Genomic DNA, 230,686 nt, shown 5'->3' on the forward strand with positions numbered 1-230,686 from the left:
AGCTGCCCCTCGGCGCCGCCGTGCTCCGCGGAGAACGCCCGGATCTGCTTCGCGAGCCTGGCCGCCCTGCGCTCTTCCTGCTTCGTTTCTGCCATGACAAGGATGCTACCGAGGGGTAGATCGACTGGCGACGGCCGGGCCACGTGGTCTATCCCACGTGACCCGGCCGTCGACCGTGCACATCATCTGAGCGCGTCGCCCGCGCGACAGGCCCTCAGCGGAGGAAGGGGTCCACCGCGACCGCCACGAAGAGCAGCGAGACGTAGGTGATGGACCAGTGGAAGAGGCGCATCTCCTTGAGCTTCGCGCCGGTCGCGCCCGCCTTCGCGCGGTTCAGCAGCCCGTGCGCCTCCCAGAGCCAGAAACCGCCGGTGAGCAGCGCGACGGCCGTGTAGAACCAGCCGGTGTAGCCGAGCGGGGTCAGCAGCAGCGAGACGGCGACCATCACCCAGCTGTAGGCGACGATCTGCTTGGCCACGACCTTGTTGGAGGCGAGGACCGGGAGCATCGGCACGCCCGCGCGCGCGTAGTCGTCCTTCACCTTCATCGACAGCGGCCAGTAGTGCGGCGGCGTCCAGAAGAAGATGACGAGGAAGAGGATGACCGCGGCCCACGACATCGAGTTGGTGACGGCCGACCAGCCGATGAGCACCGGCAGGCAGCCGGCGATGCCGCCCCAGACGATGTTCTGCGCGGTCCGCCGCTTCAGGATCATCGTGTAGACGACCACGTAGAAGAGCAGCGCACCGAGCGAGAGCGCCGCGGAGAGCCAGTTGACGAGGAGGCCGAACCAGAGCGTGGAGACCACGGCGAGGGTGAGGCCGAAGACGAGGCCCTCACGCGGGGTGAGGACCCCGGTCACCAGCGGGCGCTGGGAGGTGCGGTCCATCAGGGCGTCGATGTCGCGGTCGATGTACATGTTCAGCGCGTTGGCGCCGCCCGCCGACAGATAGCCGCCGAAGCAGGTGGCCAGGACCAGCCACAGGTTCGGAACGCCCTGCTCGGCGAGGAACATCACCGGAACGGTGGTGATGAGCAGCAGCTCGATGATCCGCGGCTTGGTCAGCGCCACGTATGCCTTGACGCGGGCCCCGAACGGCCGATGGCCCCCCGGGCTGGGAGTCAAGACGACCCCTGCGGGTCGGGACTCGACGGCCGTCACGCACACCCCTGACAGAGAAATTCCCAGCAAGCTCACCGAATGAAAACGGGGTGAAGCTTGCGCGTACCACGCCACTGTAGACGTTGCCCAGACGCTGATCTTCGCGGGGGTGGGGTCGTGTTGGAGGGGTGTGTCCCAAGGCGTGGACAGCGTTCGAGAGGCGAAGTCGCACGACCACCGGCACTCTTGGCCTGTCTGCTCATTTGAGGGGTCCACACGGGGAATGAGGGGGCTCTGGTGGGGCCTCCGGCGGGGGTAGGCTCGACACCGCCGGTACACCCTCAGTCACCGGCTTCAGAACATGTGGAGAGGAGCCCTGACTCAGGGTGAGCACTAAGCCGACCACCACAGACCTCGAGTGGACCGAATTGGACCAGCGGGCTGTCGACACCGCCCGCGTCCTGGCCGCGGACGCCGTACAGAAGGTCGGCAACGGCCATCCCGGTACGGCGATGAGCCTTGCGCCCGCCGCGTACACCCTCTTCCAGAAGGTGATGCGACACGACCCGGCCGACCCCGAGTGGGTCGGGCGCGACCGGTTCGTCCTCTCCGCGGGGCACTCGTCCCTGACCCTTTACACCCAGCTCTACCTGGGTGGCTTCGGTCTCGAACTGGACGACCTGAAGGCCTTCCGCACCTGGGGCTCGAAGACCCCGGGCCACCCGGAGTACGGCCACACCGCCGCCGTCGAGACGACCACCGGCCCGCTGGGCCAGGGTGTCGCCAACGCCGTGGGCATGGCGATGGCCGCCCGCTACGAGCGCGGTCTGTTCGACCCGGAGGCGGCCCCCGGCACCTCCCCGTTCGACCACCGGATCTACGCGATCGCCGGTGACGGCTGCCTCCAGGAGGGCATCTCCGCCGAGGCGTCCTCGCTCGCCGGCCACCAGAAGCTCGGCAACCTGATCCTGCTGTGGGACGACAACCACATCTCGATCGAGGGCGACACCGAGACGGCCGTGTCCGAGGACACGATGAAGCGGTACGAGGCGTACGGCTGGCACGTCCAGCGCGTCGAGCCGCAGGCCAACGGCGACCTGGACCCGGCCGCGCTGTACGCGGCGGTCAGGGCCGCCGAGGCCGAGACCGAGCGTCCGTCGTTCATCGCGATGCGCTCGATCATCGCCTGGCCCGCGCCGAACGCGCAGAACACCGAGGCCTCGCACGGCTCGGCGCTCGGCGACGAGGAGATCGCGGCGACCAAGCGCGTCCTGGGCTTCGACCCGGAGCAGACCTTCGAGGTCACCGACGAGGTCATCACGCACACCCGCTCGCTCGGCGACCGGGGCCGCGAGTCCCGCGCCGCGTGGGAGAAGTCCCTCGCGGAGTGGCGTACGGCCAACCCGGAGCGGGCGGCGGAGTTCGACCGCATCCAGGCGAACGAGCTGCCGGCCGGCTGGGAGGAGAAGCTCCCCGTCTTCGAGCCGGGCAAGGGTGTCGCCACCCGCGCGGCCTCGGGCCAGGTTCTCCAGGCGCTCGGCGCGGTCATCCCGGAGCTGTGGGGCGGCTCGGCCGACCTCGCCGGCTCGAACAACACGACGATCGACAAGAACTCGTCGTTCCTGCCCGAGGGCAACCCGCTGCCGGAGGCCGACCCGTACGGCCGCACGATCCACTTCGGCATCCGCGAGCACTCGATGGCCGCCGAGATGAACGGCATCGCGCTGCACGGCAACACCCGCGTCTACGGCGGCACCTTCCTGGTGTTCTCCGACTACATGCGCAACGCCGTGCGTCTGTCGGCCCTGATGCACCTCCCGGTGACGTACGTCTGGACGCACGACTCGATCGGTCTGGGCGAGGACGGCCCGACCCACCAGCCGGTGGAGCACCTCGCCTCGCTGCGCGCCATTCCGGGTCTGAACGTGGTCCGGCCGGCCGACGCCAACGAGACGGCGATCGCCTGGCGCGAGATCATGAAGCGGCACACCAAGGTCTTCGGCAAGGGCGCCCCGCACGGTCTCGCCCTCACCCGCCAGGGCGTGCCGACCTACGCGCCGAACGAGGACGCGGCCAAGGGCGGCTACGTGCTGTTCGACGCCGAGGGTGGCGATGCGCAGCTCGTGCTGATCGCGACCGGCTCCGAGGTGCACCTGGCCGTCGAGGCGCGCGAGCAGCTGCAGGCCGCCGGCGTCCCGACCCGGGTGGTCTCGGTGCCGTCCGTCGAGTGGTTCGAGGAGCAGGACCAGGCGTACAAGGACTCCGTCCTGCCGCCGTCGGTCAAGGCCCGGGTGGCGGTCGAGGCCGGCATCGGTCTCACCTGGCACCGGTACGTCGGGGACGCCGGCCGGATCGTCTCGCTGGAGCACTTCGGTGCCTCGGCGGACGCGAAGGTGCTCTTCCGCGAGTTCGGGTTCACGCCGGAGGCGATCGTCGCCGCCGCGCGGGAATCTCTCGCCGCCGCCGCGCGCTGACGCCCATACGTACGACTTAATGGAGATGCAACTCTCATGACAGACGCTCTCAAGCGCCTCTCCGACGAAGGCGTCGCGATCTGGCTGGACGATCTCTCGCGCAAGCGGATCACGTCCGGCAACCTGGCCGAGCTCATCGACCAGAGCCACGTGGTCGGTGTGACCACGAACCCGTCGATCTTCCAGAAGGCCATCTCCTCGGGTGACGGTTACGAGCAGCAGCTCGCCGACCTCGCCGCCCGGAAGGTGACCGTCGACGAGGCCATCCGCATGATCACGACGGCGGACGTCCGTGACGCCGCCGACATCCTGCGGCCGGTCTTCGAGGCGACCGACGGCCAGGACGGCCGGGTCTCCATCGAGGTCGACCCCCGTCTCGCCCACGAGACGGTCGCCACCGTCGCCGAGGCCAAGCAGCTGGCCTGGCTGGTGGACCGCCCCAACACGCTCATCAAGATCCCGGCCACCAAGGCGGGTCTGCCGGCGATCACCGAGGTCATCGGCCTCGGCATCAGCGTCAACGTGACGCTGATCTTCTCGCTGGAGCGCTACCGCGCGGTCATGGACGCCTACCTGGCGGGCCTGGAGAAGGCCCGCGAGCGCGGCCTCGACCTCGCGAAGATCCACTCGGTCGCGTCCTTCTTCGTGTCCCGCGTGGACTCGGAGATCGACAAGCGCCTGGACGGCATCGGCACCGACGAGGCCAAGGCCCTCAAGGGCAAGGCCGCCCTGGCCAACGCGCGTCTCGCCTACGAGGCGTACGAGGAGGTGTTCAGCGGCGAGCGCTGGGCCGCCCTCGACAAGGCGCAGGCCAACAAGCAGCGTCCGCTGTGGGCCTCGACGGGCGTCAAGGACCCGGCGTACAAGGACACGCTGTACGTCGTGGACCTGGTCGCCCCCGGCACGGTCAACACCATGCCGGAGGGCACCCTGGAGGCCACCGCCGACCACGGCGAGGTCACCGGTGACACCGTGCGCGGCACCTACGACCAGTCCCGCGCGGAGCTGGCGGCCATCGCGAAGCTGGGCATCAGCTACGACGAGGTCGTGCAGCTCCTGGAGGACGAGGGCGTCGAGAAGTTCGAGGCGTCCTGGAACGACCTGCTCAAGTCCACCGAGGCGGAGCTCTCGCGCCGCGTACCTGCGGAGGCGTAAGCACTTTGAGCGCAGTCGACGGAGCCAACCCGCTCCGTGACGCCGCCGACCGACGGCTCCCGCGTATCGCGGGGCCGTCGGGCCTGGTGATCTTCGGCGTCACGGGCGATTTGTCCCGTAAGAAGCTGATGCCCGCCGTCTACGACCTGGCCAACCGCGGCCTGCTGCCGCCGGGCTTCTCGCTCATCGGCTTCGCCCGCCGTGAGTGGCAGGACGAGGACTTCGCGCAGGAGGTCCACGAGGCCGTCAAGCAGCACGCGCGCACCCCGTTCCGCGAGGAGGTGTGGCAGCAGCTGATCCAGGGCATGCGGTTCGTCCAGGGCGACTTCGACGACGACGAGGCCTTCGAGCAGCTGAAGTCCACCGTCGAGGAGCTGGACAAGGCGCAGGGCACCGGCGGCAACTTCGCCTTCTACCTCTCGGTCCCGCCGAAGTTCTTCCCCAAGGTCGTCCAGCAGCTGAAGAAGCACGGGCTGGCCGACCAGAAGAACGGCTCGTGGCGCCGCGCGGTCATCGAGAAGCCCTTCGGGCACGACCTGGTCTCCGCCAAGGAGCTCAACGAGGTCGTCCACGAGGTCTTCCCGCCGCACGAGGTCTTCCGGATCGACCACTACCTCGGCAAGGAGACCGTCCAGAACATCCTGGCGCTCCGCTTCGCCAACACCCTCTTCGAGCCGATCTGGAACCGGTCGTACGTCGACCACGTCCAGATCACGATGGCCGAGGACATCGGCATCGGCGGCCGGGCCGGGTACTACGACGGCATCGGCGCCGCCCGTGACGTCATCCAGAACCACCTGCTCCAGCTGCTCGCGCTGACCGCGATGGAGGAGCCCGCCTCCTTCGACGCCGACGCGCTCGCCGCCGAGAAGACCAAGGTCCTCGGCGCGGTGAAGCTCCCCAAGGACCTGGGCAAGAGCACGGTCCGCGCCCAGTACGCGGCCGGGTGGCAGGGCGGCGAGAAGGCCGTCGGCTACCTCCAGGAAGAGGGCATCGACCCCCAGTCGAAGACGGACACGTACGCGGCCGTCAAGCTGGAGATCGACAACCGCCGCTGGGCGGGCGTCCCCTTCTACCTCCGTACGGGCAAGCGTCTGGGCCGCCGCGTCACCGAGATCGCGGTCGTCTTCCAGCGCGCCCCGCACTCCCCCTTCGACCACACCGCGACCGAGGAGCTCGGCCGCAACGCCATCGTGATCCGGGTCCAGCCGGACGAGGGCGTGACGGTGCGGTTCGGCTCCAAGGTGCCCGGCACCCAGATGGAGATCCGGGACGTGTCGATGGACTTCGCCTACGGCGAGTCCTTCACGGAGTCCAGCCCCGAGGCGTACGAGCGACTCATCCTCGACGTCCTTCTCGGCGACTCGAACCTCTTCCCGCGGGTCGAGGAGGTCGAGCTGTCCTGGAAGATCCTCGACCCGATCGAGCAGTTCTGGGACAAGCACGGCAAGCCCGCGCAGTACCAGTCCGGGACCTGGGGTCCGGTCGAGGCGGACGAGATGCTCGCACGAGACGGACGGAGCTGGCGCCGGCCATGAAGACCGACCTGACGGACACCACGTCATCCAAGATCAACAAGGCGCTGGTGCTCGGGCGGCGGGCGATCGGCACGCCGGCCGTCGGCATGGTGCTCACCCTCGTCATCGTCACCGACGAGGAGAACGCCTACGACGCGCTGAAGGCGGCAAACGAGGCGTCCCGCGAGCACCCCTCGCGGACCCTCGTCGTCATCAAGCGGGTCTCGCGCTCGCCGCGGGACCGCGCCAAGGCACGACTCGACGCCGAGGTCCGCCTCGGCGCCGACGCCAGCACCGGCGAAACGGTCGTCCTCCGCCTGTACGGCGAGGTCGTCGACCACGCCCAGTCGGTGGTGCTTCCGCTGCTCCTCCCGGACGCGCCCGTCGTCGTCTGGTGGCCGGTGAACGCGCCGACCGACCCGGCGAACGACCCGCTGGGCGCGCTCGCCCAGCGCCGGGTGACCGACACGTACGCCGCCGAGCAGCCCATCCAGGAGCTGACGGCGCGGGCGGACACGTACACCCCGGGCGACACGGACCTCTCGTGGACCCGGATCACCCCGTGGCGCTCGATGCTCGCCGCCGCGCTCGACCAGGTCGTGTGCGAGGTCACCTCGGCCGAGGTCGAGGGCGAGGAGTTCAACCCGAGCGTCGAGCTGCTCGCGATGTGGCTGGCCGACCGGCTGAAGGTGCCCGTGCGGCGCTCGAAGTCGACGGGGCCCGGTCTCACGTCCGTACGGATGGAGACCAGCTCCGGCCCGATCGTGCTCGACCGGCCGGACGGCTCGCTCGCCACGCTCTCCATCCAGGGGCAGCCGGACCGCGGTGTGGCGCTCAAGCGCCGTGACACGGCCGAGCTGATCGCGGAGGAGCTGCGCCGGCTCGACCCGGACGACACCTACGCGACGGCGCTCAAGTTCGGTCTCGACCGGCTCGACGAGGAGGCGGCGACCTTCGCTCCCGAGCCCGTCGCCGAGGCGGTCGTGGTCGTGGAGTCGGCCCCGGCCCCCGCGAAGCCCGCCGCGAAGAAGGCCCCGGCCAAGAAGGCGGCGGCCAAGTGAGCACCCCGCAGCTGGTCGTCCACCGCGACAAGGAGCTGATGGCGCAGGCCGCCGCGGCCCGGCTCATCACCCGGATCGTGGACGCCCAGGCCACCCGCGGCTCCGCCTCGATCGTGCTGACCGGCGGACGCAACGGCAACGGCCTGCTGGCGGCGCTCGGTTCGGCGCCCGCCCGGGACGCGGTCGACTGGTCGCGGCTCGACCTGTGGTGGGGCGACGAGCGGTACCTGCCCGAGGGCGACCCCGAGCGGAACGTCACCCAGGCCCGTGAGGCGCTGCTCGACCGGGTGCCTCTCGACCCGGCGCGGGTGCACGCGATGCCGGCCTCGGACGGGCCGTACGGCTCCGATGTCGACGCCGCCGCGGCCGCGTACGCCGAGGAGCTGGCCGCCGCGGCCGGTCCCGGCGACCACGGCGGGGTGCCGACCTTCGACGTGCTCATGCTGGGCGTCGGCCCGGACACGCACGTGGCCTCGCTCTTCCCGGAGCTGCCGGCGGTCCGCGAGACCGAGCGGACGGTGGTCGGGGTGCACGGCGCTCCCAAGCCGCCGCCGCTCCGGGTCTCGCTGACGCTTCCGGCGATCCGGGCAGCGAAGGAGGTCTGGCTGCTCGCGGCCGGTGAGGACAAGGCGAAGGCGGCGGCGATCGCGCTGTCCGGCGCGGGCGAGGTGCAGGCCCCGGCGGCGGGCGCCTACGGCCGCTCGCGCACGCTGTGGCTGCTCGACGCGGCGGCCGCCTCGGAGCTTCCGCGGAGCCTGTATCCGCCGGCTTCCGCCTGATTCCACGACCCGCACGCCCTTGAGGCCCGGTTCACTGCTCGGTGAACCGGGCCTCCGGCGTATGTACGGGCTCCAGGAAGGGAGCGAGGAGGTCCGGCACGGCCTCGGCCGCGAACGTCAGGCCCTGGCTCTCGCCGGCGTCGAGGATGTCGTACGCACCCTCGCCGGCCGCCGTCGTGGCGGTCAGCGTGAGGACACCGGCGCGGCGCTGGAAGTACGACTGCCTGACGGTCCAGCCGATGACACCGGAGCGCTGGAGGGCGACCGTGACGCGTCGGACCGTGCCTGATCGGGTCACCAGATAGGCGCCGCTGACGCCGTGTCCGAGACCGCGGTACGCGTCGAGGGCGAAGAGCACGGCGACCGGGGTGAGGACGACGGCGCACCCCGCCGCCACGTACAGCAGGACCGGGGTGAGGAGGAGACCGAGGGCCGTGAGGACGGCGACCGGGACGGCGACGGACCACAGGGCCCAGCGCAGCCGGCGGGTACGGGCGGCGCGCGGGTGGGCCGTCAGCGGCGCCCCGGTGGGCGGTGCCGGCTCGCGCAGGACCTGGGCGGCGACGCGGTCGGCGGTCTCCCGGGGGGCGGCAGGCAGCAGGGTCTTGAGGTCGGCGTGCTTGTCCCCGTCGTCCTTGGCGAGGCCGGTGGCGACGGCGTCGACGCGGGCGGCGCCGACCAGGCGCACCCCCAGTGGCTCGACGACCTCGATCCCGCGCAGCCGGCGCTCCTCGATGGAGACCGAGCGGGCGGTGAGGAGGCCGCGGCGGACGCGCAGGGTGCCGCCGGGCTCGCGCTCCAGGCGGTGGTTCCACCACATCTCGACCCAGAGGCCGAGGGCGCCGACGGCTCCGACGACGGTGGCGACGAGGACCAGGTCGACGATCATCCAGGTGACGGAGACGTCCCGGAAACGGTCCCCTATCCAGTCGATGACCTCTCCCTGGGCGCCGAACCACTCGCTGACCTGCATGACGGCTCCGGCCGCCGCGCCGCCGAGGGCCGGGGCGAGGAAGGAGACCGGGGCGTAGCGGATCCAGCGCGGGTCGACGGTGGCGAGGGTGCCCTCGTGCGGCAGGTCCTCGGGGCGGGTAGTCGTGCGGGCGAGGAGCTCGTGGCGCAGGCGCTCGCCCTCGGTGCGGGACACCAGGTCGAGTTCGAGTGTGGACTCGCTGCCGCCGGTGCTCTCGCCGGTGCCGATGCGGACCTTGACGAGGCCGAGGACCCGCTGGAGGGGGTTGGCGGTGAGGTCGACGCTGCGGATGCGCTCGCGGGCCAGGGAGCGGCGTTTGATCAGCAGGAGCCCGGTGTGGAGTTCGACCCTCTCGGGGCCGATCCGGTAACGGGTGCGGCGCCGGCGGACGTAGTCGACGGCCGTGCCGCCGAGGACGAGGAGGAACGCTCCGGCGAGGACCCAGGAGAGGGCCTGCCACAGCGGCCTGGATCCGGCGAGGCCGAGCGTCGTGGGCAGGCCGGCGCCGCCGGCCACGCCGCACAGGACGGCAGCGGTGGCCAGGAGCATGCGCCGGTCGAGGCGCCGCCACTCCTCGACGGGGCGTTCCTCCCGGTCCTCGGCCGGCACGTCTCCGGCGGACACGTCCCCGGCGGGCACGTCCCCGCTCATGTGGCGTCCCCGGGGGTGGCCTGGGTGAGGGCCGTGAGCCGCTCACCGAGCTCGGCGGCGACCTCGTGGTCGAGGCCCTCGATCCGGAGCGCACCCTTCGAGGAGGCGGTGGTCACCGTGACGGTGCCGAGCCTGAAGAGCTGCTCCAGCGGGCCGCGTACGGTGTCGACGGTCTGGATCCGGGACATCGGGGCGATCCGCCACTCCTGCCAGAGGGCCCCGGTGCGGACGTAGACGGCCTCGTCGGTGACCTCCCAGCGGTGCACCCGGAACCACCAGACGGGGAAGAACGCGGTGCAGGCGAGGCCCAGGACCGCCACGGCCCCGGCCGCGATCAGCAGCCAGGACCGGGCGGGCCCGATGAGCGCGCCGAGGACGGCGAGGACCACGACCGGCACGGCGGTGGTCACCAGGAGCCGGCTCCGCCACCAGGCGACGGCCCGCTCGTCCACGGCGTTCCTCGGCGGCCGCAGCCGCACCGCGTTCTCCCCCGTCATGCGATCAGCCCCGGTCGCGCAGGGCGCGGTAGGCCGAGACGAGCCCGGCGGTCGAGCTGTCGAGCTGCTCGCCGCCCGCGCCGTCCGTCAGGACCGGCTCGATCTTCTTGGCGAGGACCTTGCCGAGCTCGACGCCCCACTGGTCGAAGGAGTCGATGTTCCAGACCGCGCCCTGGACGAAGACCTTGTGCTCGTAGAGCGCGATCAGCTGGCCGAGGACGGACGGGGTGAGCGCGTCGGCCAGGATCGTGGTGGTCGGGTGGTTGCCCTGGAACGTCTTGTGCGGGACGAGCTCCTCGGCGACTCCCTCGGCCCGCACCTCCTCGGGTGTCTTACCGAAGGCGAGCGCCTGGGTCTGGGCGAAGAAGTTCGCCATGAGCAGGTCGTGCTGGGCGACGAGGCCGGGAAGCAGGTCGTCGACGGGTCGGCCGAAGCCGATGAAGTCGGCCGGGATGACCTTGGTGCCCTGGTGGATCAACTGGTAGTAGGCGTGCTGCCCGTTGGTGCCGGGGGTGCCCCAGACGACGGGGCCGGTCTGCCAGTCGACCGGGTTGCCCTCGCGGTCCACCGACTTGCCGTTGGACTCCATGTCGAGCTGCTGGAGGTAGGCGGTGAACTTGGACAGGTAGTGGGAGTACGGCAGCACGGCGTGCGACTGGGCGTCGAAGAACGCGCCGTACCAGACGCCGAGGAGGCCGAGCAGCAGCGGCGCGTTCTCCTCGGGCGAGGCGGTGCGGAAGTGCTCGTCGACGAGGTGGAAGCCGTCGAGCATCTCGCGGAAGCGCTCCGGACCGATGGCGATCATCAGGGAGAGACCGATGGCGGAGTCGAAGGAGTAGCGGCCGCCGACCCAGTCCCAGAACTCGAACATGTTCGTGGTGTCGATGCCGAACTCCGCGACCTTCTCGGCGTTGGTCGAGAGGGCCACGAAGTGGCGGGCGACGGCCTCCTGGCCGGCGCCGAGGCCGGTGAGGAGCCAGTCGCGGGCGGAGGTGGCGTTGGTGATCGTCTCGATGGTGGTGAACGTCTTCGAGGCGACGATGAAGAGCGTCTCGGCCGGGTCGAGGTCGCGGACGGCCTCGTGGAGGTCGGCACCGTCGACGTTGGAGACGAAACGGAGCGTCAGGTCCCGCTGGGTGAAGGCGCGCAGGACCTCGTAGGCCATGGCGGGGCCGAGGTCGGAGCCGCCGATGCCGATGTTCACGATGTTCTTGACCGGCTTGCCGGTGTGGCCGTTCCACTCGCCGGCGCGGACCGTGTCGGCGAAGGTGCCCATCCGGTCGAGGACGGCGTGGACACCGGGGACGACGTTCTCCCCGTCGACCTCGACCACGGCCTCGCGGGGGGCGCGCAGTGCGGTGTGGAGGACCGCGCGGTCCTCGGTGGTGTTGATCTTCTCGCCGCGGAACATGGCGTCGCGCAGCTCGGCCACGCCGGTGGCGGCGGCGAGTTCGCGCAGCAGGGTCAGCGTCTCGTCGGTGACGAGGTGCTTGGAGTAGTCCAGGTAGAGGTCGCCGACCCGCAGGGTGTGGTCGGTGCCGCGCGCCGGGTCCGCTGCGAAGAGCTCGCGCAGGTGGGTCTCGCCCAGCTGCTCACGGTGCTTGCCGAGAGCCGCCCACTCGGGCAGCCTGTTCAGCCTGGTGCGGCCTGCGTTGTTCATCTCGGACATCGCCCACTTCTTCTCGTATGTCTGCCCCGCTGCCCCTCCAACCTAATTGATCAGAGGAGCCAGCGATGCGACGGCGAGCGCGAACAGCGCCGCCGCGAGGAGGGCGGGTGTGTGCGGTCCCCAGCCGGCGGCCGCGGCGCCGCCGAGGAGGGCCCCGAGTGGTGCGCCCGCGACGGCGAGGGTACGGAAGGCCGCGGCGACGCGACCGAGCATCCCCTCGGGGGCGCGCTCCTGCATGAGGGTCGTCTGGTTGACGTTCCACACCGTCCCCATGAGGCCGAACACCGCCATCGCGGCGATCGACACCGCGAGGACGGGGACGGCTCCCATGAGGAGCAGACAGCCGGTCTGGACCGCCCCGGCGAGGAACACCGCGCGTATCCGCCCGGTCCGCTCGGCGACGCGGCGGGCGAGGAAGCCGCCGGCGACGCCTCCCACCGCGTAGGCGGTGATGGTGGCCGCGTAGGCCGCGTTTCCGGCGCCTCCCGCCCGGAGACCGTCCGTCACGTGGATGACGAGGGTGGCGATGAGGGCGCCCATGCCGATGTTGCAGAGGGTCGTGGCGGTGCAGAGCCATCGCAGGGTCCGGTCCCGCCGGAGGGTGGCGAGCCCTTCGGCCATCTCCCTGCGGAGGGTGGATCCGGCGGGGCGGGGCGGCCGCTCGGGGGCCCCGGTCCGCAGGGAGGCGATGAGGAGCGCGGCCAGGGCGTAGGTGGCGGCGTCCGCCACGTACGGCACGGCGTCCCCGGCGAGGAGCAGGGCGGGCACCAGGGGTGCGGCGAGGAGGCCTCCGGCGAACTGCTGGCCGGTCATCAGACGGGCGTTGGCCGCGGCCAGGGCCTCGGTGGGGACGAGGGCGGGGAGGAGCGCGGTGGCCGCGTTGTCGAAGAGGGTCTGCAGGGTGGTGAGGGCGAAGGCGAGGACGAGCAGCAGGGCGATCGTGGCGTGCCCGAGCACGACGGCGAGGGCGAACGCGGCCATGAGCGCGCCACGGGCGAGGTCGACGGCCCACATGGCCCGCCGCTGGTCGACCCGGTCGGCGACGGCTCCGCCGAGGAGTCCGAAGAGCAGCCAGGGCAGGAAGCCGCAGGCGGTGACGGAGGCGATGAGGAGGGGATCGTCGGTGAGCGAGGCGGCGAGCAGCGGCAGGGCGGCCGTACGCAGCGAGTCACCGAACCGGGAGACGACGGCGGCCGTCCAGAGCCGTCCGAAGCCGCCGCGCCACTCGGGTACGGCACCCGCCCCCACTGTTTCCGTCGCCGTCACGGCGCCCCCCTGCGTCGGTGATCCCTGCTCGACCGACCGTAGAGGACGCCACTGACAACGCCGGTCCGACAGCCGTTCGACGGGTCATCCGTCCCCACGACGACGGCCACATGGCGACGACCGCCCGACGACGGCCATGCGGAGACGGCGAACGGGCTTTGTCCGCGAACCTCGTTCGCAGGCAAAGCCCGTTCGTCATCTCGTCACACCATGCGCTCAGATCTCGCCGCGCAGTTTGGCCAGCGCCTCGGCGAGGATCGCCTCACCGTCCGCGTCGCTGCGCCGCTCCCGCACATAGGCGAGGTGGGTCTTGTACGGCTCCGTGCGCGGCGGGTCCGGCGGGTTGTCCCGATCCTGACCGGCCGGGAAGCCGCAGCGCGGGCAGTCCCAGGTCTCCGGGACCGCCGCCTCGCTGGCGAAGCTCGGCTGCGTCTCGTGCCCGTTCGAGCACCAGAAGGAGATGCGGGCGCGCGGCGCCGATTCGCCCCGCTCGGCCTCGCCCATCGGCCCCGCTCCGACCCGGCTTCCCCGGATCGCGTTGCCACTTGCCACGGTCGTAACTCCCTGCGTGATGGTGCTCGAAGATGCCCCAGTCTACGTAAGGCCCAACGCGCGTCCAGTGTTCGGAGTTACCCGTCCAACTTCATCAGCAGACCAAGTACCACAATGCAGGCGAACCAGAGCAGACCGACCACAACCGTGATCCGGTCCAGGTTGCGCTCGGCGACCGAGGAGCCACCGACGGACGACTGCATGCCGCCACCGAACATGTCGGAGAGACCGCCGCCCTTTCCCTTGTGCATCAGTACGAGCAGCATGAGCAGCCCGCTGAAGACGAGCAGGGCGATCGAGAACCCCATAACCACGGCTGGACCAACTTCCTCGGACTTATACGGACGGGGGCCGGGCACCTGCCCGACCCCCGCTAGGGTACGACGTAACTCCGCTACCGCATACTCACTGGTCGCGGAAGCGCACGATCTTGACGAACTCGTCGGCGTCCAGCGCCGCGCCGCCCACCAGGGCGCCGTCGACGTCCGGCTGCGCCATGATCGCGGCCACGTTTCCGGCCTTCACCGAGCCGCCGTACTGGATGCGGACCTTGTCGGCCAGCTCCTGCGAGTACAGCTCCGCGAGACGGCCGCGGATCGCCCCGCAGACCTCCTGCGCGTCCTCGGGGGTGGCGACCTCGCCGGTGCCGATGGCCCACACCGGCTCGTACGCGATCACGATCGTCTCGGCCTGCTCGGCCGGGACGTCCTTCAGGCCGCCGTCGAGCTGGGCGAGCGTGTACTCGACCTGCTGACCGGCCTTGCGGATGTCCAGGCCCTCGCCCACGCAGAGGATCGGGGTCACGCCGTGCCGGAAGGCGGCCTTCACCTTGGCGTTGCAGACCTCGTCGTTCTCGGCGTGGTACTGACGGCGCTCGGAGTGGCCGACGGCCACGTAGGCGCTCTTGAACTTGGACAGCATCAGGCCCGAGATCTCACCGGTGTAGGCACCGGAGTCGTGCTCCGAGATGTCCTGCGCGCCGTACTTGATCTTGAGCTTGTCGCCGTCGACCAGGGTCTGGACGGACCGCAGGTCGGTGAAGGGGACCAGGACCGCGACCTCACAGGCGTCGTAGTCCTTGTCGGTCAGGGCGAAGGCAAGCTTCTGGACGTGGGCGATGGCCTCAAGGTGGTTGAGGTTCATCTTCCAGTTGCCCGCCATCAGCGGGGTACGAGTACTCATGGAAAGGTCAGTCCTCCAGTGCGGCGAGGCCGGGAAGCGTCTTGCCCTCGAGGTACTCGAGGGAGGCGCCGCCGCCGGTCGAAATGTGGCCGAATGCCTTCTCGTCGAAGCCCAGGATGCGCACGGCGGCGGCGGAGTCGCCACCACCGACCACCGTGAAGGCCGAGGAGTCGACGAGCGCCTGGGCGACGGCCCGGGTGCCCTCGGCGTAGTCGGGGTGCTCGAAGACGCCCATCGGGCCGTTCCAGAAGACGGTGGCCGCGTCGGCGAGCTTCGAGGCGTAGAGCTTACGGGTCTCGGGACCGATGTCCAGACCCATCCGGTCGGCCGGGACGGCGTCCGCGGCGACCGTTCCCGGGTGGGCCGGGGCCTTGGTCTTCATGTCCGGGAACTCGGACGAGACCAGCACGTCGACGGGGAGCACGAACTCCACGCCTCGCTCCTTCGCGCGCGCCAGGTACTCCTGGACCACCGGGATCTGGTCCTCCTGGAGCAACGAGGTGCCGACCTCGTGGCCCTGGGCCTTGAGGAAGGTGAAGACCATGCCGCCGCCGACGAGGATGCGGTCGGCCTTCTCCAGGAGGTGGTCGATCACGCCGAGCTTGTCGGAGACCTTGGAACCGCCGAGCACGACCACGTACGGCCGCCGGACGTCGTCCGTGAGCTTCCTCAGGACGCCGACCTCGGTGGCGATGAGGTAGCCCGCGGAGTGCGGAAGGCGCGCCGGAAGGTCGAAGACCGAGGCGTGCTTGCGGTGCACGGCGCCGAAGCCGTCGCCGACGTAGACGTCGGCGAGCGCGGCGAGCAGGTCCGCGAAGGCGCCGCGCTCGGCGTCGTCCTTCGAGGTCTCGCCGGCGTTGAACCGGAGGTTCTCGATCACGGCGACCTGGCCGTCGGCGAGGCCGGCGACGGTGGCGGTGGCGGACTCGCCGACCGTGTCGGTCGCGAACGCCACCTCGGCACCGAGCAGTTCGCCGAGGCGCGCGGCGGCCGGGGCGAGCGAGAACGCCGGGTCCGGGGCGCCCTTGGGGCGGCCCAGGTGCGAGGCGACCACGACGCGGGCGCCGGCATCGGCGAGCGCCTTCACCGTGGGGACGACGGCGCGGATGCGGCCGTCGTCGGTGATGGTCGTGCCGTCGAGGGGCACGTTGAGGTCGGCGCGGACGAACACGCGCTTGCCTTCGACGCCCTCTTGGAGAAGCTCGTCGATCGTCTTCATCTGTTAACTGACTCCTTGGTACGCGGTGGAGCACACAAACAGGGCTCGTACAGCGCGGCATTGCGCTGCCCGAGCCCTGCTCACATCGAAAGCCTGCCCTGAAGTTTAGAGCTGGCCGCCGACGAAGACGGTGAGGTCGACGAGACGGTTGGAGTAACCCCACTCGTTGTCGTACCAACCCAGGATCTTCACCGTGTTGCCTTCCTGGACCATGGTCAGGGAGGCGTCGAAGGTGCAGGAGGCCGGGTCGCCCACGATGTCCGAGGACACGATCTGGTCCTCGGTGTAGTACAGGATGCCCTTGAGGTCGCCGTCGTCGGCGGCCTTCTTGAACGCGGCGTTGACCTCGTCCTTGGTGACCTCGCGGTCCAGGGTCACGACCAGGTCGGTGGCGGAACCGGTCGGGACCGGGACGCGCATCGCGATGCCGTCGAGCTTGCCCTTGAGCTGCGGGAGGACCAGGGCGGTGGCCTTGGCGGCACCCGTCGTGGTCGGGATGATGTTCTCCGCGGCGGCGCGGGCGCGGCGCAGGTCGGAGTGCGGGAAGTCCAGGATGCGCTGGTCGTTGGTGTACGCGTGGACCGTGGTCATCAGGCCCTTGACGATGCCGAAGTTCTCGTCGAGAACCTTGGCCATCGGCGCCACACAGTTGGTCGTGCAGGACGCGTTCGAGATGACGTGGTGCTGCGCCGCGTCGTACTTGTCCTGGTTGACGCCCATCACGATGGTGATGTCCTCGTCCTTGGCCGGAGCCGAGATGAGGACCTTCTTGGCGCCGCCGGCGATGTGCTTCGCGGCGTCGGCCTTCTTGGTGAAGATGCCGGTCGACTCGATGACGATGTCGACGCCGAGCTCGCCCCAGGGGATGTCGGCCGGGTTGCGCTCGGAGAGCACCTTGATGGTGCGGCCGTCGACGGTGATGGTGTCGGCGGTGTGGGTGACCTCGGCCTTGAGGCGTCCCAGGATGGTGTCGTACTTCAGAAGGTGCGCGGTGGTCGCGGTGTCACCCAGGTCGTTGACAGCCACGATCTCGATGTCAGCACCCTGTTCAAGGAGCGCGCGGAAGTAGTTCCGGCCGATGCGGCCAAAGCCGTTGATGCCTACGCGGATCGTCACGAACCGATCTCCTCGTTAGGTACGCCGGTGCGTTCGACGCCGGCGAGATTTTTGTTTTTAGGGATGTCCCCGACCGCTTACGACCCTACCTCTCCAGGACCCACTGAGTGACATCGACCGCAACCGTACGAGCCCGGAAAGTGAGGGAAAACGGCTGACGGCCCGTACCTACCAACGGGTACGGGCCGTCCTGGGACCTTTGTCCCCACTACTCTCCGTCAGCTCCGGAGCACCGCGAGGGCGCGCCCGAGGAGCCGTCCCCGCTCGGTCGCGCCGGGTACGTGCTCCAGGCCGTAGCCGAGGAGGACGGTGTCCCGTGTGGTGACCGCGGCCTGCGAGTGGAAGAGCGCGGGGGAGCGCTTCCAGTCCGTGGCGTTGCCGGGGCTGCCGGCCGGCGGGCCCGGTACGGACCACGCGCCGAGGTCGGTCTCGAAGCCCTCCGCCTCGGTGGTGGAGCCGATGACGAGCCGGGTGTCGTCGACGAAGGCGCCCGTCTCTCCCGAGCCGGGGTCGGAGACGTACGAGATCGAGAGCTCGACCTGCTTGCCCGCCCACGCGCTCAGGTCGACGGAGGCCTGCCGCCAGCCGTTGGAGGGGCCGGTGAAGGCGTTCCAGGAGCCGGTGGTGCCGGTGGCGGCGCAGCTCTCCTCGCCGACGGTGAGGTAGTGGGAGAGGAAGGGGTGGCCGCGGACGTAGTAGCCCTCGCCGCAGTCGGCCGGGGGTGCGGTGGAGGTGCCGCCGTTGAGGTCGGGGAGCGTCGTCCAGTCGTCCTGGCCGACGGTGTGGGCCTCGACGACGACGTTGTCGTAGCCGGGCTCGGTGTCGTAGCTGATCCGGAAGTCGAGGCGCGGGGCTGCCGCGGCGCCGACGCCGGTGAGGTCGACGGTCCTGCCGATCCGGGCCCAGGTGTCGTCGGCGTGCCTGACGGCCGCGAAGGTCGCGCCCTCGGCGGGCTCGAAGGGGGTGCGGATGCCGGGGTAGTCACCGGCGGAGGAGCTGCTCGCGAACTGCGGGAACTCCCCCGGCTTCAGGGTGTCCGAGGTGACGGTGTACGCGCCGGCGTTGTCGAGCGGGTTGTCGGCGGCGCCGCCGAGGGTCGCCCCGACGCCCGCGAAGGCACCGCTGCCGGCGAAGGCGGGCGGCTGCCCGAGGGCGGCCCGGTGGTAGGCGCCGAGGTAGTACTGGGCGAAGTCGTTGGTCTCGGCGCGGCCGACCTCGGTGAGTCCGCCGGACTTCTCGCCGGCGTTGATCAGCTTGCCGCCCTCGTTGAGGTAGGCGCGGACGGCGAGCTGGGTGTCCCCGGAGGGCCGCTCGGCGCCGGTGTACCAGACGACGGTACGGAAGTGGGAGAGCACGCCGAGCGCGTCCGGGGTGCCCTGGGTGGCGACGTCCCAGACGGCTGCGGAGCGGCCGTTGTCGGCGAGCGCCTTCACGTACGCGGCGGTGTGCCGTGCCGCGGTGGTGCCGCCCTCGTCGGCGAGGACGAGTACGTCGCCGCGGGGGCGCTCGGCGACGGTGTAGGTGAACGGGGCGGAGGCGGTGGCCCTGCCCTCGCGGGTGCGGGCGGTGAACCGGACCTCGACGGTGTCGCCGGGCCGGGCGCCCTCGACCTCCGCGCGGTACTCGTCGAAGTAGAGGTTGTCGTCCCCGCCGAAGGTCTCGCCGCCCTTCCAGGCGTCGAGCTCCTCGCGGTGGGTGCGGCCGCCGTTGATCCGGTACGTGAGGGTCTTGTCGCGCAGGGACTTGCGCGCGATGACGGCGACCTCCTGCTCGCCGCCGCGGGCGTAGGAGGTGGGGAAGGCGGCCGGGGTGAAGTCGGGGGCCTCGGTGCCGACCGGGGAGACGGGCCGGTCGGGGCGGGCGGCGCTCTCGGCGACGGCGAGCGCGAACGGGATGTTCTTGGCGAACTCGGCCTGGATCAGCTTCTCGTCGTCCGGGAAGGTGAAGACGGAGGCGCAGTCGCCCGGGTTCCAGGCGTCGTTCGGGTCGACCCGGGAGGCGGTGGAGCAGGTCGACATCTCCGGGGTGAACATCTGCATCCCGTTGACGTTGGCGGCGTGTCCGTCGGCCTCGCCGTTGGTGATGTACAGCTCCGAGGAGACCTGCGGCCGGTAGCCGGGCACGGCGGACTTCTGCGGGGTTCCGGCGAGCGCCTTGAGGGCGACGTCGTCGGGGGTGTCGGTGGCGACCTGCCAGCCGACGCCGTACAGCAGGAGCTGGGCGGCCGAGTGGTAGTTGATGCCGTACGAGAAGCCGATCCGCTTCTGGAAGGCGTCCAGGGCCTTGGTCTCGGGCTCCGACATGGGGCCGGTGCCGCGGAAGGTCTCGTCGGCCGGGTCGGGGGACGAGCCCTCGTTGTCGTAGCCCCACTTGTAGGCGAAGTTGCGGTTGAGGTCGACGCCGTCGCCCGGCGCGATCCGCCCGTCGCCGTCGTTGTCGCGGAGGTTCTTGCGCCACTGCCGGTTGTCGGGGTCGGCGTGGGTGAAGTCGTAGCCGTCCGGGTTGGCGGAGAGCACGAACCACAGCTCGGTGGAGTCGACGATCCGGGTGATCCGCTCGTCCTTGCCGTAGCCGTCGAGGTAGTGGTGGAGCAGCCGCCGGGTCATCTCGGGGGTGATCCACTCGCGCGCGTGCTGGTTGGACAGGTACAGCGTGGCGGGCTTCGAGCCGTCCTTGACGCGGCCTGCGCCCTTGCTGACCTTGAGGGCGAGGATGTCCTGGCCCTTGAGGGTCTTGCCGATCGAGACGACCTTGGTGATCCCGGGATGGGCCCGGGCGGTGTCGAGGAGCTCCTGCTTGAGGCCGTCCGGGCCGCCGTACGGGCGGAAGACGCCGTCCCCCGCCGCCGCGACCCGCTGCTCGGCCCGCTCGGTCAGGGTGTGCCGGGAGAGTGTGACGCCCTGGCCGCGCAGTCGCCCGGCCTGCCGGTCGGTGAGGAAGAGCTCGACCGTCGCGGAGCCCTCGTCGGGCACCTGCTCGGTCATCTCGTGGGCGTCGGCCCCGGCGTCGAGGAGCAGCGGAACCTGCTCCTCGGTGACCTGGGCGCGCCATACGGAGAGGGCGTCGCCGCCGTCCCGGTCCGCGGGCTGTGCTCCGGCGACGGGTGCCGCCGCCACTCCCGCGATCAGCAGTGAAGCCGCGGCGAGGATCGATCTCGCTCTGCGTCCCATGAGCCCCCCTTGCTGTTGCCTGCCACGAAGGTGAACAGACGCCAGGCTCATGGGCGTCCATGGGCCTGTCAAGGGTGCCTCGCGGGTGGACGAAAAAGCTGCCGGTGCCTCAGAAGGGCACCGGCAGCGTGGAGTTCGAGCTTCCGTACGGGTCAGCCGACGAGGCTGTCGTCGAGCTCCTCCGTCAGGTTGGACTCGGTCCCGGGAATCCCCAGGTCCTGCGCCCGCTTGTCGGCCATCGCGAGGAGCCGGCGGATCCGCCCGGCCACCGCGTCCTTGGTCAGCGGCGGGTCGGCGAGCGCGCCCAGCTCCTCCAGGGAGGCCTGCTTGTGCTCCATGCGGAGCCGGCCGGCTGCGGCGAGGTGCTCGGGCACCTCCTCGGCGAGGATCTCCAGGGCGCGCTGCACCCGGGCCCCCGCGGCGACCGCGGCCCGCGCCGAGCGGCGCAGGTTGGCGTCGTCGAAATTGGCCAGGCGGTTGGCGGTGGCGCGGACCTCGCGCCGCATCCGCCGCTCCTCCCAGGCGAGCACCGACTCATGGGCGCCGAGCCGGGTGAGGAGGGCGCCGATGGCGTCGCCGTCGCGGACGACGACCCGGTCCACACCCCGTACCTCGCGGGCCTTCGCGGCGATGGAGAGCCGACGGGCCGCGCCGACCAGGGCGAGAGCCGCCTCCGGTCCCGGGCAGGTGACCTCAAGGGAAGAGGACCGGCCGGGCTCGGTCAGCGAGCCGTGGGCCAGGAAGGCGCCCCGCCAGGCCGCCTCCGCGTCACAGGTCGCGCCCGAGACCACCTGCGGGGGAAGACCGCGGATGGGCCGCCCCCGGCCGTCCACGAGGCCCGTCTGCCGGGCCAGCTGGTCGCCTCCGGCCACCACGCGCACCACGAAACGCGAGCCGCGCCGCAGCCCGCCGGGGGCCATCACGATCAGTTCGGAACTGTGTCCGAAGATTTCCAGAATATCCCGCTTCAGGCGGCGTGCCGCCATCGCCGTGTCCAACTCCGCTTCGATCACGATGCGGCCGCTCACCAGGTGCAGCCCGCCCGCGAACCGCAGGATCGACGAGACCTCTGCCTTCCTGCAGCAGGTCCGGGTGACGGGAAGCCGGGAGATCTCGTCTTTCACCGCTGCCGTCATCGCCATGGGCCGATCCTTCCATGCATCCGAAAAATACGGTCGTACGCGGCGGCCAACAGCTCCGGGTCATGCTTCGCGGAGCCGTCGGGCCCGGCCACCGGCGCCAGCTCGACCGCGGCACCGAGCCGCTTGGCGGCATCGGCGAGGGACTCGCGATCGGGCACGGCAGCCTCGTCGGCGAGCACCACGTCCAGGGCGAGTTTAGGGGCGTGTCGTCCCAAAACCTCCAAATGACGCTGCGGAGAGAAGCCCTCTGTTTCTCCGGGTTGCGGCGCCAGGTTCAGCGAGAGCACCTTCCGGGCCTTCGTCTCGGCGAGGGCGTCGAGGAGTTCGGGGACGAGAAGGTGCGGAATCACCGAGGAGAACCAGGAGCCGGGACCCAGGACGACCCAGTCCGCGTCGAGCACCGCGGCGACGGCCTCGGGCACGGCCGGCGGGTCGTGCGGCACGAGGTGCACCGACTGCACCTCACCCGGGGTGAGCGCCACCGTCGCCTGACCGCACACGGTGTCCACGTCGTCCGGGCGCTCCGGGTCATGCCCCTTGACCAGGGCCTGGAGCTCCAGCGGTACGGCGGACATGGGCAGCACCCGGCCCTGGGCGCCGAGCAGCCTGCCCACCAGGTCCAGGGCCTGCACGGGGTCGCCGAGCTGCTCCCAGAGGGCGACGATCAGCAGGTTGCCGACGGCGTGGCCGTGCATCTCCCCCTTGGACTGGAAGCGGTGCTGGATCACCCGGGCCCAGGTCTGGCCCCAGTCGTCGTCCCCGCAGAGCGCGGCGAGCGCCTTGCGCAGGTCACCGGGGGGCAGCACGCCGAGCTCCTCCCGGAGCCGGCCGCTGGATCCCCCGTCGTCGGCGACGGTGACGACGGCGGTGAGGTCGCCGGTGATCCGGCGGAGGGCCGCCAGGGAGGCCGACAGGCCCATACCGCCGCCCAGCGCGACGACCTTCGGCTGGGTGCCCCGCCTGCGGAGCGTGCGCCGCACCGACAGGGTGGAGGCGCGACGACGGTACGGCTTCACTCGCGCCCCATGTCCCGGTGCACGACGACGGTCTCGACCCCTTCGGCGGCGATGCGGGCGGCGAGCCGCTCGGCGGTGGCGACCGAACGGTGCTTGCCGCCGGTGCAGCCCACGGCGATGGTCACGTACCGCTTGCCCTCGCGGCGGTAGCCCGCGGCGATCAGCTGGAGCAGCTCCGTGTAGCGGTCCAGGAACTCCTTGGCGCCCGGCTGGTTGTAGACGTAGTTCGACACCTCCTCGTTGAGGCCGGTGAAGGGGCGCAGCTCGGGGACCCAGTGCGGGTTCGGCAGGAAGCGCATGTCGACGACGAGGTCGGCGTCGACGGGCAGGCCGTACTTGAAGCCGAAGGACATGACGGTGGCCCGGAGCTCGGGCTCCTCGTCGCCGGCGAACTGGGCGTCCATCTTGGCGCGCAGCTCGTGCACGTTGAGGCTGGAGGTGTCGATGACGAGGTCGGCGTCGCCGCGCAGCTCGCGCAGGAGGTCGCGCTCGGCGGCGATGCCGTCGGTGATCCGGCCGTCGCCCTGGAGGGGGTGCGGTCTGCGGACCGACTCGAAGCGCCGGACGAGGGCGTCGTCGGACGACTCCAGGAAGACGATCCGGCGGGTGACCTGCTTGGAGTCCAGGTCGGCGAGGGACTCCCTGAGGTTGTCGAAGAACTGCCGGCCGCGGACGTCGACGACGACGGCGATCCGGGCGACGTTCCCCTGGGAGCGGGCGCCGAGCTCCACCATGGTCGGGATCAGCGCGGGCGGCAGGTTGTCCACGACGAACCAGCCGAGGTCCTCCAGACACTTGGCCGCGGTGGACCGGCCGGCTCCTGACATGCCGGAGATGATCACCAGCTCGGGAATGGCCGCCTCGGCGCCGTTGTCGCCGGGGGTCTCCTTCGTGCCCGTACTCACGTGTCCTGCTCCGTCTCGGTCGTGCTCGTCGTGCTGGTCGCTCTGGTCCTGCTGGTCCTGCTGGTCGCTCTCGTCACGCTGGTCGTCGTGCTGCTCGTGCGCGGTCATGCCGTGCCGCCCCCGTCGTCTTCCATGATCTCTCCTGTCGCCGTGTTCACGGCGGGTGCGGCCGGGGCCGCCTGGGCGAGGGCCACGACGACCGCCTCCGCGGTCTTCCGGCCCATGCCGGGGACCTCGCAGATCTGCTCGATTGTCGCCTGTCGAAGCCGTTTCACCGAGCCGAAATGCTTGATCAACGACTGTTTCCGGGTGTCGCCCAGGCCCGGGACCGCGTCCAAGGGGCTGGTCCGGATGCGTTTCGTCCGCTTGGAGCGCTGGTAGCGGATCGCGAAGTCGTGAGCCGTGTCACGTACCCGCTGGAGAAGATAGAGGCCCTCGCTGGAGCGGGGCAGCACCACCGGGTCGTCGTCGCCGGGGAGCCAGACCTCCTCCAGGCGCTTGGCGAGTCCGCAGACCGCGATGTCGTCGATGCCGAGCTCGTCGAGCGCGCGCCGGGCGGCGGCGACCTGCGGCTGCCCGCCGTCGACCACGACGAGCTGGGGCGGGTACGCGAAGCGCCTGGGCCGCCCGTCGTCCTCGGCGAGGACCCCCGCGAGGACCTCGCCCTCGGGCTCCGTCCCGTCCGGCCACTCGCCGGTCTTCTCCTTCTCGGCGAGGTAGCGCTTGAACCGCCGGCTGATCACCTCGTGCATCGAGCGGACGTCGTCCTGGCCCTCGAAGCCCTTGATCTGGAAGCGGCGGTACTCGCTCTTCCTGGGCAGCCCGTCCTCGAAGACGACCATCGAGGCCACGACGTCCTCGCCCTGGAGGTGCGAGATGTCGAAGCACTCGATCCGCAGCGGCGCCGAGTCCAGGTCCAGGGCCTCGGCGATCTCCTCCAGGGCCCGGGAGCGGGTGGTCAGGTCGCTGGCGCGCTTGGTCTTGTGCAGGACGAGTGCCTGCTGCGCGTTGCGCGCGACCGTCTCCATCAGGTCCTTCTTGTCGCCGCGCTGCGGGATCCGCAGCGAGACGTTGGACCCGCGCCGGCCGGCGAGCCACGCGGTGACGGCCTCGGCGTCCTCCGGCAGCGCCGGGACCAGGACCTCCTTGGGGACGGTGTCGCCGCTCTCCTCCCCGTACAGCTGCTGGATCGCGTGCTCGACGAGCCCGGCCGTGTCGACGGCCTCGACCTTGTCGGTGACCCAGCCGCGCTGGCCGCGCACGCGCCCGCCGCGCACGTGGAAGATCTGGACGGCCGCCTCCAGCTCGTCCTCGGCGAGGGCGATCAGGTCGGCGTCGGTGGCGTCGGCCAGGACGACCGCGCTCTTCTCCATCGCCCGGCGCAGGGCCTCTATGTCGTCACGGAGCCGGGCGGCCTTCTCGTACTCCATGTCCTCGGCCGCCAGCATCATCTGCTTCTCCAGGCGGCGGATGTACGTGCCGGTGCGGCCGGCCATGAAGTCGCAGAACTCCTCGGCCAGTTCGCGGTGCTCCTCGGGCGTGACCCGGGCGACGCAGGGCGCCGAGCACTTGCCGATGTAGCCGAGGAGACAGGGGCGGCCCGCCGAGGCCGCGTTCCGGAAGACGCCGGCCGAGCACGTGCGCACGGGGAAGACCCGCAGCATCAGGTCGACGGTCTCGCGGATCGCCCACGCGTGCGCGTACGGCCCGAAGTAGCGCACGCCCTTCTTCTTGTGGCCCCGCAGGACCTGGACGCGCGGGAACTCCTCGTTCAGCGTGACCGCGAGGTACGGATAGCTCTTGTCGTCCCGGTACTTGACGTTGAACCGGGGGTCGTACTCCTTGATCCAGGAGTACTCCAGCTGGAGCGCCTCGACCTCGGTCGAGACGACCGTCCACTCCACGGAGGCGGCGGTGGTCACCATCGTGGCCGTGCGCGGGTGCAGACTCACGAGCGGCTGGAAGTAGTTGGCCAGCCGCTGCCGCAGGGATTTCGCCTTCCCCACGTAGATCACCCGACGGTGCTCGTCGCGGAATTTGTAGACCCCCGGCGAGTCGGGGATCTGCCCCGGCTTGGGGCGGTAGCTGGAGGGGTCTGCCATGGTCCCCACCCTACTGGCGGGGACCGACACTCCGGTCTCGCGCACGCGTCGGCGAAGCGAGGCGTGGACGGCCCCGGCCCCGCCATCCCGTCGCGGGTGGCGGGGCGGGGTGGTCCGGCCGGCGGCGGCCGGGCTCAGCCCTCCCGGGCGACGCGGCGCCGACGTATCGCCGCCGTGGCCGCGAGGGCGAGGGCCAGGACCGCGCCGGCGCCCGCCGCGGTGGACGCCACGGTGACGGCGGGCTCCTCGTGAGGCGCGGGCGCCGGTGCGGAGGCCTGCGGGGCGTAGCCGCCGGCCGCGCCCTTCTTCGCGTACGCGGAGCCGGGGAGCTTGTCCCCGTACGCCTTCGCGACCCGCTCCCGGTACCCGGCCAGGCTCGTCCCGTTCTTCCCGACGGCCCGCACCGCGTCCTCGTCCAGCGGCAGCACCTTCGTGCCCTTCTGGACGTACCAGGCGTCGATCTGCGGCTCCCGGAAGACGAGGCCGCCGGGCAGCACGCGTCCGCCCTGCTCGGCGTACCGGATCTCGTCGTCGCCGGTGGCGATGTTCACCACCTGCCAGCCGCCCGGCTGCTTCACCGTCCACAGCGAGGCCTTCTGACCGTCCGAGGCCACGGCCCGGCTCGCCCGGAACTCGACGCGGGCGACCGGCGCCCCCGCCTTCCCGGCGACGAAGTCCGGGGAGAGGATCCGTACCGGCACGGACCCGCCCTCGACGCGCGGGGCGGCCGCCGAGCGGGCGAGCGCCCCGTCGCGGGCGAAGAACCGGGACAGGGTGTCCAGGGTCTGCGGTGCGGAGGCAGCCTGTTCGGGGGTCGGCGCGGGCGGCAGGCCCTCCGCGGCGGCGGCCGGGAGCGCCCCGAGGGCGACGAGGGCGGCGGTGGTCAGGAGACCGGCGCCGATGGCACGTCCGTTCATCGTCGTCACGCCCCGATCCGGTAGAGCGAGTGGGTCCAGGAGAAGGAGTTGTTGTTGACGTACCAGGCGTGCGAGGCCCAGTTGTAGCGGTCGCTTGAGGGCCAGGGGTCGCCCCAGTAGACCCAGCTGCCGGCGTCGTCGTAGCCGTAGATCACGTGCATGTGGCCGCCGCCGCTCGACCACTGGATCCGGGTCTCGATCGGCCGGTCGGCGTTGACCTCGGTCTGGACGGTCGAGTAGCGCAGCCAGCCGTTGACGTACGAGCCGGGGCTGATGCCGGCCCAGCTCAGTCCGGTCTGGACGTTGCCGAGCGTGGCCTGGTTGTTGGGGCAGTCGTAGCCCTGCTGGCGGTTGAAGGCGGCGTTGCAGAACTGGTTCTGGCTGTAGTTGCGTCCGAACCAGGTCGCGATGGTGTTGCCGCCCGCGGCCCAGCACCAGTTGGTCTTCTGCTGTGCCTGCATGGTGATGTCGAGCTGCTTGTAGCCGAGGGTGGAGACGTCCTCACCGGCCGGCGCGGCGGACGCCGACGTGGTGGGGACGAGGAAGAGGGCGGCTGCGGCGAGTGCCGCGAGGGACAGTCTTCTGCTGAGCATCGCGTTCCTCCCATGAAGGGGGGTGTGGGGATGTGGGGAGTGGAGGAGCGCGTCCGGACGCTGGTCAGGAGCATCTGCCGTTGTCGGGAGCGGGTCAACACGCTTCAATGCGGGGTGACATCGGACTGTGAACGGTGTGACCCGGGTGTGAACGGACGCCCTGGGCCCACCTGCCCGCCCACCGCTCGCGGCGCGACGGTCCGCTCCCCCGTCGTGAACGTTCACTGAGGAGTCCTCGTGAGCCACACCGAGGCCGATCTGGTGCAGCTGCTGCACACCGGCCCCTTCCATCTGGCGCTGCGCACCGCGCTCGCCGTGCGAGGACTGCCTCTCCAGCGGGTCCAGCACCATCTCGCGCACCGGGGCATCAGGGTCGGGGTGACGAGTCTGAGCTACTGGCAGCAGGGTGCCCGCCGCCCGCAGCGGCCGGAGTCCCTGAAGGCCGTGCGCGCCCTGGAGGAGGTGCTCCAGCTGCCCGGGAACTCGCTCCTCCGGCTCCTGTCGGAGGACGCGGCGGGCCGGGCCGACGTGGAGCGGCCGGCGGGCCGTTCGTACCGCTCACTGGTGGAGGCGTCCGGCTCCGTCGAGGAGCTGCTCGCGGAGCTGGAGTCCCCGGCGGACGGCGGGCTGCACACGGTGGGGCACCACGAGCGGGTACGGATCGGGGCGGGGCGGGAGCTGGTGGGGCGCGAGTCGCAGCACGTCGTGCGGGCGCACCGGGACGGCGTCGACCGCTATCTGGCCATCCACCACGGGGATCCGGGTTGCGACCCGTCCCTGGTGGCGGTGCGGGCCGTGGAGAACTGCCGTACCGGACGGATCCGGTGGCACGCCGGGACGGGGGTGATGGTCGCGGAGCTGCTCTTCGACGCGCGGCTGCGGGCCGGGGACACGCATCTGTTCTCGTACGGGTTCGAGGACGGCACGGCGGGTCCGAGCGGGGAGTACGTCCGCGGGTTCAGCTTCGCCGGCGGGCAGTACGTGCTCCAGGTGCACTTCGACGAGGCGGCGCTTCCGGTGCGGTGCCGGCGGTTCGCCCAGACCTCGGCGGGTGCGCCGCGCGGGGGCCGTGCGGAGCTGACCCTGAGCGGCCGGCACCGCACGGTGCACCTCGTGGAGCAGGGGGTGCGCCCGGGGATCCTGGGGATCGACTGGGACTGGTCGTGAGGGTGGACGCCGGCGTCCAGGGCCTGTCGATCAGGCCTCGGGGCCGGCCACCAGCTTGCCGTTCTCGACGCGGACCGGGACCTCGGGGAGCGGGACGGTGGCCGGGCCCTTGAGCGCCTTGCCGGTCGTCACGTCGAAGCGGCTGCCGTGGCAGGGGCAGTTGCCCTCGTTGTCCTCGATCTTGTCGAGGACGCAGCCGGCGTGGGTGCACTGGGCGCTGAACGCCTTGTACTGGCCCTTGGCGGGGCAGCTCACCAGGACCCGCTGCTCGCGGTAGAGCTTGGCGCCGCCGACGGGGACCTCGTCCGGGGCGCCGAGGGTGACCGGGGCGGTCGGGGTCGGGACCTGGGCGTGGCCGAGCTTGGACTCGGTGGAGCAGGCGGCGACTCCCAGCCCGGCGGCGCCGGCGAGGGCGGCACCCTTCAGTACGGTGCGGCGGCTGGACTGGCCGGACATGAGCGCTCCACGGTGGGATCGGGGCAAGGCGTGACCGAACCGACGATACCGGCGGCGCTCCGCGGGCCGTCGCCCGGGCCTGGGCGTGAGGCGGGACCCCTGGTGGGGTCCCGCCTCACGCCAATGCTCAGGCCTTGGAGCTCAGGCCTTGGGCCTCAGGCCTTGCGGGCCCGGCTCGTCGCCTTCTTGGCGGTGGCCTTGGTGACCGCCGCCTTCGTGGCCGTCTTCTTCGCCGGGGTGGCGGCCTTCTTGGCGGGAGCCTTCTTCGCCGCCGCCTTCTTCGCCCCGCGGGCCGCCGGGACGCTCCCGGCGGCGTCGCTGATCCGGTCCGCTCCGAGGACCTCGCGGAGGAACTTGCCGGTGTGGCTGGCCGGGACGGAGGCGACCTCCTCGGGCGTGCCCTCGGCGACGACGAGACCGCCGCCGCTGCCGCCTTCGGGGCCCATGTCGATGAGCCAGTCGGCGGTCTTGATGACATCGAGGTTGTGCTCGATGACGATCACCGAGTTGCCCTTGTCGACCAGACCGGAGAGGACCTTGATCAGCTTCGAGATGTCCTCGAAGTGCAGACCGGTGGTCGGCTCGTCCAGGACGTAGACCGTCCGGCCCGTGGAGCGCTTCTGGAGCTCGGAGGCGAGCTTCACGCGCTGGGCCTCGCCGCCCGAGAGGGTCGGCGCGGACTGCCCGAGGCGGACGTAGCCGAGGCCGACCTCGTTGAGCGTGCGGAGGTGGCGGGCGATGGTCGGGACGGCCTCGAAGAAGTCGAGGGCCTCCTCGATCGGCATGTCCAGGACCTCGGCGATGGACTTGCCCTTGTAGTGGACCTCCAGGGTCTCCCGGTTGTACCGGTCGCCGTGGCAGACCTCGCACGGGACGTAGACGTCCGGGAGGAAGTTCATCTCGATCTTGATCGTGCCGTCGCCGGAGCAGTTCTCGCAGCGACCGCCCTTCACGTTGAAGGAGAACCGGCCGGGCAGGTAGCCCCGGACCTTGGCCTCCATCGTCTCGGCGAAGAGTCTGCGGACGTGGTCGAAGACGCCGGTGTACGTCGCCGGGTTCGACCGCGGGGTGCGGCCGATCGGGGACTGGTCGACGTGCACGACCTTGTCGACGAGGTCGTCGCCGTCCACGCGCGTGTGACGCCCGGGCACCGACTTGGCGCCGTTCAGCTCGCGCGCCAGGTGGGTGTAGAGGATGTCGTTGACCAGGGTCGACTTGCCGGAGCCCGAGACGCCCGTGACGGCCGTGAGGACACCCAGCGGGAAGGAGACGTCGATGTCCCGCAGGTTGTTCTCGCGGGCACCGTGCACCGTGAGCCGGCGCCCGGGGTCCACGGGGCGGCGGATGTCCGGCGTGGGAATCGCCCGGCGGCCGGACAGGTACTGCCCGGTCATCGACTCCTCGTTGGCGAGGAGCTCCTTCAAGGGACCGGAGTGGACGACCTTGCCGCCGTGCTCACCGGCACCGGGGCCGATGTCGACGACCCAGTCCGCGACCTTGATGGTGTCCTCGTCGTGCTCGACGACGATGAGCGTGTTGCCCATGTCCCGGAGCCGGACCAGGGTCTCGATGAGCCGGTGGTTGTCGCGCTGGTGGAGGCCGATGGACGGCTCGTCGAGCACGTACAGCACGCCGACCAGGCCGGAGCCGATCTGGGTGGCGAGCCGGATGCGCTGGGCCTCGCCGCCGGAGAGCGTGCCGGCGGCCCGGTTGAGCGAGAGGTAGTCGAGGCCGACGTCGACGAGGAAGCGCAGTCGCTCGTTGACCTCCTTGAGGACCCGCTCGGCGATCTTCTTGTCGCGGTCGTTCAGCGTGAGCCGGGAGAGGAACTCGGCGCAGTCGCTGATGGACATCGCGGAGACCTCGGCGATGGACCGGTCCATGACCGTGACCGCGAGGACGATCGGCTTGAGGCGGGTGCCCTCACAGGTGGGGCAGTGCACCTCGCGCATGTAGCCCTCGAAGCGCTCGCGGCTGGAGTCGCTCTCGGCCTCGCTGTGCCGCCGCTTGACGAAGGAGACGGCCCCCTCGAAGGCCGGGGTGGTGTACGCCCGCTCCCGCCCGTACCGGTTGCGGTAGCGGACCTCGACCTGGGTCTTGTGGCCGTACATCAGAGCCTTCTTGGCGCGCTGCGGCAGCCCCGCGTACGGGATGTCCGTGCGGAAGCCGAGGGCCTCGGCGAGGCCGCCGATCAGCCGGCCGAAGTACTCCTTGGTGTGGCCGTGCGACCAGGGGTGGATCGCGCCCTCGTCGAGGGACTTGTCCTCGTCCGGGACGATCAGCTCGGCGTCGACCTCCATGCGCGTGCCGATGCCGGTGCAGTCCGGGCAGGCGCCGAAGGGCGAGTTGAAGGAGAAGGAGCGCGGCTCCAGCTCCTCGAAGGACAGGTCGTCGTACGGGCAGTAGAGGTGCTCCGAGTACATCCGCTCGCGCTCGGGGTCGTCCTCCGGGAGGTCGACGAAGTCGAGCACGACCATGCCGCCGGAGAGCCCGAGCGCGGTCTCGACGGAGTCGGTGAGGCGGCGCTTGGCGCCTTCCTTCACGGTGAGGCGGTCGACGACTACCTCGATCGTGTGCTTTTCCTGCTTCTTCAGCGTCGGCGGTTCGCTCAGCTGTACGGTCACGCCGTCGACCCGGGCGCGGCTGTAGCCCTTGGTCTGGAGGTCGGCGAAGAGGTCGACGAACTCGCCCTTCCGCTCGCGCACGAGCGGGGAGAGGACCTGGAAGCGGCTCCCCTCGGGGAGCTCCAGGACCTTGTCGACGATGGCCTGCGGCGACTGGCGGGAGATCGGCCGGCGGCACTCGGGACAGTGGGGCTTGCCGATGCGGGCGAAGAGCAGGCGGAGGTAGTCGTAGACCTCCGTGATGGTGCCGACCGTCGAGCGCGGGTTGCGCGAGGTCGACTTCTGGTCGATGGAGACGGCGGGCGACAGACCTTCGATGAAGTCGACGTCCGGCTTGTCCATCTGACCGAGGAACTGCCGTGCGTAGGAGGAGAGCGACTCGACGTACCGGCGCTGCCCCTCGGCGAAGATCGTGTCGAACGCGAGGGAGGACTTGCCCGATCCCGAGAGCCCGGTGAAGACGATGAGGGAGTCACGCGGGAGGTCGAGCGAGACGTTCTTGAGGTTGTGCTCGCGAGCGCCACGGACGATGAGACGGTCGGCCACGCCGGTCCGCACCTTTCTTGAGATTGCGGATGTGCCTGACACACCCAACAACCAAGGATGCCGGATGCTTCCGTCGAGCCTATAGCACGCACATTCGATTTCCGGTCTCCTGGAGACCGCTTCACCCGAACGGGTGGCGGCGCTAGGGTCGGCGCCATGATCGACCACGAACGTGATCTTGCCTCCGTGAAAGAAGCGACCGACCGGCTGCTGACCGCTGCCGCCTCCTGGGACAACGCGGCGACGGCCGAGCCGTCACGGCTTCCCGGCTGGACGCGCGGACATGTGCTGGCCCACATCGCGCGTAACGCCGACGCTCTGGTGAACGTCCTCCAGGGCCGCCCCATGTACGCCGACGCCGCGACCCGCGACGCCGACATCGAGCGCGACGCCGGCCGCCCGCTCGCCGTCCATCTCGCCGACGTGCGCGAGAGCGGCGACGCCTTCCAGGCCGCCGGCGCCGAGCCCGCCGACTGGAGCCGTACCGTCGAGCTCCGCAACGGCGTCACCGACAGCGCCTCCCGGATCCCCTTCCGCCGCTGGGTCGAGGTGGCCCTGCACCACGTCGACCTCGGCGTCGGCTACGAGCTGGAGGACCTGCCCGAGGAGTTCGTCCTGCGGGAGATCGACTTCCTCGCGGACCGCTTCACGGGCGGCGCCGGCGTGCCGCCGACCCGGATCGTGGCAGCGGAGGGCACGGGAACCTGGACCACCGGCTCCGCCGAGGACACCGGGACGACCGTGACCGTCACCGGCCCCGCTCCCGAGCTCCTCGGCTGGCTCGCCGGCCGCCGCGACGGCTCCGCCCTCAAGACCGAGGGCGGCCCGCTCCCGGCGCTCCCGCCGCTGTAGCCACCGCAGCAGCCCCCGCGGTGTCGGTACCCGGGGCTAGGCTGAGCCCATGACGTACAGCGGAGTGGTGAAGGTCGGCGGACCGGCGGACGTGCACGAGCTGACGGACCTGATGATCTCGAAGGTCGCGGTCGGCCCGATGGACAACAACGCGTATCTGCTGCGCTGCCGGGCGACCGGCGAGCAGCTGCTGATCGACGCGGCCAACGACGCCGACACGCTGCTCACGCTGATCGGTGACGACGGCATCACGGCCGTCGTCACCACCCACCGGCACGGCGACCACTGGCAGGCCCTGGCCGCGGTCGTCGCCGCGACCGGCGCCCGGACCTACGCAGGGGCGTACGACGCGGAGGGCATCCCGGTCGCCACCGACGTGCCGGTCGAGGACGGCGACACGGTGCGGGTCGGCCGGGTCGAGCTGACCGCCCGTCGGCTCGTCGGGCACACCCCGGGCTCGATCGCCCTCGTCTACGACGACCCGCAGGGCCACCCGCACGTCTTCACCGGCGACTGTCTCTTCCCCGGCGGGGTGGGCAACACCTGGAAGGACCCGGAGGCCTTCGCGAGCCTGGTCCACGACGTGGAGACGAAGCTCTTCGCCGTCCTGCCGGACGAGTCGTGGGTCTACCCGGGCCACGGCAAGGACACCACGCTCGGTGACGAGCGCCCGCACCTCGCGGAGTGGCGCGAGCGCGGCTGGTGACCTGCCGTCGCACCGACAGCGCGCGGCTCACGGGCCGCGCGCTTCCGCACGCCCCCGTAACCGGGACGGCCGCCGGGTAGTTGGCGCCACATGCGCTCCAGTCACTCTCCGTCGCCACCCGCTCCCCCGGCTTCCCCCGCTCAGCCCGCTCAACCCTCGATGACCCGGCTCGCCACCGCCTCGCTCGTCGGCACCGCCATCGAGTTCTTCGACTTCTTCGTCTACGGGACCGCCGCCGCCCTCGTCCTCGGGCCGCTCTTCTTCCCGACCTTCTCCCCGCTCGCCGGGACCCTGGCCGCCTTCGGCACCTTCGCCATCGGCTTCGTCGCCCGCCCGCTGGGCTCGGTCCTCTTCGGGCACGTCGGCGACCGGTACGGCCGCAGGCCGGTCCTCTTCGCCTCGCTGCTCCTGACCGGCTGCGCCACCGTCGCGGTCGGCTGTGTCCCCACGTACGCGACGCTCGGCATCGCCGCCCCCCTGCTCCTGCTCGTCCTCCGCTTCCTCCAGGGCCTGGGGCTGGGCGGCGAATGGGGCGGGGCGGTCCTGCTGACGGCCGAGCACGCGCCGGCGCACCGGCGTGCCCTGTGGGCCAGCTTCCCGCAGATCGGCCCGGCGGTCGGCTTCCTCCTCGCGAACGGGGTGATGCTGGCGCTCACGGCGGGCCTGAGCGACGCGGAGTTCCGTTCCTGGGGCTGGCGGGTGCCGTTCTGGGCGGCGGGGCTGCTCGCGGCGGCGGGGCTGCTGCTGCGCTCCTCCCTGGCGGAGACCCCGCAGTTCGAGGAGCTGGCCGCGTCGGGACGGCGGGCGGGCGCCCCGCTGGCCGAGGTCGTCCGCGACCACTGGCGGCTGGTGCTGCTGACGGCCGGGGCGCTCGCCGTCGGGTACGCGGTGTTCTACACGGTCTCCACCTGGGCCCTCACCTACGGCACCGAGCGGCTCGGGGTGAGCAGCACGGTCATGCTGACCTGCGTCATGGCCGCGGTGGCGGTCAAGGGCGCGGCCACCCCGTTCGTCGCGCTCCTCGCCGACCGCTGGGGCCGCCGTCCGCTGTGCCTGGCGGGGTGCGCGGCGTCCGCGCTCTGGATGTTCCCGATGGTGGCCCTGCTGCACACCGCGCAGCCGCTCCTGATGTTCCTCGGGTTCCTGGGGTCGCTGCTCGCCTTCATCACGATGTTCGCGGTGGTCGCCGCGTACCTCCCGGAGCTCTACGAGCCCCGGGTCCGCTGTACGGGCGCGGCCGTCGGCTACAACCTCGCCGGGGTCCTCGGCGGCGCCCTCACGCCGATCGTCGCCACCACCCTCTCGGACGGCGGCTCGGGCCCGCCGTGGGGCGTCGCGGCCTATCTGACGGTGGTGGCCCTCGTCAGCCTGGGCTGCTTCGCGCTGCTCCCGGAGACCCTGCCGAGCCGCTGCGAGGCGGTGGAGGGCGCGCCCGCCTGACGGCGCGGGAGAACGGCGACGGCCGGCCAGGGGCGGGTGCCCCTGGCCGGCCGTCGCCGTCTGTGACGCGTCAGGCGCCGACGCTGTCCTTCTCGACGCCGTCCGCGTCCTCGACACTCTTGGCGTCGGTGACGCTCTCGGCGGCCTCTCGCTCCGACTGCTTCTTGGAGGCGATCAGGCTGGTGATCGTGGTGACGACCAGGACGCCGCCGATGACCGCCAGCGAGAACCCGATGGAGATCTCCGGGACGTGCACCCCGGACTCGTGCAGGGCGTGCAGGACGAGCTTCACGCCGATGAAGCCGAGGATCACCGACAGGCCGTAGCTGAGGTGGACCAGCTTCTTGAGCAGGCCGCCGATCAGGAAGTACAGCTGCCGCAGGCCCATGAGGGCGAAGGCGTTGGCGGTGAAGACGATGTACGGGTCCTGGGTCAGGCCGAAGATCGCCGGGATGGAGTCCAGGGCGAAGAGGATGTCCGTGGTGCCGATGGCGATCATGACGACCATCAGCGGGGTCAGGACGCGCTTGCCGTTGACGCGGATGAAGAGCTTGGTGCCGTGGTACTTGTCGGCGACGCCGAACCTCTTCTCGACGGACTTGAGGAGACGGTTCTCCTCCCAGTCCTCTTCCTCCTCGTCGGCGCGCGCCTCCTGGATGAGCTTCCAGGCGGTGTAGATCAGGAAGGCGCCGAAGATGTAGAAGACCCACGAGAAGTTCGCGATGACCGCGGCGCCCGCGACGATGAAGATCGTGCGGAGGACCAGGGCGATCACCACGCCCACGAGCAGCACGCGCTGCTGGAGGTGGGAGGGGACCGAGAACTTCGCCATGATCAGGATGAAGACGAAGAGGTTGTCGACACTGAGCGACTTCTCGGTGACGTAGCCGGCGAAGAACTCCCCGGCCGCCTGGCTGTTGCCGAACACGAGCAGGCCGACTCCGAAGAGCGCGGCGAGCACGACCCAGACGATCGTCCAGATTCCGGCTTCCTTGACCGAGACGTCATGGGGCTTCCGCCCGATGAAGAAGTCGGCTCCGATGAGGGCGACCAGACCGAGAATGGTCAGCACCCACAGGGTCATTGAAACGTCCACTGCGCCTCCGGCGTCGTACGGCTACTTGATCAGCGTCGTCGCTGCCGGAGGTCTCTTCCACCCGAGCGGCTCGCACCGCGACCGGGCCGACGCCCCGGGATCGGATCGATGAGGATCCGTCCGTATTGACGGGTACGCCGCGCATGGGGAGTACTCCCCTCCGCACGGAGAACACTACCCGAAGAACCAAGAGAAGGTAAAGGACAGGGTAAAGGGCCCCCAAAAGAGCAGGTCAGGGCCTCTTTACCGGACGGGCCTCCGCGACCTGCGCGAGGACCTGCCGCAGCACCCTGCTGCCCGGCGGAAGCAGCGGGGGCTCGTACGACCAGGCATGACCGACCCAGGGATCGGCGAGGTGGTCGTCGGGTACGGGGGTGAGGCGCAGCAGCGAGCGCCACAGGGGGTCGAGCACGGGTCCGTACGCGGCCGCGTCCTCCCGGTCGGCCACCATCATCAGATGGACGCCGACGCCGGGGCCCTCGTCGGCGAGGTACCGGAGCCGGGTGACCGCCCGGTCGTCGAAGCCGTGCGGGAAGTCGTGGACGATCAGCAGCTGCCGGGCCGTGTCCAGACCGGGCGGCAGGGCGTCGGCCGCGCCGTTCCGCAGCGCCATCTGCAGCAGGTCGACCCGCTCCGTGAGCTGCTGGAGCACCGCCGAGACCCCGGCCGCGCCCCGGGCCGGCGGAGCGGCGAGCACGCCGGTGTCCACGAGCGGCGCGAGCGCGGCGGCGCCGGCACCCGCCGCGTCGACGACGTGGAGGGCGAACTCCCCCGGCGGGTGGGCCGCGAGCAGCCGGGCCGCGTGCGCGACCGCGCTGTCCAGGGCGAGCCGCCGCAACTCGGTCTCGTCGAGGAGGTCGGCGGCCTCCGAGTGGCCGGCCTTGCTGTCCACCCAGAGCCCGCGCTCCAGCGGGAGCCGGATGAGCATGGGGATCCGCAGGTCGGTGCGCTCGGGCAGGTGGAGGTCGCCCAGCCGCACGGCCATGGCACCCTCCGCCGGAGGCCGGTAGGCGTGCCAGACCGGGTTGTCCCAGCGGGCGTAGGCGGGCGGCAGGGCCGGTTCGACGACCTCGGACTCGACGGCGAGCTGGGCGAGGTCCCGGTCCAGGACCTCCTGGGCCCGCGCCACGAGTTCGTCGTGGCGGGCGCGGGCGGCCGACCGCGCGGCGTCGCCGGCGCCGCCGATCCGGGCGCGGGGGTCGGAGAGCGCCTCGTCGAGCTCCCGGTCGAGCCGGGACTCGGCGAAGTCGCAGGCGGAGCGGTAGGCGGCGGCGGTACGGGCCAGGTCCTCGAACATCCCCCACACCTGGTTGTACAGGCGCTCGTCCATGGACCAGCCGGCCGCGTCCCCGGCGACGGGGACGGGCGGGCCCTGCGGGGGCTGCGAGCCCTGGGACGCCTGCGGGGCCGATACGGGTGCCGGTACGGGTTCCGGTGCCGGGGAGGCGGTACGGCGTCGGGGGTGGGCGTAGTCGATCGGGCCGCCCGCGCTCGGGGCGGACGGAGCGGGCGCCGCCGTCGGGGCGGGGGTCGCCGTCGGGGCGGGGGTCGGGGTGGGTACCGGGCCCGAGGCGGGTGCCGCGTGGCGGGACTCCGCCTCCAGGATCGTCGCCGCCAGATCGGCGGGGCGCTCCAGGCCCTGGTCGCCGAGGAGCGCGGCGAGGCCCCCCTCGTACCCCTGGCCCATGGCACGGACCTTCCAGGCGCCCTGGCGGCGGTACAGCTCCAGGGCGACGACGGCGGACTCGCTTCCGAGCCCGGTGATCGTGTAGCTGGCGATCTCGGCACCGTCCGGTCCCGTGACCGCGACGAAGGGCGCCGCGGCCGTACCGAAGGAGGCGGGTCCGCCGGAGCCCACGGGCAGCGCCAGGAGGACGGAGACGCGGTGGACGGCGTCGGGGACCGCCGCGAGGTCGACGGCGAGGTGCTGGTCGGCCGCGGCCCGGCGGGGGACGTCCACACCGGGGAGCGAGGGCGAGACCGGATGGGCGACCCACTCCACGCCCGGGACCCGGCCCCGCTCGTCGCCGAGGGTGGCTCCGGCGACGACCGGATGACCGGCCGACACCCTGATCTCCAGTCGGGTGTCGGGCAGGGGGTGGTTCTGCCCCCGGACCAGCTCGGCCGTCATCGGCTCTGTCCCCTCAGCGGTTCCCGGTACGAATGGTGCGGTGGCGCGGATGCGCGGTGGTGCGGACGTGCTGTGGCGCGGTGTGCGTATGCGCGGTGGTGCGTATGCGCGGCGGCGCGGTGGTGCGGGACAGCTCCCGGTGGCCTGTTGCCTCCGGGAGCTGTGGGTGCGTGCGTCCTGCTCGGCCTGCCTACAGGTGCGGCAGGATCGCGGGCATCAGGTCCTGGAACGTACGCCCGTTGGCCGGGTTGCCCAGGGCCGTCATCTGCCAGCCGGAGCCGGCCCGGTGCACCTTCGCCATGATCTGCGCGGTGTAGTTGCCGCCGCCGTCGAGGGTGTAGCGCGCGAGCTCCTGTCCGTTCGTCTCGTCGACGATCCGACAGAAGGCGTTCTGCACCTCCTGGAACGTCTGACCGGTGAAGGAGTTCACGGTGAAGACGATCGTGTCGATGTGGACCGGGATGCGCTCCAGGTCGACGAGGATCGCCTCGTCGTCCCCGCCCTGGCCCGCGCCGCCGACCAGGTTGTCTCCGGTGTGCTTGACGGAGCCGTCGTCGCTGACCAGGTGGCGGAAGAAGACCACGTCGACCGGCTGCTTGTCCGCGAAGAGGACGGCCGAGGCGTCCAGGTCGATCTCGCGGGTGCGCGAGCCGAACAGACCGCGGCGCGGCGCCGCCTGCCAGCCGAGCCCCATCCGCACCTGGGTGAGGCTGCCTCCGCCCTGCTTCTCCAGGCTGATGGCCTGACCCTTGGTCATGTTGACCGTCACGCGCTTGCCCCTCTCGTTGCGTTCCCCGCGCCCGCTGCCGGATGCGTGCGGTTGTCCAGCACCCTACGCAGAGGGACTGACACCGAAGAGCCGCGGTCCGGATTTGTGTCGGTCTTGCAACACACCGGACCGCCTCCGGTCAGGCGAGACCCGCCTCCTTCATCTGGCGCAACTCCTTCTTCAGCTCTCCCACTTCGTCCCGGAGCCGGGCGGCCACCTCGAACTGCAGCTCGGCGGCGGCGGCGCGCATCCGGTCGGTCATCTCCTCGATGATCGCGGCCAGTTCGGTGGCAGGCCGGTCGCCGAGCTCGACGGTGGAGCCGGCCTTTCCGCCCTTGCCCTTGGTGCCGTGCGCGGCGAGCGAGGGGACGGGCGCCTTGACGGCCTTTCCGTCCTTCGTCCGGCGGTAGCCGCTGCCGAGCAGCTCCTCGGTGTCGACCTCCTCGCGCGCGATGGTCGCGACGATGTCGTTGATCTTCTTGCGCAGCGGCTGCGGGTCGATGCCGTGGGCCGTGTTGTACGCGACCTGCTTCTCCCGACGCCGGTTGGTCTCGTCGATGGCCTGCTCCATCGCCGGGGTGATCCGGTCCGCGTACATGTGGACCTGGCCCGAGACGTTTCGGGCGGCGCGGCCGATGGTCTGGATCAGCGAGGTCCCGGAGCGCAGGAAGCCCTGCTTGTCGGCGTCGAGGATGGCGACGAGGGACACCTCGGGAAGGTCGAGGCCCTCCCGGAGGAGGTTGATGCCGACGAGGACGTCGTACTCGCCGGCGCGCAGTTCGCGCAGGAGCTCGATGCGGCGCAGGGTGTCGACGTCGCTGTGCAGGTAGCGCACCTGGATGCCGAGCTCCAGGAAGTAGTCGGTGAGGTCCTCGGCCATCTTCTTGGTGAGGGTGGTGACGAGGACCCGCTCGTCCTTCTCGGTGCGCAGCCGGATCTCGTGGACCAGGTCGTCGATCTGGCCCTCGGTCGGCTTGACGACGACCTCGGGGTCGACGAGCCCGGTGGGGCGGATGATCTGCTCGACGAAGCCGTCGCCCCGGGAGAGTTCGTACGTCCCCGGGGTCGCGGAGAGGTAGACGGTCTGGCCGATCCGCTTCTGGAACTCCTCCCACTTCAGCGGGCGGTTGTCGAGGGCCGACGGGAGCCGGAAGCCGTGGTCGACCAGGGTCCGCTTGCGGGAGGCGTCGCCCTCGTACATGGCGCCGATCTGCGGCACGGTGACGTGCGACTCGTCGATGACGAGCAGGAAGTCCTCGGGGAAGTAGTCGATGAGGGTGTTGGGCGCGGAACCGGGCTCGCGGCCGTCGAAGTGCATCGAGTAGTTCTCGATGCCGGAGCAGGAACCGATCTGGCGCATCATCTCGAGGTCGTACGTGGTCCGCATGCGCAGGCGCTGGGACTCCAGGTGCTTGCCCTGCTTGTCGAGCTCGGCGAGCCTGCCCTCCAGCTCGCCCTCGATGTCGTTGACCGCCCGCTCCATGCGCTCCGGACCGGCGACGTAGTGGCTGGCGGGGAAGACGTACAGCTCGCGGTCCTCGGTGATGACCTCGCCGGTGAGCGGGTGGAGGGTGGAGAGGGCCTCGATCTCGTCGCCGAACATCTCGATGCGGACGGCCAGTTCCTCGTAGACCGGGAAGATCTCGATGGTGTCGCCGCGGACGCGGAACGTGCCGCGGGTGAACGCGAGGTCGTTGCGGGTGTACTGGATGTCGACGAAGCGGCGGAGCAGCTGGTCGCGGTCCATCTCCTCGCCGACCTTGAGCGGGACCATCCGGTCCACGTACTCCTGGGGCGTGCCGAGGCCGTAGATGCAGGAGACCGAGGCGACCACGATGACGTCCCTGCGGGTGAGCAGGGAGTTCGTCGCGGAGTGCCGGAGCCGCTCCACCTCCTCGTTGATCGAGGAGTCCTTCTCGATGTACGTGTCCGACTGCGGGACGTACGCCTCGGGCTGGTAGTAGTCGTAGTACGAGACGAAGTACTCGACCGCGTTGTTCGGCAGGAGTTCGCGGAACTCGTTCGCCAGTTGGGCGGCCAGTGTCTTGTTCGGCGCCATCACCAGGGTGGGGCGCTGGAGCTTCTCGATCATCCACGCGGTGGTGGCCGACTTGCCGGTGCCGGTGGCGCCGAGGAGGACGACGTCCTTCTCGCCGGCGCGGATGCGCCGCTCGAGCTCGGCGATCGCCGCGGGCTGGTCGCCGCTGGGCTGGTAGGAGCTGACGACCTCGAAGGGCGCCACCGAACGTTCGATCTTGGAAACGGGCCGCATGTCACCACCGTACGACCCGGCACCGACAGTCGTGCGGCGATCGGCCCGGCGCCCGGTCCCTAGGGTGCCCCGTCACCAGTCCTGGGAGCGGTGGCCGCCTCTCGGGACGCTCCTGCGGGCGCTGCGGCCGGCGGACCGGCCCGTCCAGTTGGCGGGCTCGCCGTAGGACGGTACGTGGCGCGGGGCGGGCACGCCGGGGCGGTGCACGTTCCGGGCGGCGGGCCGCTGCCAGTCCGGGTCGCCCATCACGAGCAGCGGGTCGAACATGACGACGACGGCGGCGAGGATGAGGAAGACCGCCGGGCCGATCAGCATCGGCAGGAGGAGCGAGGTCGCGGTGTCGCCGGTGCCGGCGGGGACGTAGACGTTCTGGAGGTGGACGCTGACGGCGGCCATGGCGGTGTAGTGCATGCCGCTGACGGCCCCGCCCATCACCAGGCTGGCGCCGAGGCTGGCGAGGAACCCGTGGACGGAGACGGCCGCCCAGAGTGCCGCGGTGGCGGCGACGACGGCGATGACCACGGAGAGCGCGACGGTGAGCGTGTCGTACTCGATGCGGCCGTGGAGGCGCATCCCGGCCATGCCGAGGTAGTGCATCGTGGCGACGCCGAGGCCGGTGATCGTGCCGCCGGTGACGAGGGTGAGGGCGGTCGCCCCGCGGTACCCGACGATGAAGATCCCGATGCCGACCATGAGGACGGCGACGCCCAGGCTCGCGAAGGTGATGGGGCGGTCGTAGTTGATGGGCGCGTGCTGGACCGAGAAGCCCATCATGGCGATGAAGTGCATCGTCCAGATGCCGGTGCCGATGGAGGTGGCGCCGAGGGCGAGCCACCCGGCCTTGAAGGTGTCACGGTGGCGGAGCGACCTGGTGGTGCACCTCAGGCCGAGGGCGCCGCCGAGGCAGGCCATGATGAAAGCGGCCACCGGAGTGACGAGCCCGTAACTGAATCCGTCGACCGTGCCCTGCATGAGCGTGTGTCCTCCACCCCTGGTGCCACGTCGTCCGAAAACAGTCGGTACCGCTGGGTAGTACTACCGGGGCGAGATTATGGCGCGCCGAGGGCTTCGCGACCACGTGACCGGGGAATTTCCGCTCGTGAGACCTGAGCGAGACCGGTCCGTGATCTTGACGGCGGCTCGCTGCCCGCTTCCTGACCGGATGTCGACTGTTCCGACCGGACTGTCAGTGGCGGGTCGTACCGTGGGCGGCATGGACATCGAAGCGGAGCCGACGGGCGGGGAGCCGGTCGTCGCGGTGGAGTGGACGGTCGTGGAGAGCGACATCGGGCCGCTGTTCCTCGCCGCGACCGGGCGGGGGCTCGTGCGGGTCGAGTTCCACGCCGACGCGGCGCGGCGGGAGCGGATGCTCGACCGCTTGGGCGGGCAGTTCGGCACGGTGCCGGTGGAGTGCGCCTCGGGGCTGCTCGCGGAGGCGATACGCCGGCTCGACGACTACTTCGCGGGTGACCCGCGCGCGTTCGACCTGCCGCTGGACTGGAGCCTGACGACCGGCTTCAACCGGCAGGTGCTGCGCGAGCTGGCGACGGGGGTCCCGTACGGGACGGTCGTCGGGTACGGGGAACTGGCGCGGCGCGTGGGGCAGCCGGGCGCGGCCCAGGCCGTCGGCGCGGCGATGGGTGCCAATCCGCTGCCGGTGGTGGTGCCGTGCCACCGTGTGGTCGAGAGCGACGGCGGGCTCGGCGGCTTCGGGGGCGGTCTGGAGACGAAGCGGCAGCTTCTCGCCCTGGAGGGCGTGCTGCCCGCGCCGCTGTTCTGATCGGGGGCGGACGGCCGGGGCCGAGGTGGCCACGACAAGCGGCCGACGGCGGGCGAGGGGGCCGTTCCCATGAGGTGGGACGGCTGGCACACTCACGTAAGTGACCAGCACCTCCGGCGCCCCTGACGCCATCCTGCCCGACGAGATACCCCCTCCTGTGAGCGACGCCGAACTGCCGGCGCTCCGCCGACGGATTCAGGGCGTCCTGATCGCCACCCAGATCCTCGGGGGCCTCGGCATCGCCATCGGGGTCGCGCTCGCGGCCGTCCTGGCCAAGGACGTCAGCGGTACGGAGGCGTTGTCCGGACTGGCCTCCACGGCCACGGTGGCCGGTCCCGCGCTGCTCGCCATGCCGCTGGCCTCCCTGATGGCCACGCGCGGGCGACGGGCGGGGCTCGTCCTCGCGTACCTGCTGGGGGCGCTGGGTGCCGTCGTGGTGGTGGTCGGCGCGGTCGTCGACAGCTTCCCGCTGCTCCTCGTCGGACTCGTCGGCTTCGGCGCCGGGTCCTCCGCCAACCTCGCGGCCCGCTTCGCCGCCGCCGACCTGGCCGAGCCGGACCACAGGGCCCGGGCCATCTCGACCGTCGTGTGGGCGACCACGATCGGCGCGGTCCTCGGACCGAACATCGCCGCACCGGCCGGGAAGAGCGTGTCCGGCCTGGGGATACCCGCGACGGCGGGTCCCTTCGTCTGGGCGGCCGGCGTCTTCGTCGTCTCGGCGGTCGTGGTGGCCCTCCTGCTGCGCCCCGACCCCCTCCTCACCGCCCGCGCGCTGACGGACCCCGGGGCGGGCGAGAAGCCGGAGAGCCGTTCCCTGCGCGCCGGGATGCGGGCGGTACGGGAGTCCTCGCAGGCCCAGCTGGCCCTCGTCACCGTCGCCGCCTCGCACACCGCCATGGTCTCGATCATGTCGATGACCCCGGTGGCGCTGAGCCACCACGGCGCGGGCATCCAGCTGATCGGGCTCGTGATCAGCGGACACATCGCGGGCATGTACGCCTTCTCGCCCGTCATGGGCTGGCTCTCCGACCGGCTCGGCCGGCTGTCGGTGATCGGGCTCGCCGTCGGACTCCTCGCCGTGGCGGCGCTCATCGCGGGCACGGCGGGAGCGAGTCACACCCAGACCGCCGTGGGGCTCTTCGTCCTCGGCCTCGGCTGGTCGGCGGGGCTGGTGTCCGGCTCGGCCCTGCTCACGGACTCGGTGCCGCAGGCCGCGCGGGCAGCGGTCCAGGGCCTCTCCGACTTCGTCATGAACACCGCCGCCGGGCTCGGCGGGCTCGCGGCGGGCCTCATCGTCTCGCAGGCGGGTTACGGACCGCTGAACGCGATCGCCGCGTGCCTGCTGCTGCCGATGGCGGCGCTCGCGGTGCGGGGCGCTCTCCGGAAGGCCTGACGCCGGGCCGGGAGCCGGGCCGGGAGTCAGGTCGGGGCGCCGGACCGCGTGCCGGGTCGGGGCGCCGGGCCGCGAGGCTGGCCCGGGAGATCCGGCTGTGCCCCGGCGCGGGGACCGGTCAGCGCGGCACCGAGGGTGACGTGGCCCCGCGCGCCAGCTCGCGTGGGGCTCCCGTGCCGTCGGCGGGCACGGACCAGACCGCTCCCCCGTATCCGTACGCAAGGGTCCCCCGGTCCGTCCACAGCGCCTGGTCGTCGATGCCGCGCCGCTCGGCCACGGGGTGCTCGCGGCCGGAGCGCAGGTCGTACACGTACAGCCGCCACGGCTCGCGCGGGCCCTCGGACACCCGCTTCTTGAAGGCGATCCGGGTGCCGTCCGGGGAGAGCGACGGGCATTCGACGTTCTCCCGCAGGGCCCTGGCCGACCAGTTCCTCATGTCGCCCTCGACGAGCCGGGTGCGCCCGCCCGTCGAGACGGTGGCGTAGAAGCGGTTGTCGTCGGCGGCGAAGGAGACGCCCCAATAGTTGACGTCGGGGGCGTGGTACCGGCGGCCGTCGAGGGTGAGCGGGATCTGCTCGATGTTCTTCACGAGATAGCCGGTGCGCAGGTCGAGGACGGACGTGCGGGTGGAGAACGACGAGCGCGCGTAGGAGTCGCCGGTGGCGAACATCGTCCACGAGAGCATCTGTCCCGAGGCGGACACCCGGGCCCTGCTGGGGATACCGGGCAGCGCGATGCGGCGCACTTCGCGCATCCGGCTGTCGAGCACGAGGGCGTACGAGCGGGCCGGAACGCCCGGTCGGCGCCGGAGGCAGAGGGCGGTGGGCCCGGCCGCGTGGAACCGGTCGCAGACGGGCCCGCCCGCCACGCGCCCGCCGGGTGCGGACGGGTCGACGCGGGCCACGCGCCCGGTCGCGGTGTCCCGGACGTGGAGCGCGCCGGGCCGGCCCGCGTCGAGGGTGAACCCGGCCGCCGGGGCCCCGGCGGCCGCCGTCTGCCGCCCGGAGGCCGCCCGCAGGGTGTAGGCGGTGGCGCCGCCTCCCAGCAGCAGGAGGGCGAGAACGAGGATCCACGCGCGCGCGTGGCGGGACAGGGGGACACCGGGCAGGGCAGCACGCATGGGTCAGTCCTCTCGGAGGGTCGCCGGCAGGAGTCGAGTCGCGCAGAGCAGGGCCGCCGCGAGAGCCAGGAGCGCCGCCAGGAGGGCCGTGCGCGGCCCGCTCGCCGTCCAGACGGCTCCGAACGCGACGGCGGCGCCGAGCCGGGCGAGCGCCTGCGCGGTCTGGACGAGCGCGAGCCCGCCGGCCTGGCGCCCCTCGACGAGGAAGGGGCCCGTCAGCGCCATCAGGACGCCGTCGGTGGCCGCGTAGAAGCCGCCGAGCAGCACCAGGACGCCCCCGAGCAGCAGCGCCTCGGGCAGGGGGACCAGGAGCAGCCCGTAGGCGAGGAGCAGCGCCCCGTGCCCGTACAGGAGCGGCCCGCGCCGCCCTACGCGGTCGGCGAGGCGGCCGGCCGGGACGGCGAGCAGCAGGTAGACGGCCGCGGCGCCGAGCGGCAGGAACGGGAACCAGGTGGCGTCGAGTGCGAGCCGCTGCTGGAGCAGCAGGTACAGGAAGGCGTCGCCGACGGTGGCGGCGCCGAGGAGGGCGGCGCACAGCAGGATCCGCCGGTACGCGGGCGAGCGCAGCGCGGCGAAGAGCCCGCCACGCGCGCGTGGGACCACCTCGACGGCCGCACGCGCGCGTGGCCCCGCTTCGGCGGTCGGCCGAGCGGTCGGCCGAGCGGTCGGCCGAGCGGTCCCCCGCGCCGTCGACCGAGCGGTCGACCGGGCCATCCCCCGGGCCGTCGGCCGAGCGTCCGGCCGGGCCGTCGGCGCCTCCGGCTGCCCGCGTGCCGCCGCGCCGCGCCGCCCTGGGACGAGCAGCACCCACAGCAGGACGCCGAACACCCCGACGCAGAAGCTGACCGCGAAGACCGCCTCGTACGCCTCGGCCGTCGCCCACAGCAGGGCGAAGGCGGCCAGCGGGCCGAGGAGGGCGCCGGTGGTGTCCATGGCCCTGTGGGTGCCGAACGCGCGGCCCAGCTCGTCGGGCCGGCTGTGCAGGGTGATGAGCGCGTCACGCGGGGCCGTGCGGACGCCCTTGCCGAGCCGGTCGGCGGCGAGCGCGGCGGCGATCCCGCCGGCCGAGCCGCCCGCGAGGAGGAGGCCGAGCCGCGAGCAGGCCGAGAGGGCGTAGCCGAGCCCGGCGACCTGCTTGTGGCGGCCTCCACGGTCGGCGGTGGCTCCGCCGAGGATCCGTACGAGCGCGGCGGCACCGGTGGAGAGCCCGTCGAGGATCCCGAACTGGAGTGGGGAGAGACCGAGTCCGACGACGAGGTAGAGCGGCAGCACGGCCGTCACCATCTCCGAGGAGACGTCGGTGACGAGGCTGACCGCGCCGAGCGCGAGGACGGTGCCGGGGACGCGCCGCCGGACCCCCGAGGGGGCGGGCGGCGCGCCGCGGCGACCGGTGGTCGCGAGGTACATCAGTGGCAGGTGTAGGTCGGGCCGGAGTCCTTGACCTGGTCGTCGGTGCCGACGTACTGCCAGGTGTAGGTGGTGTCGGTGAGGTCCAGCTTCAGGACGCCGTACGGGCCGCTGATCCGCTTCTGGCTGTTGGGCTGGACCGTCTCGATCGCGTAGGGCTCGGCGCCTCCCATGCCTCCGACGATCTCGACGATGCCGTCGGCCGTGGCGCGCCCGTCCGGGTCCTGCGGGGCGAACCGCTCGTAGTGGTGGTCGTGTCCGTTGAGCACGAGGTCGGCCTTGGCCCCGTAAAGGATCTTCCAGACGGGCCGGGAGACCGGGTCGTTGCCGTGGCCGCCGGAGGAGTACAGGGGATGGTGGAAGTAGGCGGCGAGACAGCCCTTGGTGTTGCGGGCGAGGTCGTCCTTGAGCCACTGGATCTGGGCCGGGTCGTCGAAGGAGTTGGAGTCGAGGGCGACGAAGTGCCAGTTGCCCTGGTCGTAGCTGTAGTAGGGCTTGCCCTGCGGGTAGGCGATCGCGCCGAAGTACGCCTTGTAGCCGGCGAGGGAGCCGGCCGGGTCGTAGGTCTCGTGGTTGCCGGGCACGGGCCGGGTCTTCGCCTTGAAGGCGCCCCACGTCTTGTCGTAGTAGGCGCGGAAGTCGGAGAGCAGGGCGTCGTCGTACTGGTTGTCGCCCATCGTCAGGTAGAACGACGGGGCGATCCGCTGCGCCAGGGCGGCCGTCTTGGGGTGGGCGCAGGAGCTGCTGGAGGCGGTGCACTGCGCGGCGATGTCGCCGGCGGCGACGACCGTGAAGGCGCCGGCGGGCGGGGGCGTGGTGTCGGTGGTGCCGTAGACCTCCACCGTGTAGAGGGAGTAGCCGTACGAGGTGCCGCGCGCGGTCCCGTAGACGCGCAGGTAGCGGCCCTGGCCGGTGAGGCCGGTCCAGTCGTCCGTGGCGCCGTTCCCGGCCGTCTCGGTGGCGAGGCGGGTCCAGGTGGTGCCGTCGGCGGAGATCTCGACGCGGTAGGCCTTGGCGTACGCGGCCTCCCAGACGAGCTTGACGCGGGAGACGGTGGCCGAGGGGCCGAGATCGACCCGGATCCACTGCGGGTCGACGCCTTCGGCGCTGGCCCAGCGGGTGGTGGGGACGCCGTCGAAGGCCTTCTCCGGGCCGAACGTGCCGTCCTCGACGGAGGAGGAAGTGGCCGGACGGCCCTGGGAGATCAGCGGATCGGCGGCGGCTCCGGCCCGGCCCGGCTGGGCGAGGAGGAGTCCGCAGACGAGCAGCAGGACGGCGGAGAGGAGGACGGTGAGACGGGTGGTGGTGAGGGGGCTGCGCGGTGGTGCGAGGGCGTACGACGATGGTCCGGGGGCGTGCGGCGGTGGTGTGGAGGTGTACGGGCGCATACCTGGGCTCCCTGCCCTGAGCGGTCGGCGAGAGCTGGACACCGGTGCGGAGCACGAGGACCCGGCCGCTGGTCACGGTCCGGTCACCCGCGCCGCGCGGCGATTCGGGCGCCACGCGGCGGGGTGGTGCTCGGCGGCCGGGTCAGAGCTCTCGCTGAGCGCGTCACGCCCTGGGAACAGGCGCCGCGCCGAGCCGCTGCCCGGGATGCTAGCCGACAGGAAGGTTTCCTACCAGACTTTCAACTCTCCGGGAGCCCAACGGACTTCACCATCACCGAGGGAACTTCAGAGGCTGATGTGGTACGCCTTGCGCAGGGTCTCGTGCACGGTCCAGGTCGTCCGGTCGCCCTCGCGCAGGACGCAGGCGTCACCGGGGCCGACCTCCAGGGTCTCCCCGCCCTCGACGGCGACGGTGGCCCGCCCGCTGACCACCACGAAGAGCTCGTTGGCCTCGGTGTCGGTGACGACGCCGGGCGTGATCTGCCAGATGCCGCGCAGCTGCTTGCCGTCGGCGGACTCCCACAGCACCTTGCCCGTCACCTCGGGCGTACCGGAGACGATCTGGGCGGGGTCGAGCGGGTCCGCCTCGAGCTCGGCGTCGGGGATGTGCACGGCGAAGGAAGGCACGTCATGTGTCGTCATGGGCGGTGACTGTAGCGGGGGTCCACGGCGGCCCAAGGACCGGGATCGGGTGGAATGGGTCACTCCGCTTCGCCTCCTACCAGGCGACTTACCCGAATACGACGGCGACGACGAATTCCGCAGCACGCTCCCGGCGGGGCGTGCCCAGGCCCCGCGAGCCCCTGCGACGACCGGACCGGAGTCGCCGTCACGGATTCCGCAGTCCCGCCCCGGGGTGTGGCAGGAGCTCGCCACCGAGGTTTGCGGGGCCTCCGGTCGCGCCAGGAATGGGACATGTCCACACAGGTGTCCGAAGAGGTACGGGAGGCGCTCCACGAGGGCCGGCCCGTCGTCGCGCTGGAATCGACGATCATCGCCCACGGCCTGCCGCGCCCGCGCAACCTCGCCGTGGCCCTGGAGCTGGAGGAGCTCGTACGGGCCGGGGGCGCCGTCCCCGCGACCGTCGCGGTGATCGACGGCACCGCCCGCGTGGGCCTGGACCGGACGGCCCTGACCCGGATCGCGGAGGACACGGCGGTACGGAAGCTGGGGCACCGCGATCTGGCCCCGGCCCTGGCGACCGGGGCGACGGGCGCGACGACGGTCTCGGCGACGGCCTGGCTGGCGAACGCGGCGGGCATACGGGTGTTCGCGACGGGCGGCCTCGGCGGCGTGCACCGCGAGTGGAGCGAGACACAGGACGAATCCGCCGACCTGCGGCTGCTCGCCCGGGTCGGGATCACGGTGGTGTGCGCCGGGGTGAAGTCGATCCTCGACGTGCCGGCGACACTGCAGCGCCTGGAGACCCTGGGGGTGACGGTCCTCGGGTACGGCACGGAGTACTTCCCCGGGTTCTACCTGTCCTCCTCGGGCGAGCCCGTCGACTGGACGCTGCGGACCCCGGAGGAGGTGGCGGGGGTGATACGGGCCCAGGACACGCTCGGCGGACCGAGGTCGGCGCTCGTCGTGGCCAACCCGGTTCCCGAACGGGAGCAGTTGGACCCGGTGCTCCACGACCGGATCCTGGCGCAGGGGCTCGCCGCGGCGAAGGAGAAGGCGATCACGGGGCAGGCGGTGACGCCGTTCCTCCTCGAGTACCTGACGGTGCACACGGAGGGCGCGTCCCTGGAGGCGAACCTCGCGGCGGTACGGGGGAACGTGCGGCTCGCGGCACGGATCGCGGGCGCGTACGGGGCGGGGGCGCCCGGTCCGGAGGGGTCCGGGTCGGATGCGTCCGGTCCGGAGCGGTCCGGGGCAGAGGGGTCCGGGGCAGAGCGGTCCGGGGCCGGAGCACCCGGGGCCGCCGGTCGGTGACCCCTCGGGAGCGGGCGCTGCTGGTCGTCGGGGACGTGGTGACGGATGTCGTCGCCCGGCACCGGACACCCCTCGCCCACGCGACCGACACGGCGGCGGAGATCCGGACCCTCCCGGGTGGCGCCGGGGCCAACGCGGCCTGCTGGGCGGCGCGTTCCGGCGGCGGGGAGGTGCGGCTGCTGGGCCGGGTCGGGACGGACGCGGCGGAGTGGCACGAGCGGGCACTGCGCCGGGCGGGGGTGCGCCCGCTGCTCGTCCCCGACGCGGAGGCGGCGACGGCCACGGTGATCGCGCTGGTCGACGCCTCGGCCGAGCGGACCTTCCTCACGGACAGCGGCGCCGCGCTGCGCCTCTCCCCCGCCGACTGGTCGGCCGGGCTGCTCGACGGGGTGGCCGCGCTGCACCTGTCCGGCTATCTGTTCTTCGCCCCGACGAGCCGTGAGACGGCCCGACGGGCACTGCGGGACGCGCGGGAGGCGGGGGTTCCGGTGAGCGTGGACCCGGCCTCCGCCGGGTTCCTCGCGAGGCTGGGCGCGGGCCGCTTCCGGGCGGCGACGGCGGGCGTCGAGGTGCTGCTGCCCAACGCCGACGAGGCCCGGCTGCTGACCGGGGGCCGTGAACCGGAGGCGGCGGCCGCCGAGCTGAGCCGGCGTCATCCGCTGGTCGTGGTCACCCTCGGAGCGGCGGGCGCGCTGGTCGCCGAGGACGGCGCGGTCACGGCGCGGGTGGCGGCGCCATCGGTGCCTCCGGAGCGACGGGTGGACTCGACGGGCGCGGGCGACGCGTTCACCGGGGCGTTCCTGGCGGCCCGGCTCGCGGGGGCGGACCCCGCGAAGGCCGCGGAGGCGGGGTGCCGTGCGGGCGCGGAGGCGGTCACCGTCGTGGGAGGCAGGCCTCCGGGCGCCGCGAGCCCGGCCTGATCGGCAAGACACCCCCTAGTAACCCGCCGACCCGCCTCCGAGACCGGTCCAGGCCGGGTGGCGCGGGTCGTCGGCGCGTACGACGACGTCGGCGGTGTCGGCGGGTTCGACCTCCGTCTCGTACCGGGCGAAGGCGGGGAGCGTCCAGGCCTCCTCGGTGCGGCGGGCGAGGGCCGCGGGCGAGAGCCGCAGGTGGACGGTGAGGTCGAAGGGGAACCAGCGGCCGAGGAGGAACGGCCCGTGCAGCACGAGCACCCCGCCGGGCGGCAGCGTGACGTACGGGCTGCGGGTCGCGCGGTCCGTGGCCGGGTCCCACAGGTCGGGCAGCACGCGCCCGGTGCCGCCGGGTTCCAGCGGGCCGAAGACCTCGCGCCACAGAGCCCCGGTGTCGGTCCACCCGTCGTAGTACGCGTCGGGGTCCTGCTTCCCGTACTCGTACCGGAGCGACGCCGGCCGCAGGAACCCGCCGGTCCCGGCCACATGGACCGCTCGCCCGCGCGCCCGGAGCGCGTCGGCGAGGAGCCCGGCGAGCTCGTCGCCGGGCGCGGCGGGCGGCCCGTCGATGCCGACCTTGAGCCAGGGGCCTCCGTCGCCGGGCGCGGCCGTGTCGAGGTGCCCGGCGAGCGTGCCGGCCAGCCGTTCCCAGGTGATCGCCTCGTATCGCATCCCACTCATCCTGCCCGCCGGTTCACGCGTCACGGCTTGACCTTGCCACCGGCGTCACTGTTCGACCATCCGCTGCATGGACACCACCACACCCACCAGGGTCGTCGTCACCGGCGCGGGCACCGGCATCGGCCGGGCCGCCGCGCACGCCTTCGCCGGACAGGGGGCGACGGTCGTCGCCGTGGGCCGCCGGAAGGGGCCCCTGCACGAGACGGCCGAGGGACATCCGGGGATCCACCCGTTCGTCGCGGACGTGACGGCGGAGGGCGCCGCCGAGGAGATCGTCCGGGCCGCCGTGACCCCGTACGGCCGTCTCGACGTTCTCGTCAACAACGCCGGGATCTCCGCCGGCGGTCCGCTCGGGAGCCTCGACCGCTGAACGTGTCGACGACGATCGGGCAGCGCGGTTGGCCGGCCGACTCCCGGAGGACCGGGGCGTCGCCCCCGCGCGCTGGAGATCGCCCGCGAGCGGCCGGCCGTTCTCGACGCGCGGATCGCGGCGCAGACCGAGGCCAGGGACCGGCCGGCGGCGGCCCTGGCGAGCATCGCTCAGGGCCTGCCCGCCGGACGGCGTTAGCCCTGGGCGCAGTCCGGGGCGGGCTCGTCGACCGAGAACGGTGCCCCCTTGGGCAGCAGATAGGTCACGTAGAGGACGACCGGTTCGGTGCCGAGGTTGCGGCCGACGTGGACGTGCTTCCCGCCCGAAGGCTCGACGAACGCCTGGCCCGCCGAGGTCACTTCGACCGAGCAGTCGTCGAGGGTGCGGGTGAGCGTGCCGGCCTGGACGACGGCGACGAGCGGTCCGGGGTGGTGGTGCCAGCCGGTCGAGCCGCCGGGGGCGATGGTGATGGTGCGGACGACGACGTCGGTCTCGCCCTTGGGCGGTTTGATCCTCAGCGTGCCGGCCGAGGTGCCCTTGGCGAGCACGGTGCCGCTGACCCCGCTGCCCGGCGTGGCCAGTGCTGCGGACGGCACCACCGCCACCGCGGCGACCGTGCCCGCGACGAGGAGATTCCTGCGCGAGCGCGCACCGCGCACCACCTCCGGTATTCCCTGCCCCATGACGCCACCCCTCCGAGTCCGTGGAGCGGCCATGGGTTCCACGGCCGCCGAAACGGCCAAACCGTATCCGGAAGCGAGAGGCCCCATACAGGGATTCGATCAAGGAACGGGAGTGAGCCGTTCGAGGGTCGCGCGCCCCGACTCGACGGCCTCGGCGAGCGTCGACTCCCCCTCGGCGAGGGCCCTGCAGGTCGCCGCGTCGGTCAGCAGTCGGACGTCGGCCTCGCCGGTCCCGCCGTCCCCGTACTCCACGGTCCCGTCGGCCCCGATCCGTACGTGGAACTCCCCCTCGTCCAGGGTCACCTGGACGACCCCCGCGCCGAGCTCCGCGAGCGCCCCGAGGAGCGGGATCGCGTACCAGTGCGCGCGAACGGCGTCGGTGGGCCGCGGTTCGCCCAGGTCGGGCGCCCCCCACGCGGCGAGCGAGCGCAGGACGGGCAACAGGTCCCGGCCGCGCGGGGTGAGTTCGTAGACGGACGCCGAGGCGGGCGGCGGCAGCCGACGCCGGGTGACGAGTCCGGCGCCCTCCATGTCCTTGAGGCGGCCGGCAAGCATGTCCGTGCTGACGCCGGGCAGGTCGGCGTGGAGGTCGGTGTAGCGGCGCGGCCCTGCGAGGAGTTCGCGGACGACGAGCAGGGTCCAGCGGTCGCCGACGAGGTCGAGGGCGCGCGCGGCGGCGCAGTGCTGGTCGTAGCTGCGGCGGCGTGGCTGACGTGGCATGCGACGCAGTCTAGACATGTTGTTGGACTTTCCAAGCTCGAACTTGGTAAAACCAAGCAACACTCATTCCGGGGACCTGGGGAGGTCGGACATGGAGTTCCGGCAGTCGAGCAAGCTGAGCGAGGTCTGCTACGAGATCCGCGGCCCGGTGATCGAGCACGCCAACGCGCTGGAGGAGGCGGGCCACAGCGTCCTGCGCCTCAACACCGGCAATCCCGCGCTCTTCGGCTTCGAGGCGCCCGAGGAGATCGTCCAGGACATGATCCGGATGCTCCCCAAGGCCCATGGCTACACGGACTCCCGGGGCATCCTCTCCGCCCGCCGCGCCGTCGCCCAGCGCTACCAGGCCATGGGCCTGCCCGAGGTCGACGTCGACGACGTCTTCCTCGGCAACGGCGTCTCGGAGCTCGTCTCCATGTCCGTCCAGGCCCTCCTGGAGGACGGCGACGAAGTCCTCATCCCCGCCCCCGACTTCCCGCTCTGGACGGCGGTCACCACCCTCGCGGGCGGCAAGGCCGTGCACTACCTCTGCGACGAGTCGGCCGACTGGTATCCGGACCTCGACGACATGGCGTCGAAGATCACCGACCGGACCCGGGCCGTCGTCATCATCAACCCCAACAACCCCACCGGCGCGGTCTACCCGAAGGAGATCGTCGAGGGCATCCTCGATCTCGCCCGCCGCCACGGCCTGATGGTCTTCGCCGACGAGATCTACGACCAGATCGTCTACGACGAGGCCGTCCACTACCCGGCCGCCTCCCTCGCCCCCGACCTGGTCGTCCTGACCTTCGGCGGCCTCTCCAAGACGTACCGGGTAGCCGGCTTCCGCTCCGGCTGGCTGGTCGTCAGCGGGCCGAAGCAGCACGCCAGGAGCTACCTGGAGGGCCTCACCATGCTGGCCTCCATGCGCCTCTGCCCCAACGCCCCCGCCCAGTACGCCATCCAGGCCGCGCTCGGCGGCCGGCAGTCGATCCACGAACTCACCGCCCCCGGCGGCAGGCTGCGCGAACAGCGCGACCGGGCCTGGGAGAAGCTCAACGAGATCCCGGGCGTCTCCTGCGTGAAGCCCAAGGGCGCCCTGTACGCCTTCCCGCGCCTCGACCCCGCCGTGCACAAGATCCACGACGACGAGAAGTTCGTCCTCGACCTGCTGCTGCGGGAGAAGATCCAGGTCGTCCAGGGCACGGGCTTCAACTGGCCGCGCCCGGACCACTTCCGCATCCTGACCCTGCCGTACGCCGACGACCTCGACGCCGCGATCAGCCGCATCGGCCGCTTCCTGAGCAGCTACCGCCAGTGACGCCCCGCCCTCCCGGCTGTCATGATCTGAGGGTCCGAAGGATCTTCGGGCACGGACGAGCACATCGGCCGAGGACATCGGCCGGGGAGACGGGGAGGGCCGGCCGGTCATGGATGTGGCGCTGATAGCCGTGATGGGAACGCTGCTGGGTGTGGTCGCCACGCACTGGTTCCAGGGCAGGGCCACCGAGCGCACGGCCGCGCTCGCCCGGTCCGAGCAGCTCCGCCAGGAGCGGATCGAGACCTACAGCGCTTTCGCGGGCGCGGTCGTCGACTACCGGCACAGCCAGAACGACCGCTGGTTCCGGGCGGCGACCAAGCCCGGTTCGGAGGAGGCGGAGGAGTCGCGCCACGCCTCCTACCGGCAGCGGACCGCCGCCCGACAGGCGCTCTTCCGCGTCCAGTTGGTCTGTGACGACCCGGAGACCCGGCGCCTCGCCGAGGCGGCCTTCGTGGACTCCCACTGCATGCACGACGCGGTGGACGAGGAGGATCGCGCACGCCGCTCGGAGCAGGCGAAGGAGGCGCTCGCCACCTTCATCACCGCCGCCGCACCCGGCGTCCGCTGAGGGGGACCGGTCGTGGACCTCGTCGCACCCGTCGTCGTGGAGCCACTCCGGCGCCGCCGCTGCTCGGAGTGCCACCAGGGGCCGCTGGAGCGGATGATCGTCGAGTTCAACGCGCCGGTCTGTCTGGACTGCGCGGACCTCGGCCACCTGGTCTTCCTGCGCCGCGGTGACACGGCGCTCACCCGGCGGGCCAGGGAGGGCAGCACCCTCTGGGCCGTGGTGGTACGGCACAACCGGCGCCGTACGCGGTACGAGCGTCAGGGCCTGCTCGTCGAAGAGGCGGCGCTGGCCCGGGCGGAGGCGGCCTGCCTGGCGGACGCGGACGCGCGGGCCAGGCGACGGTCCCGGGACGCGGCGCGACGTGCGGCGCTCGACGCCGAGATCACCGCGACGCTGCGGGCCGAGATCCTCCGGCTCTTCCCGTCCTGCCCGGCGGACCGGGCCACGGAGATCTCCGAGCACGCGGCGGCGAAGGGCAGTGGACGCGTGGGGCGGACGGCCGCGGGCCGGTCGCTCGACCGGGGCGCCGTCACCGCCGCCGTACGCGCTTCCGTACGACACGTCGACACCCCGTACGACAGCCTGCTGATGCAGGGGGTTCCCCGGCACCAGGCCCGGACGAGGGTCGCGCCCGCCATCGAGGCGGTGCTCCGGGCCTGGCGTGTCGGCGCCGGGAACACGCGCGGCCGGGGACGCGGCTGACGGCTCGGGCGTCAGCGCGCGTCGGTCGGTGAGCGCGTCGGACGGCGCGCTCGGTCAGGGCGCTCTGTCAGGGCACTCGGCCAGCACTCTGCCAGGGCTCTGTCAGGGCACTCCGTGAGGGTGCCGGGAGGAGACCGTCAGGCCTGGTCTCCGGCGCGACGGGCACGGCGGTACATCAGGGCACCGCCGAGCAGCAGCGCGGCGCTCGCCGAGGCGGCGTAGCCGATGGTGTCCGAGCCCGTGGAGGCCAGCGCGACCGAGCTGGACTCGCCCTGCGGCGCGGGGGCCGGGGCGGGCGCGGGAGCGGGGGTCGGCTTCTCGGTCTCCGTGTGCGGAACCGGCACGTTCTTGACGGGGGTCTGCGGGCGCGGCGTCGGGATCTCGATCGGCTGCGCGGGCTTCGCCGGGCCGTTGACCGCGGTGTTCCCGACGGCCGGGTTGCCGATACCGACGACGTTGACCGAGTTCCCGCTGACGTTCACGGGGAGGTCGATCGGCAGCTGGAGACCGTTGCCGGAGAGGACGCCGGGGGAACCCCCGGTGCTGGTCTCGGCCGTGGACCCGCCGCCGTTGGAGGAACCGCCCCCGTGGGAGCCGCCGCCCTGCTCGCCGCCGCGGGGGGTACCGGGCAGGTCCTTGTGCGACCCGTAGCCGCCGTCCTCCTCGCCGTAGCCCCCGGGCTCGGGTGCGGGCTCGGGCGAGGTGTTGGCACAGCTGTTGCCGGCCGCCGGGTTGAGAAGTCCGATGACGTTGACCGTGTTGCCACAGACGTTGACCGGCACGTGGACGGGCAGCTGCACCGTGTTGCCGGAGATCACTCCCGGCGAACCGACCGCGGCGCCCTGGGCGCCGGCGTCGGCGTGCGCGGCGCCCGCCGAGAGCGCGAGCGCCCCACCCGTGACCATCAATGTGGCCAGACCACTTCGGCGAATCTGCCTCATGGCTTCCTGCCTTCCGGAGGTGTACACGGGCAAGTGCCCGTACCGGAATCAACGCGACAAACGACGTTGCCGGATCCGGCCGTTGGCGGGATTCACTCCTTCGAGTGGGGTGCCGTTCGAGTGTCGGACTCTCTCCTCCTCACCCTCCCGTCACCGCCCCAGCAGGTCGGTGAGGGCGCCGACCGGGTCCGGGTCGGGGTCGCCGCGCGGCCACCAGTCCTCGCGCCCCATATCCGACTCGTAGCCGTACCAGAGGCCGTCCCGGCCGAGCCGGAGCTGGAGGGACTCGGTGGAGAGGCGGTTGCGCCAGGGCCGGAAGGCGGGGAAGTCGGCGGCGAGCAGCGCGGGGCGGGCCCGGTCGAACGGTCCGGCCGGCGGGTCCCAGGGTTGCTCCAGGACGGTGAGACCCGCGGCGCCGCCCTGACGCCAGGCGGCGACGGCACGGGCGAGGTCCGTGGGCGTGCGGTCGAGCGCGTGCGCCAGGTCGCGGTAGAGCGCGCGGGTCGAGGCGGTGAGCCCGGACCCGGGGTGCGCCGCGGCCAGCCGGACCGCGTCCTGCCAGGGGGTCAGCGCGGCGACCGGGTCGCGTCCGGTGGCGAGGAAGGTGTGGGCGCGGACGGCGGCCTCGCTCGCGAGGAGGTCGAGGGCGAGCGGGTCGGGAGCTTCGGGGTCGGGCGGGAAGACGGCCGGGCGGCCGGGCCGGTCGGGGAGCGGCAGCGGAGGGGGCAGCGGCGGAAGCCCCGTCCCGGCAGCCGCCGCGGCCAGCGCTGTACGGGCGGCGACCGTCGGCATCGACGGGGCGGCGGCGGTCGTCTCGGCGGCGGACCGGGCCGCGTTCCGCCGGGTGAGCTCGGCGAGCAGCTCCTGCTCTCCGCGGCCGCGCATCAGGAAGAGGACGAACGGGTCCTCGTCGAGGAGCCGCGCTGCCTGGTAGCAGAGGGCGGCCGCGTGCTTGCAGGGGTAACCGTCGTCCGGGCAGGAGCAGTCGGGGACGAGGTCCCCCGGCGCGGGCAGCAGACCGGTGACGGCCTCCAGGGCGTGCGGCACGTCCTTGTCGAGCAGGGCCGCGATGTGATCGGGACGGGCGGTGGCCTCGTCGAGGAACCGCTCCCAGCCGTCGTCGCCGAGGGTCCGCATCCGGATCTCGGTGCGGTACGGGCGGGGTCGGCTGCCGTGCACGTAGGCCACGACCCGGCCGGGGGTGACCGTGATCGCGTCGACGTGCCCGCGCCCGGCGTACGCCTTCCCGCGCGCGAGACGGGCCGGGTCGAGGGCGGTGTCCTCCAGCGCCTCGACCCACGCGTTGCCCCACCAGGTGGCGGCGAACCGTCCGTCGGGCGCCTCACGGGGCGCGACCTGCGGAAAGCTGCGGCGGCGGTCGTCGTGGCGGGGTACGGCCCCTCGGCCGGAACGCGGGTGGTTCACGAGGACCTCCTCAGGGACACCAGATCGGCCAGCTCGCGGTCGGTCAGCTCGGTGAGGGCGGCCTCTCCGGAGCCGAGGACGGCATCGGCCAGGGCCCGCTTGGCGCGCAGCATCTCGGCGATGCGGTCCTCGACCGTGCCCTCGGCGACGAGGCGGTGGACCTGCACCGGCTGGGTCTGTCCGATCCGGTACGCCCGGTCGGTGGCCTGCTCCTCGACGGCCGGGTTCCACCAGCGGTCGTAGTGCACGACATGGCCGGCCCGGGTGAGGTTGAGGCCGGTGCCCGCGGCCTTGAGGGAGAGCAGGAAGACGGGGACCTCGCCGGCCTGGAAGCGGTCGACCATCCGCTCGCGCTCGGCCACCGGGGTGCCGCCGTGGAGCAGTTGGGCCCGGACCCCGCGTGCGGCCAGGTGGTCGGCGAGGAGCCTGGCCATCGACACGTACTGGGTGAAGACGAGCACGGACCCGTCCTCGGCGAGGATCGTGTCGAGGAGCTCGTCGAGCAGGGCGAGTTTGCCGGAGCGGCCGGCCAGCCGGGCGGTGCCGCTGCCGCGCGGGGCCTGCTCCTTCAGGTACTGGGCGGGGTGGTTGCAGATCTGCTTGAGCGAGGTCAGCAGCTTCATGACGAGCCCGCGGCGGGCCATGCCCTCGGCGTCCTCGATCTGCGCCATGGTCTCGCGGACGACCGCCTCGTAGAGCGAGGCCTGTTCCCGGGTGAGGGAGACGGGGTGGTCCGACTCGGTCTTGGGCGGCAGCTCGGGGACGATGCCGGGGTCGGACTTGCGGCGGCGCAGCAGGAAGGGCCGCACGAGCCGGGAGAGCCGCTCGACGGCCTCCTCGTGCTCGATCTCCTCGTTGTTCTCCACGGCCCTGGCGTGGCGGGAGCGGAAGGCCTTGAGCGGGCCGAGGAGACCTGGGGTGGTCCAGTCGAGGAGCGCCCAGAGCTCGGAGAGGTTGTTCTCCACGGGGGTGCCGGTCAGGGCGACCCGCGCGGGCGCGGGAATCTCGCGCAGCGCCCTCGCGGTCGCGGAGAAGGGGTTCTTGACGTGCTGTGCCTCGTCGGCGACGACCATCCCCCACTCCTGCCCGGCCAGTTGGGCGGCGCTGGTGCGCAGGGTGCCGTAGGTGGTGAGGACGAATCCGCCGCCGGCCCCGTCGAGCCCCCGGTCGGCGCCGTGGAAGCGGCGCACGGGGGTGCCGGGTGCGAACTTCTCGATCTCCCGCTGCCAGTTGCCGAGCAGCGAGGCCGGGCAGACGACGAGGGTGGGGGCGCGGCGGGCGCGGCGCAGATGGAGGGCGATGAGCGTGACGGTCTTGCCGAGGCCCATGTCGTCGGCGAGGCAGCCGCCGAGGCCGAGCGAGGTCATCAGGTCCAGCCAGGCGAGACCGCGGAGCTGGTAGTCGCGGAGGGTGGCGGTCAGCCCGGGCGGGGCCTGCACGGCCTCGGGGCCGGCCATGAGCCGGTCCCGGAGCACGGCGAGTGCCCCGACGGGGACCGCGGGTACGGTCTCGCCGTCGACGTCGGCGGTGCCGGTGAGAGCGACGGCGAGGGCGTCGACCGGCTCCAGCAGGCCGAGTTCGCGCTTGCGGGCCTTGCGGACCAGGTCGGGGTCGACGACGACCCACTGGTCACGGAGGCGTACGACCGGCCTGTGGGCCTCCGCCAGGAGATCCATCTCGCGCTCGGTGAGCGGATCGCCGTCGAGGGCCAGCTGCCAGTTGAACCGCAGGAGTTCCTCGCTGTCGAAGAAGGCCGTGCCGTCGGTCGCGGAGCCGGGCGCGGAGAGGGGGCGGACGACGGCGGAGGCGCTCAGTGAGCGGGCGAGCTCGCGCGGCCAGTGGACGGCGACCCCGGCGTCGGCCAGCCGGGCGGCCGCGGGGCCGAGCAGCTCGTACAGCTCGTCCTCGGTGACGGCGAGGACGTCGGGCACGTCCCGCTCCAGGAGCCGGGCCAGCGGGGCCCAGACGCGGGCCGCCCGGCGCAGGGCGAGGACCGCGTCGATCCGGGCGCGCGGTCCGAAGTGCTCGCCCTCCCCCGCCCAGAGGGCGTGGGCGTCGATGACGAGGGTCGGGTCGGCGAGGCTGTGGATCTGGAGGATCGCGGCGGCGGCCTGCCGCTCGGCGCCGCCTTCCTCTCCGGCGTCGGTGTCCGCGATGTCGAAGAGTTCGTACCCCGACAGGTCGAGGCGCAGGGAGACCCGTACGCCCGCGTCCATTCCGGCGGCGGCCTCCGCGGCCCAGGCACGCGCGCGGGGCAGGTGCTGCGGCGCGCGGGCAGCGAACGGCGCGCCGACCGCGTGGGCCGCGGCCGGGGTACGGGGCAGGGTGTCGGCCACCGCGTCGAGGAAGGCGCGCACGAGGGCCTCGGGCTCGGGCAGTCGCAGGGGCCCGCGCCCGGGGACGGGTGCGGCGTGCGCCTCGTACGGCATGGCCGCGGCGACGGCCCGCAGGTGGGCGATGTCGTCGGCGTCCAGCGGGCCGGCCCGCCAGGCGTCCAGGTCGTCGGCGGTCAGCCCGGGCAGCAGCCGGCCCCGGGCGGCCAGCTGGAGGGCGTGCAGGGCGGCGGCGCCCCAGCAGGCGGTGGCGGGGTGCGCGGCCGGGTGGTGGCGGGCCGCGACGAGATGGGGCAGGGCCGCGGCGACGGGAAGGGTGACGGCGGGCACGACCCGGGTACGCACCCCGCTCCCGTGCGGTCGGACGACGGTCAGCTCGACGCGCTCCGGCCCGTCGGGCGCGGCCGGACCCGCCTCTGTGGACGCGGGGCCGCCGCCGGGCGCGGCGAGGTCCGGCAGGGCGCTCCCGTCGGGGGCCCAGAAGGCGACGCGGCCCTCGCGCGGGAGGGCGGCAGGGAGGAAGACGGCGGCGCAGGTGGTCCAGGCGTGTGTCACGGCTCTGCTCTCCTCCCGTTGCGCGGCGGATTCCGACGGGATCTCGGCCCGGCTCTCCTGCTGGAACTCCGACCTTACGGGTGGGGTCTGACAACCACCCTCGGGGCCCGTTCGCCCGTGTGGCCCATCAGCGGATGCCACGGGGCCCGACAGCCGACATGGTGGCCTGGAACAGGGGTGGACCCGGGGTGCTGCCGACCGCCGCCTTCGTACGACAGAAGAGGATTCGCCATGTCCGTTCGCCGGCGTCTCACGACGGCCTCCGGAGCCGTCCTGCTCACTCTCGCGGTCGCCGGCTGCTCGGGCCTCGGCCGCAGCACCGTGGGCCCGATCGCCTACGTCACGGAACGCGACGTGGCGGTGAGCGTGACCAGCCCCTCGGTGAAGGGCTGCCACCGCTTGGCGCCGTCCGGTGCGACCAGGGTCGCGAACGAGAGCCTGACCGACATCGTGCTGTACCGGACCCGCAACTGTCAGGGGAAGGAATCCACCTACCTCCCCATCAACACCAGCGACGGAATCGTGCCGGGCCACCTGCCCTGGCGCAGCTACAGCGTCGTCCACTAGCCCTGGGCACGCCCCCCGCCGCGCCCGCCGCTTGCTCGCCCTCCCTTCCCCCTCCCCCGCCGCAGGTCCATGCTGGAAGTGGACAGGTGCCCCTGAAGGGAGGGGTGAGCGTCATGCGTTCCGGGAACGAGCCGGCCACCGCGCGCAGCGCTCTGCACCTGCGGTTCTGGCTGAGTGTGTGGGGGCTGGTCTGGGCCGCCTTCGGCACGACCGTGTTCTCGCTGGCGGGCCGCCCGGGCTGGGCCGCGGCCTGCGGCGTGCTGTTCCTGGTGGTCGTGGTCGACCTGGGGGTGGTGGTGCGCCACCTCCACCAGGGCCCGCACTGGCAGCCGGGCCGGGACATCCCGCCGTACGAACCCGACCACGGCGGCACGGGCCGCTGAGGCGCCGGCTCGGCCCTTCAGCTCCGCGAGTCGAAGCCCGCCGCCTGGAGGTACTCCGGCTTCGGGTCGAGCGCCGCGGCGAGCCGGAAGTGCCGGGTGGCCTGGGCGGTCTGCCCGGAGCGCTCGAAGGTGCGGGCCAGCGCGAAGTGCGCGAACGCGTTGTCCGGCTCACGCTCGATGACCAGCTCGAACTCCAGCTGTGCCGGACGCAGCTGGGCGGCGGCGAAGAACGCCCGGGCCCGCAGCAGTCGGGCCGCCGTGTTCTCGGGATGGGCGGCTATCACCGAGTCCAGCAGCTTCACGGCACCACGCGGGTCCCGCGCGGCCAGCAGGTGCTCGGCGGCGCGGAAGTCGATGACGTGCGTTTCCGGGTTCCTGTCGGCCACGGTGGCATCCTTCCCTCGATCCGGTGGAGGAACACCGAATCCGGCGGCCGCATTCCGACGGTCGGGCGCCCGGGCAGGACGGGCCTCAGGCCGGGGGCACAGCCCGCCGCTCCAGTTCCTCCCACACCTTCCGCACCTGCGGTTCCAGCGCCTCCAGCGGACCGTCGTTGTCGATGACGAGGTCCGCGATCGCCAGCCGCTGCGCCCGCGTGGCCTGGGCGGCCATCCGGGCCCGGGCCTCGGACCCGTCCATGCCCCGGAGGCGTACGAGCCGGTCGAGCTGGGTCTCCGGGGACGCGTCCACGACCACGACCAGGTCGTACAGCGGCGCGAGCCCGTTCTCGGTGAGCAGGGGTACGTCGTGGACGACGACGTCTCCGGCGCTCGCCCGGCTCTCCAGGTCCGCCGACCGCGCCCCGACCAGGGGGTGCACGATGGCGTTCAGGGTGGCCAGCCGGTCGGCGTCGGCGAAGACGATGGAGCCGAGCTTCGGCCGGTCGAGCGCCCCGTCCTCGGTCAGGACGCCGTCCCCGAAGGCCTCCACGACGGCCGCGAGCCCCGGCGTCCCGGGCTCGACGACCTCACGGGCGATCCGGTCCGCGTCGATCAGCACGGCCCCGTACGAGACGAGCAGCCGCGACACTTCGCTCTTGCCGGCGCCGATCCCGCCGGTCAGGCCCACCTTCAGCATGAGCGGCAGCTTAGGGCCTGCCCTCGGGCGGCTACGCGTCGCCCTCCCGCTCCGCGAGGAAGCGCTCGAACTCGCGGCCCAGCTCGTCCGCCGACGGCAGGTCGACCGGCTCGGCGACCAGGCTGCCACGGGTCTCGGCGCCGGCCACGGCGTCGTACTGGTGCTCAAGACCCTGCACGAGCGCGACCAGCTCCTCGTCGCCCTCGCCGATCTGGCGGTCGATCTCGGTCTGGGTGCGGCGGGCCTCCGTCCGCAGCGCGTGGGCGACGCCAGGGAGCACGAGACCCGTGGCGGCCGTGACGGCCTCCAGCACGGTCAGGGCCGCGTCCGGGTACGGCGAGCGGGCCACGTAGTGCGGGACGTGCGCGGCCACACCGAGGGTGTCGTGACCGGACTCCGAGAGCCGGTACTCGATGAGCGACTCGGCGCTGCCGGGGACCTGCGCCTCGTCGAAGGGGCTGCTGTGCCCGGGCATGAGGTCGGTGCGGCTGCCGTGCGGGGTGAGGCCGACGGGGCGGGTGTGCGGCACGCCCATCGGGATGCCGTGGAAGTTGACCGCGAGGCGGACGCCGAGGCGCTCGACGATCTGCCGGACGGCGGCGGCGAAACGCTCCCACTCCACGTCGGGCTCCGGGCCCGAGAGGACCAGGAAGGGCGCGCCGGTGGCGTCCTGGACGAGGCGGACCTCGATGGACGGCGTCTCGTACGCGGTCCATCGGTCGCGCCGGAAGGTCAGCAGGGGGCGGCGGGCGCGGTAGTCCACGAGACGGTCGTGGTCGAAGCGGGCCACCAGCTGGTGCGGGAGCGTGTCGAGCAGCCGCTCGACGATCTGCTCACCGGCCTCGCCCGCGTCGATGTAGCCGTCGAAGTGGTACAGCATGACCAGCCCGGCCGACTCCTGCGCCAGGGCCAGGTCCACGACGGCCAGGCCCTTCGCGTCCCATTCGTACAAATCCTGGGGATCAAGCACGATTACCGCTCCTCCTCGTGTTCTCTCTGGCAACGCCGTGAGCCGCACCACCATTCCCGAGCGGGCCGATCTTCCGGAGGAGGAGTCCGGTGGGCCTCGGGAGGGCCGGGAAACGACCGAGGCCCGCTCCCCCGAAGGGGAACGGGCCTCGAATCAGCGACTAGCGCTCAGCGGAGAGCCTGTTCAGCTCTGGCCGCCGGCGAGCTTCTCGCGGAGGGCGGCAAGCGCCTCGTCCGACGCCAGGGCGCCGGAGGTGTCGTCCGACTCCGAGGAGTACGAACCACCCGAGATGCTCGCACCGGCGTTGCCGGCGGCCGGGGCGGCAGCACCCTCGGCAGCAGCGGCCTCGTCGGCCTCGCGGGACTTGATGACCTGAGCCTGGTGCTGCTCGAAGCGCGTCTGCGCCTCGGCGTACTGGGTCTCCCAGACCTCGCGCTGGGTCTCGAAGCCCTCGAGCCAGTCGTTGGTCTCGGGGTCGAAGCCCTCGGGGTAGATGTAGTTGCCCTGGTCGTCGTAGGACGCGGCCATGCCGTACAGGGTCGGGTCGAACTCGACCGAGGCCGGGTCGGCACCGAAGGACTCGTTGGCCTGCTTCAGCGAGAGGCTGATGCGACGACGCTCGAGGTCGATGTCGATGACCTTGACGAAGATCTCGTCGTTGACCTGGACGACCTGCTCCGGGATCTCCACGTGGCGCTCGGCCAGCTCGGAGATGTGGACCAGACCCTCGATGCCCTCGTCCACGCGGACGAACGCACCGAACGGAACCAGCTTCGTGACCTTACCCGGAACGACCTGGCCGATCTGGTGGGTACGGGCGAACTGCTGCCACGGGTCCTCCTGCGTCGCCTTCAGCGACAGGGAGACACGCTCGCGGTCCATGTCCACGTCGAGAACCTCGACGGTGACCTCCTGGCCGACCTCGACAACCTCGGACGGGTGGTCGATGTGCTTCCAGGACAGCTCGGAGACGTGCACGAGGCCGTCGACGCCACCCAGGTCCACGAAGGCACCGAAGTTGACGATCGAGGAAACGACGCCGGAGCGGACCTGACCCTTCTGCAGGGTGGTGAGGAACGTCTGGCGAACCTCGGACTGGGTCTGCTCGAGCCAGGCACGGCGGGACAGGACCACGTTGTTGCGGTTCTTGTCCAGCTCGATGATCTTCGCCTCGAGCTCCTTGCCCACGTAGGGCTGGAGGTCGCGGACGCGACGCATCTCGACGAGAGAGGCCGGCAGGAAGCCACGGAGGCCGATGTCGAGGATGAGACCACCCTTGACGACCTCGATGACGGTACCGGTGACGATGCCGTCTTCTTCCTTGATCTTCTCGATCGTGCCCCAGGCACGCTCGTACTGAGCGCGCTTCTTGGACAGGATCAGACGGCCTTCCTTGTCCTCCTTCTGGAGAACCAGGGCCTCGATCTCGTCGCCAACCTTGACGACCTCGTTCGGGTCGACATCGTGCTTGATCGAGAGCTCACGGCTCGGGATCACGCCTTCGGTCTTGTAACCGATGTCGAGCAGGACCTCGTCCCGGTCGACCTTCACGATGACGCCGTCGACGATGTCGCCGTCGTTGAAGTACTTGATCGTCTCGTCGATCGCGGCGAGGAATGCTTCCTCGTCACCGATGTCGTTGACCGCAACCTGCGGGGTGGTGGCGGTGGTCTCGGTGCTGCTCGTCATGTGGGTAAGGGCTCCGGTTACGGACAGAAAGTCGTAGGTACTGCTACGCCGAGAGCCCGTATCGCACCAAGAAGCCGGACAGCCAATGAAGCCCCTGCCCGCGAACGGGAGGTGCCTCGAAAACCGAGGGGACATACAAAAGGTACGAGCGCGGCCTGCTCCGTCTGAGGCGCGCAGGCCCGCAGCGCAACCTTTAGCATACGGGGGCGGCCGGACAGGGTCAATGCGCGAAGCGCGCACCAGGGGCAGAACCGCGCAAACCCGGCACAAATTCGTGTCCTCCGCGCCGCGTCCACGCCACATCGGCGGGGTCGGCCGCACGGCGGCACTGAGCGCAAACTACATCGGCGGGCGAGATGAACCAAGAGTTCGAACAGCAAGACGGGACCGAAACGGCCGAGGACGAGGCCGAGGCGACCCGGCGTGACGCGGGGGACGCGGAGAGCAGTCGCGCGAGCCGTGGCTGGTGGGACCGGAACGCGGACGAGTACCAGAGCGAGCACGGAGCCTTCCTCGGCGACGACCGCTTCGTCTGGGGCCCCGAGGGGCTCGACGAGACCGAGGCGGAGCTCCTCGGGCCGGCCGGCTCCCTGAAGGGGCTCGACGTCCTGGAGATCGGCGCGGGCGCGGCGCAGTGCTCGCGCTGGCTGGCGGCACAGGGGGCGCGGCCGGTGGCCCTCGACCTCTCGCACCGGCAGCTCCAGCACGCGCTGCGGATCGGCGGGGGCGTGCCGCTCGTCGAGGCGGACGCCGGGGCGCTGCCCTTCCGGGACGGCTCCTTCGACCTGGTCTGCTCGGCATACGGCGCGGTGCCGTTCGTCGCCGATCCGGTACGGGTCTTCCGCGAGGTGCGCCGGGTGCTGCGGCCCGGCGGCCGGTGGGTCTTCTCGGTGACGCACCCGATCCGCTGGGCGTTCCCGGACGAGCCGGGGCCGGAGGGCCTCTCGGTGGCGGCCTCCTACTTCGACCGCACGCCCTACGTCGAGCAGGACGAGCAGGGCCGGGCCGTGTACGTGGAGCACCACAGGACGCTCGGGGACCGGGTACGGGACGTGGTGGCCGGCGGCTTCCGGCTCGTGGACCTGGTCGAGCCGGAGTGGCCGGCCTGGAACAGCCAGGAGTGGGGCGGCTGGTCCCCGCTCCGGGGGAACCTGATCCCGGGCACGGCGATCTTCGTCTGCGAACGCGACGGATAGTCGTACCGGTCGGCCAGTCGTACTGGTCAGTCGTACTAATGGGGCGGGGCTGTGGACAGTCGGACCCGTCTCTTCTCCTCGCGTATGAAACTGAGTGCGTGATCCGAAACGACGCACTCGACCTGCTTCCCGTCCGCCATGCCGTCCCCGAGCTGCTGACCGCGCTCGAGGAGCGCGGCACGGCAGTGCTGCACGCGCCGCCCGGCACCGGCAAGACGACGCTGGTGCCGCTCGCGCTCGCGGGCCTCATAGGGGACGGGCCGAGGCGTCGGGTGCTGGTGGCCGAGCCGCGCCGGATGGCGGTGCGGGCGGCGGCCCGGCGGATGGCGTGGCTGCTCGGCGAGGAGGTCGGCGGGACGGTCGGCTTCTCGGTGCGCGGCGAGCGGCGGGCCGGCCCTTCGACCCGGGTCGAGGTGGTGACCACGGGCATCCTGCTCCAGCGGCTCCAGCGGGATCCGGAGCTGGCGGGCGTGGACGTGGTCCTGCTCGACGAGTGTCACGAGCGGCACCTGGACGCCGACACCGCCCTGGCCTTCCTGGTGGACGTACGGGCCGCGCTGCGGCCGGAGCTGCGGCTGGTCGCGGCCTCGGCGACGAGCGACGCGGAGGCCTGGTCGCGGCTGCTGACGGTCGTGGACGGCGGCGGGCCCGCGCCGGTCGTACGGAGCGAGGGCGAGGGGCATGGGTACCGGGTCCTGTTCGCCCCGCCGCCCGCAGGGCTGAGGCCCGCGCACGGCACCTGGGTGGATCCGGCGCTGCTGCGCCACGTCGCGGCGACGGTCCGGCTGGCGCTGGAGCGGCACGAGGGCGACGTCCTCTGTTTTCTTCCCGGTACGGGGGAGATCGCCCGGACCGCGGGGCTGCTCGCCGGCCTGGACGCGGAGGTGCTCCAGTTGCACGGCCGGGCGCCGGCCGCGGTGCAGGACGCGGTGCTGCGGGGCACCGAGCCCGGCGGGCGGCGGCGGGTGGTGCTGTCGACCTCCGTCGCGGAGTCGAGCCTGACGGTGCCGGGGGTCCGGATCGTCGTGGACTCGGGGCTCGCGCGGGAACCGCGGATGGACCACGCGCGGGGGCTGGGGTCGCTGGCGACCGTGCCGGTGTCGGTCGCGGCGGCCACGCAGCGGTCCGGACGGTCGATGCGCGAGGCCTTCGGGACGGTCTACCGGTGCTGGGCCGAGGCCGAGGACGGGAGCCGGGCGCGCTTCCCGTCACCCGAGATCCGGATCGCCGATCTCACGGACTTCGCCCTGCGGGCCGCCTGCTGGGGGGATCCGACGGCGGAGGGGCTCGCACTGCTCGACCCGCCGCCCGCCGGGGCGATGGCGGCGGCCCGTTCCGTACTCGCGGCGGTCGGCGCCGTGGACGAGGAGGGCCGGGCCACCGAGCGCGGGAGCCGGCTCTCCCGGCTCGGGCTCCACCCCCGGCTGGGCCGTGCCCTGCTGGACGGCGCCGCCGAGGTCGGCGTCCGACGGGCGGCGGAGGTCGTGGCGCTGCTCAGCGAGGAGCCGCCCCGGGAGTACGGGGACGACCTGGCGGCGGCCTGGCGATCGGCCCGCCGGGGCGGAGACGGCTACGCGGCCCGCTGGAAGACGGAGGTCCGCCGCCTGGAGCGTTCGGCCGGCGAGGCGGCGGGGGGCTTGGCCGGGCAGGGAGCCGGGGGTGGGGGTGAGGATGCCGTGGCCGGGCTGGTGACCGCGTTGGCGTTTCCCGAGCGGGTGGCCAGGGCGCGGGAGCAGGGCGGGTTTCTGATGGTGTCGGGAAGCGGGGCGCGGCTCGCCGAGGGGTCGGGGCTGCGGTCCGCTCCGTGGTTGGCCGTCGCGGTGGCGGACCGTACGGCACGGGACGCCACGGCGCGGGTGCGGCTGGCGGCCGTGGTGGACGAGGACATCGCCCGGCGGGCGGCCGGGCATCTGCGGGCCACGGGCGAGGAGGTCCACTGGGAGGACGGTGACGTGGTCGCGCGGTCCGTGGACCGGCTGGGCGCGGTCGAGCTGACCGTGCGGCCCCTCGGGTCCGGGGCCGATCCCGCTCTCGTACGGGAGGCGCTGCTCGACGGCTTGCGGCGCGAGGGGCTCGGGCTGCTGCGGTGGAGCCGGGAGGCCTCGGAGCTGCGCGAGCGGCTCGCCTTCCTGTACGCGGAGGTGGGCGAGCCCTGGCCGGACGTGGCGGACGGGGCGTTGGTCGACCGGGCCGAGGAGTGGCTGGAGCCGGAGCTGTCCCGGGCCGTGCGCCGGGTCGATCTGGGGCGGATCAACGCCGGCGAGGCCCTGCGTCGGTTGCTGCCCTGGGCTACGGGCGAGGCGGGCCGGCTGGACGAGCTGGCCCCGGAGCGGATCGAGGTGCCGAGCGGGTCGCGGATCCGGGTCGAGTACGGCGGTGGGCGGCCGGTGCTCGCGGTGAAGCTCCAGGAGATGTTCGGCCTGGCCGAGACGCCCCGGGTGGCGGGGGTGCCGGTCCTGGTCCATCTCCTCTCCCCCGCGGGGAGGCCGGCGGCCGTGACCGCCGACCTCGCCTCGTTCTGGCGGGAGGGCTACCGCGCGGTGCGGGCGGAGCTGCGCGGGCGGTACCCGAGGCATCCGTGGCCCGAGGACCCCTCCGCGGCGGAGCCGACCCGGCACACCAGCGCGCGGCTCAGACGGGAGCGGTGACGGGCCCGGTCGGCGGCGCGGGGCGGCGCGAGCGGGCCTCCAGCCAGAAGGCGAGGGCGAGGAGGGCCAGGGCCAGGACGGTGAGGCTCCAGGGCAGGTAGGAGACGAGCATCAAGACCATCAGGCGGTTGGAGCCGACCAGCTCGACGGTGCTGTCGACGTAGTCCGCACGCATCTTCACGTGACCCTCGAAGACGGTGAGGGTGTCCTGGCCCATCAGGGCCTTGGCGTCGCGGAGCTCCTCCTTGTGGATCTCCTCGCCGTTGACGGGGGCTCCGGTGACCGGCTCGACCCAGAACATGCGCTTGGTGGTGTACCAGCGGGTGAGGCCCGAGTCGGCGAGGACCTTCGGGGTGATGCCCTTGACCGGCATGGTCTTGGGCATGGGGACCTTGGTCCAGGGGACGGTCTGCTCGAAGTAGTAGACCTCCATGCCGCGGAAGGTCTGGGTGCCCTTGTAGTGGATGGGGGCCGAGGTGCGGGTCTGGGCGTCGAAGTACCGGTAATCCCGCTTCTCGGTGAGGAAGGGCCACTTGAACTCGATGCCCTCGCGCCGGACCGGGTCGCCGTCGACCATCTCACCGGTGGCGTGGACGGGGTCCTGGGTGTGGGCGTCGAAGATGTACCGCTCGGGGACCTTGGAGACCATCTTCCCGTCGGGGCCGGTGACGTAGGCGAGGGCGTCCCAGACGACGACGTCGCGCCCGGCGTCGCGTTCGATCCGCCGCGACTCCTCCACGTTGCCCTTGAGGGTCTGGATGATCGTGATCTTCTCGACCTTCTCGGCCTTGAGCGTGGAGTAGTTGAGGAGGGTCGCGGGCCGGGCTTCCAGGACCGTCTCCTGGTACTGGTTCGGCGGGATCTTCGCCAGGCGGGGGAAGGCGTACCACCGCAGGGTCGGCGCCATCGCGGCGCAGCAGACGGCGAGGGCGAGCAGGACGAGGCTGGCTCGGCGGCGCACGGTCGCCCCCTACTTCTTCGGTTCGGGATTGGCGGTCAGCAGCGGTTTGGGCGAGGTGGGCCCATCGGGCGGCAGATCGACCAGGGAGACGAGGAGGACGAAGAGAAGGACTGGGGCGAGTCCGATGGCGACGGCGACAAGAGCGCGCATGGCCGGCCTCCCGGTGCTCGATCTGATAGGGCGTCAGGGCGGTGGCACCGTAGCAACGCGATCGCGAGATGAGAACACGTTGCACCCGGGTAACGCGGAACGCCGTCTCTCCGTCCGGCATGGACGGAGAGACGGCGCTGGGTTCACGCGACGCGCGAAGCGGTCGGACCGAGGACCGGTCGGACCGAGGACCGGTCAGGCGGAGGGCGAGGCCGAGGCCGTGCTCTCGGGCGAGTCGGACGCGGAGGTCGTCGGCTCCGGGGACGGCGCGGGGCTCGACGGCTCGGGGGTGGGCGTGGGCGCCGTGACCGTGAGCTCGACGAAGGTGGTGCCACCGCCGGGCGCCGTCAGGTAGAGGTAGTACGTGCCCGCCTTGTCGCCCGCGAGGAGGTCGCCGGCGGCGAGGGTGATCAGACCGTTCGCGTCGGTCTCGAAGGTCCGGGTCCGGGCCGTGGTGCCCGCCTCGCCCTTGAAGTACGGGCCCTCGGCGCTCTGCTGGGGATCCGTCTTCGAGGTGACGACGATGCCGGTGACGAGGACGCCGGGGGCCGGTACGCCCTTGTCGGTGGCCTTCACCTGCAGCTGGGTGAAACCGGTGCCGGTGGTGGCGGACAGGGCCTCACCACCGACCGGGGCGAGGGTGTCCGCCTCGCGGGGGGTGACCGTCGCGGTGAACTGGGTCGCGGGCGCGGTGCCGCTCACGACGGTGGCCCGGACCGTGAACGAACCGGTCTTCTCGCCCGCCCGCAGCGCGGGAGAGGACGCGATGCCGGCCGAGCCGGTCGCGACGGTGACCGTGGTCGCGCCGCCGGCGAAGCGGGCGTCGGTGGTGCCGCTGATCTCGAAGCTGATGAGCACTCCGGTGACCGGCGCGCCCGAGGCGTCGAGCGCCGCGACCCCGGGGACATGGGCGAAGGCGTTCCCCGTGGTGGCCGTCAGCGTGCCGGTGGCCACGGGCGCGAGCCGCGTGACCTTCAGCGCCGGCGGAACGGTGGGCGTCGTCGTCGGCGGAGTGGTGGGCGGCGTCGTCGGAGGTGTGGTCGGGGGCACCGTCGGCCGGGTGGTCTTCGGGGGGACTCCCGTCCCGGACGGCTCGGGCTTCGGCGCCGGCGGAGGGCCCGTGGGCGTGGGAGTCGTCGGCGCGGGAGTCGTCGGCAGCGGCGGGAACGGCGTGTCGGTCGACGGGCGGTTGCCCGGACGGCGGTCGTCGCTGCGGTCGACCGGCAGCACTCCGGTGCCGTCCGGGACCTGGTGGGTGCCGCGCTTGTAGTACTCGAACCAGGACAGGACCGTGTTCAGGTACTCCGTCGACCGGTTGTAGCTGAGGACGGCGCGGTCGAGGTCGGCCTTGACCGCGAGGTTCCGGTCGTCGGCGCAGAGGTAGAGACCGGCGGCCTGCGCCGCGTCGTAGATGTTGTTCGGGTCCTTCTTCCCGTCGCTGTTGGCGTCCTGACCCCAGGTCGCCCAGGTCGACGGGATGAACTGCATCGGACCGACGGCGCGGTCGTGGACCTTGTCGCCGTCGTAGGCGCCGTGGTCGGTGTCCGAGATGTTGGCGAAGCCGACGCCGTTGAGGGCGGGGCCGAGGATCGGCGTGGCGGTCGTGCCGTTGGCGTCGACCAGGCCGCCGCGCGCCTGCCCCGACTCGACCTTGCCGATGCCGGCGAGCAGCTGCCACGGCAGGTTGCAGGCGGGGTCGGTCGAGCGGATCGACGCCTCGGCCCGCTTGTAGGCGGAGAGGACGGACGCGGGTATACCGGCTTCCGCGGGGCCGGTGATGACCGGCAGGTTGATGGACGCCCCGGGCTTGTTCGGGGTGTTCAGCGGCGGCAGTTCGGTGTAATAGGGGGAATCGCCCGTCGCGGAGTCGTCTCCTGACGGGGTCGCGGTGTCCCCGGCGCCGATGGCCCGATCGCCGCCGGCGTTGTCCGCGGGCGGCGGGGTCGTATCCGGCGCCTGCGAGGCGGCGAGCGCCGCAACCGCCGCGGCCACCACCGCACCGCTGGTGGCCCCCTTGCGCAGCCGGCGGCCGAGTGTCGCTGCCATACCTGTGGTCCCCTCCCCATCGACTGCGTCCCACGCTCCCCGCGTGCGACCTCTGGCGACCCTATGCCAACTCCGGACCGGCGGGCACTGTCGCCTGACCGTGTTTCACGCTTTCGTCACCTCTCGGCCTCCTGGCCTGGGACGGGAACCGATCGACGGCCCGGACACCTCTTGTACTGCGGCCGTTCCCCGCGTCGGCCGTCACCCACAGGAACCGAGGGGGAGCTCCCGTTGCCGTTCACGCTCAGCCATGCCGCCGCCGTCCTGCCGGGGTTGCGCCGTGACGGGACCGCGCGCGGACCGCTGATCGCCTCCGCGCTCGTCGCCGGCTCCTTCGCGCCCGACATGACCTACTTCGCGGCCACGGCGGTGCCCGGGGCGATGGCCCTCGGCGACGTCACCCACTCCCCCGTCGGGATCGTCACGGCCGACGTGCTGATCACCGCGATGCTCGTGGCGCTGTGGCTGACCGTGCGCGAGCCGCTCGTCGCGCTGCTGCCCGCCCGGTGGCGCGGCCGGGTGTACGGGCTCGTGCGGGGACTCCCGTGGCGGGACCGGCACACGGCGGCGCTCGCCGGCTGGTTCTTCGTCTCCGCGGTCATCGGTTCGACGACCCACGTGGTGTGGGACTCCTTCACCCACATCGACCGCTGGGGCACCCGGGCGATCCCCGTCCTCGGCGAGATCGTGGCCGGGTTCCCCGTCTACCTCTACGCGCAGTACGGAGGGTCCGCGCTGGCCCTGGGGCTCCTCGCCTGGTTCGGCCTGCGGGCGCTGCGCTCCGCCGGCCCGGGCGCCGAACTGCCGGACCGGGTTCCGGTCCCTGGCCGGCGCGGGCGGCTCGTCGCGGCCGGGGTCATCGGCGGCTGCGTCCTCGCCGGTGTCGCCCACCGGGTGCTGCGCTGGGCCGCGTACTGGGGCTGGAACCGGATCGAGACGCCCCTGGACGTCATCCCCACGGCCTGCTTCGGGGCCGGTGCGGGGCTCGCCGTCGGGCTCGTGCTGTACGGGACGGGGGTGCGGCTGCGGGGAACGCCGCCGCTTCCGGCGACGGCGACGGCGACGGCGACGGCGACGGCGACGGCGACGGCTGACTCGGCCACGGTCCTCCCTCCGCCGGACGGAGAGGACCCTTCGCGGCGGGCGGGACGCTCCCGTCAGGGGTCTCGCTGATCCGGTCCTCCGGGGTGAATCCGCGGGCCGCCGGGCCGGCGGCGAGTGCGCGGTGCACGGCGAGGGAGATGCCCTCCAGGGTGCGGACCCCGTACCGCTTGGTGGGGTTGTCGTGGCTCAGGAGGGCCAGCCGGTAGTCGATCGCGGCGCGGCCGTCGGTGGTGCCCGTGCCGCGGACGATCCCGATGCTGTGGACCCGCCAGGCGTGGGTGGAGCGGGGCAGCCAGCCGTTCTTGAGGTGGACCTTGACCGTGCGGGGCGCGCCCGCGGTGACGCCCCAGGCCTGGTCGCTGACGACCTGGGCCATCAGTGTCAGCGCCCCGGTGCGGCGGGAGACCGCGTCGAGCAGGGCCAGTTGGTCGCGGGCGGTCGTCCGTGTGAGGCCCCAGTAGCGGTCGTGGCCGAGGACGGTGTCCTGAGCGCCGGCCTCGCGCAGCACCCTGTTCAGCCGGGGGCGCGAGAGTCCCCGCCACAGGTCGGTGGCGGCGGGGTTGTCGGAGCGGGTGATCATGGCCTTGAGCCGCTGGGCCTCCCTGCGGGTGGGGGCGCGGCCGAGCTCCTCGGCGCGTCCGAGGACGGCCTGCATGATGAGGACCTTGGCGAGGCTGGCGGAGTCGTGGGCCCGGGTGTCGCCGAGGCGGCAGCGCAGTCCGCGCCGGGGGTCGTGGACGGCGACCGAGACCGTGCCGTCGCGGCCCTTGAGCGCCGCGGCGATGTGCTGGGACAGCCGCTCGGCGAGGGCGGGTTCGCGGGACGAGGTGCAGAGTGCGGGCGCCCGGTACGCCTCGGCGGGTGAGGCGGTGCCGGATGCTCCGAGGAACGCCCCGAGGAGCACCCAGGTGCGGAGGTGGGAGCGGCGGCGGCTCGTGATCATGCTCCCCAGTCTCGGGAGCGGGGGTGCGGGGGCGCGCCTCGGAGTGGTCCACCTGGCGCACACCCGCCGGGCCTGGCCGGGCCCGGAGCGGCGTTGCGCCCAGGGTGCCGGTTCAGGCACGGAAGCCTAGGCCCGGCACGGGGCACCGTCCCGTTGTGCCCACCCGTCCCGCCCCAGCGGGACGAATGCCCACAACGGGGGGGCGGGCCGACACGGGCCGGGCGCGGGCCCCCGGGCAAGGCCCGGGCCCAACGGCAGGCGCGGGCCCCCCGGGTAGGGGGCGGCCCCACGGGAAGGGCGCGGGCCCAACGCCAGGCGTGGGCCCCCCGGGTAGGGGGCGGCCCCACGGGAAGGGCGCGGGCGCCCACGGGTAGGGGGCGGGCCCACATCGCGGGCGCGCCCCCCTGCGTCAGTGCGCCGCCGAGTCCCAGTCCCGGCCCACACCGACGGAGACGTCGAGTGGGGCGCGCAGGTCCGCCGCCGCGGACATCTGCTCGCGGACCAGGGCCTCGACCTGCTCGCGCTCGCCGGGGGCGAGTTCGAGCACGATTTCGTCGTGGACCTGGAGGAGCATCCGGGAGGCGAGACCCGCCTCCGTCAGCGCGCGGTCGACGCCCAGCATGGCGACCTTCACGATGTCGGCGGCCGTGCCCTGGATGGGGGCGTTGAGCGCCATCCGCTCGGCGGACTCGCGGCGCTGCCGGTTGTCGCTGTTGAGGTCCGGCAGGTAGCGGCGGCGGCCGAGGATGGTCTCCGTGTAGCCCGTGGCGCGGGCCTCGTCGACGACCCTGCGCAGGTAGTCCCGTACCCCGCCGAAGCGCTCGAAGTAGGTGTCCCGCAGGCCGGCGGCCTCGCCCGGGTCGATGTTCAGCTGCTGCGCGAGACCGAAGGCGGAGAGGCCGTAGGCCAGGCCGTACGACATGGCCTTGATCTTGCGGCGCATCTCGGCGTCGACGGCGGACCGCTCGACGCCGAAGACCTGGGAGGCGACCGTGGTGTGCAGGTCCTCGCCGGAGGCGAAGGCCTCGATGAGGCCCTCGTCCTCGGAGAGGTGGGCCATGACCCGCAGCTCGATCTGGCTGTAGTCGGCGGTCATGAGGGCTTCGAAGCCCTCGCCGACGACGAAGCCGTGCCGGATGGCGCGGCCCTCGTCCGTGCGCACCGGCACGTTCTGCAGGTTCGGGTCGGTCGACGAGAGGCGGCCGGTGGCGGCGACCGTCTGGCTGAAGGTGGTGTGGATCCGGCCGTCGGCGGCGACGGTCTTGATCAGGCCTTCGACGGTGGAGCGCAGCCGGGCCTGCTCGCGGTGGCGGAGCATGATCACGGGCAGGTCGTGCTCGGTCTGGCTCGCGAGCCAGGCGAGCGCGTCGGCGTCCGTCGTGTACCCGGTCTTGGTCTTCTTGGTCTTCGGCAGGTTGAGCTCGCCGAAGAAGACCTCCTGGAGCTGCTTGGGCGAGCCGAGGTTGAACTCGTGACCGACGGAGGCGTGCGCCTCCTTCACGGCCTGCTGCACGGCGCCGGCGAACTGCTGCTCCATCGCCTCCAGGTGGTCGCGGTCGGCGGCGATGCCGTGCCGCTCCAGGCGGGCGAGGAGGACGGAGGTGGGCAGCTCGACGTCGTGGAGGAGCTCGCGGGCCCCGACCTCGCCGAGCCGCTCGTCGAAGGCGTCGCCGAGATCGAGGACCGCCCGGGCCTGGGTCATGAGGGCCTCGGCCTCGGCGGTGTCGTCGGCGCCGAAGGCGAGCTGTCCGTCGGCGGCGGCCGCGGGGGCGAGCTCGCGCCCGAGGTACTCGACGGAGAGCGCGTCGAGCGCGAAGGAGCGCCGGCCGGGCTTGACGAGGTAGGCGGCGAGGGCGGTGTCCATGGTGACGCCCGCGATGCTCCAGCCGTGCTCGGGGAAGACCCGCATGGCGCCCTTGGCGTTGTGCATGACCTTGGGGCGGGCCGGGTCGGCGATCCACGCGGCCCAGGCCTGCTCGTCGGCCTCGTCGAGCGCGCTCGGGTCGAACCAGGCGGCGGCTCCGCCGGCGGCGGCGAGGGCGACCTCGCTCACGTTCCCCGTGCCGAGGGCCCAGCTGTCGACGGTGGCGATGCCGAGAGGCCGGCCGCCGTGCTCGGCGAGCCAGGGGGCGAGCTCGCCGGCGCCGAGGACGCTCGCGTCGAGCTCGACGCCCGCGGCGGGGGCCGGGGCGGTGTCCTCGGCGGCGCCCGGGTCCACGGCGAGGAGCCGCTCGCGCAGCGAGGGGTTGCGGATCTCCAGGGTGTCGAGGACGAGCGCGACGGCCCCGCGGTCGTACGGCTCGCGGGCGAGGTCCAGCACGGTCTTCGGCAGCTCGACGTCCCGGACCATCTCGGTCAGGCGGTGGTTGAGCTTGACCGACTCCAGGTGGTCGCGGAAGTTCTGCCCGGCCTTGCCCTTGACCTCCTCGGCGCGGTCGACCAGTTCGGCGAAGGAGCCGAACTGGTTGATCCACTTGGCGGCGGTCTTCTCGCCGACGCCGGGGATGCCCGGGAGGTTGTCGGACGGGTCGCCGCGCAGGGCGGCGAAGTCGGGGTACTGCGAGGGGGTCAGGCCGTACTTCTCCTGGACCTTCTCCGGGGTGAAGCGGGTCAGCTCGGAGACGCCCTTGGTGGGGTAGAGCACGGTGGTGTGCTCGGTGACGAGCTGGAACGAGTCCCGGTCGCCGGTGACGATGAGGACCTCGAAGCCCTCGGCCTCGGCCTGCGTCGCGAGGGTCGCGATGACGTCGTCGGCCTCGAAGCCGTCGACCGCGAAGCGCGGCGCGTGCATCGCGTCGAGGAGCTCGCCGATCAGCTCGACCTGCCCCTTGAACTCGTCGGGGGTCTTCGAGCGGTTCGCCTTGTACTCGGGGAACTCGTCGGACCGCCAGGTCTTGCGGGACACGTCGAACGCGACCGCGAAGTGCGTGGGCGCCTCGTCGCGGAGGGTGTTCGCCAGCATCGAGGCGAAGCCATAGATGGCGTTCGTCGGCTGCCCCGTCGCGGTGGTGAAGTTCTCCACGGGCAGCGCGTAGAACGCGCGGTACGCCAGGGAGTGCCCGTCCATGAGGAGGAGTCGCGGGCGGTCCGCTTCGGTCTTCTCGGTCTTCTTCGATGCTGTCTCGGCCACGGAACGATCCTCCCACGGCCCACCGACATTCCCGGTCGCACATGCCCCGCCGCCCTGCCCGGCACGCCCCTCCTCCGGTGCCGCGTGACAGGATCGGAGACGTACACCACAGGATTACCGCTCAAGGGAGAGCGCGATGGTCAGCAAGCCCCCGGCCGGTGACCCGGTACAGGACGCACCGCAGGTCACGCCGCCGCAGCACGCCGCAGCAGGCCTGCCCGCCATCGGGCACACCCTGCGGATCGCGCGGGAGCAGATGGGGCTGCGGCGCACCGCGCGGACCCTGCTCAAGGTCAACCAGAAGGACGGCTTCGACTGTCCCGGCTGCGCCTGGCCGGAGGAGGACAAGCGGCACGTCGCCGAGTTCTGCGAGAACGGGGCGAAGGCGGTCGCCGAGGAGGCGACGCTGCGCCGGGTCACCCCGGAGTTCTTCGCCGCGCACCCGGTGGCGGACCTGGCGACCCGCAGCGGGTACTGGCTGGGCCAGCAGGGCCGGATCACCCAGCCGATGCTGCTGCCGGAGGGCGGCGAGCGGTACGAGCCGGTGACCTGGGAGCGGGCCTTCGCGATCCTCGCCGAGGAGCTCCGTGCCCTGGCCTCGCCCGACGAGGCGCTGTTCTACACGTCGGGCAGGACCAGCAACGAGGCCGCGTTCCTGCTCCAGCTCTTCGCCCGCGAGTTCGGCACGAACAACCTGCCGGACTGCTCCAACATGTGCCACGAGTCCTCGGGTTCGGCTCTGACCGAGACCATAGGGATCGGCAAGGGCAGCGTCTCCCTCGAGGACCTGCACCGGGCGGACCTGATCATCGTGGCGGGGCAGAACCCGGGCACGAACCACCCCCGGATGCTCTCCGCCCTGGAGAAGGCGAAGGCCGCGGGCGCGCGGATCATCTCGGTCAATCCGCTGCCCGAGGCCGGTCTGGAGAAGTTCAAGAACCCGCAGACCCCGCAGGGCATGCTCAAGGGCGCGGCGCTCACCGACCTCTTCCTGCAGATCCGCATCGGCGGCGACCAGGCCCTCTTCCGGCTCCTCAACAAGCTGGTCCTGGAGACGCCCGGGGCGGTCGACGAGGAGTTCGTACGGGAACACACCCACGGGCACGAGGAGTTCACCGCGGCGGCGCGGGCGGCCGACTGGGACGAGACGCTCGCCGCGACCGGGCTCGACCGCTCCGAGATCGAGCGGGCCCTGGAGATGGTGCTGGCCTCGGAGCGGACGATCGTCTGCTGGGCGATGGGGCTCACGCAGCACAAGCACTCCGTGCCGACCATCCGCGAGGTGGTCAACTTCCTTCTGCTGCGCGGCAACATAGGGCGGCCCGGCGCGGGCGTGTGCCCGGTGCGCGGCCATTCGAACGTGCAGGGCGACCGGACGATGGGGATCTTCGAGCGCCCCGCGCCCGCCTTCCTCGACGCCCTGGACAAGGAGTTCGGGATCGTCTCGCCGCGCCACCACGGCTTCGACGTGGTCCGCTCGATCCAGGCGCTGCGGGACGGCGAGGCGAAGGTGTTCTTCGCGATGGGCGGCAACTTCGTGGGGGCGACGCCCGACACGGAGGTGACGGAGGCCGCGATGCGGAACGCGCGCCTGACCGTCCACGTGTCGACGAAGCTGAACCGCTCGCACGCGGTCACGGGCACGCGCGCGCTGATCCTCCCCACCCTCGGGCGCACCGACAAGGACGTGCAGAAGAGCGGTCGGCAGATCGTGACGGTCGAGGACTCGATGAGCCTGGTGCACGCCTCGCGCGGCAACCTGCCGCCGGCGAGCCCGCACCTGCTCTCCGAGCCGGCGATCGTGGCGCGGCTGGCCCGGGCCGTCCTCGGCGACGGATCGGCCACGCCCTGGGAGGAGTTCGAGGCCGACTACGCCACGATCCGGGACCGCATCGCGCGCGTGGTGCCCGGTTTCGAGGACTTCAACGCCCGTCTCGCGGCGAACGCGGGCGGCTTCGCGCTGCCGCACGGCCCGCGCGACGAGCGCCGCTTCCCCACGAAGACCGGCAAGGCCAACTTCACGGCCGCGCCCGTCGAGTACCCGAAGGTGCCGGAGGGCAGGCTGCTGCTCCAGACCCTCCGCTCGCACGACCAGTACAACACCACGATCTACGGTCTCGACGACCGCTACCGGGGCATCAAGGGCGGCCGCAGGGTCGTCCTGGTCCACCCCGAGGACGCGGCGGCGCTCGGCCTCGCCGACGGGGCGTACACGGATCTGGTGAGCGAGTGGACGGACGGGACCGAGCGGCGGGCACCCGGCTTCCGGGTGGTGCACTACCCGACCTCCCGGGGCTGCGCGGCGGCCTACTACCCGGAGACGAACGTCCTCGTACCGCTGGAGTCCACGGCGGACGTCAGCAACACCCCCGCGAGCAAGTCCGTCATCGTCCGTCTGGAACAATCACGATCCGCCTAAGCGTTTGCTCAGGCGCGACCAGCGATCACCATCCGAACGGAGCCGGGCCATGGGCGAGCAGCAGCACGTGAAGTTCCCACAGGAGGTCCTCGACGAGTACGCGGCGCTCGGCGTCGACCTGCCCGCCCTCTTCTCGGCCGGGCACCTCGGCAACCGGATGGGCGTGCAGGTCCTGGAGGCCTCGGCCGAGCGGGTCGTCGGCACGATGCCGGTGGAGGGCAACACGCAGCCGTACGGGCTGCTGCACGGCGGCGCCTCGGCGGTGCTCGCCGAGACGCTGGGCTCCATCGGTTCGATGCTGCACGGCGGGGTCTCCAAGATCGCGGTCGGCGTCGACCTCAACTGCACCCACCACCGCGGGGTGCGCAGCGGCCTGGTGACCGGCGTGGCGACCCCGGTGCACCGCGGGCGGTCCACCGCCACGTACGAGATCGTGATCACCGACGAGCAGGGCAAGCGAGTCTGCTCGGCGCGGCTGACCTGCCTGCTGCGCGAGGTCACCGCCAAGGACGCGGGGATCGTCGCGGGCGGCTGACGCGTCCGTACGAACGGTCAAGGGGCGGCACCCGACGGGTGCCGCCCCTTCGTCGTACCCCCTACAGGCCCCGTCGGCATCACTCTGAGTGATCTTCGTCCGAACAGGGACCGAGCGGAACGGAAGGGCCGATTCGTCCGCTGAGGTTTCTGCCACTGTCCGGTATCCGGAGAGCCGACCGAGCGCCTCGACAGGACCAAGAATCCCTCAAGCCCCTTAGCGGAACTGCAGGTTCTCACTATGTGAACACCGCGAAACCCACCCCTATGCCCCGGTATCACCCGCCGCCGCGCACACTCTTTCCCCGTCGGCATAACAAGACAGTCACATCATGCCCTCGGCGCTCCCCGACCCTCCCCACCTGCGCTTAGAGTCACCGCCAGTCACCGCGCCGCCGGGCGCGTCCTACTGCACGGCCCTGCACCACCCAGTACGGCCCGGCGTTCGACAACGGCACCCCTCGCTCCGCAGCTTCACGGCACCGCCTCATCCGAGGGGGCCGCGCCAGGGAAAGGACCCTTCGTGCGAAACCGTTCGTTGCTCATACTCACCACCGCGGTCACCGCGGGTGCACTCACCCTCACCGCCTGCGGTTCGCGTGACGACAAGGGCGGCGCCGAAAAGGGCGGCGACGGTGGCAACGTCACCGTGACCATCGGTCTCGACGCGCCCCTCACGGGTGAGCTGTCCGCCCTCGGCCTCGGCATCAAGAACTCGGCCGACCTCGCGGTCAAGACGGCCAACGAGAAGGCCTACGTCAAGGGCGTGACCTTCAAGCTGGAGTCCCTGGACGACCAGGCCCAGCCCTCCGCCGGCCAGCAGAACGCGACCAAGTTCGTCGCCGACAAGGCCGTCATCGGCGTCGTCGGCCCGCTGAACTCCTCGGTCTCCGAGTCGATGCAGAAGGTCTTCGACGACGCCAAGCTGGTGCAGGTCTCCCCGGCCAACACCAACCCGTCCCTGAGCCAGGGCGCCAACTGGAGCAGCGGCGACAAGAAGCGCGGCTACAAGTCGTACTTCCGCACCGCGACCACGGACGCCATCCAGGGCCCGTTCGCCGCGCAGTACGTCTTCAACGAGGCCAAGAAGACCAAGGCCTTCATCATCGATGACAAGAAGACCTACGGCGCCGGCCTCGCGGGCACCTTCAAGGGCGAGTTCGAGAAGCTCGGCGGCAAGGTCCTCGGCACCGAGCACATCAACCCCGACACCAAGGACTTCTCCGCGGTCGCGACCAAGGTGAAGAGCTCCGGCGCCGACATCGTCTACTACGGTGGCGAGTACCCGGCCGCCGGCCCGCTGGCCAAGCAGATCAAGGAAGCCGGCGCGAAGGTCGTCGTCGTCGGTGGCGACGCGATCTACAGCCCCGAGTACGTGAAGCTCGCCGGCGCCACCGCGGCCAACGGTGACTTCGCCACCTCGGTCGGCGCGCCGATCGAGACCCTCGCCTCCGCCAAGGAGTTCCTGGCCAACTACAAGGCCAAGGGCTACAAGGAGGCCTACGAGGCCTACGGCGGCTACTCCTACGACTCGACCTGGGCCATCATCGAGGCCGTCAAGAAGGTCGTCGACGGCAACAGCGGCAAGCTCCCGGACGGTGCCCGCGCCAAGGTCGTCGAGGCCATGCAGGGCGTCTCCTTCGAGGGTGTGACCGGCAAGGTCTCCTTCGACGAGTTCGGTGACACCACCAACAAGCAGCTGACCGTCTACAAGGTCGAGGGCGGCGCGTTCAAGCCGGTCAAGTCCGACACCTTCGGCGGCTGATCCACCAGCTCCACTCCGCACCACTCAGCACCATTCAGCACCACCTTCATCGCGCGGGGGGCCGCACCAGGCGCCCCGCGCGGTGTCACATCCGTCGAAAGTCTCGGAGGACAATGCGGTGAACGAACTGCCGCAGCAGCTGGTCAACGGCCTGCTACTGGGATCCATGTACGGGCTCGTCGCCGTCGGCTACACGATGGTCTACGGCATCGTCCAGCTCATCAACTTCGCCCATGGCGAGATCTTCATGACCGGCGGCTTCGGGGCGCTCACGGTCTGGCTCATCCTGCCCGGCGGCACCAGCATGTGGGTCGCGCTGCCCGTCATGATCATCGGTGCCGTGCTCGTCGCGACGACCATAGCCGTCGGGGCGGAACGGTTCGCCTACCGCCCGCTGCGCGGTGGCCCCCGCCTCGCCCCGCTCATCACGGCCATCGGTCTCTCGCTCGCCCTGCAGTACGCGGTGTGGGTGTGGTACCCCGAGGCGAAGTCCGCCCGGACCTTCCCGCAGATCCCCGGCGGCCCGATCGAGCTCGGCCCCGTCACCATCCAGACCGGCGACGTCTTCCTCCTGATCGCCGCCCCGATCTGCATGGCCGTCCTCGCCTTCTTCGTCATGCGCACCCGCGTCGGCCGTGGCATGCAGGCCACGGCGCAGGACCCGGACACCGCGAAGCTCATGGGCGTCAACACGGACCGGATCATCGTGATCGCGTTCGCCCTCGGTGCCGCGATGGCCGCGGTCGGTGCCGTCGCCTACGGCCTCAAGTACGGCGTCGTCGACTACAAGATGGGCTTCCTCCTCGGGCTGAAGGCCTTCACGGCCGCCGTCCTCGGCGGTATCGGCAACATCTACGGAGCCATGATCGGCGGAGTCGTCCTCGGTGTCGCCGAGACCATGGCGACGGCGTACGTCAGCCACATCCCCGGTATGGAGCAGCTCGGCGGCCAGTCCTGGGCCGACGTCTGGGCCTTCGTACTCCTCATCGTCGTACTCCTCGCCCGGCCACAAGGCCTTCTCGGCGAGCGCGTCGCGGACAGGGCGTGAGCACCATGACCACCATCTCCGAGAACCCCACGGCGGCCACGACCCTCAAGTCGACCGAGCCGACCGGCCTCATCGGCTTCGTGCCGGTCCGGGCCGCCCGCGCCCTCACCCTGGGCGGTGGCGTCCTCACGGTCGCCAGCTGCTTCCTCTCCTGGACCTGGACGCCCACCTTCCCGGGTGACCTCACGTACTACGGCTCCCCCGCCGGTCTGCAGCTCCAGGTCCTGGTCCTGGGCCTGCTCACCACCCTCTTCGCCCTCTCCTCGTACGGCGTCAAGGGCACCCGCTGGCTGACCCCGGCCGGCGCCGACGCGGCCGTCAAGGTCGCCGCGCTCGCCGCCTTCGGCACCGCCTGGTACACCGTCGCCGCGATCAGCATCACGCTCGGCGGCCCGGTCAACCTGGAGCCCGGCGGCGCGGTCGTCGCGCTCGCCACCCTGATCACCCTCCTCGGCGCCCTCGCCCTCCCCTTCGAGCGGCCGAAGGTGCTGCCCGTGGACCCGGAGGACACCGCCTGGGACCAGCTCAAGCACCGGGTCGGCAACGGCTGGACCGCCTTCAAGGGCGCCTTCGCCGCCACGGGCCCCGCCCGCAAGCTGCCCCCGATGCACTCCTCGGTCGAGATCCTGATCATCACGGGCATCCTCGCCGTGGCGCTCGGCGTCTTCACCTACGGTGTCGGCACCGAGTACGACGAGCTGTTCCTCGGCTTCCTGATCACGGCCGGCCTCGGCTTCGCCGCGGTCAACAAGTCGGGCCTCATGCAGCAGGCCACGCAGCTCACCAAGAAGCACCAGAACCTCACCATCGCGGGCGCGTTCACCGCGGCGGCGCTGTTCCCCTTCACCCAGACCGACGACCAGTACGCGACGCTCGGCGTCTACATCCTGATCTTCGCGACGGTCGCCCTGGGCCTGAACATCGTCGTCGGCCTCGCCGGTCTCCTCGACCTCGGTTACGTCGCCTTCCTCGGCGTCGGCGCCTACGCGGCCGCCCTCGTCTCGGGCGCCCCGACCTCCCCGTTCGGCGTGCACCTCCCCTTCTGGGCCGCCATCCTGGTCGGCGCGGGAGCCTCTCTGGTCTTCGGTGTCCTGATCGGTGCCCCGACCCTCCGGCTGCGCGGCGACTACCTCGCCATCGTCACGCTCGGCTTCGGTGAGATCTTCCGCATCGCGGTGATGAACACCGACGGCACCTCCGGTCCCGACATCACCAACGGCTCCAACGGCATCGCGTCCATCCCGAACCTGAGCATGTTCGGGTTCGACTTCGGCGCCGAGCACACGATCGCCGGCTTCACCATCGGCCGCTTCGCGAACTACTTCTTCCTGATGCTGCTGATCATGGCGATCGTCGTGATGGTCTTCCGCCGCAGTGGCGACTCCCGGATCGGCCGCGCCTGGGTCGCCATCCGCGAGGACGAGACCGCGGCGCTCGCCATGGGCATCAACGGCTTCCGGGTCAAGCTCATCGCCTTCGCGCTCGGCGCCTCGCTCGCCGGCCTCGCCGGCACCGTGCAGGCTCACGTCACCTACACGGTGACCCCGGAGCAGTACCTCTTCGCCGGTCCGATCCCGCCCAACTCCGCCTTCCTGCTCGCGGCCGTCGTCCTCGGCGGCATGGGCACCATGAGCGGTCCCCTGGTCGGCGCGTCCCTGCTGTTCCTCATCCCCAACAAGCTCCAGTTCATGGGCGAGTACCAGCTCTTCGCCTTCGGCGTCGCGCTGATCCTGCTCATGCGCTTCCGCCCGGAGGGCATGATCGCCAACCGGCGCAACCAGCTGGAGTTCCACGAGAACGACGAGACGCCCGCCACGCTCGCCAAGGCAGGTGCCTGAACCATGACGACCACCACCAACACGGCCGAGGCCACCACCGAGCCGGCCGCCCGCGAGACCGTTCTCGACGCACGCGGGGTCACCATGCGCTTCGGCGGCCTCACCGCCGTGCGCGATGTGAACCTGACCGTCAACAGCGGCGAGATCGTCGGCCTCATCGGCCCCAACGGCGCCGGCAAGACCACCTTCTTCAACTGCCTCACCGGTCTCTACGTCCCCACCGAGGGTGAGGTCCGGTACAAGGGCACGGTCCTGCCGCCCACGTCGTACAAGGTCACCGACGCCGGCATCGCCCGCACCTTCCAGAACATCCGCCTCTTCCACAACATGACCGTCCTGGAGAACGTCCTCGTCGGACGCCACACCCGGATGAAGCAGGGCCTCTGGTCCGCGCTGCTGCGCCTCCCCGCTTTCAAGAAGGCCGAAGCGGAGGCATCGCAGCGGGCCATGGAGCTCCTGGAGTTCATCGGACTCCAGGACAAGGCTCAGCACCTCGCCAAGAACCTCCCGTACGGAGAGCAGCGCAAGCTGGAGATCGCCCGCGCCCTCGCGAGCGACCCCGGTCTGATCCTGCTCGACGAGCCCACCGCCGGCATGAACCCGCAGGAGACGCGGGCGGCGGAGGAACTCATCTTCGCCATCCGGGACATGGGCATCGCCGTGCTCGTCATCGAGCACGACATGCGGTTCATCTTCAACCTCTGCGACCGGGTCGCCGTGCTCGTCCAGGGCCAGAAGCTGATCGAGGGCGACAGCCAGACCGTCCAGAGCGACGAGCGGGTCATCGCCGCGTACCTGGGCGAGCCCGTCGCGGACGCACCGGCGGAGGCGGCTCCCGCGGAGGAGGCTCCTGCGAAGGAGGCCCCCGCGAAGGCCGCGCTCTCCGAGGACGCACCCGCCGAGGAGGACGCGCCTTCGGAGGAGGACGCACCCGCCGAGGAGGACGCCCCCGAGGCCCCCGCCGACGAAGCACCGGCCGACGAGACCCCGGCTGCCGAGGAGACCTCCTCGGAGGACACCCCGCAAGACCCCGGTTCGGGCAAGGAGAACGACGCATGACCGCACTGCTCGAAGTCGAGGACCTGCGCGTCGCCTACGGAAAGATCGAGGCCGTCAAGGGCATCTCCTTCTCCGTCGACGCCGGTGAGGTCGTCACCCTCATCGGTACCAACGGCGCCGGGAAGACCACCACCCTGCGGACCCTCTCCGGGCTCCTCAAGCCGGTCGGCGGCCAGATCAAGTTCGAGGGCAAGTCCCTCCGCAAGATCCCCGCGCACAAGATCGTCTCGCTGGGTCTGGCCCACTCCCCCGAGGGCCGGCACATCTTCCCCCGGATGACGATCGAGGAGAACCTCCTCCTCGGCGCCTTCCTCCGGAAGGACACCGCGGGCATCGCCAAGGACGTCCAGCGCGCCTACGACCTCTTCCCGATCCTGGGCGAGCGTCGCAAGCAGGCGGCCGGCACGCTCTCCGGCGGTGAGCAGCAGATGCTCGCCATGGGCCGGGCGCTGATGTCCCAGCCGAAGCTGCTCATGCTCGACGAGCCCTCGATGGGCCTCTCGCCGATCATGATGCAGAAGATCATGGCGACCATCGCCGAGCTGAAGGCCCAGGGCACCACGATCCTGCTCGTCGAGCAGAACGCCCAGGCCGCGCTCGCCCTGGCGGACCACGGTCACGTGATGGAGATCGGCAAGGTCGTGCTCTCGGGCACCGGCCAGAACCTGCTCCACGACGAGTCCGTCCGCAAGGCGTACCTCGGCGAGGACTGATCCACCGGGTCCGTACCCCGTACGGAAGGCCCGCCCCACAAAGTCGTGGGGCGGGCCTTCTTCCGTCTGTACCGGCTTCCGTCTGTACGGGCTTCCGTCTGTACGCGGGCCGTAGGGACGTACGGGTGTGCGTGCGGGCCTACTGCTCGCCCTTGGCCGCCTTCTTCTCCTCGGCGTCCTCGATGACCGCCTCGGCGACCTGCTGCATCGACATGCGCCGGTCCATGGAGGTCTTCTGGATCCAGCGGAAGGCGGCCGGCTCCGTCAGCCCGTACTGGGTCTGCAGGATCGACTTGGCGCGGTCCACCAGCTTGCGGGTCTCCAGGCGGAGGGAGAGGTCGGCGACCTCCTTCTCCAGGGCGCGGAGCTCGGCGAATCGGGAGACGGCCATCTCGATGGCCGGCACCACGTCGCTCTTGCTGAACGGCTTGACCAGGTACGCCATGGCACCGGCGTCCCGGGCCCGCTCGACGAGGTCGCGCTGCGAGAAGGCGGTCAGCATCAGGACCGGGGCGATGGACTCGCCCGCGATCTTCTCGGCGGCCGAGATGCCGTCGAGGACGGGCATCTTCACGTCGAGGATGACGAGGTCGGGGCGGTGCTCGCGGGCGAGCTCGACGGCCGTGGCGCCGTCGCCGGCCTCGCCGACGACCGTGTAGCCCTCTTCCTCCAGCATCTCTTTGAGGTCGAGGCGGATGAGCGCCTCGTCCTCTGCGATGACGACGCGGGTCGTCAGCGGCGGGACGTGCGACGGCTCTGCGTCGTCGGCGGGCTGGGGCGACTCGGGGGCGGTCACGCGGGCTCCTCGTTCGATGGCCTCGTTCCGGAGGCGGATACAGCTCCCCATGAGCCTACCCACCTCCTGTAAGGTAGGGGCACGGCGGGTGATCACCGACCTTCGTTTCGAAGGATGCCCCGGTAGCCCAGCGGAAGAGGCAGTGGTCTCAAACACCATACAGCGTGGGTTCGAATCCCACCCGGGGCACTTTACCTTTGATTCCAAGGTTCGAGACGGACGCTGTCCGCTCCGCCGGACGGCCTACGTCAGCGGCTCACCGATGTGATGGACCCGCACCAGGTTCGTCGAGCCGGCGACACCCGGCGGGGAACCGGCCGTGATCACCACGATGTCGCCCGGCCGACAGCGACCGATCCGCAGCAGCTCCTCGTCCACCTGGGCCACCATCGCGTCCGTCGAGTCGACGTGCGGGCCGAGGAAGGTCTCGACGCCCCAGGTCAGGTTGAGCTGCGAGCGCGTCGCCGGGTCCGGCGTGAAGGCCAGCAGCGGGATCGGCGAGCGGTAGCGGGAGAGACGCTTGACCGTGTCGCCGGACTGCGTGAAGGCGACCAGGAACTTGGCCCCGAGGAAGTCGCCCATCTCGGCGGCGGCACGGGCGACGGCGCCGCCCTGGGTGCGGGGCTTGTTGCGCTCGGTCAGCGGGGGCAGCCCCTTGGCGAGGACGTCCTCCTCCGCGGCCTCGACGATCCGGCTCATGGTGCGGACCGTCTCGACCGGGTAGCGGCCGACGCTGGTCTCGCCGGAGAGCATGACGGCGTCGGTGCCGTCGATGACGGCGTTGGCGACGTCGGAGGCCTCGGCACGGGTGGGCCGGGAGCTGTCGATCATCGAGTCGAGCATCTGGGTGGCGACGATGACCGGCTTGGCGTTCCGCTTGGCCAGCTTGACCGCCCGCTTCTGGACGATCGGCACCTGCTCCAGGGGCATCTCGACGCCCAGGTCACCGCGGGCCACCATGATGCCGTCGAAGGCGGCGACGATCTCCTCGATGTTCTCGACGGCCTGCGGCTTCTCGATCTTGGCGATGACGGGCAGCCGGCGGCCCTCCTCGTCCATGATCCGGTGGACGTCCTCGATGTCCCGGGCACTGCGGACGAAGGAGAGGGCGATGACGTCGGCGCCGATGCGCAGGGCCCAGCGGAGGTCCTCGATGTCCTTCTCGGACAGGGCGGGTACGGAGACGGCGACACCCGGCAGGTTGAGGCCCTTGTGGTCGGAGACCATGCCGCCCTCGACGACCCGGGTGCGGACGCGGGGGCCGTCGACGGAGGTGACCTCCAGGGTGACGCGGCCGTCGTCGACGAGGATGCGCTCGCCGGCGGTCACGTCCTCGGCGAGGCCGGAGTAGGTCGTCCCGCAGCAGTGACGGTCGCCCTCCATCGCCTCGACGGTGATGGTGAACTCGTCACCGCGTTCAAGGAGTACGGGACCTTCACGGAAGCGGCCGAGACGAATCTTCGGGCCTTGAAGGTCGGCGAGGACCCCGATGCTGCGGCCGGTCTCGTCGGAGGCTTTGCGTACGCGCTCGTAGCGCTCCTCGTGCTCGAGATACGTACCGTGGCTGAGATTGAGGCGGGCCACGTCCATTCCGGCCTCGACCAACGCCTTGATCTGGTCGTATGTTTCGGTGGCGGGCCCAAGGGTACAAACGATTTTCGCTCGGCGCATGGGTCGAGCCTAGGGCTTACCCACGAGTAGGAAATTGGTGGGGCATGACTACTCAACAACCTTTCCGTGAAAGGTTGTTGACAAGTCTTGAATCTGTGCACCGGGGTGCTCCGATGAGCGAATTTCGCGCCCTCGCGCCCCCTGTCTCAGAGTGCGGGCGGCACCATCGTGAAGCGCGCCACGACCTCCGCCGTGACCGTCTGCCGCTGCGGTTCGAGATCCAGCGCGGGCGCCTCGCCGGCCCGCTCCGTCGCGAAGGCCGCCGGCGCCGCGGCGAAGACCGGGGGCATCGACGAGCCCGGGCCCGCGAGCCCGGCGTCCGAGAGTTCGAGGAGTGAGGCGAGCGAGGTGCCAAGCGCCTCCGCGTAGGCGCGCGCCCGCTGGACCGCCTCCGCCACCGCGAGCCGCCGTGCCTCCGCATACGCCGGGGAGTCCGGCCGCAGCTCCCACCACGGGCCGTCGACACCCGTCATCTCCAGGTCGGCGAGCCGGGTCACCAGCTCCCCCAGCACCGTGAAGTCGCTCAGCTCGGCCGTCGTCCGCACCCGGCCCACGAAGGCGTGGACGCGCTCACCGCGACCGCGCCTGCCGAGCTCCGGGGAGATCGAGAACCTGCCGGTCTCCAGCTTCTCGACCACCTCCCCCTGCGCCTTGACGAGGTCGAGCACCCGCGCGTTCCGCCGGGTCAGCTCCGTGAGCGTCGCCGAGCGGTCCGTACCGCGCGCGGTGACGGTCACCCAGATCCGGGCGAACTCGGGGTCGACCTCGAGCCGCCCCTCGCCACGCACCGTCACCTGCGGGGCCCCGGGGGTCGCGTGTTCCTGCGTCACGTCCTGACTCCTCCATGTTCGGTAACGATCGTCCACCGAACACTTTCCCACTCCGTAACCCGAAAGGTCTGTTGCCGACGTGGCTCCTGAGCCAGAATCTACGCGCGTTGTGTGCGTATCGAGTGCCTGATCGTGCGCCGGAGACAACGCCACCGAACCAAGGAGAACCACATGCCGTTGAACCGCCGGACGTTCCTGGAGAGCTCCGTGGCCGTCGGGGCCGGAGCCGCCCTCACCGCGGGGATCGCCGCCCCCGCCGAGGCCCACGGACACCATCCCAAGCCGGCGAAGCGGTACGCGTTCACCGTGATGGGGACGACCGACCTGCACGGCAACGTCTTCAACTGGGACTACTTCACGGACAAGGAGTTCGACGACAAGGCGCACAACGACATCGGCCTCGCCAAGATCTCCACCCTCGTCGACCAGGTCCGCGCGGCCAAGGGCCGCCGCAACACCCTCCTCATCGACGCCGGCGACACCATCCAGGGCACCCAGCTGTCCTACTACTACGCCAAGGTCGACCCGATCACCCAGGCCGGCGGCCCGGTCCACCCGATGGCCCAGGCCATGAACGCCATCGGCTACGACGCCGCCGCGCTCGGCAACCACGAGTTCAACTACGGCATCCCGGTGCTCCGGAAGTTCGAGGAGCAGTGCGACTTCCCGCTGCTCGGCGCCAACGCGCTCGACGCGAAGACCCTGCTCCCGGCCTTCCCCCCGTACAGCATGCATCGGCTGCGCACCCCGCACGGCAGGGACGTCAAGGTCGCGATACTCGGCCTGACCAACCCCGGCATCGCCATCTGGGACAAGGCGAACGTCACGGGCAGGATGGTCTTCCCCGGTCTGGAGGAGCAGGCCGCGAAGTGGGTGCCGAAGCTGCGCTCCATGGGCGCCGACGTCGTGATCGTCTCCGCGCACTCCGGCTCCAGCGGCACGTCCTCGTACGGTGACCAGCTCCCCCACATCGAGAACGCGGCCGGGCTCGTCGCCGAGCAGGTCCCGGGCATCGACGCGATCCTCGTCGGCCACGCGCACACCGAGATCCCCGAGTACCGGGTGAAGAACAAGGAGACCGGCAAGGACGTCGTCCTGTCCGAGCCGCTCAAGTGGGGCCAGCGCCTCACCCTCTTCGACTTCGACCTGGTGTGGGAGAAGGGCCGCTGGGTCGTCGAGAAGGTCGGCGCGCAGGTCCTCAACTCCAACGTGGTGGCGGAGGACCCGAAGATCACCGGGCTGCTCGCGGACGAGCACGAGAAGGTCGTCGCGTACGTCAACCAGGTCATCGGCACCTCCACGGCGGCCATGACCACGGCCGACGCGCCGTGGAAGGACGAGCCGATCATCGACCTGATCAACGTGGTCCAGGCGGAGACGGTGAAGGCGGCCCTCGCGGGCGGCGCGCACGCGGCCCTGCCGGTGCTCTCGCAGGCCTCCTGCTTCTCGCGCACGGCCCGGATCCCGGCCGGCCAGGTCACCATCAAGGACGCCGCCGGCCTGTACCCCTTCGAGAACACCCTGGAGGCCCGGCTGATGACGGGCGCCCAGCTGAAGGCGTACCTGGAGTACTCGGCGAAGTACTACGTCCAGACCGCGGCGGGGGCGCCGGTCGACACCGCGCTGCTGACCAACGCGGGCGGGACGCCGGACTACAACTACGACGCCGTGTCGGGTCTGACGTACGAGATCGACATCGCGAAGCCGGCCGGCTCTCGGATCGTGAACCTGTCCTTCGAGGGCAGGCCGCTCGACCCGGCCGCGACGTTCGTCCTCGCGGTCAACAACTACCGGGCGAGCGGCGGCGGCGCGTTCCCGCACATCGCCGACGCCCCGCAGCTGTGGGCCAACTCGGACGAGATCCGCAACACCATCATCCAGTGGGTGAAGGCGAAGGGGACGGTCGACCCGGGTCTGTTCGCTTCGGTGGACTGGAAGCTGACCCGGGACGGCGTGCCGGTCTTCTGATCCGTCAGTGCTGCACGAGAGGCGTCAGCTTCCGGTCCTGGGCCGGGATGCTCGGCGCCTCTCGCGTCTCCAGGCCGAAGCTGGTGAACGCGGTGCGGCGCGGCAGCGGGTACGGCTCCTTCCCGGTGATCGTGTTGAGGATGGTCGCGCTGCGCCAGGCGGCGAGGCCGAGGTCGGGGGCGCCCACGCCGTGGGTGTGCCGCTCGGCGTTCTGCACGTAGACGGAGCCGGTGACCGAGGGGTCGAGGACCAGCCGGTACCGCTCGTCGATCCGGGCGCGGCCGGCCGCGTCGTGGCGCAGGTACGGGTCGAGCCCGGCGAGCATCCCGTCCACGGGGCGCTCGCGGTAGCCGGTCGCGAGGACGACGGCGTCGGTGGTGAGCCGGGAGCGGGTGCCCTGCTGGAGGTGTTCCAGGTGCAGTTCGACCTGGGTGGTGGCGACACGGCCGGCGGTACGGACGCGGACGCCGGGGGTGAGGACGGCGTCGGGCCAGCCGCCGTGCAGGGTGCGGCGGTAGAGCTCGTCGTGGATGGCGGTGATGGTGTCGGCGTCGATGCCCTTGTGCAGCTGCCACTGGCGGGGCACGAGTTCGCCGCGTACCGGCTCGGGCAGGGAGTGGAAGTAGCGGGTGTAGTCGGGGGTGAAGTGCTCCAGGCCGAGCTTGGAGTACTCCATGGGGGCGAAGGCCTCGGTACGGGCCAGCCAGTGGATCCGCTCGGCGCCGGCGGGGCGGGCGCGGAGCAGGTCGAGGAAGACCTCGGCACCGGACTGTCCTGAGCCGATGACGGTGACGTGGCCGGCGGCGAGGAGCGTCTCGCGGTGGGCGAGGTAGTCGGCGGAGTGGATCACGGGGACGCCGGGGGCGTCGGCGAGCGGCCGGAGGGGCTCGGGGACGTACGGCTCGGTGCCGACACCGAGGACGACGTTCCGGGTGTAGGCGCGGCCGAGGGCCTCGGCCTCGCCGTCCGGGTCGATCTGGGTGAAGTCGACCTCGAAGAGGCGGCGCTCGGGGTTCCAGCGGACCGAGTCGACCTGATGGCCGAAGTGGAGGCCGGGGAGACGCTCGCTGACCCAGCGGCAGTACGCGTCGTACTCGGCGCGCTGGATGTGGAACTTCTCCGCGAAGTAGAAGGGGAAGAGGCGCTCGCGGCTCTTCAGGTAGTTGAGGAAGGTCCAGGGGCTCGCGGGGTCCGCGAGGGTCACCAGGTCGGCGAGGAAGGGGACCTGGAGGGTGGCGCCCTCGATGAGGAGGCCGGGGTGCCAGTGGAAGGCGGGCCGCTGCTCGTAGAAGGTGGCGGCGAGGCCGTCGGCGACGCCGTGCGCGAGGGCGGCGAGCGAGAGGTTGAAGGGGCCGATGCCGACGCCCACCAGATCGTGGGGCTGGTCGAGGTCGTCGTCCTTGGGGGTGCTGCCGGTCATCGGTGCGTGCTGCCTTCCACGAGGGTGATGAGCTGTGCCAGGTCGGTGGGGGTGGCGTGGGGGTTGAGCAGGGTGGCCTTGAGCCAGAGGCGGCCGTCCGCCTCGGCGCGGCCGAGGACCGCGCGGCCTTCGGCGAGGAGGGTGCGGCGGATCCCGGCGACGGTGTCGTCGGTGGCCCCGGCCGGCCGGAAGAGGACCGTGGTCAGGGTGGGCCTGGCCCGCAGGTCGAGGCCGGGGGTCTTCTCGACGAGGTCGGCGAGGTCCTGGGCGAGGGCCATGCACGCGTCGACGAGGGCGCCGAGGCCGGAGCGGCCGAGGGCGCGGAGGGTGACGGCGGTCTTGAGGACGTCGGGGCGCCGGGTGGTGCGCAGGGAGCGGCCGAGGAGGTCGGGGAGGCCGGCCTCGGTGTCGTCGTCGGCGTTGAGGTAGTCGGCGGTGTGGCCGAGGACGGCGAGGTCGGCCGCGTCGCGGACCGCGAGGAGTCCGGCGGCGGCCGGCTGCCAGCCGAGTTTGTGCAGGTCGACGGTGACGGAACGGGCCCGGTCGAGGCCGTCGAGGAGCCGGCGGTGGGTGGGGCTGAGGAGGAGCGGGCCTCCGTAGGCGGCGTCGACGTGGAGCTCGGCGCCGTGGGCCGCGCAGATGTCGGCGAGCTCCGGCAGCGGGTCGATCAGGCCCTCGTCGGTGGTCCCGGCAGTCGCGACGACGAGGACGGGGCCCTGCTCCTTCGCCAGGGCCCCGGCCAGGGCGGCCGGTTCGAGGGTGCCGTGCGGGGTGGGGACGGTGACCGGGGCGGGGAGGCCGAGGAGCCAGGCGGCGCGGTGGAAGGAGTGGTGGGCGTTGGCGCCGACGACGGTCCGTACGGCGCCGTGGCGCTCCCTCGCGAGGAGCAGGGCGAGCTGGTTGGACTCGGTGCCGCCGGTGGTGACGAGGGCGTCGGGGTGCCCGGCCGCCGGGAACGCCTCGGCGGCGAGCGCGGCGGTGACCAGGGCTTCGAGGGCGGAGGCCGCCGGGGCCTGGTCCCAGGAGTCCATCGACGGGTTGAGCGCGGAGGCCGCCAGGTCGGCGGCTGCGGCGAGCGCGAGGGGCGGGGTGTGGAGGTGGGCGGCGCACAGCGGGTGCGCGGGGTCGGCGGCGCCGGCGGCAAGGACGTGGACGAGCGTCCTGAGGGCCTCGTGGGGGCCGGTGCCGGTCTCCGGGAGTACGGCTCCGAGGGCCGCCGCCCTTGCCTCGACGGCCTCCGGCCCGCCGGCCGGGAGGGGGCCGCCCCGCTCCTCCGCACCGGAACGGAGCGCGTCGAGGACGGTGTCCAGGAGGGGGCGGAGGGCATCGGCGCCGGAGGTGCCTCCGGCGAGGGGTGGGGGTGCGGCACGCATGGACGACAGCGTGCCGGGGGTTGTCGGGGTATGTCCGGGGAGTCGGGGGTTGTGACCCGAACGGGGGACACGGGCCGGCCTCCGCCGTGTGGGCAATCGTCCCGCAGGGCGGAACGATTGCCCACGACGGGGGTCAGGCCGTGCGGACCGCCAGCGCGCGGCGGAGGTCGTCGAGCTGGTCGACGAGCTTGCGGCGGAGGGCCGGGATCATGGTGCCGGTGGCCAGGTGGGTCTCGCCGAGGGCCAGGGAGTCGGCGTCGATCGCGTACGAGGGGAAGGCGTAGCGGCCCGCGGCCTCGGCCATCGCCGCGCCGCGCCGGTCGCCGAGGGCGGCGGCCTCGGGGTAGAAGCGGGGCACGTACTCCCGTACGAGATCGGCCTGTTCGGGCTGCCAGAAGCCCATGGCCGTGGCGGTGAACAGGTAGTTGGACAGGTCGTCCGTGTCGAAGAGCGCCGACCAGGCCGCGGCCTTCGCGGCCGGGTCCGGGAGCGCGGCGCGGCAGCGGGCGGCGCCCTCCTGGCCGGTGGCGCTCGGGTCGCGCTCCAGCTCGGCGGCGATCATCGTCTCGTCGGTGGCGCCGAGCACGGCGAGGCGGGCGAGGATCCGCCAGCGCAGCTCGGGGTCGAGTTCGGGGCCGCCGTGGACGGTGCCCTCCTCCAGCCAGGTGGTGATCTTCTCGGGGGTGGTGGCGCTGTCGACGTACGTGCGCACGGCCGTGAGCCGCAGGCCCGGCGCCTCGCCGTCCTCGGTGCGGCGCAGCAGCGCGCGGGCGATCTCGCCGATCGTCGCGAGGGCGGCGGGGCGGTCGGCCTCGGAGACGTACCGGTCGGCGATCTGGGTGCGGGCGAAGGCCAGGACGCCCTGGACGAGGGAGAGTTCGGTCTCCTCCGGCAGGTGCGCGAGAGCGAACTCCAGGTAGTCGGCGGGAGCGAGGACGCCGTCGCGGACCATGTCCCGCATCGCGTTCCAGACGACGGCGCGGGTCAGCGCGTCGGGGATGCGGGAGAGGCCGCGCAGGGCGGACTCCTCGGAGACCTCGTCGAAGCGGAGCTTGGCGTAGGTGAGGTCCCCGTCGTTGAGGACGACGAGCGCGGGGCGCGGGCCGGTCAGCTCGGCGGGCGCCTCCTGCGGGACGTCGATCGGGCGCCGCTCGCGCAGGACGAGGTCGCCGGCGCTGTCCCGGTCGTACACGCCGACGTCGATGCGGTGCGGGCGGCTGCCCTCGCGGTCGATGGTGAGCCGCCAGCTGCCGCCCTCGCCGTCGAGGCGCGGGGTGAGCGTGTCGACGCCCGTCGTGCGCAGCCACTGCTCGGCCCAGCCGTGGACGTCGCGGTCGGTGGCGGCGGCGAGGTTGTCGATGAAGTCGGCGAGGGTCGCGTTGCCGAACTTGTGGCGCTTGAAGTGGATGTTGATGCCGGCGAGGAAGTCCTGCTCGCCGAGCCAGGAGACGAGCTGGCGGAGGGCGGAGGCGCCCTTCGCGTAGGAGATGCCGTCGAAGTTGAGGAGCGCGGAGGCGGTGTCGGGGACGGACTCCGGGTCCGGGGCGACGGGGTGGGTGGAGGGCCGCTGGTCGGCCTCGTACCCCCAGGCCTTCCGGGTGACGCCGAAGTCGACCCAGGTGTCGGGGAAGAGGTCGGCGCAGGCCTCGTTGACGGTCTGGAAGCCCATGTACTCGGCGAAGGACTCGTTCAGCCAGATGTCGTCCCACCAGCGCAGGGTGACGAGGTCGCCGAACCACATGTGGGCCATCTCGTGGGCGATGACCATGGCGCGGGTCTGCCGCTCGGTGACGGTGACGGCGGAGCGGAAGACGAACTCGTCGCGGAAGGTGACGAGCCCGGGGTTCTCCATCGCGCCCGCGTTGAACTCGGGAACGAAGGCCTGGTCGTACGAGTCGAAGGGGTACGGCTCGTCGAACTTCTCGTGGTACCGGTCGTAGCAGGCCTTGGTGACGGCGAGGATCTCGTCGGCGTCGGCGTCCAGGTGGGGGGCGAGCGAGCGGCGGCAGTGGATGCCGAAGGGGAGGCCGGCGTGCTCGGTGCGGACGGAGTGCCAGGGGCCGGCGGCGACGCAGACGAAGTAGGTGGAGAGCAGCGGGGTGGGGGCGGCCTTCCACCGGCCGTCGGCCTGCTGCTCGGTGATGCTGTTGGCGAGGACGGTCCAGCCCTCGGGGGCGGTGACGGTCAGCTCGAAGACGGCCTTCAGGTCGGGCTGGTCGAAGGCGGCGAAGACGCGCTGGACGTCCTCCATGAAGAGCTGGGTGTAGACGTACGACTCGTCGTCGGTGGGGTCCGTGAAGCGGTGCATGCCCTCGCCCGTGCGGGAGTACCGCATGGTCGTGCTGACGCGCAGCTCGTGCTCGCCCTCGGTGAGGCTCAGCGGGAGCCGGTTGTCGGTGAGGGAGGCGGTGTCGAGGGCCTCTCCGTCGAGGGTGGCGGAGTGCAGGGTCTCGGGCTTGAGCTCGACGAAGGTGTCCCCCGCGGCGCGGGCGGTGAATCGGACGGTGCTGGTGGACTCGAAGGTCTCGGCGCCGGTGGTGAGGTCGATGTCCACCAGGTAGCGGTGGACGTCGAGGAGCTGGGCACGGGTCTGCGCTTCGTCGCGCGTCAGTACGGACATGGCCCCTATGCTGCCCGATGTCTCCGGGCCGCGGCAGGGGTAGGGGGGAGAAGAGCGCTCAGGCGAGGCCGGAGCCGTTCAGGTGGGCGAAGGCGGCCGTGATGCGGGGGCGGTCGTAGCCGGTGGGGCCGGCCGCGCCGCTGGAGAGCAGGGTGTGGAGCAGGATCCGGGCCTTGGCGGGGTCGAGGGGGCCGGCCGGGATCAGTCCGTGGTGCAGCAGGTCGTATTCGGAGCCGGGGCCGCGGTAGGTGCCCGAGAGGGTCGCTCCGCCGCCCGTACGGGAGGCCAGGACGACCGGGATGCGGCGGGCGAGCTCGGCGAGCGGGTCGACGAACCAGGCGGGGACGTGGCCGGCGCCGAAGGCGGCGACGACGAGGCCCTGGAAGCGGTGGTCGACGGCTTCGAGGAGTTCGCCGCGGTCGCCCTGCGCGAGGGTGAGGAGGGCCACCCGTACCGACGGGTCGAACCTCAGCGGGCAGAGCGCGGCGCGGCCGGCGGGGCGGAGCAGGATCCGGGGCTCGCCCTCGACAACGGTGCCGAGCGGGCCCGCGCCGGGCGAGGCGAAGGTGGTGAGCGAGGTCGTGTGGGTCTTGCGGGCGAGGCGGGCCGCGTGGATCTCGTCGGCCAGAACAACCAGGACGCCGAGGTTCCGGCAGGCGGGGTCGGCGGCGACGGCGAGCGCGGCGGCGAGGTTGGCGGGGCCGTCGGCGCCGGGCAGGTCGGGGCGGCGCATGGCGCCGGTGACGGCGATCGGCTGCTCGGTGGTGCAGAGCAGGTCGAGGAGGAACGCGGTCTCCTCCAGGGTGTCGGTGCCCTGGACGACGACCACGCCGGAGCCGTCGGCGACGGTGGCGCGGACCTCTGCGGCGAGGGCGGCCAGGTCCTCGTGGGTGAGGGAGGAGCTGGGGACGCGCCGGAAGTCGCGGAGGACGACGTCCTCGGGCGCGCCCAGCTCGGCCAGGACCTCCTGGCCGGTCATACGGGCCGCGTCACCGCCTCGCGCGGAGATGGTCCCTCCGAGGGTGAAGACCGTGACGCGGGCCATCAGCGTGCTCCGTCCGCAATCGTCTCGTGGTGGCGGATGACCTCGGCGATGATGAAGTTCAGGAGCTTCTCCGCGAAGGCCGGGTCCAGTTTCGCGCTCTCCGCCAGTTCCCGCAGCCGGGCGATCTGGCGGGACTCGCGGGCGGGGTCGGCGGGAGGCAGCTTGTGCTCGGCCTTGAGGACGCCGACCTGCTGGGTGCACTTGAAGCGCTCGGCGAGCATGTGCACGACCGCGGCGTCGATGTTGTCGATGCTCTCGCGGAGCCGGGTCAGTTCGGCCCGTACGGAGTCGTCGACCGGGTGGGGCGGGGTGGAGGCGCTCATGATCTGCGAGCTTAGACGGATCTCGGGGCGATCGTGGGCGGGTGTTCGGGATCCGGAACGCGGTTGCTCCAGCCGCCGTGCACGGACCGGCCCTGCTGTTCGCGGAAGCGGATGGGCGCGGTGCCGACCCGGCGGGTGAAGAGCCGGGAGAAGTAGGCGGGGTCGTCGTAGCCGACGCGGCGGGCGACGGCCGCTACGGGGAGCTCGGTGGCGGCGAGGAGCTCCTTGGCGCGGCCGAGGCGGACGGTGAGCAGGTAGTCCTTGGGGCTGCAGCCGGCGGCCCGGCGGACGGCGGTGCGCAGCTCGGCGGAGGTCATGCCGTGCCGGGCGGCGTGTTCGGCGACGGAGAGCGGCTGGAAGGCGTCCCGGGCGAGGGCGGCGAGGACGGGGTCGCCGTCCGCGTTGGTGTCGGCGCGGGCGCGGCGCAGGGCGACGAGCAGCTCGTGGACGGCGGCGCCGGTCTCGACCTCCAGGAGGGGGTTGCCGGGGCGGGCGGCGCGGGCGATCCGGCCGATGGCGGCGCGGGCGGGGGCGGCGTCGGAGAGGGGCACGACGGGCCGGTCGGGCTCTATGTAGCCGAGCTCGGTGTAGGTGGCGGTGGCGGGTCCCGAGAAGTCGACGAAGGCCTCGTCCCAGCCGGTGCCGGGGTCGGCGGCGTAGTGGTGGGGGGTGCCGGGGGTGAGCCAGATGAGCGCGGGGGCGGTGACGGTGGTGCGGCGCCCGTCGGCGCCCCGGTACCAGCCGCCGCCGGCGGAGACGACGACGGCGACGTGGTGGTCGAGGGTGCGGGGACCGACGGTGGGCAGGGTGCCGTGCTGGAGTCCGACGCCGAGGCAGACGAGGCCGAGGCGGTGGTGGACGGGGCTGGGCGTGAAGTAGCGCATCCAGGTGTGGTACATCGGCTCGCGTGCCCTCCTCCGGACCCGTCCTTAGGTCCAAACAGCGACGATCTTTGTCCATGGACCGGTCCGCCGCCAGAGGGTGAGGGTGAGGCCATGAGCACGTTCGCTGTGGGTGACGAGGACTTTCTGCTCGACGGGCGGCCGGTGCGCCTCCTCTCGGGGGCGCTGCACTACTTCCGGGTGCACGAGGCGCACTGGGAGCATCGGCTCGGGATGCTGCGCGCGATGGGCCTCGGCTGTGTCGAGACGTACGTCCCCTGGAACCTGTACGCGCCTGAGCCCGGCCGGTACGGGGACGTGGAGGCGCTCGGCCGGTTCCTGGACGCGGTGGAGCGGGCCGGGATGCTCGCGATCGTGCGCCCGGGGCCGTACATCTGCGCCGAGTGGGAGAACGGCGGCCTCCCGCACTGGCTGACGGGCCCGCTCGGGCGGCGCGTGCGGACCCTCGACCCGGAGTTCCTGGCGCCGGTGGAGGCCTGGTTCCGGCGGCTGCTCCCGCAGGTGGTGGAGCGGCAGGTCGACCGGGGCGGTCCGGTGATCCTGGTGCAGGTCGAGAACGAGTACGGGAGTTACGGCAGCGACCGGGGCTATCTGGAGTGGCTGGCGGAGCTGCTGCGCGCGTGCGGGGTGAGCGTGCCGCTGTTCACCTCGGACGGGCCGGAGGACCACATGCTGACGGGTGGTTCGGTGCCGGGGATCCTCGCGACGGCGAACTTCGGTTCGGGGGCGCGGGAGGGCTTCGCGACGCTGCGGCGCCATCAGCCCTCGGGGCCGCTGATGTGCATGGAGTTCTGGTGCGGCTGGTTCGACCACTGGGGAACGGAGCACGCGGTGCGGGACGCGGTGGACGCGGCGGCGGCGCTGCGGGAGATCCTGGAGTGCGGGGCGTCGGTCAACGTGTACATGGCGCACGGCGGGACCAACTTCGGCGGCTGGGCGGGCGCGAACCGGACCGGTGAGCTGCACGACGGGGTGCTGCGGCCGACGGTGACCTCGTACGACTACGACGCGCCGGTGGACGAGGCGGGGCGGCCGACGGAGAAGTTCCACCGCTTCCGCGAGGTGCTCGCGGAGTACGCGGAGGGGCCGCTGCCCGAGGTGCCCGAGCCGCCGGCGTGGCTCGCGGCCCCGGTGCGGGGCGTCCTCGACGGGTGGGCGCCGCTCGGTGAGGTCCTGGAGGTGCTCGGCGACGAGGAGGTGCGCGCGCCGATGCCGCCGACCTTCGAGGAGCTGGGCGTGGACCGGGGTCTGGTCCGCTACCGGGTGGCGGTGCCGGGGCCCCGGCAGCCGTACCCGCTGGGGGTGACGGGGCTGCGGGACCGGGCGACGGTGTACGTCGACGGGGTCCTCGCGGGGGTCCTGGACGCCGAGGACTCGGTGCTCGGCGGGCCGGTGGCGGGGCCGGCGGTGGTGGACCTGTGGGTGGAGTCGCTGGGCCGGGTCAACTACGGGCCGCGGCTCGCGGAGCCGAAGGGGATCACGGGCGGGGTGCGGCACGAGCGGCAGTACCTGCACGGGGTACGGGCGCGGGGCCTGCGCCTGGACGCCTTCGAGGCGGCGGCGGTGACGAAGGTGCCGTTCCGGCCGGTGGCCGGGCCGACGGGGGACGTCGGGGAGGCCGGAGACCGCAGGGAGGCCGGGGACGGGCGGGAGGCCGGGGACGGGCGGGAGGCAGGTCCGGGGCTCTACCGGGCGGTGGTGGAGGTGGCCGGGCCGGGGGACGCGACGCTCTCCCTGCCGGGCGCGACGCGCGGCTTCGTCTGGGTGAACGGCTTCTGCCTGGGCCGGTACTGGAGCGCCGGCCCGCAGGACTCGCTGTTCGTGCCGGGGCCGGTGCTGCGGGAAGGCGGCAACGAGGTGTGGGTGCTGGAGCTGGAGGGCGGGGCGGGGGACGTACGGATGGCCTGAGGTGTACGGGGGCGGTCGCCGCCCCCGTACACCTCGGGTCCTTACCTGTCCGTACCGGTCCGTTCGCTACCGGTCCGTACCGGTCCGTTCGCTACCGGTCCGTTCGCTACCGGTCCGTTCGCTACCGGTCCGCGCTACAGCGTGGCCGCGGCCGACTTGATCGCGGCGGCGAAGGTCGAGACCTCCGTGTAGACGCCGGGGTAGCCGGCCCGTGCGCAGCCCTCGCCCCAGCTCACGATGCCGACCTGGATCCAGGCTCCGGCGTTGTCCTTGCGGAACATCGGGCCGCCGGAGTCACCCTGACAGGTGTCGACCCCACCCTCGTCGTACCCGGCGCAGATCTCCTCACCGGGGACGAGGGAGCTGCCGTACGCGCTCTGGCAGTCGGCGTCCGAGACGAACGGGACGGTCGCCTTGCGCAGGTAGCGCTGCTGCGCGCCGCCCTCGCGGGTGCCACCCCAACCGGCCACCGTGAAGATGCCGCTGTTGTACGCGGTCGTCTCGGCGATCTTGAGGGTGGGCACCGAGGTGATCGGCGAGGCCAGCTTGATCAGGGCCCAGTCCTTGCCCGTGCCGTTGTAGCCGGGGGCCTGGAGGACCTTGGTGGACTTGACCTTGATGGCGCTGCTGGACTGGAGGTCCACGACCCCGACGGTGGCGGTGATGCCCGTGTTGTTGCCGGAGCCGCTCACACAGTGGGCCGCGGTGAGGACGATCTGCGGGGTGAGCATCGAGCCGCCGCAGCCCATGGAGAGCCTGACCATCCAGGGGAACTCGCCCTGGGCGGCGCGCACTCCGCCGACGACGGGGGCCGGGGCGGCGGAGGCGGTGGTGGTGGGCTGGAGGCTGACGGCGGCGAGGACGACGGCGCCGGCCGCGGCGAGTTTCTGGAGAGCGCTGACCAGTCGGTTCTTCTTCACGCGTGCTCCTTCGTTCATGGGGGGTTGAGCCCGACGGGGTATGACATGCGCCCGTCAAGCCATGTCCGGATTATGGACAGCGCCCAACTGCCGCCACAAGAAAGCCTTTTCGGCCAGACCGGTGGGGGGACCGTACAGTGGGAGGGAGGGGGGATCCGGTATGCCGAACCGCCATGGGGCCGACCGTGTCGTCGTCCACGGCTTCCCGCACCACGCGGCGGTCCGCGCCTCGCTCACCGCGCTCTACCGGCGTCTCTCCCCTGATGGCGTGCACCGCTACCCGCTGAGCGTGCCGGCCTCCGACACCGCCATCGGCGACGACGAGGACCTCCATCTGGGCACCCGGCGGGTGGCCCGCGCCCTCGTCCGCCACCTGCGGTTGCCCGAGGCCCGGATCGTGGCGAGTTTCCGCCCGATGGAGCACGCGGCGACCGTCGGGCTCGCGGCCGGACCCGAGTACTTCGTGGAGCTCAACGACCGCTTCCGGACCCGCCGCCGGGACATCGGCGCCGCCTTGGCCCACGAGATCACCCACGTCCTGCTGCACCGGCTCGGGCTCGGCTTCCCCGGCACCGCCGAGAACGAGATCCTCACCGACGTCACGACCGCCTATCTGGGCGCGGGCTGGCTGCTCCTCGACGCGTACCGCCAGGACGGGGTCGAGAGCCAGAGGCTGGGCTATCTGACCCCGGAGGAGTTCGGCTACGTCCTCGCCAAGCGGGCCGAGGTGTTCGGGGAGGACCCCTCGCCGTGGTTCACCAGCGACGTGGCGTACGAGGCGTGGGTACGGGGCCGGGCCGAGGCGCGGCGGGAGCGTCGGCTGCCGCCGCTGGCCGGGGCGGCCTGGGCGGAGCGGCGGCGGTACGGGAGGGAGCGGCGCCAGGGCCGGGCGGCGCCGGGAGCCCCGTACGGCTTCGACGGCGGGGCCCCCGCGACCGGCGTCTCCTTCGCCTGCCCCGTCTGCCTCCAGCGGCTGCGGATCCCGGCCGGGCGGACCCTGCGGGCCCGGTGCGGGGTGTGCGCGTCGGTCGTGGAGTGCGCGGGCTGACTCCGTAAGGGAGTTCGACGGCGAGCGGCCCGACCCGCCGTCCCGGCAATGGATTTGCGCCATGCGCGGACGACGGGTCAGGGTCGGTGCATGAGTACGTTGTTCGACGCCATCCGAGCCGGGGACGAGAACGAGGCCGTGCGGGCCCTGCGGAGCGGGGCCGACCCCGAGGGCCGGGAGGACGGGGAGACCGCGCTCTACCGGGCGGCCGTCGGCGACGAGGCCGGGATCGTACGGTTGCTGCTCGCCGCCGGCGCGGATCCGGGGCGGCGGAGCGGCGAGGACGGCGGGGACCTGCCGCTGTGCGGGGCCGCCTGCGGCGGGCACTCCGAGGTCGTCCTGGCGCTGCTCGCGGGCGGGGCGCGGGCCGACCAGGAGGAGGAGTTCGGCTTCACGGCCCTCGCCTGGGCGCTCCGGCTCGGGCACGCCGACACGGCGCGGGTGCTCCTGGAGCACGGGGCCGACCCGGACCGGCCGGGGCCCGACGGGTTCCTCCCCCTCGTCGCCGCCGGCCGGCGCGGCTCCACCGCGTGCGTACGGGCGCTGCTCGACCACGGGGCGACGGGCCGGGAGGCCGCGCTGCGGGAGGCGCGGCGGTGGATCGGCGCCGACATCGCGGCGGAGCTGCGACGGGGGCTCGTCGCGGGGAACGACGGCGGGGAGACGTACGAGGCGGTCGTCCGCCGGGTCCGGGAGGACGGCGGGGTGACGGTCGTCGTCGAGCTGCTGCGGGAGGACGGGGCGCCCACGCGCGGCGACGAGCGGCAGACCGGTCACGCGGCGATCGCCACGCTCCTGGAGGCGGCGATGGGGCTGCACACCCCGCACGAGGAGCTCGCGGCGCGGGCGCTGCGCTGCGGGGATCCGGAGCTCGACGCCTGGACGACGGCGGTGGCCGAACTCGCGGGCCGGGCCGACGAGGAGACCTTCGTGGCGGCGGCCGGCTGGTGCGCCTACCGCGACCCGATGCGGCGGGCGCTCGGCGCGCGGGTCCTCGGCGCGCTGCCCGGCTTCGCGGCGAGCGCGCTGCCGGTGCTGCGACGACTGGCGTCCGAGGCGGTGCCGCCGGGGCGGGAGCCCCTGCTGTCGACGGTGCTGGCACTCGGGGAGTGCGGGGACGCGGCGGCCGTGCCCGAGCTGCTGGCGGTGGCCGGGCATCCGGACGCGGCGGTGCGCCGGGCGGTCGCCGGGGCGTTGGCCGGGATCGTGCCGGCGGGGCACCCGGAGGCCATCGGAGTGCTGCTCGCGCTCAGCAGGGACGGCGACGCCCGGGTACGGGACTGGGCGACGCTCGCCCTCGCGGAGCTGGCCGACGACACCCCGCGCGTACGGGAGGGGCTCGCGGAACGGCTCGGCGACGACGATCCGGAGACGGCGGCGGAGGCGGCCCGCGGCCTGGCGATCCGCCAGGACCCGCGCGCCGTGGACGCGCTGGCGTCGATCCTCGCGGACGGCGACCCGTCGGGCGCGGCCCGCGAGACGGCGCTCGCCGCACTCGAACACCTCCGCGACGCGCGCGTCAGAACCCGCCTGGAGTGGACGACTCCGCGACGGGGCTGAGGGCCTCCGGCGGCCCCCTGTCACCCCCGGGGACCGCGGCGAGCTGCGAGGACCAAGCTCTGAACCAGCTCAACTCCCGTGACTGCGGGCTTCCCGGCGGGAAGGATCACCGCACATCGACCAGAGGTCCGGGGGACACGTACATGAAGATCACACAGACCTGCCTCGCGACGGGTGTCGCCGTCGTGCTGCTCACGGGCACGGCCGCCTGTACGTCCGGTGGCGACGAGCCGGCCGTCCGGGCCGTCCGCACGACCGAGGCCGCGGCCTGCGAGAACGGCACGTACACATGGTCCCGCGTCGACAAGCGGGACGTCCTGACCGGCGTCGCCGAGAAGCAGGAGCTCGGCGAGGGGGGCGGGGCGCTGACGCACGAGCCGGCGCCGCTCCACACGCCGCGCGTCGCCGTCACGTTCGAGGAGGGGCCGCGGGTCGACCCCGAGGCCACGCTTCGGGCGCTGGGCGCCCGGGTCGGCGAGGAGGTCGGTGACGACTCCGCGTTCGCCGATGTCCGCAGGCCCGCGCCGAAGCTCGACACGGGCAGCACCAGCGTCGACGGCGCCGGGACCTTCGTGGAGTACGCCTGGGTACGGCAGGTCAGCGCCGACTTCCGCTACACCTGCGGGGACGGCAGGCGGGCGGCGGGCCGCGCGACCAGCTGGATCGTCGACGGTTCGGGCGTCCTGGAGTGCACGGAAGCCCTCGGGAACGCGCGGGAGGGAGAACCGGCGCTGGCGGCGGCCCGGCTGTCCTGCGACCCCGACGCCCCGGCCACCGGGACCGGCAGGACCTGACCGGGACCGGCAGGACCTGACCGGGGCGGGGCGGGGCGACCGGGCCGGGTCAGGCGGGCCAGGCCGGACCGCGCCGAGCGGGCCGAGCCGAGCCGGAGCAGGCCGGACCGAGCCGGGCCGGCCGAGCTCGGCCGAACCGAGCCGGGCCGGGTCAGGCGGGCCGGGCCTCGTCAGACCGGGCAGGCCGAGGGCGCGTCGCATCACCCCGGGCCGCCCGCTCAGGCCCCGTAGACCGGGCTCGGGGGTTCCGACCTCTCGAGGAGCTTCCGGGCCGTCTCCCCCGCCTCCGCCGGGGTCCTGCGAGCGCCCTTGTCCTCCGTGGGGCCCTGCCGCCAGCCCTCCATGACGGTGAGGCGGCCTCCCTCCGCCTCGAAGACCCTGCCCGTCACCCCGGCCGAGTCGGCCGAGCCCAGCCACACCACCAGCGGCGAGACGTCCTCCGGCAGGGCGTCGAGGCCGTCGAAGACCTGTTCCGTCATCCGGGTCCTCGCGGCCGGGGCGATCGCGTTGACCTGGACCCCGTACCGGGCCAGTTCCGCCGCCGCGACGAGCGTGAGGCCGACGATCCCGGCCTTGGCCGCCGCGTAGTTGCCCTGGCCCACGCTGCCGAGCAGCCCCGCCCCCGAGGTGGTGTGGACGACCCGCGCCTCCGGGGCGCGCCCCGCCTTCGTCTCCGCCCGCCAGTGCGCGGCCGCGTGCCGCAGCGGCAGGAAATGGCCCTTCACATGGACGCGCATGACCGCGTCCCAGTCCTCCTCGTCGAGGTTGACGAGCATCCGGTCGCGCAGGAAGCCCGCGTTGCTGACGAGCGTGTCGAGCCGCCCGTACGTGTCGAGGGCGGCCGCGACCAGCGATCCGGCGCCCTCCGTCGTGGCGATGTCGCCGCCGTGGGCGACGGCCTCGCCGCCGGCGGCCGTGATCTCCTCCACGACCCGCGCCGCCGGACTGTCGGGCCCGGGGCGGCCGTCGAGCCCGACGCCGAGGTCGTTGACGACGACCCGGGCCCCCTCCGCGGCGAAGGCCAGCGCGTGCGCCCGGCCGAGCCCCCTTCCACCGCCCGTCACGATCACCACGCGTCCGTCGCACAGTCCCATGTCAGTTCTCCTTGTCGGCGGTCGAGTTCCCCGCGGTCGAGATCTCCGCGGTCGGGTTCCCCGCGATCGAGTCCTTCGCGGTCGAGTTCCCCGCGGTCTGGTTCTCCGCGGTCTGGTTCTCCGCGGTCTGGTTCTCCGCGGTCGAGCGGTTGGCGGTCGCGGCGTCCAGGAAGGCGGGGCGCTCCCCGCCCCCGTGCACGAGGAGCGAGGCTCCCGAGACGTAGGCCGCCCGGTCGGAGGCGAGGAAGACGGCCGCCTCCCCGATCTCGTCCGGTGCGGCCAGCCGGCCCAGCGGTACGGTCCTGCCGACGGCGGCGAGCCCCGCCTCGTCCCCGTAGTGCAGGTGGGACAGTTCGGTCCTGACCATGCCGAGGACGAGCGTGTTGACCCGCACCTCGGGCGCCCATTCGACGGCCATCGAGCGGGCGAGGTTCTCCAGGCCGGCCTTGGCCGCGCCGTACGCGGCCGTGCCCGGTGAGGGCCTGGTCCCGCTGACGCTGCCGATCATGACGACCGCGCCGCGCGAGGCCCGCAGGAGCGGGTGTGCGGCAAGGCTGACGGCGAGCGGAGCGGTGAGGTTCAACTCGACGACGCGCGCGTGCCGTTCGGCCTCACCTTCGCCGAGGAGGCGGTACGGCGTGCCGCCCGCGTTGTTGACGAGCGCGTCGAGCCGCCCGTACCGCTCGGCGAAGTCCGCGAAGAACTCCCGTACGGCGGCGGGTTCCCGCAGGTCCAGTGGGTGGAACTCGGCGGTGCGGCCCGCCGCTTCGACCGGGGTGCCCGGGGGCCTGCGGGCGCAGACCGCGACCCGGGCGCCGGCCCGGAGAAAGGCGCGTGCGACGCCCGCCCCGACGCCACGCGTTCCGCCGGTGACGAGCACGACCCTCCCGTCCAGCTCCATCGGCTGCTACCTTCCTCCTCAGATCACCTAACAAACGTTTGGTGGAAAGGTAGCTGATCCGCTCATGGGTGTCTCCACCTCTCGCCCCACCGCGGGCGTGGCCCTGGTCACCGTCGACTTCCCACCCGTCAACGCCCTTCCCGTCAAGGGCTGGTACGCGCTCGCCGACGCCGTCCGCACCGCGGGCCGCGACCCGGACGTCCGCTGCGTCGTCCTCACCGCCGAGGGCCGCGGCTTCAACGCGGGCGTCGACATCAAGGAGCTCCAGCGCGACCCGGGGCACACCTCCCTGATCGGCGCCAACAGCGGCTGCGCCGAGGCGTTCGCCGCCGTGTACGAGTGCGAGGTCCCGGTCGTCGCGGCCGTCGGCGGCCACTGCCTGGGCGGCGGCATCGGGCTCGTCGGCAACGCCGACGCGATCGTCGCCGCCGAGGACGCCGTCTTCGGCCTTCCCGAACTGGACCGGGGCGCGCTCGGCGCCGCGACCCATCTCGCCCGGCTCGTACCGCAGCACCTGATGCGGACCCTCTACTACACCTCGCGGACCGCGACCGCCGCCGAACTGCACGCCCACGGTTCGGTGTGGAAGGTGGTCCCGCGTACGGAACTCCTGTCGGCCGCACTGGAGTTGGCGGCGGAGATCGCCGCGAAGGACGGATCTCTCCTCCGTCTCGCCAAGGCCGCTCTCAACGGCATCGACCCCGTGGACGTCCGGCGCAGCTACCGCTTCGAGCAGGGCTTCACCTTCGAGGCCAATCTCAGCGGTGTCGCCGACCGGGTCCGCGACACCTTCGGAAAGGAGGGCTCCGCGTGACCGACAAGACCATGACCCCCGAGGACGTCGTCGGGCGGCTGCGCAGCGGCATGACCGTCGGCATCGGCGGCTGGGGTTCCCGTCGCAAGCCGATGGCCCTGGTCAGGGCGATTCTCCGGAGCGACCTGACCGATCTCACGGTGGTCTCCTACGGCGGCCCGGACGTCGGGCTGCTCGCCGCCGCGGGCCGGATCCGGCGGCTCGTGGCCCCCTTCGTCACCCTCGACTCCATCGCCCTCGAACCGCACTTCCGGGCCGCTCGCGAGAACGGCACCCTCGCGATGACCGAGCTCGACGAGGCCATGTTCATGTGGGGGCTGCAGGCCGCCGTCCACCGGCTCCCCTTCCTGCCCGTCCGCGCCGGCCTCGGCTCGGACGTCATGCGGGTCAACCCCGAGCTGCGGACGGTGAGATCGCCCTACGCGGACGGGGAGGAGTTCGTCGCCGTGCCGGCCCTGCGCCTCGACGCCGCGCTCGTCCACGTCAACCGGGCCGACCGGCTCGGCAACGGCCAGTACCTGGGCCCCGACCCGTACTTCGACGACCTCTTCTGCGAGGCGGCGGACACCGCGTACGTCTCGTGCGAGCGGCTCGTCGACGACGCCGTCGGGTTCGGGCCCGACGCCGTCCCGCAGTCCCTCCTCATCAGCCGGCACAGCGTCACCGGGGTGGTCGAGACCCCGAACGGGGCGCACTTCACCTCCTGCGTCCCCGACCACGACCGCGACGAGCCCTTCCAGAAGCTCTACGCGACCACCCCCTGGCCCGAGTTCGCCGCCCGCTTCCTCTCCGGGAAGACCGAGGAGGACTACCAGCACGCCGTCCAGGCCTGGCACAAGGAGCAGCAGTCGTGACGACCGGTCCCGCCCCGACCCGCGCCGAGTACTGCGCCCTCGCCTGCGCCGAGGCCTGGCGCGGGGCGGGCGAGGTGCTCGCCAGCCCCATGGGTCTGATCCCCTCCGTCGGCGCCCGCCTCGCCAAGCGCACCTTCTCCCCCGACCTGCTCCTCACCGACGGCGAGGCGCTGCTCGTCGGCCTCGACGGGCGGCCCGAGGGCTGGCTGCCGTACCGCCGCCATCTCGCGATGGTCACCGGCGGGCGGCGCCACGTGATGATGGGCGCGAGCCAGATCGACCGGTACGGCAACCAGAACATCTCCTGCGTCGGCGACTGGGAGCGGCCGACCCGCCAGCTCCTCGGGGTGCGCGGAGCCCCCGTCAACACCCTGAACAACCCGGTGAGTTACTGGATCCCCCGGCACTCGAAGCGGGTCTTCGTCGAGCAGGTCGACATGGTCTGCGGGGTCGGTTACGACCGGGCGGGCGACGCCCCCTTCCACCGGCTCGCGCGGGTCGTCAGCGACCTCGGGGTCTTCGACTTCGCGACCCCGGACCACCGGATGCGGCTCGTGTCCACGCACCCGGGGGTGACGGTCGACGAGGTGCGGGCCGCGACCGGCTTCGAGCTCGCGATCGACGCCGACGTGCCCGCCACCCGCGAGCCGAGCCCCGAGGAGCTGCGCCTCATCCGCGAGGTCCTCGACCCCAAGGGGCTGCGGGACCGCGAGGTCGCGCCCCGATGAGGACCGCCCTCACCGAGCTGACCGGGGTCCGCCACCCGATCGTGCAGACCGGCATGGGCTGGGTCGCCGGACCCCGGCTCGTCTCCGCCACCGCGAACGCGGGCGCGCTCGGCATCCTCGCCTCCGCGACCATGACCGTGGACGAGCTGCGCGCCGCCGTCCGCGAGGTCGGGTCCCGTACGGACCGGCCCTTCGGGGTGAACCTGCGCGCCGACGCGGGCGACGCCCGCGAACGGGTCCGGATCATCGTCGACGAGGGCGTACGGGTCGCCTCCTTCGCCCTCGCCCCCTCCCGGGACCTGATCGCCGAGCTCAAGGACGCCGGGGTCGTCGTCATCCCGTCCGTCGGGGCCCGGCGGCACGCCGAGAAGGTCGCCGGGTGGGGTGCGGACGCGGTGCTCGTCCAGGGCGGCGAGGGCGGCGGGCACACCGGCGAGGTCGCGACGAGCGTGCTGCTGCCGCAGGTCGTGGACGCCGTCGACATCCCGGTGATCGCGGCCGGCGGCTTCCGCGACGGGCGCGGCCTGGTCGCGGCCCTCGCGCAGGGCGCGGCCGGCATCGCCATGGGCACCCGCTTCCTGCTCACCGCCGACTCGACCGTGCCGGACGCGGTGAAGGCCCGCTATCTGGCGGCCACGGTCAAGGACGTCACCGTCACGACCGCCGTCGACGGGCTGCCGCACCGGATGCTCCGCACCGAGCTCGTCGCCTCCCTGGAGGACGCGGGCCGGGTACGGGCGCTGGCGGCGGCCCTGCGCCGGGCGGCGGGCTTCCGCAGGCTCTCCGGGCTCTCCTGGGCGGCGATGGTCCGCGACGGGCTCGCGATGCGCCACGGGAAGGACCTGTCCTGGAGCCAGATCCTGCTCGCCGCGAACACCCCGATGCTCCTGAGGGCGTCCATGGTCGAGGGCCGCACCGACCTCGGCGTGATGGCCTCGGGTCAGGTCGCGGGCGTGATCGACGACCTCCCCAGCTGCGAGGAGCTCGTCTCCCGGATCATGACCGAGGCCGCGCACGTGCTCCGCACGCTTCCCCGTCCCGATTCCGTCAGCCCGTAAGTCCGTGAGGGAGTCCGCCATGCCCCTGTCCCGACGCGCGCTGCTCACCACCACCGGCGCCACCGCCCTGCTCGCGACCCTGCCCACGGACGCGAGCGCGCATCCGCGAAGGACCGCGAACACCATCCGCCAGGTCCCGCTCCAGGGCGCGGTCAACGTCCGCGACCTCGGCGGCTACCGCACGTACGACGGGGGCCTGGTCCGGCACGGGCTCGCCTACCGGGGCGACCACCTCGGCAAGCTCACCGACGCCGACGTCGCCACGCTCGCCGGGCTCGGCCTCGGCACCGTCGTCGACCTGCGGATCCCGCTGGAGGTCGGGTACGACGGCGCCGACCGGCTGCCGGCCGGTACCGTCCCGGTCGCCCGGCCGATCACCGACAACGGCCTGTTCGGGCAGCTCCTCGCGGCGATCGGGTCCCGCGACCCGGTGCGGCAGGAGGAGATGCTCGGCGGCGGGCGGGCCGCCGCCTTCATGAGCGAGGTGTACCGGACCTTCGTCACCGACCCGGCGAACCGGGCCGCCTTCGCCGCCACCCTGCGGGACCTGGCCGACCCCGGCCGGGGGCCGCTGCTCCTGCACTGCACCTCGGGCAAGGACCGCACCGGCTGGAGCGGCTACCTCCTGCTCACCCTGCTGGGCGTGCCGACGGCGGCCGCCCGCGCCGACTACCTGGCCTCGAACACCTTCCGGGCCGCCTATGACGCCCGGGTGCGCGAGGGACTCCGGCAGGGCGGGCTCATGCAGAACCCGGACCTCATCGTGCCGCTCCAGGAGGTACGTCCCGCGTACCTCGACAGCGCCCTCGACCAGGTCCGGGTCTCTTACGGAAGCCTGTTCCGTTACGTGTCCGTCGGCCTCGGCCTGGAGCTCCGCGACGCGCTGGCGCTGCGGGACCGGCTCGTGCTCGGCGCCTGACGTCCACCGCGGGCGGCGCCCGCGGTGGCACCGCGTCCGGCGCCCGTGCCGGAGCCCCGGCCCGCGCCGGAGCCGCGTGCCGCACCGGCCGCGGAACGGCCCGTACCGGCCGCGGAACGGCCGGAGCCGCCCGCGGAAGCGGAACCGGAACCGGAGCTCCGGCCGCCCGTGGCCGAGCCGGAGCCGGAGGCGCGCCCCGAACCCGTCGCCGTACCGGTGCCGGCGGCGGGTGCCGGACGGCGGCGACGGCCTCGGCCGCCGCCGGCGCCACTGCCGCCGGCTCCGGTGCCCGTCGCCCTGCGCGCCGGGGTCGGCTGCGGGGTCTCGATGACGATCGGGACGCCGGAGGGCTCCTTGGCGCCGGTCAGGTCGGTCAGCTGCTGGTCGCTGGACTTGACCTGCGCCGTGCGCGGGCTGATCCCGGCGTTCGACATCAGCCGGCCCATGTCGCGCTTCTGCTCGGGCAGGACCAGGGTGAAGACGCTGCCGGACTCGCCGGCGCGGGCGGTCCGGCCGCCGCGGTGCAGGTAGTCCTTGTGGTCCATCGGCGGGTCGACGTTGACGACCATGTCGAGGTCGTCGACGTGGATGCCGCGGGCCGCCACGTTCGTCGCGACGAGCGTGGTGACCTGCCCGCTCTTGAACTGGTCCAGGGTCCGGTTCCGCTGCGGCTGCGAGCGTCCGCCGTGCAGGCCGGAGGCCCGTACGCCGTTGGCGAGGAGCCGCTTGACCAGCCGGTCCACGGACCGCTTGGTGTCGAGGAAGAGGATCGTCCGGCCGTCGCGGGCCGCGATGCGCAGCGTGACGGCCTTCTTGTCGGTCTCGTCCATGACGTACAGGACGTGGTGCTCCATGGTGGTCACCGCGCCGGCCGACGGGTCGACCGAGTGCACGACCGGGTCGTCCAGGAACATCTTGACGAGCTTGTCGATGTTCCGGTCGAGCGTGGCCGAGAAGAGCAGCCGCTGGCCGTCCGGCTCGACCTGCTTGAGCAGCTTGGTGACCTGCGGGAGGAAGCCCATGTCGGCCATCTGGTCGGCCTCGTCGAGGACGGTGACGGCGACCTGGTCGAGACGGCAGTCGCCGCGCTCGATGAGGTCCATGAGGCGGCCGGGCGTGGCGATGAGGACCTCGGCGCCGCGCCGCAGGGCGGAGGACTGCCGGGAGATCGACATGCCGCCGACGACGGTCGTGATCCGCAGGCGCAGGGCGCCGGCGTACGGGGTGAGGGCGTCGGTGACCTGCTGCGCGAGCTCGCGGGTGGGCACCAGGACCAGCGCGAGGGGCGCGGTCGGCTCGGCGCGGCGGCCGGCGGTGCGGGCGAGGAGCGCGAGGCCGAAGGCGAGGGTCTTGCCGGAGCCGGTACGGCCCCGGCCGAGGACGTCGCGCCCGGCGAGCGAGTTCGGGAGGGTCGCGGCCTGGATCGGGAACGGCTCCGTCACACCCTGCTCGCCCAGCGTCCGCAGGAGGCCCTCGGGCATGTCCAGGTCGGCGAAGGAGGCCACCGCGGGGAGCGCGGGCGTCACCGTCTCCGGCGGCGTGAACTCGCTCGGCGGCGGGGGCGCGGTGGGACGACGGCCACCGCGGGAGGCCTTCGGCTGTGACGTGGACTTCGCCTGGGCGGTGCGGGGGCCGCGCTTAAAGGGGCGTTCGGAGCGGGTCATGCGTGCCTTCCTGGCCGGTGCTCGCGGCACAGCCGGGGCCCGCACCTGCGCGATGCGGGCCCCGGCTGTTCTACCCGGAACACGTGAACGGGCCCCGGCTGCTTCTCCCGGAACCAGTGAACGGGCCCCGGCTGCTTCTCCCGGAACACGCGATACGCACTCCGGATGTCTCTACCGGAACAATAGTGCGCCTCAGGACCTTCCCGCCCCGCCCGACCGATGCCAGGACGGATCAGACCAGCCCAGCGCGGTCCGACGTGGTCGACCTCACAGTCCTCGCCGTCCTCGGAGCCGTTCGACGACTGTCAGAGCCTTTCGACGATCGTCACGTTCGCCTGGCCCCCGCCCTCGCACATCGTCTGGAGGCCGTAGCGGCCGCCCGTGCGCTCCAGCTCGTGGAGGAGGGTCGTCATCAGTTTCACGCCGGTCGCGCCCAGCGGGTGGCCGAGGGCGATCGCGCCGCCGTTGACGTTGACCCTGGCCGGGTCGGCGCCGGTCTCCTTGAGCCAGGCCAGGACGACGGGGGCGAAGGCCTCGTTGATCTCGACGAGGTCGATGTCGTCGATGGTCAGGCCGGTCTTCTTCAGGGCGTGGGCGGTCGCCGGTATCGGCGCCGAGAGCATCCGGATCGGGTCCTCGCCGCGTACGGAGAGGTGGTGGACGCGGGCCCGGGGCGTGAGCCCGTGTTCCCGGACGGCCCGCTCGCTCGCGATCAGCATGGCCGCCGCGCCGTCGGAGACCTGGGAGGAGCAGGCCGCGGTGATGGTGCCGCCCTCGACGACCGGGCGCAGGCCGGCCATCTTCTCCAGGCTCGTGTCGCGGCGCGGGCCCTCGTCTGCGGTGACCTCCCCGTAGGCGACGGTCTCCCGCGCGAAGCGGCCCTCGTCGAGCGCGCGCAGGGCTCGCTCGTGCGAGCGGAGGGCGAACTCCTCCTGGTCGCGGCGGCTGATCCCCCACTTCGCGGCGATCAGCTCGGCGCCGTGGAACTGGTTGACGGGCCGGTCGCCGTAGCGGGCCCGCCAGCCCTCGCTGCCGTGGAAGGGGCCGCCGGTGAGGCCGAGGGGTTCGGCGGCCTGCCGCGAGGCGAAGGCGATCGGGATCATCGACATGTTCTGCACGCCGCCGGCGACGACCAGGTCCTGGGTGCCGGACATGACCGCCTGGGCGGCGAAGTGCACGGCCTGCTGTGAGGAACCGCACTGGCGGTCGACGGTCACCCCGGGGACCTCCTCGGGGAGGCCGGCCGCCAGCCATGCCGTACGGGCGATGTCGCCGGCCTGGGGCCCGACGGTGTCGAGGCAGCCGAGGACGACGTCGTCGACGGCGGCCGGGTCGATCCCGGAGCGGGCGACGAGGGCGGTGAGCACATGGGCGCCGAGGTCCGCCGGGTGGACGGCCGAGAGGCCGCCCCCTCGGCGGCCCACGGGTGTGCGGACCGCTTCGACGATGTAGGCCTCGGGCATGGCTGCTCCTCCTGGTGTCTTCCTGGTGTCTCAGGACGTACGGCTAGGTGCGTACGGCGATCCCGTCCAGGACCATGGACAGGTACTGGCGGGCGATCTCCTCCGGGCTGTGCAGGCCGCCGGGCCGGTACCAGGACGCGGCGACCCAGACGGTGTCGCGGACGAACCGGTAGGTGAGCCGGACGTCGAGGTCGGCGCGGAAGGCTCCGGCCGCGACCCCGCGCTCCAGCGTGCCGAGCCAGGCCTTCTCGAACCTGCGCTGCGAGTCCGTGAGGTAGTGGAACCGGGGCAGGTCGGTGAGGTGCCGGGACTCCTTCTGGTAGATGGCGACGGCGGCGCGGTGCCGGTCGATCTCCCGGAAGGACTCGGTGACGAGGGCCTCGATGGTCTCGCGGGGCCCGAGTCCGGCGTCGAGGACGGCGTCGTACCCCTCCCACAGCTCGTTCAGGAAGCTGGAGAGGATCTCGTCGAGCATCGACTCCTTGGAGTCGAAGTGGTAGTAGAGGCTGCCGGCGAGCATGCCGGCGGCGTCCGCGATCTTGCGGACGGTGGTGGCGTTGTACCCCTGGGCGGCGAACACCTCGGCCGCCGTGTCGAGGAGCTCACGGCGTCGCTCGGGCGCGGCGCTCACCTGGGTCTTCTTCTTGCTGGCAGTGTTCGGCACCCGTCCATTCTGGTTCCTGTCCGGGCCTACGGGTGCTGACTGCTGACGGAGACCGTCTCGCCGGTCATGTACGAGGAGTAGTCGCCGGCGAGGAAGACGATGACGTTGGCGATCTCCCAGGGCTCGGCGTAGCGGCCGAAGGCCTCGCGGGCGGTGAGTTCGTCGAGGAGTTCGGTGGTGGTGACCTTGGCCAGGTGGGGGTGCATGGCGAGGGACGGGGAGACGGCGTTGACGCGGACCCCGTACGCGGCGGCCTCGATCGCCGCGCTGCGGGTGAGGGCCATGACGCCGGCCTTGGCGGCGGCGTAGTGGGCCTGTCCGGCCTGGGCGCGCCAGCCGACGACGGAGGCGTTGTTGACGACGACCCCGCCGGTGCCGGAGTCCCGGAAGCGGCGCAGGGCGGCGCGGGTGCAGCGGAAGGTGCCGCCGAGGGTGACGTCGAGGACGCGGTTCCACTGCTCGTCGGTCATGTCGGCGAGTTCGGCGGTGCCGCCGAGGCCGGCGTTGTTGACGAGGACGTCGAGGCGGCCGTGGAGCCGTACGGCGGTGTCGTACAGGGCCTGGACCTGGGCGTCGTCGGTGACGTCGCAGGGCTGGGCGGCGACGGCGTCGGCGCCGAACTCGGCGGCGAGGGCGGCCTCGGTCTCCTTGAGGCGGCGGGCGTGGGCGTCGCTGAGGAGGACGCGGGCGCCCTCCTCCAGGAAGCGGCGGGCGGTGGCCCCGCCGATCCCGGCGCCTGCGGCGGCGGTGATCACGGCGGTCCGGCCGGCGAGCAGCCCGTGCCCGGGGACGTACGCCGGTGGGGGCTTGCGGAGGGGCCCGTTCGGCTGGGTCACGGTCGCGGCTCCTTCGGGAGGCCGAGCACCCGCTCGGCGATGATGTTCCGCTGGATCTCGCTGGATCCCGCGTAGACGGTGTCGGCGCGGGAGAAGAGGAAGAGGCGCTGCCGGTCGTCGAGGTCGTACGGCGGTCCGGCGGCGAGCGTGGCGGCGGGGCCGCCGATCTCCAGGGCGAGTTCGCCGAGGTCGCGGTGCCAGTGGGACCAGTACAGCTTGGCGGCGGAGGGGTCGGTGCCGCAGAGGGCGCCGGCGCGCATGGCGGCGAGTCCGGTCCAGGCGCGGGTGAGACGGTCGCGGATGTCGGGGTCGGCGGCGGCACCGTTGCGGCGGGCGAGGTCGACGAGGGCTTCGAGTTCGCGGCGGAAGCCGACCTGCTGGCCGAGGGTGGAGACGCCGCGCTCGTAGCCGAGGGTGGCCATGGCGATCCGCCAGCCGTCGCCGGGGGCGCCGACGACGTTCGCCGCGTCCGTCTCCGCCCCGTCGAAGAAGACCTCGTTGAACTCGCTGGTGCCGGTGAGCTGGACGATCGGCCGGATCTCGACGCCCGGCTGTCCGAGCGGGACGAGGAGGTACGAGAGTCCGGCGTGGCGCCGGGAGTTGGGGGTGGTGCGGGCGAGGACGAAGCACCACTGGGACTCGTGGGCGAGGGAGGTCCAGATCTTCTGCCCGTGCACGGTCCAGCGGCCGTCCTCCAGGCCGGCGCGGGTGCGGACGGCGGCGAGGTCGGAGCCGGCGCCCGGCTCGCTGTAGCCCTGGCACCAGAGTTCCTCGACGGCGCGGATCGGGGGCAGGAAGCGGGCCTTCTGCTCCTCGGTGCCGTGGTCGATGAGGGTGGGGCCGAGGAGCTGTTCGCCGATGTGGTTGACGCGGGCGGGGGCGTCGGCGAGGGCGTACTCCTCGTGGAAGGCGATCTGCTCCTCGATGCTCGCGCCGCGCCCGCCGTACTTCTCGGGCCAGCCGACGCACGTCCAGCCGTGGGCGGCCAGATGCCGTTCCCAGGCGAGGCGTTCGGCGAAGGCCTCGTGTTCGCGGCCGGGTCCGCCACGGCCCCTGAGGGAGGCGAACTCACCGGCGAGGTGGGTCTTCAGCCAGCCCCGTATCTCCGCCCGGAACTCCTCGACGCTGCTCATGGCCGTACGTTAACCTACCAAACACTTGTTAGGGAACGGGTGAGGGCGGGGTGACCGATGGATCTCTCGTACACACGGGCCGAGGAGGCCTTCCGGGCAGAGGCACGGGAGTGGCTGCGCGCCCACGTCCCCGCCGCCCCGCTGCCCTCCCTCGAGACGGGCGACGGCTTCGCCGCCCACCGCGCCTGGGAGGCCGAACTGGCCGCCGACCGCTGGTCGGTGGTCTCCTGGCCCGAGGAGTACGGAGGCAGGGGCGTCGACCTCGCCCGGTGGCTGATCTTCGAGGAGGAGTACTGGGCGGCGGGCGCGCCGGGCCGGGTCTCGCAGAACGGCATCCAGCTCCTCGCCCCCACCCTCTTCGACCACGGCACCGAGGAGCAGCGGGCCCGCGTCCTGCCGTCGATGGCGAGCGGCGCGACGATCTGGGCGCAGGCCTGGTCCGAGCCCGAGGCCGGCTCCGACCTGGCCTCCCTCACCTCGCGGGCGGTACGGACGGACGGCGGCTGGCTGCTGTCCGGGCAGAAGACCTGGTCGTCCCGGGCGGCCTTCGCCGACCGGGCCTTCGGCATCTTCCGCAGCGACCCGGAGGCGGACCGGCCGCACCGGGGGCTCACCTATCTCATGTTCGACCTGCGCTCGCCCGGCGTGACCGTCCGGCCCATCGGCCGGCTCGACGGGAAGCCGGCCTTCGCGGAGCTCTTCCTCGACGGGGTCTTCGTCCCGGACGAGGACGTGATCGGGGAGCCGGGCCAGGGCTGGCGGATCGCGATGTCCACGACCGGGAACGAGCGCGGCCTCATGCTCCGCTCGCCCGGCCGTTTCCTGGCCGCCGCCGACCGGCTCGTACGGCTCTGGCGGGAGGAGGGCGACCCGGCGGACACGGCGCTGCGGGACCGGGTCGCGGAGGCGGTCGTGGGGGCGCGGGCGTACCAGCTCTTCACGGCGGGGGCGGCGGCCCGGCTCGTGTCGGGGGCGCCGTCGGGGGCCGAGTCGAGCCTCAACAAGGTCTTCTGGTCGGAGTACGACCTGGCCCTCCACGAGACGGCTCTCGACCTCCTGGGCGCGGACGGCGAGTCGACCGACACCGCCTGGGCCGAGGGGTACGTCTTCGCCCTCGCGGGCCCCCTGTACGCGGGCACCAACGAGATCCAGCGCGACATCATCGCCGAGCGGCTGCTCGGCCTCCCGAAGGGGCGCCGCTGATGAGCTTCCTCCCCACCGACGAGCAGCGGGACTTCGCCCGCTCCCTGGACGCGATGCTCGGCGCGTCGGACACCCCGGCGGCGGTCCGGGCGTGGGCGACGGGTGACCCCGGCCCGGGGCGGGCCGTGTGGCGGCGGCTCGCGGAGGCCGGCGTGTTCGCGCTCGCGGTGCCGGAGGAGTACGAGGGCGTCGGCCCGCTCCCGGTCGAACTCGCCCACGCCTTCGTGGAGCTGGGGCGGCACGCGGTGCCCGGGCCGGTGGTGGAGACGGTCGCGGCGGCGGCGCTCCTCGGCGAGCTCGCGCGGCTCGGCGAGCCGGGCCCGGCGAAGCGACTGCTGCCGGGGCTGGCCTCGGGAGGATCGACGGCGACGGTGGCGCTCACGTCCGTGGACGGGCGGCGGGCCGTCCCGTACGCGCTCGACGCCGACCGGGCCGACGCCGTGCTCGTCGTACGGAACGAGGAGCTGTGGCTCGCACCCGGCCACGGTCCCGTACGGGTCTCCGCCGATCCGGCCCGGCGGTTGTCCCGCCCGGCGCCCGGCGGGGAGCTGCTCGCCTCGGGCCCCGCGGTGGCCGGGGCGGCCCGGAACGCCCGGCGCTGGGCGATGCTGGCGACGGCGGCGCAGTCACTGGGCGTCGGGCTCGCGCTGCTCGACCGGACGGTGGCGTACGCCCGGCAGCGCACCCAGTTCGGCACCCCGATCGGCGCGTTCCAGGCGGTCAAGCACCGGCTCGCGGACACGCTGCTGGGCCTGGAGTTCGCGCGCCCGCTGCTCTTCGGGGCGGCGGTCGGCCTCGCGGACGGGTCCGGGGTGGACGGCTCGGGGGCGGACGGGTCCGGGGTGGTCGGCGCTCGCGCGGACGGGTCCGGGGCGGGCAGTGCCGGCGCGGACGCCTCCGGGGCGGTCGGCTCCGGCGCGGAACGCGATCTCGCCGCGGCCAAGCTCACGGCGGGCGAGGCGGGGTACGCGGCGGCCCGTACCGCGCTCCAGGTCCACGGCGCCGTCGGCTACACCGAGGAGCTGGACCTCGCGCTCTGGCTGCGCAAGGCCCGGCCCCTGCGGGACGCCTGGGGCGATCCCGCCCGGTGCCGGGCCCTCGTGCTGGACGGCTGGTCATGACTCCCGGCGCGGCGGGCTGTCGTCGTTGCCGCGCCGGATCGTCCGCGCCGGGTGCCCGGGCACCCAGGTGCGCAGGACCAGCTCCTCGCCGTCCACCCAGGTCCGTACGACCTCGGTCGGCTCCACCCGGAAGAGGTGGAAGGGCTGGGGCTCGCCCGCCTCGGCCACGTACCGGGCCACGGTCTCGGGGTCGGTGATCTCGACCGCCCGCCCGGAGACGCGGACGTCCCCGCCGCCCATGTCGGTGCCGGGGCCCGGGTTGGCGAGGAGCGCGAGCCGGGGGTCGCGGCGCAGGTCGAGGGCCTTGCGGGAGTTCGGCATCATGCCGAGCCAGAGCTCGCCGAAGCGGAAGCCCGCCTCGATGCCGCTGAGCCGGGGCGAGCCGTCCTTCCGCACGGTGGCGAGTGCGTGGTGCGTGTACTGCCCGAAGCGCTCGCGTACGGTCGCGGCGAGCTCGGGTTCGGCGGCCTCGAAGGCCGACCAGGTGGTTCCGGTGTCTCCCATGGTTCCAGGGAACACCGGATACCCGACAGCTTCTGTCCGGATTGCTCCGGACGCCCCACGAGTGACTCAGGAGGCCCAGGAGGTGGCGGCGCGCTCCGCGGCGCTGCGCTCGACGCAGAACTCGTTGCCCTCCGGGTCCGCGAGGGTCGCCCAGCCGGTGCCGTCCTCATTCCGGCGGTCGTCGAGCAGCGTGGCGCCGAGGGCGAGCAGCCGCTCGACCTCCTCGTCGCGGCTGCGATCCTGCGGCTGGAGGTCGAGGTGGACCCTGTTCTTCACCGACTTCGCCTCGGGCACCTGGATGAAGAGGAGGCTCGCGCCGGGCGACTCGACGGTCGCCTCGGGGTCACCGGGCCGGTCGTCGTCGGCGAGCTTCGCGTCCAGGACCACGGCCCAGAAGCTCGCCAGGGCGTAGGCGTCGGCGCAGTCGATGGTCACGTGTCGTACGAGAGAAGTCATGGCGTCATGATCCCCCGGACGTCCGGGAGTCGACCACCGGAATACCCGACGCCCGGTCGGCGGTGGCGAGTTCCCTGCCCTCCGTGGCCGGAGGACGCCGGCGACGGTCAGGTGCGGACGATGCCCTGGGCCCGGGCCGCGGCGAGCCACGCGGGGAACTCGGAGACGAGCCGGTCGTACAGCTCCGCGTCCGGGACCCGGCCCGGCTCCTGGCCCGCGTGGAAGAAGCCCGCGTTGTCGACGGGCCGCTTCGCCGGCACGTCCAGCTCGTCGAGTCTGCGCAGGAACTCGAACTGCCGGCTCGCGGGATCGCCGAAGCCGATGAACTGCCAGAAGATCGGCAGCCGGGCCGCCTTGCACACGTACCGCTCGGCGGCGAGCTTGTTGATCGGTCCGCCGTCGGTCTGGAAGACGACGAGCGCGGGCGCGGTGGAGCCGCTGTCCAGGTAGTGGTCGATGACGGCGTCCATGGCCAGGTGGTAGCTCGTCTTGCCCATGTGGCCGAGCCCGGCGACGATCCGGTCGATCCGGCCGACGTGGTCGTCGAGCCGGATGTCGGTCTCGGCGTCGATGTCGGTGGAGAAGAAGACGACCGGCACCCGGCCGTCGTCGTCGAAGTGCGCGGAGAGCCCGAGCACCCGGTCGGCCAGGCCCTGGACGGCGCCGCTGGCGTAGTAGGGCTTCATCGACCCGGAGTAGTCGACGACCAGGTAGACGGCGACCCGCTGCCCGCCCATGCCGTGTCGCTGGAGCGAGTCCCCGGCCGACTTGTAGAGGCTGACCAGCGCGGGCGCGGTCTCCTCGACCTTCCGCAGGCTCAGTGCCATGGGCGTCCCTTCTCCTTCTCGAGCTCCTCGATGTCCGCGAGCATGGCGTCGGCCAGGTCGCGCTCGGCGGCGTAGTACCGCTCGGCCCAGGTGAGGGTGAGCCGGGGGTACGCCCACGCCTCGTCCGCCGCGGATTCCGCGACGTCCGCCTCGGCGCGCAGCCGCATGGTCTCGGCGTACTCCCGGTGTCCGGTCAGGATCTCGCGCATCCGGTCGGGTTCGAGGAGGTGGCCGAGCCAGAGGCGGAGCATCGGGCCGTGTTTGAGGACCGGCGGATCGAGGGGGGCCGTGCGGGCCCAGGTGCGGACGGCGGCGAGGCCCTCGTCGGTGATCCGGTAGACGCGCTTGTCGCGCGTGCCGGTCTCCGGGGCGACGAGGCGCGAGGTGGCGTAACCGGTCTTCTCCAGCCGCTTGAGTTCGGCGTAGATCTGGCTGAAGGACGGGCTCCAGTAGAAGAGGCCAAGGGACCGGTCCGACCACTTCTTGACGTCGTAGCCCGACAACTCCCGCCCGAAGGACAGCAGTCCGAGCACCGCCCAGCCGGTCGCCGGAAGCCCGGGCAGCTCCGGAACCCCCTCCGTCTTCTCGTCCACGGACGGGAGTCTACGGCCCTTCCCTCCTCCACCTATGCCTGCTAGAAGTATTTCGATTAGGCATAGTCGATCGGCCGTCAGGTCATCCGGCCGCCCTGGGAGGAGCTCCCGTTGAAGTTCTCCATGATCTTCGAAGCACAGCTCGTCGACCCCACCCCCGCACGCGAACGCGCGGTCATCCACGACTGCGTCGAACAGGCCGTCCTCGCCGAGGAGATGGGCTTCGACCGCGTCTGGGCGGTCGAGCACCACTCCCTCACCCAGTACGCCCACATGAGCGCGTCCGAGATCTTCCTGACCTGGGTCGCGGCCCGCACCCGCACCCTCCGCGTGGGCCACGGCGTGGTCACCATGCCCTTCGGCTACCAGCACCCGGTCCGGGTCGCCGAACGCGCCGCCATGCTCGACGTCCTCTCCGGCGGCCGCCTCGACGTCGGCGCCGGCCGGGGCGCGACCCGCCAGGAGATGCGGATGTTCGGGGTGCGCCCCGACGACACCCCCCGCCCGCAGACCGAGGAGGCCCTGCGGATCTTCGCCGCCGCCTGGCGCGAGCCGGAGTTCGAGTGGCACGGCTCCCTCGACATCGGCCCCGGCGCGGTCCTGCCCCGCCCCGTACAGCACCCGCACCCGCCGCTCTTCATGGCCTGCTCCCAGCACGAATCGCTCCGGCAGGCCGCCGAACTCGGCATCGGCGCCCTGGTGATGGGGTTCGCGGGCGCCGAGGACGTCCGCGCGATGCGCACGGTGTACGACGAGGCCATCGCCGCCCGGGACGGATCGCGGTTCGTCTCCACCGAGGTCAACGACCACTTCTCCGCCCTCTGCCCGACGATCGTCCTGGACGACGCCGACCGCGCCCTCCGGCTCGGCACCCGGGGCCAGCGCTTCTTCGCCGAGTCGATCGCCCACTGGTACGGCGGCGCACCCGCGCCCACCGGCTACGCGGAGGACGAGGACCACACGGGCGCCCTGGAGGAGGAGCGGCGGAGACTGGTCGCCCGGCTCCACGAGGCGGACATCCCGGCCCGGCCGGTCGACACCGGCCCGTACAACACCGACCACGCGTACGGGGACGCCGCGACCGCGATCGCCTATGTGGAGCGGCTGCGGGAGATCGGCGTCGACGAGGTGATGTGCCTGATCCAGATGGGGACCGTGCCGCAGGAGGTCTGCCTGGAGACCATCCGCCAGTGGGGCGCGAAGGTCATCCCGCACTTCCGCGGCCCGGAGGCGTCCTCGTGACGGGGGTCCGGGGGAAGGCGGTGGTCGTCACCGGCTCGGCGCGCGGCCAGGGCGCCGCCGAGGCCAGGCTCCTCGTGGCCGCCGGGGCGAGGGTCGTCCTCACCGACGTACGGGAGGAGGAGGGCCGGGCGGTCGCGGCGGAGCTGGGCGACGCGGCGGTCTTCGTCCGCCACGACGTGACGTCGGCCGAGGAGTGGCGGGCCGTGACGGAGGCCGCCCTCGCCGCGTACGGGCGGATCGACGGGCTGGTCAACAACGCGGCCCTGTGGCGGACCGCCCCGGTGGAGTCGGAGACGTACGAGAACTTCGAACTCCTCCTCAGAGTCAATCTGCTGGGACCGTTCCTCGGCATCCAGGCGGTGCTGCCCGCCCTCCGCGAGGCGGGCGGCGGCTCGATCGTGAACGTGTCGTCCACGGCAGGCCTCGTCGGCGTCCCCGGCCACGCGGCCTACGGAGCGGGCAAGTTCGGGCTGCGGGGCCTCACCCGCTCCGCGGCGCGCGACCTCGCGACGTACGGCGTCCGCGTCAACTCGGTCCACCCGGGCGCCGTCGACACCCCCATGACGGCGGCGGTCTCGGGGAAGGACTGGTCGCACGTGCCGCTCGGCCGGATGGGCCGGCCGGAGGAGGCCGGGGAGCTGGTCGCCTTCCTCCTCTCGGACGCGTCCTCGTACGTGACGGGCGCCGAGTTCACGGTGGACGGAGGTCTCACGGCATGACGACCGAACCTCCGGCCCGCCGCCCTGCCGACGACCACCCTGCCGACCACCGTCCTCCCGCACACCACCCTGGAGACCGCTACCCTGCCGCCCCCCTGACCCCTGCGGCGCGCGCGCTCTGCGACGCCATGTCGGCGGCCTTCCCCCGGCCCGAGGCGGGCGTGGCGGCGCTGCGGGCGGCGGCCCGGGCGGGCGTGCGCGAGGCCCCTGCCGCGCCCGCCGCCTCGGCGAACGGCGTCCCCGTCCGCCTCTACGAAGGCGCCGAGGGGGGTACGGACGGCGAGCTCGTCGTCGTCTTCGCCCACGGCGGCGGCTGGGTCCTGTGCGACCTGGACACCCACGACCGCCTGTGCCGCGCGCTCGCCTCCCGTACCGGCGCCACCGTCGTCTCCGTCGACTACCGCCGCGCACCCGAACACCGCTTCCCGGCGGCGGAGGACGACGTCCACGCCGTCCTGGAATGGGCGGCCGGCACCTACCCCGGGCGTCCCCTCGTCCTGGCGGGCGACTCCAGCGGCGGCAACCTGGCGGCCGCCGCGGCCCTGCGCGCCCGCGACCGGGGCGGCCCGCCGGTCGCCGGCCAGCTCCTCGTCTACCCGGTCCTGGACCACCGCCTGGACGGGGACTCGGCCCGCGTCTTCGCGGAGGGCCACTTCCACACGACGGCCCACATGCGCTGGTACTGGCAGCAGTACCTGGGCCCGGACGGCGACCCCGCCGCCGCCTCCCCCGGCCTGGCGGACGACGTCTCCGGGCTCCCGCCCGCCCTCCTCGTCCTCGCGGACTGCGACCCGCTCCGCGACGAGGGCCTGGCCTACGCCCGCCGCCTCTCCGCCGCGGGGGTGCCGACCCTGGTCCAGCTCCACACGGGCGTGTTCCACGGCTTCCTCGGCGGGGCGGGACTGCTGCCGGAGGCGGACGGGGCGCTGGACGCGGCGGCGGCGTGGCTGAGGACGCTGCTCCGGTGAGCCCGGGAGATCGTCCCAACGGCCCCTGATCGGGCGGGGTGTTCTGGAATCATGGACGTTCCGGGGCGCCACACAAGGGAGTTGGGGGTACGGGTGAGCACGACGACGGCCAGGTACGGGGACACGGCCGGGGACGCGACCGGGGACAGGACCTCGGACACGGCCGAGGAGACACCCCCGGAAGCCCCCGCCACCGGCCGACGCCGGGCGCTGCTCATCGGCGTGGGCCACACCGAACTCCTGGAAGACGACCCCGTCCTCTCCCGGCGCTTCCCCCGGCTCGGCTTCGTCGACCGGGACGTCGAGCTGGTCCGCGCGGCCCTCGCCGACTCCGACTACACGGTCGTCACGCTCCACCCCGGCCACGAGCACCCGGATCGGCGGGACACGGGCGTCGGCTCGATCGTGCGGGCCGTCGAGGACTTCCTCCTCTCCTGCGAGGCCGGGGACACGGCGTTCCTCTACGTCTCCGCCCACGGAGTGACCGTCGGCGAGCGCGAGTACCTGCTCACCTCGGACGCGCGGCCCCGCGCCGACGGCTCGTTCATCTCCCAGACCATCCTCGAAACCGCCCCCGAGGCGCTGCTCGGCGTCCTCCCCACCGGCGTCACGGTCGTCGTCTGCCTGGACATCTGCCGCACCGAACAGCCGCCCTCCGCCACCGGCTCCCACGAGACACCCGTCGTGAACTCCGCCTACCGCGACGTGGCCTGGCTGCGGGCCTGCGGCAGCGGACAGCAGGCCTACGCCGACCCGGAGAAGGGCAGCTACTTCGGGATCGCCCTCTCCGAGGCCCTGTCCCCGCACAGCCCGCCGGAGAGCTTCAAGGACGTCCACGCCTTCGTACAGGGACGGGTCGAGCGGCTCACCGCCCACCTGGCGGAACCGCCGCCGACGGTCGAGCCCACCGTCCCGAAGGGCTTCGACGAGGGGCTGGTCCTGTGCCGGGGCTCCGAGGAGACCCAGCGCTGGACCGAGGCGGTCACCGAGTCCGTACTCTGGCAGCACACCTCGCACCCCGCCGCGCACGAGCGGGTCAAGGTCCGGCTCGACGAGCTGGCGCGCGAGGTCGCCAAGAGCCGCCTCGGCACGGACTCGGCCCTCGCCACCCCGTGGAGCGACCCCGACTACCCGGTCCGGGTCGTGGCCCGCCTCGGTCACCTCGTCAAGGCCGCCGGCCTCACCGGCCGCGAACGCCTCTCCCCCGCCGAGACCGCGGCGCTGCTCGCGGCCCCCCTGCTGCACGAGGGCGTCGTCGCCGTCGCCCTGAGCGAGCTGGCGGCGCTGCGTCCCGACCGGATCGACCGGCGCGAGGACGGCCGGGGGCGGGAGCCCGTCACCCCGCACGACGACCTGGTGTGCGACGCGGCGCGGGACGTCTCGCGGGCGCACTCGCAGGTCGGCCTCGCGGCGGAGACGCTCCGGCAGCGGAGGCTGCCCGAGGCGGCGACGGCGGCGGACCACTGGCTGCGCCACCGCTTCATCGCCGACTGGGATCGGCTCTGGGACCGGACCGGCGACTATCCGGCGCTCGACCGGCTCCTCGACAGGGTCGTCGAGGCCGTCGCCGCGGGCGCGGAGGACGCCCCCGCCGTGCCCTCGGCGCAGACGCGCCGCCGCGTCGACCGACAGGTCCGGCACGTGCTCCCCCATATGACGGTCGCCCCCGGCAGCAGCCCCCGTATCAACGACAACGACGTCTCGGAGCCGAGCTGGGGCGACGAGCGGGCGGTCCGGGGCAACACGTGGCGCGGCTGGGACCTCGCCTACCTCCTCTGGTTCTCGGCGCTCCTCGCCGCCGACCCGCGCCGCATGTCGAGCGTGCTCGTGGACCATCTGGGCGCCCACCGCCCCCTCGCGCCGGCCGCCGTCGTCGAGGCCCTCGCGGAGTTCGACCTGGAGTCCGTGTCCCCGGACGGCGGGACGGGGCCGGGCGAGGAGTACGACCTCGCCGTCGACTTCTCGTGCCCGCACCCCGCGCTGCACGTGGCCGTCGAGGAACTCGCGGGCACCGCCGACGCCTCGGTGCGGGCCCTCCGGCAGAGCTGGAAGGAGGCCCGCCGGACACCGCCCGACCTCCTGCGCGGCCTGCCGCAGCGGGTCACCGCCGAGTACCTCAAGCCGCGCGACCGCCGCTACACGGAGCCCCTGGAGCGCTTCCGGCTCGCCGAGGACGAGATCCGCCCGCTGCTCATGGGCACCCAGCTGTACGGCGACAAGATGCTCGCCGTACGGGAGCTCTACCAGAACGCCCTGGACGCCTGCCGCCACCGGCAGCTCCGCGTCGAGTACGGCCGCCGCCTGAAGAAGTGCGGGGCGCAGGACCAGGAGCCGGGCATCGAGTTCGTCCAGGCGTACGACGAGGAGGACCGCCCCTACATCGAGTGCCGCGACACGGGCACGGGCATGAGCCGGAGAAAGCTCACGTCCATGTTCGCCCGGGCCGGCAAGCGGTACGAGCAGGACCCGGACTTCGTCCAGGAGCGCCGCAACTGGCGGCGCGCCCGCATCGAGCCGATCCCCTTCAACAGCCGTTTCGGCATCGGGGTGTTCAGCTACTTCATGCTGGCGGAGGAGGTCGTGGTCACCACCGGCACCATCGACCTGTACGGCAACCCGTCCCGTACCGAGGCCCCGCTCCAGGCCACGATCCAGTCCGGCTCGGGCCTCCTGGAGATCCGTGAGACCACGAGCGCCCCCCAGGGCGGCGGCACCGTCGTCCGCCTCTACCTGAGCGCGGACGGCGAGACCCCGCCGTCGCTGGTGGAGACGTTGCGGAAGCTGCTGTGGGTGAGCGACCACCGGGTGACGGCGGTGGAACGGGACCGCGAGGGCAACCGGATCCGGTCGGAGGAGTGGACCCCCGGCAAGCTCCAGGCCTCGGGAGACTGGCCGGCCCGCCCGGTCGGCGCGGGCAAGGACGCCTGGCTCGTCCAGGGCCAGGGCCAGTTGCTCCTGGACGGCGTCGTCATCAAGAACGCCCCGGCCGTCGACGGCTACGTCGTCAACCTGCGCGAACGCGACCAGCCGGTGCCCACGGTGGACCGCAACGGGCTCATCGGCTACGACCGGGAGGGCGTGGAACACCGCCTCCTGACCGCCGTACCCGAGGCCGTCGGCTCCTTCGAGGAGGTGTCGCTGCGATGGCTGTGGGACCTGGCGCTCAGCGAACCGAAGCTGGCGGTGGAGGTGTTCGACTCGCTGGGGGAGGAGGCGGTGGGGGTCCTGCACCCGACGCACACCGAGCGCAGCCTGACATCCTCGACGTTTCCCCTACGAGACGTGGGATGCCTCCCCATCGACGGAACGTCCATCCGGCAGAACCGCTTCGCGCGCACCTTCGGCGAAAGGCGTCCCTACGAAAGCCACTTGTTCGATCGATGGAGGAACTCCCGGCTGGGCATGCTCCGTGACGCGAGTGGACCGTTCTCACCATCGGGGTACCCCTCAGCCCTCGGTCTGGACGCTCTGCTCTTCGACCGGTCCGTACCCGACGGTTCCTACGCCGCCCCCCTGCGGGCGGCGGCGCTCGCCGGACAGTCCCTCGCGGCGGCCCTACGAACCCAGCGGCGATACGCCATCTCGGGTGTGCAGGTGCCCGAGACCCATGACGGCCGCGCGCTCGACACCATGTTCCCCTCCGAGCTCATGGCCGACCTCTACACCGCGTACGCCGACGCGACGCGCCCAGATCCTCACGACCGCAGACCGCGCCCGGCAGGTTTCGCCCCGCTCCTTCCGGTGGCGGCGGCTCACGACCTCACGCTGAACGCGGTTCTGGCCTCGGCACAAGAGCTCACGAACAGTGTTCCCATGCCGGGATGGGAGATCATCCCTCAGCTCTCCGACAGCGGCGTCCCCGAGACGGAGGCGGCCACGTTCGCCGCCCCCGTCACCCTGGTCACGGAGAGGAGGGGGCACGCCTGGCAGGAGGGAGTCATCCACCCGGTCGACCTCCTGGTGCGCGCCCCCGGCGTCGAACTGCGCAAACAGCTCGTCGAGCGGATCGACGAGCTTCGGGAGCTGGGGTTCTCCTTGGGGCCGGGAGTCTCCGGCGCCACCCTCGACCACCGCGCTCTGACCGGCGACGAGCGCCGTCTCCTTTCCCGTAACTCGGACGGTGAACCACCGTGGGTCAACGAGGACCTCACCGTGTTCGACGTCCTCAAGCGGTCCAAAGGCATGCGCATCCCCGTCGGCCGAGTGGTGGAGCAGATCAACGAACTCACCGCCGCCACCGCCGTGTCCGCACCGCCCGTCACCGACGAGGTCGCCGACTGGACCGTCCCCCACTGGGTCGGTGACCTGCTGCCCGGGAAAGGCGAGACACCGGGCCTGCTCGGCCCCTGGCGCCTCGCCGCGACGATGCGTCACGCCGACGCCGAGACCGAGCTCGCCACCCTGCGCCGGGATGTCCGGAACCTGGACGCGTGCGGTGTTCTCGCTCCCGGCTGCCGCGCCCTCGTCGAAGCGAACGTCGAGCAGATCAGCGCACTGGATCCCTTCGTCGACCGGCTCCTGAACGTGGTTCACGGGTACTCGCACTTCATGACCGGTCGATGGAACCTTGACGTACATGGGCTCGGAGTGGAGCCGCTCGCCCAGATCGCCGCCCAGGAGAAGGGCACACTCGTCGCCCAGGTCGAACGCCTGGCGACACTCTCCCTGCCCCTCCCCCTGAAGACCGTCCCTCTGCCGGAACCCATCGAGGCACTGGCCCCTGGCCCAGAGGTCGAAGCACTCTTCGAGCAGACACACGACGGCCCGATGGCGTTCCGTGCCTCACTCACCTGCCAGAACCTCACAGAGCAGGCCAGGTACGCGCGCAAGGGACTCGGCGCCACCGTCCGCACCGCCCAGGCCTTCCTCCCCGTCGGCGGCCCCGCCCTCCCCGGCCCCTTCACCGGCCCCGACGCCGACGCCCTGGAGGACTTCAGCCCCGACGACTTCGACCTGGCCGCCTTCGACCCCGGGCTCCTCGGGCCCGGCGTTCTCGGGCCGCTCGAACTCGTCCTCGTCGCAGGCCGGTTCGGCTGGACGCTCGGGAAGGCGTACGAGCGGTACGCGCCCTTCCGGTGTCTCGGGCTCGACGTCACCGTCAAGGAGCCCGTCGGGGACGAGCGGGACCTGGTGCCGGACTGGCGGGACGTCATCGTGCTCACCGCCCGGCTGACCGGCCGCGCGCCGGCCGTCGAACGAGTCGTCGACCCCGGTCACGTACTCCTCTGCGTGGAGGAGACGGACCTCTCCGAGTCCGAGGTCCTGGACCGGCTCCGCTCATACTCCCGTCTCTTCGACCTCACCCTTCCCACCCCAGGAGGCCCCCGCCCATGAGTGCCGCCGCCCGCTACCAGGTCGTCAACAGGCCCGTCACCTCACCCGTCACCACGTTCCTCTGGGAGTCCCGGGGGGAGGGTCGCGTCGAAGCCAGGGGGGAGTGTCCCGAGTGCCGGTGCGTGACCACCCGGATCTGGGAGGACGTCCAGTACGTCACCAAGGGACCGGTCATCCCCGGGAAGCCCGCCCTCGACGACGGCGAGCCGAAGTACGCGCGGTGCGCCTGCCCGACCTGGCACGTGGACCGGCCCGCCGGGGTCGAGAAGGGCTGCGGCGCCTCGTTCTGGCTCGCTCCGCCGCCGCAGGGGCTGCCGCTGTGAACGAGTTCACCGACGAGGAGCTGCGGAACGCGGACGACCGGGTGCTCGCCATGGCGACCCCGCCCGAGCAGCTCAGGGCGGCCCTCCAGCAGGCGGAGGGGTACCGGAACTTCCTCACGACGCTCACCGGGCTGCTCACGGTCGTCTTCGTGCTCAAGGGGCAGGAGAACCTGAGCAAGATGACGACCGGCCCGCGATGGTGGGTGATCGGGCTGCTCGCGGGCGCGTTCCTGCTGCTGCTCGCCGCCTCCTGGCTGATGGTCTCGGCCGTCCACGAGCGCCCGGGCAGGAAGCTGCCCTCGGGTGCGGAGTACCTGCTGCGGTACGAGAGGCAGCGGGCGAAGTCGGTCCGGCGGACGACCGGCTGGGCCCGCTGGATGGGCCTCGCCGGGGTCCTCGCGGTATCGGCGGCCTCGCTGGTCACCTGGATCTTCCCCGGCAAGAGCTGACCTCCGCCCACCCCACGAACACTCCGCAGCACCCACCGGCCGGCACCCGACAGGCATGCCGCAACCCCACGCGCCACGCTCGGTCACCGGGCTCCGCCACAGCGGACACTCGCGCGCCCGCACCACACGCACCGCGGCGCCCACCCAGTCGTCCGGTCGGGGACATTCGGGGGGCGCCGCGCTCAGTTCCGCACGTCGTTGTACGGGACGTATGTGGGGTGATCCGGCGGGATCAGACCGTCAGCGAACGGTCCGTCGGGCGGATCGGGGCCGGCAGCGAGCTCGCGCCGGTCAGGTAGCGGTCCACGCCACGGGCGGCAGAGCGGCCCTCGGCGATGGCCCACACGATGAGGGACTGGCCGCGACCCGCGTCACCGGCGACGTACACGCCATCGACGTTGGTGGCGAAGTCCGCGTCACGGGCGATGTTACCCCGCTCATCCAGGTCCAGACCAAACTGGGCGACCAGACCGTTCTCCACGTCCGTGCCGGTGAAGCCCATCGCGAGCGTGACCAGCTGGGCGGGGATCTTGCGCTCCGTGCCCGGCTTCTGGGTCAGCTTGCCGCCGACGAACTCGACCTCGACGAGGTGGAGGAACTGGACGTTGCCGTCCTCGTCGCCCTCGAAGTGGGTGGTGGAGACGGAGTAGACCCGCTCACCGCCCTCCTCGTGTGCCGAGGTGACCTTGTACAGCATGGGGAAGGTCGGCCAGGGCTGGCCGGCGTTCCGGTCCTCGCCCGGTCGCGGCATGATCTCCAGCTGCGTGACCGAGGCCGCGCCCTGGCGGTGCGCCGTACCGACGCAGTCCGCGCCGGTGTCGCCGCCGCCGATGACGACGACGTGCTTGCCCTCGGCGGTGAGCGGCGGGGCCACGAAGTCGCCCTCGACGACCTTGTTCGCCAGCGGCAGGTACTCCATCGCCTGGTGGATGCCGTTGAGCTCGCGGCCCGGGACGGGCAGGTCACGCGCGGTGGTGGCGCCGGCGGCGATGACGACCGCGTCGTACCGGTTGCGCAGCGCCGTCGCCGGCATGTCGCGGCCGATCTCGACGCCCGTGCGGAACTTGGTGCCCTCCGCGCGCATCTGCTCGATGCGGCGGTTGATGTGCCGCTTCTCCATCTTGAACTCGGGGATGCCGTACCGGAGGAGACCACCGATGCGGTCCGCGCGCTCGTAGACGGCGACGGTGTGGCCGGCCCGGGTCAGCTGCTGGGCGGCGGCGAGACCCGCCGGGCCCGAGCCGATGACGGCGACGGTCTTGCCGGAGAGGCGCTCGGGCGCCTGCGGCTTGACGTCACCCCCGTCCCAGGCCTTGTCGATGATGGAGACCTCGACGTTCTTGATGGTGACGGCCGGCTGGTTGATGCCGAGCACGCACGCCGACTCGCAGGGAGCCGGGCACAGACGGCCGGTGAACTCCGGGAAGTTGTTGGTGGCGTGCAGGCGCTCCTGCGCCGCCGACCAGTCCTCGCGGTAGGCGTAGTCGTTCCACTCGGGGATCAGGTTCCCGAGGGGGCAGCCGTTGTGGCAGAACGGGATGCCGCAGTCCATGCAGCGGCCGGCCTGCTTGCTGATGATCGGCAGCAGGGAGCCGGGAACGTAGACCTCGTTCCAGTCTCTGACTCGCTCGCCCACCGGCCGGGTCTTGGCGACTTCGCGCCCGGTGGTCAGGAAGCCCTTGGGGTCAGCCATTGGTCGCCGCCTCCATCATCTTCTCGGTGGTCTCGGTCTCGGAGAGACCGGCGAGCTCAGCGGCGTCCTTGGCGGCGAGCACTGCCTTGTACGTGGTGGGGATGATCTTGCTGAACCGGTCCGCGTTCGCGTCCCAGTCGGCGAGGAGCTTCTCGGCGACCGTCGAGCCGGTCTCCTCCTGGTGGCGGCGCACGACATCGTGCAGCCACACCTTGTCGGAGTCCGACAGGGTCTCGACCGCTCCCAGGTTGCCGGAGTTGACGTTGTCCCGGTCGAGGTCGACGACGTAGGCGACGCCGCCGGACATGCCGGCCGCGAAGTTGCGGCCGGTCTCGCCGAGGACGACCGCCGTACCGCCGGTCATGTACTCGCAGCCGTGGTCGCCCACGCCCTCCGAGACGACCAGGGCGCCGGAGTTGCGGACGCAGAAGCGCTCGCCGGTGCGACCGCGCAGGAACAGCTCGCCGCCGGTGGCGCCGTAGCCGATGGTGTTGCCCGCGATGGTCGAGTACTCGGCCAGGTGGTCGGCGCCCCGGTCCGGGCGGACGACGACACGGCCGCCGGAGAGGCCCTTGCCGACGTAGTCGTTGGCGTCGCCCTCCAGACGGAGGGTGACACCGCTCGGCAGGAAGGCGCCGAAGGACTGGCCGGCGGAGCCGGTGAAGGTGATGTCGATGGTGTCGGCCGGGAGGCCGGCGCCACCGAACTTCTTCGTCACCTGGTGGCCGAGCATGGTGCCGACCGTGCGGTTGATGTTGCGGATCGCGACCTGGGCGCGGACCGGCTGGGCCTCCTCGGCGGAGGCGGCGCCCAGGGCCTCGGCGGCGAGCTCGATCAGCTCGTTGTCGAGGGCCTTCTCCAGACCGTGGTCCTGCTCGATCAGGGCGTGGCGGACCGCGCCCTCGGGCAGCTCGGGCACGTAGAAGAGCGGCTCCAGGTCGAGACCCTGCGCCTTCCAGTGCGTGACGGCGCGGCTGGTGTCGAGCAGCTCGGCGTGGCCGACGGCCTCTTCGAGGGTGCGGAAGCCCAGCTCGGCGAGGATCTCGCGGACCTCCTCGGCGATGAACTCGAAGAAGTTGACGACGTACTCGGCCTTGCCGGAGAACCGGTCGCGCAGGGCGGGGTTCTGGGTGGCGATGCCGACCGGGCAGGTGTCGAGGTGGCAGACGCGCATCATGACGCAGCCGGAGACGACGAGCGGCGCGGTCGCGAAACCGAACTCCTCGGCGCCGAGCAGCGCGGCGATGACGACGTCGCGGCCGGTCTTGAGCTGGCCGTCGGTCTGGACGACGATCCGGTCGCGCAGGCCGTTGAGCAGCAGGGTCTGCTGGGTCTCGGCGAGGCCGAGCTCCCAGGGGCCGCCCGCGTGCTTCAGGGAGGTCAGCGGGGAGGCGCCCGTTCCGCCGTCGTGGCCGGAGATGAGGACGACGTCCGCGTGGGCCTTGGAGACACCGGCGGCGACCGTGCCGACGCCGACCTCGGAGACCAGCTTCACGTGGATGCGGGCGACCGGGTTGGCGTTCTTGAGGTCGTGGATCAGCTGAGCCAGGTCCTCGATGGAGTAGATGTCGTGGTGCGGCGGCGGCGAGATCAGGCCGACGCCGGGCGTCGAGTGACGCGTCTTGGCGACCCACGGGTAGACCTTGTGGCCGGGCAGCTGGCCGCCCTCGCCGGGCTTGGCGCCCTGCGCCATCTTGATCTGGATGTCGTCCGCGTTGACCAGGTACTCGCTGGTGACACCGAAGCGGCCGGAGGCGACCTGCTTGATGGAGGAGCGGCGCGCCGGGTCGTACAGGCGGTCCGGGTCCTCGCCGCCCTCACCGGTGTTGGACTTGGCGCCCAGCTGGTTCATGGCGATGGCGAGGGTCTCGTGCGCCTCGCGGGAGATGGAGCCGTACGACATGGCGCCCGTCGAGAACCGCTTGACGATCGCGCTGACCGACTCGACCTCGTCGACGGAGATCGGCGAACGGCCATCGACACCAGCGTTGAAGCCGAAGAGGCCGCGGAGCGTCATGAGGCGCTCGGACTGCTCGTTCACCCGCTCCGTGTACTGCTTGAAGATGTCGTACCGCTTGTTGCGCGTGGCGTGCTGCAGGCGGAAGACGGTCTCCGGGTCGAACAGGTGCGGCTCGCCCTCGCGGCGCCACTGGTACTCGCCGCCTATGTCCAGGGCGCGGTGCGCCGAGGGGACGCCGGAGACGGGGTACGCCTTGACGTGGCGGGCGGCGACCTCCTTGGCGACGACGTCGAGACCGGCGCCGCCGATCTTGGTGGCGGTGCCGTTGAAGTACGTGGCGACGAAGCCGGCGTCGAGGCCGACGGCCTCGAAGACCTGGGCGCCGCGGTAGGAGGCGACGGTCGAGATGCCCATCTTCGACATGACCTTGAGGACGCCCTTGCCGAGGGCGTAGATCAGGTTCCGGATGGCCTGCTCGGGCTCGATGTCCTCGATGAAGGTGCCGGCGCGGACCAGGTCCTCGACGGACTCCATGGCGAGGTACGGGTTGACCGCCGCGGCGCCGTAGCCGATGAGCAGGGCGACGTGGTGGACCTCGCGGACGTCACCGGCCTCGACGAGCAGACCCACCTTGGTGCGCTGCTTGGTGCGGATGAGGTGGTGGTGGACGGCCGAGGTGAGCAGCAGCGACGGGATCGGCGCGTGCTCGGCGTCGGAGTGCCGGTCGGAGAGCACGATCAGGCGGGCGCCGCCCTCGATCGCGGTGTCGGCCTCGGCGCAGATCGCCTCGATGCGGGCGGCGAGGGCCTCGCCGCCGCCGGAGACCCGGTAGAGGCCGGACAGGGTCACGGCCTTCATGCCGGGCATGTCGCCGTCGGCGTTGATGTGGATGAGCTTGGCCAGCTCGTCGTTGTCGATCACCGGGAAGGGCAGGGTGACGCTGCGACACGAGACGGAGTTCGGGTCGAGCAGGTTGCCCTGGGGGCCCAGCGAGGAGCGGAGGCTCGTCACGAGCTCCTCGCGGATGGCGTCCAGCGGCGGGTTGGTGACCTGCGCGAAGAGCTGGGTGAAGTAGTCGAAGAGCAGCCGCGGGCGGGCGGACAGGGCCGCGATCGGCGAGTCCGTGCCCATGGAGCCGAGGGGCTCGCCGGCGGTGCGGGCCATCGGGGCGAGGATGACGCGGAGCTCTTCCTCGGTGTAGCCGAAGGTCTGCTGGCGGCGGGTGACCGAGGCGTGGGTGTGCACGATGTGCTCGCGCTCGGGGAGGTCGGAGAGCTCGATCTCGCCGGTCTCCAGCCACTCCGCGTACGGGTTCTCGGCGGCGAGACCGGCCTTGATCTCGTCGTCCTCGATGATCCGGTGCTCGGCGGTGTCGACGAGGAACATCTTGCCGGGCTGGAGGCGGCCCTTGCGGACGACCTTGGCGGGGTCGATGTCGAGGACGCCGACCTCGGAGGAGAGGACGACGAGGCCCTCGTCGGTGACCCAGTAGCGGCCGGGGCGCAGACCGTTGCGGTCGAGGACCGCGCCGACCTGGACGCCGTCGGTGAAGGTGACGCAGGCCGGGCCGTCCCAGGGCTCCATCATCGTGGAGTGGTACTGGTAGAAGGCGCGGCGGGCCGGGTCCATGGACTCGTGGTTCTCCCACGCCTCCGGGACCATCATCAGGACCGCGTGCGGCAGGGAGCGACCGCCGAGGTGGAGCAGCTCCAGGACCTCGTCGAAGGAGGCCGAGTCGGAGGCGTCCGGGGTGCAGACCGGGAAGATCCGCGAGAGGTCCTTGCCCTCGCCGAAGACCTTGGAGTCGAGCTGGGCCTCGCGGGCGGTCATCCAGTTCCGGTTGCCCTTGACGGTGTTGATCTCACCGTTGTGGGCGACGAAGCGGTACGGGTGGGCCAGCGGCCAGCTCGGGAAGGTGTTGGTGGAGAACCGGGAGTGGACCAGGGCCACGGCGGAGGCGCAGCGGCGGTCCGACAGGTCCGGGAAGAAGGGTTCCAGCTGGCCGGTGGTCAGCATGCCCTTGTAGACGATGGTGCGGGCGGAGAGCGACGGGAAGTAGGTCGCGGCCTCCCGCTCGGCGCGCTTGCGCAGCACGAACGCCTTGCGGTCCAGCTCGATGCCCGTGCTCTCGCCGTCGGCCACGAAGACCTGGCGGAAGACCGGCATGGTGGAGCGGGCGGAGGCGCCGAGCAGCTCGGGGGCGACAGGGACCTCGCGCCAGCCGAGGACGGTGAGGCCCTCTTCGGCGGCGATCGTCTCGATCTTCGAGACGGTCTCGTCCGTGCCGTCCTCGGGGAGGAAGGCGATGCCGACGGCGTACGCGCTGGCCTCGGGGAGCTCGAATCCGGCGACCTCGCGGAGGAAGGCGTCCGGGACCTGGAAAAGGATGCCGGCGCCGTCTCCGGAGTCGGGCTCGGAGCCGGTGGCGCCGCGGTGTTCGAGGTTGCGCAGTACGGTCAGCGCCTGCTCGACCAGCGCGTGGCTGGCTACACCGGTGAGGGTGGCCACGAACCCGACACCACAGGCGTCGTGTTCGTTACGGGGGTCGTACATCCCCTGCGGAGCGGGGCGACCGTCCATGGGCGACCAGGCGTCGGAACGCATCGGCTCTCCCGTCGTCGTATTGGCATATGCAAGATGCCGAGGGACGACGTTGGCCCTCCGCGAAATTTCGTGCAGGTTACATGATGGCTGGCTTCTCGCGAAGTGGATAGCTCATTCCAGCATGCGGACACCACCGACACGCAGTGGTGGTGTGTTCTCACCTGTGGGGTGCGGGAACAGGGGGCTGTTCCGCGGGGGACGGACCGGGGGGAGCCGGATGATCTCCGGGCTTCCGGCGGTCCGTCACTGAGTGGGCCTCATTGCCCAACGACGCTCATGCCTCATTCCCGTTGGTCACGGGTTCGAAACCGCCGAGTAACCGGCTACATATGTGGCGTCGTGCATAGTGTCTCATCGCCGCGGCGGATCGAGCCAGGGATATACGTCACAGCCCTTACGGGCCTTACATCCCGAAATGGTGCCCGAAAATGCCGGAAAGGCCCCTTGCGAGGGCCTCCCGGTCGTCTGCGCGGCTACGGAATCCGTTCCGATATCCGGAGCTACAACGCCGCTCCGAAGAGCATGCCGAGCCCGTACGTGACGGCGGCCGCGGCCCCGCCCAGGACGAGCTGGCGCAGCCCGCTGAAGAGCCAGCCGCGGGCGGTCACCCGGGCCACCAGCGCGCCGCAGGCGAAGAGCCCGAGGAGCGCGAGCAGCACGGCGGGCCACAGCGCGGTCGCCCCGAGCAGGTACGGCAGTACGGGGAGCAGCGCGCCGAGCGCGAACGAGCCGAAGGACGACACGGCGGCGACCATCGGCGACGGCAGGTCGTCCGGGTCGATGCCGAGCTCCTCGCGGGCGTGGATCTCCAGGGCCTGCTCGGGGTCCCGGGAGAGCTGCATCGCGACCTCGCGGGCGAGCGCGGGCTCGACGCCCCGGGACACGTACAGCGCGGCCAGCTCCTCCATCTCGTCGATGGGGTGCTTGCGCAACTGGCGTCGTTCGATGTCCAGTTCGGCCTGGACGAGCTCGCGCTGCGAGGCCACGGAGGTGTACTCGCCCGCCGCCATGGAGAAGGCGCCCGCGGCGAGGCCCGCGAGGCCGGTGATGACCACGGCCTGCGAGGAGGCCGCCCCACCGGCGACACCGGTCATCAGGGCGAGGTTGGAGACGAGTCCGTCCATCGCGCCGAACACCGCGGGACGCAGCCAACCGCCGTTCACGTCACGGTGCGTGTGGTTGTCGCGGTGGGCCTCGTGCAGTGGCGCCTGAGCTTCGATGATGGACATGGCTCTCCCCTCGTTCCGGCGGGCCGGGTCGCACCCGCCGCCCCCAACACCTCGAAAATACGCGCGATGTAAGGGGCGCGCTAGCAAGGCAGGCCGTACTTACTAAGGGCCGCCTCACCGGGGGACCGAGATTCTGGCGAGGTGTCAGCCGGGTGACAGAGACGTTTCTTCGGCGAGTTCCCGGCCTGCGGTGGCACAGATCCAGGCATCGGGGCGCCGATTCGCGCGCCACCGCCGAGGAAGGGGCCGCGAGAATGACGACCACGGCATGCGACACGCGTGAACGGGCGAGAGGGGCGCTCCTCGGTCTCGCCGTCGGCGACGCCCTCGGAGCGCCCGCGGAGAACATGCGCCCCTCGGAGATCCGCCGCCGATGGGGCCGTATCGAGGGCTTCGTGACAGACCGTCCGGCGGGCACCGACGACACCGAGTACGCGATCTTCTCGGCCCTGCTCCTCGCCCGGCACGGCTCGGCGCTCACCGTCCACCACGTCGAACGGGCCTGGCACCACTGGATCGCCGACCTCGACGAAGGGCCCTTCCGCGGCGCGGGCTTCTCGGAGCGCGGCACTCTGGAGAACCTCCGCCGGGGCCTCGCCGCGCCCATCTCCGCCCAGCACCGGCACGCCTGGAGCGACGGGCTCGCGATGCGGGCCGCGCCCTTCGGCGTCTTCGCCGCCGGACGCCCGGCGGAGGCGGCGCGACTCGTCGCGATCGACGGCAGCGTCAGCCACGAGGGCGAGGGCATCTACGGGGGCCAGGCCGTCGCGGCGGGCGTCGCGGCGGCGATGGCGGGCGCGGGCGTGACCTCGGTCATCGCGGCGGCCCTCTCCGTCGTCCCGATGGACTCCTGGACGGCCCGCTCCCTGCGCCGCGCGGTCGTCGCCGCGCAGCGTGTCCAGCCTGACCCGCTCACCCGCGAGCGGCAGGTCCGCTCGGCGGTCGTCATCGGCGGCTACCCCTGGACCGACCTGGCCCCGGAGGCGGTGGGCCTCGCCTTCGGCGCCTTCGCGGCGGCCCGCGGGGACTTCCGTACGGCGGTGCTGACCGCGGTCAACATGGGCCGCGACGCCGACACGACGGCAGCGGTCGCCGGCGCCCTGGCCGGAGCGATGTCGGGCGTCTCGGCGATCCCGGAGGAGTGGTCGACCGCCATCGCCCCCGTCACCGGCAGCTGCCTGCCCTCGATGCGCGGCTACCACGTCCTGGACGTCGCGGACCTTCTGACCCCGGAGGAGAACCTGTCATGAGCGCGGACATCACGACGGCCCCGACCACCGCCGCCGAGACCGGAACCACCGCCACGGGGGCCGCCGCCCCAGGCGCGGCCACCGCCGCCACCGCTGCGGGTGCTACGGGCGCCACCGCCACCACCGCCACGGGGGCCGCCGGGGCCACCGCCGCCGAGACCGGGACCACCGCCATGGGGGCCGCCGCCCCCGGCGCGGCCACCGCCGCCACCGCTGCGGGCGCCACCGCCACCACCGCTGTGGGCAATCGTCCCGCAGGGCGTGGGGGTCCCCCCTCTGGGGGAGGGTGGGCACAGCCCCCGATGCCGGGGACCAGCCCCCTGCTCGGTGACCCGCAGGACCCCGCCCCGCTGCCGGGCGCCGACACACTGGACCCCGCCCCGGTACGCGGCACCGGTTCATGGGGCGGCGGCGCCCACGAGGTCCCGCAGCCCGACGCCCCGCACAGGGCCGGTCGCGACAAGACCGAGGGCCTCCTCCTGGGGCTCGCCGCAGGCGACGCCGCCGGCTGGCCCGCCGCCCGCCACCGCGCCGCCCGCATGCCGGAGTGGACCCGCCGCCTCACCCGCGAACTCGACACCTTCGCGGAGCAGAACGCGACGACCACCCTCCCCGTCCCCATCGCCCTCAACCAGCCCCCCGAACCCCTCCGCCTCGGCCCCTCCGACGACGCCGAGTGGGCGGCCTTCACCGCCGAGGCGATCCTCACCGCCTCGGGTCCCGTCTTCGCCGGCCTTCCCCCGGAGCGCCGCCTCCGCGCCGCCGTCGACCTCGCCTGGAACGCCCTCGCCGGACAGGTCGCCGCCGCCGCCGACCGCGCCCCCGAGGTCGAGTCCGCCGTCCTCCCCCTCCGCGCCCGGATCTCCGTACGCGCCGGACTCGGCAATCTCGCCACCGGTCTGCGCCCGCCCGCCACGGGCCACGACAACCCGCACTACTTCGACGACGCCGCCTGCGTACGGGCCGCCGTCCTCGCCCTCGTCCACCCGGGCGCCCCCCGCGCCGCCGCCGAACTCGCCGAGTTCGACGCCCGGTACACCCAGGACGGGGACGGCGTCCACGGCGCCCGCGCGATGGCCGCGGCCGTCGCCGCGGCCCTCGGCGGGGCGACGGTCGACGAGGCCGTCGAGGCGGCGCTCGCCGAACTCCCACCCGTCACCGAGATCGGCCGCAACGCCCGGCACGCGGTGAAGCTGGCCCGGACCGCCGGTTCGGCCTTCGAGCTGGTCCCGCTCCTGGAGCACCAGATCGTGGACCACGTCTACAGCTACGGGATCGCCGCGGCCGAGACCGTCCCCGTCGCCCTCGCCCTCGCCACCGCCGCCCGGGGCGAGATGACGGCCGCGGTACCGGCCGCCGTCTGCCTCTCCCGGGTCGCGGACTCCGCCCCCGCGCTCGCGGGCGCGCTCACCGGCGCGCTGGGTGGCGGCCGTTCGGTGCCGGCGACCTGGCGGGAGGCCTGCCGGACGCTCGCGGGGTGCGCGCTGCCCCGGCTCGCGGGGACGGACCTGGTCGAACTCGCCGGGCTCCTGGGAGCCACGGAACCGGGCGCCTCAGGTGGACAATTCCGACATGACACCCACACTGGATGCGCCCCCTCTGGTGGTGCCCACCCTGGATGACCGGATCACCGGAAGCCTCCTCGGGGCCGCCGTCGGCGACGCGCTCGGCGGCCCCGTCGAGGGCTACACCCCCGAGCAGATCCTGGAACGGCACGGCGGCCGCGTCACCGGGATCGTCGGCCCCTGGAACCGCGGCGACTGGCGCACCGCCCGCCCCATCGCGCCGTACCACAAGGGCGACGGGCACGTCACCGACGACACCTTGATGACCCACGCCCTGATCCGGGTGTACGAGAAGGTCCGCGGCCACCTCGACGCGTACGCGGTCGCGGACGTCCTCGTCCCCGAACTCATGAGCTCCCCCGTCTGGATCCCGGAGCTGGAGGCCGAGGCCCTCCCCCTCCAGCGGATCTTCCTCGCCGAGAAGTGGATCGTGGCCCGGCTCCACTACGGCCACGTGGACCCGCGCGAGGCCGGCAGCGGCAACATCGTCAACTGCGGCGCCGCGATGTACATGGCCCCGGTCGGGCTCGTCAACGCCGCCCACCCGGCGGCCGCCTACGCCGAGGCCCTCGACGTCGCGGGCGCGCACCAGTCCTCGTACGGCCGGGAGGCGGCGGGCGTGTTCGCGGCGGCGGTCGCGGCGGCCTGCGCGCCGGGCGCCACTCCCTCCTCGGTCGTCGGGACGGCCCTCTCCCTCGCGAAGGACGGCACCCGGTCGGCGATCGAGGCGGTCGCCGAAGTGGCCGTCCGCCACACGGACTTCGAGTCCGCGCTCGCCCCCCTCCGCAAGGCCGTGGCCCCCTTCGACTCGGTCGGCCCCGACTACCGCTCCCCCTCGCTCGGTGCCCGCCGCCCCTCCCGGCTCCACGCGATCGAGGAGCTGCCGGTCGCCCTGGGCATGCTGCTCGTCGGCGAGGGCGACTTCCGCCGTACGGTTCTCGGCGCCGTCAACTACGGGCGCGACTGCGACTCGATCGCCACGATGGCGGGCGCGATCGTGGGCGCCCTGCACGGCGAGTCCGCCGTTCCCGCCGACTGGGCGAAACGGGTCGCGGAGGCAAGCCGGCTCGACCTGCACGCCCCGGCGACCGCGCTGGCCCGGGTGACCCGCGAGGTCTTCGCCCGGGACGTGGAGCTGCGCCGGGCGCACGAGGCGGCTTTCGCGACGCTGACGAGCGCCGACCGGTGAACCTCCGGCTGACCTGGGTGCAGCCTGAGGACCTGGTGGGCCACGAGCTCCGCCAGGCGGCGGAGGACGGCCGCGACACCCACGCGATCGCCATCCGCTGGTACGCGGCGGGCGGCCCGCCGGCCCCGAAGACGGCCGGCGCCTCTACCGCGCCCCGCCCGGACCTCCGCCCCCTGGCGGAGGAACTCCTGGACGCCTTGGCGTCCCTCCCCGCACCCCTGGCGGGGGACGAACCGACTCCCCTCCCCGAGATCCAGGCCCTGACGACACCCCACCCCCCGCGCGAAGCGCCGGGCCCCCGGGGGCTCGGGGGCGGAGCCCCCGGTCTCGTCAGAGTTTCGGGAAGGGGCGGGGCGGGGGAAACCCACGCCCTGCGCGACCGTCTGCACGCCGCCTGGCTCGGGCGGGCCGTCGGGTGTCTGCTCGGCAAGCCCGTCGAGAAGCTCCCCCTCCCCGCCATCCGGGCCCTCGCCCGCGCCACCGGCAACTGGCCCCTCTCCACCTGGTTCACCGCCCGCGGCGTCCCCCCGGAACTGCTCGCCGCCCACCCCTGGAACCGCCGCTCCGCCTCCACCTCCCTCGCCGAGAACATCGACGGGATGCCCGAGGACGACGACCTCAACTACCCCCTCCTCAACCTCCTGCTGCTCCAGCGGTACGGCCGCGACTTCACCACCGCCGACGTCGCCCGCCTCTGGCTCGACGAACTCCCCGCCGGCCGCACCTTCACGGCCGAGCGCGTCGCCTACCGCAACCTCCTCGACGGCGTCGAACCCCCGCTCACCGCCGTCCACCGCAACCCCTTCCGCGAGTGGATCGGCGCCCAGATCCGGGCGGACGTCCACGGCTGGACCCACCCCGGCGCCCCGGTCACCGCCGCCGCCCAGGCCCACCGCGACGCGGCCCTCACCCACACCGCCAACGGGATCTACGGCGCCATGTTCGTCGCCGCCACCCTCGCCACCGCCGCGACCGGCACCGCCGACGTCCACCGGTCGCTCGCCGCCGGACTCGGGGTGGTCCCGCCCCGCTCCCGTCTCGCCCGGGCCGTACGCCTGGGTATCGCCGCCGCCCGCGAGGACCGCGACTTCGACGCCGTCGTCGACCGGCTGCACGCCGCGCTCGGCGGGTACCACTGGGTCCATGCCGTCCCCAACGCCGCCCTGCTCGCCGCCGCCCTCACCCACGGCGACGGCGACTTCTCGCGCTCCGTCTGCGCGGCGGTCTCGGGCGGCTGGGACACCGACTCCAACGGCGCCACCGCCGGTTCGGTCGCCGGGCTGCTCACCGGCCACCCCGACCGGCTGCCCGACTGCTGGACCACCCCCCTCAAGAACCGTCTCGCGACCTCGATCCCGTCCTTCGACGGCATCGGCTTCGACACCCTGGCCGACCTGACACTCCTGGAGGCAGTACGCCCATGACCGGCATCGTCGTACTCGGCAGCACGAACATGGACCTCGTCGCCTACGTATCGAGGGCTCCGGCCCGCGGGGAGACGGTCACCGGCCGCGCGTTCCGGACGATCCCCGGCGGGAAGGGCGCGAACCAGGCCGTCGCCGCCGCCCGCTCCGGCGCCGAGGTGGCGATGATCGGCGCGGTCGGCGCGGACGACTTCGGCGCACGCCTCCGGGCCAACCTGGAGCACTGCGCCGTCGACACCGATCTCCTGCGCACCGCCGAAGGCCCCTCCGGAACCGCCCACATCGTCGTCGACGACGAGGGCGGCAACGCGATCGTCGTCGTCCCCGGCGCCAACGCCACCGTCGTCTCCCTCAGCCACGGCGACGAGGCCCTCATCGGCACCGCCGACATCCTCCTCCTCCAGCTCGAACTCCCCCTCTCCGTCGTCACCGAGGGCGCCGCGACCGCCCGCCGCCTCGGCGTCCGCACCGTCCTCACCCCCGCCCCCGCCCGGCCGCTCCCTCCCGAACTCCTCGCCTCCACCGACCTGCTCGTCCCCAACGAGCACGAGGCCGCCACGCTCACCGGACTCACCGACCCGCGCGCCGCCGCCGAGGCCCTGCTCCGGGACGTCCCCGAGGTCGTCATCACCCTGGGCGCGGCCGGCTGCCTGTACGTGTCCCGGGGCGCCGAACCGGTGACCGTGCCCGCCCCCCGCGTCACGGCCGTGGACACCACCGCCGCCGGCGACACGTTCGTCGGCGCCCTCGCGGTGGCCCTCGGCGAGGGCCGCCCCGTCCCCGAGGCGCTCGCCTGGGCGCAGACCGCCGCCGCGCTCTCCGTCCAGCGCGAGGGCGCGACGACCTCGATGCCGTACCGGACCGAGATCGAGGCGGCCTTCGGCTCCCTCGACGACCTGGAGGCCGACCCCGCATGACGACCACCCCGCACGCCACCGCCCCCGCCGCTCCCCCCGCGCCTCCCCTCCACGGACTGCGCGTCCTGGACCTCGCGACCCTCTTCGCCGGCCCGCTCGCCGCCACGATGCTCGGCGACTTCGGTGCCGACGTCGTCAAGGTCGAGCACCCCCGCAAGCCCGACCCGTCCCGTGGCCACGGCCCCGCCAAGGACGGCATCGGCCTGTGGTGGAAGGTCCTCGGCCGGAACAAGCGGGCGATCACCCTCGATCTCTCCGCACCGGGCGGCCGTGACACCCTCCTCGGGCTCGCCGCCGAAGCCGACGTGATCGTGGAGAACTTCCGCCCCGGCACCCTGGAACGCTGGGGCCTGGGCTGGGAGGAGCTCTCCACCGTCAACCCGCGCCTGGTCCTCGCCCGGGTCACCGGCTTCGGCCAGTTCGGCCCGTACGCCCACCGCCCCGGCTTCGGCACCCTCGCCGAGGCGATGAGCGGCTTCGCCGCCATCACCGGCGAACCCGACGGCCCGCCCACCCTGCCCCCCTTCGGCCTTGCCGACTCGATCGCCGCCCTCGCCACCGCGTACGCGGTGATGACCGCGCTCACCGCGAGGACCACGACCGGCCGCGGCCAGGTCGTCGACATGGCGATCATCGAACCGATGCTCTCCGTCATCGGACCCCACTCCCTCTGGTACGACCAGCTCGGTTACGTCCAGCCCCGCACCGGCAACCGCTCCCGCAACAACGCCCCGCGCAACACCTACCGGACCGCCGACGGCTCCTGGGTCGCCGTCTCCACCTCCGCCCAGTCGATCGCCGAGCGCGTCCTGCGTCTCGTCGGCCGCCCCGAGCTCGTCGACGAGCCGTGGTTCGCCGACGGCACGGGCCGGGCCGAGCACACGGAGGTCCTGGACGAGGCGGTCGGCGGCTGGATCGCCCGCCACACCCGCGACGAGGCCATGGCCGCCTTCGAGAAGGCCGAGGCCGCCATCGCCCCGGTCTACGACGTCCGGGACGTCCTCGACGATCCGCAGTTCCAGGCGCTCGGCACCGTCACCGAGGTCCAGGACCCGGAACTCGGCCCGATCAAGATGCAGAACGTGCTCTTCCGGCTCTCCGAGACCCCCGGGGCGATCCGCTGGCCCGGCCGCCCGCACGGCGCCGACACCACCGACGTCCTCACCGAGCTCGGCCTCAGCCCCGCCGAGATCGACGCCCTCCGCGCCCAGGGAGCGGTATGAACGATATGCAGCGCCTGCGCACACCCCTCACCTGGCTGTACGCCCCCGGCGACCGCCCCGAGGTCGTGTCCAAGGCCCTGTCCTCCGGCGCCGACGTCGTCATCGTCGACCTGGAGGACGCCGTCGCCCCGCACCGCAAGGCGTACGCCCTCGCCGCCACCGTCGATCTGCTCGCCGACGCCCACCCCGTCCCGGTGCACGTCCGCGTCCACACCCCGCACGACATCCCCACCCTGGCCCCCCTCCCCGGCCTCTGCGGTCTCCGTGTACCCAAGGTGACACACGCCACTGACATCCACCGGATCGTCGCACTCGCCCCCGGTCTCGCCCTCTACCCGCTCCTGGAGAACGCCCTCGCCGTGGAGCACGCGTTCGCCATCGCCACCGCCCACCCCGCCGTGCGCGGCATCGCGCTCGGCGAGGCCGACCTCCGCGCCGACCTGGGCGTACGGGACGACAGCGGCCTCGACTGGCCGCGCAGCCGCGTGGTGGTCGCCGCCCGCGCGGCCGCCCTGCCGCCCCCCGCCCAGTCGGTCCACCCCGACATCGGCGACCTCGACGCGCTGGCCGCCGGCTGCGCCCGGGGCCGGGCGATGGGCTTCCTCGGCCGGGCCGCCATCCACCCCCGCCAGCTCCCGGTCATCGAGCGGTCCTACCTCCCCACCCCGGAGGAGGTCGACGCGGCGCGGGAGGTCGTCGCGGCCGCCGGGACCGGCGACCGGGGCGCCCTGGCCCTCCCCGACGGCCGCTTCGTCGACGCGGCCGTGGTGGAGGGCGCCCACCGGGTCCTCGCCCTGGCCGCGCGGACGGCCTGACCCCCGGCACGCGAAAGGGCCGCCGGAACCTCGCGGTCCCGGCGGCCCTTCGACGACGGAGGATCAGCCCTTGGCGGCCGACCCGGCGCCGTTGTCGGCACCGTGATCCACGTCCGTATCCGTATCCGTGTCGGCGTCCGCATCCGCGTCCGCGGCGGCGTCCTCGGGCTCACCGTCGACGACGACGTCGTCAGCCTCGTCGGCCTTCTCGGCCACCTCGGCCTTGTCGGCCTTCTCGGCCTGGGGCTCGACGATCTCCTCGCGGCCCGGCCGGATCCGCGCCGAGATCACGATGTAGGTCACCGCGAGCACGAAGACGATGATCGCCGTCCACACGTTCAGCCGCAGGCCGAGGATGTGGTGCGCCTCGTCGACACGCATGTACTCGATCCAGGCGCGGCCCGCGCAGTACGCGGCGACGTAGAGCGCGAAGGCGCGCCCGTGGCCGAGCTTGAAGCGGCGGTCGGCCCAGACGACCAGGACGGCGACGCCGACGCACCAGAGCGACTCGTACAGGAAGGTCGGGTGGTAGTACCCGGCCTCTCGGTTCGCGCTCTCGGTGATCTTCAGGGCCCAGGGCAGATCGGTCTCCCGGCCGTAGAGCTCCTGGTTGAACCAGTTGCCCCAGCGGCCGATGGCCTGGGCGAGGGCGATACCGGGCGCGATGGCGTCCGCGTACGCCGGGAGCGGGATGCCCCGTCGACGACAGCCGATCCAGGCACCCACCGCGCCGAGCGCGATGGCGCCCCAGATACCGAGGCCGCCCTCCCAGATCTTGAAGGCGTCGACCCAGTTCTCACCCTCGCTGAAGTACAGCTGGTAGTCGGTGATCACGTGGTAGAGGCGTCCGCCGACGAGGCCGAAGGGCACCGCCCAGACGGCGATGTCGGCCACGGTGCCGGCAGTGCCGCCCCGGGCGATCCAGCGCTTGTTGCCGTACCAGACGGCGACGAAGACACCGATGATGATGCAGAAGGCATAGCCGCGCAGCGGGATCGGTCCGAGGTTGATCACGCCGGTCGACGGGCTGGGAATATAGGCAAGGTCCATGGCAGGACCGACGCTACCTTGCCGGGCGGGCGTGACGGCAGCCCACCCGGCAACGTATGGGTAACTAACCCGCCGAGGGAGCCGAGGGAGAGGCCGTCCCGGCCTTCTTGCCCTTGTTGGCCTCGGCGACCCACTTCTTCAGGTTCTCCGGGGAGATCTGCTCGTCCCCCTTCGTCGGGAAGATCGATTCGCCGTTGAGGAGGACGGACGGCGTGCCGCGGAAGCCGCCGCTCTGGAAGGCCTCGTTCGACTTCCCCACCCAGCTGTCGTGCGTGCCGTCCTCGACGCAGCTGCGGAAGGCGGGCGTGTCGAGGCCCGGCACCTTCGCCGCCAGTTCGAGGAGCTTGGCGTTGTTCCCGAAGGCGTCGTCCGTCTCCGGCGGCTGGTTGATGTAGAGCGTGTCGTGGTACGCGGTGAACTTCCCCGCGTCCTGGGCGCACGCGGCCGCGTTCGCCGCGCGCAGCGAGCCGCTGCCGCCCATGTTCCCGTCGATGAGGGTGGCGAGGTGGTACTCGGTCTTGAGCGCGCCGGACGCCTCCAGCTCGTGGATGGCGTCCCGCATGACGTTCTCGAACTGGGCGCACGCCGGGCAGCGGAAGTCCTCCCAGATCGCCAGCGTCGACGGGGCGTCCGACGTGCCCGTGGGGATGGCGGGCTTGTCGCCCTCGATGGATCCCGTCGGCGCGACCACCGGGCCCGCCTTGTCCGATCCGCCGTCGTCTCCGCTGTTCGCCGCGATCACCCCGACGACCGCGGCCAGGCCGAGGACGCCGACCACCGCCGCCGACACGATCAGGACGCGCCGCTGCTTCTCGCGGGCCTTGTCGCGCTCGCGCTGCTGCTGGAGGCGCTCCCGCGCGCTCCGGTTACCGTCACCACGGTTCTTCTCGCTCACGCCCACAGCAACGAACCGGGGAGGCACGTGCGTGCCTCCCCGGTTCCATATCCACCCGAATGGGCTACGAGACGCGGCGCACGCCCGCCGCGAGTTCGGCCGCCAGTTCCCTTACGGCGGCGAGCCCCGCGGCCTCGTCGCCGTCGGCGTCGAGGATCCGCTGGACGAAGGCGGAGCCGACGATGACGCCGTCGGCGAAGCCGGCGACCTCCTTGGCCTGGGTGGCGTTGGAGACGCCGAGGCCGACGCACACCGGGAGTTCGGAGGTGGCGCGGGTGCGGCGGACGAGGTCGGCGGCCTGCTCGCCGACGGACGCGCGGGTGCCCGTGACGCCCATGAGCGAGGCCGCGTAGACGAAGCCGGAGCCGGCCGCCGTGATGGTGGCGAGGCGTGCGTCCTTGCTGCTGGGCGCGACGACGAAGACGGTGGCGAGACCGTGCTTGTCGGCGTGCTCGCGCCAGAGCGCGGACTCCTGGACCGGCAGGTCGGGCAGGATGCAGCCCGCGCCGCCGGCCGCGGCGAGCTCCTCGGTGAAGCGCTCGACGCCGTACCGGTCGATCGGGTTCCAGTACGTCATCACGAGGACCGGCTTGCCGGTGGCCTCGTGGGCCTCCTTGACCGTCCGCATGACGTCGGCGATCTTGACGCCGCCCCTCAGGGCGATGTCGTCGGCGGTCTGGATGACCGGGCCGTCGAGGACCGGGTCGCTGTGCGGGAGACCGACCTCGACCACGTCCGCGCCGCCGTCGAAGGCGGCCTTGATGGCCGCGATGCCGCCGTCGACGGTCGGGAAGCCGGCCGGCAGGTAGGCGATGAGCGCGGCCCTGTCCTCGGCCTTGGCCTTGGCGAGGGTGTCGCCGAGCAGCTGGATGTTTCCGTTCGTCACTTGGAGCCCTCCCCGTCGTACAGGCCGAAGTAGCGGGCGGCCGTGTCCATGTCCTTGTCGCCGCGCCCCGAGAGGTTGACGAGGAGCAGGGCGTCCTTGCCGAGCTCCTTGCCGACCTCGATGGCGCCGGCGAGGGCGTGCGCCGACTCGATGGCCGGGATGATGCCCTCCGTACGGGAGAGCAGACGCAGGGCCTGCATGGCGGCGTCGTCGGTGACGGCGCGGTACTCGCCGCGCCCGCTGTCCTTGAGGTACGCGTGCTCGGGGCCGATGCCCGGGTAGTCGAGGCCTGCCGAGATCGAGTACGGCTCGGTGATCTGGCCCTCCTCGTCCTGGAGGACGTACGAGCGCGAACCGTGCAGGATGCCGGGCTCGCCGGCGGTCAGGGTGGCCGCGTGCTCGCCGGTCTCGACGCCGTGGCCGGCCGGCTCGCAGCCGATCAGGCGCACGTCCGCGTCCGGGACGAAGGCGTGGAAGAGGCCGATGGCGTTGGAGCCGCCGCCGACGCAGGCGATCGCCGCGTCGGGCAGGCGGCCCGCGCGCTCCAGGATCTGGCGGCGGGCCTCGACGCCGATGACCCGGTGGAAGTCGCGGACCATGGCGGGGAAGGGGTGCGGGCCGGCAACGGTACCGAACAGGTAGTGCGTCCTGTCCACGTTGGCGACCCAGTCGCGGAAGGCCTCGTTGATGGCGTCCTTGAGGGTGCGGCTGCCGGACTTCACGGCGACGACCTCGGCGCCGAGCATCCGCATCCGGGCCACGTTGAGGGCCTGGCGCTGGGTGTCGATCTCGCCCATGTAGATGGTGCAGTCGAGACCGAAGAGGGCGCAGGCGGTGGCGGTGGCCACGCCGTGCTGGCCGGCGCCGGTCTCGGCGATGACCCGCGTCTTGCCCATGCGCTTGGTCAGGAGGGCCTGGCCGAGCACGTTGTTGATCTTGTGCGAGCCGGTGTGGTTGAGATCCTCGCGCTTGAGGAAGATCCGGGCACCGCCGGCGTGCTCGGCGAACCGGGGCACCTCGGTGAGGGCGCTCGGGCGGCCGGTGTAGTTGACCATCAGGTCGTTGAGCTCGCGGGCGAACTCGGGGTCGGACTTGGCCTTGTCGTACTCGACGGCGACCTCGTCCACGGCGGCGACGAGGGCCTCCGGGATGAACTTGCCGCCATAGGCGCCGAAGTACCCCTCGGCGGTGGGAACCTGACCCTCCGGGTCCGGAATGAAGAACTCGCTGGACATGCGGATGCTCCTCGCGGGGCGGAATGCCCCGGATCGCGTGCGGTAGATGGTCACGGTATGCGCGCGACGCACTCACGTACGGCAACGCCGGGCCGCCGCCCGGCGCCCCGCCCGTTGTGGGCATACGTTCCGCAGGGGCGGAACGGGTGGGCACAACGGACGGCGCCCTTCGCCGGGCCCAGGCTTGCCGCGCCTGAACCCCCGCCCCTTGAAACGCCGCACTGCTGGTGCGGGTGCAGGCACAAGGGGCGGAGGCGCCCAAGAAGGCGCCGTCCCGTGTGCCCACCCGTCCCGCCCTGCGGGACGATTGCCCACACGGGGGTGGGCAGGGGGCGCGGGCGCGGCTCGGGGCCGGCTAAGCGTCGTACGTGAAGGTGCGCGCCGGGCGCGGGCGCCATCGCATGCCGTTGACCTGGCCGGGCTCCGAGCCGATCACGTAGCGGACCCGGCGGCCGTGGACACGGCGGGCGGGCGCGCGGCAGCCACGCGGTCGGCAGCCCCTGGCCAGTGGGGCGTGCTTGGAGACGGGCGCTGCGGCGGTACGGAGCCGACCGCGGCGCCCCACCGCGACGTCCGCGGACACGACCGGGCCGCCCGGGGCGAGCCCCTGGGCGGTCGGCGTGGCGCGGCGCACGGTCATCGAGGGATCAGCCCCGGCCGTGGCGGAGGGCCGGGTGGGCGCCGGCGGCGACCAGGTCGGCGACGGCGGCCTTGGGGTCGCGGCCGGTGACGAGGGACTCGCCGACCAGGACCGCGTCGGCGCCGGCGTTGGCGTAGGCGATCAGGTCGTGCGGGCCGCGGACGCCGGACTCGGCGATCTTGACGATGTGCGCGGGGATCTCGGGGGCGACGCGCTCGAACGTGGTGCGGTCGACCTTGAGGGTCTTGAGGTCACGGGCGTTGACGCCGATGATCCGGGCACCCGCGTCGACGGCGCGCTCGACCTCCTCCTCGTCGTGGACCTCGACCAGCGGGGTCAGCCCGATGGACTCGGCACGCTCGATGAGGGAGACCAGCGCCTCCTGCTCCAGGGCGGAGACGATGAGGAGCGCGAGATCCGCTCCGTACGCCCGGGCCTCCCAGAGCTGGTACGCGGTGACGATGAAGTCCTTGCGCAGGACGGGGATGTCGACCCGGGCGCGCACGGCCTCCAGGTCGGCGAGGGAGCCGCCGAAACGGCGCTCCTCGGTCAGGACCGAGATGACGGCCGCGCCGCCCGCCTCGTAGTCGGCGGCGAGTCCGGCGGGGTCGGCGATCGCGGCGAGCGCGCCCTTGGACGGGCTGGAGCGCTTGACCTCGCAGATCACCTTGACGCCGTCGCCGCGCAGTGCGGCGACGCCGTCCTTGGCCTGCGGCGCCTTGGCGGCGCGCTCCTTGAGCTCGTCGAGGGTGACCCGCGCCTGCCGCTCTGCGAGGTCGGCGCGTACGCCTTCGATGATCTCGTCGAGCACACTCACGCGAGGGGCCCCCTTCCGGGACGGTGATGGTGATGAGGAACCAGGTTCAGCCACATCGATCCTATCCGCAGGACGGCTCCGGACTCACATCGGCCGGAGTGGCGTCCCACCTGCTGGGACTGGCGTTCGGGTTTGCCAGGAAGCGTGCGGCCCTCAGGGGGCCAGCACGGAGCCGAAGGGAAGGTTCCGGACCAGGGTGAAAAGGGCGAGGGCGATGCCGATCCCCCACCACCAGGCCGAGGAGACCGCGAGGCGCATGGGCTCCCCGCGGATGGCACGAATCAGCCACAGGACCATGAAGACGGCGAAGAGTCCGTAGCCGAGGACGGCGAAGGCGTTGGCGCCCAGAGCGGCCGGGAGGTCGCCGTGGGCGAAGGCGTGGGCGCTGCGGAGTCCGCCGCACCCGGGACAGTAGAGGCCGGTGAAGCGGAGCAGGGGGCAGACGGGGTAGTGCCCGGGTTCGTTGGGGTCGACCGCCCCGACGTAGGCGAAGGCGGCGGCGACCCCGGCGAGGGTCACGGCCGGCGCGAGCAGCCGCCGGGCGAGCGGTCGCGGCGGTACGGGGCGTACGCCGGCGGACATGTCAGGTGCGGCAGGTCCGGCGGATGCGGCAGGGGCGACGGGTACGGCCGGGGCGACGGCTCCCGCCGGCACGGGCGTGTCCGCGTGCGCGGGTTCACCCGGTCGGGCGAGGGAATCGTCGGTCTCGGCTTCGGCCGTCGGCTGCGGGTCCACCCGGTGATTCTCGCCCGTGACGCGCGAGAGCGCAGCCCGGCACGGCCGGACTGCGCTCTCGAGTGCGTCGTGTCGCGTCAGGAACGGGCCTGCGCGGTCGCGGTCGCGGTCTCGCGGGCGGCGATGACGGCCGCCGACTCCTTCGGCATGCCGAGGCCGGCCGCCTTCATCGCGCCGCCGACGATGCCGCCGAGGACGATGACACCCATGCCGGCCCAGAATCCGGCCTGGTTGGCGGCCACCATGAAGACCCCGGCGATGCAGAAGCCGATGAAGGAGATGATGACACCGGTCCAGGCGGCCGGGGTGTGTCCGTGGGCGCTGCCCGCCATGAGTTGCTCCTCGTTGCTGTTGCTCGATGGTGAGGTCTCGCGTGCGCGGACACTCGGTGCCCATTGTCCCGCACGCGGGCGCGCGAGGATGAATCGGGGGTGCCCGGACGATCACGCGTCGCGGTGGGCCCTCCGGTCGGTCCCCCGGGTCACTCGCCGCGCGTGGGGTCCTCGCCGCGGTCCAGGGCCTTCCAGAGGTCCTCGGGGCGGTCCGGGTCGGTCACCGGGGCCTTTCGCGCGGCGCGCGGGGTTCCGGACCGCTCGTAGCGGCCGCCCATCGCCGGCCAGTTCTTGCCGAAGCGCAGGGCGAAGAGGCCGGCCAGCAGGATGAGGACGGCGCCGGCGGCGGTGACGTAGGGCCAGGCGGTGTGGGTCAGACCGGCCACGGCGGCGGCGGTGTCGCCACTGATCCGGGCGGCCTCCGCGTTCAGGGCGGAGCTGTCGGAGGCGCCGAGGAACGCGGCGAGCGCGGCGCCCGCGCCGCTCAGCGCGAGGAGCGCGGCGACCAGGGTGCGGCCGGTGCGACGGACCGCGAAGACCGCGAAGAGCGCGGCGAGACCGACGATCGCGAGGGCGGTCGGCACACCGGTGACGGCGCCGCCGTCGGCCACGACGGGGACGGTGCCGCCGCCGACGGACGCGGTGCCCTCCGCCCAGATCTGGCCGGCCGAGAGCAGGACGACGGTGGCGCCGAGGGCGCCGAGGAGGAGGGCCGCGGCCAGGCTGCGGCGGCCGCCGGTGGGGACGGCCACGCGGGCGGCCCGGGGCTGGGGTACGGGTACGGCACTCACGTACCCCACTATCCCCTACGGACTCAGGACCTGTTCATCCGGTTGGCGGTGTGGACGGCTCGGAGGACGGCCGCGGCCTTGTTGCGGCACTCGTTGTCCTCGGCGACCGGGTCGGAGTCGGCGACGACACCCGCTCCGGCCTGCACGTACGCGGTGCCGTCGCGGAGGAGGGCGGTGCGGATGGCGATGGCCGTGTCGGCGTCTCCGGCGAAATCGAGATAACCGACACATCCGCCGTACAGGCCGCGCCGGGAGGGTTCGAGCTCCTCGATGATCTGCATCGCGCGGGGCTTGGGAGCGCCGGAGAGGGTGCCGGCCGGGAAGCAGGCGGTGAGGACGTCGAAGGCGGTCCGGCCCTCGGCGACCCTGCCGGTCACGGTGGAGACGATGTGCATGACGTGCGAGTAGCGCTCGACGGACATGAAGTCGACGACCTCGACCGAGCCGGGCGCGCAGACCCGGCCGAGGTCGTTGCGGCCGAGGTCGACGAGCATGAGGTGCTCGGCGCGCTCCTTGGGGTCGGCGAGCAGCTCCTCGGCGAGGTCGTGGTCCTCCTGCGGGGTGGCGCCGCGGTGCCGGGTGCCGGCGATGGGGTGGAGCAGCGCGTGCCCGTCCTCGACCTTGACGAGGGCCTCGGGGCTGGAGCCGACGACGTCGAAGCCGTTCTCGAAGCGGAAGAGGTACATGTACGGGGACGGGTTGGTGGCCCGCAGGACCCGGTAGACGTCGAGCGCGGAGGTCGTGCAGGGGGTCTCGAAGCGCTGGGAGGGCACCACCTGGAAGGCCTCGCCGGCCCGGATGCGCTCCTTCACGTCCTCGACGGCGTCCTGGTAGGCCCGGCCGCCCCAGAGGGCGGAGAACTCGGGGAGCTCGGAGGCGGGGAGGGCGGCGGGAACGGTGGCGACCGGGCGGGCCAGGTCGGCCTCCATGGCGTCGAGGCGGGCGACGGCGTGCGCGTACGCCTCGTCGACGCCGGTCTCCAGGTCGTTGTGGTTGATCGCGTTGGCGATCAGCAGGACCGTGCCGTCCCAGTGGTCGAGGACCGCGAGGTCGCTGGTGAGGAGCATGGTCAGCTCGGGGAGCTGCAGGTCGTCGCGGGTGGAGTCCCCGATCTTCTCCAGGCGGCGGACGATGTCGTAACCGAGGTAACCGACCATGCCGCCGGTGAACGGGGGCATCCCGGGCTCGGGGCTCCGCGGGGTGTGGAGGGTCTCGACCGTGGCGCGCAGGGCCTGGAGCGGGTCGCCGTCCGTGGGGACGCCGACGGGCGGGGTGCCGAGCCAGTGCGCCTCGCCGTCCCGGACCGTCAGGGTGGCGTCGCTGCGGACGCCGATGAAGGAGTAGCGGGACCAGCTGCGGCCGTTCTCCGCGGATTCGAGGAGGTAGGTGCCGGGCCGTTCGGCGGCGAGCTTGCGGTAGAGCCCGACCGGGGTGTCGCCGTCCGCGAGGAGCCTGCGGCTGACGGGGATGACGCGGCGGTCGGCCGCCAGCTTGCGGAACGTCTCGAGATCCATGGCGCCAGACCTTACTGGGAGAGCGGGAGCACGTCGGCGTCGAAGCAGGTGCGGTCGCCGGTGTGGCAGGCGGCTCCGACCTGGTCGACCTTGACGAGGACGGTGTCGGCGTCGCAGTCGAGGGCGACGGACTTGACGTGCTGGACGTGCCCGGAGGTGTCGCCCTTGACCCAGTACTCGCGGCGGCTGCGGGACCAGTAGGTGCAGCGGCCGGTGGTGAGGGTGCGGTGGAGGGCCTCGTCGTCCATCCAGCCGAGCATCAGCACCTCGCCGGTGTCGTACTGCTGGGCGATGGCGGGCACGAGCCCGTCGGGGCTGCGCTTGAGGCGGGCGGCGATGGCCGGGTCGAGATTGCTGCTCATGGCGCCTATTGTGCCGCGCGCGGGGACGGCGTCCGGCAGTGCGTCCACTGGGCGGACCGGTGGCCCCGGTCGTACGCTGGCGGGCATGTCGACGCATGCGAAACGTGAACGGCTTCTGCTGGCCGATCTGTTGGAGGCGGCGGGCCCGGACGCCCCGACGCTCTGCGAGGGGTGGCGGACCCGGGACCTCGCCGCCCATGTGGTGGTCCGCGAGCGGCGCCCGGACGCGGCGGCGGGTTCCCTCGTACCGGCGTTGAAGGAGCGGCAGGACCGGGTGCAGGCGGAGTTCGCCGACAAGCCGTACGAGGAGCTGATCCAGCTCATCCGTACGGGGCCGCCGAAGTTCTCCCCGTTCACCATCAAGCAGGTGGACGAGGGCGCGAACGTCGTCGAGTTCTACGTCCACGCGGAGGACGTGCGGCGCGCCCAGCCCGACTGGTCGGCGCGCGAACTCGACCCGGTCTTCGCGGACGCCCTCTGGTCCCGCCTGGAGCGCATGGCCCGCCTCCTCGGCCGGAAGGCCCCGGTGGGTCTGGTGCTGCGCCGCCCGAACGGCCAGACGGCGGTGGCCCACCGCGGCACCCCGGTCGTGACGGCCTCCGGGGAACCGGGCGAGCTCGTGATGTACCTGTACGGGCGCCAGGCGGCCGCGAAGGTGGCTCTGGACGGCGAGCCCGAGGCGATCGAGCGGCTGCGGGAGACGAAGCAGCTGGGGATCTGACCCGGGCTACTTCGGCAGCTCGGCACGGCGGAGGGGCTTCACCGAGAGGCCGTACAGACCTCCGAGGGCGCAGACGGCGGCGCTGGCGGTGAAGACCGGTGCGGGGCCCCACAGCCCGACGGCCGCGCCCGTGAGCGGGAAGCTCAGCGGGGCGACGCCGAGGCTGAAGAAGGTGGACACCGAGGTGACCCTGCCCAGGTAGGCGGGGTCACACGCGGTCTGGGTGAGCGCTCCGCACAGGGCGCCGCTGAGTCCGGCGAGCAGGCCGACCGAGACGGACACGACGACGGCCACCGGCAGCGCCGGCACGTACGCGAGGGCGGCGATCGAGGCCGCGCCGAGGGCGATGGTCCAGGAGAGGACGAACCCGGCGCGCGGGACGCGGCCCCGTACGGTCAGGAGCAGGGACGCGGCCCCCGCTCCCGTACCGAAGCCGGCGAGGATCCAGCCGATGCCGGCGGCGCCCCAGCCGCGCAGGTCGGAGAGGAGCGCGAGGCCGACGTTGAGCGGACCGACGAAGCCGAGGTCGCTCAGGGCGACGACGATCATCAGCGGGCCGAGGACGCGGTGGCGGCGGATGTAGCGGAGCCCGTCGGTGAGGTCGCGGAAGGCCGTGGTCTTCTCCCGTGCCGCCTCGTCGGTCGGCAGCGGCGAGAGGCGGAGCGTCAGGAGCAGCGGCAGCGAGAACGCGAAGAGCAGTCCGGCGGCGCCGAACGCGGCGGCCGATCCGCCGAGGGCGACGGCGAGCCCGCCGAGCGGGGCGCCGACCAGGACCGAGACGCGGTAGGCGAGGCCCCGCATCCCCTGGACCCTGCCGAGCTGCCCCGCGGCGGCGATCCGTGGCGGCAGGGCGCCGACGGCGGGCATGAACACGGCGTCCACGGCGCCGAAGACGAGCGCGACGGCGGCCAGGACCCAGAGGCCGGGGGTGGCGAGCGCCAGCGTCGCGGCGACACCGAGGACGACGACGCAGCGGACGGCGTCGGAGGATATGACGACCCGCCAGGGGCCGAAGCGGTCGGCGACCACTCCCCCGCCGAGCATGAGCAGGGCGCGCATCACGGCGCTGAGGGCGAGGACGGTCCCGGCCTGCGCGGGGGTGCCGCTCTGTACGGCGGCCCAGGAGAGGGCCAGGTGGTAGACCATGTCGCCGGTGGCGGACGCGGTGTACGCGCCGAGCCAGCGCAGGACGTCGGGGTCGCGGTAGGCGGGGCGCTCGACGGGGACGAGCACGGTGGCCGTCATGAGTGGTAGGGGAACGCGTGGAGGTGGACGGCGACGTTCTCCCGGCCCTCGGTGTCGCCGGCCTCTTCGGCGGCGCGGGCCTTCCGGTCGTACTTCTCCAGGACGGCTTCGAGCTCCGCGCCGAGGTCGGTGAGCTCGGCGGCGGTGAGGCGGGGCAGCCACTCGGAGCTGATGGAGGCGGAGCGCCAGGCGTCGGACCAGGTCAGGCGCTCGTCGAGGAAGCGCCGGTGGAGTTCGGTGCGCTGCTCGTTGACGGTGCGGCCGAAGGCGGCGCTCGCGGCGAGCAGCTCGGGGGCGCCCTTGAGGTCCTCCTCCTGGACGCTGATGCCGTACGAGGCGGGCTTCCACCAGCGCTCGCGGCCGTCCGTCGACTGGCTCTCGGCCTCCTCGATGAGGCCGTGGTCGGCGAGCTTGCGCAGGTGGTAGCTGACGAGCGAGACGGCCTCGTCGACCTGGTCGGCGAGCTGGGACGCGGTGGCGGTGCGGGCCACGAACAGGGCGCGGTAGAGGCGCATGCGCAGCGGGTGCGAGACGGCCTTGAGCGTGCCGAGGTCGGTGATCCGACGGTTCTCCTGCGAGGTCATGACACCGACACTAGATACGAAAGAAAACTTGCACAACAGAAATTGCACAAATAATCCTGTGCTTCCGGGGAAGAAGAAGGCCCCCGAAGGGGCCCCTCCCGACGGCTGCTCAGCGGACCGGGTGGCCCGCCTCCCGCAGCGCGTCCTTGACCTGCGAGATCCGCAGATCGCCGAAGTGGAAGACCGAGGCGGCGAGCACCGCGTCCGCACCCGCCGCGACGGCCGGCGGGAAGTCGGAGAGCTTGCCGGCGCCGCCGGACGCGATCACCGGGACCGTGACGTGCTTGCGCACGGCCGCGATCATCTCGGTGTCGTAGCCGTCCTTCGTACCGTCCGCGTCCATCGAGTTGAGCAGGATCTCACCCGCGCCGAGATCGGCGGCCCGGTGCGCCCACTCGACGGCGTCGATGCCGGTGCCCTGGCGGCCACCGTGCGTCGTCACCTCGAAGGAGCCCGAGGGCGTGCGCCGGGCGTCGACCGACAGGACGAGCACCTGGCGGCCGAAGCGCTCCGCGATCTCCTGGATCAGCTCGGGGCGCGCGATGGCGGCGGTGTTGACGCCCACCTTGTCGGCCCCGGCCCGCAGCAGCTTGTCGACGTCCTGCGCCGAGCGGACCCCGCCGCCCACGGTGAGCGGGATGAAGACCTGCTCGGCGGTGCGGCGCACCACGTCGTAGGTGGTCTCCCGGTTCCCGGAGGAGGCGGTGATGTCGAGGAAGGTCAGCTCGTCGGCGCCCTCGGCGTCGTACAGCTTGGCCATCTCCACGGGGTCGCCCGCGTCGCGCAGGTTCTGAAAGTTGACGCCCTTGACGACCCGGCCGTTGTCGACGTCCAGGCAGGGGATCACACGTACGGCGAGGCTCATGCGCCCTCACCCCGGAAGGCCTCGACCTCGACCTCGACGACCAGGCTCGGGTCGACGAAGCCGGAGACGATGATCATCGATGCGGCGGGGCGGACGGCGTCGAACAGCTCCTTGTGCGCGCGGCCGACCTCGTCCACGTCCCGGGCGTGCGTGATGTACATCCGGGTCCGTACGACGTGCTCCGCGCCCAGGCCCAGCTGCTTCAGCGCGTCGAAGGCCACGTTGAAGGAGTTGACCGTCTGCTCGTAGGGGCCTCCCCCGGCGATCTGGCCGCCGACCACCGACGTACAGCCGGAGACCAGGACCAGACCGTTCGGCAGCTCCACCGCGCGGGAGTAGCCGAACTGCTCCTCCCAGGGAGCGCCGGTCACCACCTTGCGCACCGCGTCCGTCATGCCGAGGCCACCACTTCGAGGGCCTCTTCGAGCGTGAAGGCCTCGGCGTAGAGCGCCTTGCCGACGATCGCGCCCTCGACGCCCAGCGGGACGAGGCCGGACAGGGCCCGCAGGTCGTCCAGGGAGGAGACGCCGCCGGAGGCGACGACGGGCTTGTCGGTGGCCGCGCAGACGTTCTTCAGGAGCTCGAGGTTGGGGCCCTGGAGCGTGCCGTCCTTGGCGATGTCCGTGACGACGTAGCGGGAGCAGCCCTCGGCGTCGAGGCGGGCCAGGGTCTCGTACAGGTCGCCGCCGTCGCGGGTCCAGCCGCGGCCCCGGAGGGTCGTGCCGCGCACGTCGAGGCCGACGGCGATCTTGTCGCCGAACTCGGCGATGACCTTGGCGACCCACTCGGGGGTCTCCAGGGCCGCGGTGCCGAGGTTGACACGGGTGCAGCCGGTGGCGAGCGCCGCCGCGAGCGAGGCGTCGTCGCGGATGCCGCCGGAGAGCTCCACCTTGATGTCCATGGCCTTCGCGACCTCGGCGATCAGCTCGCGGTTGTCACCGGTGCCGAAGGCGGCGTCGAGGTCGACCAGGTGCAGCCACTCGGCACCCGAGCGCTGCCAGGCGAGGGCCGCCTCGAGCGGGGAGCCGTAGGAGGTCTCGCTGCCGGACTCGCCGTGCACGAGACGGACGGCCTGGCCATCACGGACATCGACGGCGGGGAGGAGTTCGAGCTTGCTCACAGCGTTCCGATCCAGTTCTTCAGCAGCTGGGCTCCGGCGTCGCCGGACTTCTCGGGGTGAAACTGGGTCGCCCACAGGGCGCCGTTCTCGACGGCGGCGACGAACGGCTCGCCGTGGGTGGTCCAGGCGACCTTGGGGGCGCGCATGTTGGGGTTGCCGACCTCCAGGCTCCACTCGCGCACCGCGTAGGAGTGCACGAAGTAGTACCGGGCGTCGGCGTCGAGGTCCGCGAACTGCGTACTGCCCTCGGGCGCGTCCACCGTGTTCCAGCCCATGTGCGGCACGACGGGGGCGTTCAACGGCTCGACCGTACCGGGCCACTCGTCGAGGCCCTCGCTCTCCACGCCGTGCTCGATGCCGCGGGCGAAGAGGATCTGCATCCCGACGCAGATGCCCATGACGGGGCGGCCGCCGGAGAGCCGGCGGCCGATGATCCACTCGCCGCGGGCCTCCTTGAGGCCCTCCATGCAGGCGGAGAAGGCGCCGACGCCGGGGACGAGGAGTCCGTCGGCGTTCATCGCCTTCTCGTAGTCGCGGGTGATCTCGACGTCGGCGCCGACCCGGGCGAGCGCACGCTCGGCGGAGCGGACGTTGCCGAAGCCGTAGTCGAAGACGACGACCTTCTTGGGGCTGCCGGTCACGCTCATGACCACACGTCCAGCCGCAGCACGCCGGCCGAGAGACACATCGCGGCGCCGATGGCGACGAGCACGATGAGGCCCTTGGGCATCTGCTGCTTCACGAAGGAGTAGATGCCGCCGAGCAGGAAGAGCCCGACGACGATGAGGATGGTGGAGAGGCCGTTCACGGTTAGAGCGCGCCCTTCGTGGAGGGGAGGATTCCGGCGGCGCGCGGGTCGCGCTCGGAGGCGTAGCGCAGGGCGCGGGCGAAGGCCTTGAACTGGCATTCCACGATGTGGTGGGCGTTGCGCCCGTACGGGACGTGAATGTGCAGCGCGATCTGGGCCTGGGCGACGAAGGACTCGAAGATGTGCCGGGTCATCGTCGTGTCGTACGAGCCGATCATCGGCGCCATGTTCTCGGGCTCGGTGTGCACGAGGTACGGGCGGCCGGAGAGGTCGACGGTCACCTGGGCGAGCGACTCGTCCAGCGGGACGGTGCAGTTGCCGAAGCGGTAGATGCCGACCTTGTCGCCGAGGGCCTGCTTGAAGGCGGCGCCCAGCGCGAGGGCGGTGTCCTCGATGGTGTGGTGCGAGTCGATGTGGAGGTCGCCGTCGGTCTTGACGGTCAGGTCGAACAGACCGTGCCGGCCGAGCTGGTCGAGCATGTGGTCGTAGAAGCCGACCCCGGTCGACACGTCGACCTTTCCGGTGCCGTCGAGGTCGATCTCGACGACGACGGACGTCTCCTTGGTGGTGCGCTCAACGCGGCCTACGCGGCTCATCGCTTCTGCTCCTTCATCAGTTCACGGACCGCGTCGAGGAACGCGTCGTTCTCTTCGGGGGTGCCGGCGGTGACCCGCAGCCATCCCGGTACGCCGTTGTCCCGGACCAGGACGCCCCGGTCGAGGATTCGCTGCCAGGCCGCGTGCGTGTCGGGGAACTTCCCGAACTGCACGAAGTTGGCGTCGGACTCGGTGACCTCGAAGCCGAGGGCACGCAGTGCGATGACCAACCGGTCGCGCTCGGCCTTGAGCTGCTCGACGTACCCGAGGAGGGTGTCGGTGTGCTCCAGGGCGGCCAGCGCGGTGGCCTGGGTGACGGCGGAGAGGTGGTACGGCAGGCGGACCAGCTGGACGGCGTCGACGACGGCCGGGTGCGCGGCGAGGTAGCCGAGGCGCAGTCCGGCGGCGCCGAACGCCTTGGACATGGTCCGGGAGACCACCAGGTTCGGCCGCCCTTCGAGGAGGGGCAGCAGCGAGTCGCGGTGGCTGAACTCCACGTACGCCTCGTCGACGACGACCATGGAGGGCTTGGCCGCCTGGGCCGCCTCGTACAGGGCGACGACGGTCTCGGCCCCGACGGCGGTGCCGGTGGGGTTGTTGGGCGAGGTGATGAAGACGACGTCCGGGCGGTGCTCGGCGATCGCCTTCTCGGCCGCGGGCAGGTCGATCGTGAAGTCCTCGTTGCGCGGTCCGGAGATCCAGCCGGTGCCGGTGCCGCGGGCGATCAGGGCGTGCATCGAGTACGAGGGCTCGAAGCCGATCGCGGTACGGCCCGGGCCGCCGAAGGTCTGCAGCAGCTGCTGGAGGACCTCGTTGGAGCCGTTGGCCGCCCAGACGTTCTCCAGGGCGACCGGGTGCTTCCCGGTACGGGAGAGGTAGCGGGCGAGTTCGGTGCGCAGCTCGACCGCGTCCCGGTCGGGGTAGCGGTTGAGGCCGCGGGCGGCCTCGGCGACGCGCTCCGCGATGCGGGCGACGAGCTCCTCCGGCAGCGGGTACGGGTTCTCGTTGGTGTTCAGCTGGACGGGGACGTCGAGCTGGGGCGCGCCGTACGGGGACTTGCCGCGCAGCTCGTCCCGGACGGGCAGGTCGTCGATTCCGATGCGGATTTCGGTCACTTCTGCGGGACCTTCCATCCGAAACGGGCCTTGATCGCGGCGCCGTGGGCCGGGAGGTCCTCGGCCTCGGCGAGCGTCACCACGTGGTGGGCGACGTCGGCGAGCGCGTCGCGCGTGTAGTCGACGATGTGCACCCCGCGCAGGAAGGACTGCACGGAGAGGCCCGAGGAGTGGCAGGCGCAGCCGCCGGTGGGCAGGACGTGGTTGGAACCGGCGCAGTAGTCGCCGAGCGAGACGGGCGCCCAGGGGCCGACGAAGATCGCGCCGGCGTTGCGGACGCGGTCGGCGACGGCGGCGGCGTCGGCGGTCTGGACCTCCAGGTGCTCGGCACCGTACGCGTCGACGACCTTGAGGCCGTCGGCCAGGTCGCGGACGAGGACGATCGCGGACTGGCGGCCGGCCAGGGCCGGGACGATCCGGTCGTCGACGTGCTTGGAGGCGGCGACCTGGGTCTTCAGCTCGGCCTCGGTGGCGGCGGCCAGTTCGTCCGAGTCGGTGACGAGGACGGAGGCGGCCATCGGGTCGTGCTCGGCCTGGCTGATGAGGTCTGCGGCGACGTGCACGGGGTCGGCGGTGGAGTCCGCGAGGATCGCGATCTCCGTCGGGCCGGCCTCGGCGTCGATGCCGATGCGGCCCTTGAGGAGGCGCTTGGCGGCGGCCACGTAGATGTTGCCCGGGCCGGTGACCAGGTTGACGGGGGCGCAGCCGGGATCGCCCTCGGTGCCCTCGGTTCCGTACGCGAACATGGCGATGGCCTGGGCGCCGCCCGCCGCGTACACCTCGTCGACGCCGAGCAGGGCGCAGGCGGCGAGGATCGTCGGGTGCGGCAGGCCGCCGAACTCCTTCTGCGGGGGCGAGGAGACGGCCACGCCCTCGACTCCGGCCTCCTGGGCCGGGACGACGTTCATCACGACGGAGGACGGGTAGACGGAGCGGCCGCCCGGCACGTACAGGCCGACGCGCTCGACCGGGATCCACTTCTCGGTGACCGTGCCGCCGGGGACGACCTGGGTGGTGTGGGTGGTGCGGCGCTGCTCGCGGTGGACGAGGCGGGTGCGGCGGATGGACTCTTCCAGGGCGGCGCGGACGGCCGGGTCGAGCTCGTCGAGGGCGCGGGTGATCGCCTCGACGGGGACCCGCAGGCTCGGGACGCGGACGCCGTCGAATTTCTCCCCGTAGTCGATCACCGCTGCGGCGCCATGATGCCGGACGTCCTCGCAGATCGGCCGCACCTTCTCCAGGGCGGCTTCCACGTCGAACTCGGCACGGGGCAGCAGGTCGCGCAGAGCGGAACCCTCGGGGAGGGCCTCGCCGCGCAGATCGATTCGAGAGATCACGGGTCAATTCTCGCAGACGGCTCCGCGGCACCGGACGCCCGTATCACTGGCTGATACACGCGCTGATACGCGCCACAGTGGCGTCTTGTCGCCACACCTGACCATTAGCGTTCAGCCCGTCACACAGCGGGAAGAACGGCTGTGCGAATCCACGAACAGCCTGGACAGACGCACGGGGAAAGCGAGGGGGCGGCGTGACCGAGCCGCACGAGGACGGGATGCCGGAGGACCTGACGGGCCCGGAGCGGGCCGTCTGGAGGGCGTTCCGGATCGGCAGGACCTGCGATCTGACGGAGGGGATCGCGGAGCGGGACGACCCGTTCGGGTCGCGGGAGTGGGGGGAGGAGCGGAGCGTCCGCGCCGACGTGGTGGCCCTGCTGCTGCTCGACGGGCCCCAGGCCAGGTCCGGGCGGGTGGCCGCGCTGAAGCTGCGCGGGGTGCGGATCACCGGCGTGCTGAACCTGGCGGGCGGGACGATAGGGCCGTACGTGGAGCTGAACGGCTGCCGGTTCGACGGCGAGGTGGAGCTCCCCGAGGCCCACTTCGGCACCCTGCGGATGGTCGCCTGCGCGATACCGCGCCTGGAGGCGGCACGGCTGCACACGACGGGCGATCTGCACCTGCCGCGCTGCCGGGTCCGGCGGGGCATCCGGCTCACGGACGCGCAGATCGGCACGGACCTGCTCATCAACCAGATCCAGGTGTGGCCGGACCGGCGCGGACGGGCGATCACTGCCGACGGGATGGTGGTGGCCCAGGACCTCCAGGCCGAACTGATCGAGACGCACGGGGAGCTGAGTCTGCGGGGCGCGAAGGTCGGCGTCTCGCTCAGCCTGCGGGGCAGTGTGCTGCGCGGGGCGCAGCAGCGCCGCGCGCTCAACGCCCCGCAGCTGACGGTGGAGCGCTCGCTCTATCTGAACGCGGCGTGGGTGTACGAGGAGTCGGGGAACACGACGGGAACCCCGCCGTACGGGGTGACACCCGCCCAGGGCGCCCGGCGGAAGCCCGTGGAGTGCCACGGCGGGGTCCGGCTCGACGACGGCCGGTTCGGCGACGCGGTGGACCTCCACTACGCCCGGTTCCTGCTGAGCGGGGCGCGCCGGGAGGAGGTGTCGCTGCGCCGGATAGCCACCCCGGAGCTGCGGTTCAACGGCGAGCGCCCGGAGGAGGGACGGGTGGTGCTCAACGGCGCCAGGATCGTCACGCTGATCGACCTGTCGACCAGCTGGCCGGGGCCCGGCGGCCTCGCGATGGGCGGGTTCGTCTACGAGAACCTCGTGCCGTACGGACACTTCCCGCTGGCCCGGCGCCTGGAGTGGGTGGCGGCGGCCACCCCGGAGTACGCCCCCGAGCCGTACGAGCGCCTGGCGACGGTCCTGCGCAACAGCGGCGAGGACGCGGACGCGCGCGAGGTGCTGCTCGCCAAGCAGCGCCGCCGGCGGGAGACGCTGCCGGTGGCGGGGAAGCTGTGGGGGTACATCCAGGACTGGACGGTGGCGTACGGCTACCGGCCGGGCCGGGCGGCGCTGTGGATGGCGGTCCTGTGGGCGGCGGGCACGGTGGCGTTCTCGCGCTACCACCCGGTGGCGCTCAAGGGGGCCGAGGCCCCGGCGTGGAACGGGCCGCTGTACGCGCTGGACCTGCTGCTGCCGGTGATCAACCTCGGGCAGGACGGCTACTGGCGCCTGGAGGGCGGCTGGCAGTGGGCGGCGGCCGCGCTGATACTGATCGGCTGGATCCTGGCGACGACGGTGGCGGCCGGCGCGACCCGCCTCCTGCGGCGCGGCTGACCGAGCGGCCCGGGGGCACGGAGACGCCGACCGCGAGCGCGGCTCCGGGGGCTGCGGCACCGCGGCGGGGCGGCGGCCGCGAGCCGCTCCGGGCCTCGGTGTGAGGGGGCCGGGTGAGGTGGGGGTGAAGGGGCTGGGCAGAGGGAGCGGAACACCGGCTCCCGATGGGAAAATACGTCGCACCATGTCCTTGCTCCGCGCTCTGATCGGCGCCGTCCGCCCGGCCCGGCCCACCCCGCGGTTCGCCGCGGGGCTCGTGCCGGACGACGACGTGCTGCTCGACGCCCCGGACGAGCGGCTCGCCCCCGCCCTGGTCGCCGCCGCCCTGGCCGACCCGGAGCCCGCGGCGAAACTGCTCGCCACCACCCGGGACGCCGCCGAGTGGGAGGACCGCGACCGGTACGTCACCCGGTTCGCCACCTTCGCGTACCACCGGGGCGACTGGCTGGCGCACTGGCTCGAAGCCGCGCCCGACGACCCCGACGCCCTGCTCGTCTCGGCCCAGCTCGCCGTCCGCCGGGCCTGGGAGTCCCCCGCCCGGGCAGAGCGGCTGCGCGAGCTCGGCCCGCTGGTCCACACGGTCACCGAGGCCGCGCCGCACGATCCGGTGCCGTGGCGGCTGGCCTTGGACCACGCCCGCGGGGCGCATGCCGGGCACACCGTCTTCGAGGCACTGTGGGAGCAGGCCGTGCGCCGCTCCCCGCACCACTACGGCAGCCACGTCGCGGCGCTCAAGTACCTCTCCGCCCAGTGGTACGGCTCGCACCGGGCCGCCTTCGACTTCGCCGAGCAGGCCGCCGACGACGCCGCTCCGGACTCGCTCGTCCGCGCGCTCCCGGCCCGCGCGGCCTACGACCGGCTCCGGGCGCTGCCCCGACCGGACCGTTCGGCGGCGGCGACCCGGCTCGACGGGGCCGCCGACCGGGCCCTCGCGCTGTCGGCCGCCTTCCCGGCGGGTGACCCGTGGCCCGCCGAGGTCCGCAACCTGCTCGCGTACGTGCTGGTCGAACGGGCGCGGTGGGACGAGGCGCTGGACGAGTTCCACCGGATCGGCGCCCACGCGACCTCCTTCCCCTGGGGCGCGCCGCGGGGAGCCGTACAGGAGGATCCTCTGCTCCGGTTCCTCGCCGTCCGGGACCTCGTACGGTCGGAGTCGGCAGGCCGGAGGCGCCTGTGGAGGCCGGGATACGGACGGGCCGGACGAGGCGGTCCCTGCGGCCATTAGGCTTGGCCGCTGTGACCACCGCTCGACTGCCTCTCTTCCCGCTCAACGCGGTGCTGTTCCCTGGCCTCGTGCTGCCGCTGAACGTCTTCGAGGAGCGTTATCGCGCCATGATGCGCGAGCTGCTCACCATCGACGACCCGGAGCCGCGCCGCTTCGCCGTCGTCGCCATCCGGGACGGGCGCGAGGTCGCACCGACCGCCCCCGGAATGCCGGACCAGACCGCGCTGCCGGAGAAGGGCCCCGCGGCCGGCTTCGGCGCCGACCCGGTCCAGGCCTTCCACCGGGTCGGCTGTATCGCCGACGCGGCGAGCATCCGGGAGCGCGCGAACGGCAGCTTCGAGGTCATGGCGACCGGGACGACCCGGGTGAAGCTCCTGTCGGTCGACGCGAGCGGACCGTTCCTGGTCGCCGAGGTCGAGGAGATCCCGGAAGAGCGCGGCGAGGACGCCGGCACCCTCTCCGAGGGCGTGCTGCGGGCCTTCCGCACCTACCAGAAGCGGCTGGCGGGGGCGCGCGAGCGGTCGCTGACGACGAGCGAGCTGCCGGACGATCCGTCGGTGGTGTCGTACCTCGTGGCGGCGGCGGCGGTGCTCGACACCCCGTCGAAGCAGCGGCTGCTCCAGGCGCCGGACACGGCGACGCGGCTGCGCGAGGAGCTGGCGCTGCTGCGCGCGGAGACGGCGGTGCTGCGGCACCTGCCCTCCCTGCCGGCGGTCGACCTGACGCAGGGTCCGACGAACCCGAACTGAGCCGGGGCCTAGGGGGTGTCTTGTCGATCAGGCCCCGCGAGCCCGGCCTGATCGACAAGACACCCCTAGCCCGGCCGCACCGAGGAAGAGCGAAGAGCGCGTGGCGAAGAAGCAGAAGAAGAACAGCGGCGGCACCCCGGCCACGGTCGCGCTGACCACGGCCGGCACCCCGTTCACCCTGCACGCGTACGAGCACGACCCGGCCTCCCCCTCGTACGGCGAGGAGGCCGCGGAGGCGCTCGGTGTCTCCCCCGACCGGGTCTTCAAGACGCTGGTGGCCGACGTCGACGGCGAGCTGACGGTCGCGGTGGTCCCCGTCGCGGGCCAGTTGGACCTGAAGGCGCTGGCCTCGGCGGTCGGCGGGAAGCGCGCGGCGATGGCCGACCCGGCCGCGGCGGAGCGCACGACGGGGTACGTACGGGGCGGCATCTCGCCCCTGGGCCAGCGCAAGCGCCTGCGTACGGTCCTCGACGCCTCGGCCTCGGACCACGCGACGATCTGCATCTCGGCGGGCCGCCGCGGCCTGGAGGTCGAGCTCGCCCCCGCGGATCTGGCCGCCCTCACCTCGGCGGTCGTCGCCCCGATCGGCCGCGGCTGACCCTCAGAGGCTCTTCTGCTCCGGCTGCGCCGGTCCCCAGGGGCCGTCCGGTTCCGGGTCGCGGGGGCCGAAGAGCGCCGTGAGCACGAGGTGCACGATCATCGCCGCGAGTGGCCAGGCCAGCATCGCGGCGGCCGCCATGTTCAGTTCGAGCGGTGCCTCGAAGACGACGTCGGGGCCGACCGACTTCGCGTGGGCGACCACGTCCCGCGCCGGGCCGAAGTACGTCCCCACGCCCCAGGCGAGCAGCGAGCCGAGGACGCCGCCGACGGCCAGGCCGAGGACCGGCGGGACCCCGCCCTCGCGGCGCAGCAGGAAGACGACGAGCGCGGCGACGGCGCCGAAGGCCAGGGCGAGGAGGACGAACGTGCCGTCCGCTCCGATCGCCGACTCGCCCTCGGAGTCGCGGAGGTAGACCCCCTTGCCGTCCGAGATCAGCAGGACGCGCGGCGCCAGCCACAGCCACAGCCCGCCCAGCAGCGCACCCGCGACCGCCGACACGACGGTCACGACGACCCCCAGCAGGACCTCGGCCGACGTGATCGGGTCCCCGGCGGGGCCGAGCATCGGCGGAGGCGGCGGGGGCCAGTCGGGGTCGTTCGGCGGCTGGTGAGGCGGAGTCAGGGGTGCGGTCACCCCGCCATCGTGCCAGGTGTGTCCGTGGCCCGCCTCAGCGGACGGCAGCCCGTCGGTACGCCCAGGTGGCGACCGCGAGGGAGACCACGCCGACCGCCCCGCAGACGGCGAGGTCGAGGCCTACGGCGGCCCAGTCGGGGTGCGGTTCGAAGGTACGGGCGAGGGCCTCCACGCCGTACGTCGAAGGCAGCAGGTCCCGCGCCCAGACGATCGGCTCCGGCAGCCGTTCGGCCGGGAGCACGCCGAGGAGCAGCGCCGCCGACATGCCGAGCTGGCCGAGGAGCGTGGCCAGCTCCTGCCGGGGCGCGAGGAGCCCGAGGGCGGCGCCGAGTCCGGCGAGCGCCGCCCCGGCGAGCGGGACGACGGCGCCGAGGATCCACAGCTGGCCGAGGGGCAGCCCGAAGAGCACGGATCCGGCGACGGCGGTGACGGCCGTCCCGGGCACGGTGAAGGAGGCGTACGCGCCGGCCGCGCCGAGCACGACGGCCGCGGGCGGCACGGGCAGGGTGGCGTAGTGGTCGAGGCCGCCGCTCGCCCGCAGCTGCCCGAAGTACTGGGCGAGCAGGTTGAGCGCGACGAAGGCGACGACGAGGACGGTGGAACCGGCCACGACGGCCCGCGCCTCGGATCCCCCGTCGACGACCCCGCGCATCAGGACCATGATCCCGATCGACTGGAAGGTGGCCACGAAGAGCAGCGGGATCCGGGCCACCCGGGCGCGCGAGAGCTGCGCGCGGTAGACGGCGGCCAGCGAGGGCAGCAGCTTGGCGCGCGGGGCGAGGGGCGCTGCGCCGTCCTCGGAACCGGGCGCGCGGACGGGGAGCGCGTCGGTCGGCAGGGCCTCGGCGGGCACGGTGCTCACTGCGTACAGCTCCTGACGGTCACGTACGGAACGTGGGGAACGCGGGGACCACGGGGCCAGCGGAGGCCATGGGACCCCTGGGGCGTATTGAGCCCACTGAGGCCACTGAGGCCGCTGAGGCCACGGGAGACGACAAGGTGTGGAGGGGCGGGGCGAAGGGCGAGGCTCACGCCTTCACCAGTCCCTCGGTCGCGCCGCCCAGCGCCAGGTACACGTCCTCCAGGCTGGGCGTGGCCAGCGTGAAGTCGTCCAGTGCGGTGAAGGCGGCTCCGCCGGTGACGGCGGCGACGGCCGCGCGGGCGGCGTCGGGGGCGAGCCGGAGCATCCAGCGCCGTCCCGTCTCCTGGGCGACCCCGCGCAGGGCGGCGACCTCGGGCAGGTGGAGCGGCGGCGCCTCGCGCCACACCAGCTCGACGCGGACCTCGCCCGCGACGCGTTCCTTGAGCCCCGCCGGGGTGTCGCAGGCGATGACCCGGCCGTGGTCGAGGACGGCGACGCGGTCGAGGACGGTCTCGGCCTCGATGACGTTGTGGGTGACGAGCAGCACCGTGGTGCCGTCCTCGGCGCGCCGCCGGTCGACGGCGGCCCACACGGCCCGGCGGGCGACGGGGTCCATGCCGGTGGTGGGTTCGTCGAGGACGAGGACGGGCCGGCGGCCGACGAGCGCGGTGGCGAGGCAGGCGAGCCGCCGCTGACCGCCGGAGAGCCTCTTCAGGGGCCGGGCGGCGAGCGCGGTGAGGCCGAGCTCCTCCAGGACGGCTTCGCTCTCACCGCGCGCCTCCCGCGCGGTGAGCCCGCGCAGGCGGCCGGTGGTCTCGGCGGCGAGGGCGACGGTCAGCTCGTCGAGGGCGGTGGACTCCTGGCCGAGGTAGGCGAGGAGCCGGGCCGCCCGCTCGGGGTGGCGCACGAGGTCGTGGCCGAGGAGTTCGACGGTGCCGGAGTCCGGGCGCATGAGTCCGGTGAGCTGGCGGACGAGAGTGGACTTGCCCGCTCCGTTGGGCCCGAGCAGGCCGAAGATCTCGCCGCCGCGCACGTCGAGGCAGATCCCGTCGGTGGCACGCACCTCGGGGGTCGCGGGAGCGCCGCGCCTGCCGCGCGTAGCGGGGTACGTCTTGACCAGATCCCGCACCGTGCACACCGTACTCACGGGGGAAGAGCCTACGGGGTCGCCGGGCCCGCTCCGGGCGCGGGGGCGTGTTCGGCGGCGGCCCGGACGTCGATCTCGCGCCAGAAGCCGGCCCGGATGGCGTACCGGTCGTGCTCGTCGATCTGATCGTCCTTGTGCGCGAGCAGGCCGAATCGTGCCGCGTACCGGAGAAGTTCGCCGTCGATGCGGTGCGGGATGCGCGGGTAGAGGGTGGAGAGCTTCTGGACGTGACTCTGCTCGGGGAGCCGCTCCATCCAGCGCCGGGCGAACACCTGGCCGACCTCGAAGGGGTCTCCGCCGACGGTGGTGATGTCCTCCTCGCGGTCCGCCCAGCGCTGCTCCGCGCTGGTGAGGAGGGCGAGGGTGGGCAGGGACGCGGTCTCCGCCGGTTCGCCGAGGGAGGGCGCGGGACGCTCGACCCAGCCCCGGTCGGAGGACCAGCGGAGCGCGCTCGCGCCCTGCGGCACCGGCGCGAGCGCCCCGCCGGTCACGCCGGGGCCGCGCAGCCCCGCCAGGTCCTTGGGGGTGGGGACGCCCTTGCCGAGGGACGGGACGCCGACCCCGTCGAGGCGCCCGTCGTGGCCGTTGACGGAGGAGGTGGGCGTCTCCGCGGAGTGGTCCGGTCCCCCGTTCCGCGCGGCGGCCGCGGCGGCGGCTTCGGCGGCCCGCTCGACGGAGGCGGCGAGGGCGGCCTCGGGCAGCGGGGCCGAGAGGATCGCGGCGATCTCGGGGCGCGGGGCGGGCGGGGGCGGGCAGAGTCCGGCGAGGTCCCTGGCGCGGACGGCCCGGGTGATCCAGGTCCGGTCGAGGACCCGCCGCTCGTCGGCCTCGGCCACGAGGTCCTCGGACTGGTTGTAGTCGCCGTCGGCGGCCTGGACGGCCCACAGGTGGACGGCGACGCCGTGCTCCTTGGCGGACATCAGCCCCGGCAGCAGGTCGCCGTCGCCGGTGACGAGCACGATGTCGGAGCAGGCCCGGTTCCGCGCGAGTTCGGTCAGCTCGGTGTGCATGGCCGCGTCGACGCCCTTCTGCGCCCAGCGCCCGTCGCTCCTGGTCAGAGCGCCGAGCCGGACGGTGACCCGGGGCATCACGCGCAGCCTTCGGTGCTCGGGCTGGGGCACCCGGTCGGGTGCGCCGTCGAACCAGTAGATCCGCAGCAGGGGCAGCGCGGTCTCGGCCTCGGCCCGCTCGCGCAGCTGCTGGATCAGCGCGGCGTGGTCGACGGTGATCCTGGAGCGGGCCGGTTCCCCGGCGAGGAGACTGGCGGCGGCGCCCAGCAGGTAGCCGGCGTCCACCAGGACGACGCAGCGGTCCACGTGTTCCACCCTCTTTCGGGAACCTCGGGGTCGGATCGAACTCTGGGTCGAACTAGGTAACGACACGGGATCTGATGGTGCTTCGCGTTTCCTTCGAGTCTGCCCGACGGTCACGAGCTTGACGGTCGGAACTGGATCATCGGCGTGGCGGATATCACGTCCACCCGGCCCTTACGTTCCGTAATGATCCAAAATGCGCCACATCCCACGGTGTGTGAATCTGACAGCGGCCCTGGCCCCTAGGTCCCTTTGAGGAGGCATTCCCATGGCCAAGAACCGCAAGCAGGACCGTATGCAGCAGAAGTCGTCGGCAGCCGAGCGTGGCGCCCAGCAGGCGCAGCAGTCCGCGATGGAATCGCAGACCGAGCAGCGTGCCACCCAGGTGACACCGGGTGACATGGCCCGCAAGGGGCGACAGAAGCGCTTCGGTCACAACTGACACGTATGCACCGGAAGGGGCGCGCCCGTGACGACGGGCGCGCCCCTTCCGGTGTGCTGGGCGGTGTGACGGCTGGTGCGATGTGGCGTAACGGCCGGTGCGATGCGGCGTGACGGCCGGTGCGATGTGGCGTGACGAGCCGGCAGACCGGCCGTACGGCGCTCGCTAGCCGGCCAGGCAGGACGGGCCGAGCAGCACCTTCAGGTCGCCGAAGAGCGCCGGGTCGGCCGTCACCCGGTGCCGGTCGAGCCGGAGCACGGTCGTGGTCCGGGGACCCTGGAGCTTGATCCGTACCTCGGTGTTGCCCTTGTGGTGCTTGAGGATCTCGCCGAGCCTGCTGACCATCGGCGGGGTCACCTTCACCGTCGGGATGGTGAGGATCACCGGCGCGTTGGTTCCGGCGTTCGACAGGTCGGGGACCATCAGCTCCATGGCGACCAGACGGGGGATGTCCTCGCGCTTGTCGAGCCGTCCCTTGACGAAGACGACCGTGTCCTCGACGAGCTGGGTGGAGACCAGCTGGTAGGTGGCCGGGAAGAACATGCACTCGATGGAGCCGGCGAGGTCCTCGACGGTGGCGATCGCCCAGGCGTTGCCCTGCTTGGTCATCTTGCGCTGGAGGCCCGAGATGATGCCGCCGATGGTGACGACCGCGCCGTCGCTGTGCTCGCCGCCGGTGAGCTGCGAGATCGCCGCGTCCGTCTTGTCGGACAGGACGTGCTCGATGCCGAAGAGCGGGTGGTCGGAGACGTAGAGGCCGAGCATCTCGCGCTCCTGGGCGAGCAGGTACGACTTCTCCCACTCGACGTCGGAGAACTCGACGTCCAGGCCGAAGCCGGGCTCGTCGCTCGTCTCCTCGCCCATGCCGCCGAAGAGGTCGAACTGCCCCTCGGCCTCCTTGCGCTTGACCGCGACCACGTTGTCGATCATCGGTTCGTGGTGGGCGACCATGCCCTTGCGGGTGTGGCCCATCTCGTCGAAGGCGCCGGCCTTGATCAGCGACTCGATGGTCCGCTTGTTGCAGACGACGGCCTCGACCTTGTCGAGGAAGTCGGGGAAGGTGCTGTACTTCCCCTTCGCCTTGCGCGACTTGATGATCGACTCGACGACGTTGGTGCCGACGTTCCGCACGGCGGAGAGACCGAAGAGGATCACGTCGTCGCCCTGGGCGGCGAAGTTCGACTCGGACTCGTTCACGTTCGGCGGGAGCACCTTGATGCCCATGCGGCGGCACTCGTTGAGGTAGACCGCCGACTTGTCCTTGTCGTCCTTGACCGAGGTGAGCAGACCGGCCATGTACTCGGCGGGGTAGTTCGCCTTGAGGTAGGCGGTCCAGTAGGAGACCAGGCCGTACGCGGCGGAGTGCGCCTTGTTGAAGGCGTAGCCGGCGAAGGGGACCAGGACGTCCCAGAGCGCCTGGATCGCCTTGTCGGTGTAGCCGTTCTTCTTCGCGCCCTCCTGGAAGATGACGAAGTTCTTCGCCAGCTCCTCGGGCTTCTTCTTGCCCATCACGCGGCGCAGGATGTCGGCCTCGCCGAGCGAGTAGCCGGCGATGATCTGGGCGGCCTTCTGCACCTGCTCCTGGTACACGATCAGGCCGTAGGTGACCGCGAGCACCTCTTCGAGCGGCTTCTCCAGCTCGGGGTGGATCGGGGTGATCTCCTGCTGCTTGTTCTTGCGCAGGGCGTAGTTCGTGTGCGAGTTCATGCCCATCGGGCCCGGCCGGTACAGGGCCGAGACGGCGGAGATGTCCTCGAAGTTGTCGGGCTTCATCAGCCGCAGCAGCGAGCGCATGGGGCCGCCGTCGAACTGGAAGACACCGAGCGTGTCACCGCGGCAGAGCAGTTCGTACGTCTTGGGGTCGTCCAGCGGCAGGGCCAGCAGGTCGAGGTCGATGCCCTTGTTGGCCTTCACCATCTTGACGGCGTCGTCCATGATCGTGAGGTTCCTGAGGCCCAGGAAGTCCATCTTGATCAGGCCGAGCGACTCGCACTGGGGGTAGTCCCACTGCGTGATGGTCACGCCGTCCGTGTGCCGCACCCAGATCGGGGCGTGGTCGACGATGGGCTCGCTGGACATGATCACGCCGGCCGCGTGCACGCCCATCTGGCGGACGAGGCCCTCGACGCCGCGGGCGGTGTCGATGACCTTCTTGACGTCCGGCTCGTTCTCGTACATCGCGCGGATCTCGCCGGCCTCGCTGTAGCGCGGGTGCGAGGGGTCGGTGATGCCGTTGAGGTCGATGCCCTTGCCGAGGACGTCGGCGGGCATGGCCTTGGTGAGCCGGTCGCCCATGGCGTAGGGGTAGCCGAGGACGCGCGCGGAGTCCTTGATGGCGTTCTTCGCCTTGATCTTGCCGTACGTGCCGATCATGGCGACCTTGTCGGAGCCGTACTTCTCCGTCACGTACCGGATCACCTCGACGCGCCGACGCTCGTCGAAGTCGATGTCGACATCGGGCATCGAGACGCGCTCGGGGTTGAGGAAGCGCTCGAAGATCAGTCCGTGCGGGATCGGGTCGAGGTCGGTGATGCCCATGGCGTACGCCACGATCGAACCGGCCGCGGAGCCTCGGCCGGGGCCCACGGCGATGCCCTGCTTCTTCGCCCACATGATGAAGTCGGCGACGACGAGGAAGTAGCCGGGGAAGCCCATCGAGATGATCGTGTCCATCTCGTACTCGACCTGCTTCATGCGGTCCTCGGGGATGCCCCCGGGGAAGCGGCGGTGCATGCCCCGCATGGTCTCCTCGCGGAACCAGGTGGTGTCGGTGTACCCCTCCGGGATGTCGAACTTCGGCATGAGGTTCTTCTCGACGAACATGCCGTCGGTGCTGATCTGCTCGGCGACCAGGAGGGTGTTGCGGCAGCCCTCCTGCCAGGCGTCCGACGAGTCGATGGCGTACATCTCGTCCGTGGACTTGAGGTAGTAGCCGGTGCCGTCGAAGCGGAAGCGGTCCGGGTCCGAGAGGTTCTTGCCGGTCTGGATGCACAGCAGGGCGTCGTGCGCGGTCGACTCGTGCGCGTACGTGTAGTGCGAGTCGTTGGTGACGAGCGGCGGGATGCCGAGCTTCTTGCCGATCTCCAGGAGCCCGTCGCGGACCCGGCGCTCGATCTCGATGCCGTGGTCCATCAGCTCCAGGAAGTACCGGTCCTTGCCGAAGATGTCCTGGTACTCGGAGGCGGCCTTCAGGGCCTCGTCGAACTGGCCGAGGCGGAGCCGGGTCTGCAGCTCGCCGGAGGGACAGCCGGTGGAGGCGATGAGCCCCTCCGACCACTTGGAGATGGTCTCCTTGTCCATCCGGGGCCACTTCTGCAGCCAGCCCTCGGCGTACGCGTCGGAGGAGAGCTTGAAGAGGTTGTGCAGTCCCGTGGCGTTGGCCGCCCAGATCGTCTTGTGGGTGTAGCCACCGGAACCGGAGACGTCGTCCCGCTTCTGGTGCGGCTGGCCCCACTGGACCTTGCGCTTGTTCCGCCGGGACTCGGGCGCGACGTACGCCTCGATGCCGATGATCGGGGTCACCCCGGCCTTCTTCGCCGTGTGGAAGAAGTCGTACGCGCCGTGGAGGTTGCCGTGGTCGGACATGGCGATATGGGTCATGCCCATCTCGTTGCACGCGTTGAACATGTCCTTGAGCCGCGCGGCACCGTCCAGCAGCGAGTACTGGGTGTGGACGTGGAGGTGCGTGAAAGGCGGCTTGGTCACGGCGGGGGGCCTCCGAAAAACACTGAGAGACAGGCTGCGGACAGTCTGGGGGGACAGCGTGGAAGTCTACGTCGCGCGACTGACAGACGACGGGCACTCGGGGCTAGGGTCGCGCGTTGAGAGACAGGGAACACCTGTCCCAATTGTCATGAACAGTCTTGCAGCTCGTCCGGTACCAGGAGGCACCTCGAATGTCGGTCCCCCAGCCCACCGTCGCGGAGCGCGGTGAGCACATCCTCGCCGTCTTCGACACCGCCTTCGGCCGGCTCCTCGCCGCCGACCCCGCCGCCTTCCGCGTCAAGTTCCGGAAGATGGCCGGCTCCGCCTTCGCCTTCTACCGGGGGACGGCCTGCCTCTTCTACGCGGACCTGGAGAAGGAGGCCCAGGGCGGGCCCTACCTGGACGAGCGCACCGGCCGGGTCTGGATCCACGGTGATCTGCACGCCGAGAACTTCGGCACGTACATGGACGCCAACGGCCGGCTGGTCTTCAACGTCAACGACTTCGACGAGGCCTACGTGGGGCCCTTCACCTGGGACCTGAAGCGGCTCGCGGCCTCGCTCGCCCTGCTCGGCTACGCCAAGGCGCTCAGCGACGACCAGATCACGAAGGGGGTCCGGATCTGCGCCGCCGCCTACCGGGAGCGGATCCACGCCCTCGCGACCGGCACCGGGGCGGACGAGGTGCCCCCCTTCACCCTGGAGACGGCCGACGGCGCGCTGCTCGGCGCCCTGCGCGACGCCCGTGCGCAGACCCGCTTCGGGCTGCTCGACTCGATGACGGAGATCCGCGACTTCGAGCGCCGCTTCGCGTCCGGCGGCGGCGCGATCGAGCTGGACGCGGCCACCCGGTACAAGGTCCTGGACGCCTTCGACGGGTACCTGGAGACCCTGCCCGAGTCCAGCCTGGTCCGCCCTGACTCGTACCGGGTGAAGGACGTGGTCGGGCGGCGCGGCATCGGCATCGGCTCGGCCGGCCTCCCCTCGTACAACATCCTGCTGGAGGGCCACAGCGACGCCCTGGAGAACGACGTCGTGATCTACATGAAGCAGGCGCAGACCCCGGCGGTCTCCCGTCATGTCACGGACCCGGCGGTACGGGAGTACTTCCGGCACGAGGGCCACCGCACCGTCATCTCGCAGCGGGCGCTCCAGGCGCACGCCGACCCGTGGCTGGGCTGGACGGAGCTGGACGGCGCCGGGCAGCTGGTCGCCGAGGTCTCGCCGTACGCGGTGGACCTGGACTGGTCGGACATCGACGACGTCGACGAGATCGCGACGACCATCGCCGACCTCGGCCGGGCGACGGCGACCATGCACGCGGCGGCGGACGAGTCGAGCGGGCAGTCGCTGGTGCCGTTCTCCACGGAGCGGGCCATCGACGCGGCGATCGCGGCCGACGAGGAGGGCTTCGCCGACCTCCTGGTGGACTTCGCGCACGCCTACGGGGCGCGTGCCCGGGCCGACCACCAGATCTTCGTGGACCTCTTCCGCAACGGCCGGATCCCCGGGCTGTAAGAGCGGATCCCCGGGCTTGTAAGAGCGGTCACAGGGCGGAGGGGCCGTCGCAGGCCCGGAGGGGCCGGTGGGGCGGTTCACAGACTGCCTTTAGGGACCCCTTATGGCATGACATGGCACACTCCACGACGATGGACATGGCAGGGACGCAGCTGAGAGCGCTGCGGGCGGCGTTCTTCACGACACTGGTCGTGACGCTGTCCGTGGCGTCCCACGTGCTGCTCTCCGGAGTGCCGCTGCCGCTGGGGACGGTCGTCCCGGTCGCGGCCGGCGTCTTCGCCGTGGCGTACGCGCTGGCCGGCCGCGAGCGCGGGCTCGGCCCGATCGTCGGGCTCCTCGTCCCGCTGGAGCTGGCCGCCGACACGCTCTTCACCAGCGGCCAGGTGGTCTGTTACGGCGCCGCCGGCGGCCCGGTCGCCGGTTCGCTGCGCGCGGTGGGCGTGGACGTGTTCTGCGGCGGCGCGGTGGGCGCGCCACTGCCGGGGGTGGTGACCCCCGAGGGCGGGAACGTGGCCGCGCTGCTCGACTCCCCCGACCCGGCACTGCCCTGGCTGCTGCTCCTGGCGCACGTCGGCGTCGGGTTCGCGGCCGCCTGCTGGCTGCGCGGCGGGGAACGGGCGCTCGCCCGGCTGCTCGGCGCGGTGGCGGCCTTCGCGTTCCGGCCGCTGCTGATCGTGGTGGCCTTCTTCCGTGGCGGTGAGGCGGCGCCGCGGCGCGCCGGGCGCCCCGAGGGGCGGCCCCGGACCTCCCGTACCCGTCTCCTCGTGCACTCCGTAGGGCGGCGGGGGCCGCCGGACCCGGGCTTCGCTCTCGTCTGAGCGAAGCGGGTTCCGCGGTTCCCCTCTCTTCCCTTCCTCACCTTCACGGAGATCACGATCATGAGCGCACGCAACAGCCAGTCCAACAAGGCCGCCGCCCGCGAGCGTCTGCGCGTCGAGCGCGAGCGCCAGGCGAAGAAGGACCGGGCGCGCCGGCAGCTCGTCGTCGGCGTCTCGGCCGTGGCCGTGCTGGCCGCCGCCGGCGGCATCGGCTACGCGGTCGTCCAGTCCAACAAGCCCACCCAGTGGGAGGCGGCGGCGGAGGCGACGACCGTGACGGCCCCGAAGAACACCTCGGGCACGAACGGCACGACGGTCGTCATCGGCAAGTCGTCCGCGAAGAAGACCCTGGAGCTGTACGAGGACTCGCGCTGCCCGGTCTGCGCCACCTTCGAGCAGGGCGTGGGCTCGACGATCGAGAAGGACGTCGAGTCCGGCAAGTACAAGATCAAGTACGTCGGCGCCACCTTCATCGACGACGGCGTCCCGGGCGAGGGCTCGAAGAACGCCCTCTCGGCCCTCGGCGCGGCCCTGAACGTGAGCCCCGAGGCCTTCCTGAAGTTCAAGGCGGCGCTCTACTCGGCGGACTTCCACCCGGAGGAGAGCCAGGACAAGTTCGCCAAGGACTCGTACCTCCTGGAGGTCGCGGACGCGGTCCCGGCCCTCAAGAGCAACGCCGAGTTCAAGAAGAACGTCGAGAACGGCACCTTCGACGCCTGGGCGATGAAGATGTCCGAGGCCTTCGACAAGAGCGGCGTGACGGGTACGCCGACGCTGAAGATGGACGGCAAGCCGGTCACGGCGGCGGGCAGCGACAGCCCGCCGATGACGGCCGCCGAGTTCACCACGGCGATCACGGCGGCCCTCAAGGGCTGACCGCCCCTCGCCCGGCCCCGAGCCTCGGCGATCCGACACCTCGCCCGGCCCCGGACCCCTTCGGCCCGGGGCCGGGCGACGTCGAGGCGACGACTCGACGAACTTCCGGAATTCGCCTGCCCAACGGGCCTACCCGTCAGTAATCTGACTGCCCGTGACCAGTCAGTTCATATCTTCTGCCCCCAGCCGACGCACGGTCGTCAAGGCCGCCGCCGTCACCGCTGTCGCCGCGCCCGCCCTTCTGGGCGCCGCCTCCCCCGCCCTCGCGGACTCCGGGGCACCCGCCTTCCTGCACGGCGTCGCCTCCGGCGACCCGTTGCCCGACGGCGTCCTTCTCTGGACGCGCGTCACCCCCGCCCCCGAGGCCGTTCCCGGCTCCGGGCTCGGTCCGGATGTCGCCGTCGGCTGGGAGCTCGCCGAGGACCGCGGCTTCGCCCGGGTCGTCGCCACCGGTTCGACCACGGCGAGCGCCTCCTCCGACCACACCGTGAAGGCGGACGTCCGCGGCCTCCGCCCGGCCACCGCCTACTGGTTCCGCTTCACCGCGGGTGACGCCGTCTCACCGGCCGCCCGCACCCGTACGGCTCCGGCGGTCGACACCGCCGCCCCCGGCGTCCGCTTCGGCGTGGTCTCCTGCGCCAACTGGGAGGCCGGCCACTTCTCCGCGTACCGCCACCTCGCCGGCCGCGCCGACCTGGACGCCGTCCTCCATCTCGGCGACTACGTCTACGAGTACGCCAGCGGCGTCTACCCGGAGGCGAAGAACACCGTCCGGCAGCACGAGCCGCGCCACGAGATCGTCTCGCTCGCCGACTACCGGACCCGGCACGGGACGTACAAGACGGACCCCGACCTCCAGGCGCTGCACGCCGCCCATCCGGTCATCGCCATCTGGGACGACCACGAGTTCGCCAACGACGCCTGGACGGGCGGCGCCGAGAACCACACCGCCGGGGCCGAGGGCGAGTGGGCGGCCCGGGTCGCCGCAGCCAAGCAGGCCTACTTCGAGTGGATGCCGGTCCGCGCCTCCACCGAGGGCACGGTCTTCCGGCGACTGCGCTTCGGCAGGCTGGCCGATCTGCACCTGCTCGACCTCCGCTCCTTCCGCTCCGCCCCGGCGAAGACGGGCAGCGGCACGGTCGACGACCCGGAGCGGACGATCACCGGCCGCGCCCAACTGGACTGGCTGAAGGCCGGTCTCGCCGGCTCGGACGCGACCTGGCAGCTGGTCGGCACCTCGGTGATGATCTCGCCGGTCGCCTTCGGCGCCCTGCCCGCCCACCTCCTGGAGCCGATCGCCGAGCTGATGGGCCTGCCGAAGGAAGGGCTCGCGATCAACGTCGACCAGTGGGACGGCTACACCGACGACCGCAAGGAGCTGCTCGCGCACCTGACCTCGCGGGCGATCCGGAACACGGTCTTCCTGACCGGCGACATCCACATGGCCTGGGCCAACGACGTACCGGTGAAGGCGGCCACCTACCCGCTGTCCGCCTCGGCGGCCACCGAGTTCGTCGTCACCTCGGTGACCTCGGACAACCTCGACGACATGCTGAACGTGGCCCCCGGGACGGTCTCGGTCGTGGCCGCGGGCGCCGTCAAGGCCGCCAACCGCCATGTGAAGTGGGTGGACATGGACCACCACGGTTACGGCGTGCTCGACGTGACCTCCGAGCGCTCGCAGATGGACTACTACACGGTCTCCGACAAGGCGGATCCGGCCGCGACGACGGCCTGGGCGCGCTCCTACCGGACGCTGAACGGAACGCAGCGTGTCGAGCGGGTGTACCAGCCGGTTCGCTGACGACACCTCAACGGCGATTTTCAGCCACATCCACTCCTGTTAACGGGAGATCACATCACTACGGCGGGTGGCGGGTTTCGGAGATCGAATCCGGACACACCACCCGCCTCTGTCACCACATCTGTTACGTCGACGTCTCAAACTCCGGAATCCGCACAAGAATTTCTTCCGGATGCCCGAATTACCCCATGAATGATTGGGCTTGATCGCTCCTCAACAGTGTCTGACATGGACGCGTAATCTCCCCGCCGTGGCGAGGAAGTTCCTCTCCACCACCCCCCGCGAGGAGTCACCAATGCGTGCTCTTGTCCGTATATCGCCGCGTATGTCACGTCGTATGCTCGGCACTGCCGTCATGGCCGGAACCCTGGCCCTGGCACCGCTTTCCGCCCCCGTCGCCACCGGCGCGGCCACCGCCACCCTGGCCGGTGCCTCCGTCGAGGAGTGCGCTGACGACGCCGGCCTCTCCGGCGCCCGCAAGGCGCGCGGTGCCGCCGGCCACGCCGCCGAGCCCAACGAGGTCACGGCCGCGCAGGCGAAGGCCATGGACGACGATTTCAAGAAGAAGCTGGCCGCCGCCCGCGCCGAGAGCCGCCTGAGCGCCACCGCCGACGCCGCCGCGGTGGTGAACATCCCCGTCTACTTCCACGTTGTCCACTCCGGCACGACGGGCAAGCTCTCCGCCACCGCGATCAACAACCAGATGAACGTCCTGAACGCGGCCTACGCGGGCCAGGGCACCGGCAACGTGAACTCCAACTTCCAGTTCACCCTGGCCGGTACCGACTACACGGACAACGCCACCTGGTACAACCTGACCTCCGGCTCCACCGCCGAGAAGCAGATGAAGCAGACCCTCCGCAAGGGCGGCGCCGGCGCGCTGAACTTCTACACCGCGAACCTGGGCGGCGGCCTCCTCGGCTGGGCGACCTTCCCGTCCTCGTACAACTCGAACCCGTCCATGGACGGTGTCGTCGTCCTCGACGCCTCCCTCCCGGGCGGCTCGGCGACCAACTACGACGAGGGTGACACCGCGACCCACGAGGTCGGCCACTGGATGGGCCTCTACCACACCTTCCAGGGCGGCTGCAACGGCGCCGGTGACTCCGTCGCCGACACCCCGGCCGAGAAGAGCCCGGCCTACGAGTGCCCGACCGGCCGTGACTCCTGCGCCTCCAAGGCCGGTGTGGACCCGATCCACAACTTCATGGACTACACGTACGACGCGTGCATGTACCAGTTCACTTCCGGCCAGGTGACCCGGATGAACGAGTACTGGACCGCGTACCGCGCGGGCTGACCCACCCCGAACACACCGAGGGCGCGGCAGGAGGAGACTCCCGCCGCGCCCTCGGGCGTACGTGCAAGGTGACCGGCTACAGACTGTCCAGGAAGGACAGCGCCACCGACCAGGTCCGCTCGGCCGCCTCCGCGTCCCAGTCGGGCAGCTCCGGGTCCGTGTACAGGTGCCCCGCGCCGCGGTAGCGGTAGATCTCCACGTCCGCACCGGCCTTGCGCATCTGGAGGTACCAGGCGGACAGCCAGTCGTCCGTCTCGAACGGGTCGGGCTCGGCCACGTGCAGCTGTACGGGGAGCTCGTCCACCGACACGTTGGGCGCGAGGTCCGAGGTGCCGTGGAGCAGCAGCAGCCCGCGCGCCTTCTCGTCGCCGAGGGCCAGGGTCTGGGCGATCGAGGCGCCGAAGGAGAAGCCCGCGTACACGAGGCCGCGCTCGGAGTAGGGGGCGGCGGCCAGGATCGCGCGCTTCAGCAGCTCGTCCTTGCCGATCTCGTCCCGCTTCGCCATGCCCTCCTCCACCGAGTCGGTGGTCCAGCCGTCGAAGAGGTCCGGCACCCACACCCGGTGCCCGGCGGCCCGCAGTCGCTCGGCCGCGTCCTCGACGGCCGGACGCAGCCCGTGGGCCGGGTGGAAAAGCATGATGTCCATGCGGGCCATCCTGCCACCCGCCACCGGCAGTCACCCAAAGCCCGGGGCGACCCGGACCGGCTCACCGTCAGCGCATACTGCGCACGTCCAGCTGCCGCAGCACCCGGTCCACCACCTCCGGATCGGCCCCCGGCTCGCTGCGCGCCGAGAGGACCTCGTGGCGGGCGGCCGACATCAGCTCCCGCTGGATCCGCTGCACCGCCTTGAGCCGGTCCGTCCGCGCGGCGAAGGCGGCCCTCCGCTCCTCGTCGACCATGTCCGGGCTGATCCGGGCGCCGATGTCGAACGCGCCCCGCAGCAGCCGCTCCTGTACGTCCTCGGGCAGCTCCTCGACCTCCTCGATCTCCTTGAGCCTGCGCCTGGCGGCCTTCGCCGCGCGGATCGCGAGGTCGCGCTCCAGCGCCCGCTCGGCGTCCGTGTCGGCCCGCACCCCGAGCCGCTTGACCAGCCACGGCAGGGTGAGGCCCTGGACGACGAGGGTGGCGATGATCACGCAGAAGGCGATGAAGACGATCTCGTCGCGGCCGGGGAAGGGCGAGCCGTCGTCCGTGCGGAGAGGGATGGCGAGGGCGAGGGCCACCGAGGCCACCCCGCGCATCCCCGCCCACCACATGACGATGGTCTCCCGCCAGCTCGTCGGGATCTCCTCGTCGACGTCCAGGCCCGTGTGCATCCGTTTCGCCAGCCAGGTGGCGGGCAGCAGCCACAGCAGCCGGACCCCGACGACCACCGCGACGACGACGGCGCCCCAGCCGAGCATCTCCGGGCCGCGGCCTTCGGCGACGCCGAAGACGTGGATGAGTTCCAGGCCGATGAGGCCGAAGGCGATGCCGGTGACGAGGGTGTCGACGATCTGCCAGAAGGTCTGCCCGGCCAGCCGGCCCATGACGTCGTCGGCGTCGACGGCGTGCTCGGCGAGGAAGAGCGCGGTGAGCAGGACGGAGAGGACGCCGGAGCCGTGCAGTTCCTCGGCGAGGACGTAGCTCACGAACGGTACGAGGAGGGTCAGTCCGGTCTGGAGCGTGACGTCCCCGAGGAAGCCGATCAGCTTGTTGGCGAGCCAGCCGAGCCCCATGCCGACGGCCACCGCGACCACCGCCGAGAGCACGAGCTCGCCGATCGCCTCCGGCCAGGAGAAGGAGCCGCTGACGACGGCGCTGATGGCCACGTGGTAGAGCACGATGGCGGTGACGTCGTTGAAGAGTCCCTCGCCCTCCAGGATGGAGACCAGCCGGCGGGGCAGGCCGAGCGACCCGGCGACGGCGGTGGCGGCGACCGGGTCGGGCGGCGCGACGAGCGCGCCGAGCGCGAGGGCGGCGGCCAGCGGCAGCCCGGGCACGAGCGCGTCGGCGACGGCTCCGACGGCGGCCGTGGTCACGAAGACGAGGGCGACGGCGAGCAGGAAGATGGGCCGCTTGTTGGCCCAGAACTGCCGCCAGGACGTCCGCTGCACGGAGGCGTACAGCAGGGGCGGCAGCACCAGTGGGAGGATCAGCTCCGGCGGGATCTCGACGTTCGGCACGAAGGGCAGGACGGCCAGCACGATCCCGACGAGCGTCATCAGGACGGGCGCGGGCAGTCCGAGCCGATCCCCGAGGGGAACGGTGAGCAGGGCGCCGAGGAGCAGCAGGAAGAGCAGGGCCAATTGATCCACGGGCCCACCCTGCCATGAACGTCCGGTTTGACCGTGATGCCCCCCGGTGACCGAAGGGCATGGCGTGACCGGCCGTCATCGGCGCAGCGCGTCGCGACCCCGGCCATGATCCGCCGGACAGGCCCTACGTCATGTCCGGAAAGTCCCGCCCGAGTCGCTCCGGGCGGACGGCGCTACGTCCCGGACAGGCCCTGGAGGACCCTTCGCATGGCCCGGTGCGGAATACCCGCGTCGGGGAACTCGGGCCCGTAGACCTCGTAGCCGAGCCGCTCGTAGAAGCCCAGCGCGTGCGTCTGCGCGTGCAGGTCGACGGCGGTGAGTCCGCGCAGGCGCGCCGCGTCCTCGATGGCCCGCACGAGAGCCGCGCCGACCCCGAGTCCGCGGGCGGCCTTGCCGACCGCGAGCCGGCCGAGCGAGCCCACCGAGGCGTCGCCACCGGTCTTGCCGAGCGCGTCCGCCCCGTACAGGAGCCGTCCGGTGCCGAGCGGCAGCCCGTCCTCGCGCACGGCGAGGACGTGGACCGCGGTCGCGTCGTACGTGTCGTACTCGAGCTCCCGCGGGACGCCCTGCTCCTCGACGAACACCTCGCGGCGGACCGCGAAGCACGCCTCCCGGTCGTCGGCGCCGGACGCCTCGCGGACGGAGTACGCGGCGGTCACTGGCTCTCCGCCGCGATCCGGTCCAGGGCCTTCTGGAGGTCCTCGGGGTAGGTGCTGGAGAACTCGACCCACGAGCCGTCGCCCGGGTGCTCGAAGCCGAGGCGGACGGCGTGCAGCCACTGCCGCGTCAGGCCGAGGCGCTTGGCGAGCGTCGGGTCGGCGCCGTAGGTGAGGTCACCGACGCAGGGGTGACGGTGGGCGGACATGTGCACCCGGATCTGGTGGGTGCGGCCCGTCTCCAGCTTGATGTCGAGCAGCGAGGCCGACCGGTACGCCTCGATGAGGTCGTAGTGCGTGACGGATGGCTTGCCCTCGGCGGTGATCGCCCACTTGTAGTCGTGGTTCGGGTGCCGACCGATCGGCGCGTCGATGGTGCCGCTCATCGGGTCGGGGTGGCCCTGGACGAGCGCGTTGTAGCGCTTGTCGACCACGCGCTCCTTGAACTGGCGCTTGAGCGAGGTGTACGCGTACTCGGACTTCGCGACCACCATCAGACCGGAGGTGCCGACGTCGAGGCGGTGCACGATGCCCTGGCGCTCGGCGGCGCCGGAGGTGGAGATGCGGTAGCCGGCGGCGGCCAGGCCGCCGATGACCGTGGTGCCGGTCCAGCCGGGGCTGGGGTGCGCGGCGACGCCGACCGGCTTCATGATCACGACGATGTCGTCGTCGTCATGGATGATCTCCATGCCCTCGACGGGCTCGGCGACGATCTGCACCGGCGCGGGCGCGCCCGGCATCTCGACCTCGAGCCACGCGCCGCCGCTCACCCGCTCGGACTTGCCGACGACGGAGCCGTCGACCTGGACCTTCCCTGCGGCGGCCAGCTCGGCCGCCTTCGTACGGGAGAACCCGAACATACGGGCGATGGCGGCGTCGACGCGCTCGCCCTCAAGGCCATCGGGAACGGGCAGCGTGCGGATCTCGGGACTCGTACTCACCCGTCGAGTATGCCTTGCGCGGGAGGTGCTCCGCCCCGGACCGGCCCTGCCCGGCTTCCGCCCGGCCCCTGCCCGGCCCTTACCCGGCCTCGCTCAGTCCTTGTGGACGGTGCCGTCGGGGTCGATGCCCCGGAACGACAGGAACACGATGAGGATGCCGCCGCAGACGATCGCGGAGTCGGCGAGGTTGAAGACGGCGAAGTTCGCGGGGGCGATGAAATCGACGACCGCGCCCTTGAAGACACCGGGCGAGCGGAAGATCCGGTCCGTGAGGTTGCCGAGCGCGCCACCGAGCAGCAGACCCAGGGCGATCGCCCAGGGCAGGCTGTACAGCTTCCGCGCCAGCCGGATGATCACGATGATCACGACGGCCGCGATGCCGGTGAAGATGATCGTGAAGGCCTCGCCCATGCCGAACGCGGCGCCCCGGTTCCGGATGGCGTCGAGGCGCAGCAGGTCGCCGATCAGCGGGATGGCGTCGCGCCCCTCCAGCTTGGCGACCACCAGCATCTTGCTGCCGAGGTCGAGCAGGTAGGCCACCAAGGCCACCACGAACAGCGCGAGGATCCTGCGCCTGCCCCTGGGCCGCTCCTCGGGAGCGGCCGTGCCGTCGGCGGCGGCCGACTCGTCGGCCCCTGCTGAATCCGGCGTACCGATGATGCGCTCCGCCTCTGCCACGTGAGTGAGTCCCTCGACCTCGATGCCTGACCGTGCCCCGAGGGTACGGCACAGGCGTACGAGACCGTCAGCCGCGCCGCTCCTGTCGCTGCTTGTCCTCGACGCAGAGCGTGGCCCGCGGAAAGGCCTGCATCCGCGCCTTGCCGATCGGCTTGCCGCACACCTCGCAGAGGCCGTACGTGCCCGCGTCGAGCCGCTCCAGGGCGTGCTCGCTCTGCTCCAGCATCTCCCGGGCGTTGGCGGCGAGGGCGAGCTCGTGCTCGCGGGTGATGTTCTTGGTGCCGGTGTCGGCCTGGTCGTCGCCGGCTCCGTCGCCCGAGTCCCGCATGAGGCCGGTGAGCTCCTCCTTCGAATGGACGAGCTCGCTGCGGAGCCGCAGCACCTCCGCCTGGAGCGAGCTGCGGGCCTCCTCGACCTCCTCCGGGGTCCAGGGGTCCTCCCCGGGGCGCACCGCGAGCTCGCCGGTACGGGCCGGGGGTACCGCGACCCCGTCCTCAGCGGTCGTCACGCCACCCGCGGTCTTCTTCGCTGCCACCGTCCTGGCTCCTGTCTGCTTCTTCGCGGAGGCCGCCTTCCTGGCGACCGTCTTCTTCGCCGCGGCCTTCTTCGCGACGGTCTTCTTCGCGGCGGCCTTCTTCGCGACGGGCTTCTCGGCCTTCTCGGCGACGGCCTCCTTCACGACCGTCGACTTCTTCCCGGCCACGTCCTTGCCGTCCACGACCGCCACATCGGCGGAAACGGCGGTCGAGGACTTCTTCGCGGCGGTCTTCTTCGCCACCATGTCGCGGCCCCTTCACATTTTGTGATCTTGCTCGCGAATCGTGCTGGGACGATAAATCGGCCCAAGGCCCGCGGCAACGGGGCTCGCCGCCGTTCCCACCCGCCCCCGCTCCCCGCGGGGCGGGCCTGCCTCCGTTGTGCCCAGCTCCCCACCGGGTTATCCGTCCCGGCCCTCCCCCACATGGCCGAAACGGAACTCCGCGCCGCTTCGTATGGCCATTCGGGTGGCCGCCCGGGGCGCGGAAAATCGGGTCCGCCTCCCCCCGCTCCGCCCCGTACACTGGGCGGAGCGAAAGGCTTGGATGGGGACGAGTAGCGTCGTACGCAGCCATGAGCGACCCGGGGACGGTGAGAGCCCGGGGGCGAGCCCGATGTGAAGCATCACCCCGGAGCCGTCGGAAGAAAGCCGTGCGACAGCGCGGTGACTAGACCCGGCGTCGCGACCCCAATGAGGGGGCTCAGGGCGTTCACGCCCGGGGCCAAGGAGGGTGGTACCGCGGGAGCAGTGCTCTCGTCCCTCCGACGGAACACGACAGTCCGCCGGAGGAATCCCGATGACACCGCCGCAGTACCGCCAGGTGCCCGCCCAGGTCGACCTGCCCGCGCTGGAGCACGACGTGCTCGACTTCTGGCGCGACAACAAGGTCTTCGCGAAGACCCTGGAGCAGTCCGAAGGACGCCCCGAGTGGGTGTTCTACGAGGGCCCGCCGACCGCCAACGGCATGCCCGGCGCCCACCACATCGAGGCGCGCGTCTTCAAGGACGTCTTCCCCCGCTTCCGGACCATGCGCGGCTACCACGTGGCCCGCAAGGCCGGCTGGGACTGCCACGGCCTCCCCGTCGAGCTCGCCGTCGAGAAGGAGCTCGGCTTCTCCGGCAAGAAGGACATCGAGGCGTACGGCATCGCCGAGTTCAACGCCAAGTGCCGCGACTCCGTGACCCGGCACACCGACGCCTTCGCCGAGCTGACGACCCGCATGGGCTACTGGGTCGACCTGGACGACGCGTACCGGACCATGGACCCCTCGTACATCGAGTCGGTCTGGTGGTCGCTGAAGCAGATCTTCGAGAAGGACCTGCTCGTCCAGGACCACCGGGTCGCCCCCTGGTGCCCGCGCTGCGGCACCGGTCTCTCCGACCACGAGCTGGCGCAGGGCTACGAGACGGTCGTCGACCCGTCCGTCTACGTCCGCTTCCCGCTGACCTCCGGCCCGCTGGCCGGGAAGGCGGCGCTCCTCGTCTGGACGACGACGCCGTGGACCCTGGTGTCCAACACGGCGGTCGCCGCCCACCCCGAGGTCACCTACGTCGTCGCGACCGACGGTGACGAGCGGGTCGTCGTCGCCGAGCCGCTGCTCGACAAGGCGCTGGGCGAGGGCTGGGTGACCACCGGCGAGTCCTTCACGGGCGCCGAGATGGAGCGCTGGACCTACCAGCGCCCCTTCGAGCTGATCCCCTTCGACGCCCCGGCCCACTACGTCGTCAACGCCGAGTACGTGACGACCGAGGACGGTACGGGTCTGGTCCACCAGTCCCCCGCCTTCGGTGAGGACGACCTCAAGGTCTGCAAGGCGTACGGCCTGCCGGTCGTGAACCCGGTCCGCCCCGACGGCACCTTCGAGGAGGACGTGCCGCTGGTCGGCGGCGTCTTCTTCAAGAAGGCCGACGAGGCGCTCACCGCGGACCTGGACGCCCGCGGGCTGCTCTTCCGGCACATCGCGTACGAGCACAGCTACCCGCACTGCTGGCGCTGCCACACGGCGCTGCTGTACTACGCGCAGCCGTCCTGGTACATCCGCACGACCGCGGTCAAGGACCGCATGCTCGCGGAGAACGAGAAGACGAACTGGTTCCCCGACTCGGTCAAGCACGGCCGCTTCGGCGACTGGCTGACCAACAACGTCGACTGGGCGCTCTCCCGCAACCGCTACTGGGGCACCCCGCTGCCGATCTGGCGCTGCGAGGACGACCACCTCACCTGCGTCGGCTCCCGCGCCGAGCTCACCGAGCTGACCGGCACCGACCAGTCGGAGCTGGACCCGCACCGCCCGTACATCGACGCGGTCACGTTCTCCTGCCCGAGCGAGGGCTGCGGGAAGACGGCGACGCGCGTGCCGGAGGTCATCGACGCCTGGTACGACTCGGGCTCGATGCCGTTCGCGCAGTACGGCTACCCGTACGAGAACAAGGAACTGTTCGAGTCCCGCTACCCGGCGCAGTTCATCTCCGAGGCGATCGACCAGACGCGTGGCTGGTTCTACACGCTCATGGCGGTCGGCACGCTGGTCTTCGACAAGTCGTCGTACGAGAACGTGGTCTGCCTGGGCCACATCCTCGCCGAGGACGGCCGGAAGATGTCCAAGCACCTGGGCAACATCCTCCAGCCGATCCCGCTCATGGACCAGCACGGCGCCGACGCGGTCCGCTGGTTCATGGCGGCCGGCGGTTCGCCCTGGGCGGCGCGCCGGGTCGGCCACGGCACCATCCAGGAGGTCGTCCGCAAGACCCTCCTGACCTACTGGAACACGGTCGCCTTCCAGGCGCTGTACGCCCGTACGTCCGGTTGGGCGCCGAGCGCGGCGGACCCGGCCCCGGCCGACCGCACGGTCCTCGACAAGTGGCTCCTGTCCGAGCTGAACACGCTCGTCGCCGAGGTCACCGAGGCGATGGAGTCGTACGACACCCAGCGCACGGGCAAGCTCATCTCGTCCTTCGTCGACGACCTCTCCAACTGGTACGTGCGCCGCTCGCGCCGCCGCTTCTGGCAGGGCGACGCGTCCGCGCTCCGGACCCTGCACGACGTGATCGAGACGGTCACGCGGCTGATGGCCCCGCTGACCCCGTTCATCACGGAGCGGGTCTGGCAGGACCTGGTGGTCCCGGTGTCCCCGGACGCCTCGGAGTCCGTCCACCTCACCACGTGGCCGGAGGCGGACGCCGCCCTGATCGACCCGACCCTCAGCGAGCAGATGCTGCTGGTCCGCCGTCTGGTGGAGCTGGGCCGGGCGACGCGGGCGGAGTCGGGCGTGAAGACGCGCCAGCCGCTCTCGCGGGCGCTGGTGGCGGCGACGGGCTTCGCCGCCCTCTCCCCCGCCCTCCAGGCCCAGATCACGGAGGAGCTGAACGTCTCCTCCCTCGCCTCTCTCTCGGAGGTGGGCGGCTCGCTCGTCGACACGACGGCGAAGGCCAACTTCCGCGCCCTGGGCAAGCGCTTCGGCAAGGGCGTCCAGGACGTGGCGAAGGCGGTGGCCGCGGCCGACGCGGCGGCGCTCTCGCTGGCCCTCCGCTCCGGTGAGGCGACGCTCTCGGTGAACGGCGAGGAGATCACGGTCACCCCCGAGGAGGTCATCATCACGGAGACCCCGCGGGAGGGCTGGTCGGTGGCCTCCGACTCCGGCGCCACGGTCGCACTGGACCTGGAGATCACCCCGGAGCTGCGCCGCGCCGGCCTCGCCCGCGACGCGATCCGCCTGATCCAGGAGGCGCGCAAGAACAGCGGCCTGGACGTCGCGGACCGGATCGCCCTGCGCTGGACGTCCGCCTCCCCGGAGACGACGGAGGCCCTGACGGCCCACGCCGGACTCATCGCGGACGAGGTCCTCGCCACGGACCACGCCGAAGGCGAAGCGGACGCCACGTACGGCAGCCCCTTCACCGACGACTCCCTGTCCCTGACGTTCCGCCTCCGCAAGGCGTAACCCTCCACGAAAGGCCCGACACCCCCTGGGGGTGTCGGGCCTTTCGCGTACCCCCACCCCACCCCTTCCCGAAACCCTGCCGGGGCTGGGGGGGGCCGGGAGGCTGCCGGGCGCCACGGCGCGAAGCGGCCGTGCGCTGGGGGCCGGGGGCCGGGACGTGCCTCTGGCGCCGGGGGCCCGGGGGCCGTGCCTCCGGCGCTGGGGCACGGGGGCGGGGCCAGGGGCCCAGGGGCCGGGGTCCGGGGCCCGGGGCCCGGGGGCCGGGGGCCGGGGGCCGGGGGCCGGGGCCAGGGGCGGAGCCCCGGTTTCGGGAAGGGGCGGGGTGGGGGGAAGCCCGCCGCAGGCGCCCCCGGCCACCCCCATCGGCCCGGCACGGCCCCCACCGGCCCGGTGCGGCCCGCAGGCGGCGCCACCGGCCCGCACCGCCCCCGCAGGCGCCCCCGCGCACGGCAAAGGGCCGGGCCCCGGAGTCATCCGGGGCCCGGCCCTTGCAGCCTGCCGACGGCTACGCGCTCATCGCGCGACCGCGCGCCGTCAGTTGTCGTCCTCGTCGATCAGGAAGCCACGCATCGGCGCCGGCGCCTGCTGCATCGGCTGCGGAGCCTGCGGCCGGACCGGAGCCATCGGCTGGGTCATGGCCGGGGACATCTGCTGCTGACCGCCGTAGGACGGGGCACCACCCATGGACGGCGCACCACCCATCGAGCCGTTGCCACCGTAGGACGGGGCACCCGCGCCGGCCGAGGCCATCGAGGGCGCCGGCGGCAGGGAGGCCGTCGCCGGGGTCCGCGGCGGAGCCAGCGAGTCGTCCGCCTGGGTCTCCAGCTGACGCAGCTGGGACTCCAGGTACGACTTCAGGCGCGTACGGTACTCGCGCTCGAAGCCGCGCAGGTCCTCGACCTTGCGCTCCAGCGTGGCGCGGGCGGACTCCAGGGAGCCCATCGCGACGCGGTGCTTCTCCTGCGCGTCCCGCTCAAGAGCGTCCGCCTTGGCGCGGGCGTCCCGCTCCAGGCCCTCGGCGCGGGAGCGCGCCTCGCCGACGATCTTGTTGGCCTCGGAGCGGGCCTCGGCGATCGCCTGGTCGGCGGTCTGCTGGGCCAGCGAGAGGACACGCGCGGCGCTGTCGCCGCCCGGGGCCTGCGGAGGCTGCTGCTGCATCTGCTGCTGCATCTGCTGCTGCGGGTGACCCATGGGGCCGCCCTGCATCGGGCCGGGACCCATCGGGCCACCCTGCATGGGGCCACCCTGCATCGGCCCGCCCTGCATGGGGCCACCCTGCATCGGGCCGCCCTGCATGGGGCCGGCGGGAAGCGCGGGGGCACCGGAAGGCAGCTGCGGCGGGCCCATCTGCGGCGGCTGCTGCTGGACCGGCGGTCCGGATATGGCCGCGGGCACGGGCGCGCCGGGACCGACGGGACGATCCTGCGGCTCCGGGGGCTTGCGCATCCCCTGCTGCTGCTGGTTCTGCGCGGCGGCACGGGTCGCTGCGGCCAGCTTGGCGCGCAGGTCCTCGTTCTCCCGGAGCAGGCGGGTCAGCTCGGCCTCGACCTCGTCGAGGAAGGCATCGACCTCGTCCTCGTCATAGCCTTCTCGAAGGCGGACGGTCGTGAACTGCTTGTTCCGCACGTCCTCGGGGGTCAGCGGCATCTCTTCTTCACCTCTACGTAGTCGTCGGCAGTCGGCAAGACCGTATCGTCCACACTCAACTCGCGAACCTGCTCACGAAGGAGATCAGGATGTAGACGATGATCATCAGAACGAAGAAGGACAGGTCGAGTGCCACGCCCCCGAGACGCAGCGGCGGGATGAGTCGCCGCAGAAGCTTGAGCGGTGGATCGGTGACAGTGTAAGTGGCCTCCAGAACGACCACCATCGCCTTACCGGGTTGCCATGAACGTGCGAACTGGAAGACGTAGTCCATGACCAGCCGGACGATCAGGAGGACGAGGAAGCACATCAGCACGATGTAGACCACCTGTAGTGCGACGCCCATCCCGCGTTTCCCTCTCCCCTGGCTTACGTGCTCTCACTTGTTCCGGCCGCGTCGCGACCGGTCCGTCCGGTTCTGTTGTTCTCAGCTCTGGTTGAAGAATCCGCCCTCTGCGATCCGGGCCTTGTCCTCCGCCGTGACATCGACGTTAGCAGGCGACAACAGGAACACCTTCTGCGTCACGCGCTCAATGCTGCCATGGAGCCCGAAGACGAGTCCGGCGGCAAAGTCGACAAGTCGCTTCGCATCCGTGTCGTCCATCTCCGTGAGATTCATGATCACCGGGGTGCCCTCACGGAAGTGTTCCCCGATGGTACGGGCCTCGTTGTACGTCCGGGGGTGCAGCGTGGTGATGCGGTAGGGCTCCCGCTCGGACACGACCTTGGGCATGATCACCGGTGCGTTCTTCTCCATGCTCGGACGTTCGGGTGTGATGGATGCCACGGGGGCAATTCGGGCCGGACGTCCACTTTCGGCGAGTACCGGGACAGAATGGGCGATCGGTTCCCGAGGCGCTGGAGGCTGCACCACGCGCACCGGTTCCTCGCGCTCGACCTGCCGCGGAGGGGTGTGGCGCCGGTCGCGCTCGGGCTCCGGCTCCAGCTCGGGTTCGAAGTCGTCGTCGGGGTCGAAGCCCCGGCCGTCGTACCCATCGTCCTCCACGAGGCCGAGGTAGACCGCCATCTTGCGCATCGCGCCGGCCATTCTCTGAGTCCTCCGCTCTGTGGTGGATCGCCATACTGGCCAATGTCGCAGCGTCACCAAGTGCCCGCGATCCACGGGCCACCCCGCCATTCTGCGGAATGACCATATTTTCTGCTGTGGTCCGACTTGCTTCGCGACGTTACCCGAGCTTCGGGCGGACGCCGAGTACCGCCGTACCGACGCGTACGTGTGTCGCCCCGGCCGCGACGGCCTCCTCGAGGTCCGCGCTCATCCCTGCCGACACCATGTTCGCAGCCGGACGGGTCGCGCGCAGGGCAGTCGACAAATCCATCAACCGGTCGAAGGCGGCGCGTTGTCTGCCCGCGTACGGACCGGAGAGCGGGGCGACGGTCATCAGTCCGTCGAGCCGCAGCCCGGGGGCGGCGTCCACCGCGGCCGCCAACTCCTCGATCCCCTCCGGCGAGACGCCGCCACGGGCACCGCGCTCCCCGGATTCGGCGTCGAGCGCGACCTGGAGCAGGCACCCGAGCTCCCGCCCCTCCTTCTCCGCGGCCGCGGAGAGGGAGGAAACGAGCTTCAAGCGGTCGACAGACTGCACCACATCGGCATAACCCGCCACGGATCGGACTTTGTTGGTCTGCAACTGGCCGACGAAGTGCCAGGTCAGATCAAGGTCGGCGCACGCGGCGGCCTTGGGGGCGGCGTCCTGGTCCCGGTTCTCGGCGACGTGCCGCACGCCGAGTTCGTACAGCAGGCGCGCATCGGTCGCGGGGTAGGTCTTGGTGACCACGATGAGGGTCACCTCCTCCCGCGCGCGCCCGGCGGCGGTGCAGGCGGCGGCGATGCGCTCCTCCACCAGGGCCAGGTTCTCGGCGAGTTGCTGCTTGCGGTCCGTCATGCCTCTTCCCGGTTCAACCAGACATATCCCGCGAGTCGCCCGGTGGTGCGGTCGCGGCGGTACGAGTAGTGGTCACCGGACTCCCGGGTGCAGACCGTGCCGGCCTGCCGGTCCGTGACGCCGAGCCGTTCGAGCTGGGCGAGGACCCCGGCGGTGACGTCGACGGCGGGGGTGCCCCAGCTCGTCTCGGCCCAGGCGGCGGGCTCGGTCTCCGCGACCTCCGCGCGCATCGCCTCCGGCACCTCGTAACACCGCCCGCAGACGGCGGGGCCGGTGCGGGCGACGATACGGGCGGGGTCCGCGCCGAGGCCGATCATGGCCTCGACCGCTGCGGGGACGACACCGGCGACCAGTCCCGGCCGTCCGGCGTGGGCGGCGGAGACCACTCCGGCGACGGGGTCCGCGAGGAGGACCGGGACGCAGTCGGCGGTGAGGACGGCGAGGGCGAGCCCGCGGGCCGAGGTCACCAGACCGTCGACCGCCGGGACGGGCCCGGTGCTCCACGGCCCCTCGACCTCGGCGACGTCCGCGCCGTGCACCTGGTTCATCCAGACCACCCGCGCCGGGTCGAGCCCGAGGGCGCCGGCGGCCAGTGCCCGGTTGGTGCGTACGGCATCGGGGTCGTCCCCCACCGCGCCGCCGAGGTTGAGCTCCTCGTACGGAACGGCGCTCACCCCGCCCCACCTGTCGGTGAAGGCGAAGTGCGCGCCGTTCGCGTCGAAGTACTGCCCTATCACTTCAGGAAGTCCGGGACGTCCAGCTCTTCGGCCTGGGAGTCCGCGTACGGACGGGCCGGCGGGACGACCGGAGGGGCGGGCGCCAACGGGGTCTCGTTGACGACCGGGACCTGCTCGACCGGGACGGACACCGGCTCCTCGCGGGGGGCCACGGTACCGAGGCCGCCCATGGAGCGGGAGGGCTCGACGCTGCGGGGGGCCGGAGCCGGCTCCTCGCGCTTGGCCGAGACCGAGCCGATGATGTTGTCCCGGCGGGCCGGCGGCTGACCGCCGTCGAAGCCCGCCGCGATGACGGTGACCCGGACCTCGTCGCCCAGGGCGTCGTCGATGACGGCGCCGAAGATGATGTTGGCCTCGGGGTGGGCGGCCTCGCTGACCAGCTGCGCGGCCTCGTTGATCTCGAAGAGACCGAGGTCGCTGCCGCCGGAGATGGAGAGCAGCACGCCACGGGCGCCGTCGATGGAGGCCTCCAGGAGCGGCGAGGAGATCGCCATCTCCGCGGCGGCCACCGCGCGGTCGTCGCCACGGGCGGAGCCGATGCCCATGAGGGCGGACCCGGCCTCGGACATGACCGACTTGACGTCGGCGAAGTCGAGGTTGATCAGACCCGGGGTGGTGATGAGGTCGGTGATGCCCTGGACGCCGCTCAGCAGCACCTGGTCGGCCGACTTGAACGCGTCGAGCACGGAGACCTGACGGTCCGAGATCGAGAGCAGTCGGTCGTTCGGGATGACGATGAGGGTGTCGACCTCTTCGCGGAGCTCGGCGATGCCGTCCTCCGCCTGGTTCGCGCGACGCCGGCCCTCGAAGGTGAACGGTCGCGTGACCACACCGATCGTCAGGGCGCCGAGCGAACGCGCGATGTTGGCCACGACGGGTGCGCCGCCGGTGCCGGTGCCGCCGCCTTCGCCGGCGGTGACGAAGACCATGTCGGCCCCCTTGAGGACCTCCTCGATCTCCTCACGGTGGTCCTCAGCCGCCTTACGACCGACGGCCGGGTTCGCCCCGGCCCCCAGGCCGCGGGTGAGTTCACGACCGACGTCGAGCTTGACGTCGGCGTCGCTCATCAACAGCGCTTGCGCGTCGGTGTTGATCGCGATGAACTCGACGCCCTTGAGGCCGACCTCGATCATTCGGTTGATGGCATTGACACCACCGCCGCCGACACCGATGACCTTGATGACTGCGAGGTAGTTCTGCGGTGCTGCCACGTCGAAGGCCTCTCGCCTCGAGTTACGTGTCGCCGATACGCGGTGGTTGGTCGCGCTGCGACGACGGATGCCGATTGGGGCGGTCCGGAACGCCGACCCAAACCCTAACGTTGAAGTTTAGGGTTACCAGCGTCTCTGTTCGCTGGACTCTTCCGAACAGGACACTAAGTCGACAAGCGGCGCACGTTCAACGAACACGCCGAACCTCCCGTTTTTCTTTTCACCCTATGTGATCACCCGTAGCGCTGGCCAACCAGGGTGCTGGCCAGCGCCGATACTCGTCAACTGCCCGACGAAGCGGGTGCCGTGGGGGCACTTACATCGAAGTGCCCCGCTTTGGGCGATGCCTTCATGAGAGCGGTCAGCACCCGGGCTTTCACCCGGCCGTGCTCGCCGCTGCCCCAGAAGACGGTGCGCCCCTTGGTCAGCTCCAGAGTGACGGAGTCGTACGAGGTGACGCGGACGACACGAGTGTTCTCCGCGATTTCGCCCGGGAGTTCACCCCGGACGCGAACCGCCTCGCGGAGCAGCCGGTCCGCGTCGAAACGACGCAGGCTGGGCGAGGTGGCGGTGTCGAGGACCAGCCGGGGGACGCCGCGGGGGGCGGTGTCGACGGTGGCGAACCGCATGCCGGTCGCGTCCACTTCGATGAACTTTCCGCCCTTTTCCAGGAGGAGGACCGGCTGCCGTTCCGTCACTTTCAGACCGATTCCGTGCGGCCAGGAACGCACGACGTCGACGGTCTCGATGCGCGGGAACCCCTGCCGGAGCCGGACCTCGATCGCGTCGGTGTCGACGGAGACGAGAGGGGCTCCCGCCGGGACGGCGGCGACCGCCTCGATCTCGCCCGGGGTCAGCACCCGCACGCCGGAAGTCTTCACACGTTCCACACGGAACCAGGTCGATCCGTAGAGCGCCCAGATCCCGCCGGCCACGAGCGCGACGACGCCGAGCGCCACGAGGAGCACCCGTGGGGCGGGCACCCGGAATCGACTGTTCCGGGCGCCCGTGCGGGGCGGCCGTTCCGAGGACCCCTTCGGCTTGTTCGCGCCGCTCTTCTCGGCGGTCGTCGATCCGGCTGCCACGCTTCCGCCTTTCGCCGCCGCTACGCCTGTCGGCGGGCGGCGATCGCCTCGTACACCATGCCGACGAGCAGGTCGTCGGCATCCCTGCGGCCGAACTCGGCGGCGGCGCGGGACATCTCGTACAACCGGTGCGGATCGGCCAGTACGGGCAGGACGTTGCCCTGCACCCACTGCGGGGTCAGCTCCGCGTCGTCGACGAGGAGCCCGCCGCCCGCCTTGACCACCGGCTGGGCGTTGAGCCGCTGTTCGCCGTTGCCGATGGGCAGCGGGACGTACGCGGCGGGCAGCCCGACGGCGGAGAGCTCGGCGACGGTCATGGCGCCCGCGCGGCAGAGCATCATGTCCGCCGCGGCGTACGCGAGATCCATCCGGTCCACGTACGGTACCGGCACGTACGGCGGCATACCGGGCATGTTGTCGACGCGCGGCATTTCGTTCTTCGGGCCGACCGCGTGCAGGATCTGGATGCCGGAGCGCTGGAGCACCGGGGCGATCTGCTGGACGACCTCGTTGAGCCGCCGGGCGCCCTGCGAACCGCCCGAGACGAGCAGCGTCGGCAGGTTCGGGTCGAGCCCGAAGGCGGCGCGCGCCTCGGGGCGCACCCGGGCCCGGTCGAGGGTCGCGATGGTGTGCCGCAGCGGGATGCCGATGTAGCGGGCGTTGCGGAGCTTGCTGTCCGGGGTGGCGACGGCGACCCCGGCCGCGTACCGCGAACCGATCTTGTTGGCCAGTCCGGGCCGGGCGTTGGCCTCGTGGACCACGATCGGCACCCCGAGCCGCTTGGCCGCGAGATAGCCGGGCAGGGCCACGTAGCCGCCGAAGCCGACCACACAGTCGGCCTTCGTGCGCTCCAGGATCTGCTCGGCGGCCTTGATCGTGCCGCGCAGCCGCCCGGGGACGGTGATCAGCTCGGGGGTGGGCTTACGGGGCAGCGGTACGGCGGGGATGAGCGCCAACTCGTAGCCCCGCTCGGGCACGAGCCGGGTCTCCAGACCCTTTTCCGTGCCCAGCGCTGTGATCCCCACGCTGGGGTCCTGCCTGCGCAGGGCGTCCGCGAGGGCCAGCGCGGGCTCGATGTGGCCGGCGGTCCCCCCGCCGGCGAGTACGACATGCACCGAAATTCACCGCTCTCCGGACGGGCGCTTCTTGACGCGCCGTCGCATCGACTTCCATCTCACCCCGGCCTGCTTGCCCCGGCCGGGGCGGCGCAGGGCCAGGGCCGCTTTCGCGGCGGGTTCCTGTCGCGCGAAGGCGATGAGGAGCCCGACGGCGAACATGGTCGGCAGCAGGGCCGACCCCCCGTACGAGAACAGCGGGAGCGGGACACCGGCGATCGGCAGCAGACCGAGCACCGCACCGATGTTGATCACGGCCTGCGCCGTGATCCAGGTGGTCACACCTCCCGCGGCGTACCTCACGAAGGGGTCCTCCGTGCGTCCGGCCACGCGGATACCCGCATAGCCTAGAGCCGCGAACAGGGCGAGTACCGACAGCGTCCCCGCGAGACCCAGTTCCTCACCGGTGACCGCGAAGATGAAGTCGGTGTGCGCTTCGGGGAGTTGGCCCCATTTCTCCACACTGGCACCCAGTCCGGAACCGAACCATCCGCCCGAGGCCAGAGCATAGATTCCGTGCGCGGCCTGCAGACAGGGGGCTCCCTCGCCTCCGGGGTCGGTCGCGCCGATGCAGTCGAAGCGCTTCATCCGGTTGTCACTCGTCTTGATCAGCAGCACGCCGATCGCGCCGGCGACGGAGAGCACCCCGACGAAGAGCCGGGTGGGTGCGCCGGCCGTCCACAGCAGGCCGAAGAGGATCGCGGCGAGGATGATCGAGGTGCCCATGTCGCCGCCGAGCATGATCAGTCCGAGCAGCATGAAGGCCACGGGGACCAGCGGCACCAGCATGTGCTTCCACTGGGACAGCAGCCGCATGTCCTGCTTGCGGGCCAGCAGGTCGGCCCCCCACAGGATCAGCGCCAGCTTGCCGAACTCGCTGGGCTGAAGCTGGAAGGGGCCGCCGAGGGAGATCCAGTTCTGGTTGCCGTTGACCGAGTGCCCTATCCCGGGGATCTGCACGAGGACCATCAGGAAGACCGCGCCGACGAGGATCGGGTAGGCGAGCGCCCGGTGCAGCTTCACCGGCATCCGGGAGGCGGCCAGCAGGAGTCCGGTGCCGAGGAGCGCGGCGAAGAACTGCTTGCGGAAGAAGTAGGACGGCACCAGGTCGTAGCGGAGTGCCGTGATCATCGAGGCGGAGAAGACCATCACCAGGCCGAGCATGGTGATGAGCAGTGCCGCGCCGATGATCACGTAGTACGCGGTGAGCGGCCTGTCCCAGGCCTTCAGCGCCCTCTCGCGCAGTCGACGTACGCCCCCGCCGCGCCCTCGCCGCGGGGTCGCTGGGGCCCGCCCTCCGCCGCGTACGGCGGAAGGCCGGCGTGTCCCGGCGATCTTGCTCGGCATGGTCGCTGCCCCCTCCAGTCGTGCCCGGTCCGGCCGGACCCTCCCACTGGTCAGGTCAGGCGTCCCCGGTGGCGGCGAGGGCGCGGACGGCGTCCGCGAAGGCCTCGCCCCGCTTGTTGTAGTTGGTGAACATGTCCATCGAGGCGCAGGCCGGGGCGAGGAGCACCGTGTCCCCCGGGCGGGCCAGCCGGGCCGCCTCCCGGACCGCCTCGGACATCGCCCCAGTGTCGGTCCGGTCGAGGTCCACCACCGGGACCTCCGGGGCGTGTCGCGCCAGGGCTTCGCGGATCAGCGCGCGGTCGGCGCCGATCAGGACGGCCCCGCGCAAGCGCTTCGCCGACTTCTCCACGAGCTCGTCGAAGGCCGCGCCCTTGGCGAGACCGCCGGCGATCCAGACGATCGGGTCGTAGGCCGCCAACGAGGCTTCCGCGGCGTGCGTGTTGGTGGCCTTGGAGTCGTCGACGTACGTGACGCCCTCGATCTCCTCGACCAGTTCGATGCGGTGCGGGTCGGGGCGGAAGGCCTGCAGTCCGTCCCGTACGGCCTTCGCGTCGACGCCGAAGGCGCGGGCGAGGGCGGCCGCGGCCAGCGCGTTGGCGATGTTGTGCGGGGCCGGCGGCTGGACGTCGGAGACCTCGGCCAGCTCCTGGGCGTTCTTCTGCCGGTTCTCGACGAAGGCCCGGTCGACGAGGATGCCCTCGACGACGCCCAGTTCGGACGGACCGGGGGTGCCGAGGGTGAAGCCGATCGCGCGGCAGCCCTCCTCGACGTCGGCCTCGACGACCAGGTCCTCGGTGGCCTTGTCGGCGACGTTGTAGACGCAGGCGATCTGGTTGCCCTCGTAGATCCGGCCCTTGTCGGCGGCGTACGCCTCCATCGAGCCGTGCCAGTCGAGGTGGTCGGGCGCCAGGTTGAGCACGGCGGCCGAGTGGACGCGGACGGACGGCGCCCAGTGGAGCTGGTAGCTGGACAGCTCGACGACGAGCACGTCGTACTGCTCCTCGCCGAGGACGGCGTCGAGCAGCGAGACCCCGATGTTGCCGACGGCGGCGGTCCGCAGACCGGCCGCCTCCAGGATCGAGGCGAGCATCCGCACGGTCGTGGTCTTGCCGTTGGTGCCGGTGACCGCGAGCCACGGAGCGGCGCCGGGACCCCGGAGCCGCCAGGCCAGTTCGACGTCGCCCCAGACCTCCACGCCCGCCTCGGCGGCGGCCGCGAAGAGGGGCTTGTCGGGCCGCCAGCCGGGGGTGGTGACGATCAGCTCGGTGCCGGTCGGCAGGGTCGCCCCGTCGCCGAGGCGGACGGTCACGCCCTCCGCCTCCAACTCGGCGGCCTGTGCCCGGGAGCGCTCGTCGTCGCCGTCGTTGACGACGGTCACGACCGCACCCAGGCCGTGCAGGACGCGGGCGGCCGGGATGCCGGACACCCCGAGCCCCGCGACGGTGACCTTCTTGCCGTTCCAGTCGAGCTGTTCTGTCACTTCTCTGCTGCCCATCCCGCGTAGAAGAGGCCCAGGCCCACGATCACGCACATGCCCTGGATGATCCAGAACCGGACGACGACCAGGACCTCGGACCACCCCTTGAGTTCGAAGTGGTGCTGGAGGGGGGCCATCCGGAAGACGCGCTTGCCGGTCATCTTGAACGAGCCGACCTGGATGACCACGGACATCGTGATCAGGACGAACAGGCCGCCGAGCAGGGCCAGCAGGAGCTCCGTACGGGAGCAGATGGCGAGACCGGCGAGGGCGCCGCCGAGGGCGAGCGAGCCGGTGTCACCCATGAAGATCTTGGCGGGCGAGGTGTTCCACCAGAGGAAGCCGAAGCAGGAGCCCATCAGGGCGGAGGCGACGACGGCGAGGTCGAGCGGGTCGCGGACCTCGAAGCAGGCGTTGGGGTTGGTCAGGGTCATGGCGTTCGCACAGGACTCCTGGAACTGCCAGAGCCCGATGAAGGTGTACGCGCCGAAGACCATCACCGAGGCGCCGGTGGCCAGGCCGTCCAGCCCGTCCGTCAGGTTCACGCCGTTGGACATGGCGAGAATCATGAAGAGCGCCCAGACCACGAACAGCACGGGTCCGAGGGCCCAGCCGAAGTCCGTGATGAAGGAGAGCTTCGTGGAGGCGGGCGTGAGCCCGCGCAGGTCCGCGAACTGCAGCGACAGCACGGCGAAGGCGATGCCGACGATCAGCTGGCCGGCCATCTTCGCCTTGGCCCGCAGACCCAGCGAACGCTGCTTGACGATCTTGATGTAGTCGTCGAGGAAGCCGACCAGGCCCATGCCGGCCATGAGGAACAGCACCAGGATGCCCGAGTACGTCGGGTCCTCACCGGTGATGACCTTCGCCAGGGCGTACGCGATGAGCGTGGCCAGGATGAAGGAGATGCCGCCCATGGTGGGCGTGCCCTTCTTCCCGGCGTGGCCGCGCGGGCCGTCGTCCCGGATGAACTGCCCGTACCCCTTGCGGGCCAGGAGCTTGATCAGAAGCGGGGTGCCGATCAGGGTCAGGAAGAGCCCGATGGCCCCCGCGAAGAGGATCTGCCTCATCGTCCGGCGACCTCGCCCTCGGTGTCGAGGAGGGCCAGCGCGACCCGTTCGAGACCGACCGACCTGGAAGCCTTCACAAGGACGACGTCCCCCGGGCGCAGCTCACTGCGCAACAGGTCGACAGCCGCCTGCGCGTCGGACACGTGCACCGACTCCTCACCCCACGAACCCTCGTTATATGCGCCCAGTTGCAGCCAGGACGCTTCCCTGTCCCCGACCGCGACGAGCTTGCTGACGTTGAGCCGGACGGCAAGCCGTCCGACCGCGTCGTGCTCGACGAGCGATGCGTCACCGAGCTCGGCCATCTTGCCGAGCACCGCCCACGTACGAGCCCCTCGGGCCTGAGCGGCCCGGCCCATGGACGCGAGCGCGCGCAGGGCGGCTCGCATGGACTCGGGGTTGGCGTTGTAGGCGTCGTTGACGATCGTCACGCCGTCCGGACGCTCGGTGACCTCCATGCGCCAGCGCGACAGGGTGCCGGCCTCGGAGAGCGCGGTGGCGATCTCTTCGACAGGCATGCCCAGCTCGTGCGCGACGGCGGCCGCGGCGAGCGCGTTCGACACGTGGTGCTCACCGTACAGGCGCAAGGTCACGTCACTGCACCCGGTGGGTGTGTGAAGCGTGAAAGCAGGCTGTCCGTTCTCTGTGAGGCGGACGTTCTCGGCCCGTACGGCCGCTTCGTCCGCTTCGCCGAAGAGGATCACGCGGGCCTTGGTGCGGCTCGCCATCGCGCGGACGAGCGGGTCGTCGGCGTTGAGGACCGCGACTCCCCCCTCCTCGGCGGAGGGCAGGGACTCGACGAGCTCGCCCTTGGCCTCGGCGATCTGCTCCCGGCCGCCGAACTCTCCGATGTGGGCGGTGCCCACGTTGAGGACGAGGCCGATACGGGGCGGGGTGAGGCCCGTGAGGTACCGGATGTGGCCGATGCCGCGGGCGCCCATCTCCAGGACCAGGTGCCGGGTCTCGTCGCTCGCGGTGAGTGCGGTGAGCGGCAGGCCGATCTCGTTGTTGAGGGAGCCGGGCGTCCACACCGTGGGTGCGTGCCGGGCGAGGACCTGGGCGATCAGGTCCTTCGTGGAGGTCTTGCCCGCCGAGCCGGTGAGGGCGACGACGTCGGTGCCGAGCCGCTCGACGACCGCGCGGGCGAGGGCCCCCAGCGCGGTCTGGACGTCGTCCACGACGATCGCGGGGACGCCGACGGGGCGGGCGGCGAGCACGGCCGCCGCGCCCTCCGCCACCGCGCGCTCCGCGTAGTCGTGGCCGTCGACGCGCTCGCCCGCGAAGGCGACGAAGAGGCTGCCGGGCCGCACCTCGCGGGAGTCGATGACGACGGGCCCGTCGACCAGGGCGGCCGGATCCGGTATGTCGTGCTTCTGCCCGCCGACGATTTCGGCGATCTCGGCGAGGGAGAGGGCGATCACTGCTTCATCCCTGACTGTTCTGGTGGCTGTCTGCGTCCTTGCCGCCCACCAGGGCGGCCCGGGCGTTCTTCTCGGTGATCGCCGCGCGCAGGACCTGGCGGTCGTCGAAGGGGCGTACGACCCCGGCGATCTCCTGGCCCTGTTCGTGGCCCTTGCCCGCGACCAGGACGGTGTCGCCCGGCTGTGCGCGGGCCACGGCGGCGGCGATGGCGGCGGCGCGGTCGGCGAGGACGAGGACCTCGCCGCGCTCCCCCGCGGGGACCTCCGCGGCGCCCGCGAGCATGGCGGTGAGGATCGTGAGCGGGTCCTCCGAGCGGGGGTTGTCGGAGGTCAGGACGGCGGTGTCGGCGAGCCGGGCCGCCGCGCCGCCCATGGGGCCGCGCTTGGTGGTGTCCCGGTCGCCGCCGCAGCCGATGACCACGTGCAGCTTGCCCTCGGTGACCTCCCGCAGGGAGCGCAGGACCGATTCGACGGCGTCCGTCTTGTGGGCGTAGTCGACGACCGCGAGGTACGGCTGGCCGGCTTCGACCCGCTCCAGGCGGCCGGGTACGCCGGGGACGGCGGCGATGCCGTCGGCGGCGCTCTTCGGTTCGAGGCCCGCGGCGGCGAGGGTCGCGATCGCCGCGAGGGTGTTGGCGACGTTGAACGGGCCGGGCAGCGGGGCGGTGGCGGAGATCCGCTCGCCCTGCGGGCCGACGGCGGTGAACGTCGAGTCGTGGGAGCCCAGGACGAGGTCCTCGGCACGCCAGTCGGCGTCCTCGCGACCCTCCACGGAGAAGCCGACGACCGGCACGGTCGCCTCCTCGGCGAGCCTGCGGCCGTACGCGTCGTCCAGGTTCACCACGCCGAGCCTGCTGCGCTCGGGGGTGAAGAGCGCGGCCTTGGCCCGGAAGTAGTCCTCCATGTCGGAGTGGAACTCCATGTGCTCCGGGCTGAGGTTGTTGAAGACGGCGACGTCGAAGACGCAGCCGTCGACCCGGCCGAGCACGAGGGCGTGGCTGGAGACCTCCATGGCGACCGCCTCGACGCCCCGCTCGCGCATGACGGCGAAGAGGGCCTGGAGGTCGGTGGCCTCGGGCGTCGTACGTTCCGACTTGATGCGCTCGTCGCCGATGCGCATCTCGACGGTGCCGACGAGGCCGGTGCTCCGCCCGGCGCCGCGCAGGCCGCCCTCGACGAGGTAGGCCGTGGTGGTCTTGCCGGAGGTGCCGGTGATGCCGATCTGGAGGAGGGCGGCGCCGGGCCGCCCGTAGATCTCGGCGGCGAGCTCGCCCATCCGGCCGCGCGGGTTCTCCACGACGAGGACCGGCAGGCCGGTCGCGGCGGCGCGCTCGGCGCCCGCCGGGTCGGTCAGGACCGCGGCGGCTCCGAGCCCGGCGGCCTGGGCGACGAAGTCGGCGCCGTGGGCGCGGGCACCGGGCAGGGCCGCGTACACGTCCCCTGGGCGTACGGCCCGGGAGTCGTGGGTGATCCCCGTGATGTCCACGGGGCCGGCGTCGGGGGTCTCGACGCCCAGCTGCGCGGCCAGGTCGCCCAGGGGTGTCGGGCGGGCCTGCTCCGGCCGGGGCGGGGTGGTTCGGTACTGATCAGCGTGTGGCACGGCGGTGAGCGTACCGGGCGCACCCTGTGCGGGGCCAAAAGAGCCCGGGGCGTCGCCGGAGTTCGATTTCCGGTTGCCGGAATGGTTGGTGATCGTTGTCACTGGTGCTCCCGGAGTGTCACGGGGTGTCGTCGGAGAAGACCGGCAGTCGGGCGGGCTCGCTGCCCGAGGGGGCGACGTGCAGGGTCTTGAGGGCGAACTCCATGACCTTCTTGTAGATGGGTCCGCAGATCTGGCCGCCGAAGTAGCTGCCCTTGGTGGGGTTCTGGATGGCGCAGTAGACGGTGACCTGCGGCTTGTCGGCGGGGGCGAAGCCGGCGAAGGAGGCGGTGTACCCCTTGTAGCGGCCGAGTTCGGGGTCGACCCGGTTGGCGGTGCCGGTCTTGCCGGCGACGCGGTAGCCGGGGATGGCGGCCCGGTTGCCGGTGCCTTCCCTGTCGTCGACGACGGACTCCAGCATCTTGGCGAGGGTGTCGGCGGTCTTCTCGCTGACGACCCGGCTCTCCTGGGGGGCGGGGGCCGGGCTGAAGCGGCCGTCGGGGCCCTTGGTGCCGCGCACGAGGGTCGGTTCGATCCGTACGCCTCCGTTGGCGATGGTCGAGTAGACGGAGGCGGCCTGCATGGCGCTGACGGAGAGGCCCTGGCCGAAGGGGATCGTGTACTGCTGCGAGGTCGACCAGTCCTCGGGCTTGGCGAGGATGCCGGGGGTCTCCCCCGGGTAGTCGAGGCCGGTGAGGCTGCCCATGCCGAACTTGCGCAGGTAGGAGTAGAGGACCCGGTTGGACTCGGCCTGGGTGGCGCCGAGCTGGCCGGTGGCGAGGATCGTGCCGATGTTGCTGGACTTGGCGAGGACGCCGTTGAGGGTCAGGTGCCAGGTCTTGTGGTCGATGTCGTCCTTGAAGAGCCGGTCGCCACGGTGGAGCCGGTTGGGGACGGTGACATGGGTGTCGGGGGTCGCCTTGCCCTCCTCCAGGACGGCGGCCATGGACATGACCTTGCTGGTGGAGCCGGGCTCGTAGGCGTCCTGGAGGGCCGCGTTGCCCATGGAGGCCGCGTTGGCGGCGGAGAGGTCGTTGGGGTCGAAGCCGGGGGCGTTGGCCATGGCGAGGACCTCGCCCGTCTTCGTGTTCTGCACGATGACGTACCCGCGGTCGGCCTTGGACTTCTTCACCTGCTCGGTGATGGCCTGCTGGGCGGCCCACTGGATGTCCCGGTCGATGGTGAGCTCGATGTCGGAGCCGGGAACGGCCGGGGTGCCCTGGGAGCCGGCGGTGGGCACCTGCCGGCCACCGGACTCGGTGAAGCGGACCTTGCCGTCCTTGCCGGCGAGCTCCGGGTCGAGCATGGACTCCACGCCGCCGGCACCCCGGCCCTCGGCGTTCACGTACCCCAGTATCCCGGCGGCGAGCTCGCCGTTCGGGTACACGCGCTTGGTGCTGGGCTCGCTGAGGACGCCGCCGAGCAGGTTGACGCCGGTGCCGCCGGCGCTCTGCGCCTTCTGCCCGTAGACCTTCCTGAGGTCCTTGATCTGGTTCCAGACCTGCGGGGTCTGCTTCCGGGCGAGGAGGGTGTAGCGGGACTTGGGGGTACGGAGCTTCTTCGCGAGCTCGGCGGGCTCCTTGCCCAGGATCGGGGCGAGGAGGGCCGCGGCCTGCTCGGGCGCGTCGGGGAGCTTGGACTCCTCGGGCGTGAAGAGCTTCGGGTCGGCGGTGATGTCGTACGCGTCGACGCTGGCGGCGAGCGCGATGCCGTTGCGGTCGGTGATCTCGCCCCGCTCGGCGGAGAGCGTGTGGTCCTGGAAGCGGTACTTGTCGGCCTTGGCGGCGTACGCGCTGGCGTCGACGGCCTGGACCTGGAGCAGCCGGACCACGAAGACCAGCATGACGAGGGTCAGGCCGAAGGAGATCAGCCGGAGCCGGGGCCGGGGGTTGCCGAGCCGGATGGTGCGGGGCCGCCGGGCCGGGGGCCGGGGCGCGGGGCGCTTCGCGGCCGGGCGCGGGGCGGGACGCGAGGCGGGACGGGAGGGGCGGGCTCCGGCGGAGACGGGCCGGGGGCGTGCGGGCCGGGCGGGTCCGGGGACACGGCGGCGCGGGGGCTCCTTGGGGGGCACTGGCACTGCTCGGTCACCTGCCGGAGGTCGGTTGTACGGGGGTGGCTGCGGTTGCCGAGGGCGTGGGTCCGGGCGCTGTCCGTGCCTGGTCGGTGCCGGTGAGGCCCGGACTGGCGGCACCCGCGCCGGTGGGGCTGGTGCCGGTCGAGTTCGTGCTGGTGTTCGCCGGTGGCTTCGGGGAGTCGGCGGAGGCAGGCGGCGGGGTCTTCGCCCGGGCCTTCGGGGTGGGCGTCGGCTTCGGGGAGGCCGCGGCCGAGGGCACGCCGAGCACCTTGCCGTCCGGGCCGAGGAAGGCGGGGCTGCCGCCCGGGACCATGCCGAGCTCGCGGGCCCGCCGCGCCAGGGCGTCGGGGGCCGCGTAGTCGTCCACGTCCCGCTGGAGCGCCTGCTGCTCGTCGGTGAGCTCGGTGGTCCTGTCCTTGAGCTCACGCAGCTTGAAGGAGCCCTGGTTGAGGGCCGAGTTCAGCAGGAGCAGGGCGATGAGCCCGCCGCCGAGGAGGACGAAGACGAGCAGGACGAAGGGGGTGCGGGCGGCCGAGCTGGGCCCCGACGGCATGAGCCGTCCGAGTCGCGCGGCCCGCCCTTTGAGGGGCTCCTTCGCCGTACTCACCGCACGTCCTCCCGGATGCGCTGCGCACCGCGGAGCCGGGCGGGCGCGGCGCGGCGGTTCTCGGCGACCTCTTCCTCGGTGGGGAGCTCGGCTCCCCGGGTGAGGAGCTTCAGGCGCGGCTGGTACTTCTCCGGGACCACCGGGAGCCCGGGCGGGGCGGTGGTCGCGGCGCCGGCCGCGAAGACCTGCTTGACGATGCGGTCCTCGAGCGACTGGTAGGAGAGGACGGCGATCCGGCCGCCGACGGCGAGGGCCTTCACGGCCGCCGGGATCGCCTTCTCGACGCTGTCGAGCTCACGGTTGACCTCGATGCGCAGGGCCTGGAAGGTCCGCTTGGCCGGGTTGCCACCGGTGCGCTTGGCCGCCTGGGGCAGCGAGTCACGGATGAGCTCGACGAGCCGGGCGCTGTTGGTGAAGGGCTCCTTGTCGCGCTCGCGCGCGATCGCGGAGACGATCCGCTTGGCCTGCTTCTCCTCGCCGTACGCGCGCAGGATGCGGACCAGCTCGCCCGGCGGGTAGGTGTTGAGGACCTCGGCCGCGCTGATGCCGGTCGTCTGGTCCATGCGCATGTCGAGCGGGGCGTCCTGCGCGTAGGCGAAGCCGCGGTCGGCCTCGTCCAGCTGCATGGAGGAGACGCCCAGGTCGAAGAGGACGCCGTCCACCGTGGGGATGCCGAGCCGGTCGAGGACCTCGGGCAGCTCGTCGTACACGGCGTGGACGAGCGTGGCGCGCTCCCCGAAGGGGGCCAGACGCTCACCGGAGAGGCGCAGCGCCTCCTTGTCCCGGTCGAGGGCGACGAGCCGCACCTCGGGGAAGCGTTCGAGCAGGGCCTCGCTGTGGCCGCCGAGGCCCAGGGTGCAGTCGACGACGACCGCGCCGGGGCGCTCCAGTGCGGGGGCCAACATGTCCAGGCACCGCTGGAGCATCACCGGGACGTGTCGGTCGTTGCTCAATGCGCCCTCTCAGATCCGGCGCGGTGGCACGTACCGCCGGGCTCCCGCCCCGCACCGGCTACCGCGCGAGCGGGAGGAGGCCGAGCCGTAGGTACCGCCGCACACACGGGGGAGAAACCGCGGAAATCGCTCGATGTCTCCGTGAACTTCGCGTCACTTTAGTCCACGGGACCCGCCGGTCAATCAACCGCCTGGCGCGTCGCACGGAGCCGGCGGACCCGGGGGACATTCCGGACGGCTCACTCGTTCGGGGCCCGGCTTCCCCCACCTGTGGGTTAGCTCACAACAAGCCTCAATGGCGTTCTTTGTCCCCTCTCACAGCAGGCCCGGCGACCTTGTGCCCGTTAACGTCGGACCCATGTCGACATCCGCGCACCCCTCCGCCGACGCCGTACGCACCGCCGACACGGTCACCGACCGCCTCGTCGAGGCGAACGAGCGCTACGCCGCCGACTTCACCGACCCCGGAATGGACGCGCGGCCCGTGCTGCGCGTCGCCGTCGTCGCCTGCATGGACGCCCGTCTCGACCTGCACGCGGCCCTGGGTCTCGAACTCGGCGACTGCCACACCATCCGCAACGCGGGCGGCGTGGTCACCGACGACGTGATCCGGTCCCTCACGATCAGCCAGCGCGCCCTCGGCACGCGCAGCGTGATGCTGGTCCACCACACGGGCTGCGGTCTCGAATCGCTGACCGAGGACTTCCGGCACGAGCTGGAGGACGAGGTCGGTCAGCGGCCGGCCTGGGCGGTCGAGGCGTTCCGCGACGTGGACCAGGACGTCCGCCAGTCGATGCAGCGGGTGCGGACCTCCCCCTTCCTTCTGCACGCCGACGACGTCCGGGGCTTCGTCTTCGACGTGACGACCGGTCTGCTGCGCGAGATCGACCCCTCGTAGCCGACTCCGCACGGGCCCGGTCGAACTGGCATAACGGAGCAAACCCCGGCATTTCCCTCGCACTTGTCCACAGGCGAGTGACACGACCGGCCCCGGCAACAAGAATGCTCGGGTGACACCCCCCGAAAACATTCCACGGGGGCAGGTGTCCCTGTTCCGGAAGGCCGAGGAGGGCCGGGTGACGACCTATGACGATCGAGCGAGCCTCACTGATCTGACCACGACCGCGGAGCGTGTCCGCAGGTCGGTGGAGAGTGTGATCGAGGGCAAGCCCGAGGTCGTACGGCTTTCGCTGACCGTGCTGCTCGCCGAGGGACACCTCCTCATCGAGGATGTCCCCGGCGTCGGCAAGACCATGCTCGCCAAGACGCTGGCGCGGTCCATCGACTGCTCGGTGCGCCGCATCCAGTTCACGCCCGACCTGCTGCCCTCGGACATCACGGGCGTGTCGATCTTCGACCAGCAGCGGCGGGACTTCGAGTTCAAGCCGGGCGCGATCTTCGCGCAGATCGTGATCGGCGACGAGATCAACCGCGCCTCGCCGAAGACCCAGTCCGCGCTCCTGGAGTCCATGGAGGAGCGTCAGGTCACCGTCGACGGCCAGACGTACGAGCTGCCCGACCCGTTCATGGTCGTCGCCACCCAGAACCCGGTGGAGATGGAGGGCACCTACCCGCTGCCCGAGGCCCAGCGCGACCGCTTCATGGCCCGGGTCTCCATCGGCTACCCGAGCGCCGAGGCCGAGCTCCAGATGCTCGACACGCACGGCTCGGTCTCCCCGCTGGACGACCTCCAGCCGGTCGCCCACGCCCACGACATCATGAAGCTGATCGAGGCCGTGCGCGCGGTCCACGTCGCCGACGCCGTCCGCCGGTACGCGGTCGACATCGTCGCCGCCACCCGCACCCACACCGACCTGCGGCTCGGCGCCTCCCCCCGGGCCACGCTGCACCTGCTGCGGGCCGCCAAGGCCTCCGCCGCGCTCAGCGGCCGCGAGTACGTCCTGCCGGACGACCTCCAGGCCCTCGCCGCGCCGGTCCTCGCCCACCGGCTGATGCCGACGGCGCAGGCCCAGCTGAACCGGCGTACCGCCGAGCAGGTCGTCCAGGACATCCTGCAGCGCACCCCCGTCCCGGCCGCGGCCCCGCCCGCCGGACCGCTCTACGGCCAGCAGCAGCAGCCCGGCGCCCGGCGGCTGTGATGACGACCGCTGCCGTGCCTGACGGACAGCGGGGCGACGACGACCGGGGCGGCCTGCGGGCCGCCCTGGGCGGTCTCACCACCCGCGGCCGGTCCTTCCTCGCCGCCGGGGTGGCCGCCGCCGTCTGCGCGTACGTCCTCGGCCAGGCCGACCTGCTGCGCGTCGGGCTGCTCCTCGCCGCCCTGCCGCTGATCTGCGTCCTCGTGCTGCACCGCACCCGCTACCGCGTCGCGGCCTCCCGCCGCCTCACCCCGCAGCGGGTGGAGGCGGGCGCCGAGGCCCGGGTCCAGCTGCGCATGGAGAACGTCTCCAAGCTCCCCACGGGGCTGCTCATGCTCCAGGACCACGTGCCGTACATGCTGGGGCCCCGCCCCCGCTTCGTCCTCGACCGGGTCGAGGCGGGCGGCCGGCGCGAGGTCTCCTACCGGGTCCGCTCCGACCTGCGCGGACGCTTCCCGCTCGGTCCGCTCCAGCTGCGGCTCAACGACCCCTTCGGGATGTGCGAGCTGACCCGCTCGTTCAGCGCGTACGACACCCTCACCGTCGTCCCGCGGACCGAGGCGCTGCCCCCGGTGAAGCTGGCCGGCGAGGCCGCGGGGTACGGCGACGGGCAGCAGCGCTCCCTGGCGCTCGCCGGCGACGACGACGTCATCCCGCGCACCTACCGCCACGGCGACGACCTGCGCCGGGTGCACTGGCGCTCCACCGCCCGCTACGGCGAGCTGATGGTCCGCCGCGAGGAGCAGCCGCAGCGCGCCCGCTGCACCGTGCTCCTCGACACCCGCCGGGTCGCCTACCAGGGCACCGGCCCCGACTCCGCCTTCGAGTGGGCGGTCTCCGGCGCCGCCTCCTCCCTCGTGCACATGCTGGAGCGCGGCTACGCGGTCCGGCTGCTCACCGACACCGGCAGCGCGGTGCCCGGCCAGGGCTCCGACGGCTTCGCCGGCTCGACGCAGGACTCGGCCGACACGGCCGGACTGCTGATGGACACCCTCGCGATCGTCGACCACTCCGAGGGCGCCGGGCTCTCCCGCGCCTCCGACGTGCTGCGCGGCGGCAACGAAGGGCTGCTCATCGCCTTCCTCGGCGACCTCGACGAGGAGCAGGCCGCCCTCACCGCCCGGATGCGCGGACGGACCGGCGCGGCCGTCGCCTTCGTCCTGGACTCGGGCACCTGGCTGACCGGCGGCGCCGTCGCCGGCCGGGTCGAGAACCGCGTACGACAGCTGCGCGAGGCGGGCTGGACGGCGGTGGCCGTACCGCCCGGGGCGCGGATCGCCGACCTGTGGCAGCAGGCCTCCGGAGGCCGTACGCAGTCCGACACCTACGGAGGTTGGTCATGAGCGGCCGCACGCGGCTGACGCTCGCCGCCTGGGGCGCCACCCTGATGGCGGCCGGAGCGCTGCTCCCGCTGGTGAAGCCGGCGACCTGGATCTTCACGGCGGCCTTCGTCCTGGCCCTGGTGAGCGGCGCGGGCACGCTGGCCCGGCGGGTGCCGCTGGCCCGGCCGCTGACCCTGCTCGCGCAGGTGGCCGTCGCGCTGCTCGCGCTGACCGTGATCTTCGCCCGCGACCAGGCGGTCCTCTGGCTGATCCCGGGCCCACAGGCGCTCACGCACGCCGTCGACCTGTTCCAGGCGGGCGCCGAGGACGTCGGCCGGTACGCGGTCCCCGCGCCGGACACCGAGGGCATCCGGCTCATGCTCGTCGGCGGCGTGATCGCGATCGGGCTCCTGGTGGACACCCTCGCGGTCACCTTCCGCAGGGCGGCCCCGGCCGGACTGCCGCTGCTGGCGCTGTACTCGGTCGCCGCCGGGCTCTCCGGCGGTGGCGCGGGCTGGCTCTGGTTCCTCCTCGCGGCCTCCGGCTACCTGCTGCTGCTCCTCGCCGAGGGCCGCGACCGGCTCTCCCAGTGGGGGCGGGTCTTCGGTGGCGCCCAGCGGTCCGCCCGGCCCGGCTCGACGGTCGGGAGCGGCGGCCCCGCCTTCGCCCCGGCCCGCACCGGCCGGCGGATCGGCGCCGTCGCGATGGGCGTCGCCCTCGCGGTGCCGCTCGCGCTGCCGGGCCTCTCCGGCGGGCTGTTCGGAAACGGCAGCGGCGGAGGGAAGGGCGGCACCGGCCCGGGCGGCACCATCTCCGCGGTGAACCCGCTCGTCTCCCTCCAGGAGAACCTGCGCCAGCCGGAGGACCGGGAGGTCCTCCGCTACCGGACCAACGCCAAGGACACCAGCGGCCTGTATCTGCGGCTCGTCGCCCTCGACCAGTTCGACGGCACCTCCTGGAAGTCCTCGGTCCGCCCGATCGAGGACGTGCCGGAACAACTGCCGTGGCCGGAAGGGCTCGCCCAGGACGTCCGGATCACCGAGGTCACCAGCAACTTCGTCGCCTCCGACGCGTACGAGCAGAAGTGGCTGCCCATGCCGTACCCGGCCGGCCGGGTCGACATCGACGGGAAGTGGCGCTTCGAGCCGACCGGCCGGATGCTCGTCGGCGACGGCAAGCAGACCACCCGGGGCGCCCGCTACCAGGTCTCCAGCCTGGACGTGCAACCCACGTCCGGGCAGCTGGCCGCGGCCGGGCCCGCCCCGGAGAAGCTGCGCCGCGAGTACACCAAGGTGCCCGAGTCCCTCCCCGCCGACGTGAAGGCCATGGCCCTCGAGGTCACGAAGGGCGCGCGGAACGACTACGAGCGGGCGGTGAAGCTCCAGGACTGGTTCGCCGACGACGGTGGCTTCCGCTACGACGTCGACGTGGACTCCGGCACCGGGGTGCAGGCGATCTCCCGCTTCCTGAAGGACAAGGAGGGCTTCTGCGTCCACTTCTCCTTCTCCATGGCGGCGATGGCCCGCTCGCTCGGCATCCCCGCACGGGTGGCCGTCGGCTTCATGCCGGGCACCACGCAGACCGACGGCTCCGTGTCGGTGGGCATCCGGGACGCGCACGCCTGGCCCGAGCTGTACTTCGACGGGGCGGGCTGGATGCGGTTCGAGCCCACGCCCTCGCGGGGCTCCACCCCGGCGTACACCCGGGAGAGCACGCCCTCGGGCGCGGCCACCGGTCCCGCGCAGCCCCAGCAGAGCGCCTCGGCGCAGCCGTCCGCCGCGCCGACCGCCTCGGAGAGCTGCACGCCGCAGCAGCGCCGGCTCGGCGACTGCGGCCCGGACGCCGCAGCGGGCGGTGCCACCTCGGACGGTTCGGGGTCGGATCCGCTGAAGGTCGTACTGCTCTCCCTCGGGGCGCTCGTGGTGCTCGCCCTGCCGTTCCTGCCGATGTTCTGGCGGACCCGTGTGCGGGCTCGCCGGCTCGGCCCGGGCGGCGGTCGCGGCCCCGAGGAGCTGGCGGCGCGGACGCTCGCGGTCTGGCGGGAGATCACCGACACGGCCTGGGACTACGGGGTCGAGCCGGACGAGTCGATGACGCCGAGGAAGACGGCGGAGCGCCTGGTCCGACTGGGTGAGCTGCGGGGCGAGCCGGCGGACGCGGTGCACCGCGTGGCCGGTGCCGTGGAAGAGGTGCTCTACGCGCCCCGGCCGGTGCCGGCGGCGGGTCTCGCCGAGGAGGCCGCCCGGATCCGGGCGGGTCTCCACGCGAGCGCCGACGGCCGGGCGCGCCTCCGTGCCCGGCTGGCCCCGCGTTCGGCCGTCCGTCTCCGCTGGGCGGCCTCCGAGCGCTGGTCGTCCGTGACGTCGGTGTGGTCGCTGCGCCGGCACGCCCTGCTCTCCCGTGTGTCGGCCACCTTCCGCCGCACGTCCCGCGAGGCGGGCTGACCGGCCCGGGTGGGGGGCGCACGATCCGGCGCCCCCACCCGGAGTTCGCGCCCCCTGATAGGCCCAACGGGTGAACGGATGCCCTGCGGCGACGACGGATGCCCTGACGGCGGCCTGTGCCCCGGCCCCAGCCCGTGCCTCGGGACCGGCACCGGCACCGGCACCGGCACCGGCACATGACCGACCACATGACCGACCACATGACAGAGCCCCGCAGGGAGTCGCGCCTGAGGCGCGGCCCTGCGGGGCTCTCTCATGTAAGGGTGCGGGGCTACCGCTCAGGGGGCCGTCAGTGGCCGCCGCCCTGCTGTTCGTCGCGGCGGCGCTGCCACCGCTCTTCGATGCGATTCATGGCGGAGCGTCGCTGCCGGGTCTGACGGCCTCCAGCTGCCGTCCCACCACTGGCCTGCTGCTCACCCGGCTTGGGCGCCTTGCGCCATCCAGTGACCGCCAGGAGCGCGCAGCCCAGCATGACGAGGAATCCCACCACGCTGATCCAGATCAGGCCGTCTTCCTGGAAGACCATTCCGGTCATGAGGAGCGCGATACCCACCAGGAAGCCTGCGACTGCCTGGTAAACCCGTCGCCGGGTGTACGTACGCAGCCCGCTTCCCTCGAGCGCTGTCGCGAACTTGGGATCTTCGGCGTACAGCGCTCGCTCCATCTGCTCGAGCATTCGCTGCTCGTGCTCCGAGAGCGGCACGGAGTCCTCCTAGTCGTCGGTCGCGGGGGCGACCGGTTTGCGGCCCTTTCAGGATAGGCAGGGAATCGCCCCCGTGAAACCCGCCCACAATGCCGAATAGCCAATCCGGGCCGCCATGCGGATCGGTTGCTGAGGCGTTGATTCCCCGGCGCCATCTCCGTCATGCCGGATGGTGTCCCCCGATCATACGGGGCGGAACCCCACATCGGGCGGGCTGTGGCGTACTCCATCGACGCCTGCGGCCCGCACCGCCGAACGGGTGCCGGTGGCTGTCAGGCGCGCTTCTCGCCGAGAACGTGCAGCTGGGTGGCGATGGCGTGGAAGGAGGGCAGCTCCGCGGCTGCGGCCTCCAGCTTGAGCAGGGCCTCCGCGGCGCCGGGTTCGGTGTCCACGAGGGCGCCCGGAACCAGGTCGGCGAAGACCCGGACGCCGTGCACGGCGCCGATCTCCAGTCCGGCCTCCGTGGTCAGCTCGGCGAGCTGCTCGGCGGTGAAGCGCCGGGGCACGGGGTCGCCCGCGCCCCAGCGGCCCGCCGGGTCGGTGAGCGCGTGGCGGGCCTCGGTGAAGTGCCCGGCGAGCGCGCGGGCCAGCACGGCGCCGCCGAGGCCGGCGGCGAGCAGGCTGAGGCTGCCGCCGGAGCGGAGCGCGGCGACCGCGTTCCGTACGCCCTCGGCGGGGTCGTCGACGTACTCCAGGACGCCGTGGCAGAGCACGGTGTCGTACCCCTCGCGCTCGACCACGTCGAAGAGCCCGCGGACGTCTCCCTGGACACCGGTGACCCGGTCGGCGACGCCGGCCTCGGCGGCGCGGCGCTCCAGCGCGAAGAGCGCGTTGGGGCTGGGGTCGACGACGGTGACGCGGTGGCCGAGGCGGGCCACCGGCACCGCGAAGTTGCCGGAGCCGCCGCCCGTGTCGAGGACGTCGAGGCTGTCTTTCCCGGTGGCCTTGACCCGTCGGTCGAGGGCGTCCTGGAGAACGTCCCAGACGACGGCGGTACGCAGGGAGGCGCGCGACGGGCGCGACGACGCCTCTCGACCGAAGACAGGGGAAGGGTCCGGCACGGCTGTTGACTCCTCGGTGACGGGTACGGACGCTCCCCACCCTATGGCCTCGGGCCTGCGATCCGGATCATCCCTCCGCCTCTCCCGCCGCCGGCTGGGGTGGCACCACCGGCTGGAGGACGAGCAGCCGCTCGACCAGGTGGAGGAAGAGCGCTGCGTCCCTGAGCAGGTCGTCCGCCTCGCGCCGGCTCGCCGCGCTCGTGATCCCGGCCTCGGCGCGGGCCCTGCGCTGGGCTCCGGAGGCGAAGAGCGCACTCCACTCGGTCAGCTCGGGCGCGAGCCGGGGAAGCAGCTCCCAGGCGCTCCTTATCCGCTGCCGGTGGCGAGGGGCGGTCTCGGGCCGGGCCCGGGCGGCGAGCACGGCGGCCGCCGCACGCAGGGCGGCGAGATGGGCCGTGGCGTACCGCTCGTGGGGCCGGTCGAGGGCGGCGGCCTCGACGAGTCCGGTGCGGGCCTTGGCGAGCAGGTCGAGGGCGGCGGGCGGGGCGGTGGCGCGACGCGGGACGGGGTGGACGTCGGACGCGGGCCCGGACCGCTCCGGGGCCGCGCGGCCTCCGGCGGACGGGGCGCCCTCAGGGCGGCGGCGGGGCGCGGCTGCTGCGGATGGGCTGGCCATGACGAGCCTCCTGTCGTCGCGTGACGGCTCCATGGCCGTATGTGTCCATCGTGCCGGGCCCCACTGACAACGCCCCTGACCTGGACTTTTGCCTGATCATCCGCTCCGGGGTAACTTTTGGACTGACCAGTCAGTTCAAAAACGGGGAAATGGGGGTGGGCCCGTGGGAGCGGAGGCCGAGGAGCAGCCGCACGGCGCCGCCGTCGTCGCGGACGGCTTCGGACTGAAGGGGCCGCGCGGCTGGGCCTTCCGGGAGGTCTCGTTCCGGGCCGAGCCCGGCGCGCTGGTGGCGATCGAGGGCCTGTCCGGCTCGGGCCGCACCTGTCTGCTGCTCGCCCTCACCGGCCGGATGAAGGCCACGGAGGGACATGCCGAGGTCGGCGGGGTACGACTGCCCCGCAAGCCGGGCGCGGTGCGCCGGATCAGCGCGCTCGGCCAGGTGCCGGGCGTCAGCGAGCTGGACCCCGCCTTCACGGTCGCCGAGCACCTGCGCGAGCGGGCCCTGCTCCAGCGCCGCTTCGACGGTTCCGTACGGGCACTCCTGCGGCGCCCGGCCGAGCGGGCCGCGGCGACCCGGGCCCGGATCGACGAGGCCGTGGCGGCCGCCGGCCTGGACCTCGACGCCCTGCCGAAGGGCGAGCGGACCTCCGTACGGGATCTGGAGCGGCTCGAAGCGCTGCGGCTCTCGATCGCCCTGGCCCTGATCGGGCGGCCCCGGCTGCTCGCCGTGGACGACACGGACCTGAAGCTCTCGGACGCCGACCGGGCCGAGGCCTGGGCGCTGCTGCGCGCGGTGGCCGCGTCCGGGACGACCGTCCTCGCCGTCTGCTCCGAGGCCCCGGCGGACGCCCTGCGGATCACGACGGCCACCGGCGCCACGGAACCGGAATCGGACCCGGACCCGGACACGGAGCCGGACCCGGACCCGGAGCCGGACCCGGACCCGGAGCCGGACCCGGACCCGGAGCCGGAGCCGGAGCCGGAGCCGGAGCCGGAGCCGGAGCCGGAGCCGGACATCGAGCCCGACACCGAGGACGGCGAGGACGCCGAAGGCGCCCAAGGCGCCGAGTCCGACGCGGGGCCCGACGTCGAAGACGACACCGAAGACCACACCGAGGAGGGGGCGGCCGATGCGCTCGCCGAAACTGGCCGCGCTTGAGCTGAAGCGCTTCGGCAGGGGGAAGCTGCCGCGCGCCGCGCTCGTCGCGATCCTGCTGCTGCCGCTGCTCTACGGCGCCCTGTACCTGTACTCGTTCTGGGACCCGTACAGCAGGCTCGACAAGCTCCCCGTCGCCCTCGTCAACGAGGACCGGGGCGCCACCTCCGACGGCAAGAAGATCAACGCCGGCGACGACATCACCAAGGGGCTCCTGGAGAGCAACACCTTCGCGTGGCACCAGGTGAGCGACGCCGAGGCACGCAAGGGCGTCGAGGACGGGACGTACTACCTGTCCCTGACCATGCCCGCCGACTTCAGCTCGCGGATCGCCTCCAGCTCCGGCGACTCCCCCGAGACCGGCGCCCTCCGGGTCCGGACGAACGACGCCAACAACTACATCGTCGGCCAGATCTCCCGGACGGTCTTCTCCGAGGTGCGCACCGCCGCCTCCACCAAGTCCTCCCGCACCTTCCTCGACAAGATCTTCATCTCCTTCTCCGACATCCACGACGCCACCGCGAAGGCCGCCAAGGGCGCGGACGACCTCAAGGACGGCGTGGACAAGGCGAAGAAGGGCTCCAAGAACCTGGCCGACGGCCTCAAGGACGCCAAGGCCGGCAGCGGCGACCTGGCCGCGGGCCTGAAGAAGCTCGACAAGGGCGCCAAGGACCTGGAGAGCGGCTCCCTCAAGGTCGCGAAGGGCACGCAGTCGCTCGCCGACAAGGTGAACGGCACCGCCGACAAGGTCCGCCCGTACCTGGCGAACAACGGCACCTCGATCCGCGACACCGCCCGCCTCGTCTCGGACTCCGTCGTGGCGGTCCGCCACGACCTCGACGACCTGACCAAGCGCGCCCCGGTGATCCGTACGGCCGCGCACAAGGCCGACGACGGCCTGGCCGCCCTCCACCGCGAGGAGTGCGAGACGAAGCCGGAGCCCGACGCCAAGGTGTGCGGGGTGCTCAAGGAGGCCTCGGTCACCGCCGACGACGTCGCCACCATCGCGGACGACGTGCACGAGCTGACCAAGGACAGCACCGGCGACCTGAAGGTCCTGGACGCCCGGCTCGTCAAGATCAAGAAGCAGGCCGACGAGCTGGCCGTCCGCGCCCCGCACCTCGACGAGGACGTCGAGGACGCCATCAAGAAGATCAACGACCTCAACGCGGGCGCCAAGAAGGTCGCCGAGGGCGCGGACCGGCTGCACACCGGAATCACCGGGGCCAAGACCGGCTCCGCCAACCTCGACACCGGCGTCGGCAAGCTGAAGAAGGGCGCGGGCGAGCTCGACGGGGGCCTGTTCAAGCTGGCCGACGGTTCCGGCGAGCTGGCCGTCGGTCTGCACGACGGGGTCAAGCAGATCCCCGACTACGACGCGCAGGACCGCGACCGGCGGACGCAGGTCATGGCCGACCCGGTGCAGCTGGCCTCCCAGTCCCTGCACAAGGCACCCAACTACGGCACCGGCTTCGCCCCGTACTTCATCCCGCTCTCCCTCTGGGTCGGCGCGATGGTCGCGTACATGATCATCCAGCCGCTGAACCGGCGGGCCCTCGCCGCCGGCGGCTCCGCCTGGCGGATCGCGCTGGCCGGCTGGCTCCCGGTGGCCGCGCTCGGCGTCCTCCAGGTCGCGGCCCTCATGTCGGTCCTGCACTGGGGCCTCGGCCTCCAGATGGCGAGGGCGGCCGGCACGGTCGGCTTCCTGGCCCTGGTCACCTGCTGCTTCGCCGCGATCATCCAGTGGCTCAACGCCCGCTTCGGCGCGGCGGGCCGGATCCTCGTCCTCGCGGTGCTGATGCTCCAGCTGACCTCGGCGGGCGGCACCTATCCCGTCCAGACCAGCCCGGGCTTCTTCAACGCGATCCACCCCTTCCTGCCCATGACGTACGTGGTCGAGGCGCTGCGCCGGCTGATCACGGGCGGCGGCATCGAGCCCGTCTGGCAGGCCTGCGCGGTGCTGATCGCGTTCACCCTGGGCGCCCTGGCCCTGACCGCCGTCTCCGCCCGCAAGCGGCAGGTCTGGACCCTGGACCGGCTCCACCCCGAACTGACCCTGTGAGAGAGGGCCGGTGACACCCGCGACACCTGTGAGAATCGACCCCATGGACAGCAGCAGCACCCGACGCCAGGCCACCCGCGCGAAGCTCTACGAGGCGGCCGTCACCCTCATCGCGGAGCAGGGCTTCTCCGCGACGACGGTGGACGAGATCGCCGAGCGGGCCGGGGTGGCCAAGGGCACGGTCTACTACAACTTCAAGAGCAAGACCGAGCTCTTCGAGGAGCTGCTGCGGCACGGGGTCTCGCTGCTCACCGCCTCGCTGCGGGCGGCGGCCGAGGAGACCGACGAGCGCGGCGGGAGCAGGGTCGACGCGCTGGACGCGATGATCCGGGCGGGGCTCGTCTTCATCGACCGCTACCCGGCCTTCACCCAGCTGTACGTGGCCGAGCTCTGGCGCACCAACCGGGCCTGGAACTCGACGCTCCTGGTGGTCCGCCAGGAGGCCGTCGCGGTGGTCGAGGGGGTCCTGCGGGACGGCGTCGTGGCCGGCGAGCTGAGCGAGGACATCGACGTCCAGCTGACGGCGGCGGCGCTGGTCGGGATGGTGCTCGTGGCGGCGCTCGACTGGCAGGCGTTCCAGAGCGAGCGTTCGCTCGACGACGTGCACGCCGCGCTCTCGCGCCTGCTGCACGGCCGGGTCGGCGGCCGGTAGCCGGTAGCCGGTAGCCGGTCGGACCCCTCGCACGCGAAACAGCCGGTGCGGTGAAGCTCGATCCCCCCGAGCCTCACCGCACCGGCTTCTTTTCTGCGTGCACCCCCGTGCACCCCCGTGGCACATCCCCCGTGCCCCGTGTCGGCAGGTGCGCGGCCCCGTTCCGCAGCCCCGTGCCGGCGGTACCGGAGCCGCGCCCCTTCCGTGATCACCACTCTCCCTTCCGGACCGGCCCGCGCCCATCCGCGCTCCTACTCATCTCGGCCTCTAGGTACGGATACTCAGTCCTGGTTACGATCGCGGTCGTGTCGGTACTCCCCCTGGTGTTCACCAGCGGCTGGGCGAGCGGGATCAACGCGTACGCGGTGGTCCTGCTGTTCGGCGTCTTCGGCGCGACCGGGCTCACCGACGAGGTGCCCGAGTCCTTGCAGCGCACGGATGTCCTCGTCGTCGCGGGCGTGCTGTTCCTGTGCGAGGCGGTGGCGGACAAGATCCCGTACGTCGACTCGGCCTGGGACGCGGTCCACACCGTGATCAGACCGATCTCGGGGGCCGTGGTCGGCGCCCTGCTGGCCGGCCAGAACGGTTCGCTGCCGGAGCTCGCGGCGGGCGCGGTCGGCGGCTCCACCGCCCTGCTGAGCCACTTCGTGAAGGCCGGGACGAGGATGGCGGTCAACACGTCCCCGGAACCGTTCTCCAACGTCGCGCTGAGCCTCGCGGAGGACCTCGGGGTGGCCGCGATCGTCACCTTCGCGATCTTCCATCCGGTGGCGGCGGCGGCCGTCGCGGCCGTCCTGCTCGTCCTCGGCCTGGTGATACTGGCCTTCCTCGCCCAGCGGATCCGCCGTTTCCTGCGCCGCAGGGCCCAGCGCCACGAGGAGAAGAGGCTCGTGGCCGTGGAGGCGCACCAGCGGGCGCACCCGCCACCGGACGGGTCCGACCGCCTCTGATCCGGCCCCTTCGAACGGCCCGATAGGGTCGCTCGCATGGCACGGATTGTGGTGATCGGCGCGGGACTAGGCGCCATGTCGACGGCGGCCCGACTGGCCGTGGCGGGCCACCGGGTGACGGTGTACGAGCGGACGGCGACGTACGGCGGGGCGGTCGGCCGCTTCGCGCGCGAGGGCTTCGCCTTCGACACGGGACCGGGGCTGCTGCACCTGCCCGCCGTCTACCGGGACCTGTTCGTGAAGACCGGCAAGGAGCCCTTGGAGGAGTGCGTCGCACTCACCCAGGTCGACCCGGCGAGCCGGCACGTCTTCGCCGACGGCACCCGCGTCGACCTGCCGAACGCCTCCCGGGCCGGCACGGCCGCCGCCCTGGACGCGGCGCTCGGCGCGGGCGCGGGCGAGCGGTGGGGCGACTTCCTGGTGCGGGCCCGCGAGGCCTGGGACCGGACCCGGCGCCCGCTCCTCGAGGAACCGCAGCCCGCCGACCCCGCGCCGCTCGCCCGGGAGCCCTACCCGGCGCTCAAGGCGGGCCTGCTGCGCCGCCCGACGACGACGCTCGCCCAGGTCGGGGCGCGGGAGCTGCGCGATCCCCGGCTCGTCGCGCTGCTGGACGCGTACGCGTGGTCGTACGGCTTCGATCCGGCGACCGCCCCGGCGGCCGCCGTCGTGCTGCCGTACATGGAGCAGACCTTCGGCAGCTGGTACGTGGGCGGGGGCCTGCGGGCGCTCGCGGACGCGGTGTACGAGCGGTGCCGGAAGCGGCGGGTGGAGTTCGTCTTCGACGCGGCGGTCGACGAGGTCCTGGAGAAGGACGGCAGGGCGGTGGGCGTCCGGCTCGCGACGGGCGAGACGGTGGAGGCGGACCACGTCGTCTCGGGCGCCCCGGTGCCCGCCGTCCACCGCGACCGGCTCGTCGGCCGGGAGGGCGGCGAGGACCGGCCGCGCCACCAGGTGCTCGGCACCGGCCGGGTGACGGTCTGTCTCGCCCTGCGCGGGGCCCGGGAGCCGGACGCCGTCCACCGTACGGTCGTCCACGCCTCGGGCGAGCGGCCGACGGTGACGGTGCTTCGGCCGGACGACCCGGCGCTGCGGCCCGACGCGGACCACGAGTCGGTGACGGTCACGGCGACCGTCCCCACGCTCCCGGAGCGGGACGGGCAGGCCTGGGAGGCCTTCGCCGACCTGATGGTCGAGGCGGCCGCGCAGGCGGTTCCGGGGCTGCGCGAGCGGCTGCTGTGGCGGCACGTCCGCACCCCGGAGGACGTACGGCGGGACACCGGGGTCGCCGAGGTCCCGGGCCCCGCGCTCGGCGGGGCCGGCGGGCGGCTGCTCCCGGCCGCCAACCGGTCACCGCTGCAGGGGCTCTGGTTCGCGGGCGGCTGGTCCCACCCCGGCGGCGGGCTCGCCCATGCGGGCATGTCGGGCGCGCTGGTGGCGGGCCTGATCGTGGAGGGCGCGGACTTCCGCGGCTCTCAGTAGGCCCGCCGGGCCGTCCGGGCGCCCCGCCGGCTCAGTAGCGGTACTGCTGCTGCTCGTCCGGGTGCTGCTCGTAGCCGTACGGGCTCTGCGCCTGCGGCACCTGCTGCGGGGGCTGCTCGGTGTCGCGCTGCTGCGGGACCCAGACGCCGCCGGGCGGGGTGTCATAGGTGTACGAGGGGGCGTAGGGGTCGCCGTAGTACGAGGTGTACTGCTGGCCGTCGGTGCCCGGGCCGATGTACGGGTCGGAGTAGGCGGCGTACTGCTGCTGCCCGCCGGCGGTGCCGTAGTCGTAGGCCGGCTGCTGCTGCTCGTAGGCCGGGGCGTACGGGTCGTAGGCGGGCTGCTCGTACCCGGTGCCGTACCCCGCGCCCTGACCGCCGTCGTGGTGGCCGGTGCCGTGGTGGCCGGCGTCGTAGACCCCGTACTGGCCCGTGTCGTCGGGCATCGGCTGGGGCTCGTAGACCGCGGTGGTCTCGGCGCCCGCGCCCGTGGCGGAGTCGTCGTGACCGTGCCCGTGTCCGTCCGCCCCGGCGTACGCGTCCGCCCCGTCGTACCCGTCCGCGGCGTCGTACGAGACCTCGGTGACCTCCAGGGTGGGCCCCGCCTGACCCGGACGGCCCGCCTTGCGGCGGCGGCTCGCGCCCGGGTTCCCGCCGATCGCCCAGCCGGTGGAGAAGCCGCGGCGGAAGGAGAGCGTCACATAGGTCTGGCCGACGGCGAAGGCGACCGCGCCGGCGATGATGACCGCCACCGAGGGCAGCAGTACGCCCAGGACCACGCCGAGGAAGCCGGTGAAGGCGAGCAGCCGCCAGCGCAGCCGTGCCTTGTACTGGAGGAGCACCTCCCCCAGCAGCCACAACGCGACCACGCCGAATGCGATGTAGAGGACCGTCCACCCCATGCCCCGCCGCCCCTCTCCACGGTCACCGCCGCGGGTCGGGGCGGGTACGACCGGTCACGACTGCTGGTGCAGTCCGAGATTCTCGTAGATCTCGAGCGTCGCGGTGGAGCTGTTCAGCGTGATGAAGTGCAGTCCGGGGACGCCCTCGGAGAGCAGACGCGCGCAGAACTCCGTCGCGAACTCGATACCGATGGAGCGTACAGCGGCCGGATCGTCCTTGACCGCGAGGATGCGGTCTTTCACATCCGCGGGGAAGGCGGCGTTGCTCAGCTGGGGCAGCCGGTCGAGCGTCTTCACGTTCACCACGGGCATGACCTCGGGGATGATCGGGGTCTCGCAGCCGGCCTTCGCGACGCTGTCGCGCAGCCGCAGGTAGTTCTCCGGGTCGAAGAACATCTGGGTGATCGCGTAGTCGGCGCCCGCGCGGCACTTGTCCACGAAGTGCCGGATGTCGCTGTCCCAGTCGGTGGAGCGGGGGTGCATCTCGGGGAAGGCCGCGACGCCGACGCAGAAGTCGCCCGACTCCTTGATCAGCCGGACCAGGTCGGCGGCGTACCGCACGCCCTCCGGGTGCTCGACCCACTCCCCCAGCGGGTCGCCGGCCGGGTCGCCGCGCAGCGCGAGCATGTTGCGGATGCCGGCGTCGGCGTACTGGCCGAGGACGTTGCGCAGTTCGGCGACGGAGTGGTCGACCGCCGTGAGGTGGGCGACGGGGGTGAGCGTGGTGTCGGAGGCGATCTTCTGGGTGGCCTTGACCGTGCCGCCCCTGGTGGTGCCGCCGGCACCGTAGGTCACGGAGACGAAGCTGGGGCCGACCGCCTCGACGCGGCGCATGGCGTTCCAGAGGCCCTGCTCGCCCTTCTCGGTCCGGGGCGCGTAGAACTCGAAGGAGTACGACGTGCCGCCGGAGGCGAGGATCTCGCGCACCGTGCGTGCGCGGTCCGATCGGACGGAAGCGGTACCTAGGGCCATACCGGCAGGTTAGACGGGGCGCGGGGAGCCGCGTAGACGGCGTCCGAGTCGTGGACACTTTTTCGGACATTCTTCGGGCACCCGCTCACGCCACCGAGCACTCCTTGAGAGCCCCCGGAGCGCTCCCGGTCAGGCCCCCGGCGCACTCCCGGCCGGGCCCCGGCGCACTCCTGGTCAGCCCCCCGGAGCGCTCCCGGTCAGGCCCCCGCGCGCTCCCGGACCCGCTTGGCGAGGGAGGCGGTCGCGGCGGCCGGGTCCTCGGCCTCGGTGATCGCGCGGACGACGACGATCCGGCGGGCGCCCGCGTCCAGGACCTCGTCGAGGTTGGTCTCGTCGATGCCGCCGATGGCGAACCAGGGACGGTCCTGGGCCAGGCCGGCCGTGTACCGCACGAGGTCGAGCCCCGGTGCGTACCGCCCGGGCTTGGTGGGGGTGGGCCAGCAGGGCCCGGTGCAGAAGTAGTCCACGCCCGGTTCGACGGCCGCCGCGGCCGCCTCGCTCTCGGCGTGGCAGGAACGGCCGATCAGGACCTCGTCGCCGAGGATCGCGCGGGCGGCGGGCACGGGCAGGTCGCCCTGGCCGAGATGCAGCACGTCGGAGCCGATGGCGTGGGCCACGTCCGCCCGGTCGTTCACCGCGAGGAGCTTGCCGTGCCGACGGGCGGCGTCGGCGAAGACGGCGAGGTGCTCCAGCTCCTCACCGGCCTCCATGCCCTTGTCGCGGAGCTGCACGATGTCCACGCCGGAGGAGAGCACGGCGTCGAGGAAGGCGGGCAGGTCGCCCTGGCGCTTCCGGGCGTCGGTGCACAGGTAGAGCCGGGCGTCGGCGAGCTGCTCACGAGGCGTGGGCATGGGTGGGTTCCCCCCGTCGGTGGCGCCGGTGTCGCGGCGGCCGGCCCGTGAGGGGCCGGTCGCCGCGACACCCGCTGATGGTGTCTTCGGTACGTGCGGGCGTCAGAGGGCGAGCGCCTGGGCGCGGCGCTTCACCTCCGTGCCGCGATTCTCGTTGAGCGCCTGCGCGGGCGTGCCCGGCAGGCTCTCGTCCGGAGTGAAGAGCCACTCCAGCATCTCCTCGTCGGTGAAGCCGTCGTCCCGCAGCACGGTCAGGAGCCCGACGAGGCCCTTGACGATCGCGTCGCCCTGGATGAAGGCGGCGGGAATCTGCAGGGCGTTGTTCTCTCCACGGCGCACGGCGATGAGCTGACCTTCCTTGATCAGCTGCCGCACGCGCGTCACCTCGACATCGAGCATCTCCGCGATGTCGGGCACGTAGAGCCAGGCGGGGACGAGCGCATCGATCTTTACGTCAATCTCGGTCACGGGACAAGCCTGCCATCCCGGACCGCCAGTCGGCACCCGGGCCCCAGGGAGTGTCCTGTGGGTCGGGCCGGGCTCGACCCACAGGACACCCCTACCGGACGGCCGCCTTCAGGGGTACGGACGGGTCCGCGGCCCGCTCCGGATCGACCGGGGTGGCGGTCTCGATGAGCTTGCGGCCCTGGGCCAGGTCGCGGGGGCGGCCGACGGCGAGCAGGGCCACCGGGACCCCGTCGCGCAGCCAGAGCACGGACCAGGCCGCGTCGGCGGGGTCGCCGCGCCACAGGAGCTCGTCGGCGTCCGCGTGGTGTCCCGCGTACTGGACGAACCGGCCGAACTGCTCGGACCAGAAGTACGGGACCGGGTCGTACGGGCCGGAGTCGGCGCCGGTGATCGTGGCGGCGACGGTCCGCGGGCCCTGGAGGGCGTTGTCCCAGTGGTGGACGAGAAGGCGCTCGCCGTAGCGGGCCGAGGGGTAGGAGGCGCAGTCGCCGACCGCGTACACGTCGGGCAGGGAGGTGCGCAGCCGTTCGTCGGCGGTGACGGCGCCGTTCGGGTCGAGGACGATGCCGGAGCCGGTGAGCCAGCCGGTGGCGGGGCGGGCGCCGATGCCGACGACGACGGCGTCCGCGGGCAGCTCGCGGCCGTCGTCGAGGACGACCCGGCCGGGCTCGACGGTGTGCACGCGCGC

196 protein-coding genes, 1 tRNA gene and 4 pseudogenes (2 of these 201 running past the window's edge) are annotated in these 230,686 nt (G+C 72.4%); 77 read left to right on the forward strand and 124 right to left on the reverse strand.

Translation table 11 applies throughout. From position 1 onward, the window contains the following. A protein-coding gene (locus OG580_RS08175; protein ID WP_267042966.1) for a hypothetical protein crosses the window boundary here: on the reverse strand, positions 1-95 show its beginning. 226 nt of this gene lie to the left of the window's left edge; 95 of the gene's 321 nt are visible here — the first part of the coding sequence; it begins with the start codon at positions 93-95; its stop codon lies off the left edge, out of view. A gap of 119 nt (positions 96-214) precedes the next feature. Then, the gene (locus OG580_RS08180) at positions 215-1,162 is read right to left on the reverse strand and encodes a heme o synthase (RefSeq protein ID WP_267042967.1); all 948 of its coding nucleotides are present in this window, start codon (positions 1,160-1,162) and stop codon (positions 215-217) included. A gap of 326 nt (positions 1,163-1,488) precedes the next feature. Between OG580_RS08180 and tkt the strand changes: the two genes are divergently transcribed. From tkt to pgl, 5 genes are read left to right on the forward strand one after another with little or no spacing between them, the layout of a single operon-like run. After that, the gene (gene tkt / locus OG580_RS08185; RefSeq protein WP_267042968.1) at positions 1,489-3,576 is read left to right on the forward strand and encodes a transketolase; all 2,088 of its coding nucleotides are present in this window, start codon (positions 1,489-1,491) and stop codon (positions 3,574-3,576) included. A 36-nt stretch (positions 3,577-3,612) separates the two neighbouring features. Beyond that, a complete protein-coding gene (gene tal, locus OG580_RS08190) occupies positions 3,613-4,731 on the forward strand; it encodes a transaldolase (protein ID WP_267042969.1) in 1,119 nt (372 codons plus the stop codon). A gap of 5 nt (positions 4,732-4,736) precedes the next feature. Beyond that, positions 4,737-6,269 carry a glucose-6-phosphate dehydrogenase gene (gene zwf / locus OG580_RS08195; protein ID WP_267042970.1) on the forward strand — a complete coding sequence of 511 codons (1,533 nt, stop codon included), beginning with the start codon at positions 4,737-4,739 and terminating at the stop codon, positions 6,267-6,269. After that, the gene (opcA, locus tag OG580_RS08200; protein WP_267042971.1) at positions 6,266-7,309 is read left to right on the forward strand and encodes a glucose-6-phosphate dehydrogenase assembly protein OpcA; all 1,044 of its coding nucleotides are present in this window, start codon (positions 6,266-6,268) and stop codon (positions 7,307-7,309) included. Before zwf ends, opcA begins: the two co-directional genes overlap by 4 nt. After that, positions 7,306-8,088 carry a 6-phosphogluconolactonase gene (pgl, locus tag OG580_RS08205; RefSeq protein WP_267042972.1) on the forward strand — a complete coding sequence of 261 codons (783 nt, stop codon included), beginning with the start codon at positions 7,306-7,308 and terminating at the stop codon, positions 8,086-8,088. Before opcA ends, pgl begins: the two co-directional genes overlap by 4 nt. Positions 8,089-8,119: 31 nt before the next feature. Here the strand turns inward: pgl and OG580_RS08210 are convergent, their stop codons facing one another. The 16 genes from OG580_RS08210 to OG580_RS08285 all read right to left on the reverse strand — a co-directional run bounded on the left by OG580_RS08210 (position 8,120) and on the right by OG580_RS08285 (position 27,058). Next, positions 8,120-9,610: a PH domain-containing protein gene (locus OG580_RS08210; RefSeq protein WP_267047937.1), complete on the reverse strand. Its 1,491-nt coding sequence runs from the start codon at positions 9,608-9,610 to the stop codon at positions 8,120-8,122. A 98-nt stretch (positions 9,611-9,708) separates the two neighbouring features. Beyond that, entirely contained in the window at positions 9,709-10,209 is a 501-nt protein-coding gene (locus OG580_RS08215; protein WP_267042973.1) for a PH domain-containing protein, read from the reverse strand. Positions 10,210-10,213: 4 nt separating this feature from the next. Continuing rightward, positions 10,214-11,869, reverse strand: a complete 1,656-nt coding sequence (pgi, locus tag OG580_RS08220) for a glucose-6-phosphate isomerase (protein WP_267047938.1) — start codon at positions 11,867-11,869, stop codon at positions 10,214-10,216. 51 nt (positions 11,870-11,920) lie between these two features. Next, on the reverse strand, positions 11,921-13,144 hold the full coding sequence (locus tag OG580_RS08225; RefSeq protein WP_267042974.1) for an MFS transporter: 1,224 nt from the start codon (positions 13,142-13,144) through the stop codon (positions 11,921-11,923). Positions 13,145-13,360: 216 nt separating this feature from the next. Next, complete coding sequence (locus tag OG580_RS08230; protein ID WP_079044832.1) at positions 13,361-13,696, reverse strand: RNA polymerase-binding protein RbpA; 336 nt, start codon at positions 13,694-13,696, stop codon at positions 13,361-13,363. A 77-nt stretch (positions 13,697-13,773) separates the two neighbouring features. After that, positions 13,774-14,004, reverse strand: coding sequence for a preprotein translocase subunit SecG (gene secG / locus OG580_RS08235; RefSeq protein ID WP_024758014.1), 231 nt, complete (start codon positions 14,002-14,004; stop codon positions 13,774-13,776). 97 nt (positions 14,005-14,101) lie between these two features. Next, positions 14,102-14,878 (reverse strand): triose-phosphate isomerase, encoded by a 777-nt coding sequence (tpiA, locus tag OG580_RS08240; RefSeq protein WP_267042975.1) that lies wholly within the window; start codon positions 14,876-14,878, stop codon positions 14,102-14,104. A gap of 7 nt (positions 14,879-14,885) precedes the next feature. Further along, the gene (gene pgk / locus OG580_RS08245; protein ID WP_267042976.1) at positions 14,886-16,097 is read right to left on the reverse strand and encodes a phosphoglycerate kinase; all 1,212 of its coding nucleotides are present in this window, start codon (positions 16,095-16,097) and stop codon (positions 14,886-14,888) included. Positions 16,098-16,202: 105 nt separating this feature from the next. Next, positions 16,203-17,213 (reverse strand): type I glyceraldehyde-3-phosphate dehydrogenase, encoded by a 1,011-nt coding sequence (gap, locus tag OG580_RS08250; RefSeq protein WP_267042977.1) that lies wholly within the window; start codon positions 17,211-17,213, stop codon positions 16,203-16,205. 218 nt (positions 17,214-17,431) lie between these two features. Continuing rightward, positions 17,432-20,383: a M14 family metallopeptidase gene (locus tag OG580_RS08255; RefSeq protein ID WP_267042978.1), complete on the reverse strand. Its 2,952-nt coding sequence runs from the start codon at positions 20,381-20,383 to the stop codon at positions 17,432-17,434. A gap of 152 nt (positions 20,384-20,535) precedes the next feature. Then, entirely contained in the window at positions 20,536-21,525 is a 990-nt protein-coding gene (gene whiA / locus OG580_RS08260; RefSeq protein WP_017238652.1) for a DNA-binding protein WhiA, read from the reverse strand. Beyond that, the gene (gene yvcK / locus OG580_RS08265; RefSeq protein WP_267042979.1) at positions 21,516-22,541 is read right to left on the reverse strand and encodes a uridine diphosphate-N-acetylglucosamine-binding protein YvcK; all 1,026 of its coding nucleotides are present in this window, start codon (positions 22,539-22,541) and stop codon (positions 21,516-21,518) included. The genes whiA and yvcK overlap by 10 nt, the downstream gene beginning before the upstream one ends. Next, complete coding sequence (gene rapZ / locus OG580_RS08270) at positions 22,538-23,554, reverse strand: RNase adapter RapZ (protein WP_267042980.1); 1,017 nt, start codon at positions 23,552-23,554, stop codon at positions 22,538-22,540. The genes yvcK and rapZ overlap by 4 nt, the downstream gene beginning before the upstream one ends. Further along, complete coding sequence (gene uvrC, locus OG580_RS08275; protein WP_267042981.1) at positions 23,551-25,548, reverse strand: excinuclease ABC subunit UvrC; 1,998 nt, start codon at positions 25,546-25,548, stop codon at positions 23,551-23,553. The genes rapZ and uvrC overlap by 4 nt, the downstream gene beginning before the upstream one ends. 134 nt (positions 25,549-25,682) lie before the next feature. Beyond that, positions 25,683-26,465 carry a hypothetical protein gene (locus OG580_RS08280; RefSeq protein ID WP_267047939.1) on the reverse strand — a complete coding sequence of 261 codons (783 nt, stop codon included), beginning with the start codon at positions 26,463-26,465 and terminating at the stop codon, positions 25,683-25,685. A gap of 5 nt (positions 26,466-26,470) precedes the next feature. Next, a complete protein-coding gene (locus OG580_RS08285) occupies positions 26,471-27,058 on the reverse strand; it encodes a papain-like cysteine protease family protein (RefSeq protein ID WP_267042982.1) in 588 nt (195 codons plus the stop codon). Between the two features lie 237 nt (positions 27,059-27,295). On the opposite strand from OG580_RS08285, the gene OG580_RS08290 reads away from it, so the two are divergent. Continuing rightward, complete coding sequence (locus OG580_RS08290; protein ID WP_267042983.1) at positions 27,296-28,225, forward strand: hypothetical protein; 930 nt, start codon at positions 27,296-27,298, stop codon at positions 28,223-28,225. A 30-nt stretch (positions 28,226-28,255) separates the two neighbouring features. On the opposite strand, the gene OG580_RS08295 is transcribed toward OG580_RS08290, so the two are convergent. Both OG580_RS08295 and uvrA read right to left on the reverse strand, forming a co-directional pair. Further along, positions 28,256-28,681 (reverse strand): Rieske (2Fe-2S) protein, encoded by a 426-nt coding sequence (locus tag OG580_RS08295; protein WP_267042984.1) that lies wholly within the window; start codon positions 28,679-28,681, stop codon positions 28,256-28,258. A gap of 155 nt (positions 28,682-28,836) precedes the next feature. Then, positions 28,837-31,851: an excinuclease ABC subunit UvrA gene (uvrA, locus tag OG580_RS08300; RefSeq protein WP_267042985.1), complete on the reverse strand. Its 3,015-nt coding sequence runs from the start codon at positions 31,849-31,851 to the stop codon at positions 28,837-28,839. 156 nt (positions 31,852-32,007) lie between these two features. Here uvrA and OG580_RS08305 point away from each other — a divergent pair, with 156 nt between their 5' ends. The 3 genes from OG580_RS08305 (at position 32,008) to OG580_RS08315 (ending at position 34,849) form a co-directional block, all read left to right on the forward strand. After that, positions 32,008-32,703, forward strand: a complete 696-nt coding sequence (locus OG580_RS08305) for a maleylpyruvate isomerase family mycothiol-dependent enzyme (protein ID WP_267042986.1) — start codon at positions 32,008-32,010, stop codon at positions 32,701-32,703. A gap of 49 nt (positions 32,704-32,752) precedes the next feature. Further along, positions 32,753-33,409 (forward strand): MBL fold metallo-hydrolase, encoded by a 657-nt coding sequence (locus OG580_RS08310; protein WP_267042987.1) that lies wholly within the window; start codon positions 32,753-32,755, stop codon positions 33,407-33,409. A 159-nt stretch (positions 33,410-33,568) separates the two neighbouring features. After that, a complete protein-coding gene (locus tag OG580_RS08315; protein WP_267042988.1) occupies positions 33,569-34,849 on the forward strand; it encodes an MFS transporter in 1,281 nt (426 codons plus the stop codon). A gap of 70 nt (positions 34,850-34,919) precedes the next feature. Here the strand turns inward: OG580_RS08315 and OG580_RS08320 are convergent, their stop codons facing one another. The 5 genes from OG580_RS08320 to OG580_RS08340 form a co-directional block, all read right to left on the reverse strand. Beyond that, entirely contained in the window at positions 34,920-35,945 is a 1,026-nt protein-coding gene (locus tag OG580_RS08320; RefSeq protein WP_267042989.1) for a TerC family protein, read from the reverse strand. Positions 35,946-36,177: 232 nt separating this feature from the next. Beyond that, positions 36,178-38,076, reverse strand: coding sequence for a TerD family protein (locus OG580_RS08325; protein WP_267042990.1), 1,899 nt, complete (start codon positions 38,074-38,076; stop codon positions 36,178-36,180). A 190-nt stretch (positions 38,077-38,266) separates the two neighbouring features. After that, positions 38,267-38,845, reverse strand: a complete 579-nt coding sequence (locus OG580_RS08330) for a TerD family protein (protein ID WP_267042991.1) — start codon at positions 38,843-38,845, stop codon at positions 38,267-38,269. A 139-nt stretch (positions 38,846-38,984) separates the two neighbouring features. Then, the gene (gene uvrB, locus OG580_RS08335) at positions 38,985-41,117 is read right to left on the reverse strand and encodes an excinuclease ABC subunit UvrB (RefSeq protein WP_267042992.1); all 2,133 of its coding nucleotides are present in this window, start codon (positions 41,115-41,117) and stop codon (positions 38,985-38,987) included. A 72-nt stretch (positions 41,118-41,189) separates the two neighbouring features. After that, on the reverse strand, positions 41,190-42,089 hold the full coding sequence (locus OG580_RS08340) for an MHYT domain-containing protein (RefSeq protein WP_267042993.1): 900 nt from the start codon (positions 42,087-42,089) through the stop codon (positions 41,190-41,192). A gap of 241 nt (positions 42,090-42,330) precedes the next feature. Between OG580_RS08340 and OG580_RS08345 the strand changes: the two genes are divergently transcribed. Beyond that, complete coding sequence (locus OG580_RS08345) at positions 42,331-42,897, forward strand: methylated-DNA--[protein]-cysteine S-methyltransferase (protein WP_267042994.1); 567 nt, start codon at positions 42,331-42,333, stop codon at positions 42,895-42,897. A gap of 100 nt (positions 42,898-42,997) precedes the next feature. Continuing rightward, positions 42,998-44,290 carry an MFS transporter gene (locus tag OG580_RS08350; RefSeq protein WP_267042995.1) on the forward strand — a complete coding sequence of 431 codons (1,293 nt, stop codon included), beginning with the start codon at positions 42,998-43,000 and terminating at the stop codon, positions 44,288-44,290. Positions 44,291-44,408: 118 nt separating this feature from the next. Here OG580_RS08350 and OG580_RS08355 read toward each other — a convergent pair whose 3' ends face one another. From OG580_RS08355 to OG580_RS08370, 4 genes are all read right to left on the reverse strand, one after another. Next, complete coding sequence (locus OG580_RS08355; RefSeq protein WP_267042996.1) at positions 44,409-45,410, reverse strand: hypothetical protein; 1,002 nt, start codon at positions 45,408-45,410, stop codon at positions 44,409-44,411. A 3-nt stretch (positions 45,411-45,413) separates the two neighbouring features. After that, positions 45,414-46,817, reverse strand: a complete 1,404-nt coding sequence (locus tag OG580_RS08360) for an MFS transporter (protein ID WP_267042997.1) — start codon at positions 46,815-46,817, stop codon at positions 45,414-45,416. Beyond that, positions 46,817-48,205 carry a discoidin domain-containing protein gene (locus tag OG580_RS08365; RefSeq protein WP_267042998.1) on the reverse strand — a complete coding sequence of 463 codons (1,389 nt, stop codon included), beginning with the start codon at positions 48,203-48,205 and terminating at the stop codon, positions 46,817-46,819. Before OG580_RS08365 ends, OG580_RS08360 begins: the two co-directional genes overlap by 1 nt. 285 nt (positions 48,206-48,490) lie before the next feature. Next, positions 48,491-48,847: a cupin domain-containing protein gene (locus OG580_RS08370; protein WP_267042999.1), complete on the reverse strand. Its 357-nt coding sequence runs from the start codon at positions 48,845-48,847 to the stop codon at positions 48,491-48,493. A 273-nt stretch (positions 48,848-49,120) separates the two neighbouring features. Here OG580_RS08370 and OG580_RS08375 point away from each other — a divergent pair, with 273 nt between their 5' ends. Then, complete coding sequence (locus tag OG580_RS08375) at positions 49,121-50,140, forward strand: pseudouridine-5'-phosphate glycosidase (protein WP_267043000.1); 1,020 nt, start codon at positions 49,121-49,123, stop codon at positions 50,138-50,140. Beyond that, entirely contained in the window at positions 50,137-51,060 is a 924-nt protein-coding gene (locus OG580_RS08380) for a carbohydrate kinase family protein (RefSeq protein WP_267043001.1), read from the forward strand. The genes OG580_RS08375 and OG580_RS08380 overlap by 4 nt, the downstream gene beginning before the upstream one ends. A 15-nt stretch (positions 51,061-51,075) precedes the next feature. Here OG580_RS08380 and OG580_RS08385 read toward each other — a convergent pair whose 3' ends face one another. Then, a complete protein-coding gene (locus OG580_RS08385) occupies positions 51,076-51,726 on the reverse strand; it encodes a uridine kinase (RefSeq protein WP_267043002.1) in 651 nt (216 codons plus the stop codon). A 76-nt stretch (positions 51,727-51,802) separates the two neighbouring features. Here OG580_RS08385 and OG580_RS08390 point away from each other — a divergent pair, with 76 nt between their 5' ends. Further along, a complete protein-coding gene (locus OG580_RS08390) occupies positions 51,803-52,105 on the forward strand; it encodes an SDR family NAD(P)-dependent oxidoreductase (RefSeq protein WP_323182557.1) in 303 nt (100 codons plus the stop codon). Between the two features lie 72 nt (positions 52,106-52,177). Then, positions 52,178-52,303: pseudogene (locus OG580_RS08395) on the forward strand (MerR family transcriptional regulator); the annotation flags it as partial. Here the strand turns inward: OG580_RS08395 and OG580_RS08400 are convergent. Then, positions 52,300-52,788 carry a cupin domain-containing protein gene (locus OG580_RS08400; protein ID WP_267043003.1) on the reverse strand — a complete coding sequence of 163 codons (489 nt, stop codon included), beginning with the start codon at positions 52,786-52,788 and terminating at the stop codon, positions 52,300-52,302. The pseudogene OG580_RS08395 and the gene OG580_RS08400 sit on opposite strands and share 4 nt — an antisense overlap. Before the next feature lie 99 nt (positions 52,789-52,887). Further along, positions 52,888-53,508, reverse strand: a complete 621-nt coding sequence (locus tag OG580_RS08405; RefSeq protein ID WP_267043004.1) for a helix-turn-helix domain-containing protein — start codon at positions 53,506-53,508, stop codon at positions 52,888-52,890. A gap of 91 nt (positions 53,509-53,599) precedes the next feature. On the opposite strand from OG580_RS08405, the gene OG580_RS08410 reads away from it, so the two are divergent. The 3 genes from OG580_RS08410 (at position 53,600) to OG580_RS08420 (ending at position 56,081) form a co-directional block, all read left to right on the forward strand. Further along, the gene (locus OG580_RS08410) at positions 53,600-54,811 is read left to right on the forward strand and encodes a pyridoxal phosphate-dependent aminotransferase (protein ID WP_267043005.1); all 1,212 of its coding nucleotides are present in this window, start codon (positions 53,600-53,602) and stop codon (positions 54,809-54,811) included. A gap of 109 nt (positions 54,812-54,920) precedes the next feature. Continuing rightward, complete coding sequence (locus tag OG580_RS08415) at positions 54,921-55,379, forward strand: hypothetical protein (RefSeq protein WP_267043006.1); 459 nt, start codon at positions 54,921-54,923, stop codon at positions 55,377-55,379. A 12-nt stretch (positions 55,380-55,391) separates the two neighbouring features. After that, complete coding sequence (locus tag OG580_RS08420; protein ID WP_267043007.1) at positions 55,392-56,081, forward strand: DUF2293 domain-containing protein; 690 nt, start codon at positions 55,392-55,394, stop codon at positions 56,079-56,081. Positions 56,082-56,218: 137 nt separating this feature from the next. Here OG580_RS08420 and OG580_RS36135 read toward each other — a convergent pair whose 3' ends face one another. The 3 genes from OG580_RS36135 to OG580_RS08440 form a co-directional block, all read right to left on the reverse strand. Next, positions 56,219-57,022 carry a chaplin gene (locus OG580_RS36135; RefSeq protein ID WP_323182558.1) on the reverse strand — a complete coding sequence of 268 codons (804 nt, stop codon included), beginning with the start codon at positions 57,020-57,022 and terminating at the stop codon, positions 56,219-56,221. Between the two features lie 150 nt (positions 57,023-57,172). After that, positions 57,173-58,447, reverse strand: coding sequence for an SWIM zinc finger family protein (locus OG580_RS08435; RefSeq protein ID WP_267043008.1), 1,275 nt, complete (start codon positions 58,445-58,447; stop codon positions 57,173-57,175). After that, positions 58,444-61,335 carry a DEAD/DEAH box helicase gene (locus OG580_RS08440; RefSeq protein ID WP_267043009.1) on the reverse strand — a complete coding sequence of 964 codons (2,892 nt, stop codon included), beginning with the start codon at positions 61,333-61,335 and terminating at the stop codon, positions 58,444-58,446. The genes OG580_RS08435 and OG580_RS08440 overlap by 4 nt, the downstream gene beginning before the upstream one ends. Positions 61,336-61,566: 231 nt before the next feature. Between OG580_RS08440 and OG580_RS08445 the strand changes: the two genes are divergently transcribed. Continuing rightward, complete coding sequence (locus OG580_RS08445; protein WP_267043010.1) at positions 61,567-61,902, forward strand: hypothetical protein; 336 nt, start codon at positions 61,567-61,569, stop codon at positions 61,900-61,902. 113 nt (positions 61,903-62,015) lie between these two features. Continuing rightward, positions 62,016-62,285, forward strand: a complete 270-nt coding sequence (locus tag OG580_RS08450) for a DUF6343 family protein (protein ID WP_267043011.1) — start codon at positions 62,016-62,018, stop codon at positions 62,283-62,285. A gap of 17 nt (positions 62,286-62,302) precedes the next feature. On the opposite strand, the gene OG580_RS08455 is transcribed toward OG580_RS08450, so the two are convergent. From OG580_RS08455 to rpsA, 4 genes are all read right to left on the reverse strand, one after another. Beyond that, positions 62,303-62,671 (reverse strand): tetratricopeptide repeat protein, encoded by a 369-nt coding sequence (locus tag OG580_RS08455; RefSeq protein WP_267043012.1) that lies wholly within the window; start codon positions 62,669-62,671, stop codon positions 62,303-62,305. A gap of 85 nt (positions 62,672-62,756) precedes the next feature. Beyond that, entirely contained in the window at positions 62,757-63,362 is a 606-nt protein-coding gene (gene coaE / locus OG580_RS08460) for a dephospho-CoA kinase (RefSeq protein WP_267043013.1), read from the reverse strand. A 31-nt stretch (positions 63,363-63,393) separates the two neighbouring features. Next, positions 63,394-64,332, reverse strand: a complete 939-nt coding sequence (locus tag OG580_RS08465) for a PAC2 family protein (RefSeq protein ID WP_267043014.1) — start codon at positions 64,330-64,332, stop codon at positions 63,394-63,396. A 183-nt stretch (positions 64,333-64,515) separates the two neighbouring features. Then, positions 64,516-66,021 carry a 30S ribosomal protein S1 gene (rpsA, locus tag OG580_RS08470; protein ID WP_267043015.1) on the reverse strand — a complete coding sequence of 502 codons (1,506 nt, stop codon included), beginning with the start codon at positions 66,019-66,021 and terminating at the stop codon, positions 64,516-64,518. Positions 66,022-66,377: 356 nt separating this feature from the next. Between rpsA and OG580_RS08475 the strand changes: the two genes are divergently transcribed. Then, complete coding sequence (locus OG580_RS08475; protein ID WP_267043016.1) at positions 66,378-67,217, forward strand: class I SAM-dependent methyltransferase; 840 nt, start codon at positions 66,378-66,380, stop codon at positions 67,215-67,217. A 98-nt stretch (positions 67,218-67,315) separates the two neighbouring features. Further along, the gene (hrpB, locus tag OG580_RS08480) at positions 67,316-69,865 is read left to right on the forward strand and encodes an ATP-dependent helicase HrpB (protein WP_267043017.1); all 2,550 of its coding nucleotides are present in this window, start codon (positions 67,316-67,318) and stop codon (positions 69,863-69,865) included. On the opposite strand, the gene OG580_RS08485 is transcribed toward hrpB, so the two are convergent. The 3 genes from OG580_RS08485 to OG580_RS08495 form a co-directional block, all read right to left on the reverse strand. After that, positions 69,849-70,826, reverse strand: a complete 978-nt coding sequence (locus tag OG580_RS08485; protein ID WP_267043018.1) for a DUF3068 domain-containing protein — start codon at positions 70,824-70,826, stop codon at positions 69,849-69,851. The genes hrpB and OG580_RS08485 overlap by 17 nt on opposite strands. A 9-nt stretch (positions 70,827-70,835) precedes the next feature. Next, entirely contained in the window at positions 70,836-70,976 is a 141-nt protein-coding gene (locus OG580_RS08490; RefSeq protein ID WP_267043019.1) for an SPW_0924 family protein, read from the reverse strand. A gap of 195 nt (positions 70,977-71,171) precedes the next feature. After that, positions 71,172-73,022, reverse strand: coding sequence for a lytic transglycosylase domain-containing protein (locus OG580_RS08495; protein ID WP_267043020.1), 1,851 nt, complete (start codon positions 73,020-73,022; stop codon positions 71,172-71,174). A 231-nt stretch (positions 73,023-73,253) separates the two neighbouring features. Here OG580_RS08495 and OG580_RS08500 point away from each other — a divergent pair, with 231 nt between their 5' ends. Beyond that, complete coding sequence (locus tag OG580_RS08500) at positions 73,254-74,195, forward strand: DUF4184 family protein (RefSeq protein WP_267043021.1); 942 nt, start codon at positions 73,254-73,256, stop codon at positions 74,193-74,195. A gap of 184 nt (positions 74,196-74,379) precedes the next feature. Here the strand turns inward: OG580_RS08500 and OG580_RS36140 are convergent. Further along, positions 74,380-75,069: pseudogene (locus OG580_RS36140) on the reverse strand (serine hydrolase); the annotation flags it as partial. A 409-nt stretch (positions 75,070-75,478) separates the two neighbouring features. Then, positions 75,479-78,199: a DNA polymerase I gene (gene polA, locus OG580_RS08510; RefSeq protein ID WP_267043022.1), complete on the reverse strand. Its 2,721-nt coding sequence runs from the start codon at positions 78,197-78,199 to the stop codon at positions 75,479-75,481. Between the two features lie 136 nt (positions 78,200-78,335). Between polA and OG580_RS08515 the strand changes: the two genes are divergently transcribed. The 7 genes from OG580_RS08515 (at position 78,336) to OG580_RS08545 (ending at position 87,575) form a co-directional block, all read left to right on the forward strand. After that, on the forward strand, positions 78,336-80,618 hold the full coding sequence (locus OG580_RS08515) for an FdhF/YdeP family oxidoreductase (protein WP_267043023.1): 2,283 nt from the start codon (positions 78,336-78,338) through the stop codon (positions 80,616-80,618). A 49-nt stretch (positions 80,619-80,667) separates the two neighbouring features. Beyond that, a complete protein-coding gene (locus tag OG580_RS08520) occupies positions 80,668-81,153 on the forward strand; it encodes a hotdog fold thioesterase (RefSeq protein ID WP_267043024.1) in 486 nt (161 codons plus the stop codon). Positions 81,154-81,675: 522 nt separating this feature from the next. Continuing rightward, positions 81,676-82,917, forward strand: coding sequence for a branched-chain amino acid ABC transporter substrate-binding protein (locus tag OG580_RS08525; RefSeq protein WP_267043025.1), 1,242 nt, complete (start codon positions 81,676-81,678; stop codon positions 82,915-82,917). A gap of 118 nt (positions 82,918-83,035) precedes the next feature. Further along, entirely contained in the window at positions 83,036-83,965 is a 930-nt protein-coding gene (locus tag OG580_RS08530) for a branched-chain amino acid ABC transporter permease (protein ID WP_267043026.1), read from the forward strand. A gap of 5 nt (positions 83,966-83,970) precedes the next feature. Further along, positions 83,971-85,803 carry a branched-chain amino acid ABC transporter permease gene (locus OG580_RS08535; protein WP_267043027.1) on the forward strand — a complete coding sequence of 611 codons (1,833 nt, stop codon included), beginning with the start codon at positions 83,971-83,973 and terminating at the stop codon, positions 85,801-85,803. Positions 85,804-85,806: 3 nt separating this feature from the next. Continuing rightward, complete coding sequence (locus OG580_RS08540) at positions 85,807-86,862, forward strand: ABC transporter ATP-binding protein (RefSeq protein ID WP_267043028.1); 1,056 nt, start codon at positions 85,807-85,809, stop codon at positions 86,860-86,862. Beyond that, entirely contained in the window at positions 86,859-87,575 is a 717-nt protein-coding gene (locus tag OG580_RS08545) for an ABC transporter ATP-binding protein (RefSeq protein ID WP_024757294.1), read from the forward strand. Before OG580_RS08540 ends, OG580_RS08545 begins: the two co-directional genes overlap by 4 nt. 139 nt (positions 87,576-87,714) lie before the next feature. Here the strand turns inward: OG580_RS08545 and OG580_RS08550 are convergent, their stop codons facing one another. Continuing rightward, positions 87,715-88,371 carry an ANTAR domain-containing response regulator gene (locus tag OG580_RS08550; RefSeq protein ID WP_267043029.1) on the reverse strand — a complete coding sequence of 219 codons (657 nt, stop codon included), beginning with the start codon at positions 88,369-88,371 and terminating at the stop codon, positions 87,715-87,717. Between the two features lie 116 nt (positions 88,372-88,487). On the opposite strand from OG580_RS08550, the gene OG580_RS08555 reads away from it, so the two are divergent. Beyond that, positions 88,488-88,560 (forward strand) — tRNA-Leu (locus OG580_RS08555). Between the two features lie 54 nt (positions 88,561-88,614). Here the strand turns inward: OG580_RS08555 and pyk are convergent. Both pyk and OG580_RS08565 read right to left on the reverse strand, forming a co-directional pair. After that, complete coding sequence (gene pyk / locus OG580_RS08560; protein WP_267043030.1) at positions 88,615-90,042, reverse strand: pyruvate kinase; 1,428 nt, start codon at positions 90,040-90,042, stop codon at positions 88,615-88,617. Between the two features lie 146 nt (positions 90,043-90,188). Then, entirely contained in the window at positions 90,189-90,872 is a 684-nt protein-coding gene (locus OG580_RS08565; protein WP_267043031.1) for an SIMPL domain-containing protein, read from the reverse strand. 171 nt (positions 90,873-91,043) lie between these two features. Between OG580_RS08565 and OG580_RS08570 the strand changes: the two genes are divergently transcribed. Continuing rightward, positions 91,044-92,840 (forward strand): bifunctional UDP-sugar hydrolase/5'-nucleotidase, encoded by a 1,797-nt coding sequence (locus OG580_RS08570; protein WP_267043032.1) that lies wholly within the window; start codon positions 91,044-91,046, stop codon positions 92,838-92,840. 4 nt (positions 92,841-92,844) lie between these two features. On the opposite strand, the gene OG580_RS08575 is transcribed toward OG580_RS08570, so the two are convergent. The 6 genes from OG580_RS08575 to OG580_RS08600 all read right to left on the reverse strand — a co-directional run bounded on the left by OG580_RS08575 (position 92,845) and on the right by OG580_RS08600 (position 100,520). Next, positions 92,845-94,260 carry a lysine N(6)-hydroxylase/L-ornithine N(5)-oxygenase family protein gene (locus tag OG580_RS08575; RefSeq protein ID WP_267043033.1) on the reverse strand — a complete coding sequence of 472 codons (1,416 nt, stop codon included), beginning with the start codon at positions 94,258-94,260 and terminating at the stop codon, positions 92,845-92,847. After that, a complete protein-coding gene (locus OG580_RS08580) occupies positions 94,257-95,633 on the reverse strand; it encodes an aminotransferase class V-fold PLP-dependent enzyme (RefSeq protein ID WP_267043034.1) in 1,377 nt (458 codons plus the stop codon). Before OG580_RS08580 ends, OG580_RS08575 begins: the two co-directional genes overlap by 4 nt. 133 nt (positions 95,634-95,766) lie before the next feature. Next, positions 95,767-98,253 (reverse strand): aminopeptidase N, encoded by a 2,487-nt coding sequence (gene pepN, locus OG580_RS08585; protein WP_267043035.1) that lies wholly within the window; start codon positions 98,251-98,253, stop codon positions 95,767-95,769. Positions 98,254-98,311: 58 nt separating this feature from the next. Further along, entirely contained in the window at positions 98,312-99,298 is a 987-nt protein-coding gene (locus OG580_RS08590) for an asparaginase (protein ID WP_267043036.1), read from the reverse strand. Beyond that, positions 99,298-99,621 carry a chorismate mutase gene (locus OG580_RS08595; protein WP_267043037.1) on the reverse strand — a complete coding sequence of 108 codons (324 nt, stop codon included), beginning with the start codon at positions 99,619-99,621 and terminating at the stop codon, positions 99,298-99,300. Before OG580_RS08595 ends, OG580_RS08590 begins: the two co-directional genes overlap by 1 nt. A gap of 11 nt (positions 99,622-99,632) precedes the next feature. Next, entirely contained in the window at positions 99,633-100,520 is an 888-nt protein-coding gene (locus tag OG580_RS08600) for an AraC family transcriptional regulator (RefSeq protein ID WP_267043038.1), read from the reverse strand. Between the two features lie 96 nt (positions 100,521-100,616). Here OG580_RS08600 and OG580_RS08605 point away from each other — a divergent pair, with 96 nt between their 5' ends. Then, positions 100,617-102,431 (forward strand): glycoside hydrolase family 35 protein, encoded by a 1,815-nt coding sequence (locus tag OG580_RS08605; protein ID WP_267043039.1) that lies wholly within the window; start codon positions 100,617-100,619, stop codon positions 102,429-102,431. A gap of 134 nt (positions 102,432-102,565) precedes the next feature. On the opposite strand, the gene OG580_RS08610 is transcribed toward OG580_RS08605, so the two are convergent. Continuing rightward, positions 102,566-103,351 (reverse strand): trypsin-like serine protease, encoded by a 786-nt coding sequence (locus OG580_RS08610; RefSeq protein WP_267043040.1) that lies wholly within the window; start codon positions 103,349-103,351, stop codon positions 102,566-102,568. Between the two features lie 160 nt (positions 103,352-103,511). Between OG580_RS08610 and OG580_RS08615 the strand changes: the two genes are divergently transcribed. The 3 genes from OG580_RS08615 (at position 103,512) to OG580_RS08625 (ending at position 106,753) form a co-directional block, all read left to right on the forward strand. Further along, positions 103,512-104,399 (forward strand): hypothetical protein, encoded by an 888-nt coding sequence (locus tag OG580_RS08615; protein WP_267043041.1) that lies wholly within the window; start codon positions 103,512-103,514, stop codon positions 104,397-104,399. 90 nt (positions 104,400-104,489) lie between these two features. Further along, positions 104,490-105,959: an ankyrin repeat domain-containing protein gene (locus OG580_RS08620; protein ID WP_267043042.1), complete on the forward strand. Its 1,470-nt coding sequence runs from the start codon at positions 104,490-104,492 to the stop codon at positions 105,957-105,959. A gap of 143 nt (positions 105,960-106,102) precedes the next feature. Further along, positions 106,103-106,753: a hypothetical protein gene (locus tag OG580_RS08625; RefSeq protein ID WP_267043043.1), complete on the forward strand. Its 651-nt coding sequence runs from the start codon at positions 106,103-106,105 to the stop codon at positions 106,751-106,753. 218 nt (positions 106,754-106,971) lie between these two features. Here the strand turns inward: OG580_RS08625 and OG580_RS08630 are convergent, their stop codons facing one another. Continuing rightward, positions 106,972-107,847 (reverse strand): SDR family oxidoreductase, encoded by an 876-nt coding sequence (locus OG580_RS08630; protein WP_267043044.1) that lies wholly within the window; start codon positions 107,845-107,847, stop codon positions 106,972-106,974. A 148-nt stretch (positions 107,848-107,995) separates the two neighbouring features. Continuing rightward, positions 107,996-108,748 (reverse strand): annotated as a pseudogene (locus tag OG580_RS08635) (SDR family oxidoreductase); the annotation flags it as partial. A 64-nt stretch (positions 108,749-108,812) separates the two neighbouring features. Here OG580_RS08635 and OG580_RS08640 point away from each other — a divergent pair. Genes OG580_RS08640 through OG580_RS08660 form a run of 5 tightly spaced genes read left to right on the forward strand, consistent with a single transcriptional unit; the run spans position 108,813 to position 113,121 of the window. Beyond that, positions 108,813-109,562, forward strand: a complete 750-nt coding sequence (locus tag OG580_RS08640; protein WP_267043046.1) for an enoyl-CoA hydratase family protein — start codon at positions 108,813-108,815, stop codon at positions 109,560-109,562. After that, positions 109,559-110,416 (forward strand): CoA transferase subunit A, encoded by an 858-nt coding sequence (locus tag OG580_RS08645; RefSeq protein ID WP_267043047.1) that lies wholly within the window; start codon positions 109,559-109,561, stop codon positions 110,414-110,416. The genes OG580_RS08640 and OG580_RS08645 overlap by 4 nt, the downstream gene beginning before the upstream one ends. After that, positions 110,413-111,144 (forward strand): CoA-transferase subunit beta, encoded by a 732-nt coding sequence (locus OG580_RS08650; protein WP_267043048.1) that lies wholly within the window; start codon positions 110,413-110,415, stop codon positions 111,142-111,144. The genes OG580_RS08645 and OG580_RS08650 overlap by 4 nt, the downstream gene beginning before the upstream one ends. After that, positions 111,141-112,202: a nitronate monooxygenase family protein gene (locus OG580_RS08655; protein ID WP_267043049.1), complete on the forward strand. Its 1,062-nt coding sequence runs from the start codon at positions 111,141-111,143 to the stop codon at positions 112,200-112,202. The genes OG580_RS08650 and OG580_RS08655 overlap by 4 nt, the downstream gene beginning before the upstream one ends. A 19-nt stretch (positions 112,203-112,221) precedes the next feature. Further along, the gene (locus OG580_RS08660) at positions 112,222-113,121 is read left to right on the forward strand and encodes a tyrosine-protein phosphatase (protein ID WP_267043050.1); all 900 of its coding nucleotides are present in this window, start codon (positions 112,222-112,224) and stop codon (positions 113,119-113,121) included. Here OG580_RS08660 and OG580_RS08665 read toward each other — a convergent pair. The 5 genes from OG580_RS08665 to OG580_RS08685 form a co-directional block, all read right to left on the reverse strand. Further along, a complete protein-coding gene (locus tag OG580_RS08665; RefSeq protein WP_267043051.1) occupies positions 113,046-114,785 on the reverse strand; it encodes a DEAD/DEAH box helicase in 1,740 nt (579 codons plus the stop codon). The two genes, OG580_RS08660 and OG580_RS08665, sit on opposite strands and share 76 nt — an antisense overlap. A gap of 305 nt (positions 114,786-115,090) precedes the next feature. After that, positions 115,091-116,248, reverse strand: a complete 1,158-nt coding sequence (locus OG580_RS08670; protein ID WP_267043052.1) for an acetyl-CoA C-acetyltransferase — start codon at positions 116,246-116,248, stop codon at positions 115,091-115,093. Positions 116,249-116,291: 43 nt separating this feature from the next. Further along, positions 116,292-116,912 (reverse strand): TetR/AcrR family transcriptional regulator, encoded by a 621-nt coding sequence (locus OG580_RS08675; RefSeq protein ID WP_267043053.1) that lies wholly within the window; start codon positions 116,910-116,912, stop codon positions 116,292-116,294. 26 nt (positions 116,913-116,938) lie between these two features. Further along, positions 116,939-117,748, reverse strand: a complete 810-nt coding sequence (locus tag OG580_RS08680) for an SDR family oxidoreductase (RefSeq protein ID WP_267043054.1) — start codon at positions 117,746-117,748, stop codon at positions 116,939-116,941. Beyond that, positions 117,745-118,881, reverse strand: coding sequence for an acyl-CoA dehydrogenase family protein (locus tag OG580_RS08685; RefSeq protein WP_267043055.1), 1,137 nt, complete (start codon positions 118,879-118,881; stop codon positions 117,745-117,747). Before OG580_RS08685 ends, OG580_RS08680 begins: the two co-directional genes overlap by 4 nt. 57 nt (positions 118,882-118,938) lie before the next feature. Here OG580_RS08685 and OG580_RS08690 point away from each other — a divergent pair, with 57 nt between their 5' ends. Both OG580_RS08690 and OG580_RS08695 read left to right on the forward strand, forming a co-directional pair. Next, a complete protein-coding gene (locus OG580_RS08690) occupies positions 118,939-120,084 on the forward strand; it encodes an acyl-CoA dehydrogenase family protein (protein WP_267043056.1) in 1,146 nt (381 codons plus the stop codon). Beyond that, on the forward strand, positions 120,084-121,205 hold the full coding sequence (locus tag OG580_RS08695) for an acyl-CoA dehydrogenase family protein (RefSeq protein WP_267043057.1): 1,122 nt from the start codon (positions 120,084-120,086) through the stop codon (positions 121,203-121,205). Before OG580_RS08690 ends, OG580_RS08695 begins: the two co-directional genes overlap by 1 nt. On the opposite strand, the gene OG580_RS08700 is transcribed toward OG580_RS08695, so the two are convergent. From OG580_RS08700 to OG580_RS08715, 4 genes and pseudogenes are all read right to left on the reverse strand, one after another. After that, on the reverse strand, positions 121,200-121,709 hold the full coding sequence (locus tag OG580_RS08700; protein WP_267043058.1) for a pyridoxamine 5'-phosphate oxidase family protein: 510 nt from the start codon (positions 121,707-121,709) through the stop codon (positions 121,200-121,202). The genes OG580_RS08695 and OG580_RS08700 overlap by 6 nt on opposite strands. 72 nt (positions 121,710-121,781) lie before the next feature. Further along, a pseudogene (locus OG580_RS08705) lies at positions 121,782-122,165 on the reverse strand (VOC family protein); the annotation flags it as partial. Positions 122,166-122,272: 107 nt separating this feature from the next. Next, complete coding sequence (locus OG580_RS08710; RefSeq protein ID WP_267043060.1) at positions 122,273-122,992, reverse strand: VWA domain-containing protein; 720 nt, start codon at positions 122,990-122,992, stop codon at positions 122,273-122,275. Further along, on the reverse strand, positions 122,983-123,585 hold the full coding sequence (locus OG580_RS08715) for a PadR family transcriptional regulator (protein ID WP_267043061.1): 603 nt from the start codon (positions 123,583-123,585) through the stop codon (positions 122,983-122,985). The genes OG580_RS08710 and OG580_RS08715 overlap by 10 nt, the downstream gene beginning before the upstream one ends. A 111-nt stretch (positions 123,586-123,696) precedes the next feature. On the opposite strand from OG580_RS08715, the gene OG580_RS08720 reads away from it, so the two are divergent. From OG580_RS08720 to OG580_RS08745, 6 genes are all read left to right on the forward strand, one after another. Further along, positions 123,697-124,827 (forward strand): LLM class flavin-dependent oxidoreductase, encoded by a 1,131-nt coding sequence (locus OG580_RS08720; RefSeq protein ID WP_267043062.1) that lies wholly within the window; start codon positions 123,697-123,699, stop codon positions 124,825-124,827. Continuing rightward, positions 124,824-125,546, forward strand: a complete 723-nt coding sequence (locus OG580_RS08725) for a glucose 1-dehydrogenase (RefSeq protein WP_267043063.1) — start codon at positions 124,824-124,826, stop codon at positions 125,544-125,546. The genes OG580_RS08720 and OG580_RS08725 overlap by 4 nt, the downstream gene beginning before the upstream one ends. Beyond that, on the forward strand, positions 125,543-126,514 hold the full coding sequence (locus OG580_RS08730) for an alpha/beta hydrolase (RefSeq protein ID WP_267043064.1): 972 nt from the start codon (positions 125,543-125,545) through the stop codon (positions 126,512-126,514). Before OG580_RS08725 ends, OG580_RS08730 begins: the two co-directional genes overlap by 4 nt. A gap of 93 nt (positions 126,515-126,607) precedes the next feature. Beyond that, positions 126,608-131,848, forward strand: a complete 5,241-nt coding sequence (locus OG580_RS08735) for a caspase family protein (protein WP_267043065.1) — start codon at positions 126,608-126,610, stop codon at positions 131,846-131,848. Beyond that, a complete protein-coding gene (locus OG580_RS08740; RefSeq protein ID WP_267043066.1) occupies positions 131,845-132,171 on the forward strand; it encodes a hypothetical protein in 327 nt (108 codons plus the stop codon). The genes OG580_RS08735 and OG580_RS08740 overlap by 4 nt, the downstream gene beginning before the upstream one ends. Then, entirely contained in the window at positions 132,168-132,620 is a 453-nt protein-coding gene (locus OG580_RS08745) for a hypothetical protein (protein ID WP_267043067.1), read from the forward strand. The genes OG580_RS08740 and OG580_RS08745 overlap by 4 nt, the downstream gene beginning before the upstream one ends. Positions 132,621-132,852: 232 nt before the next feature. Here the strand turns inward: OG580_RS08745 and OG580_RS08750 are convergent, their stop codons facing one another. From OG580_RS08750 to OG580_RS08760, 3 genes are all read right to left on the reverse strand, one after another. Further along, positions 132,853-134,313, reverse strand: a complete 1,461-nt coding sequence (locus OG580_RS08750) for a glutamate synthase subunit beta (RefSeq protein WP_267043068.1) — start codon at positions 134,311-134,313, stop codon at positions 132,853-132,855. Then, a complete protein-coding gene (gltB, locus tag OG580_RS08755) occupies positions 134,306-138,877 on the reverse strand; it encodes a glutamate synthase large subunit (RefSeq protein ID WP_267043069.1) in 4,572 nt (1,523 codons plus the stop codon). The genes OG580_RS08750 and gltB overlap by 8 nt, the downstream gene beginning before the upstream one ends. Positions 138,878-139,377: 500 nt before the next feature. Next, on the reverse strand, positions 139,378-140,106 hold the full coding sequence (locus OG580_RS08760; protein WP_267043070.1) for a VIT1/CCC1 transporter family protein: 729 nt from the start codon (positions 140,104-140,106) through the stop codon (positions 139,378-139,380). Positions 140,107-140,360: 254 nt separating this feature from the next. On the opposite strand from OG580_RS08760, the gene OG580_RS08765 reads away from it, so the two are divergent. The 7 genes from OG580_RS08765 to OG580_RS08795 all read left to right on the forward strand — a co-directional run bounded on the left by OG580_RS08765 (position 140,361) and on the right by OG580_RS08795 (position 148,489). Then, positions 140,361-141,356, forward strand: coding sequence for an ADP-ribosylglycohydrolase family protein (locus tag OG580_RS08765; protein WP_267043071.1), 996 nt, complete (start codon positions 140,361-140,363; stop codon positions 141,354-141,356). Positions 141,357-141,529: 173 nt separating this feature from the next. Continuing rightward, on the forward strand, positions 141,530-142,978 hold the full coding sequence (locus OG580_RS08770; RefSeq protein ID WP_267047940.1) for an ADP-ribosylglycohydrolase family protein: 1,449 nt from the start codon (positions 141,530-141,532) through the stop codon (positions 142,976-142,978). Then, a complete protein-coding gene (locus OG580_RS08775) occupies positions 142,929-144,110 on the forward strand; it encodes an ADP-ribosylglycohydrolase family protein (protein ID WP_267043072.1) in 1,182 nt (393 codons plus the stop codon). The genes OG580_RS08770 and OG580_RS08775 overlap by 50 nt, the downstream gene beginning before the upstream one ends. Continuing rightward, positions 144,107-145,534, forward strand: a complete 1,428-nt coding sequence (locus tag OG580_RS08780) for an ADP-ribosylglycohydrolase family protein (RefSeq protein ID WP_267043073.1) — start codon at positions 144,107-144,109, stop codon at positions 145,532-145,534. The genes OG580_RS08775 and OG580_RS08780 overlap by 4 nt, the downstream gene beginning before the upstream one ends. Further along, positions 145,531-146,451 (forward strand): ribokinase, encoded by a 921-nt coding sequence (rbsK, locus tag OG580_RS08785; RefSeq protein ID WP_267043074.1) that lies wholly within the window; start codon positions 145,531-145,533, stop codon positions 146,449-146,451. Before OG580_RS08780 ends, rbsK begins: the two co-directional genes overlap by 4 nt. Further along, positions 146,448-147,674 carry a CaiB/BaiF CoA-transferase family protein gene (locus OG580_RS08790; RefSeq protein ID WP_267043075.1) on the forward strand — a complete coding sequence of 409 codons (1,227 nt, stop codon included), beginning with the start codon at positions 146,448-146,450 and terminating at the stop codon, positions 147,672-147,674. Before rbsK ends, OG580_RS08790 begins: the two co-directional genes overlap by 4 nt. Next, a complete protein-coding gene (locus tag OG580_RS08795; RefSeq protein ID WP_267043076.1) occupies positions 147,671-148,489 on the forward strand; it encodes a CoA ester lyase in 819 nt (272 codons plus the stop codon). Before OG580_RS08790 ends, OG580_RS08795 begins: the two co-directional genes overlap by 4 nt. A gap of 63 nt (positions 148,490-148,552) precedes the next feature. Here OG580_RS08795 and lgt read toward each other — a convergent pair whose 3' ends face one another. The 11 genes from lgt to hisI form a co-directional block, all read right to left on the reverse strand. After that, entirely contained in the window at positions 148,553-149,539 is a 987-nt protein-coding gene (lgt, locus tag OG580_RS08800; protein ID WP_267043077.1) for a prolipoprotein diacylglyceryl transferase, read from the reverse strand. Positions 149,540-149,603: 64 nt separating this feature from the next. Further along, the gene (locus OG580_RS08805) at positions 149,604-150,434 is read right to left on the reverse strand and encodes a thioredoxin domain-containing protein (protein WP_267043078.1); all 831 of its coding nucleotides are present in this window, start codon (positions 150,432-150,434) and stop codon (positions 149,604-149,606) included. Between the two features lie 64 nt (positions 150,435-150,498). Next, positions 150,499-151,320 carry a tryptophan synthase subunit alpha gene (trpA, locus tag OG580_RS08810; protein WP_267043079.1) on the reverse strand — a complete coding sequence of 274 codons (822 nt, stop codon included), beginning with the start codon at positions 151,318-151,320 and terminating at the stop codon, positions 150,499-150,501. Then, a complete protein-coding gene (gene trpB, locus OG580_RS08815; protein WP_267043080.1) occupies positions 151,317-152,555 on the reverse strand; it encodes a tryptophan synthase subunit beta in 1,239 nt (412 codons plus the stop codon). Before trpB ends, trpA begins: the two co-directional genes overlap by 4 nt. A gap of 355 nt (positions 152,556-152,910) precedes the next feature. Next, positions 152,911-153,120, reverse strand: coding sequence for a tryptophan biosynthesis modulator TrpM (trpM, locus tag OG580_RS08820; protein ID WP_267047941.1), 210 nt, complete (start codon positions 153,118-153,120; stop codon positions 152,911-152,913). Between the two features lie 82 nt (positions 153,121-153,202). Continuing rightward, the gene (trpC, locus tag OG580_RS08825; RefSeq protein ID WP_267043081.1) at positions 153,203-154,012 is read right to left on the reverse strand and encodes an indole-3-glycerol phosphate synthase TrpC; all 810 of its coding nucleotides are present in this window, start codon (positions 154,010-154,012) and stop codon (positions 153,203-153,205) included. 153 nt (positions 154,013-154,165) lie between these two features. After that, entirely contained in the window at positions 154,166-154,594 is a 429-nt protein-coding gene (locus OG580_RS08830) for a DUF2752 domain-containing protein (RefSeq protein ID WP_267047942.1), read from the reverse strand. A gap of 230 nt (positions 154,595-154,824) precedes the next feature. After that, a complete protein-coding gene (locus OG580_RS08835) occupies positions 154,825-155,079 on the reverse strand; it encodes an HGxxPAAW family protein (protein WP_267043082.1) in 255 nt (84 codons plus the stop codon). A 149-nt stretch (positions 155,080-155,228) separates the two neighbouring features. Further along, positions 155,229-155,879, reverse strand: coding sequence for a TIGR02234 family membrane protein (locus tag OG580_RS08840; RefSeq protein ID WP_267043083.1), 651 nt, complete (start codon positions 155,877-155,879; stop codon positions 155,229-155,231). Positions 155,880-155,893: 14 nt separating this feature from the next. After that, positions 155,894-157,384 (reverse strand): anthranilate synthase component I, encoded by a 1,491-nt coding sequence (locus OG580_RS08845; RefSeq protein WP_267043084.1) that lies wholly within the window; start codon positions 157,382-157,384, stop codon positions 155,894-155,896. Positions 157,385-157,395: 11 nt separating this feature from the next. Next, positions 157,396-157,746, reverse strand: a complete 351-nt coding sequence (gene hisI, locus OG580_RS08850) for a phosphoribosyl-AMP cyclohydrolase (RefSeq protein ID WP_267043085.1) — start codon at positions 157,744-157,746, stop codon at positions 157,396-157,398. A gap of 85 nt (positions 157,747-157,831) precedes the next feature. Here hisI and OG580_RS08855 point away from each other — a divergent pair, with 85 nt between their 5' ends. After that, positions 157,832-158,467, forward strand: coding sequence for a TIGR03085 family metal-binding protein (locus OG580_RS08855; RefSeq protein WP_267043086.1), 636 nt, complete (start codon positions 157,832-157,834; stop codon positions 158,465-158,467). A gap of 6 nt (positions 158,468-158,473) precedes the next feature. On the opposite strand, the gene OG580_RS08860 is transcribed toward OG580_RS08855, so the two are convergent. The 10 genes from OG580_RS08860 to hisD all read right to left on the reverse strand — a co-directional run bounded on the left by OG580_RS08860 (position 158,474) and on the right by hisD (position 166,137). Further along, on the reverse strand, positions 158,474-159,712 hold the full coding sequence (locus tag OG580_RS08860) for an MFS transporter (RefSeq protein ID WP_267043087.1): 1,239 nt from the start codon (positions 159,710-159,712) through the stop codon (positions 158,474-158,476). Continuing rightward, the gene (locus tag OG580_RS08865) at positions 159,709-160,296 is read right to left on the reverse strand and encodes a helix-turn-helix domain-containing protein (protein WP_267043088.1); all 588 of its coding nucleotides are present in this window, start codon (positions 160,294-160,296) and stop codon (positions 159,709-159,711) included. Before OG580_RS08865 ends, OG580_RS08860 begins: the two co-directional genes overlap by 4 nt. A 109-nt stretch (positions 160,297-160,405) precedes the next feature. Then, complete coding sequence (gene hisF / locus OG580_RS08870; RefSeq protein ID WP_267043089.1) at positions 160,406-161,161, reverse strand: imidazole glycerol phosphate synthase subunit HisF; 756 nt, start codon at positions 161,159-161,161, stop codon at positions 160,406-160,408. Further along, a complete protein-coding gene (locus OG580_RS08875; RefSeq protein WP_267043090.1) occupies positions 161,158-161,556 on the reverse strand; it encodes a RidA family protein in 399 nt (132 codons plus the stop codon). Before OG580_RS08875 ends, hisF begins: the two co-directional genes overlap by 4 nt. Further along, positions 161,553-162,281, reverse strand: coding sequence for a bifunctional 1-(5-phosphoribosyl)-5-((5-phosphoribosylamino)methylideneamino)imidazole-4-carboxamide isomerase/phosphoribosylanthranilate isomerase PriA (priA, locus tag OG580_RS08880; RefSeq protein WP_267043091.1), 729 nt, complete (start codon positions 162,279-162,281; stop codon positions 161,553-161,555). The genes OG580_RS08875 and priA overlap by 4 nt, the downstream gene beginning before the upstream one ends. Next, positions 162,278-162,928 (reverse strand): imidazole glycerol phosphate synthase subunit HisH, encoded by a 651-nt coding sequence (gene hisH / locus OG580_RS08885; RefSeq protein ID WP_267043092.1) that lies wholly within the window; start codon positions 162,926-162,928, stop codon positions 162,278-162,280. Before hisH ends, priA begins: the two co-directional genes overlap by 4 nt. Then, entirely contained in the window at positions 162,925-163,089 is a 165-nt protein-coding gene (locus tag OG580_RS08890) for a hypothetical protein (protein WP_267043093.1), read from the reverse strand. Before OG580_RS08890 ends, hisH begins: the two co-directional genes overlap by 4 nt. Before the next feature lie 2 nt (positions 163,090-163,091). Continuing rightward, positions 163,092-163,685, reverse strand: a complete 594-nt coding sequence (gene hisB / locus OG580_RS08895; protein ID WP_015032911.1) for an imidazoleglycerol-phosphate dehydratase HisB — start codon at positions 163,683-163,685, stop codon at positions 163,092-163,094. Then, positions 163,682-164,791 carry a histidinol-phosphate transaminase gene (locus OG580_RS08900; RefSeq protein ID WP_267047943.1) on the reverse strand — a complete coding sequence of 370 codons (1,110 nt, stop codon included), beginning with the start codon at positions 164,789-164,791 and terminating at the stop codon, positions 163,682-163,684. The genes hisB and OG580_RS08900 overlap by 4 nt, the downstream gene beginning before the upstream one ends. 5 nt (positions 164,792-164,796) lie before the next feature. After that, a complete protein-coding gene (gene hisD / locus OG580_RS08905) occupies positions 164,797-166,137 on the reverse strand; it encodes a histidinol dehydrogenase (RefSeq protein ID WP_267043094.1) in 1,341 nt (446 codons plus the stop codon). A gap of 194 nt (positions 166,138-166,331) precedes the next feature. On the opposite strand from hisD, the gene OG580_RS08910 reads away from it, so the two are divergent. From OG580_RS08910 to ybaK, 4 genes are all read left to right on the forward strand, one after another. Beyond that, on the forward strand, positions 166,332-167,927 hold the full coding sequence (locus OG580_RS08910) for an oxidoreductase (protein WP_267043095.1): 1,596 nt from the start codon (positions 166,332-166,334) through the stop codon (positions 167,925-167,927). A gap of 184 nt (positions 167,928-168,111) precedes the next feature. Further along, positions 168,112-169,152: a hypothetical protein gene (locus OG580_RS08915; protein ID WP_267043096.1), complete on the forward strand. Its 1,041-nt coding sequence runs from the start codon at positions 168,112-168,114 to the stop codon at positions 169,150-169,152. Between the two features lie 11 nt (positions 169,153-169,163). After that, complete coding sequence (locus tag OG580_RS08920) at positions 169,164-169,901, forward strand: LON peptidase substrate-binding domain-containing protein (protein ID WP_267043097.1); 738 nt, start codon at positions 169,164-169,166, stop codon at positions 169,899-169,901. Positions 169,902-170,001: 100 nt separating this feature from the next. Beyond that, positions 170,002-170,499, forward strand: coding sequence for a Cys-tRNA(Pro) deacylase (ybaK, locus tag OG580_RS08925; protein WP_267043098.1), 498 nt, complete (start codon positions 170,002-170,004; stop codon positions 170,497-170,499). Between the two features lie 3 nt (positions 170,500-170,502). On the opposite strand, the gene OG580_RS08930 is transcribed toward ybaK, so the two are convergent. From OG580_RS08930 to OG580_RS08945, 4 genes are all read right to left on the reverse strand, one after another. After that, positions 170,503-171,135, reverse strand: a complete 633-nt coding sequence (locus OG580_RS08930; protein WP_267043099.1) for a DUF2567 domain-containing protein — start codon at positions 171,133-171,135, stop codon at positions 170,503-170,505. Positions 171,136-171,169: 34 nt separating this feature from the next. Further along, complete coding sequence (locus OG580_RS08935; RefSeq protein WP_267047944.1) at positions 171,170-171,973, reverse strand: ABC transporter permease; 804 nt, start codon at positions 171,971-171,973, stop codon at positions 171,170-171,172. A 190-nt stretch (positions 171,974-172,163) separates the two neighbouring features. After that, positions 172,164-173,135 (reverse strand): ABC transporter ATP-binding protein, encoded by a 972-nt coding sequence (locus OG580_RS08940; protein WP_267047945.1) that lies wholly within the window; start codon positions 173,133-173,135, stop codon positions 172,164-172,166. Between the two features lie 20 nt (positions 173,136-173,155). Then, entirely contained in the window at positions 173,156-174,469 is a 1,314-nt protein-coding gene (locus OG580_RS08945; RefSeq protein WP_267043100.1) for an NYN domain-containing protein, read from the reverse strand. Positions 174,470-174,725: 256 nt separating this feature from the next. On the opposite strand from OG580_RS08945, the gene OG580_RS08950 reads away from it, so the two are divergent. Next, on the forward strand, positions 174,726-174,899 hold the full coding sequence (locus tag OG580_RS08950) for a hypothetical protein (RefSeq protein WP_267043101.1): 174 nt from the start codon (positions 174,726-174,728) through the stop codon (positions 174,897-174,899). 165 nt (positions 174,900-175,064) lie between these two features. Here the strand turns inward: OG580_RS08950 and dnaE are convergent, their stop codons facing one another. Continuing rightward, the gene (gene dnaE, locus OG580_RS08955) at positions 175,065-178,604 is read right to left on the reverse strand and encodes a DNA polymerase III subunit alpha (RefSeq protein WP_267043102.1); all 3,540 of its coding nucleotides are present in this window, start codon (positions 178,602-178,604) and stop codon (positions 175,065-175,067) included. Between the two features lie 191 nt (positions 178,605-178,795). On the opposite strand from dnaE, the gene OG580_RS08960 reads away from it, so the two are divergent. The 5 genes from OG580_RS08960 to OG580_RS08980 all read left to right on the forward strand — a co-directional run bounded on the left by OG580_RS08960 (position 178,796) and on the right by OG580_RS08980 (position 184,919). Beyond that, a complete protein-coding gene (locus OG580_RS08960; protein ID WP_267043103.1) occupies positions 178,796-180,121 on the forward strand; it encodes a DUF2252 domain-containing protein in 1,326 nt (441 codons plus the stop codon). 131 nt (positions 180,122-180,252) lie between these two features. Then, complete coding sequence (locus tag OG580_RS08965; RefSeq protein WP_267043104.1) at positions 180,253-180,939, forward strand: hypothetical protein; 687 nt, start codon at positions 180,253-180,255, stop codon at positions 180,937-180,939. A 60-nt stretch (positions 180,940-180,999) separates the two neighbouring features. Next, the gene (locus tag OG580_RS08970) at positions 181,000-181,815 is read left to right on the forward strand and encodes a DsbA family protein (protein WP_267043105.1); all 816 of its coding nucleotides are present in this window, start codon (positions 181,000-181,002) and stop codon (positions 181,813-181,815) included. A 154-nt stretch (positions 181,816-181,969) separates the two neighbouring features. Continuing rightward, a complete protein-coding gene (locus OG580_RS08975) occupies positions 181,970-183,619 on the forward strand; it encodes an alkaline phosphatase (RefSeq protein ID WP_267043106.1) in 1,650 nt (549 codons plus the stop codon). 337 nt (positions 183,620-183,956) lie between these two features. After that, the gene (locus tag OG580_RS08980) at positions 183,957-184,919 is read left to right on the forward strand and encodes a zinc metalloprotease (RefSeq protein ID WP_267043107.1); all 963 of its coding nucleotides are present in this window, start codon (positions 183,957-183,959) and stop codon (positions 184,917-184,919) included. A gap of 76 nt (positions 184,920-184,995) precedes the next feature. Here the strand turns inward: OG580_RS08980 and OG580_RS08985 are convergent, their stop codons facing one another. From OG580_RS08985 to OG580_RS09010, 6 genes are all read right to left on the reverse strand, one after another. Next, a complete protein-coding gene (locus OG580_RS08985; RefSeq protein WP_267043108.1) occupies positions 184,996-185,565 on the reverse strand; it encodes a dienelactone hydrolase family protein in 570 nt (189 codons plus the stop codon). A 67-nt stretch (positions 185,566-185,632) separates the two neighbouring features. After that, the gene (locus OG580_RS08990) at positions 185,633-187,219 is read right to left on the reverse strand and encodes a Na+/H+ antiporter (RefSeq protein ID WP_267043109.1); all 1,587 of its coding nucleotides are present in this window, start codon (positions 187,217-187,219) and stop codon (positions 185,633-185,635) included. Between the two features lie 173 nt (positions 187,220-187,392). Further along, the gene (locus OG580_RS08995; RefSeq protein ID WP_267043110.1) at positions 187,393-187,878 is read right to left on the reverse strand and encodes a GNAT family N-acetyltransferase; all 486 of its coding nucleotides are present in this window, start codon (positions 187,876-187,878) and stop codon (positions 187,393-187,395) included. Continuing rightward, positions 187,875-188,816: an RluA family pseudouridine synthase gene (locus OG580_RS09000; RefSeq protein WP_267043111.1), complete on the reverse strand. Its 942-nt coding sequence runs from the start codon at positions 188,814-188,816 to the stop codon at positions 187,875-187,877. Before OG580_RS09000 ends, OG580_RS08995 begins: the two co-directional genes overlap by 4 nt. Positions 188,817-188,909: 93 nt before the next feature. Further along, a complete protein-coding gene (gene lspA, locus OG580_RS09005; RefSeq protein ID WP_267043112.1) occupies positions 188,910-189,494 on the reverse strand; it encodes a signal peptidase II in 585 nt (194 codons plus the stop codon). A 67-nt stretch (positions 189,495-189,561) separates the two neighbouring features. Continuing rightward, complete coding sequence (locus OG580_RS09010; RefSeq protein ID WP_267043113.1) at positions 189,562-190,275, reverse strand: TraR/DksA family transcriptional regulator; 714 nt, start codon at positions 190,273-190,275, stop codon at positions 189,562-189,564. A gap of 553 nt (positions 190,276-190,828) precedes the next feature. On the opposite strand from OG580_RS09010, the gene ileS reads away from it, so the two are divergent. Next, entirely contained in the window at positions 190,829-193,972 is a 3,144-nt protein-coding gene (gene ileS, locus OG580_RS09015; protein WP_267043114.1) for an isoleucine--tRNA ligase, read from the forward strand. A gap of 534 nt (positions 193,973-194,506) precedes the next feature. On the opposite strand, the gene OG580_RS09020 is transcribed toward ileS, so the two are convergent. The 16 genes from OG580_RS09020 to rsmH form a co-directional block, all read right to left on the reverse strand. Beyond that, positions 194,507-195,619, reverse strand: a complete 1,113-nt coding sequence (locus tag OG580_RS09020; protein ID WP_267043115.1) for a DivIVA domain-containing protein — start codon at positions 195,617-195,619, stop codon at positions 194,507-194,509. 55 nt (positions 195,620-195,674) lie between these two features. After that, positions 195,675-195,965 (reverse strand): YggT family protein, encoded by a 291-nt coding sequence (locus tag OG580_RS09025; protein WP_267043116.1) that lies wholly within the window; start codon positions 195,963-195,965, stop codon positions 195,675-195,677. 81 nt (positions 195,966-196,046) lie between these two features. After that, positions 196,047-196,667, reverse strand: a complete 621-nt coding sequence (locus tag OG580_RS09030; protein WP_030211547.1) for a cell division protein SepF — start codon at positions 196,665-196,667, stop codon at positions 196,047-196,049. A gap of 139 nt (positions 196,668-196,806) precedes the next feature. Next, complete coding sequence (locus OG580_RS09035; RefSeq protein ID WP_267043117.1) at positions 196,807-197,526, reverse strand: YggS family pyridoxal phosphate-dependent enzyme; 720 nt, start codon at positions 197,524-197,526, stop codon at positions 196,807-196,809. Then, on the reverse strand, positions 197,523-198,263 hold the full coding sequence (pgeF, locus tag OG580_RS09040) for a peptidoglycan editing factor PgeF (protein ID WP_267043118.1): 741 nt from the start codon (positions 198,261-198,263) through the stop codon (positions 197,523-197,525). The genes OG580_RS09035 and pgeF overlap by 4 nt, the downstream gene beginning before the upstream one ends. Further along, positions 198,260-199,474, reverse strand: a complete 1,215-nt coding sequence (ftsZ, locus tag OG580_RS09045) for a cell division protein FtsZ (protein ID WP_267043119.1) — start codon at positions 199,472-199,474, stop codon at positions 198,260-198,262. Before ftsZ ends, pgeF begins: the two co-directional genes overlap by 4 nt. Before the next feature lie 281 nt (positions 199,475-199,755). After that, complete coding sequence (locus OG580_RS09050; RefSeq protein ID WP_267043120.1) at positions 199,756-200,559, reverse strand: cell division protein FtsQ/DivIB; 804 nt, start codon at positions 200,557-200,559, stop codon at positions 199,756-199,758. Positions 200,560-200,579: 20 nt separating this feature from the next. Beyond that, positions 200,580-201,674: an undecaprenyldiphospho-muramoylpentapeptide beta-N-acetylglucosaminyltransferase gene (gene murG / locus OG580_RS09055; protein WP_024757246.1), complete on the reverse strand. Its 1,095-nt coding sequence runs from the start codon at positions 201,672-201,674 to the stop codon at positions 200,580-200,582. A gap of 6 nt (positions 201,675-201,680) precedes the next feature. Beyond that, positions 201,681-203,021 carry a putative lipid II flippase FtsW gene (gene ftsW / locus OG580_RS09060; RefSeq protein ID WP_267043121.1) on the reverse strand — a complete coding sequence of 447 codons (1,341 nt, stop codon included), beginning with the start codon at positions 203,019-203,021 and terminating at the stop codon, positions 201,681-201,683. 55 nt (positions 203,022-203,076) lie between these two features. Continuing rightward, positions 203,077-204,516, reverse strand: a complete 1,440-nt coding sequence (gene murD / locus OG580_RS09065; RefSeq protein ID WP_267043122.1) for a UDP-N-acetylmuramoyl-L-alanine--D-glutamate ligase — start codon at positions 204,514-204,516, stop codon at positions 203,077-203,079. Further along, entirely contained in the window at positions 204,498-205,568 is a 1,071-nt protein-coding gene (gene mraY / locus OG580_RS09070) for a phospho-N-acetylmuramoyl-pentapeptide-transferase (RefSeq protein ID WP_267043123.1), read from the reverse strand. The genes murD and mraY overlap by 19 nt, the downstream gene beginning before the upstream one ends. Continuing rightward, on the reverse strand, positions 205,565-206,989 hold the full coding sequence (gene murF / locus OG580_RS09075; protein WP_267043124.1) for a UDP-N-acetylmuramoyl-tripeptide--D-alanyl-D-alanine ligase: 1,425 nt from the start codon (positions 206,987-206,989) through the stop codon (positions 205,565-205,567). Before murF ends, mraY begins: the two co-directional genes overlap by 4 nt. 4 nt (positions 206,990-206,993) lie before the next feature. Next, entirely contained in the window at positions 206,994-208,589 is a 1,596-nt protein-coding gene (locus OG580_RS09080) for a UDP-N-acetylmuramoyl-L-alanyl-D-glutamate--2,6-diaminopimelate ligase (RefSeq protein WP_267043125.1), read from the reverse strand. Positions 208,590-208,707: 118 nt separating this feature from the next. After that, the gene (locus tag OG580_RS09085; protein WP_267047946.1) at positions 208,708-210,699 is read right to left on the reverse strand and encodes a penicillin-binding protein 2; all 1,992 of its coding nucleotides are present in this window, start codon (positions 210,697-210,699) and stop codon (positions 208,708-208,710) included. A gap of 13 nt (positions 210,700-210,712) precedes the next feature. Next, positions 210,713-211,309 carry a hypothetical protein gene (locus tag OG580_RS09090; RefSeq protein ID WP_267043126.1) on the reverse strand — a complete coding sequence of 199 codons (597 nt, stop codon included), beginning with the start codon at positions 211,307-211,309 and terminating at the stop codon, positions 210,713-210,715. Beyond that, entirely contained in the window at positions 211,306-212,262 is a 957-nt protein-coding gene (rsmH, locus tag OG580_RS09095; protein ID WP_267043127.1) for a 16S rRNA (cytosine(1402)-N(4))-methyltransferase RsmH, read from the reverse strand. The genes OG580_RS09090 and rsmH overlap by 4 nt, the downstream gene beginning before the upstream one ends. Positions 212,263-212,620: 358 nt before the next feature. Between rsmH and OG580_RS09100 the strand changes: the two genes are divergently transcribed. The 4 genes from OG580_RS09100 to OG580_RS09115 all read left to right on the forward strand — a co-directional run bounded on the left by OG580_RS09100 (position 212,621) and on the right by OG580_RS09115 (position 218,127). After that, the gene (locus OG580_RS09100; protein WP_267043128.1) at positions 212,621-213,160 is read left to right on the forward strand and encodes a carbonic anhydrase; all 540 of its coding nucleotides are present in this window, start codon (positions 212,621-212,623) and stop codon (positions 213,158-213,160) included. A 178-nt stretch (positions 213,161-213,338) separates the two neighbouring features. Then, positions 213,339-214,361, forward strand: coding sequence for a MoxR family ATPase (locus OG580_RS09105; RefSeq protein WP_267043129.1), 1,023 nt, complete (start codon positions 213,339-213,341; stop codon positions 214,359-214,361). After that, positions 214,361-215,704, forward strand: coding sequence for a DUF58 domain-containing protein (locus OG580_RS09110; RefSeq protein WP_267043130.1), 1,344 nt, complete (start codon positions 214,361-214,363; stop codon positions 215,702-215,704). The genes OG580_RS09105 and OG580_RS09110 overlap by 1 nt, the downstream gene beginning before the upstream one ends. After that, the gene (locus OG580_RS09115) at positions 215,701-218,127 is read left to right on the forward strand and encodes a DUF3488 and transglutaminase-like domain-containing protein (protein ID WP_267043131.1); all 2,427 of its coding nucleotides are present in this window, start codon (positions 215,701-215,703) and stop codon (positions 218,125-218,127) included. Before OG580_RS09110 ends, OG580_RS09115 begins: the two co-directional genes overlap by 4 nt. Positions 218,128-218,416: 289 nt before the next feature. Here OG580_RS09115 and OG580_RS09120 read toward each other — a convergent pair whose 3' ends face one another. From OG580_RS09120 to OG580_RS09130, 3 genes are all read right to left on the reverse strand, one after another. Then, complete coding sequence (locus OG580_RS09120) at positions 218,417-218,830, reverse strand: DUF3040 domain-containing protein (protein ID WP_267043132.1); 414 nt, start codon at positions 218,828-218,830, stop codon at positions 218,417-218,419. 272 nt (positions 218,831-219,102) lie between these two features. Continuing rightward, positions 219,103-219,891: a methyltransferase gene (locus OG580_RS09125; protein ID WP_267043133.1), complete on the reverse strand. Its 789-nt coding sequence runs from the start codon at positions 219,889-219,891 to the stop codon at positions 219,103-219,105. Positions 219,892-219,958: 67 nt separating this feature from the next. Then, the gene (locus tag OG580_RS09130; protein ID WP_267043134.1) at positions 219,959-220,507 is read right to left on the reverse strand and encodes an SAV_6107 family HEPN domain-containing protein; all 549 of its coding nucleotides are present in this window, start codon (positions 220,505-220,507) and stop codon (positions 219,959-219,961) included. A gap of 163 nt (positions 220,508-220,670) precedes the next feature. On the opposite strand from OG580_RS09130, the gene OG580_RS09135 reads away from it, so the two are divergent. The 5 genes from OG580_RS09135 to OG580_RS09155 all read left to right on the forward strand — a co-directional run bounded on the left by OG580_RS09135 (position 220,671) and on the right by OG580_RS09155 (position 226,806). Beyond that, positions 220,671-221,666 carry an ATP-binding cassette domain-containing protein gene (locus OG580_RS09135; RefSeq protein ID WP_267043135.1) on the forward strand — a complete coding sequence of 332 codons (996 nt, stop codon included), beginning with the start codon at positions 220,671-220,673 and terminating at the stop codon, positions 221,664-221,666. Further along, positions 221,638-223,725 (forward strand): YhgE/Pip domain-containing protein, encoded by a 2,088-nt coding sequence (locus OG580_RS09140; protein WP_267043136.1) that lies wholly within the window; start codon positions 221,638-221,640, stop codon positions 223,723-223,725. Before OG580_RS09135 ends, OG580_RS09140 begins: the two co-directional genes overlap by 29 nt. Positions 223,726-223,768: 43 nt before the next feature. Continuing rightward, complete coding sequence (locus OG580_RS09145; RefSeq protein WP_267043137.1) at positions 223,769-224,377, forward strand: TetR/AcrR family transcriptional regulator; 609 nt, start codon at positions 223,769-223,771, stop codon at positions 224,375-224,377. Positions 224,378-224,682: 305 nt separating this feature from the next. Next, complete coding sequence (locus OG580_RS09150) at positions 224,683-225,327, forward strand: DUF4126 domain-containing protein (protein WP_267043138.1); 645 nt, start codon at positions 224,683-224,685, stop codon at positions 225,325-225,327. A 36-nt stretch (positions 225,328-225,363) separates the two neighbouring features. After that, a complete protein-coding gene (locus OG580_RS09155; protein WP_267043139.1) occupies positions 225,364-226,806 on the forward strand; it encodes an NAD(P)/FAD-dependent oxidoreductase in 1,443 nt (480 codons plus the stop codon). Positions 226,807-226,837: 31 nt separating this feature from the next. On the opposite strand, the gene OG580_RS09160 is transcribed toward OG580_RS09155, so the two are convergent. From OG580_RS09160 to OG580_RS09180, 5 genes are all read right to left on the reverse strand, one after another. Continuing rightward, the gene (locus OG580_RS09160) at positions 226,838-227,707 is read right to left on the reverse strand and encodes a hypothetical protein (protein ID WP_267043140.1); all 870 of its coding nucleotides are present in this window, start codon (positions 227,705-227,707) and stop codon (positions 226,838-226,840) included. Between the two features lie 54 nt (positions 227,708-227,761). Next, on the reverse strand, positions 227,762-228,679 hold the full coding sequence (gene metF / locus OG580_RS09165) for a methylenetetrahydrofolate reductase [NAD(P)H] (RefSeq protein ID WP_267043141.1): 918 nt from the start codon (positions 228,677-228,679) through the stop codon (positions 227,762-227,764). 197 nt (positions 228,680-228,876) lie between these two features. Next, positions 228,877-229,530: a thiamine phosphate synthase gene (gene thiE / locus OG580_RS09170; RefSeq protein ID WP_267043142.1), complete on the reverse strand. Its 654-nt coding sequence runs from the start codon at positions 229,528-229,530 to the stop codon at positions 228,877-228,879. Between the two features lie 102 nt (positions 229,531-229,632). Next, positions 229,633-229,998 (reverse strand): Rv2175c family DNA-binding protein, encoded by a 366-nt coding sequence (locus OG580_RS09175; RefSeq protein ID WP_267043143.1) that lies wholly within the window; start codon positions 229,996-229,998, stop codon positions 229,633-229,635. Positions 229,999-230,089: 91 nt separating this feature from the next. Further along, positions 230,090-230,686 carry the 3' end of an NAD(P)/FAD-dependent oxidoreductase gene (locus tag OG580_RS09180; protein WP_267043144.1) on the reverse strand. The gene runs 618 nt beyond the window's last position, so 597 of the gene's 1,215 nt are visible here — the last part of the coding sequence; its start codon lies beyond the right edge, outside the window; its stop codon occupies positions 230,090-230,092.

This window comes from Streptomyces sp. NBC_00094 (genome assembly GCF_026343125.1).
In the GTDB taxonomy this organism is placed as follows: Bacteria; Actinomycetota; Actinomycetes; order Streptomycetales; family Streptomycetaceae; genus Streptomyces.

Bases quoted from the DNA above. Each gene is read 5' to 3' on its own strand.
- tal (WP_267042969.1), top strand. From the start codon at position 3,613: ATGACAGACGCTCTCAAGCGCCTCTCCGACGAAGGCGTCGCGATCTGG.
- opcA (WP_267042971.1), top strand. From the start codon at position 6,266: ATGAAGACCGACCTGACGGACACCACGTCATCCAAGATCAACAAGGCG.
- OG580_RS08210 (WP_267047937.1), bottom strand. From the start codon at position 9,610: ATGCTCCTGGCCACCGCTGCCGTCCTGTGCGGCGTGGCCGGCGGCGCC.
- OG580_RS08215 (WP_267042973.1), bottom strand. From the start codon at position 10,209: ATGACGGGGGAGAACGCGGTGCGGCTGCGGCCGCCGAGGAACGCCGTG.
- pgi (WP_267047938.1), bottom strand. From the start codon at position 11,869: ATGAACAACGCAGGCCGCACCAGGCTGAACAGGCTGCCCGAGTGGGCG.
- secG (WP_024758014.1), bottom strand. From the start codon at position 14,004: ATGGGGTTCTCGATCGCCCTGCTCGTCTTCAGCGGGCTGCTCATGCTG.
- tpiA (WP_267042975.1), bottom strand. From the start codon at position 14,878: ATGAGTACTCGTACCCCGCTGATGGCGGGCAACTGGAAGATGAACCTC.
- pgk (WP_267042976.1), bottom strand. From the start codon at position 16,097: ATGAAGACGATCGACGAGCTTCTCCAAGAGGGCGTCGAAGGCAAGCGC.
- OG580_RS08255 (WP_267042978.1), bottom strand. From the start codon at position 20,383: ATGGGACGCAGAGCGAGATCGATCCTCGCCGCGGCTTCACTGCTGATC.
- whiA (WP_017238652.1), bottom strand. From the start codon at position 21,525: ATGGCGATGACGGCAGCGGTGAAAGACGAGATCTCCCGGCTTCCCGTC.
- rapZ (WP_267042980.1), bottom strand. From the start codon at position 23,554: ATGACCGCGCACGAGCAGCACGACGACCAGCGTGACGAGAGCGACCAG.
- uvrC (WP_267042981.1), bottom strand. From the start codon at position 25,548: ATGGCAGACCCCTCCAGCTACCGCCCCAAGCCGGGGCAGATCCCCGAC.
- OG580_RS08280 (WP_267047939.1), bottom strand. From the start codon at position 26,465: ATGAACGGACGTGCCATCGGCGCCGGTCTCCTGACCACCGCCGCCCTC.
- OG580_RS08285 (WP_267042982.1), bottom strand. From the start codon at position 27,058: ATGCTCAGCAGAAGACTGTCCCTCGCGGCACTCGCCGCAGCCGCCCTC.
- OG580_RS08295 (WP_267042984.1), bottom strand. From the start codon at position 28,681: ATGTCCGGCCAGTCCAGCCGCCGCACCGTACTGAAGGGTGCCGCCCTC.
- OG580_RS08305 (WP_267042986.1), top strand. From the start codon at position 32,008: ATGATCGACCACGAACGTGATCTTGCCTCCGTGAAAGAAGCGACCGAC.
- OG580_RS08310 (WP_267042987.1), top strand. From the start codon at position 32,753: ATGACGTACAGCGGAGTGGTGAAGGTCGGCGGACCGGCGGACGTGCAC.
- OG580_RS08315 (WP_267042988.1), top strand. From the start codon at position 33,569: ATGACCCGGCTCGCCACCGCCTCGCTCGTCGGCACCGCCATCGAGTTC.
- OG580_RS08325 (WP_267042990.1), bottom strand. From the start codon at position 38,076: ATGACGGCCGAGCTGGTCCGGGGGCAGAACCACCCCCTGCCCGACACC.
- uvrB (WP_267042992.1), bottom strand. From the start codon at position 41,117: ATGCGGCCCGTTTCCAAGATCGAACGTTCGGTGGCGCCCTTCGAGGTC.
- OG580_RS08340 (WP_267042993.1), bottom strand. From the start codon at position 42,089: ATGCAGGGCACGGTCGACGGATTCAGTTACGGGCTCGTCACTCCGGTG.
- OG580_RS08345 (WP_267042994.1), top strand. From the start codon at position 42,331: ATGGACATCGAAGCGGAGCCGACGGGCGGGGAGCCGGTCGTCGCGGTG.
- OG580_RS08355 (WP_267042996.1), bottom strand. From the start codon at position 45,410: ATGCGTGCTGCCCTGCCCGGTGTCCCCCTGTCCCGCCACGCGCGCGCG.
- OG580_RS08360 (WP_267042997.1), bottom strand. From the start codon at position 46,817: ATGTACCTCGCGACCACCGGTCGCCGCGGCGCGCCGCCCGCCCCCTCG.
- OG580_RS08365 (WP_267042998.1), bottom strand. From the start codon at position 48,205: ATGCGCCCGTACACCTCCACACCACCGCCGCACGCCCCCGGACCATCG.
- OG580_RS08370 (WP_267042999.1), bottom strand. From the start codon at position 48,847: ATGACGACACATGACGTGCCTTCCTTCGCCGTGCACATCCCCGACGCC.
- OG580_RS08375 (WP_267043000.1), top strand. From the start codon at position 49,121: ATGTCCACACAGGTGTCCGAAGAGGTACGGGAGGCGCTCCACGAGGGC.
- OG580_RS08385 (WP_267043002.1), bottom strand. From the start codon at position 51,726: ATGCGATACGAGGCGATCACCTGGGAACGGCTGGCCGGCACGCTCGCC.
- OG580_RS08390 (WP_323182557.1), top strand. From the start codon at position 51,803: ATGGACACCACCACACCCACCAGGGTCGTCGTCACCGGCGCGGGCACC.
- OG580_RS08400 (WP_267043003.1), bottom strand. From the start codon at position 52,788: ATGGGGCAGGGAATACCGGAGGTGGTGCGCGGTGCGCGCTCGCGCAGG.
- OG580_RS08405 (WP_267043004.1), bottom strand. From the start codon at position 53,508: ATGCCACGTCAGCCACGCCGCCGCAGCTACGACCAGCACTGCGCCGCC.
- OG580_RS08410 (WP_267043005.1), top strand. From the start codon at position 53,600: ATGGAGTTCCGGCAGTCGAGCAAGCTGAGCGAGGTCTGCTACGAGATC.
- OG580_RS08415 (WP_267043006.1), top strand. From the start codon at position 54,921: ATGGATGTGGCGCTGATAGCCGTGATGGGAACGCTGCTGGGTGTGGTC.
- OG580_RS36135 (WP_323182558.1), bottom strand. From the start codon at position 57,022: ATGAGGCAGATTCGCCGAAGTGGTCTGGCCACATTGATGGTCACGGGT.
- OG580_RS08445 (WP_267043010.1), top strand. From the start codon at position 61,567: ATGTCCGTTCGCCGGCGTCTCACGACGGCCTCCGGAGCCGTCCTGCTC.
- OG580_RS08450 (WP_267043011.1), top strand. From the start codon at position 62,016: ATGCGTTCCGGGAACGAGCCGGCCACCGCGCGCAGCGCTCTGCACCTG.
- coaE (WP_267043013.1), bottom strand. From the start codon at position 63,362: ATGCTGAAGGTGGGCCTGACCGGCGGGATCGGCGCCGGCAAGAGCGAA.
- rpsA (WP_267043015.1), bottom strand. From the start codon at position 66,021: ATGACGAGCAGCACCGAGACCACCGCCACCACCCCGCAGGTTGCGGTC.
- OG580_RS08475 (WP_267043016.1), top strand. From the start codon at position 66,378: ATGAACCAAGAGTTCGAACAGCAAGACGGGACCGAAACGGCCGAGGAC.
- OG580_RS08490 (WP_267043019.1), bottom strand. From the start codon at position 70,976: ATGCGCGCTCTTGTCGCCGTCGCCATCGGACTCGCCCCAGTCCTTCTC.
- OG580_RS08495 (WP_267043020.1), bottom strand. From the start codon at position 73,022: ATGGCAGCGACACTCGGCCGCCGGCTGCGCAAGGGGGCCACCAGCGGT.
- OG580_RS08515 (WP_267043023.1), top strand. From the start codon at position 78,336: ATGGTCAGCAAGCCCCCGGCCGGTGACCCGGTACAGGACGCACCGCAG.
- OG580_RS08520 (WP_267043024.1), top strand. From the start codon at position 80,668: ATGGGCGAGCAGCAGCACGTGAAGTTCCCACAGGAGGTCCTCGACGAG.
- OG580_RS08535 (WP_267043027.1), top strand. From the start codon at position 83,971: ATGACCACCATCTCCGAGAACCCCACGGCGGCCACGACCCTCAAGTCG.
- OG580_RS08540 (WP_267043028.1), top strand. From the start codon at position 85,807: ATGACGACCACCACCAACACGGCCGAGGCCACCACCGAGCCGGCCGCC.
- OG580_RS08545 (WP_024757294.1), top strand. From the start codon at position 86,859: ATGACCGCACTGCTCGAAGTCGAGGACCTGCGCGTCGCCTACGGAAAG.
- pyk (WP_267043030.1), bottom strand. From the start codon at position 90,042: ATGCGCCGAGCGAAAATCGTTTGTACCCTTGGGCCCGCCACCGAAACA.
- OG580_RS08570 (WP_267043032.1), top strand. From the start codon at position 91,044: ATGCCGTTGAACCGCCGGACGTTCCTGGAGAGCTCCGTGGCCGTCGGG.
- OG580_RS08575 (WP_267043033.1), bottom strand. From the start codon at position 94,260: ATGACCGGCAGCACCCCCAAGGACGACGACCTCGACCAGCCCCACGAT.
- OG580_RS08580 (WP_267043034.1), bottom strand. From the start codon at position 95,633: ATGCGTGCCGCACCCCCACCCCTCGCCGGAGGCACCTCCGGCGCCGAT.
- pepN (WP_267043035.1), bottom strand. From the start codon at position 98,253: ATGTCCGTACTGACGCGCGACGAAGCGCAGACCCGTGCCCAGCTCCTC.
- OG580_RS08590 (WP_267043036.1), bottom strand. From the start codon at position 99,298: ATGGCCCGCGTCACGGTCTTCACCCTCGGAGGGACCATCTCCGCGCGA.
- OG580_RS08595 (WP_267043037.1), bottom strand. From the start codon at position 99,621: ATGAGCGCCTCCACCCCGCCCCACCCGGTCGACGACTCCGTACGGGCC.
- OG580_RS08600 (WP_267043038.1), bottom strand. From the start codon at position 100,520: ATGTACCACACCTGGATGCGCTACTTCACGCCCAGCCCCGTCCACCAC.
- OG580_RS08605 (WP_267043039.1), top strand. From the start codon at position 100,617: ATGAGCACGTTCGCTGTGGGTGACGAGGACTTTCTGCTCGACGGGCGG.
- OG580_RS08615 (WP_267043041.1), top strand. From the start codon at position 103,512: ATGCCGAACCGCCATGGGGCCGACCGTGTCGTCGTCCACGGCTTCCCG.
- OG580_RS08620 (WP_267043042.1), top strand. From the start codon at position 104,490: ATGAGTACGTTGTTCGACGCCATCCGAGCCGGGGACGAGAACGAGGCC.
- OG580_RS08625 (WP_267043043.1), top strand. From the start codon at position 106,103: ATGAAGATCACACAGACCTGCCTCGCGACGGGTGTCGCCGTCGTGCTG.
- OG580_RS08630 (WP_267043044.1), bottom strand. From the start codon at position 107,847: ATGGGACTGTGCGACGGACGCGTGGTGATCGTGACGGGCGGTGGAAGG.
- OG580_RS08640 (WP_267043046.1), top strand. From the start codon at position 108,813: ATGGGTGTCTCCACCTCTCGCCCCACCGCGGGCGTGGCCCTGGTCACC.
- OG580_RS08655 (WP_267043049.1), top strand. From the start codon at position 111,141: ATGAGGACCGCCCTCACCGAGCTGACCGGGGTCCGCCACCCGATCGTG.
- OG580_RS08660 (WP_267043050.1), top strand. From the start codon at position 112,222: ATGCCCCTGTCCCGACGCGCGCTGCTCACCACCACCGGCGCCACCGCC.
- OG580_RS08665 (WP_267043051.1), bottom strand. From the start codon at position 114,785: ATGACCCGCTCCGAACGCCCCTTTAAGCGCGGCCCCCGCACCGCCCAG.
- OG580_RS08670 (WP_267043052.1), bottom strand. From the start codon at position 116,248: ATGCCCGAGGCCTACATCGTCGAAGCGGTCCGCACACCCGTGGGCCGC.
- OG580_RS08685 (WP_267043055.1), bottom strand. From the start codon at position 118,881: ATGAGCAGCGTCGAGGAGTTCCGGGCGGAGATACGGGGCTGGCTGAAG.
- OG580_RS08690 (WP_267043056.1), top strand. From the start codon at position 118,939: ATGGATCTCTCGTACACACGGGCCGAGGAGGCCTTCCGGGCAGAGGCA.
- OG580_RS08695 (WP_267043057.1), top strand. From the start codon at position 120,084: ATGAGCTTCCTCCCCACCGACGAGCAGCGGGACTTCGCCCGCTCCCTG.
- OG580_RS08700 (WP_267043058.1), bottom strand. From the start codon at position 121,709: ATGGGAGACACCGGAACCACCTGGTCGGCCTTCGAGGCCGCCGAACCC.
- OG580_RS08710 (WP_267043060.1), bottom strand. From the start codon at position 122,992: ATGGCACTGAGCCTGCGGAAGGTCGAGGAGACCGCGCCCGCGCTGGTC.
- OG580_RS08730 (WP_267043064.1), top strand. From the start codon at position 125,543: ATGACGACCGAACCTCCGGCCCGCCGCCCTGCCGACGACCACCCTGCC.
- OG580_RS08740 (WP_267043066.1), top strand. From the start codon at position 131,845: ATGAGTGCCGCCGCCCGCTACCAGGTCGTCAACAGGCCCGTCACCTCA.
- OG580_RS08750 (WP_267043068.1), bottom strand. From the start codon at position 134,313: ATGGCTGACCCCAAGGGCTTCCTGACCACCGGGCGCGAAGTCGCCAAG.
- gltB (WP_267043069.1), bottom strand. From the start codon at position 138,877: ATGCGTTCCGACGCCTGGTCGCCCATGGACGGTCGCCCCGCTCCGCAG.
- OG580_RS08760 (WP_267043070.1), bottom strand. From the start codon at position 140,106: ATGTCCATCATCGAAGCTCAGGCGCCACTGCACGAGGCCCACCGCGAC.
- OG580_RS08765 (WP_267043071.1), top strand. From the start codon at position 140,361: ATGACGACCACGGCATGCGACACGCGTGAACGGGCGAGAGGGGCGCTC.
- OG580_RS08770 (WP_267047940.1), top strand. From the start codon at position 141,530: ATGGGGGCCGCCGCCCCCGGCGCGGCCACCGCCGCCACCGCTGCGGGC.
- OG580_RS08775 (WP_267043072.1), top strand. From the start codon at position 142,929: ATGACACCCACACTGGATGCGCCCCCTCTGGTGGTGCCCACCCTGGAT.
- rbsK (WP_267043074.1), top strand. From the start codon at position 145,531: ATGACCGGCATCGTCGTACTCGGCAGCACGAACATGGACCTCGTCGCC.
- OG580_RS08790 (WP_267043075.1), top strand. From the start codon at position 146,448: ATGACGACCACCCCGCACGCCACCGCCCCCGCCGCTCCCCCCGCGCCT.
- OG580_RS08795 (WP_267043076.1), top strand. From the start codon at position 147,671: ATGAACGATATGCAGCGCCTGCGCACACCCCTCACCTGGCTGTACGCC.
- lgt (WP_267043077.1), bottom strand. From the start codon at position 149,539: ATGGACCTTGCCTATATTCCCAGCCCGTCGACCGGCGTGATCAACCTC.
- trpB (WP_267043080.1), bottom strand. From the start codon at position 152,555: ATGTCCAGCGAGTTCTTCATTCCGGACCCGGAGGGTCAGGTTCCCACC.
- OG580_RS08830 (WP_267047942.1), bottom strand. From the start codon at position 154,594: ATGTCCGCCGGCGTACGCCCCGTACCGCCGCGACCGCTCGCCCGGCGG.
- OG580_RS08835 (WP_267043082.1), bottom strand. From the start codon at position 155,079: ATGGCGGGCAGCGCCCACGGACACACCCCGGCCGCCTGGACCGGTGTC.
- OG580_RS08845 (WP_267043084.1), bottom strand. From the start codon at position 157,384: ATGGATCTCGAGACGTTCCGCAAGCTGGCGGCCGACCGCCGCGTCATC.
- hisI (WP_267043085.1), bottom strand. From the start codon at position 157,746: ATGAGCAGCAATCTCGACCCGGCCATCGCCGCCCGCCTCAAGCGCAGC.
- OG580_RS08855 (WP_267043086.1), top strand. From the start codon at position 157,832: ATGTCGACGCATGCGAAACGTGAACGGCTTCTGCTGGCCGATCTGTTG.
- OG580_RS08860 (WP_267043087.1), bottom strand. From the start codon at position 159,712: ATGACGGCCACCGTGCTCGTCCCCGTCGAGCGCCCCGCCTACCGCGAC.
- OG580_RS08865 (WP_267043088.1), bottom strand. From the start codon at position 160,296: ATGACCTCGCAGGAGAACCGTCGGATCACCGACCTCGGCACGCTCAAG.
- hisF (WP_267043089.1), bottom strand. From the start codon at position 161,161: ATGAGCCTCGCCGTACGTGTGATCCCCTGCCTGGACGTCGACAACGGC.
- OG580_RS08875 (WP_267043090.1), bottom strand. From the start codon at position 161,556: ATGACGGACGCGGTGCGCAAGGTGGTGACCGGCGCTCCCTGGGAGGAG.
- hisH (WP_267043092.1), bottom strand. From the start codon at position 162,928: ATGAGCGTGACCGGCAGCCCCAAGAAGGTCGTCGTCTTCGACTACGGC.
- hisB (WP_015032911.1), bottom strand. From the start codon at position 163,685: ATGAGCCGCGTAGGCCGCGTTGAGCGCACCACCAAGGAGACGTCCGTC.
- OG580_RS08915 (WP_267043096.1), top strand. From the start codon at position 168,112: ATGTCCTTGCTCCGCGCTCTGATCGGCGCCGTCCGCCCGGCCCGGCCC.
- OG580_RS08950 (WP_267043101.1), top strand. From the start codon at position 174,726: ATGGCCAAGAACCGCAAGCAGGACCGTATGCAGCAGAAGTCGTCGGCA.
- OG580_RS08960 (WP_267043103.1), top strand. From the start codon at position 178,796: ATGTCGGTCCCCCAGCCCACCGTCGCGGAGCGCGGTGAGCACATCCTC.
- OG580_RS08965 (WP_267043104.1), top strand. From the start codon at position 180,253: ATGGACATGGCAGGGACGCAGCTGAGAGCGCTGCGGGCGGCGTTCTTC.
- OG580_RS08970 (WP_267043105.1), top strand. From the start codon at position 181,000: ATGAGCGCACGCAACAGCCAGTCCAACAAGGCCGCCGCCCGCGAGCGT.
- OG580_RS08980 (WP_267043107.1), top strand. From the start codon at position 183,957: ATGCTCGGCACTGCCGTCATGGCCGGAACCCTGGCCCTGGCACCGCTT.
- OG580_RS08985 (WP_267043108.1), bottom strand. From the start codon at position 185,565: ATGGACATCATGCTTTTCCACCCGGCCCACGGGCTGCGTCCGGCCGTC.
- OG580_RS09010 (WP_267043113.1), bottom strand. From the start codon at position 190,275: ATGGTGGCGAAGAAGACCGCCGCGAAGAAGTCCTCGACCGCCGTTTCC.
- ileS (WP_267043114.1), top strand. From the start codon at position 190,829: ATGACACCGCCGCAGTACCGCCAGGTGCCCGCCCAGGTCGACCTGCCC.
- OG580_RS09020 (WP_267043115.1), bottom strand. From the start codon at position 195,619: ATGCCGCTGACCCCCGAGGACGTGCGGAACAAGCAGTTCACGACCGTC.
- OG580_RS09025 (WP_267043116.1), bottom strand. From the start codon at position 195,965: ATGGGCGTCGCACTACAGGTGGTCTACATCGTGCTGATGTGCTTCCTC.
- OG580_RS09030 (WP_030211547.1), bottom strand. From the start codon at position 196,667: ATGGCCGGCGCGATGCGCAAGATGGCGGTCTACCTCGGCCTCGTGGAG.
- OG580_RS09035 (WP_267043117.1), bottom strand. From the start codon at position 197,526: ATGACGGACCGCAAGCAGCAACTCGCCGAGAACCTGGCCCTGGTGGAG.
- ftsW (WP_267043121.1), bottom strand. From the start codon at position 203,021: ATGCCGAGCAAGATCGCCGGGACACGCCGGCCTTCCGCCGTACGCGGC.
- murD (WP_267043122.1), bottom strand. From the start codon at position 204,516: ATGGGCAGCAGAGAAGTGACAGAACAGCTCGACTGGAACGGCAAGAAG.
- mraY (WP_267043123.1), bottom strand. From the start codon at position 205,568: ATGAGGCAGATCCTCTTCGCGGGGGCCATCGGGCTCTTCCTGACCCTG.
- OG580_RS09100 (WP_267043128.1), top strand. From the start codon at position 212,621: ATGTCGACATCCGCGCACCCCTCCGCCGACGCCGTACGCACCGCCGAC.
- OG580_RS09110 (WP_267043130.1), top strand. From the start codon at position 214,361: ATGACGACCGCTGCCGTGCCTGACGGACAGCGGGGCGACGACGACCGG.
- OG580_RS09115 (WP_267043131.1), top strand. From the start codon at position 215,701: ATGAGCGGCCGCACGCGGCTGACGCTCGCCGCCTGGGGCGCCACCCTG.
- OG580_RS09130 (WP_267043134.1), bottom strand. From the start codon at position 220,507: ATGGCCAGCCCATCCGCAGCAGCCGCGCCCCGCCGCCGCCCTGAGGGC.
- OG580_RS09140 (WP_267043136.1), top strand. From the start codon at position 221,638: ATGCGCTCGCCGAAACTGGCCGCGCTTGAGCTGAAGCGCTTCGGCAGG.
- OG580_RS09145 (WP_267043137.1), top strand. From the start codon at position 223,769: ATGGACAGCAGCAGCACCCGACGCCAGGCCACCCGCGCGAAGCTCTAC.
- OG580_RS09155 (WP_267043139.1), top strand. From the start codon at position 225,364: ATGGCACGGATTGTGGTGATCGGCGCGGGACTAGGCGCCATGTCGACG.
- OG580_RS09160 (WP_267043140.1), bottom strand. From the start codon at position 227,707: ATGGGGTGGACGGTCCTCTACATCGCATTCGGCGTGGTCGCGTTGTGG.
- metF (WP_267043141.1), bottom strand. From the start codon at position 228,679: ATGGCCCTAGGTACCGCTTCCGTCCGATCGGACCGCGCACGCACGGTG.
- thiE (WP_267043142.1), bottom strand. From the start codon at position 229,530: ATGCCCACGCCTCGTGAGCAGCTCGCCGACGCCCGGCTCTACCTGTGC.